Here is a 224,243-nt window from a genome sequence, read left to right on the forward strand (position 1 = left end):
GAGCCGGTTGTCGAGCCCGAGCCGGTTGTCGAGCCCGAGCCCGAATCTGCTATCGAGTCTCTGCCCGAGTCCGTCGTTGAGTCGGAGTCCGCGGCCGTCGGGACAGGGAGTCGAGAGCTCGACGCTGACGAGCAGGATCCGTTCGCGGAACTGCTGAGCGACGACGAGACGCGGGAAGAGGACGAACAGTTCGGCGCCGTTGCGCCAGCGACGGCCGTTCTGACGCTGGACGAGCCCGAGAGGACTCCGACCGGTCCTGTCCCCGCTCTCCGGATGTCGAACGTGTCGAAGTCGTTCGGTCGCACCCGAGCGGTGGATGCCGTCCATCTCGAGATCCCCGCCGGAACCTTTTACGGCATCGTCGGGCCGAACGGGGCCGGAAAGACGACGACCCTGTCGATGATCGCCGGGCTTCTTCGTCCTGACGCCGGGACGATCGAGGTCGGCGGGGTCGACCTCCGTCGCGATCCTCGCGCCGGTAAGGCGCTCATGGGCGTGTTGCCCGATCGTCTTCGCACCTTCGACCGCCTCACCGGTCGTCAGCTCCTGCACTATTACGGCGTCCTTCGGGGGCTCCGTCCCGCCGTCGTCGCCGAACGGACGGAAGATCTCGGCCGCGCGTTCGACCTGATGGCAGCGCTCGCTCGCCCCGTCTCGGACTACTCCGCGGGTATGACGAAGAAGATCATGCTCGCGGGCGCAATGATCCATGCGCCGCGCCTGCTTGTCCTCGACGAGCCGTTCGAAGCGGTGGATCCCGTGTCGAGCGAGGTGATCCTCGACATCCTCTCGGCGTACGTGGCGCGCGGTGGCACCGTCGTGCTGTCGAGTCATGGGATGGAACTCGTCGAGCGCGTCTGCGACGGCGTTGCCGTCATCGTCGCCGGCCAGGTGCTCGCACAGGGCACGATCGAGGAAGTGAAGGGCGACCACACGCTGGCGGAGCGTTTCGTCCAGCTGACCGGTGGTCTCAGCGATGTGGAAGGCCTGGAGTGGTTGCACACGTACTCCGACTGAGGCTCGCCCTGCTGGTCGGTGCATTGAATGCGCGTCCCCTGGTCCTCCTGCGGCGGCTCGCGGCGTTCGCCGTGCTCGCACTCGGGGTCGCGGCGGTCTGCGTCGCGCTGATCCGGCTCGATCGGGTGCCCGACGCGGATGCTGCGACCCTCACCGTCGTCGGGGGTTCAATACTCGTCGCGGGCTTTTTCCTCGTGCCTTTGTTCTCGGGTGCGGACGACCCGCTCGACCCGCGCCGGTTCGCCGTCACGGGAGCGGAGCCCCGCCGGGTCGCCTGGGCGGTGGCGCTCGCCTCGCCGCTCGGCGTTCCAGGCGTCGTCGTCATCGCCATCGCAGCCGCCCTCGTCGCCTCGTGGACCGACCACGGCGCGCCGATCGGGCTTTCGGTGCTCGGCGCTTTCCTCCTCGTCGCGACGTCGGTGCTCGCCGCGCGGTGCGCGATGGCGGTGTCGGCGTTGGCGCTTCGTGACCGGCGATCACCGCAGCTGACCGGCCTGATGGTGACCGCGGCCGGGGTCGTCGTGATCCCCGTCGCCGCGTTCGCCTTCTCGCTCGAATGGTCGGGTGGCTTGCCAACGCAACTCACGGAGGCAGCGCAGGTCCTCGCCGTCACACCGTTCGGAGCGGCCTCCGCGATCGCGGTTCGAAGCGGAGGAGGACTCGTCCTCTCGCTTCTCGTCGCTGTCGGCACGCTCGTCGCGCTCGCGCTCCTCTGGCGGTTGCTCGTCCACCTGACGATGGCCACGACCGAACGGTCCGTCTCACTCCGAGAGCGTCGCGGTCTCGGATGGTTCGCGGTCATGCCCGGCGTGCCCGGCGGCGCGGTCGCCGCGCGAAGCATCGTCTACTGGTTCTCCGATCCCCGTCACCTCGCGAACGTGATCGTCGTCCCCATCGCCTCGGTCCTCATCGTGACGCCCCTCCTGGTGGTCGGGGTGCCTCTGCCGACCGTGGCGCTCATCCCGCCGCCGATCCTCGCGCTTTTTCTCGGGTGGTTGGTCCACAACGACCTGGCCTACGACTCGACCGGCGTCTGGCTGCACATCTCCGCGGGCGTCCGCGGTGTCGCCGACCGGATCGGACGCCTCGTGCCCATCGTCCTCATCGGAGTCCCGCTGCTCGCCCTCGCGATCACGGGGTCGATCTGGTTGCACGGACGCTGGGCGATCCTGCCCGCCCTGGTGGGGGTGTGCGTCTCCCTCTTCGCGACCGGCCTCGGGCTCAGCTCCATCTCGTCTGTCGCTGCGCCCTACGCCGTGTCGCAACCTGGCGAGGGTCCCTTCGAGCAGCCGCAGCGCACCGGCGGATCGATGGCACAGGCGGCCGTTCTGTTCGGCGCCCTGGCGTTGACCGCGCCGGCGCTGTGGTGGGGATGGCTCGCTCTGAGCGGCGATGAGGATGCGGCATGGACGGCGTTCTGGTCCGGGGTCGGTGTGGGAGCGACTGTTCTCGTGCTCGGTGTCGCCATCGGCGGGATGCTCTTCGAGCGTCGCACGGGACGCATCATGGAGTTCGCCGAAACCCACTGACCCCCGACCACGCGACCCCGGGTCGCAGTACACTCGGGGGAATGAGCACGCCGATCGACAGCCCTGATCAGGGCGGCCTCGCCACACTGGACCGAGAGCTCGAGGAGCTCATCCGCGAGGAGTCCGTCGAGCCGGGCGACCATGAGCGGTTCTCGCACTACGTCAAGAAGGACAAGATCCTCGAGTCCGCCATCACCGGCAAGCCGGTCCGGGCACTCTGCGGCAAGAAGTGGACTCCGGGGCGTGACCCCGAGAAGTTCCCCGTCTGCCCGACCTGCAAAGAGATCTACGCCTCGCTGACCTCGTAAAGCGTCTCGAGCGCCGGGTCGGCGCGGCTGAGTGCGAGGGCCATCACGGGCAGCTCCTCGCGCACGCGCATGTGGTGCGCCCGGGCAGCTGACACCCCGTCGACGCCGAGATAGGCGGCATCCGCTTGGCCGCCCTCGACCAGCACCGTCTGCAGGGGACGGGCGTCTGGATGCGCCGAGGCGGGGTCGAGCTCTTCGAAGCCGTCGGCGATGGCGATGACCTCTGCCGTCGCAACCCCATCGGAGCGCCGTCGGAAGGCCGCCTTGCGGCCGCCCACGGACGCTTTGGACGTCGACGCCTTCGCAACGGAGACCCACCCGCCGTCCGAGCCCTGGCGGGCGACGAGTTTGTAGACCATTCCCGCGGTCGGCGTCCCCGATCCGGTGACGACCGAGGTCCCCACGCCGTAGGCGTCGACGGGGGATGCCGCGAGTGCCGCGATCGCGAATTCATCGAGATCGCTCGTCACGGTGATCTTGGTCTTCGTCGCGCCGAGCTCATCGAGCTGCTGCCGCACCGAGGCGGCGACGGTGGGAAGATCGCCGGAATCGATACGGACGCCGCCGAGGTCCGTTCCGGCCACGCGGATGGCCGTGTCGACGCCCTGTCGGATGTCGTAGGTGTCGACGAGGAGGGTCGTCGAGGTTCCCAGGGCCGCGATCTGACTGCGGAAGGCGTCCTCCTCCGAATCGTGGAGGAGGGTCCAGGCGTGGGCGGCGGTTCCCATGGTGGGGATGCCCCACGAGCGGCCGGCCTCGAGGTTGCTGGTCGCCGAGAATCCGGCGATGTACGCGGCGCGGGCGGCAGCGACTGCGGAGCGTTCGGACGCGCGCCGCGATCCCATCTCAGCCAGGGGGCGGTCACCGGCCGCGATGCTCATGCGGGCCGCCGCGGTGGCGACGGCGGAGTCGTGATTGAGGATGCTGAGCGCGAGGGTCTCGAGGATGACGGCTTCAGCGAAAGAACCCTCGACGGTCAGGATCGGGGAGCCGGGGAAGTACAGCTCTCCCTCGCGGTAGCCGCTGATCGTGCCCGTGAAGCGATAGTTCTCGAGGTAGGTCACCGTCTCGGGACTGACGATCGCGTTGTCTCGGAGGAAGGCGAGTTCCGCCTCGTCGAATCGGAAGTCGGCGAGTTCCGTCAACAGCCGCCCGGTGCCGGCGACGACTCCGAAGCGCCGACCCCCGGGCAGGCGCCGGCCGAAGAGTTCGAACACGCAGCGTCGGTCAGCGGTGCCGTCGCGCAGGGCGGCATCCACCATCGTGAGCTCGTAACGATCGGTCAGCAGCGCCGTGGACATGCCCATGTCGTCACTCTATCCACGCACGAATCACCCTCCGACCGAGACTAGGCTGGTCGATCGTGACGGACGCGCCGATCGGGATCTTCGACTCCGGAGTCGGCGGCCTCACCGTCGCCCGTGCCGTTTCGCAACTGCTGCCGAGGGAATCGATCCTGTACATCGGTGACACCGCGCACTCGCCATACGGCCCGAAGCCGATCGCTGACGTCCGCCGCTACGGCCTCGAAGTCCTCGATACGCTCGTCGACCAGGGCGTGAAGATGCTCGTCATCGCCTGCAACACGGCCTCCGCTGCACTGCTTCGGGACGCGCGGGAACGGTACGACGTCCCTGTCGTCGAGGTTATCGGTCCTGCCGTCCGCACCGCCATCTCGACGACCCGCAACGGTCGAATCGGCGTGATCGGCACAGCGGGAACGATCGGATCGGGCGTCTACCAGGACATGCTCGGCGTGAACGAGCGTCTCAGCGTCTTCGCCCAGGCCTGCCCCCGGTTCGTCGACTTCGTCGAGGCGGGCGTGACCGACAACACTGACGTGCTCCGGGTCGCGGAGGAGTATCTCGAGCCCCTGCGCCACGCGGGGGTCGACACGGTCGTCCTCGGCTGCACGCACTATCCCTTCCTCGAGGGCGCCATCAGCTACGTGATGGGCCCCGACGTGTCGCTCGTCTCGAGCGACACCGAGACGGCGAAGGACGTCTACCGCCAGCTCGTCTCCCGCGACCTGCTCGCGGGGCACGACGCCACACCCACCCACGTCTACGAGGCCACCGGCGACTCCGCCGACGACTTCCTCCGACTCGCGGACCGGCTGATGGGACGTGGCGTCAGCGCCGTCCGCCTCGTCCAGACCGGCGCGATCGACCTACCGAAGGAGAACTCATGACCGAGATCACCCGTGCCGACGGCCGCGCCGTCGACCAGCTGCGCCCCGTGACCATCGAACGCGGCTGGAGCGCTCACGCGGAAGGATCCGCCCTGATCTCCTTCGGGGGCACGAAGGTGCTGTGCACGGCATCCTTCACCAACGGTGTCCCGCGCTGGCTGACCGGCAAGGGCAAGGGCTGGGTCACGGCCGAATACGCGATGCTGCCCCGAGCAACCAACTCCCGCAACGACCGCGAATCCATCAAGGGCAAGGTCGGCGGCCGCACTCACGAGATCTCGCGTCTGATCGGAAGGGCGCTCCGCGCCGTCGTCGACACGAAGGCGCTGGGCGAGAACACCATCGTCATCGACTGCGACGTGCTGCAGGCAGACGGCGGGACCCGCACCGCCGCGATCACGGGCGCCTACGTCGCGCTCGCGGATGCGATCGAGTGGGGTCGCGCGAAGGGTTTCGTCGGCAAGAACGCGAAGGCGCTCCACGACTCCGTCGCCGCGGTCTCCGTCGGCATCATCGACGGCGAGCCCATGCTCGACCTGGCGTACGTCGAGGATGTCCGCGCCGAGACCGACATGAACGTCGTCGTCACCGGCCGCGGCCTGTTCGTCGAGGTGCAGGGTACGGCCGAGGGGGCACCGTTCGACAAGCGCGAACTCGATGCGCTGCTCGAGCTGGGCGTGAACGGCTGCGACGACCTCCGCGTCGCACAGCTGGCCGCCCTGGCGGAGGACCTCGCGTGACGCGGAGCCGCATCGTCCTCGCAACGCACAACGCGCACAAGATCGAGGAGTTCGGGGTGATCGTGGCCGCCGCTCGGCCCGACCTCGAGGTCGTGGGCTACGACGGTCCGGAGCCGGTCGAGGACGGCGTGACGTTCGCCCAGAACGCCCTCATCAAGGCTCGCGCCGCGGCGCTCCACACGGGGCTGCCGGCGATGGCCGACGACTCCGGCATCAGCGTCGATGTCCTCGGCGGCTCGCCGGGCGTGTTCTCGGCGTACTGGGCCGGGCACAAGAAGGACGGCGTCGCGAATTACGAGCTGCTCCTCGACCAGCTCGCGGACATCGCCGACCCGCACCGTGCCGCCCAGTTCATCTCGACGATCGCGCTCGTCACCCCCGGCGGCGACGAGCACGTCGTCGAGGGCATCTGGCCCGGTCGGCTCGCGACGGCGCCCGCCGGTTCGGGCGGGTTCGGGTACGATCCCGTCTTCCTCCCCGATGATGCGGACGGTCGAACGGCCGCCGAGCTGTCGTCGGCGGAGAAGAACGCGACGTCGCACCGGGCGCGGGCCTTCGAATCGCTCGGCCCGCTGCTCGCTGCGCTCGGAACGCCGCGAAGCTGAGAATCGGACTCATTCCCGAGTTCTCCGATCGGGCCGGTCCGGCCCTCGGCTCACCGTAGCCTCGAATCATGCACGACCACGCGCCCGCCGGCATCCGTTCCGGTCACCCGCGCCGCCTCCTGGCCATCTCGCTCGGGATCACGGCGACGGTGCTCGTGGTGCAGGTGATCGGCGCTGTCCTGACGGGATCGCTGGCGCTGCTGGCTGACGCCGGGCACATGCTCACCGACAGCTCGGGGCTCATCATCGCCCTGATCGCGGCGTCGGTCGCGGCGCGGCCGGCCGACGAACGCCACACGTACGGGTATCAGCGCGCCGAGGTGCTCGGTGCGCTTCTGAACGCGGTGATCCTGATCGCGCTGTGCGTGTGGATCGGCGTCGAAGCGGTGGGCCGTCTCGTCGCACCCGGCGAGGCCGAGGTACAAGGACTCCCGATGCTCGTCGTCGCCGTCATCGGCCTCGTTGCCAACGGGGTGTCGATGTACCTCCTGAGCGCCGCGCAGCGCTCGAGCATCAACGTCCGCGGTGCGTACCTCGAAGTGCTCGGCGACCTGATCGGATCCGCCGTCGTCCTCGTCGCGGCGGCCGTCATCTGGCTCACAGGATGGATGCCGGCCGACGCCGTCGCCTCGCTCCTCATCGCCGTGCTGATCGTCCCCCGCGCCATCACACTGCTCCGCGAAGTGTTCGCCGTGCTGGGGGAGCGGGCGCCCGCGGGAACGAAGGTCGCGGACATCCGCGACCACATCCTCGGTACGGACGGTGTCGTCGACGTGCACGACGTCCATGTGTGGCAGCTCACGCGCGGCGCTCCCGTCTTCACGGCCCACGTCGTCGTCGCGCCCGAACTGTTCGCGCACGACCAAGCGGGTGGTCTGCTCTCACAGCTCCAGACCTGCCTTGCGCGGCATTTCGATGTCGAGCACTCCACGTTCCAGCTCGAGCCGGCCGGTCACGTGGAGCACGACGCGCACGCCTGACGTGCACCGTCCGGAGAGGGGAGGGGGGCGCGACTGAGTACGCGGTCAGCCGCCCGGGCGCACTTCCGACGGCGTCTTGTCCGGCCTCAGCCCGCGCCAGCGCGCATGTCGGAGGGTCCCGTTCGGCGTTGCCTCCGCGTATTCGACCTCTCCCACCAGCTCCGGCTTCACCCAGAGCGCATCGGATGCCTCGGCCCGGCCGACGTCGACGAACGGGTTCTCCTCGGTGCGGAGGGGGGTGAGTGCGGCATCCAATCGCGCCAACGTCGCGTCGCTGAAGCCGGAGCCGACGCGGCCGACGTAGTGCAGCCCGTTGTCCGTCGGGACGCCCATGAGAAGGGAGCCGATCGCACCGCTCCGGCCGCCTTTGCCGGGACGGATGCCGCCGATCACGACCTCCTGCATGAGGGTGAGCTTCACCTTCAGCCATTGCTCACTGCGTTCGCCGCGGCGATAGGGCGAGGACGGATCCTTCACGACGAGGCCCTCCAGACCCAGCTTCTCGGCTGTCGCGAGGGCATCGTCGACGTCGTCCGCGACAGGGGGGAGGACGATCGTGTCGGTCGTGTCGGCGGCGATCCGTTCGAGAAGCTCCCGACGCTGCGCGAGGGGAAGTGAAGAGGCATCCGTCCCATCGACCTCGAGCACGTCGAACAACAGGTATTGCACCGGGATGCGCGTCGCTTCGCGCTGGATCTCCGCGGGCTTCGTGAGGTGCATGCGATGTTGGAGAAGCGGGAAGCTCGGGCGGTTCCGCTCGTCGAGCGCGACGATCTCGCCGTCGATCACGCAGGGCGCGGAGCCGAGGCCCGGATCCGCGGTCAGCTCGGGGTAACGCGCGGTGATGTCCGTGCCGCTTCGGGCACGCAGGTGCAGACGTGCGCCGTCCCAGACGCCGAGGGCGCGAACCCCGTCCCATTTGAACTCGACCCACCCGCCCCAGCGATCCGCCGCCAGCCGCGCGAGCGACGGCGTCGAGTTCGTCGCGAGCATGGGACGAGGCGCCGAGGGCGGCGCAGGCGGTGTCTTCGGAGTCGCGGCATCCGTCTTCATCCGGTGCAACAGCCACTGCGAATTCTCGCCCTGGCCGCTCGTACGGATGAGCGCGAGTCGCACCGAGCCGAGCGGACCGTCGCCGCGTCCGGTTGCGGTGAAGATCACCTCGTCGTCACGCCACTTCTCGAGCTCGAACGTCCCGGTGTCCCAGATCGACATCGAACCCGCGCCGTACTCTCCGGCAGGGATGTCGCCGGCGAAGTCGAGGTACTCCATCGGATGCGGCTCGGTCATGACGGCGAGGTGGTTTGTCGAAGCCGACTCGGGGATGCCGCGGGGCACCGCCCAGCTGACGAGCACCCCGTCGCGTTCGAGGCGCAGGTCGTAGTGAAGGCGCCGTGCGTGGTGCTCCTGGATCACGAACCGGGAGGCGCCGGGGGAGGCCGCACCGGCGGGGGAGTCGGGCACCGGTTCAGGCGTCTTCGCCGCCGATCGCTTGGCGATGTAGGAGCGAAGCGGACCGGCATCCGTCGGGGCGAGTGGGGCGAGGAGGTCGCCGTCGGCGGCCACCCGGGCGAGCACCTCGTCGAAGAGCAGGTGGCGGAGATCGGGATCGGCGAGTTCGGCCCACGTCCGGGGCGCGGCGACAGCCGGGCGCTCGCGCCCCCGCAGCGAGTACGGCGCGATCGTCGTCTTCTTGCCGTTGTTCTGACTCCAGTCGAGGAAGACCTTGTCGGGCCTGGCCGCTTTGGACATCTGGCTGACGACCAGATCGGGGTGGTCGGCTTCGAGGGCGCGGGCGAGCTCTTTCGCGAACGCGCTGATCTCCTCGCTCGTGCGTGAACCATCCAGCGGGGCATAGAGGTGGATGCCCTTGCTGCCGCTCGTGACCGGCAGCGGATCCATGCCCAGGTCCGTCAGGATCGCGCGAGCCCATCGGGCGACCTCGGCGCATTCGGCGAGACCGGCACCAGGCCCGGGGTCGAGATCGAGGACGAGTCTGTCCGGGTTGCCGCGCGCGCCGTCGGGGTCGAACCGCCACTGCGGCACGTGGAGCTCGATCGATGCGACCTGCGCAAGGTAGACGAGCGCGGGGATCCCGTCGACGAGGGGGTAGTCCTTCGCGCCGGTGGAATGCTCGATCGGACGCCGCGCCACCCACGACGGCGCCCCCGCCTCGAGGTGCTTGGCGAAGAACGATCCCTCGCCGGTCCCGTCGGGCCAGCGGATGCGGGTGACCGGGCGACCGTCGAGATGCGGCAGCATCGCCGGGGCGATGCGGGTCAGATAGTCGATGACCTCGCCTTTGGTCGTCCCCGTCGCGGGATACATGACCTTGTCGAGGTTCGTCAGCCGAAGACGACGCCCGTCGATGCGGACCTCCTGCGGCGCGGCTGGCATGGGCCCAGAGTAGTGCGCAAGCCCTGTCGGATCCGGCTTCGACGGGTGTCTACTGGGTGCCATGAGAGCGATCTGGAAAGGCGCATTGACCTTCGGCCTCGTGAACGTGCCCGTCAAGGTCTACTCCGCCACGGAGGACCACGATGTGTCGCTGCACCAGGTGCACGCAGCCGACGGCGGCCGTATCCGCTATCAGCGCATCTGCGAGATCGACGGCGAGGTCGTCCCGTACGCCGACATCGACAAGGCTTACGACGACGGCGAGCGGACTGTGGTTCTGACGTCCGACGACTTCGCCGCGCTGCCGAGTGAGCGCAGTCGTGAGATCGAGGTCGTCGAATTCGTCCCGACCGAGCAGATCGACCTCTTGACGCTCGACAAGGCGTACTACCTCGAGCCCGACTCGAAGAGCCCCAAGGCCTATGTGCTTCTCCGGCAGACGCTCGAGCAGACCGATCGGACGGCGATCGTCCGGTTCGCACTGCGCCAGAAGACCCGCCTGGCAGCGCTCCGCGTACGCGGCGACGTCCTGGTCCTCCAGACCTTGCTCTGGGCCGACGAGGTGCGCGAAGCGACGTTCCCCGTGCTCGATGAGCCGGTGAAGATCTCGAGCAAGGAGCTGGAGCTCTCGGCATCCCTCGTCGACAGCTTCTCGAGCGATTTCGATCCCACCGAGTTCGCCGACGAGTACCAGCAGGAGCTCCGCACCCTCATCGACGCGAAGCTCGAGAAGGGCGACGCGTTCGACACCGCGGAGACCTTCGGCGAGAAGGAGGATGCCGGTGGTGGCGAGGTCATCGACCTGATGGAGGCCCTCCGTGCGAGCGTCGAGAAGAGCCGTGCGGCGCGGTCGGGCTCGGGACCGACAAAGAACGACGTCGACGCCGACACGGAGTCGGCGCCGGCGAAGAAGAAGCCTGCGAAGAAAGAACCTGCGAAGAAGAAGGCGTCCTGATCAGAGGTGAGGCGCGTCCCCATGACGGCCGTCCTGCTTCTCGTCGAACGCCTCAGGCTCGAGGACGAGGTCTTGTGCTTCGTTCGGGTCGACGACGCCGTCTGAGCCGGCTGCGATCTCGCGCTTGACCTTGCGCTTCTCGGCGAAGTAGTGCCACACGATGAAGACGAGGGTGCCGGCGACGGCCGCGAGGAGGATGACGTCGATGTACGAGGCGACGAACTCGCCGACGCCGGGGATGAGGCTGACGAGGTATCCGATCACGGTGAGACCGAAGCCCCAGATGATCGCCCCGATCAAGTTGTAGAGCGAGTACTTGTGCCACGCCATCTTGCCGACGCCGGCGGCGACCGGCGCGAAAGTGCGGACGATCGGGACGAAGCGGGCGAGGATGACCGTCACGCCGCCGTACCGCTCGAAGAAGGCGTTGGTGCGATCGACGTTGCTGCGGCTGAAGAGACCGGATTCCTTGCGTTCGAAGACCGCTGGGCCGCCCTTCCGCCCGATCAGGTACCCGACTTCGCCGCCGAGGAAGGCGGAGAGGCCGATGAGGAGCCCCACGATCCAGACGTTGATGCCGAAGACGCCGTTGGGGGCGTGCGTGACGGGGTTGGAGAGCAGCCCCGCCATGATCAGGAGCGTGTCGCCCGGGAGGAGGAAGCCGACGAGCAGACCCGTCTCGGCGAAGATGATGAAGCAGACCACGACGAGCGCCCAGGGACCGGCCGCGTTGATGATGGTCTCGGGATCCAGCCAGGGGATCAGAGCGAAGGGGTGCACAGAGGTCCTTCAGATCGCGACGGGGGACCCGCCGACGGAATGGGCGCAAGGTGTGAGGCACGACGGTGCCTCGTGCGGAAGGGGGGACTTGAACCCCCACGCCCGAAGGCACAGGAACCTAAATCCTGCGTGTCTGCCGATTTCACCACTCCCGCTGGTGGGTTCAGTCTAGGGCGAGCGGTGAGAGACACCTGGGAGGGCTAGCCCCCGAATCGGGTGTGGATAACTTCAGCCACTGCGGCGCCGGGGTTGAGAGGATCCCAGGCCATGAGCCTCGCGTCCCCCGCCACGTCGACCCGCGGTCTGAGCGCGGTTGCCGAGCGGGTGCGCGAACGCCTGCGGACCGAGGAGGTCGACCCCGCCCGCGACCCGGACCGCGCCGCCTTCATTGCACGCGCCGAGGTGCGTCGGCACAACGACTTCGCCCTCGCGCGGGGAGTCGACGTCATCGAGGACGAAGCGGCATCCGTCCGCGACATCCTGTCCACTGTGGCAGGCTACGGCCCGCTGCAGGCGCTCTTGGACGATCCCGACGTCGAGGAAATCTGGATCAACGCGCCCGACAGGGTCTACGTCGCCCGAGAAGGGCGAAGTGAGCGCGCTCCGATCGTCCTCAGCGACACCGCCGTGCGGGACCTTGTCGAGCGGATGCTGCACGCCACCGGGCGTCGCGTCGACCTCAGCCAACCGTTCGTCGACGCCTCCCTGCCCGACGGGTCGCGACTCCACGTCGTCATCCCCGACATCACCCGTCGCCACTGGGCGGTGAACATCCGGAAGTTCCTGACCCGGTTCCGCACACTCGACGATCTCATCGCCGCTGGATCTGTCCGCCCCGAGGCGGCCGGGATACTTCGGACGGCGATGAGAGACGGCACGAGCGTCATCGTCTCGGGTGCGACCCACGCGGGCAAAACCACGCTGCTCGGTGCGCTCATCGCTGCCGCCCCCGCGGACCACCGCGTCGTCACCGTGGAAGAGACCTTCGAGCTCAACGCGCAGGCGCCCGATTTGGTCGCACTCCAGGGCCGTCAGCCGAGTCTCGAGGGGACCGGTGAGGTGTCGCTTCGCCGACTCGTGAAAGAAGCGCTCCGCATGCGCCCCGACCGCCTCGTCGTCGGCGAGGTCCGCGATGCCGAAGCCCTCGACCTCCTCCTCGCGCTCAATACGGGGGTGCCGGGCGCCGCGACGATCCACGCGAACTCCGCGACCGACGCCCTGCGAAAGCTCGCATCGCTTCCGTTGCTGGCAGGACGCAACATCGACCGCGACTTCCTTCTCCCGGCGATCGCCGCCTCCGTCGGTCTCGTCGTTCACTGTCGGCGGGATGCCTCTGGTCGCCGCGCGGTCGTCCAGATCGTCGCTCCGACGGGTCGCGTGGTCGATGGCGCGGTGGAAGCCCGCCAGGTGTTCGGCGGGGAGACGGTATGACCACCGTTCTCGGGGTCGCATTGGCAGCCGGCATCCTGCTCACTCTGGCGCCGTGGCTGTGGCCTCCGCGCCCCACACGCAGAGAAGCGGCTCGAGGTGATGGGGCGGCTGCCCGACTCCTGCAGAGCGCAGGGTTCGGGCATGCGACGACGGCCCATCTCGCGTCGGTCAGTCTCGCTGCCGCCGCTCTCGCGGGGGCCGCCATCTGGCTCGTCACGGCGCTCCCCGCGTTCGCGGCGGTCGCAGCCGTCGCTGGGTTCTTCGCGCCCGCCGGGTGGCTTCGAGGGCGGGCCCGTCGACTGCAGAAGAGTCGGCGTCAACTGTGGCCGGACGTCTGCGATCTGCTCGTCGCCTCAGTCCGCTCGGGAATGTCGCTCCCCGACGCGGTGTCGGCTCTGGCGGAGGTGGGTCCACCCTCGTTGCGGCCGGCCTTCGCGTCCTTCTCGTCGGATGTCTCCGCTTCGGGACACTTCGACTCGAGCGCACTGCGTCTGAAGGCACGCCTTTCGGATCCCGTCGCGGACCGCATCCTCGAAGCCCTTCGGATGGCGCGGCAGGTGGGCGGCACCGAGCTCACGAGCGTCCTTCGAGCACTATCGGCGTCCGTGCGAGCGGAGGCTGCTCTCCGGGCCGAGATCGAGGCCCGCCAATCGTGGATCCGTGGCGCGGCGGTGCTCGGTGTCGTTGCGCCGTGGGTCATCCTCGGGCTCCTCGCCCTGCGACCCGAGGGCGCCGCGGCATACAGCAGCGCCGAGGGAGTGGCGGTCATCCTCCTCGGAGCCGCGGTGTCGGTCGTGGCCTTCCGACTGATGGTCGGCATCGGTCGTCTTCCGGAACCGCGACGGTGGTTCGCGTGAGTGCTCTCACCGAGATCGCTCTGGCCATCGTCCTTGGCGGCGCCCTCGCCACTGGTCTCGTGCTCGTCGCCACGCGGATTCCGCGGCTCGCAGCCCCGACGCTCTCGCGTCGCATCGCGCCGTACCTCCGCGACATCGCCGATCCGCAGGGGCTGACGCCGCTCGCGTCTGTTCCGAGCGATTGGCGTGCCCGTCGCGATCGCCTGGTCGCTTCGCTCGGGGGAGCTGCGCGGCTCGAACACCGTCTCCGCCAGGCGGGACGGACGCAGGACGCCACGGCCTTCCGCGCGCGGCAACTCACGTGGGTCGTGGTGGGCGCGCTTATCGGCGGCATCGTCTTGGTCTGCCTCGCCCTCGCCGGCAGGCTGACACCGGGAGCCGCTCTGCTGCCTCCGGTGGCGGGACTCTCGGCGGCCGCCCTTGTCGACATTCGGCTGACGTCGGCTGCTCGACGACGGCGCGCCCGTGTCGAAGAGGAGTTGCCCACCCTGCTCGAGTTCTTGTCGCTGTGTCTCGCCGCAGGCGAGGGCCTCCGCGATGCGCTTCGCCGCGTCGGGGAGATCGGCTCGGGGGAACTCACGGGAGAGATCCGCCGCGCCGTCCTCGACAGCGGGACCGGATCGAATCTCTCGGACGCGCTTCTCGACCTCGGACGTCGGCTCGACGTCCCCCCGCTCTCGCGTGCGCTCGAACATCTCGTCGCGGCGATCGACCGCGGCGCACCTCTTGCAGGTGTCCTCCAAGCGCAGGCGGGCGATGCCCGCGAGGACGCCAAGCGATCGCTCATCGAGCAAGCGGGGAAGAAGGAGATCGCGATGCTCTTCCCGATCGTCTTCCTGCTCCTGCCGATGAGCGTCCTCTTCGCCGTCTTCCCCGGGATCGTGATGCTGCGACTTGGGGTGGGCTGACCTGAACCGAAAGGAGAACAAAATGATCCGTCCCTCACTCGCACGCCTCCGGACCGCCTGGGGTGCCGTCCTCGCGGACCTGCCCGACGAGGAACGCGGCGACGTTCCGGGCTGGGTGCTCATCACGCTCATGACCGCGGGGCTCGTCGTCGTCATCTGGGCCCTCGCCGGGCCCGCGCTGTCTCAGCTTTTCCAGCAGGCGATCGACCAGGTTTCGAGCTTCTGAGGTTCGTGGCGTGCGTCGGTTGCTTTCTGATGAGCGCGGATCGACCCCGGTCGAGTTCGTGCTCGTCGGGGTGCTACTGACGGTGCTCACCCTGGGGGTGCTTCAGTTGGGGCTCGCCGTGTACGTCCGCAACGTCGTGCACGACGCCGCCGTCGAGGGTGCGTACTACGCGGCGCTGGCCGACGTCGACACGGTGGCCGGTGCGACGCGTGCACGTGAACTCGTCGAACGCGCCGTCGGTGGAGGCTTCGTCGAGAGCGCCTCCGCGACGGACTCCCGCGCGCTCGGATACGACACGGTCTCCGTGACCGTGACCACGCGCCTGCCGCTCATCGGTCTCCTCGGTGTCCCACACGGATGGGAGGTGACGGTCCATGCGCCGGCGGAGAGCTTCGACTGAACAGCTCATGGATGACGAACGCGGATCAGCTGCCCTCGAGTTCATCGTGGGCGGTGTCGTTCTCCTCGTCCCGATCGTCTACCTCATCGTGACGCTGGGGATCATCCAGTCCCATGCCCTCGGTGTGGAATCCGCCTCGCGCCACGTCGCCCGAGCCGTGGCATCCGCCGAGAGCGTCGAGGATGCCGACGCGCGCGCCGCCACCGTGCTCGACTCGCTCGTGCGTGAGTACGACATCGACGAGGAGTCGCTGGACGTCGACGTCTCCTGCGTAGGTCAGGCGAAGGCGTGCCCCGCGGCGGGGGCGATCGTCAGGGTCACGGTCGCGTCATCCGTGCCACTGCCCCTTGTTCCGCCCGTGCTCGGGCTCGACGAGGCGGCACGCGTCGGCGTCGAGTCGTCGTCTGTGCAGAAGGTGTCACGGTACTGGAGGGACGGATGATCGCTCACGACGAGGAGGGCAGTGTTCTCCTTCTCACCATCGGGTACGCCCTGCTCGCACTCGTCTTGGTGTTGGTCTCCGTCGACGCGACGAGCCTGTACCTCGCGCAGAAGCGCACGCAGTCAGCAGCAGATGCCGCGGCCCTCGCCGGCGCCGACGGCTTCACCCTCGAGGTGGTCGACGGCGAGCCACGTGCCGAACTCACCGACGCGGGAGTCCGAGAGCAAGCCGCCGCCATCGTCGCCGCCGGACAGGACGTGAACCTCGTGTCAGCCACGACGCCCGACGGTGTCTCTGCTCGCGTCGTGGTGACATCGCTCTGGCGTCCGCCGATCTCGACGCTCTTCGTACCCGACGGTGTTCCGCTGGATGCGACGGCGACCAGCCGGACGGCGCTCGACTGAACCGGGCGAGCAGGACCCGAAACGGGATCGTCGGCGCCCTCAGTCGCGCACGTGCGGCACGAATCGTGGGAGCCACCGCACGAACGCGACAGCGCCGAGCAGGCCGATGATCCCGACAGCTCCCGCCGCGAACGACAGCGACGAGATTGCGGTGATCCCCGTGACGATCAGCGGGGTGGTGGCACCACCGGCATCCGTCAATGTGCGCCACGAGCCGAGGAATGGGGCAGGGTCGTCCTTGGGGGCCAGGTCGGCACCGATCGTGAGGAGGATGCCGCTCGACAGACCGTTGCCCACGCCGAGGACCGCCGCGAACAGGGCGAACCACATCTCCGCGCTCGACCCGTCGTGCGTGATCGACAGCGCGAGGAAGCCGCTCCCCATGAGAACCATCGCGGGGAGCGCCGCCCACAGTCGACCGAAGCGATCCATGACCTGGCCGCTCGCGTAGAACAGGGCGAAGTCCAGCGCGCCCGAGACGCCGACGACGAGGGCGATCGTCTGCGCGTCGAGACCGATCGACACACCCCAGAGCGGGAGGACGACCTGGCGCGCCGAGCGAACGGCCGAGAGGCAGGCGGCGGCGAGCCCGACGCGGGACAACACCCGCCGGTGCAGCCACATCGTCCGGAAGACGCCGACTCGCCCTGCCACCGGGATCGAGCCGGTCACCGGCTCCCCGGAGTCCTCCGACTCGTGGCTCCGCTCGGGGCGTTCGGCGGCGAACTGCTTCTCAGGGTCCGGGCCGAAGGTCACGAGCACGATCAGCGCGACCAGGCAGACGGCGAAGAACCAGATCGTCGCGCGCTCGTCGCCGAACAGGCCGATGAGGGCGGCCGCGATGAACGGTCCCGCGAACATGCCGAGACGGAAGGTCCCGCCCAGCAGGGAGAGGGCTCGCGCACGGAACATGACCGGCACGCGCGTCGTCATGAACGAGTGACGGGCGAGACCGAAAGCGGCGGCACAGAACCCGATCAGGAAGACCGCCGCGGCGAAGACGGGGAGAGAGGGGAGAAGGGCCGCCGACAGCGCCACGACGAGCGCCAGCGTGCCCGCACCGATCATCGTGATCCGTTCGCCCACCCGAGCGACCGCCCAACCGGCGGGCAGGTTGCCGATCAGCTGACCCACGACGAGCATCGAGGCGACGAGCGCGGACAACGCCACATCGGCGCCGAGGTTCCCGGCGAGGATCGGGATGAGGGGGAGTACCGCCCCCTCGCCGATCGCGAACAGGACCGTGGGCGCGTAGACCATGGGGCCGAAACGCCAGAGCACCTCGCGTGCGCTGGGGGATTCGGGTCGGTCGGTCATCACCATCCACGTTACTCTGGGACTGCCATGCTCGAATTCGATCCGTCCGCGGACATCCACGCCCTCCGTTCCACCTTCAGCGACATCAAGTCCGTCGTCGACGTGGACTCCCTCACCGCCGAGATCGCCCGTCTGTCCGAGGAGGCGGGTGCCCCCGATCTCTGGGACGACGTCGACAAGGCGCAGAAGGTCACCAGTGCCCTCAGCCACCGGCAGACCGAACTGAAGCGCGTCGCCGAGGTCGAGCAGCGCCTCGACGACGTCGAGGTTCTCGTGGGGCTCGCGCAGGAGATGGAAGACGAGGAATCCGCGGAAGAGGCCCGACGGGAGATCACCGACCTCGAGAAGGTCATCAGCCAGCTCGAGGTGCAGACGCTTCTCGACGGCGAATACGACGACCGGGGCGCCGTCGTCACGATCCGCTCCGGCGCGGGCGGCGACGATGCCACCGACTTCGCCGAGATGCTCATGCGCATGTACCTGCGCTGGGCTGAGCGCCACAAGTACTCCGTCAAGGTGATGGACACCTCGTTCGCCGAAGGCGCGGGCATCAAGTCGGCGACCTTCGAGGTCGACGCCCCGTACGCCTACGGCACCCTCTCCGTAGAGGCGGGCACCCACCGTCTCGCGCGCATCAGCCCGTTCGGTTCCGCCGACAAGCGGCAGACCAGCTTCGCCGCCGTCGAGGTCATCCCCGTCATGGAGGAGGCGCAGGAGGTCGACATCCCCGAGGGCGACATCCGCGTCGACGTGTTCCGCTCGTCCGGCCCCGGTGGTCAATCCGTCAACACGACCGACTCGGCCGTGCGACTGACGCACCTTCCGACCGGCATCGTCGTCTCGATGCAGAACGAGAAGAGCCAGATCCAGAACCGCGCCGCGGCGATGCGCGTCCTGCAGACCCGGCTCATGCTGCTCCAGAAGGAAGAAGAAGCGGCGAAGAAGAAGGAACTCGCCGGGACGATCACCGCGAGCTGGGGCGACCAGATGCGCTCCTACTTCCTCTATGGCCAGCAACTCGTGAAGGATCTGCGTACCGGGCACGAGGTCGGGAACCCTGCCGTCGTCTTCGATGGTGACCTCGACGGCTTCATCGCCGCCGGGATCCGTTGGCGCAAGCGCAAGGACGACGACTGAGTCGACGTCGGGGATTTTTTCCGACCTTTTCTCATCCAGCTGCATCCACATCGGGTGAGCCGGGGGAATACCTCTGTGAAAGCGCGAACAGCTCGCGCCGGATCAGAAGGAGTTTCCCATGCGCAAGACACTCTCTGCAGGCGTGGCGCTCGGTGCCGCGGTGGCATTCGCGGCATTCGCACCGGCCTCCGCCGCTACGGCGGACAATGCCGATCTCGCTGTTCTGCACGCGATCCCGGACACACCGGTTGATGTCTACGTCGACGGCAAGCTGACGATCGACGACTTCCAGCCCGGTGACCTCGGCGGTCCCCTGGAGCTGCCCGGTGGCACCTACTCGGTGGCGCTGACCGCCGCTGACGCCACCGACGACTCCGCTCCTGTCCTCGGGCCCATCGACCTCACTCTCGAGGCGGGGAAGAACTACACCGCGGTGGCGCACCTCGACGCCGCGGGCCAGCCGACCGCGAACCTGTTCACCAACGACACCTCGAAGACGGCTGCCGGTGAAGGACGTCTCACCGTCCGTCACGTCGCAGCCGCGCCGGCCGTGGATGTCCTCGCGGGCGGCGACGCCGTGATCACCGGACTCGAGAACCCGAACGAGAAGTCGCTCGACCTGCCCGCGGGCAACGTCAGCGCCTCGGTCGCCCTCGCCGGCACCACCGACCCCGTGATCGGACCGGCTGACGTCGCCGTCAGCGAAGGCGAGCTGACCGTGGTCTACGCCTGGGGCTCAGCGGAAGCAGGGAACCTCGCGCTCGCGACGCAGACGATCGACGGCCTGCACTCCGGCCCCGGCGGCGTGAACACCGGTTCGGCCGGCCTCGTCGCGGAGAACGGCACGAACGGCTGGCTCTTCGCCGGTGGTGCTGCTCTGATCGCCGGCCTTGCCGCCGGTGGTGTGTTCGCGACGCGTGCCGCCAAGGCTCGTCGCTGAGGTAATCAATATGCGCCGCGTACCCGTCATCGCCGTCACTCTGACGGTCATGATGCTCGCGGCTTGCGCGCCGGTCTCGGAGGTGGGCACGATGTCCGCCCCCGAGACCGGCTCCGCCGCGGCCGGGACGGTCCCCCCGACGCCTGCATCCCCCACACCGCAGGCATCCGTCCCGGTCGCGCCGGCGACCCCGCAAGCCGATGCCCCCGCCCCCACCCCCGATCGGCTCGAGCTGCCGTCTCTGGGGGTCGACATGCGCGTCCAGCCGGTAGGGGTCGAGGGAAGCGGTGAGATGCAGATCCCGGAGCGTCCATCCGTAGCAGGCTGGTACCGGTTCGGAATGGCCCCCGCCGACGATCGGGGAACGACGGTCATCGCCGCGCACGTCGACGACCGCGTGTACGGCATCGGTCCGCTCGCCAAGTTGCGGGAGGCCCGCGAAGGCGATGTCGTGACCGTGACGGATGCCGATGGCACGGCGACCGACTACGTCACCGAGTCCGTGACATACATTCCGCGGGCTGAGCTCCCGGTGGAGGAGCTGTTCACCCGAGAGGGTCCCCGGACGCTCGCTGTGATCACGTGCGGTGGTGATTTCGACCAGCAGACCCGTACCTACAGCGATAACGTGGTGCTCATTGCACGGGCACGATCATGAGTCTGACGATCGAGCCCCGGCTCGCTGCACGGAAGGAGCAGGCCGTAGACGACGACATGGAGCTCGCGGAGAGATTCGCGGCAGGCGACGAGAGAGCGGTGAAAGCCATGTACGACCGCTGGTCGCGCATCGTCTACACCCTCGCGGTCCGCTCACTCGGAGACACCACGGAAGCCGAGGATGTCACGCAGCGGACGTTCGTCTCGGCATGGACATCTCACTCGTCTTTCCGGCCCGGCCAGGCTCCGCTCGGGGCGTGGCTCATCACCATCGCGCGCCGGCGCATCGCCGACGCCCATGAAGCGCGGGCCCGGACGGCGAGACTCGAAGAAGCACTGAAGGCGGTCGCGCCGGAGGTTGCCGTCGAGCACGACGTCTCCGACGCGATGCTCGTGGCTGACGAGGTCGCGCAGCTCGAACCCGACGCGCGCGCGGTGTTGGCTCTCGCGTTCTATGAGGATCTGACGCACCAGCAGATCTCCGAGCGGCTCGACATGCCGCTCGGTACCGTGAAAAGCCACATCCGCCGAAGTCTCACCCGCCTGCGAAGCCGATTGGAGGCGCACCATGTCACATCTTGACCCCGAGGTCGCGGCCCTCCTCGCCATGGGGGAGCAGCCGTCGGCTGACGAGAGCCGGCACCTGGATGCCTGTCCCGAATGTTCCGCCGAGGTCTCCTCCTTCTCGAGGGCCGTCGTCGCCGGCCGAGCCACGGGCGAGGGCCAGCCCCTGCTGACCCCGCCGGACCGCGTGTGGGAATCGATCCGCTCCGAACTCTCCCTGCCTGTCGACGAGCCGGCGCGCGGTGCGTCCTCGCTCGCGCCGGCACCGGCGGCATCCGTCGGACCGTCCTCATCGCGCTCGCACCGCGCTCCGCGCGGCCGGCGGATGAGTCGTCGGCCGGTCTTCTTCGTGCTGGCGGCGGCGGGAGCCGCGGTCGTCGCCATCGTCGCCGGTGTCTGGGCCACGGGTGGGATCGTCCCGCGGCCGGAAGTGATCTCCGAAGCGAAGCTCGACGGGTTCCCGTCCTGGGCGGGAGCTGCGGGGGAGGCGCTCTTGGAGCGCGTCGACGGCCACGACCGCGTCGTCGTCGACCTCGACGCCTCCGTTCCGGATGACGGATATCGCGAAGTGTGGCTGCTGACCGCCGACGCGGGCGATCTCGTGAGCATCGGCGTCCTCGATGGTTCGTCGGGCAGCTTCGACATCCCCGACGACATCGATCTGTCGCGCTTCACCGTCGTCGACATCTCGCAAGAGAACGTCGACGGCGACCCGGGACACTCCGGGGACTCGATCGTGCGAGGAACCCTGTCAGCCCCCTGAGTGCCTGGGAGTGTCGCTGACGGATGCCGTCGGCCCGGCGCTTAGGCTCGTGAGGCCATGATCCGGTTCGAAAAGGTTTCCAAGCGTTACCGCGGCACCAGCAAGCCCGCTCTGAGCGACGTCGAATTCGACGTTCAGCGCGGGGAGTTCGTGTTCCTCGTGGGCGCCTCCGGCTCGGGGAAGTCCTCGTGCCTCCGCCTCATCCTCCGAGAGGACACCGCGTCCGACGGGCGTGTGGTCGTGCTCGGTCGAGACGTCCGCGGGCTCAGCACCCGGAAGGTTCCGTACTTCCGCCGTCACATCGGTTCGGTGTTCCAGGACTTCCGCCTGTTGCCCAACAAGACGGTGTTCCAGAACGTCGCCTTCTCCCTGCAGGTCATCGGGTCGAGTCGGGCGTTCATCCAGCAGTCGGTTCCCGAGGCGCTCGCGCTCGTCGGACTCGCCGGCAAGGAGAAGCGCCTGCCGCACGAACTCTCCGGCGGCGAGCAGCAGCGCGTCGCGATCGCCCGCGCGATCGTCAACCGCCCGCAGATTCTCCTCGCCGACGAGCCGACCGGAAACCTCGACCCCGGAACCTCGATCGACATCATGCAGCTCCTCGCCCGGATCAACGCGGGCGGGACGACGGTCGTGATGGCGACCCATGAGGCCGGCTTCGTCGACCAGATGCAGCGCCGCGTCATCGAGCTCAGCGGCGGCGTCGTCGTCCGCGACGAGCGACACGGCGGCTACGGCGATACTTCCGGATTGCCCGTTCTCACTCCGGAGACAGTGAAGGGAGCGGCGGCGACGGCGGCTCTCACAGCCGTCCTCGAACTGCAGAAGCAGATCGCGTCGTCGGGCGACACCGGTCCGGTGGAGCCGTTGCCCGAGCCGGTCGAGCCTCCCGCTCCTCAGCCCGACGCCGTTTTGCCTCCCGTGGCGGTCGTCCGAGACGCGCCCGTCGCGTCGGAGTCCGTCCGGGCCGAGGAGCAGACCTCGGATGCCGGAGCTCCGTCGTCCGAGCCGGACACCGGAACCCGCGGCATCCCGATCACGCCGGCAGACATCGATCTGACCGACATCGACGGACTCGGGGCAGCCGACCGGCTGGGCCTCGGGCGCCGCGACGACGACGAAGTGGGTCCGACAGCATGAGAGTCCGCCTCGTTCTGGGCGAAGCGCTGACAGGTCTTCGCCGCAATGCCTCGATGGTGATCTCGGTCATCCTCGTCACCTTCGTGTCGCTGACCTTCGTCGGCGCCGCAATGCTCATGCAGATGCAGATCGCGAAGATGCAAGGCTACTGGGCCGAGCGCGCCCAGGTAGCGATCTTCATGTGCCGCGACGGCTCCACGCAGACGACCTGCAGCGACGGCGAAGCGACCAAGGAGCAGCTGGCCGCAGTCGCGGACAAGCTGAAGAGTCCCGCTCTGGATGGCATCGTCCGAAGCGTTCGATTCGAGACGCGGGATGAGGCCTACCAGAACGTCCTCGACCTCATGGGTGAGGACTACAAAGACTTCATCACCCCGGCTCAGCTCAACGAGACCTACTGGGTGAACCTGGTCGACCCGACCCAGACCGACGTCATCGATGAGGCCTTCAAGGGCATGGATGGCGTCGAAGAGGTCAAGGACCAGCTGGAGTACTTGCAGCCGCTCTTCTCGGCCCTCACGATCGCCACATACTTCGCGGTCGCGATCGCAGGGTTGATGCTCGTCGCGGCAGTCCTCCTCATTGCGACGACGATCCGATTGTCGGCGTACGCACGGCGCAAAGAGCTCGGGATCATGCGCTTGGTGGGTGCCTCGAACCGGTTCATCCAGACCCCCTTCATCCTCGAGGGTGTTTTCGCCGCCTTCCTCGGGTCGGCGCTCGCGAGCGTGACGATCTGGCTGGGTGTGCAGTACGGAGTACACGGATACCTCGTGAACGAGATCGACTTCGTCACGACCTGGATCGACGGTAGGGATGCAGTCCTCGTCATCCCGGTCGTCGTGGGCCTCGGTCTGGTGCTCGCCGCGCTCTCGGCCAGCTTCGCGATACGCAGATGGCTGCGCACGTAGGCGCAGCGCTCCGTTAGACTGGCAGGCCGGTCGCGCGCGGAGCGTGGCCGCGTCGAGGAGTCATCATGCCCAGGGAACGCGGGGAACAGGTCGTCGCGACCAACCGTCGCGCGCGCCACGAGTACGCCATCGAAAAGACGTATGAGGCGGGTCTCGTCTTGACCGGCACTGAGGTGAAGTCGCTGCGACAGGGGCGTGCGAACCTCAGCGACGGCTACGCGTTCATCGACGGTGGACAGGCTTGGCTCGACGCGGTGCACATCCCCGAGTACTCGCAGGGGCACTGGACGAACCACGCCGCCAAGCGCACCCGCAAGCTGCTGCTGCACAAGGAAGAGATCATCAAGCTGTCCCACGCGGTCGCCGCGGGGGGCTACACCCTGATCCCCTTGAAGCTCTACTTCTCCGACGGTCGCGCGAAGGTCGAGATCGCTGTCGCCAAGGGTAAGCGCGAGTTCGAGAAGCGTCAGACGATCCGCGAGCGCGAAGACAAGCGCGAGGCCGAGCGGGCGATGCGCGGCCGCAACCGCCTGGGCGACTGAGGCTCAGCGGCGCCGCGGCTCGGGCGGCGGGGGCACGGCCTTCGCCGCGATGATCGCCCCACGGGGGATGCGCTCCATCCCACGCTTGCCGTCGACGACCACCACGTCGGACTCTGCGCTCATGAGCTCACCCAAGGCATCCGTCGCGCGACCGTCCGGGAGGAGGTAGCGGACGACGACGCGTGTACCCGGTTCGGGGAGCGAACTCACCATCGGCTTGGTGCGTAGTCCTTGAGGAAGACGCCGAAGACGTCCTCACCGGCTTCGCCCCGCACGATGGGGTCGTACACCCGCGCCGCGCCGTCGACGAGGTCGAGCGGAGCGTGGAATCCCTCTTCAGCGAGTCGTACCTTCGTCGGGTGCGGACGCTCGTCGGTGATCCACCCGGTGTCCACGCTCGTCATCAGGATGCCGTCGGATTCGAACATCTCCCGTGCGCTCGTGCGCGTCAGCATGTTGACGGCAGCCTTGGCCATGTTCGTGTGCGGATGCCCCGGCCCCTTGTAGCCGCGATCGAAGACGCCCTCCATCGCGCTGACGTTGACGATATACGTGCGCCGCGCTGAGCTCGCCGCGAGGGATGGCCGGAGCTTGGAGATGAGAAGGAACGGTGCGGTGGTGTTCGCGAGCTGGACCTCCAGCATCTCGAGAGGATCGACCTCTTCGACCCGCTGAACCCAGGAGTTGGAATGGTCGAGGTCAGGGATCAGCCCGCCCGCATCGATCGCGGTGCCCGCCGCCAGCCGATCGAGCGAGGTCGATCCGGCCGCCATCGCCTCGCGGGTCAGCGTCTCGGCGCGGTCGGCGGCGGCGGCGAGAATCGGGTGCGCACTCACGGATCGTTCCAGCGCTTCAGGGTGCTGGTCGTTCGTGTGGCCGAAGGTGACGAGTGCGGGGAGGGGGCCGTCCGGGAGAGGCGCGAGCTCGGCGTCGACCAGGGGCTGATAGGCGCCGGGGGAACGGCGCACGGTCTGGGTCGCGTTGTTGATGATGATGTCGAGGTGGCCGGCGGCGGCGACATCGTCGGCGAGAGCGATCACCTGTGCCGGGTCGCGTAGATCGATCCCGACGATCTTCAGACGGTCGATCCAGTCCGAGGAGTCGGGGAGGGCGCGGAAACGCCGCACGGCATCGCGCGGGAAACGCGTCGTGATGGTCGTATGTGCGCCGTCTCGGAGGAGGCGGAGCGCGATGTACATGCCGATCTTCGCCCGCCCGCCGGTGAGCAGGGCTCGCCGGCCGGAGAGATCGGTCCGGGCTTCGCGCTTCGCGTGGCTGAGCGCTGCGCACTCGGGGCAGAGCTGGTGGTAGAACGCGTCGACGATCGTGTACGGCTGCTTGCAGATGTAGCAGCCGCGCGCCTTCTTCAGGACCCCTGCGATCGGTGCGGCGGTGCGGGTCGCGATAGGGATGCCGCGGGTCTCATCGTCGATGCGGTCGGGGGCCCCGGTGGCGGTGGCGTGGACGACATCGCGGTCCGCGTTGGCGATCGCCGCACGGATCTCCCGTCGCCGCTCCTTCTTCGCAGCCTTGAACATGGCGGCGGTTGCCTGTCGGACCTCGATGAAGTCGGGGTGGGTCTGCGGCAGGGATGAGAGCTCGGCGAGCACACGGAGAGTCGTGGCAAGATCAGCGGGATCGATCCCCTGGTCGTCGGGGGAGATGTCGGGGAGCACATGCGATTGTACGTCGGGACGCCTGTTAGCGTTTTCGCGTGCTCCCCTCCGACGCCGCATCCGCTCCTTCCATCCGTGTCTCGGCTGCGGTGATCCGAGACGTCGACGGTCGGTTGCTCCTGGTCCGCAAGTCGGGGACGACCGCGTTCATGCAGCCGGGCGGCAAACCTGAGGCCGGTGAGACGCCGGCGGAGACGCTCGTCCGTGAACTCCGAGAAGAGTTGGGTGTCGAGGTCGACCTGGCGGACCTCCGGTCGCTCGGAGTCTTCCGGGCCGACGCCGCGAACGAACCGGGTCACTCCGTCGTAGCCGACGTTTTCGAGGTCTCGATCTCCGACCAGACACCCGTCGCCGCGGCCGAGATCGTGGAAGTCCGCTGGGCTGCACGCGCCGATGCGGAGCGCGTCGAGATCGCCCCGTTGGCAGCGGAGAACTTCCTCGACGGATGAGACGAGTCGGGACGGTGGTAGTCTGGGATGCTCGGACGCCGCGGTGCCCGAAGCATGACAACTCCACAGAGTGACAACGGTCCATGCGCCGCCAGGCGTTGCGGGGATGATCGGTTTCGACATCGCCTGTGACTCTGCGAGAAGCGGGCCGAGGATGCAGGGTTATCTCGTAAACGATCTCTGCGAACCAATAACTGCCAATAAGAAGCAGTCCGACTTCGCCCTCGCTGCGTAAGCAGCTAGCTCGAGTCCGTCAGTCCGTGAGTGATCCCCTCATGGTCCCTGGCGTCATTTAAGGGATCTCGCTGCGCGGCGTCGCCTGAGCGTCACGCGGGACTTTTTCAGGCTGGGCTCGTCGACTCATGTGTCTGTACGAAGTGTCGGGGCCGAGTAGAACGCCATTTACAGACTGCGCCCGGAGAAGACGCCGTCTCTCAGCGATGGACGGGGGTTCGATTCCCCCCATCTCCACGAACCGTTGTCACGGAGCAGAAGCCCCCGATCCGTTCTCGGATCGGGGGCTTCGTCGTTGGCTCACCCGAGGTCGATGAGGTCGAGACCCTGCTTGGTGTCCGACACCTCGACCCACCCCTCACGGAAGAGGTAGGTCATTCCGTACCCCTCGTCATCGACGCGCAGGGCGGATGCAGGGTCCTCGGTGACCAGGACGCCTCGGGAGTCGTCTTCGAGGAGCCAACCTTCCGCTTCGAGCGCTGTCCGTGTAGCGGACGCATCGGCATCGCTGATCGGCGACCACCCGAAGAGCACCAGGTCATCGTTCGTGGGGGAGGTGAAATCACCCCAGGTGCAGGATGTGCCCTGCGGGAGTTCCAGGTCGAGGATCACGAACGGATCCTCGCGGACGGTCCAGCCCGTCGCCGTGAACGTGTCCACGGTCTCGGACGACAGCATGTTCTCGCACGTGACGTCCTCGGGGTCTATCGTCGGCGACGCGACGGGCGGAGCGCCGGGGGCGTCGGGGGAGGCGCTTGCGCCGGGAGCGGTACTCGGGCCCCCCTGAGGAGCGCACCCGGTCGTGAAGGCAGCCGTGGACACGACCGCCGCGAGGACCATCACCGCACGCCGCGAGCGCGCCCGGGGAGCCCTCACGTCTGCAGCATCCCGAGGAACGAGTCATGGAGGATGCCGTTCGTGGCGAGCGACGAACGCGAGTCGAGGCGCTCCGCCCCGTCGATGTCGGTGAAGCGGCCGCCGGCCTCGAGGATGATCGGCACGTGTGCGGCGATGTCGTACTCGCGGACGCCGAACTCCGCCACGAACTCGAGACGGCCCTCCGCGAGCAGCATGTACGGCCACGCGTCCCCGTAGCCGCGGTCGCGCCAGACTGCGCGAGAAAGCCGCAGCAGGTCGTCTGTGCGACCCACGGCATCCCACTGACCGATGCTCTGGAAGCTGATGCTCGACTCTTCTATCGTGGCGACGGTCGAGGCGCGGATAGACCGAGTCGATCCGTCGGGGCCGCAGGTCCAAGCTCCCTCGCCCGTCGCCCCCCACCATCGGCGCGAGATCGCCGGCTGGCTGACGACGCCGACACGGGGGACGCCGTCGATGACGAGAGCGATCAGGGTCGCCCACATCGGAATGCCCTTGAGATAGTTCGCCGTGCCGTCGATGGGGTCGATGATCCACTGACGTCGCGTGTTGCCGCTCGTGCCGTATTCCTCACCGAGAATCCCGTCCGCCGGTTGTTCGCGGGCGAGGAGTTCGCGGATGGCACGCTCGGTCGCCAGATCGGCTTCGGTCACGTGTGTGGCGTCCGCTTTGGTGCTGATCTCGAGATCGGCGGCGTCGAAGCGTTCCATCGAGACGCGGTCCGCGGCATCCGCGAGGCGAAGGGCGAAGGCCAGGTCGTCTCTGAGGTCGCCGTCGTAGGGGGCGTTCCAGTCCGTCGAAGGGGGAGGGGGCGTCACGCCTCCAGGATACGGCGTCCGCCTGGGGCCTCGATTGGCGGAGTACCTGATCGTGATGCTAGTGTTGACCCTCGGTTCGAGTTATTCGAATCACGCACCTCTAGCTCAATCGGCAGAGCAACTGACTCTTAATCAGTGGGTTCTCGGTTCAAGTCCGAGGGGGTGCACGGACGGCCCCGGTCACTCTCGCCAGTGACCGGGGTCTTCTTCTTTTCGAGGAGTGGACGGCCTCTCAGAGCCATCGCTTCTTCTTGAAGATCACGTAGAGGACGACCGAACTGACGACCATCAGTCCGAGCGCCATCGGGTAGCCATAGGTCCAGTGCAGTTCCGGCATATTGTCGAAGTTCATGCCGTAGATCGTTCCGACGAGGGTCGGCCCGAACAGGATCGCCGCCCACCCGGAGATCTTCTTGACCTGCTCGTTCTGTTCGAGCGAGGTGTCGGTCTGACGCTGCGTGACGAGCGTGGAATGCACCGTGAGCGCGTTGTCGAGGATGGATCGGAACGCGACGATGCGCTCGTTGAGGCGGATGACGTGGTCCAGCACGTCCCGGAGCGACCGCTGCAGCTCGATGTCCACCCCGTACTTGTCTGAGCCCTGGAGAAGGCGCTGCAGCATGTCGTCGAGGGGGAGGGTGGACTTGTGAAGGCCGATGACCTCGCGCGCGAGCGCGTAGATTCGCTGCGACAACCCGGCGTCGTCACCGCCGAACAGCTTCTCCTCGATCTCGTCGATGTCGTTCTCGACTCCGGCGAGGACGGGGGCGTACTCGTCGACCACCTGATCGAGGATCGCGTAGAGGATCGCCTCGGGGCCCATCCGGAGGAGTTCGGGCTGCTTCTCCATGCGGGCCCGGACCTGGGCCAGGTCGGGGGAGTCCGCGTGGCGGACGGTCACGACGAAGTCCGGCCCGACGAAGACGTGAAGCTCCCCGAACGCCACCGACTCGTTGGCGTCGTCGTAGTGGGCCGGGCGGAGGACCGCGAACAGGACATCGCCGAAGCGCTCCAGCTTCGCTCGCTGGTGACCGGTCAGGGCGTCTTCCACGGCGAGCGGGTGGAGGGAGAACTCCGAGGCGACAGCAGCGACCTCTTTTTCGGTGGGACGGTACAGGCCGATCCACGCCATGCCCTGGTGGTCGCGCATGTGCTCGAACGTCTCAGTGAGGTTCGCGGGATCCTGGATGCGGCGGCCGTCCACGTACACGGCGTTGTCGACGATGGGCATGCGTCGATTCTCCGCCCTGCAAGATGAGCGGATGCCGCGCGCCGCGCCGCGCGGATCTCAGCCGAGCGTCGGGCGCAACTCCGCCTCGATCGCGTCGAGGTTGGCGGGGGTCACCTTCCACCGGGACGCATCCGAGTCCTCGAAGGTGATCTCGTACGCCTTGACGTCGCGATCGAACTGCACCAGGAACTTGACGGGCAGAGCCTGTCCGTCGGGGTAGCGGTCCGCGAGGTAGGCCTCGACGGCGGGCATGATCTGAGACGGGCGAGCCGTGACCGCAGAGACCGCGCCATCGGGTGAGTACGCGAAACCGGACACGGCGCTGAGTCGGCCCCCGCCCAGGCTGATGACCATCGAGAACGACTTCCAGTCATCCGCCGCGCCGATCATGTGAGTGACGACGGCCCGGATGAGGTCTGCGGTGGGATCGGTGGTCATGTCGCTCCTTGTCGCCCGTCAGCGTCAGGGCATGTCCCGCGAGGGAATGCGGTCAAAGACCTGATCAGGCTGGTTGTAGAAGTGCGGGGTGTTCTGATACCGGACGCGGTTCGTCACCGGGTCGGTGACCGTGTAGACGACTTCGAACGTATCAGGGACGGTCGCGCCGGGCGGGTACACATCGATGGTGTAGTCGATCTGATAGCCCTTGGAGGTCCAGTCCGCCCATTCGTTCTCCATCGTCTTCCAGGCGCCTCGGTTGAGGTTCGCGATCTGCGGGACGATACCCGGGTTCGGTGTGTCGCCGAAGAAGCGGTGGGCGCCCAGGTGCCCGCCGTCGTAGCCTCCGTCGCCGAGCCGTCCGATGTCCGTGGCGTTGTCGCCGCGCGTCGAACTGCCGAAGTCTTCTCGGATGTGTCCGTACTCGGTGATGGGACGGTTCGTCTGGGGGTCGTAGACGGTGACCTTGGCGTTGCCGTTGCGGGTCGTGACGACCGCGTCGTTGAAGTTGTCCTCGTCGCGGACGCGGCGAACGATCGTGTCGAGATGGCCGTCCATGTTGTCGGCGAGCTGGTGCAGCTTGTCTTTCATGCGGCCAGCACCCGTGATGACCGCTTGGCGGGCTTCGCGGAAGACGGGCTTCAGTGCGCTCATCAGGAATCGCCTCCGAAATCGAGCGCGGAGAAATCCGCGAAGAACGTCGTCGTGATGCTCTGGATGTCGGCGCCGTGGAGCTTCATATCCGACCGAGCGGACTCGAGCGCCGCGAGATCGGCGTGGAATTCGTCCGAGTCGCCAGCCGCGCCTTCGACGAGGGGTGCGTCGAGGACGGCGTCGATGATGGCGGGCAGTTCTTCGGACAGGGGCTCGATCACGGCCGGAGCGAGCTGCATGAGGAGTTGCTCGACGGCGATGTCCACCGCGGCGTTGAGGAGCTTCTTCTTGATGAGGAGCATGGGGCCCGCGCCGGCAGCGGTGATCGGGTTGGTCAGCATCGCCACCAGTGTGATGAGCGTCGACGACACATCGACGATGACCTTCATCTTGAGAGCGAAGATGGCCTCCGCCCCGATGTCCATGGCGACGGCTGCCGGGGGCATGAGGTCGACCAGTTTCTGCAGATTCTGGGAGCGGTTCGCCGTCCATGCTCCGACTGTTGCGGGACCTGTCTGGCCCTGAATCGCTGCGCTCACGTCGTTGTTGACCTTGCGGTCGACGGATTGGATGACCTCTTCGAGGTCGGAGCCCAGGTTGCGGAGGAGGTCGGCGCCCTTTCGCACCTCATCCTCGTCGATGTCCGGCCAATCGAATCCGAGCTTCTCCATGACCCATACGAGGTCATTCGGCAACATCATCCCCATCGCGCACCTCCTGGGGAAAGAGTACGAACGACGCGGGCTCGAGGGAATGGGGAGAAGTCCCCACCGGATGCCGCCGCCGGGTTCGGAGCCCGCAGCGGCATCCGGCGTCAGGACGACAGCTTGTTCAGCGCCGACCCTTTGTGAGCAGCCTGGGCCCCCGTCTTCTCCGACTCGACGATGAACGCGGGTTCCTCCGTGGAGGCGGTGAAGTGCTGTCCATCGAACGTGAAGTCGCTGGTCTTGCGCTCCGTGACTGTGCCCTGGGTGCGCCCCTGGGACGTGTTCCAGCTGACGCGGTCACCCTTCTTCAGATCTGCCATGCTCTTCCTTCCTGTTCGCCGCGACGAGCGCGGTCCGGCTGAGGGGGATGCCGGCGGTCAGGACGCCTGCCAGCAACGCACCGAGCCCACCGATGGACATGTCCCCGATCGTGTCGCGGTAGGTGACGAAGATGTCGGGCGCGAGGAAGGTCTTGCCCAGCCACTCGATCATCTCCCACACGGCACTGATCGCGAGGCCGATGGTCGGGACGAGGACGACGGTGCTCCGGCGAGTGCCCGGCGAGGCGACGACGTCGAATCGCCGGAGGAGCAGCAGCGCCATCGCCGCGATGACTCCCGTGGCGACGAAGTGGACCACCAAGTCCCACCACGCGATCGTCCGGTAGAGATCGAGGACGTTGCTCCAGGCGGCCACCGTCACTGTCGCGCCGAAGAGGACATCGAACCCAGGGCGTGAACCGATCAGTCGCGGCACCAGGAGGGCCGGGAGAGCGAGCGCGAGGATGCCGGCATCCGTCGCCGTCGACCAGATGAAGGCTGCCAGCACGCTCAGCAGGCCGAGGGTGCGGATGCCGTCGGCCGCCCACTCCGTGACGGTGGTCGGTGGACGCAAGAAGTCGTTCCTCACTGCGGCACCTCTATCACGGCGTGGACGGCCAGGTGGTCGGACGGCGCGACACCATCCTCGAGTCGGGCATCGATGCCGATGCGTTCCACGGCGATGTCGGTCGTGACCAGAATCCAGTCGATACGCGCACCGAATCGCACCGGTGGCCGATAGCCCGCATAGGTGCCGTACGGCGGGGTGACGCGCTCTGCCGCCACAGCCCACGCGTCGAGCAAGAGGTCGCTTCTCTGCAATGCAGCGAGGGCCGGCGAGCCCGCGCCCGCGTTCAGATCTCCCATCACGACGGTGGGAAGGCCCGTTCGCCGGACTTCCCGGCGAACGGCTTCGGCTCCTCGGATACGTGATCGCGAGGAGAACGGGTCGAGATGCGTGTTGATGACGGCGAGGTCACTGCGCGTCCGGCGGTCGCGGAACACTCCCACGACCATCGCACGAGGAAGAGGATTGCCCCAGGAGCGGGACCCCGCCTCATCCGGGGAGTCCGACAGGGCGAGCTGTCGGCCCTCGAGGAGCTCCAGGCGAGTCTGGTCGAAGAAGATCGGGCACCCCTCTCCCTGTCCTCGGCGTCGCCGGCCCGCACCGATCCGGGCGTAGGAGGGCCCGAGAGCGCGACGTATGTCGAGCGCGGGAGCGGGGAGGACCTCCTGCGCGCCGAGGAGGCTGGGTGACTCCCGCGAGAGCACCTGCATCATCGCTGGCCGGCGACGGTCCCAACGGTCGACGGATCGAGTCAGCAGTCGAGGGAGCGGGCGGCGCACGTTGAACGTCGCCACGTGAAGCAGGTCGTCATCGACGTCGCCCAGAACACTGCTCATCCGGTCGGCTCCGACGGCGTGATGCGGCGCGCCGTACGGCGCCGGGTGAGCCGGGCCCACCGGAGCGGCGGGAAATCGGCGGGCCAGTGGCGGACGACCGTCCGGCGGCCACGGTCCACCCGCTGGAGGAACGCCGAGGCGGAGGAGAACGGGCGCATCGAGATCCCCATTGCTGCTGCGGGGACGAATCTGATCCGGTGGCGTTCTCCCAGGTGGAAGGAAAGGTCGAGATCGTCGTGGATCTCGGGGTCGTCACGGTGAACCGTCGCGCTCACGCGCTGCCAGGCATCCCGACGCATACCCAGATTCGAGCCGAAGAGCGGTAGGTGGCCGAGCGTCGGGGTGAGCACGAGCGCGTAGACGCCGAGGTACGCGGCGGCGAGCGTCGATCGGAGAGTGCGCGGGCCGTCGATGAACCGCGCGCCGCCAGCGAAGACATCGACGTCCGGGCGCCGTCCGGCGAACGTCCGCATGGTCCCCACCCACGTTGCGGCGGGAAGGCAGTCTGCGTCGAGACGGAGGATCAGTTCTCCGGCGGCAGCGTCGTAGCCGACGGCGGCCGCGGCAGGGATGCCGGGGCGTTCACACGCGAGGACAATTGCTCCGCCCTCGCGGGCCACACGGGCGGAATCGTCCTGTGAGCCGTTGTCGACCACGATGATCTCGTCTGCCGGTTCGGTCTGAAGCGCGAGGGCCCGCAGGCACCGCCGGAGTCCGGCCGCATCGTCCTTCACGGGGATGACGACGGTGACGGATCCGGCGGTCGGCCGCGGGCCCTCAGCTGTCATGGGTCAGCCGAGGTTGTCGGCGATCCACTTCTTCGCGATGTCCTCCGAGGAGCGCTGGTCGACGGTCGACTCGACGTTCATGGCAACGAGCTCTTCGGGGCTCATCGCCGCGCTGACCTTGTTGATGACGCCCGCGATCTCGTCTGCCTTGTCGGCGTTCGCGATGGGCACGACGTTCGAGGCGAGGAACAGACCCTTGGGGTCCTTCAGGGTCACCAGGTCCTTCGTCTTGATGGCGGGGTCCGCGCTGTAGACGTTGGCGACCTGGATGTTGCCGGCGACGAGCTCGTCGACCGTCGTGTCGGCGGTGGCCTCGAACTTCGCGGTGACGCCGTAGACCTTCTCCAAGTCGGTGAAGTACGGACGCTTCTCGAGCTCCGGTGCTCCGCCGAACGTCAATCCCGTGATGCCGGCGAGGTCGCCGATCTCGGTGAGGTTGTTCTTCTTCGCGAAGGCAGCCGTGACGTTGTACGAGTCCTGGTCGGTCGCCGGCGAGTAGTCGAGCGCCTTCAGGTTGTCGGGAAGGGCCTTCTCGAGCGCCGCGTAGACATCGTCGGCCGTGGTCGCCTTGGCGTCCTTGTCGAAGTACTGCAGCAGGTTGCCGGTGTACTCGGGGAACAGATCGATAGAGCCGTCTTCGAGCGAGGGCATGTAGGCGTCGCGCTGGCCGATGGAGAAGTTCCGCTCGACCGTGAACCCGTCTCCTTCGAGCGCCTGCGCGTAGATCTCGGCGATGATCTCGTTTGACGGGTAGGCCTGCGAGCCGACGACGATCGTCTTCGACGTCTCGCCGCCATTGCCGCCGTTGTTGTTCGAGCCGCTGCCCTGGAGGGAGTCGCTCGAGCCGCAGGCGGACAGGGCGAAGACGGCGACGGCGGCGAGGCCGACGGTGGGCAGGATGCGGTTGCGTGTGATGGACATGGATGCCTCCGGATGGGGTGGTGGTCAGGATGCCTGGGGCTCAGGCGGTGGGTACGGACGTGCGCCGGGTGCGGCGACGCGCGGAAGGAAAGTTCTGGACGGCGACGCCCCGGGGGACGACGACGCGCTGGAACACGGCGAACAACCCGTCGAGGGCGAGCGCGAGGACGACGACGACGATGGACGCGCCGAGGATCTGCGATGCATCCCGGGTCTGAATGCCCTGGATGAGTGAGAAGCCCAAACCGCCGAGGCCGACGTAGGCGGCGATGGTGACGGTAGCGACCACCTGCAGGACGGCAGAGCGGATGCCTCCGATCAGAAGCGGCAGTCCGAGGGGGATCTCGATCTTCCACAACACCTGCAGGGGCGTCATCCCGACCGCTCGTCCCGCCTCGATCGTTGACCGGTTGATCGCCTCGATGCCGGCATATGCGCCGGCCAGGATCGATGGGATGGCGAGGAGGACGAAGGCCACGAACGCAGCCTGTTCTTTGAAGTTCACGCCGATAACGAGGTAGAGAAGGACGACGAGTCCGAGCGAGGGGAGCGACCGGGCGGCTCCGGAGAGGAAGACGGCGATCTCGCGTCCCTTACCCGTGTGTCCGATGGCCCACCCCGCCGGGACGGCGATCGCTGCCGCGATGGCGACCGACCCGAACGTGAAGCCGAGATGCTGCACGATCGCCTCCCACAGCGGGAGGTAGCCGGTCGAGCGGTCGGGGGAGAATATCCACGCGAAGGCCTCGAGGAAGACGTTCATGCGGTCACCTCCTGTACCTGTGCGCGCTCACGCGGGGTGCGGATGCGGCGGGTCCACGGCATCAGAGCGCGGCCGGCGAGGACGAGGATGAGGTCGATCAGCAGGGCGATGATCACGACGGCGAGGACCCCCGAGAGCACCTCCGGGATGATCCGTCGCTGGGAGCCGTTCGTGAACAGGTACCCGAGGTTCTGGACACCGATCAGCGCGCCGACGGTGGCCAAGGAGATCGTCGAGACGGCCGTGACACGCAGGCCGGCGAGCATCACGGGACCCGCCAATGGGAAATCGACCGTCCAGAACCGGCGAACCGGCCCGAAACCGACGGCTACGGCGGCGCCTCGGACCGCGGCGTCCACCGATGCCAAACCGTCGGTGACCGATCGAGTCATGATCGCCACGGCGTAGATCGTGAGCGCGACGACGAGGTTCGTCTCCGAGAGGAGGCCGATACCCGTGGTCGCACTGATGAGCGCGAACAGCCCGAAGGACGGGATCGTGTAGAGGATGCCGACGACACCGAGCAGCGTTCCGCGCAGACGTGTGAAGCGGAACGCGGCCCAACCGAAGGGGATCGCGATCACGAAGCCGAGAACGATCGCGATGGCGCTCTGGCGAAGGTGAGCGAGCGTCAGCCGCCCGATCAGGTCGAGGTTGTCGAGCACCCAGTTCATCGGGTCGTCACCTCGTGTCCTCCGACGCGTCGGGGAGGAGCACACCCTGAGTCCGCCCCGACCCGTCGACGAGGACTGTTCCATTCGGGGTCTGCTTCGCGCGGAAGGCGCGCGCGCCGCGATCCGTCCCGATGAAGCTCGCGACGAACTCGTCTGCCGGCGACTCGATGATCTCCGACGGGGTGCCGCGCTGAGCGATATGAGCGCCCTTCTGGAGGATCACGACCTGATCGCCGAGGAGGAACGCCTCGTCGATGTCATGGGTGACGAAGACGATCGTCTTGTCCAGCTCTCGCTGCAGGCGGATGACCTCGGCCTGAAGTTCCTTGCGGACGATCGGATCGACGGCCCCGAAGGGCTCGTCCATCAAGAGGATGTTGGGGTCGGCGGCGAGAGCCCGCGCCACGCCGACGCGCTGCTGCTGGCCGCCCGACAACTGCGCGGGATAGCGATCAGCGAAAGCGGTGTCGAGCCCGACGACCTCCATGAGCTCGAGCGCTCGACGTCGTGCCGCCGCACGGGTCTGCCCGGTCAGAACGGGGACGGTGCCGATGTTGTCGACCACCGTGTAATGCGGCAGGAGGCCCGCGTTCTGAAGCACGTAACCGATGCTCCGCCGCAGCTGCACGGCGTCGCGGGACCGGATCGACTCGCCGTCGATCACGATGTCGCCGGACGTGGGCTCGATCAGACGGTTGATCATCCGCAGGAGGGTGGTCTTGCCACACCCTGAGGATCCGACCAGGACCGTCGTCTTGCGAGCCGGCATCTCCAGCGAGACATCGTCGACGGCGGGTGCGCCGTCGCCGAAGCGCTTCGTGACGGACCGGAACTCGATCGCCATAAGGGGTCCTTTCGACCGGTGTTTCAGCAAACCACAGACCCCGGACATCGGGGCAGTCCCCGCCGACCATTGACGTCACACATCGCGTATGGCAATGGGCGATTCCGGCCCGACGGAGCCGTGCCGTCGCTACGGTGATGTGATGAGCACACGCGAATACGATCTCGTCGTCATCGGAGCCGGACCCGTCGGCGAGAACGTCGCCGACCGGGCGGTACGCGGAGGCCTGACGGCGGTGATCGTCGAGAGCGAGCTCGTCGGTGGCGAGTGCTCCTACTGGGCGTGCATGCCCTCGAAAGCGCTGCTGCGCGCCCCCGCCGCCCTTCGCGCAGCCCGCGACGTGGCCGGCGCCGCAGAGGCGGTGACGGGTCACCTCGATGTCGGCGCTGTGCTGGCGCGCCGCGACCGCATGGTCAGCGACTATCAGGACACCTCCCAGGTGTCGTGGCTGCAGAAGGCGGGGATCGACCTGGTGCGCGGCCATGGCCGTCTCTCCGGGGAGAAGGAAGTGACGGTCGAAGCGCCCGATGGGACCACGACGACACTCCGCGCGCGACACGCGGTGGCCGTCTGCACCGGATCCGCCGCGCTCATCCCCGACATCCCGGGACTGCGGGACGCTGCGCCGTGGACGAGTCGTGAGGCTACCGGGGTCCGCGTGGTGCCGTCCTCCCTCGTCGTTCTCGGCGGAGGAGTCGTCGGGGTAGAGATGGCGACCGCTTTCACCGCCCTCGGGGCAGCCGTGACCGTGATCGCTCGCTCGACCCTGCTCGGTGGGCTCGAGGACTTCGCGGGCGAGGCGGTCGGTGCGGCGCTCACCGCTGCCGGGGCGACCATCCGTACCGGCGTCGAGGTGGATCGTATCGAGCGTTCGGGCGCCGAGGTCACGGTGTCGCTCAGCGACGGTTCCCAGATCCTTGCCGATGAGATCCTCGTCGCGACCGGTCGCGTGCCCCGCACCGAGGACATCGGGCTCGACGTCGTCGGTCAGGAGCCGGGGTCATGGATCTCCGTGGACGACAGCCTCCGTGTCCCTGGCAGCGGCTGGCTCTACGCGGTCGGCGACGTCAACCACCGAGCCCTCCTGACGCACCAGGGAAAGTACCAGGCGCGGGTCGCCGGGGACGTCATCGCACGTCGAGCGGCCTCGGCGGACGTCGACACCTCCCCGTGGGGTCCGCTGGCGGCGACCGCTGACCACAGCGCGGTCCCGCAGGTCGTGTTCACGGATCCCGAGGTCGCGGCCGTCGGACACACCGCGGCATCCGCTCGTGCTGCCGGGATCGACGTTCAGGTGGTCGACTACGACCTGTCGTGGGTCGCGGGTGCGAGCACGCATTCGGATCGATACGAGGGGATGTCGCGAGCCGTCATCGATACCGATCGCGGCGTGCTGGTGGGCGCCACCTTCGTCGGGCCCGACGTAGCCGAGCTCCTGCATTCAGCCACCATCGCCATCGTCGGCGAAGTTCCGCTGCACCGCCTGTGGCACGCGGTTCCCGCCTACCCGACGGTGAGCGAAGTCTGGCTCCGGTGGCTGGAGACGGCGGGACTCTGATCCCGCTCAGCCGCGGCGGACGGACTGCACGCGAGTCGTCAGCTGGTGGGCGTGCGCGAGGAGCAGTCGACCCAGCTCGGGGAGGCGGTCCGCACCGAACCGGAACTCGACGCCCGTCAGGCTGAGCGCCCACGCGGGCCGTCCGGCGTGATCGAAGACGGCTGCGCCCAGGCCCCATGACCCGGGCACGATGAGGCCCGGATTGACCGCGTATCCACGGTCGCGCGTCTCGGCGATGCGCTGGCGGAGGGATGCCGCATCGTGGGTATGTCCCCACCGTGACGAGAGCTCGGGATGCCGACTGAGGTACGCGTCCGTGTCGTCCTCGGGCAGGAACGACAGGATGGCGAGTCCCGCTGAGGCGACGCCCAGCGGGAAGCGGACCCCTTCGCTGAGCACGAAGGATCGGATCGGGAACGAGCCCTCTTCGCGGACGAGGCAGACCGACTCGTCGCCGCGACGGACGGAGAGAAACGCACTCTCCTCCGTCTTCACGGCGAGAGAGCGCACGATGTCGCCGGCCACGTGAGTCACGTCGTAGCGGGGGGCGGCTGCAGCCCCCATGAGGAACAGTTCGGGACCGGCGAGCCAGCGCGCCGTCCGCTCGTCCTGGTCGACGAGACCCTCAGCGCGCAGCGCGGAGAGCAGGCGGTGCGCGGTCGTCCGCGTCAGCCCAGCGTCGGCAGCCAGCTCGCGGACGCCCTTGCCCGTCATCCCCGCCGCGCTGACGAGGCGGAGCAGGTGCGCGGCACGAGCGATGGCCTGGGCGCCGGGGACGGTTGCTGTCGGTCGGTCCACAATGTGGACCCTAGGCGCGCTGGTGACCACATCGCAATGAAATCCTCGTGGTGTCTGGCCCGGACGACGCATGCTGGTAACGACCGACACGAGGGAGTGCGCAGTGATCGACAAAACGGTGGCGAGCGCGGTGGAGGCTGTGGCGGACATCCCGGACGGCGCGAGTCTCGCCGTCGGCGGCTTTGGGCTTTCGGGCAACCCGATCGTTCTGATCGAGGCTTTACTCGCCCAGGGCACCCGCGACCTGTCCGTCGTGTCGAACAACTGCGGGGTTGACGATTGGGGACTGGGGGTCCTCCTCCGGGCGCGACGCATCCGAAAGATGACCTCGTCCTACGTCGGCGAGAATAAGGAGTTCGAGAGGCAGTTCCTTTCGGGTGAGCTGGAGCTGGAGCTGACCCCGCAGGGCACCCTGGCGGAAAAGCTGCGTGCCGGAGGCGCCGGCATCGCCGCGTTCTACACGCAGACGGGCGTCGGCACGCAGGTCGCCGAGGGAGGACTCCCGCGCCGGTACGACGGCAGCGGGGGAGTCGCCGTCGCGTCAGCGCCGAAGGACGTCCGCACGTTCGACGTCGCCGGCGGTGCCAAGGAGTTCGTCCTCGAAGAGGCGATCACCACCGACTTCGCCCTCGTCCACGCCCTGCGGGGCGACCGTCACGGCAACCTCGTCTTCACCAAGGCGGCGCGTAACTTCAACCCGCTCGCCGCGATGGCAGGCCGGATCTGCATCGCCCAGGTCGAGGAGCTGGTCGAGCCAGGCGCGCTCGACCCGGATGCGGTTCACCTCCCGGGTGTCTTCGTGCATCGCATCGTGGCGGTCGGCTCCGACATCGAGAAGCGCATCGAGCGACGCACCGTCGCGGCGGAAGGGAAGTGACATGGCGTTGACCAGGAGCGAGATGGCGGCGCGTGCCGCGGTCGAACTGCAAGACGGTTCGTACGTCAATCTCGGCATCGGGCTGCCGACGCTCGTCCCCAACCACGTACCCGACGGGGTGACCGTGGTGTTGCAGTCGGAGAACGGCATCCTCGGAGTCGGTCCGTACCCACGGGAGGAGGACGTCGACGCCGATCTCATCAACGCGGGAAAGGAGACGGTGACGACGCTGCCCGGCGCGGCCTTCTTCGACTCCGCGCTGAGCTTCGGGATGATCCGGGGCGGCAAGATCGACGCCGCGATCCTCGGTGCCATGCAGGTCTCGGCGACCGGCGACCTGGCCAACTGGATGATCCCCGGGAAGATGGTCAAGGGCCCCGGTGGAGCGATGGACCTCGTCCATGGCGCCGAACGCGTGATCGTCCTGATGGAGCACGTCGCCCGCGATGGGTCCCCGAAGATCGTGGTCGACTGCACTTTGCCGCTGACCGGCCGCGGCGTCGTCGACCGCATCATCACCGACCTCGCCGTCATTGACGTCACTTCGGAGGGGCTGGTCCTCATCGAGACGGCGCCAGGAGTCAGCGTGGAGGAGGTTCGGGATGCCACGGAGCCCGAGCTCCTTCTCTTGGACGGTGCGAAGGTGGAGTCATGAGCGAAGAGATCGTCATCGTCGGAGCAGCGCGCACCCCGCAGGGAAAACTCAAAGGTGCGCTGTCGTCCTTCTCCGCCCCGCAGCTGGGGGCATTCGCGATCCGCGGCGCCCTCGAGCGCAGCGGGGTGGATCCTGCCGCCGTCGACGCCGTCATCATGGGTCAGGTGCTCCCGGCGGGTTCGGGGCAGAACCCGGCGAGGCAGGCGGCGCTCGGGGCGGGGATCGGCTGGAACGTTCCGGCATCCGCCGTCAACAAGGTGTGCTTGTCCGGTCTGACCGCGATTATCGACGCCAAGCGGATGATCGCGTCCGGGGATGCCGCGGTCGTCGTCGCCGGCGGAATGGAATCCATGTCACGCGCGCCCCACCTGCTCATGGGATCTCGCGATGGGTGGACCTACGGCTCGATCGAGGTGCTGGACCACATGGCGCTCGACGGACTGACGGATGCCGCGGACGGGATCTCGATGGGACTCTCCACCGAACAGCACAACCCCGCGCTCGGCCTCACGCGCGCGGAGCAGGACCACGTCGCCGCGCTGTCGCACCAGCGCGCTGCGGCGGCGGCCGAGCAGGGTGTCTTCAACGCCGAGATCGTGCCCGTGGCGGTGCCGCAGCGCAAAGGCGACCCGCTTCGCGTCGTGGCCGACGAGGGCGTCCGCCCCGGCACGACGGTGGAGACGCTCGCGGCTCTCCGTCCCGCCTTCTCGAAAGACGGCGACATCACCGCAGGCAATGCCTCCCCGATCTCCGATGGGGCGGCGGCTGTCGTCGTGACGACGCGGGCCCGAGCGGATGCCGAAGGGTGGACGGTCCTGGCAGCCGTCGGCGCCGCGGGCCAAGTCGCCGGGCCCGACAACTCACTTCACTCGCAGCCCTCGCGCGCTATCGCGCAGGCGCTCGAACGTCAGGGGGTCGCGGCATCCGACCTCGACCTCGTGGAGATCAACGAGGCGTTCGGCGCGGTCGTCGCGCAGTCGCAGCGTGAACTGGGTGTCGATGAGTCGATCGTGAACATCCACGGCGGCGGAATTGCGATCGGTCACCCGATCGGTGCCTCGGGCGCTCGCCTCGTGGTGCACGCCGTGCACGAACTCGCCCGCCGGGGGAGCGGTACCGCGGCGGTGGGTCTCTGCGGCGGCGGTGGTCAGGGTGAAGCGCTCATCCTGACGCGCTGACCCTGCGCGACGGCTCCGGTCAGCGGCGCGACACGCGACGCTTCAGCAGCTTCTTCTTATCGTCGTCCCGGGGGGAATCCATCGGAATGAGCTTGCCGCGCGAGGCGCGACGCGTGTCGACGACGGAGCCGACCGCGAGTGCCAGGGTGATGCCCCAGCTCAGCCACGCGAGGGCGGTGCGCCAGGTGAAGGGCTCGGGGCTCCGAGCGGAGCGCAAGAGCGTGACCCCGCCTGTGACGGCCGAGAGAAGTCCGGTTCCGAACAGGTATTTGCGCATACCACCACGCTATCGCGCGGAACGCATGCCGCGGTGGTTGTTAGCCTGAACTCATCCATCGAGAGGAACACCGTGACCGTGGCTTCTGACTTCGTCGTCGTGTCCAACCGCCTTCCGGTAGATCGGACAGATGACGAGAACGAGCCCTGGCGCCGCTCTCCCGGCGGCCTCGTCACCGCCGTCGATCCCGTGATGCGGAGCAACAACGGTGCGTGGGTCGGTTGGCCCGGACAAGCCGATGTCGAGCTCGACCCGTTCGAATTCGATGGGCTGCAGCTGGTGCCGGTCATGCTGACCGCCGACGATGTGCAGCTCTACTACGAGGGCTTCTCGAACGACACGATCTGGCCGCTGTACCACGACGTCATCGCGACTCCGACGTACCACCGCACGTGGTGGGACGCCTACGTCAAGGTGAACACCCGCTTCGCCGAGGCGGCATCGCGGCACGCGGCCGAGGGCGCGACGGTCTGGGTCCACGACTACCAGCTGCAGCTCGTGCCGAAGCTGCTCCGCGAGCTCCGACCGGACCTCACGATCGGCTACTTCCATCACATTCCGTTCCCCGCATACGGCCTCTACGCGCAGCTGCCCTGGCGTCGGCAGGTGCTCGAAGGTCTGCTCGGCGCGGATGTCATCGGCTTCCAGCGGGTGGCGGATGCCGGAAACTTCGCCCGTGCTGTGCGGAGACAGCTCGGGTTCGACACCAAGGCCGGCGCGATCTCGGTGCCGACCCCCGACGGCGGCGTCCGGACAGCGGTGGCGCGCGCCTACCCGATCTCGATCGACGCCGCCGAATACGAGGACCTCGCGAAGCGCCCCGACGTCCGAGCCCGCGCGGAGGAGATCCGCACGAGCCTCGGCAACCCGAAGGCGATCCTCCTCGGGGTCGACCGGCTCGACTACACGAAGGGCATCCGACACCGCCTGAAGGCCTACGGCGAACTGCTGGCAGACGGTCGGTTGTCGGTCCACGACGTGATCCTCGTCCAGGTGGCGAGCCCGAGCCGGGAGCGGGTGCAGACCTATATGGAGCTCCGCGACGAGATCGAACTGACGGTCGGTCGCATCAACGGCGACGCCGACGAGCTCGGGTACAGCGCGATCCAGTACCTCCACAACTCCTACCCCCGCGAAGAGATGGTCGCGCTCTTCCTCGCGGCGGACGTCATGCTCGTGACGGCGCTCCGCGACGGGATGAACCTCGTCGCCAAGGAGTACGTCGCCAGTCGTGTCGACGGCGGCGGTGCTCTCGTGCTGAGCGAATTCACGGGGGCTGCCGACGAGCTGACCCAAGCGATCAAGGTCAACCCGCACGACATCACCGGCGTGAAGGACGCGATCATGCAGGCGATCGACATGCCCCAGAAGGAGAAGGACCGCCGGATGCGGGCTCTCCGTCGCCGCGTGCGTGAGAACGACGTCGCGAAGTGGTCCGAGCGCTTCCTGTCGGATCTGAACGCGGCTCGGAAGGAGCACCCGTGAGCGATCTCACCACGGTCACTCGTGCACAGCGACTCCTCGTCGCCCTGGATTTCGACGGCACCCTTGCGCCTCTCGTCGACGACCCGATGAGTGCTCGCATGTTGCCCTCCGCCCGGCGCGCCGTCGACGCGCTCGTCGCCGCGCCCGAGACCGTCGTTGCGTTCGTGTCCGGTCGATCGCTCCGCGACCTCCGGGTCATCGCCGAGTACGCGGAGGGGTCGCCGATCCTCCTCGCCGGCTCCCACGGCGCCGAGTACCTGATCCCCGGCGGGCCGGCCGACCAGACGCTCCATCCGGACGACACCGCTTTGCGCGACCGGCTGCGAGCCGAGGCCGAGGAGCTCGCGACAGCGGTACCCGGTGCCTGGATCGAACCCAAGACGTTCGGCTTCGGAGTCCACCTCCGCACGGTCTCGGACACCACGGCCGCCGCCCGGCTCCGTGAATCCGTCGACACCCTGATGGCGGAGGCCGCACCGCACTGGCGTCGACGCCAGGGCCACGACATCGTCGAGTACGCGTTCACGGACGCCGGGAAGGATGCCGCCGTCGCCCACCTCCGCGACGTCGTCGGCGCCACCGCGGTCATCTTCGCCGGCGACGATGTCACGGACGAGGACGCGATCCGCTCGCTCGGCTCCGACGATCTCGGCATCCGCGTCGGGGCGGGGCAGACGGCGGCCTCGGTTCGTGTGGGAGACATCGAAGAACTCGCCGCTTTGCTGTCGACTGTCGCACGCGAGCGCGTCGCCGCACAGCAATAGACTTCGAGAATGCCCTCTCCCGACGAGACCATCGACATCAAGCCCCGCAGCCGCGCGGTCACCGACGGCATCGAAGCCACCACTTCGCGAGGAATGCTCCGCGCGGTGGGAATGGGCGACGAAGACTGGGACAAGCCCCAGATCGGAATCGCCTCCAGTTGGAACGAGATCACCCCTTGCAACCTGAGCCTCGACCGGCTCGCTCAGGGCGCCAAGGAGGGTGTCCACGCCGGCGGCGGGTACCCGCTGCAGTTCGGCACCATCTCGGTCTCCGACGGCATCTCCATGGGTCACGAGGGCATGCACTTCTCCCTCGTCAGCCGTGAGGTCATCGCCGACTCGGTGGAGACCGTGATGATGGCGGAGCGTCTCGACGGTTCCGTCCTCCTCGCGGGGTGCGACAAGTCGATCCCCGGCATGCTGATGGCGTCTGCCCGCCTCGACCTCTCAAGCGTGTTCCTCTACGCCGGCTCGATCGCGCCGGGCTGGGTCAAGCTCAGCGACGGCACCGAGAAGGACGTCACGATCATCGACTCCTTCGAGGCGGTGGGCGCCTGCCTCGCTGGCAAGATGAGCGAAGCCGACCTCAAGCGCATCGAGTGTGCGATCGCCCCCGGCGAGGGAGCGTGCGGTGGCATGTACACCGCCAACACGATGGCCTCGGTCGCCGAGGCGCTGGGTCTCAGCCTGCCCGGCTCCGCCGCCCCGCCCTCGGCCGACCGGCGGCGCGACTACTACGCGCATCGCTCCGGCGAGGCGGTCGTCAACCTGCTCCGCCAGGGCATCACGACCCGCGACATCCTCACGAAGGAGTCGTTCGAGAACGCGATCGCACTCGCCATGGCCCTCGGTGGATCCACGAACGTCGTGCTCCACCTGCTCGCCATCGCCCGCGAGGCGGAGGTCGACCTGACGCTCCACGATTTCAACCGCATCGGCGACAATGTTCCCCACGTCGCCGACATGAAGCCGTTCGGCAAGTACGTCATGAACGACGTCGACCGGCACGGCGGCATCCCGGTCATCATGAAGGCCATGCTCGACGAGGGGCTTCTCCACGGTGACGCTTTGACGGTGACGGGCAAAACCCTTGCTGAGAACCTCCGCGACCTCGACCCGGACCCCATCGACGGCACCGTCATCCACACGTTCGACGACCCGATCCACGCGACCGGCGGCATCACGATCCTGCACGGTTCGATGGCTCCCGAGGGCGCCGTCGTGAAGACCGCGGGGTTCGACGCCGCGGTCTTCGAAGGACCCGCTCGTGTGTTCGAGCGTGAGCGTGCCGCGATGGATGCGCTCGAAGCGGGCCGCATCAACGCCGGTGACGTCGTCGTCATCCGTTACGAGGGTCCGAAGGGGGGCCCTGGCATGCGCGAAATGCTCGCCGTGACGGCCGCCATCAAGGGCGCTGGCCTCGGAAAAGATGTACTACTGTTGACGGACGGACGATTCTCAGGCGGCACAACCGGCCTGTGCATCGGCCACATAGCTCCCGAAGCAGTGGACGCAGGTCCCATTGCCTTCGTGCGCGATGGTGATCTGATACGGGTCGATATCGCTGCTCGCTCTCTCGACCTACTCGTCGACGAGGCTGAGCTGGCCTCCCGCCGTGACGGCTGGGAGCCCCTTCCCCCGCGCTATACCCGTGGCGTGCTGGCCAAGTACTCGAAGCTCGTGCGCTCCGCCGCGGAGGGCGCGACGACGGGCTAGGCCCCACACACCCGTCATCCATCACCACAGAGGTCCCATTCATGTCTTCTGACACCGTTGCCGCTGTGCCCCGTCCGCCGGCCGGAGGCCCATCCACGCCGATGCTCACCGGAGCGCAGGCCGTCGTCCGCTCGCTGGAGCTCTTGGGCGTCACCGACGTCTTCGGGCTACCGGGCGGAGCCATCATCGAGGTCTACGACCCGCTGATGGACTCGACGGAGCTCCGCCACATCCTGGTCCGCCACGAGCAGGGTGCGGGTCACGCCGCCGAGGGGTACGCCGCGGCATCCGGTCGTGTCGGCGTCGCCATCGCGACGTCCGGTCCGGGCGCCACGAACCTCGTGACCGCGATCGCCGATGCGTACATGGACTCGATGCCGATCGTCTGCATCACCGGGCAGGTGTACTCGACCCTGATGGGGACGGATGCCTTCCAGGAAGCCGACATCGTCGGTATCACGATGCCGATCACGAAGCACTCCTTTCTCGTGAAAGACCCGGCCGAGATCCCCGCCGCGATCGCAGCCGCGTTCGAGATCGCGTCGACGGGTCGCCCCGGCCCTGTCCTCGTCGACATCACGAAGGACGCCCAGCAGGCCAAGGCGCCCTTCGTCTGGCCTCCCAAGGTCGACCTCCCCGGCTACCGGCCGGTCACGAAGGCCCACGGCAAGCAGATCCAGGCCGCGGCGCAGCTGATCTCCGAGGCCAAGAAGCCCGTGCTTTACGTCGGCGGCGGCGTGGTTCGCGCCGGTGCGGCCGCCGAGCTCCGCCGGTTCGCTGAAGCGACCGGCGCGCCCGTCGTGACGACGCTCATGGCTCGTGGGGCGTTCCCGGACTCACACCCGCAGCAGCTCGGCATGCCGGGCATGCACGGGACGGTCCCCGCGGTGCTCGCCCTGCAGGAGTCCGACCTGTTGATCGCCCTCGGTGCCCGCTTCGACGACCGTGTCACGGGCAAGGCTGCGCTGTTCGCGCCCGACGCCAAGGTCGTGCACGTCGACATCGATCCGGCGGAGATCGGCAAGATCCGCTCCGCCGACGTCCCGATCGTGGGCGACCTGAAGGATGTACTGGTCGATCTCGACGCCGCGTTCGCCGGGATCGCGAAGCCCGATATCTCGGAGTGGTGGTCGTACCTCGACGGTCTTCGCACCGAGTTCCCCCTCGGGTACGCGCCGACGACCGATGGACTCCTCTCGCCGCAGCACGTCATCCAGCGCATCGGCGAGATCACCGGGCCTGAGGGCGTATTCGCTTCCGGCGTCGGTCAGCACCAGATGTGGGCGGCGCAGTTCATCGGGTACGAGCGGCCAAACGCGTGGCTCAACTCCGGCGGCGCCGGCACGATGGGTTACGCCGTTCCCGCTGCCATGGGCGCGAAGGTCGCACAGCCCGATCGTGCGGTGTGGGCGATCGACGGCGACGGCTGCTTCCAGATGACGAATCAGGAACTGGCCACCTGCGCGATCAACAAGATCCCCATCAAGGTCGCGATCATCAACAACTCGTCGCTCGGCATGGTGCGTCAGTGGCAGACCCTCTTCTACGACGGTCGCCACTCGAACACCGACCTCAACACGGGCCATGACAGTATCCGCATCCCGGACTTCGTCAAGCTCGCCGAAGCGTACGGCTGCCTCGGCATCCGTGTCGAGAAGGCCGAAGACGTGGATGCCGCCATCGCCCTCGCCCTCGAGACCAACGACCGTCCGGTCGTCATCGACTTCGTCGTGAGCGCGGACGCGATGGTGTGGCCGATGGTGCCGCAGGGTGTCAGCAACAGCTACATCCAGTACGCGCGTGAACACGCGCCGGCGTTCGAGCAGGGGGACTGACGATGAGCAAGCACGTCCTGAGCCTCCTCGTGGAGGACAAGCCGGGTCTGCTGACCCGCGTGGCGGGCCTCTTCGCCCGCCGCGGATTCAACATCGACTCGCTCGCCGTCGGCGTCACCGAGGTGCCGGGACTGTCGCGCATCACGGTCGTCGTCGACGTCGAAGAGCTCCCGCTCGAGCAGGTGACCAAGCAGCTGAACAAGCTCGTGAACGTCATCAAGATCGTCGAGCTCGATTACGCCAGCTCCGTCCAGCGCGAGCACATGCTCGTCAAGGTCCGCGCCGACAACCAGACTCGATCCAACGTGATCGAGGTCGTCAACCTCTTCCGCGCGTCCGTCGTCGACTACGCGACCGACGCCCTCGTCGTCGAGGTCACGGGCGACCGAGGCAAGGTCGACGCGTTCCTCAAGGCGCTCGAGCCCTTCGGAGTGAAGGAACTCGCGCAGTCCGGCATGGTCGCCATCGGCCGTGGCGGCAAGAGCATCACCGAGCGCGTCCTGCGCGGCTGACATCCCGAACTTTCTCTACCGACATCTACAAGGAGATACACACGAACATGGCTGAGATCCTCTACGACGCCGACGCCGACCTCTCGCTCATCCAGGCCAAGAAGGTCGCCATCGTCGGGTACGGCTCGCAGGGCCACGCCCACGCCCAGAACCTCCGCGACTCCGGCGTCGAGGTCGTCATCGCCCTCAAGGAGGGCTCGAAGTCCGCTCCGAAGGCGAGCGAGGACGGCTTCGAAGTGAAGTCCGTCGCGGATGCCGCTGAGTGGGCCGACCTCATCATGATCCTCGCGCCCGACCAGCACCAGCGCGGCATCTTCAACGACGAGATCAAGCCTCACCTCGCCGCGGGTAAGACCCTCGCCTTCGCGCACGGCTTCAACGTGCGCTTCGGCTACATCGAGGTGCCCGATGACGTCGACGTGATCCTTGTCGCCCCGAAGGCGCCCGGTCACACGGTGCGTCGCGAGTTCGTCGCGGGACGCGGCATCCCCGACATCATCGCGGTCGAGAAGGATGCTTCTGGCCACGCCTGGGACGTCGCCCTCGCCTACGCGAAGGCGATCGGCGGCACCCGCGCCGGCGTCATCAAGACGACCTTCACGGAAGAGACCGAGACCGACCTGTTCGGTGAGCAGGCCGTCCTCTGCGGTGGCGTCTCGCAGCTCGTCCAGTACGGGTTCGAGACCCTTTCCGAGGCCGGCTACCAGCCGGAGATCGCCTACTTCGAGGTGCTCCACGAGCTGAAGCTCATCGTGGACCTCATGTGGGAGGGTGGCATCGCCAAGCAGCGCTGGTCGGTCTCCGACACCGCGGAGTACGGCGACTACGTGTCCGGCCCGCGCGTCATCGACGCGAGCGTCAAGGAGAACATGGGCGCCGTTCTGGCCGACATCCAGTCGGGTGCCTTCGCCAAGCGTTTCATCGACGACCAGGACAACGGCGCGGTCGAGTTCCAGGAGCTTCGCGCCAAGGCTGCCGCACACCCGATCGAGGCCGTCGGCAAGGACCTCCGCGCCCTCTTCGCGTGGAAGCAGCAGGATTCGGACTACACCGAGGGGTCGGCCGCGCGCTGACCCTCGGCATCCCGCCCTCGGCGCATCCGTCGAGACCGGCTTGAAATGAGCCACGGAGGCCCGGCCCTTACAAGGGGTCGGGCCTTCGGCGTCGATAGACTCGAGCCGTGCCTTCCGACCCCCGAGACGACGAGGACGCCTTCCGCTGGGAAGGCGACGATTCGCCGACGCGCCCACCGCGTCCGGAGCGGGCGGACACGTCCCTCCCGAGCGGATGGCACGCCGTCGGGAAGGGCAGCGAGCCGCAGCCGGATGCGCCGGACGCCGAGCCGGTTCCTGTCACAGCCGAGGAGACCTCGCCGCCGGCATCCCTCGGTAACGTCGCGCTGGTCTCCCTGGGTCTCCTGGGTGGGATCTACCTGCTTTACGCCATCGGCTGGCTGCTCGGCGGGTCCCGGACCGCGCTCGTCATCTCGCCGTTCCTCGCCCCCAGCGCGGTCGTTCCGGCACAGTGGCTGGCTGTCGCGGCCCCCGTGCTGTGGTTCGGCGGAACCATGCTGCTGACGCGGGCGTCGGCGAGCTGGGTGCGGTTCGTGTGGCTCGTGGTCGGCGTCTTCTTGCTGCTGCCCTGGCCCTTCGTGAGCGGAGTGTGACCTCGTGACGACGACTTCCTCCGCACGCCGAGCCCCCTCGTGGCTGCGCTCCACCGTCGCCGGCGTCTTCGGTCTGTTCTACGCGTACGCCGTGTGGACGGCTGTCGCCTTCCTCATCGCTCAGGCCACCGCGGTCGAAGGTCTGAACGGCGCGGGGTGGGCGATCCTGCTGTTCTCGGTGGTGTTCCCGATCATCGTCTTCGTGGCGGGACTCCTGCTCGGGCGCCGGCGACAGATTCTGCATCTGGCGGTGATCCTCGTCGTGGGGTTGGGCCTCGTCGCGGTGTTCTGGTTGAACATCCTCACCTACGCGATCACGAACGGTAACTCTCTGTTCGGAGGGTGATCGCCGTCACACGGTCAGGCCCGTGTGATCCGATTCGCTAGGCTGGCCGTGCCGCGTACCGTCGTCGGTCCCAGCCCGGCCGGCTTCGTGGCGATCCACTCTCGCGTACCCGAAGGTCTGCCGTGCCCAAGCCTGTCGTCCTCATCGCCGAAGAACTCTCTCCCGCCACGATCGAGGCCCTCGGCCCCGACTTCGAGGTCCGATCCGTCGACGGCGCCGACCGCGCCGCTCTGCTCCCCGCGCTGGCCGATGCCGCCGCTGTCCTCATCCGCTCCGCGACGAAGATGGATGCCGAGGCGATCGCCGCGGCCCCGTCTCTCAAGGTGATCGCGCGGGCCGGTGTCGGTCTCGACAACGTCGACATCAAGGCGGCCACCAGCGCCGGCGTCATGGTGGTCAACGCTCCGACGTCGAACATCATCTCCGCCGCCGAGCTCACGGTTGGCCACATCCTGAGCCTCGCTCGTCACATCCCCGCGGCGCACGCCTCGCTCGCCGTCGGAGCGTGGAAGCGGTCGTCCTTCACCGGAACCGAGCTGTTCGAGAAGACCGTCGGCATCATCGGACTCGGTCGCATCGGAGCGCTCATCGCGGCTCGTCTGCAGGCGTTCGGCGTCTCGGTCGTCGCGTACGACCCCTATGTCACGCCCACGCGGGCTCAGCAGCTCGGCGTGCAGCTCCTCGGCCTCGACGAGCTTCTGCGAACGAGCGACTTCGTGACGATCCACATGCCGAAGACCCCCGAGACGACCGGCATGATCGGCGCCGCGCAGTTCGAGATCATGAAGGATACGGCGTACGTCGTGAACGTCGCCCGCGGCGGCCTCATCGACGAAGAGGCGCTCCACACGGCGCTGACGACCGGCCAGATCGCCGGCGCGGGTCTCGACGTCTTCACGAGCGAGCCCCCGAAGGAGGACGGCACGGCGTTCCCGCTGCTGTCGCTGCCGAACGTCGTCGTCACGCCGCACCTGGGCGCGTCGACCGACGAGGCGCAGGAGAAGGCAGGCGTCTCGGTCGCGAAGTCCGTCAAGCTGGCCCTCGAGGGCGACCTCGTCCCGGATGCCGTCAACGTCGCCGGTGGCGTTATCGACCCGTTCGTGCGGCCCGGCATCGCCCTCGTCGAGCAGCTGGGTCAGATCTTCACGGGGCTCGCACCGAGCGCCCTCACGAGCCTCGACATCGAGGTGCGCGGCGAGCTGGCCGACTACGACGTGAGCGTCTACCGTCTCGCGGCTCTCAAGGGGATCTTCACGAACATCGTGAGCGAGAACGTGTCGTACGTGAACGCTCCCTTGTTCGCCGAGCAGCGCGGAATCGAGACGCGCCTCATCGTCGAGTCCGAGAGCCCGCTGTACCGGAACATCACGATCCTCCGCGGCACTCTGTCTGACGGCACCGTGCTCACGGTCGAGGGGACGCTCGCAGGCACCCGCATGGTTCCGAAGGTCGTCGGCATCAACGGGTACGAGGTCGAGGTCCCGATCAACCGCTATCACGTGGTCATGCGGTACGCCGACCGCCCGGGCATCGTCGCGATCTACGGCCAGAAGCTCGGCCAGGCGGGCATCAACATCGCCGGACTCCAGGTCGCCCGTCCGGACTCGAGCGGCCGCGCCCTGTCGGTGCTGACGGTCGATTCGCCCATCCCCGAGGCGATGCTCGACGAGCTCCGTGAGGCGGTCGCTGCCGACCTGTTCCGGCAGATCGAGCTCACCGAGGTCTGACGCCTCACGGCATCCCTCGTTCCCCCGTCGCAACACGCCGCGCGTTCGCGCGAACTGCGACGGGGGAGTGAGGCGGCGACCCGTGCCTGCTGCTCACCTGTCGCAACACGCCGCGCGTTCGCGCCGATTGCGACAGGGGAAGTACCCCGACGGCGCCGCGCGACGACGACACCGGCGAGGGATGCCTCAGCGCGCGGCGCGCTCGACGAGGGCGATCAACGCCGCCAGGTCTTCGCCCTGGGGAATCGGGCCCGGCACGCCGGTCGTCGCGAGGGCGCTGTTGTAGTACAGCCCGTCACTTACGAGCAGGACGAGCTGGAGCGCACTCTCGTCCCGCGTGTGCGGGCGGAGCGCGTCCTCCCAGACGCGACGCGCGTCGCGCAGAGCGGCGGAGGCGGCTTTGTGGCCGGTCTGCGCGAGCCGCGACGTCGCGACGATCGCCCGGTCCAGGGGAGTGTCGGACTGCACGGACGTCCGCACGAAGACGGAGATGACGCCGTCAGGGGAGCCGAGCATCTCCTCGACGTCGGCGTCGACGAGATGCAGCATCCGGTCGATGAGCGCCGTTTCGAGAGCCTCCTTCGACGCGTAGTGATAAAGCAGTCCACCCTTCGAGACGCCGGCGGCAGCAGCCACCGCATCCATCGTCGCGCCGCGGGCGCCGTCGTCGATCAGCGCAGCCTCGAAGGCGTCGAGGACACTTTCGCGTGCCCGCGGTGGTCTACTCACGTATCGATCCTCTCGCGGCTGTGTGTCGATTCTGTTACTATACCGGCTGGACGGTGTATTAATCATGACTTTGACTGAAGAGATCCGAGTGGCCGACGCGGCCGGAACGCGACAGGGATGGCGCGGGTGGGCGGCGCTGGCGGTGCTCATGCTGCCGGTGCTCCTGGTGTCCGTCGACAACACGGTGCTGAGCTTCGCCCTGCCCGAGATCGCCCGCGACCTCACTCCCACGAGCGCGCAGCAGCTGTGGATCATCGACGTGTATCCGCTCGTGCTCGCGGGCCTGCTCGTCACGATGGGGTCGCTCGGGGACCGCTTCGGCCGCCGCCGCCTCCTGATGATCGGTGCAACCGGCTTCGCCGCGGTGTCCGCCCTCGCTGCCTTCTCGCCGACGGCGGAACTCCTCGTCGTCGCTCGCGCCGCCATGGGTGTCTTCGGCGCGATGCTGATGCCCTCGACCCTGTCGCTCCTGCGCAGCATCTTCACCGACCGCGATCAGCGCCGCCTCGCCATCGCGGTGTGGGCCTCGATGTTCTCCGCCGGATCCGCGCTCGGGCCGATCGTCGGCGGAATACTTCTCGAGCACTTCGCGTGGGGTTCCGTGTTCCTGCTGGCGGTGCCCGTCCTCATCCCGCTGCTCGTCCTCGCGCCGATCCTCGTGCCGGAGAGCCGCGATCCGAAGCCGGGCCGAATCGACCCCCTCAGCATCGTGCTGAGCATGGCGACGATGGTGCCGGTCGTCTACGCCATCAAGGAGTTCGCGGTCCATGGTGCGGGCGTCCTCCCGCTCGTCCTGGTGGTCGTCGGCGTCGTGTTCGGATGGCTCTTCGTGCGTCGTCAGCTGCGTTCCGAGAGCCCCATGCTCGACATGCGCCTGTTCCGTCAGAGCGCGTTCACCGGAGCCCTGCTCGTGAACCTGCTCAGTGTGGTGGCGCTCGTAGGGTTCCTCTACTTCGTCACACAGCACCTGCAGCTCATCATCGGCCTCAGCCCGCTGCAGGCCGGGCTCGCCCTCGTGCCCGGACTCGTGCTCATGATCGTCTCGGGCCTCACCGTGGTCCCGGTCTCGCGCCGCGTCTCGCCGCGTGTCGTCGTGCCGGTCGCGCTCGCGCTGTCGGTCGCCGCGTATGTCGTGATCGCCGTGTCGACGGATGCCTCGGCCCTCGGCACGCTCATCGCCGCCTTCGGCCTCCTCGGCATCGGCATCGGTGCCGCTGAGACCGTGTCGAACGAGCTGATTCTCGCCAGCGCCCCGCCGGCGAAGGCGGGAGCCGCGAGCGCGGTCTCCGAGACCGCCTACGAACTCGGCGCGGTTCTCGGCACCGCCGTGCTCGGCGGCATCCTCACCGCGCTCTACCGCTCAGGCATCATCCTGCCGTCCGGTCTCCCCGCCGGGTCGGCCGATGCCGCCCGCGAAACCCTCGGCGGTGCCGTCACGGTCGCAGAGACGCTGCCGGCCGATCTGGGCGCTCGTGTGGTGGACGCTGCGGCATCCGCTTTCGACGCGGGCGTCGGCGTCACCTCGATCATCGGCGCCGGGCTGGTCGTCTGCGCGGCCGTGATCGCGGCCACTACGCTGAAGGGAACCCGCACTCCGCGCGTCGACCACTGAGCACGCGCGGGTCACCCCCGACAACGAGGAGAGCGATGTCGCGCGTCGTGAAGCTGGCCGTCATCCCCGGAGACGGCATCGGCCCAGAGGTCATCGCCGAGGCCGAGAAGGTGCTCGACGCCGTCACCGAGAGCGCGGAGGTCACGTTCGAGAAGACGCGGTTCTCCCTCGGCGCCGCCCGCTACCTCGAGACGGGCGACACGCTCACCGACGAAGACCTCGCCGCGGTCGCATCCCACGACGCCATCCTCCTCGGTGCGGTGGGCGGGATGCCGGGCGACCCGCGCCTCAAGGACGCCAACATCGAGCGGGGTCTGCTTCTCAAGCTCCGGTTCGCGCTCGACCACTACGTGAACCTCCGCCCCTCGGTGCTCTACCCGGGTGCGCCCGGTCCGTTGGCAGAACCCGGTGAGATCGATTTCGTCGTCGTCCGCGAGGGCACCGAGGGGCCCTACGTCGGCAACGGCGGTTCGATCCGCACCGGCACGCCCCACGAGATCGCGAACGAGACGTCTGTCAACACCGCCTTCGGCATCGAGCGAGTGGTGCGATTCGCCTTCGCTCAGGCCGAGAAGCGTCGGAACAAGCTGACCCTCGTGCACAAGACGAACGTCCTCGTCCACGCGGGCGGCATGTGGAAGCGGATCGTCGATGAGGTGGCATCGGAGCACCCGAACGTCGCCGTAGACTACCTGCACGTCGACGCGGCGACGATCTTCCTGGTCACGAACCCGGGCCGCTTCGACGTGATCGTCACCGACAACCTCTTCGGTGACATCCTGACCGACTTGGCCGGCGCCGTCACCGGAGGCATCGGCCTCGCCGCTTCGGGGAACATCAACCCCGACGGTGCGTTCCCGTCGATGTTCGAGCCCGTGCACGGTTCCGCGCCGGACATCGCCGGACAGCAGATCGCCGATCCCACCGCCGCGATCCTCTCCGTCGCCCTCCTGCTCGACCACCTCGAGCTGAGCGACGAAGCGCAGCGCGTCACCCGCGCCGCCCGAGAAGACATCGAAGCCAGGGACGGCTCCGCCCGCACGACCGCGCAGGTCGGCGACGCCATCACCGCACGCCTCCGGGCGTAATCTGAGGGGATGCGCGTCGCGCAGCCCCCGCGCGAGGAACAGGACTGACATGACCCTCACCGACTCGACCGCCGCACCGCTCACCTTCTCGGTGACGAAGAATCTGGCCGCGGTCTCGCCGTCCGCCCGCGAGGAGATCCTCGCCAACCCCGGGTTCGGCACGAACTTCACCGACCACATGGTCGACATCTGCTGGTCGTCGAAGGGCGGCTGGCACCGTCCGCGCGTCTCGCCGTACGGTCCCATCTCGCTGTCGCCGGCCGCCGCCGTGCTGCACTACGGCCAGGAGATCTTCGAGGGCATCAAGGCCTACCGCCATGCCGACGGATCGATCCACACGTTCCGTCCCGAGCAGAACGCGCGCCGGCTGCAGCGCTCGGCGCGGCGAATGGCGCTTCCCGAGCTGCCCGAGGAGTACTTCCTGCAGTCGCTGCGCGAACTCATCGCCGTCGACGGTGACTGGGTCCCGTCAGGAGACGACCAGAGCCTCTACCTCCGTCCCTTCATGTTCGCCAAGGAAGCGTTCCTGGGGGTGCGCCCCGCGCAGAAGGTGGCCTACTACCTGATCGCCAGCCCTGCCGGCGCCTACTTCAAGGGCGGGGTCAGCCCCGTGAAGATCTGGCTGAGCGAGGACTATGCCCGCGCAGGCAGGGGCGGCACCGGTGCGGCCAAGACGGGCGGCAACTACGCGGCCAGCCTGCTGCCCCAGGCCGAGGCCTACGAGAAAGGCTGCGACCAGGTCGTCTTCCTCGACGAAGACGGCAACGTCGAAGAACTCGGTGGCATGAACGTGGTCTTCGTGATGAAGGACGGCACGCTCGTGACCCCTGAGTCGGAGTCGATCCTCGCCGGCATTACGCGCGACTCGATCCTGCAGCTGGCCGAAGACCGCGGGCACCGCGTCGAGCGCCGCCCGGTCTCCCTCACCGAGTGGCGCGATGGCGTGGCCTCCGGTGACATCGTCGAGGTATTCGCCTGCGGCACGGCCGCGGTCGTCACGCCCATCGGCGCACTGATGGCCACCGACTTCGAGGATGCCCAGCCGACAGGGACGCTCGCCCTGGAGCTTCGTCAGCACCTCACCGACATTCAATACGGTCGCGCCGAGGACGTGCACGGCTGGCTGACGCGGCTGGACGGTTGACCCATGCGCATCGTCCGCTACAGCCGCAACGAGGCCATCCGCTACGGAATCATCGACGAGAAGGAGGTCGTCGAGCTTGCCGGTGATCCCCTCTTCGCCGGGTTCGAGACGACGGGGGAGCGGATCCCGCTCGCCGAGATCACTCTTCTCGCGCCGTCCATCCCGAGATCGAAGATCGTCTGCGTCGGCAAGAACTACCGTGACCACGCCGCCGAGATGGGTGGCGAGGCGCCCGGCGAGCCGCTGCTGTTCCTGAAGCCCAACACCTCGGTAATCGGTCCGGATGATGCGATCGTCCGTCCGTCACAGTCGCGGCGCACCGATTACGAGGGGGAGCTCGCTGTCGTCATCGGCCGCGTGGCGAAGAACGTGCCGGCCGACAGGGCGCTCGACTACGTCTTCGGCTACACGATCGGCAACGACGTCACGGCGCGAGACCTGCAGAAGTCCGACGGCCAGTGGTCGCGTGCCAAGGGGTTCGACACGTTCTGCCCGCTGGGACCGATCATCGAGACGGAATTCGATCTCGACGGCGGTGCCCGCATCGTGACCCGCGTGAACGGCGAGGTCCGCCAGGATGGTCCGATCTCGGACATGGTCCACTCGGTTCCCGACATCATCGCCTACGCGTCTGCGGCGTTCACGCTGCTGCCCGGCGATGTGATCCTCACCGGCACGCCCGCGGGCATCGGCGAGTTCGGGGCCGGAGACGTCGTCGAAGTGGAGATCTCGGGACTCGGCATCCTGCGCAACACGGCGCGGAATGCCTGACGGAGAGCTCCTCTCCACGACGGCGGGCGATGTCGCCCGCATCCAGCGGCGGACCGTCGGAGTCCTCGCGGCCGGTCAGATCCTCGGCGGTGTCGCCTTCGGAGCGACCGTGTCGCTCGGCGCGCTTCTCGCTGCCGACCTGTCGGGTGAGGAATCGCTGTCAGGGTTCGCGACGGCATCCGTCACGCTCGGAGCAGCCCTCTGTGCGATCCCGCTGGCGCGACTCGCAGCCGCTCAGGGGCGTCGGCGCGCGCTGACCCTCGGCAACCTGCTCGCGCTGGTCGGGATCGCCGTCGTGATCACGTCCGCAGCGCTCCGCCTGTTCCCGCTGCTGTTGGTCGGAGTGATCCTGATCGGCGCCGGCAACGCCGGCAACCTGCAGTCCCGTTTCGCCGCGACCGACCTCTCTCAGCCGGGCCGTCGCGGCCGCGATCTCGGCACCGTCGTCTGGGCGACGACGGTAGGCGGGGTCGTCGGGCCCCTCATGTTGACTCCCGGCGAGGCGGTCGGGCACTGGCTCGGGATGCCGCCCCTCACCGGCTCGTACGCCTTCTCGATCGTCGCGCAGACCCTCGCCCTGACGCTCTATCTCGTCGCACTGCGGCCGGATCCGTTGAAGATCGCGCAGCGGATCGCCCGTACTCGGGATGCCGGGGCGCAGCGCATCGTCGAGGTCGACCGTCCCATCGTCGCCAGGTATGCGGTGTTCGCGGTCGCGGGCTCTCACGTCACGATGGCGTCGGTCATGGCGATGACGCCCGTCCATCTCTCGCATCTCGACCCGCGGAACGTCACGACGATCGTCGGAGTCACGATCGCCCTGCACGTGTTCGGCATGTACGGGTTGTCGCCGGTCTTCGGCATCCTCGCGGACCGGTGGGGCCGTCTGCGAACGATCCTCCTCGGCCAGGCGATTCTCGCGGCCTCGCTGGTCACGGCAGCGATCGCCCCGAACTCTCCGACGGCGGTCCTGATCGCTCTCCTCCTCCTCGGTCTCGGCTGGAGCGCGGCGACCGTCGGAGGCGCAGCCCTCTTGACGGAGGCGACGCCGACCGAATTGCGTCCGCTCAGGCAGGGTCGGAGTGACACGGCGATGACCCTGTCGGCCGCGATCGGCTCGGTGCTGGCGGGCGGCATCCTCGGTCTGATCGGCTACGGCGGGCTCGCGCTGGTGGCTCTCACGGTCGTTATCGCGATCACCGTGCTTTCGCCGTACGCGCGGCGCTGAGCCCGCTTCACGTCTCGGAAGGGGAGGGGCTGCGGTCGTAGACTGGGATGCGATGTCCACTGCACCGCACCCCTTGACCACGACCGCTTCCGGCTCGGACGTCCGCGTCCGCTTCTGCCCCTCGCCGACGGGGCTCCCGCACGTCGGGATGGTCCGCACTGCCCTGTTCAACTGGGCCTACGCGCGACACACCGGCGGCAAGATGATCTTCCGCGTGGAGGACACCGACGCCGCGCGCGACAGCGAGGAGAGCTACCGCCAGCTCGTCGACGCGCTGACGTGGCTCGAGATCGACTGGGACGAAGGCGTCGAGAAGGGCGGCCCGCACGAGCCGTACCGGCAGTCGCAGCGCCACGACATCTACCGCGAGGTCCTCGACAAGCTCATCGCCAGCGGCGCCGTGTACGAGTCCTACTCGACGGCGGACGAGATCGATGCGCGCAATGCCGCGGCCGGGCGCGCGAAGCAGCTGGGCTACGACAACTACGACCGGACGCTGACCGATGAGCAGAAGTCCGCCTTCCGTGCGGAGGGTCGGGAGCCCGCGTGGCGTCTTCGTGTGCCCGCGGAGGACGTCACCTATGTCGACCTCATCCGCGGTGAAGTCACCTTCCCGGCAGGGTCTTTCCCCGACTTCGTGATCGTGCGTGCGGGCGGGATCCCGCTGTACACGTTCACGAACCCGGTCGACGACGCTCTCATGGGCATCACGCACGTCCTCCGCGGCGAGGACCTCATGCCGTCGACCGCTCGTCAGCTCGCGCTGTACAGCGCCCTCGTCGACGCGGGTGTCACCGACTTCGTCCCGCGCTTCGCGCACATGCCCCTCGTCCTCGGGGAGGAGGGCACGAAGAAGCTCTCCAAGCGCGACCCGAAGGCCGACCTGTTCCTGCAGCGCGAGAAGGGCTTCATCCACGAGGGGCTCTTGAACTATCTCTCGCTTCTTGGCTGGTCGATCGCGGCCGACCGCGACGTGTTCTCGCGTCAGGAACTGATCGAGGCGTTCGACATCGTCAACGTCAACCCGAATCCGGCCCGCTTCGACCAGAAGAAGGCCGAGTCGATCAACGGTGACCACATCCGGATGCTGGCGCCCGAAGACTTCGCGTCGCGCCTGGTTCCGTACCTCGTCGGCGCCGGCGTCGTCAGCACACCCCCCACCGACGCTCAGCGCGAGATGCTGACGAAGGCGGCGCCGCTCGTCCAGGAACGCATGCAGATGCTGGGCGAGGCGCCGGGGCTCCTCGGTTTCCTCTTCCGCGACGTGGACTCCTACGACGAGGACGCACTCAAGGGACTCCCCGCGAACGCGGCGGAGGTCCTCGAAGCATCCGTCGCCGCGCTCCAGGGTGTTCCTGCCGAGGAATTCCACGCCGAGGCGATCCAGGCGGCCCTCGCCGGCGCGCTCATCGACGGGCTCGGTCTGAAGCCGCGGGTGGCGTACGGACCCGCCCGCGTGGCGCTGAGTGGACGTCGGATCTCGCCGCCCCTCTTCGAGTCGATGGAGCTGCTGGGCAAGGACGTGTCGATCGCTCGCCTCGAGCGGCTGCGGGCGACACGCGGCTGACGCCTCGGTTTGGCCGGGACCGCGCCGTGGGCTAAGCTTGACCCTCGGAACGGTTTCGGCCGGATCCCTTGGGGTATGGTGTAATTGGCAACACGGCGGTTTCTGGTTCCGTTGTTCTTGGTTCGAGTCCAGGTACCCCAGCAAGATGAAAAACCCCCGCTCCGGCGGGGGTTTTTGCTTTTGCCTTGAGAGGTGTTCCCACGCTCCGCGCAGGCGCACAATGGTCGCATGGGACTCTTCACTCAGCGACCGGAAGAACCGTCGGAATGGGGCGGGCTGCCGTCCGAACCGTTCGACCCGCGAAGCCCCGTCGAACGACTGGGTGACGGACCGACCGCGGGGGACTGGTCGCCGGATCTCCTCTCCGAGGCGCCCGTCACAGCGACCTGGGTCGAGATCCCCGTTGATCCTGCACCCGAGGGGGGCTCCGGCGACGGAGACTGATCTCAGCGCATCGCGTCGCCGATGTAGGAGTACTTGATGAAGACCTCTGACGCCCAGCCGGCTTCTTCGAGCACTCCCTGCACAGCGGAGAGCATGTACTTCGAATCCCAGCCCATGTAGAGGTACTGACCCTCACCGAGCTGATCCCATTGTCCGTTCCAGGCCATCGCGGGGTAGACCGGGCCGCCTCGACGGGCGCTGTAGTCCACGACGCTCTTCCGCGAGTCCGCCCACAGTCTGGCGAACACCCGGTTGAACAGATACCGCACGTCGCGCACGTCCCAGTGCTCACCGCGGTACTCGACGTAGTCGAACTCTCGCTGCCAACCCCGCGGCCACCCGCCACGCTTTTTCGCATCGAGGATCGGGGTCAGGTTGTCATCGTCGATCCCGACGACGGCCGGGCGAGGCCACGCCTCCATGAAGCGAGCCGTCAGCTCCTCCGTGCGAGCGGCGATCTGCGCCGTCGACCACGCCTCGGCATCCGCAATCCGGCGCGTGACCTCGAGCCGGCTGGCGGCGTAACTGGAGCGCTTGACGGGGAAGGTCGCATCGAAGACACGCTCGAAGGCATCGGCTTCCAGGAGGGTGAGGTTCCCGAGGGTTCCCACGAGTGCGCGGTGCGCGTTCTGCTCGTCGTCGCTGAAGTCCGCCCACCGACGGGCGCCGTCACCCGTCCAGTCATCCGACGGTGTGACCGGCAGCACGTGATCGAGATCCAGTTCCGCGTCGGCGTCGACGCCCGCGAGCCGCGCGAGGACGAACCCTGCGTGGGGCAGTTCCCCGTAGCGCAGGCCGACCCGCGTGCGCTCATCGGACGGCGTGATGCGCGCGATCGCGTGGACGAGCGCGTCCATGCCGTCGTCGGCCGCGCGGCAGAAGCGCGCGACGAGGCGATCGATCGGCAACCCGACGACGGTCCGCCGCAGCAGGAGGGATTCGACATGGGTGAGGGCGACGAACAGATCGGATGCCGCCAGCTCGCCGTGCAGGTGATCGCGATACAGGCGCATGGCGATCGGGTACATGCCACGCCCGAGGGTGTTGATCGCTCCGAAGTGTCGCCCGACACCGGCATCCGTCGCCGAGGCGGGATCGAGGAGGAGTCGGTAGATCTCCGACAACTCCCGCCACTGGAGGGCGTGTCCCCGGAGGGTGTCGAGATCGAGCCGCGGGAACTCGTGGCGGAACGCGTCGTACACACCGCGCTCGCCCTCGACGAGCACTTCGCGGCCCGTCAGCATGACCAGGTAGTCGCGCCAAAACGCCCCGATCTGCTCGCCGGTGTTCGCTTCGATCGGCAGCCAGTAGTCGTTCTCGATCTCGCTCTGCTCGCTGTGCGAGAGGCCCATGAGGACGTAGTTGTGGATGAGCTCGTGGTCGCGAAGAGGCTCGCCCGTGGAGTTGAGGCTCTCGAAGATCTGCTGCGCGTTCGCCTGACCGCCCAGGGTGATCGACACGTGCTCGAGTTTGCGGAGGCCGCGCCAGATGCCGGCGGCCTCGTCGGGGCGGATCTGGCTACGGAAGAACGCGTAGTTGTCGTCGAAGCGCGAAACCCGGTCGGCGTCGGCGGGGGAGCGGCGATCGAGGACCACACTCTCGAAGACGTCCGCCCAGGCGCGGTGCGGGCGCAGCTTGGTGCGTCCCGGCTCGTCGCTTCGCACGAGGACGGCCTCGAGTTCGCCAGCCAGCGCGGGGTCGTCGTCGCGAAGGGTGTGGTGCAGTGCCGCGATCAGAAGCATGAGGGTCGTCACGCGCTGCTGGCCATCGATCAGGACGAGGTGAGCATCGTCGGCCGCCGAGGTACTCGCCGTCGAAAGGATCGACCCGATGAAGTGGGTCTGGCCGTCCTCGGTGTCGGCGACGGCGCGGATGTCGCCGAGCAGCTGCTCGCACCCGCCGATGTCCCATCGATACTGCCGTTGATAGACGGGGACGACGATCGTGGTGTCGGAGGCGGAGAGCCAGTCGATCGTGTTGACGGCTGTCGCATCGACGTTCGTAGCAGTGCTCATGTTCCCCGAAATGCTCGTCGAATTTTACCGGTCGAGTCTACTGAGGCTCGCGGAGCTGCTAGGTAGGCTTACCTAAGTCGGGCCTGTAAAAACTTCGCTCGCCCGACAGAAAGGTTGATCCGCATGGGTTACATCAAGAGTGCTCTGCTCGAGGAGACCGGGTACGTCGTCCTCGACATGTACGGCAAGCAAATCGATCCCAAGGAATGGATGGACATCGAGTACGTCGACTGGAAGTCCTCCGGCGACACCCGGTTCGCGCCGCTCGCGTCCGCCAAGGGCGAGATCGAATGCAACGGCTTCTGGAACCACCAGCCGCCGCGCACCGACAAGGATGGCGTCTGGATTCCGTCGCAGACCGAGAAGGCGCCCACGCTGACCGACCGTGCGCTCGAGCCCGGCTCGAACGTCGGTCGCTGCCGCATCATCGAATTGCAGCCGAACACGTACGCCGACGCGCTGTACAACCTGCACCAGGATGACAACAACCGTCTGAACCCCGACGGCACCGGCTGGGTCGTCCGCAGCTTCTTCAACCTGACCGATGACAAGGACAGCTTCTTCGTCCTTCGCGACAACCGCACCGACCCGAATGGCGAAACCCGGATCGCCCTTCCCGCCGGCGCCCAGCTCGTCATCGACACGCAGCGTCTCTGGCACGCCGCATACCACCCGGGCGACGCGCCCCGGTACTGCCTCATCACGTCGTGGGAGTCCGGTCCCGAGCTCGACGCCTACATGGAGAAGTACAACGGCGTGAACAAGGTCGAGAGCGTCCCGCTCGATCAGGAGACCATCGACGCCGGCCAGGCAGAGCAGGAGCGACGCATCGCCGCTCGTGCTGCCGCGCTCGCGGCTCGTGGTCAGCGCGAGGTCCTCGCGATGAGCGAGGCCTGAGCCTTCCTCCACCTCGACGACGCCCCCGGTTTCGGCCGGGGGCGTCGTTCTTTACCGCATTCTTGTTTCGTGTTGGTTTCTGTTGTAACGTGTGGTCTTGTTCGAGGAGGACCACATGTACGCAACGGAGCGCCAGCAGCAGATCGAGCAGCTGATCGCCACTGACGGTCGCGTCGCCGTGCTCGACCTCGCCGATCGCTTCGGTGTGACGACCGAAACCGTCCGCCGCGACCTTGCAGCCCTCGAGCGCGTCGGTGTCGTCCGCCGTGTTCACGGCGGCGCCGTGCACCGCACCCGTGCCAGCACCGCCGAGGCTTCCGTCGCAGAACGCTCCGTGCAGCGCAGCGGCTCCAAGCAGACCATCGCTCGCGCCGCCGTCGACCTGCTCGGTTCCGAGCTCGACGGAGCGCTGTACCTCGACGCCGGCACGACGACGGGCGCGATCGCGCAGCTCCTCGCGACCGGCCCCCACCCCGCAGGCGATCTCGAGGTCGTGACGCACTCCATGTCCGTGGCCCATACGCTCGCGGGCGCACAGGGCATCGGCTTGACCGCCATCGGCGGTCGCGTCCGCGGACTGACCGCCGCAGCGGTCGGCGCCCAGACCGTGGAGGCCATCTCGCGCCTGCGCCCCGACATCGCCTTCATCGGCACGAACGGTGTCGCCGCCGGCTTCGGCCTCAGCACCCCCGACCCCGACGAGGCTGCGGTGAAGCGGGCGATCGTGGCGTCAGCGCGACGGATCGTCGTCGTCGCGGACGCCGACAAGTTCGACGCGGAGCTTCTCGTCTCGTTCGCTTCCCTGTCCGATGTCGATGTCCTGCTGACCGACACGGCGCCGTCGGGTGTTCTCGCCGAGGCCCTTCGCGAGGCCGATGTGGAGGTCCAGATCGCATGATCGTCACCCTGACAACGAACCCCTCGCTCGACCGCACGATCGCCCTCGAGGCACCGCTGCGCGTCGGCGAGGTCCAGGGCGCCCTGAGCGCTCGGGAGGATGCCGGGGGCAAGGGCATCAACGTGGCCCGCGTGGTGGCCGCGGCATCCCGCCCCACCCTCGCCGTGCTTCCGCTCGATCCGACCGACCCGTTCGCCGGCGCGCTCGACGCGACCGGGATCAACGTCCACACCGTCGCGCACGACGGCGCGACCCGTGCGAACGTCACGATCGCCGACGCGGCGGGTGTCACGACGAAACTCAACCTGCCCGGGGCGGCGTTCACCGCCGAGGATGCCGCGGCCCTCACAGCCGCGGTCGTCGCCGCCTCCGAGGGCGCGTTGTGGCTCGTGCTGGCAGGTTCGCTCGCTCCCGGACTGCCCGACGACTACTACGTCCAGGTCATCGGCGCTGTGCGGTCCGCCTGGGGCGCGGCCGCTCCGCGCATTGCCGTCGACACGTCGGGTGCGGCGCTGGCCGCCGCCGTCGCCTCGGGCCGGCCGGACCTCATCAAGCCCAACGACGAGGAGCTCGCCGAGCTCGTCGGACGCGATGTGGATGCTGCACTCGCCCTCCCCGACGCGGTCGCCGATATCGCCGCGGCTCTCGTCCCCGCGTCCGTGGGCGCCGCCCTCGTCACCCTCGGCGGCGACGGGGCGGTCCTCGTGACACCCGACGGCTCGTGGCACGGCACGCCCCCGCCGACCCGGGTGCGCAGCACCGTCGGAGCGGGCGACAGTTCGCTCGCCGGATATCTGCTCGCCGAGACCGCCGGCGCTGAACCCGAGGACAGGCTGCGCTCCGGCATCCGCTATGGATCCGCTGCGGCTTCGTTGCCCGGCACCCAACCCCCGACCCCTGACGACCTGTCGACCGGCGACGTGCCGGTGCGACGGCTTCTGCAGAAGGACAACCCGACCACTGGAGGTCACCGTGACTGAGATCATCACCGCGGAACTCGTCAGTATCGACGAGCCGCTCGGCGCCGACAAGCGCGCCGTCATCGAGGCGCTGGCGCAGCGCGTCGCGTTGCAGGGGAGGGCCACCGACGGTGCTCGCCTCGCCGCCGACGCGTGGGCGCGGGAGGAGAAGGACGAAACCGGCCTTCCCGGTGGTATCGCGATCCCGCACGCGAAGAGCGCCGCGGTGACGCAGGCCTCGCTCGCCTTCGCCCGCCTGAGCCCCGGCGTCGACTTCGGCGCGGAAGACGGCGGCGCAGACCTCGTCTTCCTCATCGCCGCTCCCGACACCGCGGCGGAGGAGCACCTCGCCGTGCTGTCGAAGCTCGCCCGCAGCCTCATGCGCGACGACTTCACCGCGGGGCTGCGTGCCGCGACGACGGCGGACGAGGTCGTCGCCATCGTGCGCGACGCGATCTCTGACGCGCCCGCCGCCGCCGCGCCCGAGACCCGCGCCACCGCCCGCGCGACGGCCGAGACGTCCGCCGACGACGCACTCATGATCAACGGGCGCCCCGCGCGGATCGTCGCCGTGACCGCCTGCGCGACGGGCATCGCCCACACCTTCATGGCCGCCGACGCGCTCACTGCGACGGGCCAGAAGGAGGGCGTCGACCTCACCGTCGAGCCTCAGGGGTCGAGCGGTTACAAGGCCATCGACCAGCGCATCATCGACGAGGCGGACGCCGTCATCTTCGCCGTCGACGTGGACGTCCGCGAGCAGGCGCGTTTCGCCGGCAAGCCCGTCGTCCGCTCCGGCGTCAAGCGCGGCATCGAGCAGCCCGCGCAGATGCTGCGCGAGGCCGTCGCCGCGGCGAAGAACCCGAACGCGGCGCGCGTGCCCGGTGCGGGTGCGGGCGCGGCCGCATCGGCCGGGAGTGCGGCGCCGACCACGCTCGGTGGCACGGTGAGACGCGCTCTGCTCACCGGCGTCAGCTACATGATCCCGTTCGTCGCCGGTGGTGGTCTCCTCATCGCTCTCGGCTTCGCGCTCGCGGGCTACCAGATCGCCTCGCCGCACGAAGGCACGGACGTCAACAACGCGGTGTACACGCTCCAGAACTTCACCCTCTGGAATCTGCCCGATCAGGGCCTGCTCTACTACCTCGGCGCCGTGGCGTTCCAGATCGGTGGGCTGTCGTTCGGCTTCCTGGTGCCGGCCCTGGCGGGTTACATCGCCTACGGCATCGCCGACCGTCCCGGCATCGCGCCTGGATTCGTCGCGGGTGCCGTCGCGAGCTTCATGGGCGCGGGCTTCATCGGTGCCATCGTCGGCGGTCTTCTCGCCGGTCTCGCCGCCTGGTGGCTCAACCGCCTCGAGGTCCCGCGCTGGCTGCGTGGTCTCATGCCGGTCGTCATCATCCCGCTCCTCGGCTCGATTTTCGCGTCGGGTCTGCTCCTCATGGTGTTCGGTGGACCCATCGCCGCGCTGTCGGTCGCGCTGAACGGCTGGCTGTCCAGCCTTACGGGAGCCGGCGTCATTCTGCTCGGCGTCATCCTCGGCCTCATGATGTGCTTCGACCTCGGCGGACCGGTCAATAAGGTCGCCTACGGCTTCGCCACGGCGAACCTCGCGCAGGGCATCGCCGGCGACGAGCGCTATCTGCAGATCATGGCCGCGGTCATGGCCGCCGGTATGGTACCGCCGCTCGCCATGGCGCTCGCGTCGACCGTCCTCGGCCGGAAGCTGTTCACGGAGCCCGAGCGCGAGAACGGCAAAGCAGCCTGGCTGCTGGGCGCCGCCTTCATTTCGGAGGGAGCGATCCCGTTCGCTGCGGCGGACGTGTTCCGCGTCATCCCGGCCGCCATGTTGGGCGGTGCGGTGACCGGTGCCATGTCGATGGCGTTCGCCGTCACCTCCCGTGCCCCGCACGGTGGCGTGTTCGTCTTCTTCGCCATCGACAACTTCTGGCTGTGGATGTTCTCGATCGCCGTCGGAACTGTCATCAGCGCCGTCACCGTCGTGCTGCTGAAGCGCTACGCGCGTCGTCGTCCGATCGACGTCGATGTGCCCGCCGTCGCCGTCACGGCATAGTCTCGAGATACCGACTCAAGGAGGAAGAATCACCATGGCCGAACGGACCGCAACCGTCGCGAGCAGCTCCGGACTGCACGCTCGCCCCGCCAAGCTCTTCGTGCAGGCGGTCAAAGAGACGGGCGTCCCCGTCACGATCGCCGTGCCCGGTGGACCCGACCAGAACGCCGGCAGCATCCTGACCCTCATGGGGCTCGGTGCCACCCAGGGCACGGTCGTGACGCTCAAGGCCGAGGGCGACGGAGCCGACGAGGCTCTGGACAAGCTCGTCGCCTTTATCGAGACGGACCACGACGCCGAGTGAGTCTCGACCCCCACGAACGACGGATGCCGCGGAGCGAGAGCCCCGCGGCATCCGTCTTTTCGTGTGTCAGATCACAGGTCGGCGGACTGGCCCGGCTCGAGCTCGAGGAACTCGCCGCCGTTCTGCTCCGTCGCCCACTTGAGACGGTCCCGGTGCATCGCGAGGCCGACGCGGGAGAGGGTCATGTCGTGGGTACCGAAGGCCCGCCGCGGCTTGACCGCCAGCACGTAGTCGATGGCCTCGCCGATCTTCAGCCACGGGGCGCCGACGGGGGCGGCGAGCAAGCCCACCTCGATGCCTTCGGGCACCGCGTAGGAGTCGCCGGGATAGTAGAAGTCGTCGTTGACCAGGACGCCCAGGTTGTCGATCACCGGGATGGACTCGTGGATCACGCTGTGCGTCCCGCCGAAGAAACGCATGCGGAAGGGGCCGACTTCCACCTCGTCTCCGACATCGACCTTCGTGACGTCGTATCCGGATGCCGCGGCCACGACACCCTCCGGACCGAAGACGGGGACACCGGGCGCCTGCGACAGGATGGCGTCGAGCTGGGCGGGGGTCCAGTGATCGGGGTGCTCATGGGTGAGGACGACGCCTACGAGGTCGTTGAGGTCGTCGAGCGGCAGGGTGAAGGAACCGGGATCTATGAGGAGGGTCTTTCCCTCGCTGTCGAGTCGCAGACAGGCATGTTCGTGCTTCGTAACGCGCATGGTCCCAGTCAACCCACGAGGGGGGCGGGAGGCAAGGCGATGCCGATTTTGCAGGGCTGTGAACCTCGTGCATAATTGAACGGTTGCCTCCGCAAGGAGGGAACGAAAAAGTACGGCCCCATCGTATAGCGGCCTAGTACGCCGCCCTCTCACGGCGGTAACGCGGGTTCGAATCCCGCTGGGGTCACCACACTGACGAAGCCCTCGACCATCAGGTCGAGGGCTTCGTCGTTGTCGGCGCGGAAGGTCAGCTTTCGGGGGACCGCGACGCGCGCCGGCGTCGCACGCGCCGAACGACCTGCACGATCGCGACGACGATCCCGGCGACGACGAGCCAGGGGAGGAGGAAGCCGAGTCCGACGACGATCCCGTTGAGGGTCACGACGAGGGTGTTCCATCCCGTGGAGAGGCCATCCCCGAATCCCTGCGGGTCGGCCGCGACGCTCTGGCCCGGCGCAGTGATCGTCACGGTCGCGCTCGACAGCGCCACGTCGTCCTTGAGCGTCTCCGCCTGGGCGCGGAGCGAGTCGAGTTCCGCCTGCCGCTGGGCGAGCGCGTCCTCGGCGGTGAGAAGGTCGCTGGTGGATGCGGCATCCGTGATGAGGCCGCGCAGGCGGTCGACGGAGGCGTCCAGCGCCTCGATCCGGGCCCGGAGATCGGTCGTCTCCGCCGTGACGTCCTCCCGCGAGATCTGAGACGCGCGGACGGTGCCGAGTTCCTCGAGGTCGGTCAGGAATGAGGCGAGACCGGAGGCCGGCACCCGCACCGTGATCCGTGCATCGCCGGGGCCCGTCGCAGCTTCGCGGCCGGTGGACTCCGCGGCGTCCGCGACATTCAGCGACTCGACGTACCCTCCGGATGCCTCGGCTCGGTCGCCGATCGCCTGTGCGGCGGCGGCCGGGTCGTCGGCTTCGAGGGTGGCCTGGGCACGGGCGACAACGGCACGCTGTCCGACCTCGGTCGACGGAGTTCCCGAGTCCTGGAGGTCCGTGGTGCCGCCCCCGCTCATCTCGACGCCCTCGTCGCCCCCGTCCTCGCCTGGCCGCGGTGCAGACTCCTCCGAGACGGCGCTCCCCGCTGACGAAGCACCCCCACTCACGTTGCCGAGCATCGGCCCGACGAACCCCGCGACCACGATCACGGCGGCAGCAGCTCCTGTAAAGGCCCAGGCCCGCCGACCGCGGCGGCGCGAGGTTTCGCGCGCGTCGGTCATCGACGCCGCGATCTCGGCGAAGAGCGCTCGTTCGATCTCGTCCTGCCGGGTCCGGATGAGTTCGGGCAGCCGGATGTCCTCTGCGGTCATGTCCCCTCCGTTTCGACGACGGTCCGGAGCTTCGTCCGAACCCGCGACAGACGGTTGCGGACGACGGCGTGCGAGACGCCCAACTCTTCCGCTGCAGCCGCATACGCGTACCCCTCCGTCGCGCACAGGTGGAAGATCTGCTGGTCCAGCGGCGAGAGGGTGCCGAGTTCGGCGATGACCCGTTCCGCGAGCGCGCTGCCGATCACCTGCTCCTCCACGTTCACCGTCGCGGGAAGCATCTCGTCGACCGCCCCTGCGGTGTTCAGCCGATCACGGCGCTGGCGCCGCATCCGATTCGCGCTCTGAAAACGACAGATCGTGACCAGCCACGGCAGGAGCGACTCGCTGACGAGGTCGAGCGTGGGAAGTCTCCGCCACGCGACCAGGAAGGTCTCCTGCATGACATCCTCCGCATCCGCCGTATCGCCGAGAAGGCCGTGTGCCAGCCAGTAGACGGGCCTCGCGTAGGCGCGGTACAGCTCGCGGAAAGCCTGCTGGTCACCGCCCGCGGCGGCTGCCACCAGGTCCGCATCACGCCTCGCGAGCGGGTCGGCCATGGCATCCTCGTTCGTTCTGTCGATGGGGGAGTGTCGCGTCACCCGGCATCGTCTCAGACAACTCGAAAGGTACTCTTAGGTTCGCCCCCGCATGAAAGGTCCCCATGGAGCTTCCCCTCTGGTTCGAGGTCGGCTCGCTCGTCGGCTTGACCCTCATCCTCGTCGCCGACCTGCTGCTGATCATCAAGCGTCCGCACGTCCCGTCGACGAAGGAATCGACCCTTTGGGTCGTGTTCTACGTCGTGCTCGCGCTGCTGTTCGCGTTGTTGATGCTGGCCGTCACCAACGGCGAGTACGCGGGGCAGTTCGTCGCGGGGTGGCTCACGGAGTACAGCCTGTCGATCGACAACCTCTTCGTGTTCGTGCTGATCATGAGCCAGTTCTCGGTGCCGCGCGCGGCGCAGCAGAAGGTGCTGATGGTGGGCATCATCATCGCCCTGATCCTCCGCGGCATCTTCATCCTGCTGGGTGCTGCGATCATCGAGCAGTTCAGCTGGGTCTTCTACGTCTTCGGGGCGTTCCTCATCTACACCGCGTGGCGCCAGGCGTTCCCGGGTGACGAGGACGAGGACGAAGAGAAGAAGGAGAGCTTCATCGTCCGCCTGCTCCGCCGCCGTATCGCGGTCAGCGATGAGTACGACGGAGCGAAGGTGCGCACGGTCCTCAACGGCAAGAAGGTCTTCACGCCGATGATCATCGTGTTCGCCGCTCTCGGGATGACCGACCTGCTGTTCGCGATCGACTCGATCCCGGCGATCTTCGGCATCACCCAGAGCCCGTTCATCGTCTTCACGGCGAATCTCTTCGCACTCATGGGGCTCCGGCAGCTGTACTTCCTGCTCGGCGGTCTGCTCGACCGTCTCAAGTACCTGCACTTCGGGATCGCATTCATCCTCGCGTTCATCGGCGTCAAGCTCGTCCTGCATGCGATGCACGAGAACGAGCTCCCCTTCATCAACGGCGGCGAACACATCGAGTGGGCTCCGGAGATCTCGACCTGGGTGTCGCTCGGCGTCATCGTCGCATCGATGCTCGTCGCCACGGTCGCGAGCCTCATCGCCGCTCGCCGTGACGGCCTTCGTGAGCCCGTACCTGCGACGGGACCGACCCCGGTGGGTCACGCCGAAGACGTCGCCGATGAGCAGGGCACGCCGCGCTCGGTCGACTCGCACCCGTCCGACGGCGACGCCGCCCGCTGAGCTCGATCGTCAGAACGGGCGGAGGTTCGCCCGAAGCGTCGGTTCGTACTCTCGACGGAGGATGCCGCGCCGCCGCAGGATCGGCACGAGCTCGTCGAGCGTGCGGTGCACCGTCACGGGGTGCAGGTCGCCCCAGAGGAGCACACCGTCGTTGCCCCACGTGCCGTACTCCTCGATGCGGTCGGCGAGCTCGACGGCCGTCCCCACCCACCCGGACCCATCGCGGATCCGTCCCAGGCGCGCGTGCGCGGTGAGGATCTCGCGCAGGGAGGCATCCTCGTCGTGGGTGCCGATCAAGCGCTGGATGCTGCCGTGCGAGACGTGCTCGCCGAAGATCCCGCGGTCCAGCGGGCGGTCGAGGTCGAGCCCGGTGAGGTCGGTCTCGAGGTCGCTCGACTGTCGCTCGGAGATCCGGCGGAGCACGTCATCGTCGGGATGATGCGACGCCGCGACCAGCCGATCCGCCTCCTCGGCCGAGGAGACGACCGTCGGCTGGATAGCGAACAGGATCGTGATGTCGTCCGGGGAACGCCCCGCGGCGATCGCCGCGTCATGGATGCGGCCGCGGTACGCGCGGACGGACTGCTCGGTCATCGGAGCGAGGGCGAGCTGTACGTCCGAATTGGCACCCGCGAATCCCCGCCCTCGCGGTGATCCCCCGGGGGAGACGATGACGGGCGCGCCGTCGGTGAACGGGATCGCGTTGAGTGGTCCGTCGAAGGAGAAGTACTCGCCGCGGTGACGGGTGGGCTGGAGCAGCGCGCCGTCTGCGTAGCGGCCCGCGTCGGGGTGGGCGATGAGGGCCCCCTCGGGCCAGCTCCGCCACAGCGCGACGACCGCCGACATCCATTCTTCGGCGCGGTCGTAGGCGGCGTCGTGACCGAGCTGCGGGGCGGTGCCGAAGTGACGCGCACTCCCGGTGTCGGTGACGACGTTGAGGCCGAGCCGGTGCCCGCTGAGGTGCTGCAGGGTCGCGAACTGACGGGCCGCCGTGTACGGCAGGTATGCGGCCGGATTCACGGTCGGGACGATGCCGATGCGGTCGGTCGCGGCAAACAGATACGGGGCGAGCAGGAGGGGGTCGAGCTTGGGGCCGCCGAAGGCCTGGCGCACACGCAGGTCGATGGTCGACGCTGATCCGAGAGAGGGTGCGTCTTCGATGATCAGCAGGTCGAATCCCGCCTGCTCGAGAGTGCGGACCGCCTGCTGGTAGAGCGCGGGGGAAGTCCAGTCGTAGTCCCAATCGAGGGAGGGGTGCCCCCAGCCGTGCGGCCCGAAGCCCCGCGCGAGGAACCAGCCGAAGTGCTGTTGCCGGCTCACGCGACGACCGCCACATCGGTGGACACCACGGATACCGCCGCCTCGAGTCCCCGCGCGAGATCGGCGATGAGGTCGTCGACCTCCTCGATGCCGATGGACAGTCGCAGGGTGCCCGGGTGGACCCCGTGGGCCGTCCTCTCCGCCGCCGGTCGACGCGCGTGGCTCGTGGAGCCCGGGTGGAGCACCAGCGACCGCACATCTCCCAGGTGAGTCATGTGCGTGATGACCGACAGCTCCTCGACGAAGGCGCGTGCCGCGGTGAGTCCCCCGCGGAGCGTCACGGTGAAGACCGAGCCGTAGCCGCCGTGGAGGTAGGTGTTCGCAAGATCGTGCGTGGGGTGAGTGGGCAGCCCCGCGTAGTCGACGCTCTCGACCTCGGCTCGAGCCGACAGCCACTCGGCGACGGCGAGCGCGTTCCGGGACTGGCGCTCGACGCGGAGGCTCAAGGTCTCGATCCCCTGGCCGACGAAGAAGGCGGTCAAGGGCGAGGGGGTGGGGCCGTATCGAGGGGCGACGCTCTCCCGGAGGTACGCGATGCGTGCCCGGCCGCCGTGGCGGTCCCACAGGCTCGCGGACCCGTCCGTGCCTCCGCGAGCGAGATGTGGGAACAGATGTCCCGTCCGCCCTGCGTCGAAACGGCCGTCGTCGACGATGACGCCGCCGAGCACCGATCCGTGACCGGACAAGAACTTGCTCGCCGAGTGGACGACGATGGCCGCGCCGTGTTCCAGAGGACGCAGAAGGTAGGGCGTCGCGAACGTGTTGTCGATGACCAGAGGGATGCCGACCTCATCGCCGACCGCCGCGATCGCTGCGACGTCGAGGACGTCGTTGCGCGCGTTCGCGATCGATTCACCGAGGAGCACGCGCGTCTCGGGACGGATCGCCCGGCGCCAGGCATCCGGATCACCGATGTCGTCGACGAACGTGGTCGCGATGCCGAGGCGGGCGAGATTGTCGACGAGGAGGCCCCGTGTGCCTTCGTAGATGTGCGTGGAGCTGACGATGTGAGTCCCGGCCTCGACGAGACCGAGGAGCGCGACCGCGACCGCCGCCTGGCCGGACGCGACCAGCAGCGCTTCGGCTCCGCCTTCGAGCGACGCGAGTTTGCGCTCCACCGCCTCGACGGTCGGGTTGCCCGTCCGCGTGTAGCCGAACCCGTCACCAACGCCGAAATGGGCGGCGGCATCATCGAAGGAGTCGAAGGTGAAGCCGGCGGTGAGGTGGATGGGCAGGGCGCGCGGGGTGGCGTGAGCGGCATCCGCCCCCACATGCACTTGGCGCGTCGCGAACCCGCCCCGATCTCTCTCGGTCATCGTCGGTCTCCTGTCCCTCAGAGCCCACAGCGTGCCACGGTGGATCCCTCGCGGGGCTGTCGTGAGACGCGGTGTTACGGCGCGGCGGGCATCGGCGGCTGCGGCGAGCCGGTGATAGTCTGACGCCGTGCGGACCGCTCGACTCCTTATCGGCCGCGACGAGACCTCGCTCTGAGCCCTCTCTCGTCGCGGAGGCTGTCGCGGGCGCCATCCGACATCAGGAGACACCATGAGCACGATTCCCGAACGTCCGCGGACCCTCGCCGAGAAGGTGTGGGACGACCACCTCGTCGTGAAGGGTGAGGACGGCAGCCCCGACCTCATCTACATCGACCTCCACCTCGTGCACGAGGTGACGAGCCCGCAGGCCTTCGACGGTCTGCGAGCCGAGGGGCGCCCCGTGCGTCGACTCGACCTCACGATCGCGACCGAGGATCACAACACCCCGACCCTCGAGATCGACAAGCCGATCGCCGACCTCACGAGCCGCACTCAGATCGAGACCCTTCGGCGCAACGCCGAGGAGTTCGGCGTCCGGCTCCACTCGCTGGGCGACAAGGAACAGGGCATCGTCCACGTCGTGGGTCCCCAGCTGGGCCTCACGATGCCGGGCATCACCGTCGTCTGCGGCGATTCGCACACCTCCACGCACGGCGCGTTCGGTGCGATGGCGTTCGGCATCGGCACGAGCGAGGTCGAGCACGTGCTGGCGACGCAGACCCTGCCGCTCAAGCCGTTCAAGACGATGGCCATCACCGTCGAGGGAACCCTGAAGCCGGGGGTGAGCGCGAAAGACGTCATCCTCGCGATCATCGCGAAGATCGGTGCCAACGGTGGTCAGGGGTACGTGCTCGAGTTCCGCGGTTCGGCGATCCGTTCGCTCTCGATGGAGGGTCGGATGACGATGTGCAACATGTCGATCGAAGCCGGCGCGCGCGCAGGAATGATCGCGCCCGACGAGACGACGTTCGCGTACGTCAAGGACAAGCCTCACGCGCCCCAGGGCGCCGACTGGGACGAAGCCGTCGCCTACTGGCGGACGCTCCCGTCCGACGAGGGCGCCGTCTACGACGCCGAGGTCTTCCTCGACGCCGACGAACTGGAGCCGTTCGTCACCTGGGGGACGAACCCCGGCCAGGGCGTCATGCTGAGCGGCGTCGTCCCCGACCCCGCCGCGATGACCGAGCCCAACGAACGGGCCGCGGCCGAGCGCGCGCTCGAATACATGGATCTCACACCCGGCACACCCCTGAAGGAAGTGCCGGTGGATGCCGTCTTCATGGGCTCGTGCACGAACAGCCGCATCGAGGACCTGCGCCAGTTCGCCTCGATCGTGCAGGGTCGGACCAAGGCCGAGGGCGTCCGCGTCATGGTGGTGCCGGGGTCCGCTCGTGTCCGCCTGGAGGCGGAGGCGGAAGGACTCGACAAGGTCTTCACCGACTTCGGGGCCGAGTGGCGTTTCGCAGGGTGCTCGATGTGCCTCGGCATGAACCCGGATCAGCTCGCCCCGGGGGAGCGTTGCGCGTCCACGAGCAACCGCAACTTCGAGGGGCGCCAGGGCAAGGGCGGACGCACGCACCTCGTCTCGCCCCAGGTCGCCGCGGCGACGGCCGTCCTCGGCCGGCTCGCGAGCCCGAGCGATCTCGATGCACTCGCCCTGACGGAGGTCTGACATGGACAAGTTCACCCGCCACACCGGCGTCGGCGTGCCGCTGAAGCGCTCCGCCGTCGACACCGACCAGATCATCCCCGCGGTCTACCTCAAGCGCGTTACCAAGACGGGCTTCGAGGACGCACTGTTCGCCAACTGGCGGCAGGACCCCGAGTTCATCCTCAACCAGGATGCCTACCGCGGCGCATCCGTCCTCGTCGCCGGCCCCGACTTCGGCACCGGCTCGAGCCGCGAGCACGCTGTCTGGGCGTTGCGCGATTTCGGATTCCGCGTTGTTCTCAGCACCAAGTTCGCCGACATCTTCCGCGGGAACTCGGGCAAGCAGGGCCTCGTCACCGGGGTCGTCACCGAGGTTGTCCTCGAGGCGATCTGGGCGGCTCTCGAAGCCGAACCCGGCCGTGAGGTCACGGTCGATCTCGAGACACGGACAGTGCAGGTCGGCGACCTCCAGGCCTCGTTCGACATCGACGATTACACTAGGTGGCGGCTTCTCGAAGGGCTCGACGACATCGGGCTCACCCTGCGTAGCGAACATCAGATCGCACAATTCGAGGCGCGCCGCGAGGCGTGGCGGCCGCGGACGCTCCCCGTCCGCTGATCGGCCAGTGCCCCGCACAACGGGGCCGTCCACGCTTCCTCGACACCAGTAATGAGGTCCCATCCCATGAACACACTTCTCAGCGACTCCGCGTCGACCCCCGCCAGCGGCGGCAGCAACGGTCAGACGCTCCGGATCCGCGGCGGACGACCGCTGCGCGGCCGGGTCGAGGTGAAGGGGGCGAAGAACCTCGCCACGAAGGCGATGGTCGCCGCCCTTCTGGGTGAGACCGCCAGCATCCTGCGTGACGTTCCGGACATCAGCGACGTCCACGTGGTGCGCTCGCTCCTCGAGGTCCACGGCGTCCGCGTCGAGGACCTCGAGGACGGCGTGCTCCGGCTCGACCCGAGCGGCGCCGTCTCGGCGCACATGGAGGAGATCGACGCCCACGCCGGCGCCTCCCGCATCCCGATCCTGTTCTGCGGTCCGCTGCTGCATCTTCTCGGTCAGGCGTTCATCCCCGACCTGGGGGGATGCCGCATCGGCGATCGCCCGATCGACTTCCACCTCGATGCGCTCCGCTCGTTCGGCGCCATCGTCGACAAGCTGCCCAGCGGCATCCGTCTCTCCGCACCCGACGGCCTGCACGGCGCCAACATCGAGCTGCCGTACCCGAGCGTGGGCGCGACGGAGCAGGTCCTCCTGACCGCTGTCCGCGCCAAGGGCACGACCGAGCTCCGCAACGCCGCGATCGAGCCCGAGATCATGGACCTGATCGCCGTCCTGCAGAAGATGGGGGCGATCATCTCCTACGAGCCCAACCGGGTGATCTTCATCGAGGGCGTCGAGTCCCTCCGCGGCTACGACCACCGCGCGATCTTCGACCGCAACGAGGCAGCCTCGTGGGCAGCTGCCGCGCTCGCGACCGACGGCGACATCTTCGTCGGCGGCGCGAAGCAGCAGGAGATGCTCACCTTCCTCAACGTCTTCCGTAAGGTCGGCGGCGATTTCGACATCGCCGAGGACGGCATCCGCTTCCGCCGTGGCGGTCCGTTGAAGCCCGTCATGGTCGAGACCGACGTGCACCCGGGCTTCATGACCGACTGGCAGCAGCCGCTCATCGTCGCCCTCACGCAGGCCGAGGGCGAGTCCGTCGTTCACGAGACGGTGTACGAGAACCGCCTCGGGTTCACGCGTGCCCTCGTCCAGATGGGCGCCGACATCGTCGTGCACCCCGACGGCATCGCGAGCTCGGATCGCCGCGTGCCGCGCCGCGCCCTCGAGCAGGCGGCGGTCATCAACGGTCCGACGCCGCTCCACGGTGCCGACGTCGTCGTCCCCGACCTCCGCGGTGGATACTCCTACGTCATCGCCGCCCTGGCTGCAGAAGGCGAGTCGACCGTGCGCAATATCGGGATCATCCGTCGTGGCTACGAGAAGTTCCTCGAGAAGCTGACCGACGTCGGCGCCGACTTCGACGTCACGGAGTGATGCGGGTGAGCCCCCGTCGCCGGGCATCGGCCGAGAAGACGCGTCCGAGTGTCTTCTGGCCGGCTGCCATGATCGTGATCCCTGCCACGGCGTGGTTCGCCAAGATCGAGATCGAGGGGGCGGAGAACCTTCCTCTCGAGGGGCCCTACGTTCTGGCACCGAACCACTACAGCGAATTCGACCCGGTGATCGTCGCTGTCGCCACCTGGCGGATGGGGCGTGCTCCGCGGTTCATGGCGAAGGAGAGCCTGTTCAAGGTTCCCGTCCTGGGATGGCTGCTGCGCGCGACGGGCATGATTCCGGTGGCGCGGGCATCCAACTCCGCCGCCGCGAAGCAGACGATGGCGCAGTCCAATGCGCTCGTCGCCGCTCAGAGCGGCGTCATCGTCTACCCCGAGGGTTCCCTCACCCGGGACCCCGACATGTGGCCCATGCGCGGGAAGACCGGCGCGGTGCGGCTCGCGCTCGCCCCGGAAGAGACCCTCCCGGTCATCCCCGTGGCCACGTGGGGAGTTCAGGAGATCCTTCCCCGCTACGGGCGGCTCCGCCTCTGGCCCCCGCGTCGTCGGATCCGCGTGCTCGTCGGACCCCCGGTCGACCTGTCGTCGTACACCGACACGACGCCCGGAACGCTGATCGCTGCGACGGACGCCATCATGCGCGACATCTCCATTCTGCTCGGTCGCCTCCGCGGCGAAGAGCCCCCGGCGGAGCGGTGGAATCCCGCGAAGCACGGACAGAATGAAACGGGTCGACTTGACTCCTAAGGAAGCGCCGCGTCGCGACGTCACCGGCCCCCGCGTCGCCGTGCTCGGCTCCGGGAGCTGGGGGACGACATTCGGGAAGGTCCTCGCCGATGGCGGCGCGGACGTCATGATGTGGGCTCGTCGGGCTGAACAGGCTCACGAGATCCGTGAGGGCAAGCGGAACACGCAGTACCTCCCCGGCATCAACCTCCCGCGGGGACTGTCCGCCACGCACCACCTCGCCGAGGCGCTCGACGGTGCGACGCAGGTGTACATCGCGATCTCCAGCCAGGCGCTCCGGCAGAACTTGAAGGCCGTTCGCCCCCTCATCGGCACCAGTGACGTCCCCGTCGTCTCGCTCATGAAGGGCGTCGAGAAGAAGACCGGACTCCGGATGAGTCAGGTCCTCGAGCAGGAGCTGCACTGCGATCCCGATCGGATCGCGGTGGCATCCGGTCCGAACCTCGCCCTCGAGATCGCGCGGCAGCATCCCACCGCTGCCGTCATCTCGTCGTCGAGCCAGGAGACCGCAGAAGCGGTGGCGCGTCTCGCGCGCAACCGCTACTTCCGGACTTTTGTCAACACGGACGTGATCGGCACGGAATTCGGCGGTGTCCTGAAGAACCTCATCGCTGTCGCGATCGGCATCGTCGACGGCGTCGGCTACGGCGAGAACACGAAGGCGTCGATCATCACGCGCGGTCTGGTCGAGATGACCGACTTCGCGGTGGCTCAGGGTGCCCGTCCGGAGACGTTGCAGGGGTTGGCCGGACTCGGCGACCTGATCGCGACGTGTCAGTCGCCCCTGAGCCGCAACAACACCGCTGGCCGCCTGCTCGGGCAGGGGTACAGCTTCACCGAGGTCGTCAAGCAGATGGATCAGACGGCCGAAGGGCTCGCGTCCGTCGCTCCCGTGCTGCAGCTGGCGAAAGCCGCCGGCGTACAGATGCCGATCGTCGAGCAGGTCAAAATGGTGCTCGACGGCACGATGAACCCGCGCGACATCGCACCGCATCTGACGACGGATGACGACGAGCCCACCGAGGAGAGGACTCAGAATGGTTCAGGCGGCAGTGGTTCTGCTTTTCGGCGGGCGCTCCAGCGAGCATTCGATCAGTTCCGCCACGGCGGGCGGGGTGCTGCGGGCGATCGATCGTGACCGTTACCGCGTGATCCCCGTCGGGATCACGCGCGAAGGTGCCTTCGTCCTGGAGGACGACGATCCCGACAAGTTCGCGCTCGACCCCGAGCGGCTCCCGGAGGTCGTCGACAACGGCACGCGCATCGTGTGGCCGGACTCCACCGCTCATCGGACGCTCTCCGTCCGTCGCCCCGACGGGACTGTGGAGTCTCTCGGCGACATCGATGTGGTGTTTCCCATCCTCCACGGCCGCTTCGGCGAGGATGGCACGGTGCAGGGCTTCCTGGAGCTGCTCGACCTGCCGTACGTGGGCGCCGGTCTTCTCATGTCGGCGATCGGCATGGACAAGCACACGACGAAGAGCGTGCTCCGCGCGGCGGGTGTTCCCGTCGTGCCGTGGGTCACTCTGACGCGTGCTGCCCTCGAACGTGATGACGACCTCTGGCGCCGTCGCGTCCGTGCCCTCGGTCTGCCCGTCTTCGTGAAGCCCGCTCGGGCCGGCTCGAGCGTCGGGGTGTCGAAGGTCTCGGAGTGGGACGAGTTGGATGCCGCCCTCGACGTCGCCTTCGCCGAGGACACCAGCGTCCTCGTCGAGCAGGCCGTGACGGGCCGCGAGGTCGAGTGCGGCGTCCTGCAGGCACGCGACGGCGGCGATCCCCGCGTCAGCGTCGCGGGGGAGATCGTAGTCAGTGGACGGGACTTCTACGATTTCGAGGCGAAGTACCTGGGGGCGCCCGGGATCGACCTCGTCTGCCCTGCGGACCTGCACGACGGGGAACTCCGGGAGATGCAGCGGATCGCGGCGCAGGCGTTCGAGGCCGTCGGTGGTCAGGGATTGTCCCGTGTCGACTTCTTCTTCACGGGAACCGAATTCTTCGTCAACGAGGTCAACACGATGCCGGGGTTCACCCCGATCTCGATGTTCCCCACCTGCTGGATCCAGAGCGGCGTGAGCTACCCGGACCTCATCACCGAGCTGATCGAACTCGCCCGCTGAGGCTCAGGGCTGCGTCTCGGTCGGGGCCACGCATTTGGCCGTGGTCTCGAACCGCTTGGTGATCAGTCGGCTCACGGCCGAGACCGGTCCACTCGACGAGACGGCGTCGTAATCGATGATGAGTTGCACTGCAGGGACGCGTCCGTACGTCGAGATCCGGTAGAGGGGCGCACGCGAATCGTCGACGACCCAGTCGACGCCGTCGACGGTGAAACACGGCAGAGTCGTCGGGCCGAGCGGCTTCTCTCCGCACGCGAACTGGACGGTCGTGGGGTCACCCCAGGCGGCCGTGGATTGCGCATCGGTCCAGCGCCGCTGCTGGTCGCCCATCACGTCCGGAAGCAGGACCATCACCTGCGCACACCGCGGGTCGTCGGCCTGAGGCGGCGTGTCGACCGCGACGGTGGACGAGCAGCCCGAGAGGGCGGCGACACCGGCCACGATCAGGGCGAGCGCGGCGGTCCAACGGATTCGGGGCATCGCTCCAGGCTACCGTGGACGCATGGGTGAGCTCCGTGTGCGCGACGTGTCCGAGAAGGACTTGCTGGCCCGCATCCTGCGTGTGCTGAGCCCGGCGTCACGAGCCGAGGTCGGGCCCGGCGACGACGCCGCCGTCCTGGCTGTGCCGGGGGGACGAATCGTCGCAACGACCGACACGCTCGTTCACGGTCCCGACTTCCGACTCGCCTGGACGTCCGCCTACGATCTCGGTTACAAGGCCGCCGCCGTCAACGTCGCAGACGTCGCGGCGATGGGCGCCCGACCCACCGCTCTCCTCGTGGCTCTCGCGCTTCCCGAGTCGCTCCCCGCCTCGTTCGTCGACCATCTCGCGACGGGATTCCGGGACGCCCTGGCCGAGCTCGCGCCGGGGTGCGCGGTGGAGGGTGGGGACCTCACGGTCTCGGACACCCTGACCGTCGCCGTCACCGCGCTCGGTGTCCTCGACGGTGTCGAGCCGGTCCTTCGGTCGGGCGCGCGTCCCGGCGACGAGGTCGCCGTCGCGGGGGAGCTCGGCGCAGCGGCTCGGGGGCTCGGCATTCTCTTCCGTCGTTTCCGGGATGCCGACGGCACACCCGTCGTCGTGTCGACCGACGCCCTGTCGCCCGCGGAGCGCCACGACATCGACGCGCAGCTGCGCCCTCGGCCGCCCGTCGAGCTCGGCGTCGTCGCCGCGCGCGCCGGTGCCACGGCGCTCATGGACATCTCCGATGGTCTCCTGCTCGATTCGTCACGGATCGCGGATGCGTCCGGGGTGACGATCTCCCTCGACGCCGACCTCGACGATGCTGCGCTGACGGGGGGAGAGGACCATGCCCTGCTGGCGTGTTTCCCTGCAGGCATGGCGCCGCCTGCGTTCGAGGTCATCGGACGGGTGCGGGAGCGCGGCGAGACCGCCGTGCTCGTGAAGGGGGCGGTGCGCGAGGACCGCGGCGGATGGGATCCCTACGCCGACTGGGACTCGACGCTCGGCTGAGGCGGAGCCCCGGCATCCGCTGGGCTGAGCCACCATACGGTCGTGTCACCGTATTTCTTGGCGCGGTCGACGACGAGACCGTCCGGCAGGGCGGGGTCGCCGGAGCGGGTGGCCCGCTCGAGGACCACGATGGCTTCGTCGGACAGGCGTGGCACGAGGAGCCCGAGAGTCGCCTCGACCTCGGCATCCGGCATGTCGTAAGGCGGGTCGACGAACACCAGGTCGAACGACGCGGCGGCGGCCCGGAGGAATCCCTCCGCTGCGGCCCGATGAACGGTGAGCCGACGCCCGGGAAGGCTCCGGGCGACGGCGCGGACGTTGCGCTCGATGATGGACGCCGCCCGCGGCGCCCTCTCGACGAGATCGGCCGACGCCGCCCCGCGGCTGACGGCTTCGAGTCCGAGAGCCCCAGAGCCTGCGTAGAGGTCCAGAACGGTCGCATCGCGGATGAGATCCGCCGCTTCAAGCGCCCCGAAGAGCGACTCGCGCACACGCTCGCTCGTGGGACGCGTGCCGGCGCTCGGTACGGCGAGGGGCAGCGATCCTGCCGCGCCCGCAATGATCCTCGTCACCCCGCCACGATAGCCGCGTCGGCGGGCGCTCTTAGACTCATCCCATGCCGTCGCACTCGCTGGATACGCCGCTCCTGGATGCGGTGGGCGAGACGCTCGCGAAAGGTCTGCGCCGCGCGTTCCACATGACGACGGTGGGCGACCTGCTCGCCCACTACCCGCGCCGCTACGCGAACCACGGCGAGCTGACCCCGATCGCCGACCTCCCGCTCGGCGAACTGGTCACGATCGTCGCAGAGGTGCGCTCCGCGTCGACTCGATCCATGCGGGGCCGCCGCGGCGAGCTCGTGGAGGTCATCATCGGCGACGGCCAGGGCACGATGTCCCTCACGTTCTTCGGCCAGGCATGGCGCTTGAAGGATCTGCGTGCGGGTCGGCAGGGGATCTTCTCCGGGAAGGTGGGGGAGTACCGGGGTCAGAAGCAGCTGACTCATCCCGATTACGAGCTCTTCGACGATGAGGGTACGGCCCGACTGACGGCCGAGGCGTGGCGGACGCTCCCCATCCCGATCTATCCGGCGACCAGCACGTTCTCCAGCTGGCAGGTGAAGCGCTGCGTCGACCAGGTGCTTCCTGGTCTGACCGGTGTGCCCGAACCGCTCCCCGACGCATTCCGGCGGGAGCAGGGTCTTCTCGACGCCACGACCGCCCTCGCGCGGATCCATGCACCCACGACCTTCGATGAGATCGACCCGGCCCGCGAAACCCTCCGCATGCACGAGGCCTTCGTGCTGCAGGCGGCGCTTCTGCAGCAGCGGCAGTCGGTGCGGATGATGGAGGCGACCGCGCGTCCGGCGGGTGAGCTGCTGGCTCGTTTCGATGCGGCGCTCCCGTTCGATCGCACGCCCGACCAGGTGGGGGTCGGCGATCGCATCGCCGCCGATCTCGTCGCTCCATGGCCGATGAACCGCCTCGTCCAAGGTGAGGTGGGTTCGGGCAAGACCCTCGTCGCGCTCCGAGCGATGCTGCAGGTGGCCCAGTCCGGTGGGCAGTCAGCCCTCATCGCCCCCACCGAGGTCCTCGCTGCCCAGCACGTCCGCTCCATGGCGCGCATGCTCGGGCCGGAGCTCGCGCCCGAGCTCATGCCCACGCTGCTGACCGGCCAGTTGTCGACCGCCGAGCGCCGGCGTGCGGCACTGCGCGTCGCCTCCGGGCAGGCCCGCATTGTGATCGGCACGCACGCGCTGCTGAGCCAGTCCACGACCTTCGCCGACCTCGGTCTGGTCGTCGTCGACGAGCAGCATCGATTCGGGGTCGATCAGCGTGAGACGCTCCGGGCGAAGGGCAGCTCCCCGCACGTTCTCGTGCTCACGGCGACACCGATCCCGCGGACCGTCGCGATGACGGTCTTCGGTGATCTCGACGTCTCTACGATCCGCACGATGCCGGGCGGTCGCGCCGGTATCTCGAGCTTCGTGGCGCCGGTGGGCGAAAAGCCGGCCTGGTTCGCCCGGGTGTGGGAACGCGTCGCGGAAGAGGTCCGTCTGGGACGTCAGGCGTTCGTCGTGTGCCCGGCGATCGACGCCTCGACGGATGCCGACGACGACGAGCTGCCGGAGGGCGAAGAGCCGGGCAAGACCCGCTGGGGCGTCGTCCAGGCGGCGGCTCTGTTGGCGGGGCATCCCGATTTCCGCGACATCCGCGTCGAGATCCTCCACGGCAAGATGCCCGGTGACGAGAAGGATGCCGTCATGCAGGCGTTCGCCCGCGGGGACATCGACGTGCTGGTCGCCACGACAGTGGTGGAGGTGGGCGTCGACGTGCCGAACGCGTCGACGATGGTGATCCTCGAGGCGGATCGGTTCGGGGTGTCGCAGTTGCACCAGCTCCGCGGGCGTGTCGGTCGAGGATCCGTTCCCGGCCTCTGCCTCCTGGTGACCGAGGCCGACCCGTTCACGCCGGCTCGGCAACGCGTCGAGGCCGTCGCGGCGACGACGGACGGCTTCGAGCTGGCCGAGGTGGACCTCGACCTGCGCGGTGAGGGCGACGTCCTGGGCGACGCTCAGTCTGGTGTTCGTTCTTCGTTGCGCCTCCTTCGCGTCGTGGCCGACGCCGACCTCATCGCGACGGCTCGCGCCGAAGCGGAGCAGCTCCTCGCCGAGGATCCCACCCTCGCCCGCACGCCGGGTCTCGCGGCAGCCATCGCCGGGCGCGTGAGCCAGCGGGAGCGCGCCGCGCTGGGCAAGAACTGAGCCGAGGCGCAGCGCGGGCGTTCTGTCATTAGGCTCATCGACATGAACAACCGGATCGCGGTGGTGCCAGGCTCGTTCGATCCGCCGACGTTGGGGCACCTCGACGTCATTCGGCGCGCCGCGGCCCTCTACGACCAGCTGCACGTCCTGGTCGTGCACAACCCCGGCAAAGAGGCGATGCTGCCCATCGCACAGCGACTCACCCTGCTGGAGCAGTCGATCGCCGAGGGTGACATCGAGGGCGACGTCGTCGTCGCCGCATGGAGCGTCGGCCTGCTGGTGGACTACGCCACCGACGTCAACGCGGGCGTACTGGTGAAGGGGATCCGTTCACAGGTGGATGTCGCCTACGAAACGCCCATGGCGATCGTGAACCGCCACCTCGCGCACGTCGAGACGGTCTTCCTGCTCCCCGACCCGGCACACGCGCTGGTGTCGAGTTCGCTCGTTCGACAGGTGGCATCCCTCGGGGGAGACGTGTCCCCCTTCGTGCCCGGTCCTGTGGCGCGATTCCTCGACACGGCGGCCGGCGCAGCCTGAACCGGCCCAGCCCGGCCTGGGCACGCGTACGATGGACGACCGTGGTCAGAAAGCGCGTGAGTGGTCCCTTCGTCCTTCCCGTTAGGGACATCCTTCGAGCTCCCGGAGAGATGAGGGAGTTCGAGCTGACGGTGCCCGCCCCCGAGAAGTGGGGCGAGGGTTTAGCGTGGGTCGACAAGGGCTCCGACGTCGAGGTCGACGTGCGACTCGAGTCGGTGCACGAGGGGATTCTCGTGACGGCGGAGACCGTCACCACTTACGAGGCGCAGTGCAGTCGGTGCCTCGTGGACCTGACACACCCGCTCGAAGTCGAGTTTCAAGAGCTCTTCGGGTATTCTGGGGACGAAGCGACCGACTTCCAGGTTCAAGACGACCACGTGGATCTTGAAACTGGCATCAGGGATGCGATCGTCCTGTCGCTTCCGTTCCAACCGGTGTGTCAGCCGGATTGCCCCGGACTTGATCCGTCTACGGGCGAGAGGCTGACCGGAGCAGCGGTACAGGAAACCCAGATCGACCCGCGCTGGACTGCGCTGGCCGCCTTGTCGGCCCAAACCCCAGACCACGACGGCGAGGCAATACGCCCCGCCGCCGACGACACAGAGAAGAGCTGACCATGGCAGGTAACCCCCCGAAGCGGAAGGTCTCCCGCTCCAACACCCGTTCGCGTCGCGCGCAGTGGAAGGCTGAGGCCCCCACGCTCGTCAAGACCATCGAGAACGGCAAGGTCGTCTACAGCCGTCCCCACCAGGCGAAGGTCGTCACCGACTCGCAGGGCACGGAGCTGTTCCTCGAGTACAAGGGCCGCAAGGTCGCCGACGTCTGATCGACGCGTCATGACTGACGCTGTCACCGATCACTCGGTGCTCACACACAAGCTCGGGGTCGACATCGACCCCGAGCTTGTGTCGCTTGCACTCACTCACCGTTCGTACGCCTACGAGAACGGCGGGATCGCCCACAACGAGCGTTTGGAGTTCCTTGGGGACTCCATTCTCGGCATGGCCGTCACCGTCCACCTCTACCGAACGCATCCGGACCTCGACGAGGGGTCTCTGGCGAAACGGCGAGCGAGCGTCGTGTCGACGGTTGCTCTCGCGGAAGTGGCCCGCAGCATGGGCCTCGGCGCCCACCTGCGGCTGGGACGCGGTGAGGACCAGACCGGCGGACGCGACAAGGACTCGATCCTCGCCGACACGACCGAAGCTCTCATCGGCGCTGCCTATCTGTCCGCAGGCATCGACGAGGCGACCGCGCTCGTGCTCCGGCTGGTGTCTCCGTTGATGGCCGACCCAGAGCGCTACGGCGCGGCGATGGACCCCAAGACTGCTTTGCAGGAACTCGCCGCACGATCGGGACTCCCGGTCCCGTCGTACAGCGTGGAGGCCGAAGGCCCCGACCATCACCGCGTCTTCACGGCGACGGTCGCCGTGGGCGATGTCGCGCGCAGCGGTCGCGGTTCGAGCAAGAAGCAGTCCGAGATGGTCGCTGCCCTCGCGGTGTGGCGCGAACTGTCCGCGCAGGCGTGAGCCCTGATGCCCGAACTCCCTGAGGTCGAGGTCGTGCGCGCGGGCCTCGCGCCGGCACTCGCGGGCTCTCGGATCGATGCCGTCACGGTCCTCGACTCCCGGGCTCTCACGCGGCATGGGGGTACGGCGGCCGACTTCGAGGCCCGGCTGACCGGTCGCCGAGTGGACGCTGTCGTTCGCCGGGGCAAGTTCCTGTGGATGCCGCTGGCTGATGTCAACGTTCGCACTGAGGCGATCGTGGGCCACCTCGGTATGAGCGGTCAGATGCTGCTGCGCGCCTCGGGTGCGCCTGAGATCCGACACGAACGCGTCCGTTTCGATGTCCGGCATCCGGTTCACGGAGACGTCGCAATGGTGTTCGTCGACCAGCGGACCTTCGGCTCACTCGCGATCGACACGCTGGAGCGGACCGTCGACGGGGCAGCAGGCGGCTGGGGCAGCGAGGATGCCTCCGTGCCCTCCCAAGTCGCCCACATCGCCCGCGATCCCCTCGATCCGGCTTTCGACGTGAAAGCGTTCCGTGGGGCGTTGGGGCGCTCACGGTCAGCGATCAAGCGGGTCCTTCTCGACCAGACGGTCGTGAGCGGGATCGGCAACATCTACGCGGACGAGTCGCTGTGGGCGGCGCGCCTTCACCCCGAACGCCCCGCCGAAGACATCCCGGTTCGCGCCGTCGGTCAGCTCCTCAGCGAGATCCGCGCGGTGCTGCAGAAAGCCCTCGCCGAGGGAGGGACGAGTTTCGATGCCCAGTACGTCAACGTCAACGGACAAGCGGGATACTTCGCCCATTCCCTCAACGCCTACGGCCGGACGGGGGAGCCGTGCCCGCGATGCGGCACGCCGATCGTGCGAGTCAGCTTCACGAACCGATCGAGTCATTACTGCCCGCGGTGCCAACGCCGGCGTTAGTCCAGGACCTTCTTCCACGCACCGATGTAGGCCGCAGGCACGAACCCCATCGCCTCGTTGATGCTCAGCATCGGGCGATTCTCTTCGGCGTTCCAGGTGATGATCCGCGTCGAATCCGGTGCGACCTCGCGCCAGCGGAGGATGCCGGCGCACTTGATCAGCTGCCCGAGTCGATGGCCCCGGTGCTCGCGGAGGACCAGCGTGTCCATCTGCTGGGTCGTAGCCGTGGGATCGGCTCCCGAGCACAGCTCCGTGAACGCGACGACGGCCCCGGATTCCTCGTGCACGGCGGCAGTGACCAGGACGGTCTGACCGGCATCGATGTAGCGAGCGTCATGGCGCGCGAGACGCTCGACGTCCCACTTTTCCTCGTCCACCTCCAGGCCGGCTGCGGGGGCATCGGTCGACATCCGCGACTTGGCCCACGCGAAACTCTCGCGGTACTGCTCGGGGGTGGGCAGCATCCATTGCTCCACGCGGTATCCAGCCGCGTGACCCGTGGCGTCTGCGAACAGGGAGCGGACGGTGTCGAGGGACCCGTCCAGATCGAGGACACTCTTTCGATCGACTTGCTCGAGGGTATGGCCCTGTCGCAGGTAATAGCGCGCCGGCCCGTCGAGAGGAATCTCGCCGAATCCCGTCGGGGCGGGCAGCCGGGTGATCTCCGCGCCCACTGGCGGTTCGGGGTGCTCAGCCCAGGACTGCAGGACTGAACGCCCGGCGGAGCGGGCTGTCGCTTCGATGACCGAGTACACGTCGCCGCCGATACCGCGACCCTGCACTCTCTCGAGGAGTTCGACCATCCAGTAGGCGACCTGAGAGTCTTCTTCTGCCGGCAGGTCGACGATCACCCGGCCGACCACATTGCCATCGACGAGCACGATCCAGCACCGCTTGTCGTTGTCGGGGTTCTCCTGGAAATGCGGCAGAAGCTGCGACGCGGTGGCCGTTTCATCGTCGTTCGCGCTGATCTCGCGGTAGATCTCGTTGCGGACCTCGACCATCGCGAGGAAGTCGGCAGCGTCCGGTGCGTCGGGAGTTGCCGGAATGGTGAGCGGTCGGAGCTCGTACGGTGCGGTCGTCATGGTGTTCTCCTGAAACTGGTGGGTGCGGGGGCTTCGACGCGGTCGCAGCCCCCGCGGGTGTCATCGGCGCGGAACGAGGAGCGCACGGCGGCGGTCCCACTCGGCTTCCCGTGCGTCGCGCGCGAGGCGCTCGCGACGGCGGGCGTCGATCTCTTCGCGGTCGGTGCCGGGCCGCGTGCTCCAGAGAAGCAGGGCCAGGGCCAGACGCAAAGCGAGTCGGTCGATGAACGTTTGACGGGCGGTGATGCGCGTCGGGGTGGGATGCTGCAGCGCGGCGATGACCGCCGTGGTGCGCTGCGGCGCGGTGAGAGTGCGCATGAGTGATCTCTTTCGATCGTTGCAGTGGAGTGCCGCGGGCGCGGCGTGAGATCGTGCCGCAGCACGAGAGAGCACGACCGTGTGCAGGGCTGAACGCCCGGCGACGACGGGTGGTGAGGACGGGATCAGTCCGGGGCATGGCGATGCGCTGCCGTCAGATGACGGAGCTCACCTACGGGCGGGTTAGCGCCCGGTGTGAGCGCGGGTTTGCGCTGCCGCGACGAAGGAGACGGTCCCCAGGGCGAACGGGAACGCAGTGAACGCTGCTCCGGTTGGCGTGATGTCGGTAATCATGTCGGGGACCTCCTTTCTCAGACTTCTGACGCGAGCCCCGACACTAGCGTCGCCCCGGGCGCGCCGTCAAGTGGCGCGGACGCTTCGTCCGATAGCGTGGACGCGACGTCGATCCCGGAGGGTCCCCATGCACTTGAAGAGCGTGACGCTCAAGGGGTTCAAATCCTTCGCCCAGCCGACGACGTTCGCCCTCGAGCCGGGCGTGACCTGCATCGTCGGCCCCAACGGATCGGGCAAATCGAACGTCGTCGATGCGCTCGCGTGGGTCATGGGCGAACAGGGTGCCAAAACGCTCCGCGGCGGCAAGATGGAGGACGTCATCTTCGCCGGCACAGCGACGCGCGGACCGCTCGGTCGGGCTGAGGTCCAGTTGACGATCGACAACGCCGACGGCGTCCTGCCGATCGAGTACAGCGAAGTGACGATCAGCCGGACGCTGTTCCGCAACGGCTCGAGCGAGTACGCCATCAACGGCGAGACATGCCGGCTTCTCGACGTCCAGGAACTCCTCAGCGATTCGGGGCTGGGCCGAGAGATGCACGTCATCGTCGGACAGGGACGCCTCGACACGGTCCTGCAGGCGAGTCCCGAGGATCGCCGCGGATTCATCGAAGAAGCTGCTGGCATCCTCAAGCACCGCCGTCGCAAGGAGAAGACCCTGCGAAAGCTCGAAGCGATGGAGGCCAACCTCACCCGACTCAGCGATCTCGCCGGTGAGCTGCGACGTCAACTGAAGCCGCTCGGAAAGCAGGCGGAGATCGCACGCGAAGCGGCGACGATCGCCGCCGTGGTCCGGGATGCGAGGGCACGACTGTATGCGGACGAGTTGGCGCGCCTGCGCGGTGAATTGGCGGACCACTCTCGTAACGAGCAGGAACGTCATGCCGAACGACTCGTCCTGCAGGACCGTGCCGACGGGTTCCGTCGCCGGATCGAGGAGCTCGAGAGCGATCAGCGGTCAGAGGCCGTCGACCGCGCGCGAGCAGTCACGTTCGAGCTCGGCCGTGTGCAGGAGCGACTTCGGGGACTCTATTCGCTCGCCGGACAGCGCCTGTCCCTGCTGGAAGACGACGCTCAGCCCACTGACGCAGGTGCGACGGTGACGCAGGCCGTCATCGACGAGGCCCGCGCGGAGATCGACGAGATCGGGTCCGGCCTCGGGACGGCGCAGGATGCCGCGGCTGCCGCCGCGAGGGATGTCATCCGGGCGCGCGCCGAGCTCGACGCGCTGGACACCGACATCGCGGCGCAGAGCGCGCTCGTCTCTGAGCACGACATGCGCCTCGCGTCGTTGCGCGGACGGTCGGAGGCGGCGGCATCCAAAGCGGAGGCTCTCCGCGCGGCAGTCGAGCGTCAGCAACGTGCCCTCGATGCGGCGGAGCAGCGCCGTGATGAGGCGCAAGAGGCTCTGACGAAGATCGCCCCCGCCGACGAGGGCCCGACCGATTCGGCCGAGGAATACTCGGCGTCGTACGAGCGCGCCCAGCGGGAGGCGTCGGAGTCCGAGGCCGAGGTGGGGTCGATCCGCGAGCGGCTCCACGCGGCGGAACGCGAACGCGAGTCGCTGTTGGCGGAGACCGCCGCGCTGGGGCGTGCTCTCGACGTCCGCAACGCCGCTGCTGCCGTCATCGATCGGGGGGGCGAGGGAATCCGCGGGATCGTCAGCGATGCGATCCGCGTAACCGCCGGTTACGAGGCAGCCATCGCCGCGGCGCTGGGTGCGCTCGCGGACGGGATACTCGTGGAGGATCTGGCGGCGGCCCGCGCGGTCATCGCGACGGCACGTGAGTACGATCTCGGATCCGTCGACATCGCTCTCGCGGAGGGGGCCGTCTTCGAACGGCCGACGCTGACGGGGGAGTGGACGTGGGCCGCCGAGGTGGTCGACGGACCGGCGGGAGTGCGCGCGGCTCTGGCGGGCATCGCGATCGCCGACGACATCGAGGCCGCCTACCAGGCATGCCGGAAAGTCACCGACACAGGTACCCGGTTGGTCATCGTGACCCGGGCCGGCGAGACAGTCACCTCGAGCACCGTGCGAGCCGGATCGGGCCAATCGCGCTCGCGCATCGAACTCTCCGCCGAGCGCGATGGAGCACGGGAAAGGCTCACCGAAGTCACCGTTGTGGCCGATTCCCTTCGCGAGGGACTCGCCGACGCGCAGTCGCGGTGGGATGCTGCCCGCCAGCGCACCCGCGACTCTCTGACCGCGCTTCGCGAACACGACTCGGCTCTCGCCGCACATGCGGAGCAGAAGAACCGGGCGATGGTTCGGCTGGAGTCCGCTGTCGCCGAATGCGAGCGGCTGGATGCGGGTCTGCGTCAGGCCGAGACCACTGCCCGTGAGGCCGACGCCGCCGCGCAGGCCGCGGGTGAGGCGTTCGCGTCGGTCGCAGACCTGCCGCGGCCGATCCTGGACGCGTCGGCGCGCGATGGTCTTCTCGATGCGCTCGAGGCCGCGCGAGCGCGCGAGATGGACACGCGCCTCGACGTCGAGACACTGCGCGAGCGCGTCCGAGCTGCGGAGGCGAGGGTGGCTCAGCTCGAGCGTCAGCGAGAGCGTGAGCGCGCGGCAGCCGAGGCGGCTGCGCGTCGTGCGGTCATCCGTCGCGCGCAACGAGCGGTCGCCTCCGAGGTCGTGAACGCGCTGCCACCCGTTCTCGACTCGATCGACCGGTCGACGGCTCAAGCGCGTGTGGAGCTGGAGCGCGCGGAGCAGACGCGGACAGCTCTCACCGCAGAGCTCGCAAAGCTCAGGCGCGAGGATGCGGGGGTCCGCGAACGGCTGACCCGGGTGACGGAATCCGTGCACGGGCTTGAGCTCCAGATGCACGAGAAGCGACTTCACGTGCAGAGTCTGCTTGACCGGGTTCATTCGGAACTCAGCCTCGATGAGCATATTCTTTTGACGGAATACGGTCCCGATGTTCCCCTACCGGGCACCGAGGGAGAGGACGCCAAGGCCTTCGACCGCGCCGCGCAGGCACGGCGCCTTCAGGAGGCGGAACGCAAGCTTGCACAGCTCGGCCGCGTGAACCCGCTCGCGCTGGAGGAGTTCGCGGCGCTCGAGCAACGGCACTCGTTCCTGACGGCGCAGCTCGACGACCTCGTGCGCACACGGACGGATCTCCTGACGATCATCGAAGAACTCGACGAGCGGATGCAGACGATTTTCCTCGCGGCATTCGAAGACACCAAGGTCGCCTTCGGGGAGGTCTTCCCGATCCTGTTCCCTGGCGGCACGGGATCGATTTCACTCACCGATCCGGAGCACCCGTTGACCACGGGGATCGATGTCTCCGTCCGGCCGGTCGGCAAGAAGATCGAACGGCTCTCGCTCCTCTCGGGAGGCGAGCGGTCGCTTGCTGCGGTCGCGCTTCTGACCGCGATCTTCAAGGCGCGACCGAGCCCGTTCTACATCCTCGACGAGGTGGAGGCCGCGCTGGATGACGCCAACCTCGGTCGCCTGCTGGGCGTGTTCGAGCAACTGCGGGAATCGAGCCAGCTCATCGTGATCACCCACCAGAAGCGGACGATGGAGATCGCAGACGCTCTGTACGGGGTCTCGATGCGTCAGGACGGTGTCTCTGCCGTGGTCGGACAGCGGGTCCGTGAGCGCGCCACCGCCTGAGTCCCGCGTCTGTGTACCCTGAGCGCGGGGGAACAGGTCGTTCCACGCGATCGACGGGGGTGGCAATGAAGGTTTCTGTGCGCACGGGAGTGCATCGGACGATGATGGTTGTGCTGGTGGCGGGAGCGCTCGCGATCGCACCCGCAGGATCGGCGTCGGCTGCTCCGACGCACTCGGCGTCGGTGAGTGCGTCGCGGGTCGCGCCGGCGGCGAAGCCGGTCATCAAGACGTTCGCCAACTGCACCGCGATGCACAAGGTGTACAAAGGCGGAGTCGCCAAGTCGGGCGTGAAGTACAACAAGGTGAACGGCAAGAACAAGGCTTTCAAAATCAAGCCGGCCATCTCCACGGCGCTCTACAACGCCAATAAGAAGATGGACCGCGACAAGGACGGCATCGCCTGCGAGAAGGGCTGACGCCGTCAACTAGCCTGAAGTCATGGCGGAGAGCTCCTGGTCCCTTGGTCGCGCGCTGCGTGGCATGTTCGTCAAGCCGACGATCGATGAGGACACGTGGGAGAACCTCGAAACCGCTCTCCTGACGGCGGACTTCGGTCCCGACATCACGGAACGCATCATCGCGGAGCTCCGTGAGAAGGTCGAGCGGTTCCGGACGACCGACCCCAAGGACCTGCAGCGGATGCTTCGCGAGACCCTCGAGGAGCACTTCGCCAAATTCGACACGACGCTTCACCTGAGTGAACGTCCGGCTGTCGTCCTCGTCGTCGGAGTGAACGGGGTCGGTAAGACGACGACGATCGGTAAGTTCGCCCATTACCTGCAGCGGTTCGGCCGGAGCGTCGTGGTCGGTGCCGCGGACACATTCCGCGCCGCGGCCGTCGACCAGCTCGCGACGTGGGCCGAGCGTGGCGGCGCCGCGATCGTCCGCCCGCAGCAAGAGGGCCAAGACCCGGCATCCGTCGCCTATCAGACGATCGATCACGCCATCCGGACGGGGACGGAGATCGTTCTTGTCGACACGGCTGGTCGTCTCCACACGAAGGCCGGGCTCATGGACGAGCTCACGAAGATCCGGCGAGTCATCGAGAAGCAAGCGCCCATCAGCGAGGTCCTCCTCGTCCTCGACGCGACGACGGGCCAGAACGGTGTCATGCAGGCCGCGGCGTTCCTCGAGCACGCCGGTGTCACCGGTCTCGTGTTGACGAAGCTCGACGGTTCCGCCCGAGGTGGGTTCGTCCTCGCCGTGCAGGAGCGCACCGGCATCCCGGTGAAGCTCCTCGGGCAGGGGGAGGGCATCGGCGATCTGACCGGTTTCACGCCCCATGTCTTCGCATCTGCGCTCGTCGATTGACGAGTCCGGTCGCGCGAGGCCCGGAAGGCTGGTTTCATTGACACATGGCGATCGAGCACGACTACTTCGGACTCTTGGAGTCCGGACCCGACGGGTCGATCTTCTGGTCGGAGGTCGTGGACTTCGGTGATCAGCGGGTGACCGTCGATCTCACGGCGCCCGACCAGGACGACGTCTCGATCGATGCTCTCGACGTAGCCGCCGCGATGATCGCCGCTCTGGAGACCATCGATCTGCGCGCCCGCAATGCCATGGTGTCGGAGCTCGATGACCGAACGAGCGAAGTCACCGAGTTCATCCTTCAGCAGCAGGAGATGCTGGGCGAAGACATCGAGGACCTTCTCGTCGACATCTCCGGCGACACCCACATGGACGTCATCCGCTCGCTGCAGCTGATGAGCATGACGATTCTCGCGGACGAGCACAGCGGCAAAGACCCCTTCGCCGTGCTCGAGTACGCGCTCGACCCGGATTCGACCGACGACGTCCTCTTGGTGAACCTGGACGTCGCCGGAGCGGTCCAGTCGGTGACCAGCGCGGACTAGGCGATCAGCCGCGCGTCGCGTGCGCCCAGTCGAGGGCGTCTCGCAGCGTGGCGAGGTCTCGGTACCACGTGCGGACCTCGACGCGGCAGCGGACCCGTTCGACGCGGGTGTCGTACTCGCCGCATTCCGCCAAGGCCTCCGAGTCCGTCGGCGGGTACTGGGCTGAGCCGTCGTAGTACTCGATCTCGAAGCCGTTCTCGGCACCTCCCGTCACCGAGACGACCGTGTCGGGCGCGGGTTCGGGGACCGGCTCAGACGCCGTCGCATGCGGAAGAACCGCCGCGGCGAAGGCCAATCCGACCGTGGCGGTGAGTGCAAGAGGGGTACGCATATCGCTCCTTCATCGGGATGCCGAACCACTCGGCATCCCGATGAAGGTAGAAGCGCGAGACCGCGGCGCTGAGCCCCGGAGCGAGTCCGGGGGAGGGATCGTGCGCACGGCAGCGTGGGGAGGAGTCGGCGTCACACCGCCTGGGCGAATCCCGCCTCGTCGGCCTCTTCCGCCAGGTGAGCGAGTGCAGGGGCGATGTCACGTCCTTTCGACCTCATCGACCGCGCCCACAGGCGACCGGCCCGGTAGGAGGAGCGCACGAGCGGTCCGGCGAGGACGCCGAGGAATCCGATCGACTCGGCGAGTTGGCGCAGTTCGATGAATTCCTGCGGCGTTACCCAGCGCGCGACGGGCAGGTGTCGGGGGGAGGGCCGGAGATACTGCGTCAGCGTGATGATGTCGGTGCCCGCGGAGTGCAGGTCCCTGAGCGCCTCCTCGATCTCGTGTCGTTCCTCGCCCATTCCGAGGATGAGGTTCGACTTCGTGATCAAGCCGGCATCGCGCGCCCGGGTGAGCACGCGCAGCGAACGGTCGTAACGGAAGGCGGGGCGGATCCGTTTGAAGATGCGGGGGACCGTCTCGACGTTGTGCGCGAAGACCTCCGGGCGCGATTCGAACACCACGTCGAGCAACTCCGGTTCCCCGTTGAAGTCCGTGGCGAGCAGTTCGACACCTGTGCCCGGGTTCGCGGCGTGGATCTGACGAACCGTCTCCGCGTTCAGCCATGCGCCGCCGTCGGGCAGGTCGTCGCGCGCGACGCAAGTGACCGTCGCGTATCGCAACCGCATCCGGGTGACGCTCTCTGCGACACGCCGAGGTTCGTCGGTGTCGTAATCGGCGGGCTTGCCGGTGTCGATCTGACAGAAGTCGCAGCGACGGGTGCACTGAGAGCCGCCGATGAGGAAGGTGGCCTCGCGGTCCTCCCAGCACTCGAAGATATTGGGGCAGCCCGCTTCCTGACAGACGGTGTGGAGTCCCTCGTCCTTCACCAGAGCCTGGAGTTCCTGATACTCGGGTCCCATCCGCGCCTTCGTCCGGATCCATTCCGGTTTGCGCTCGATGGGCGTCTGAGCGTTGCGGACCTCGAGGCGGAGCATCCGGCGGCCGTCCGGCGTCGAGGCACTCATGCGGCCGCCTCCGCACCGAACTCGTCAGCGAAGGCGTCCATCACGACAGGGAGGACATCGGCGGGGGCGAGGTCGCGCTCGAGAATGCTGCTCAGGGTCGTGACTCCCGCGTCGGTGATGCCGCACGGGACGATCCGTGAGAACGGCTCGAGCACGTTGTCGCAGTTCAGAGCGAACCCGTGCATCGTGACTCCGGACTGGACGCGAACGCCGATGGCGGCGACCTTCTCCGGGGATCCTCCGCGATCGACCCAGACCCCGCTGCGCCCGTCGACGCGCATGCCGTCGACGCCGAACGACTTCGTCACGCGGATGAGCACGTCTTCCAGGCGACGAACATGCGCGACGACATCCACCGGCTCAGCGAGGCGCACCAGCGGGTACCCCACGAGCTGTCCGGGACCGTGCCACGTGATCTTGCCGCCTCGGTCCACGTCGACAACCGGAGTGCCGTCCACGGGTCGTTCGTGCTGAGCGGTCCGAGCTCCTGCGGTGTAGACCGCCTCGTGTTCGAGCAGAAGCAGAGTGTCCCCCCGCCTGCCGTCGACGATTTGCGCGTGCAGGTCGCGCTGCAATGCCCACGCTTCCCGGTACGGGACCAAGTCGGGTGTGAGGCCGACCGTGCGGATCTCGATCACAAGAGCCTCCAGATGTCGTTGTTGGACTGCGTGCAACAATACGCCGCCAGTAGGCTTGCGGGATGACGACCGGCCGACCCCGCGCGTCGTCCCGCGAGGTGCTCTCCGAGGCGGCGTGCGAGCTGTTCCTCGAGAAGGGATTCGAGGCCACATCCATCACGGAGATCGCGGCCCGCGCGGGCGTGAGCCGCTCGAGCTTCTTCAACTACTTCGACTCGAAGGACGCGATTCTCTGGTTGTCCCTCGATCACCGTCTCGGGCAGCTGGAGAGTGCGGTGCCGCCTGGCGACCCGGTAGTCGCTCTTCAGCATCTCTGCGATGGATTCGAGCCCGACAGCCTTGCGCTCGCGCTGATCAACTCCGAGGCGATGGGTCTCTTCGACGAGCTCGAGCGCGCCGCCGCCGTCCGCCAAGCCAGAATCGCGCGGGCCGTCGCGGCATCCCTCGTCGCGACGGGGACGGGTGCGGTCGAAGCGGCCGTCTGCGGAGCCGCTCATGCCGGCGCCGTGATGATCGCCATCGAACGATGGGCCCGCGCCGGAGCAGGTCGCGCCTCACTCTCCGGTGAGCTCGAGAATGCACTCGCGATCGCAGCGGTGACTCTGCCGACGCGGGGCGCCGGGGACTCGGCCGCTCTCGACTAAACTCGAGTCATCATGGCTACCTTCGGCACGCTCTCCGATCGGCTCACAGAGACCTTCCGCAATCTGCGCACGAAGGGAAAGCTCACTCCCGCCGACATCGACGGGACCGTGCGAGAGATCCGACGTGCCCTTCTCGACGCCGACGTCGCGCTCCAGGTCGTGAAGGAGTTCACGGGCAAGGTGCGCGAGCGTGCCCTCGGCGACGAGGTGAACCGGGCGTTGAACCCCGCTCAGCAGGTCGTTCAGATCGTCAACGAGGAACTCGTCGCGATCCTCGGCGGACAGCAGCGCCGGCTGCAGTTCGCCAAGCAGCCCCCGACGGTCATCATGCTCGCCGGGCTCCAGGGCTCCGGTAAGACCACGTTCGCCGGCAAGCTCGCGAAGCAGCTCGAGAAGGACGGCCACACGCCCCTGCTGGTCGCCTGTGACCTCCAGCGCCCAAATGCGGTCAACCAGCTCACCGTCGTCGCCGAGCGAGCGGGAGCTGCGATCTACGCTCCCGAGCCCGGCAACGGCGTCGGCGACCCGGTCAAGGTGGCGCGCGACGGAGTGGAGCACGCACGTCGCCAGCAGTTCGACACGGTGATCATCGACACCGCCGGTCGACTCGGTGTGGATGCCGAACTGATGAAGCAGGCCGCGGACATCCGTCGCGCGACCGCGCCCGACGAGGTCCTGTTCGTCATCGACGCGATGATCGGTCAGGATGCCGTCAGCACGGCAAAGGCGTTCCAGGACGGCGTCGACTTCACCGGTGTCGTCCTCTCCAAGCTGGACGGCGACGCGCGTGGTGGAGCGGCGTTGTCCGTCGCGTCCGTCACGGGGCGCCCCATCATCTTCGCGTCCACGGGTGAAGGCCTGGACGATCTCGAGGCGTTTCACCCCGACCGCATGGCGAGCCGCATCCTCGACCTCGGTGACATCCTCACCCTCATCGAGCAGGCTCAGCAGGCCTTCGACGAGGATGAGGCCCAGCGGGTCGCTCAGAAGCTCGCGACCGAGCAGTTCACCCTCGAGGACTTCCTCGAGCAGCTGCAGCAGGTCCGCAAGATGGGCTCGATGAAGAAGATGCTCGGCATGCTGCCTGGTATGGGGCAGATGAAGCAGCAGATCGAGAACTTCGATGAGCGCGAGATCGATCGCACCGAGGCGATCATCCGCTCGATGACGCCGGGCGAACGACGCAATCCGAAGGTGCTGAACGGTTCGAGGCGACTTCGCATCGCCCGAGGTTCGGGCATGACCGTCACGGACGTGAACCAGCTCGTGCAGCGCTTCGACCAGGCCGCGAAGATGATGAAGACGGTTGCTCGAGGAGGCGTTCCTTCCATGCCTGGGATGGGCGCGGTCGGCGGCAAGCCGGGTGCATCGAGCAAGCGGGGCAAGAAGCAGAAGAGCAACAGCGGCTCGCGCTCGGGCAACCCGGCCAAGCGAGCCGCCGAGAACGCGGGCATCACGACGGCGGATGCCGCGTCGGCCGGCTCAGGCTTCGGCCTCGGAGCCCCCGCGCAGCCCACCGAGGCGGATCTCGCCGAGATTCAGAAGCTCTTCGGAAAGAGCTGAGCGGCGTCAGCCGACGGAGACGAACTCCCGGAGGGTGGGTCCGCCGCGGAACTCGCGGATGAGGTGCCTCACCACTTCGCGCAGATCGCCGTCGGCGGCATCGGCCACTCGGATCTGACGCTCGTAGCTCGCACCTCGATCGAGGATCTGGGTCACCTCGGCGAACTCCTTGGCGCAGTGGAGTTCCGCGGCGATGGGGGAGAGCGACTCGACGATCTCCCGCAGATGCTCGGCGACGGGACGCTGGCGTCCTTCCTGGTCGACGATCACCTCGGCCTCGAGGCCGTACCGGGCGGCGCGCCACTTGTTCTCTCGGACGAACCACGGCTGGATCGTCGGGAGAGCCTTGCCCTCGTCGAGCATCCGGGAGAAGTGCTCTGCGAGGACCTGGACCAGTGCGGCGACGGCGGCGAGTTCGGGGAGCGTGGACATCCCGTCACAGGCGCGGATCTCGATCGTGCCCCAGCGGGGAGCGGGACGGATGTCCCAGCGGACCTCTGTCGCGTCCGCCATGACTCCGGTCCGCTCCATGTCGCCGAGGTAGGCCTCGTACTCGGCCCACGATTCCAGTGGCCAGGGGAGGCCAGCAGTCGGAAGCTGCTGGAACACCAGCGCGCGATTGGACGCGTACCCGGTGCGATCCCCGGCCCAGAACGGGCTCGACGCCGAGAGCGCCTGCAGGTGCGGGAGGTAGGCCGACAGTGCGTTGATCATCGGGAAGACCTTGGCGACGTTCTCCACGCCGACATGGACGTGAATGCCCCAGATCATCATGTTGCGCCCCCACCATTGGGTGCGCTCGATGAGCTTGTGATAGCGAGTCTTGTCGGTGACCTCCTGGTCGTACCACCGCGCGAACGGGTGGCTGCCCGCGCAGAGGAGTTCGACTCCCTGGGTGTCGGTGACCGTCCGCACCAGGTCGATCGCATCTCCGATGTCGTCGACGGCTGCCGCGACGGTGTCGCCGACCCCGCTCGTGACCTCGATGGTGTTGGTGAGGAGTTCGCCGGTGACGGTGTGCCGCTCGTGACGGGTCTGATCCTCGATCTGGTCGAGGATGCCGGGCGCTGCCGGGACCAGATCACCGGTCGACCCGTCGGCCAGCATGATTTCCCATTCGATCCCGACGGACGAACGAGCGGATGTGGCGAAGGTCACCGTCATGGGCCCAGTGTGGCACGCCGACTCGGCGGTTCGCGGCATCCCCTCGCATCTGGCAGAATAGACGGTTGGACCGCCTTGCCCGACCCTCTATCCGGCTCGGAGGTCCACCGCAGAGCTCCCGCCGGGTGTGCACCCCACGCTCCAGGCGACGTTCAACATCACTCGCAACACCATTCAGGAGAATTGTGGCTGTCAAGATCCGTCTGAAGCGTCTCGGTAAGATCCGTGCGCCCTACTACCGCATCGTCGTCGCTGACTCGCGCACCAAGCGCGATGGCCGTGTCATCGAGGAGATCGGCAAGTACCACCCCACCGAGCAGCCCTCGTTCATCGAGGTCGACTCGGAGCGCGCGCAGTACTGGCTCTCCGTCGGCGCACAGCCGACCGAGCAGGTCGCTGCGATCCTCAAGCTCACGGGCGACTGGGGCAAGTTCAAGGGCGACAAGGATGCCGTGTCGACCGTGAAGACCCGCGAGCCCAAGGCTCCGTTCGAGATCGACTCGTCGAAGAAGTCCGTCATCAAGCCCAAGGCGGAGAAGAAGGCCGACGCGCCTGCTGCCGAGGCTGCCGACGACGCGACCGAGTCCGAGTAATACCTTGCTGGCCGCCGCGCTCGAACACATCGTCAAGGGGATCGTCGATCACCCGGATGACGTCACCATCGCCTCCAGCACGTCGCCTCGCGGCGACGTGCTCGAAGTGCGTGTGCACCCCGACGACCGGGGTCGTGTGATCGGGCGCGGCGGGCGCACGGCAAAGGCTTTGCGCACCCTCATCTCCGCCTTGGCCGACGGCACGCGCGTCCGCGTCGACGTCGCGGACGACTGACGTGTCGGCACCCTCGGCCCGGACGCAGCTGCGTGTCGGGCGCCTCGTGAAGGCGCACGGCCTGAAAGGCGCGCTGAAGCTCGAGCTCTTCACCGACGATCCGGATGGACGCTTCGTTCCTGGTGCGGTGTTCACCTTGCAGGTTCCGGAGTCGTCGCCCTGGCACGGAAAGACCGTCACCGTCAAGGAGTTCAAATGGATGAACTCCCACCCGGTGGTGTTCCTCGACGGGATCGATGATCGCTCCGGCGCGGAATCGATCGTCCGCGCGATCCTCTGGGTGGACCAGGACTCCGCCGCTCCGGTCGTCGAAGACGACGCGTGGTACGACCACCAGCTCGTGGGGCTCGACGTGGTGCGCGACGGAGCCGTCATCGGCCGGGTCTCGCGCATCGATCACTTCCCGTCTCAGGACCTCCTCAGCGTCCAGCTCACCGGAGACCAGGACCGCGAGGTCCTCGTACCCTTCGTGCGGGCGATCGTTCCCGAGGTCGACATGGCCGCCCGTCGACTCGTCGTCACCCCGCCTGCCGGGCTGTTCGAAGACCTGCCGTCCGACGACGACTCACCCGCTGAGTCGGGCGACGAGGACTCTGCCGGTTCCTGACGTGCGCATCGACGTCGTCACGATCTTCCCGGCCTTCTTCGACGTCCTCGAAGTCTCGCTGCTCGGCCGCGCCCGCGGTGCGGGACTGCTCGACATCCGCGTCCACGACCTTCGCGACCACGCGACTGATCGCCACCGCACGGTCGACGACACGCCGTACGGCGGCGGCGCGGGCATGGTCATGAAGCCGGAGCCGTGGGCGCTGGCCCTCGATGAGATCGCGACTCTCGATGAGGGGGAGGCGGCGGATGCGGCATCCGGACCGCTCTTCGTCTTCCCATCGCCTGCCGGGGAACGGTTCACCCAAGCCACGGCGCGCGAGTGGAGCGCCGAGCAGCATCTCGTGTTCGGCTGCGGCCGATACGAGGGCATCGACGAGCGCGTGTTCGCGTACGCCGCCACGATCGGCCGAGTCCGGTTGGTGAGTCTCGGTGACTACGTCCTGAACGGCGGCGAGGTCGCGGCGATGGCGATGATCGAAGCCGTGGGCCGACTCGTCCCCGGTGTTGTCGGCAATCCCGACAGCCTCGTCGAGGAGTCGCACGAGGACGGTCTTCTCGAGTACCCCTCGTACACGAAGCCCGCGTCGTGGCGAGGATACGACGTTCCCGGCGTGCTTCTCAGCGGTCACCACGGACGTGTGGCGCAATGGCGCCGCGAGCAACAGATCGAGCGCACCCGGACGCGGCGCCCGGATCTCCTCGCCGACTGAGCGCGGCACCGCCGAAGACCGTTCGCCCGTGTCGGCGTAGCATCAGAGGATGCCTCTGCGTCGCGGATTCTTCTTCTGGCTCCTCCCGAGCGCGGTCGTCCTGCCGCTGTGGCTGCTCATCGGATGGATCGTCTCGGATGCGGGTGGATGGGCGCTCGCGTGGGTCCTGATTGTCGCCATCCCCTCGGTCCTCGTGGGTCAGCTCGTCCTGACCCTTCTCATCCGTTCCCGTGGGACGGTCCGCCACACGCGCACCGTGTCCTGGTGGGATGCCGCGGGGGTCGGGTTCTGGCACGTGTTGACGATCGGCGTCGGCCTCTTTAATCAAGCCTGGTTCTGGCCCCTGCTGATCGCCGCGACCGTGGTCTTCTTCGCAGTCTTTTGGTCGTCGCTGCGTCAGCTGCTGCAGGAGGCCGGTCCGTCCGTCATCCTTCGTCGCTACACGGCCGCCGCCGACCTGGGCCGCGCCGACCCATCGGTGGTGGTCCTGGAGGAGAAGCGCGACCCGCTGCGCTGAGAAGGTTTGGCCCCCGTCTGCATTCATGGCAGAATGGGCACTTGTGCCCTGACAGATCTCTGCCTCAGGGGAGTTCGGAGCCGCTCAGGCGCCGACAGGGCACCACATCCTTTCTCCTCTAACTCTCGCGGTCGACCTGTGGCGGTCGCAGGAAGTGACGATCATGCAGATCCTCGACTCCGTCGACGCAGCCTCGCTGCGGTCCGACATCCCCGTCTTCAACGCCGGCGACACCGTGAAGGTGCACGTCAACATCACTGAGGGCTCCCGCTCGCGCATCCAGGTCTTCCAGGGTGTCGTCATCGGTCGCTCCGGCGATGGCGTCCGCGAGACCTTCACTGTTCGCAAGATCAGCTTCCAGGTCGGCGTCGAGCGCACCTTCCCCGTGCACAGCCCCGTGATCGACCACATCGAGGTCGTCACGCGTGGTGACGTGCGTCGCGCGAAGCTGTACTACCTGCGCGAGCTCCGCGGCAAGAAGGCCAAGATCAAGGAGAAGCGCGACCGCTAAGCGCTTCTGTGACGGATGCCCCGGGACGATGGTCTCGGGGCATCCGTCGTTCCCGGGTGTTTCGATGCTCGCAGCGGCCGTCATGTGCGACGCTGGTGGATGGTCGCCGAACCCCGGCACCGGTGAAGGACAGCATGACCACCGACTCCCCGTCGCCCGCGCTCGACAGTGACGCTCCCGGCCGTTCGCGCCGCGGTCCGTGGCCGTTCATCCGTGACGTCCTTGTCATCCTGGTGGTCGCGATCCTCGTGTCCTTCCTTGTCAAGACGTTCCTCGTGCGCTCGTTCTACATCCCCTCCGGATCGATGGAGCGGACCCTCCTCAAGGGGGACCGGATCCTCGTTGACGAGCTGACCCCGCGCTTCGGAAGCTACGAACGCGGTGACGTCGTGGTCTTCCGCGACCCGGGCGGGTGGTTGCCCGCGACCTATCAGCCGGAGCAGCCTCCACTCACGGCGGCTCTCGACTGGCTGGGTTCGCTCGTCGGGCTCACCGCGTCCGACAGCGAGGACCACCTCATCAAGCGGATCATCGGACTTCCCGGCGACCACGTCGTCTGTTGCAACGCGATCGGCCAGGTGACCGTCAACGGTGTGCCGATTGACGAGAACGCCTACCTCGACCTCGACCCGTCTCAATCGGCTCCGGACGAGTTCGACTACGACGTCACCGTCCCGGAGGGGTCGATATGGGTGCTGGGAGACAATCGCGACAACTCGCAGGATTCGCGCTACCAGCAGGATCAGCCGGGCCGCGGTTTCGTACCCATCGAGAACATCGTCGGTCGCGCCTTCCTCATCACCTGGCCCTTCGACCGCTTCGGGACGATCGACTCTCACCACGAGGTCTTCAGCGGGGTTCCGAAGCCGTGATGGCGGTCGTCGCGCCGACTCTGACGCTCGAGCGACGCCTGCTACGCGAGCACGCTCTCGTGATCGCGTGCGACGAGGTCGGCCGAGGGGCCTTGGCAGGCCCGGTTGCCGTGGGTGCGGTGGCCGCGGATGCTGCCTTCAGCCGCCGCCGGATCCCTCAGGGTCTCCGTGACTCCAAGCTCATCGTGGAGCCGCGTCGTGCGGACGTCGCCGAGCGCGCCCGAGCGTGGGTACCCGCTCACGCGGTGGGGTGGGCGACGGCGGCCGAGGTCGATGACGTGGGGATCATGCGGGCGCTCGGGCTCGCCGCCGTCCGAGCGATCCAAGACCTGGGGAGGCAAGGGGTCGATGTCCAGGATGCGCTTGTGATCCTCGACGGCAACTACGACTACATCAGTCCGGTCGCCGCCATCGGGCGGGGCGTACAACCGATCATCAAGGCCGACCGCGACTGCGCTTCGGCTTCGGCCGCATCCGTCATCGCCAAGGTCGCGCGAGATGATCACATGGGCGAGTTGGACGGGGCAGCGCCCGTCTACGGCTGGTGCCGGAACAAGGGGTACGCGAGCGCCGAGCATCGCGCAGCCATCGAGCATCATGGATTGAGCGCTCACCATCGCGCATCGTGGGCGATCGCGGCGGCACCGACCCTGTTCTAGATCTCACGCCGACGCCGGCTCGACCCGGCCGAGCGCCCGCATAGGATGGAGTCACCATGGATGACGAAGTCTTCGAGGACTACGACCGCGAACTCGAGCTGGCCCTGTACAAGGAGTACCGCGACGTCGTCGGTCAGTTCCAGTACGTGATCGAGACCGAGCGTCGGTTCTACCTCGCCAACGAGGTCAACGTCGTCCGCCGGGACACGGAGCACGACTTCTACTTCGAGATCTCGATGAATGACGTGTGGGTGTGGGACATCTACCGAGCGGATCGTTTCGTCAAGTCGGTTCGGGTCCTCACCTTCAAGGACGTCAACGTCGAAGAGCTGCAGCGCCGCGACTTCCAGCTGCCCGAAGAACTCTCCCTCGACGGCTGAGTCTTCTCCCCAGCGGCACGACTCGACCCCTCGTCCACTGACGTGGCCTACGGCATGCCGTCGATCCGCTGACCTCCCCAGAGTGGGGGAATGGCAGCGAAAGACGACCTCGGCCGGGCAGGCGAAGAGCGCGCGGAGAAGTACCTCCGGGCTGAGGGTTTCACCATCCTCGACCGCAACTGGCGAAGTCGCAACGGTGAGATCGACATCGTCGCCGCGCGAGGCGGCGAGCTCATCATCGTCGAGGTGAAGACCCGGCGCGGGGAATGGTTCGGTCATCCGTTCGCCGCCGTGCACGCTCGAAAGCGCGACCGGCTGTGGCGCCTGGGCGCCGCGTGGGTGGTCGCGCACCCTGATGCAGCGCGCGGTCGCCGCCTCAGACTCGATGTCATCGGCGTCACGGGACCCGACCCCGAGACCGCCGTCGTCGAGCACCTCGAGGATCTCCGGTGAGTCTCGGCCGAACGTGGTCGGTGGTGCTGACTGGTCTTGTGGGAGACATCGTCGAAGTCGAAGCCGACCTGTCCAATCAGGTTCCGGGCTTCTCGATCATCGGTCTCGCAGACAAGGCTCTCGGAGAAGCTCAGCAGCGGGTCCACAACGCCTGCGCGAACAGTGATCTCCCGCTGCCTCGTCGCCATGTCACGGTCAACCTGTCGCCGGCGAACCTCCCGAAACGCGGATCCGCGTTGGACGTCGCCGTCGCCATCGCGGCCGTGGCGACGGAATCGCCTCTGGATCGACAGTCACTCGCAGAAACCGTCCACCTCGGGGAGCTCGGACTGGACGGGCGTCTCCGACCCGTGTCCGGAGTGCTCCCCGCCGTGATGGCGGCCGCGAGAGCCGGCTTCCGCAGGGTCATCGTTCCTCACGGCAACCTGTCGGAAGCCGAGCTGGTCGAGGGGATCGAGGTGCGCGGCGCGATCAGCCTTCGCGACGTGGCGCGAGCCCACGGTCTTGACGTTCCCGATGTGCTGACGGATCCCGTGCCCGCGCCTGAGGGCACTCCCGCCGAGGACATCCAGACGCCGGATCTCGCGGATGTGATCGGGCAGCGGGATGCCGTCGAAGCGCTGGTGGTCGCGGCCGCCGGCGGGCATCACCTGCTCATGAGCGGCCCGCCTGGGGCCGGGAAGACGATGCTCGCCAAGCGGCTGCCCGGGCTCCTTCCCGATCTCGATGACGGCACTGCGCTCCAGGTCGCGTCGATTCGATCGCTCGCGGGACTCCCTGTGACGGCGCTGCAGCGACGGCCTCCCTTCGAGGCACCCCACCACACCGCATCGGCGGTCGCCCTGGTCGGCGGTGGGAGTCGCACGCTCCAGCCGGGGGCGATCGCTCGCGCGAGCGGGGGAGTGCTGTTCCTCGATGAGGCGGGCGAGTTCAGCGGGCACGCGCTCGACGCACTCCGCCAGCCGTTGGAGTCGGGCTGCATCGAGATCCACCGTGTCGGTTTCCGAGCGGTCCTACCGGCAAGATTCCAGCTTGTGGTGGCCACCAATCCGTGTCCGTGCGGCAACTATGGCGTTCCCGGTGGAGCGTGCTCGTGTCCGTCGCTCGCTATCCGGCGTTACCTCGGCCGACTGTCCGGCCCGCTCATCGACCGGATTGACATCGAGCTGGGACTGCAGCGGGTCTCTGCGACCCAGAGCACTGCGGCCGAGATGACGACTGCTGTGGGGCGCGAACGCGTCGCCGTCGCGCGCGAACGGGCGCTGCGGCGCCTGCACGAGACTCCGTGGCGGACTAACGGCGAGGTCGACGGAACATGGCTGCGTTCGGGCCCGCTCCGGCCCGACCCCGCGATCACTCGTCCGCTGGACGACGCGCTTCATCGCGGTTCCCTCACCTTGCGCGGCTACGACCGTGTGCTCCGCGTCTCGTGGACACTGGCCGACCTGGCGGGCAGAGATCGTCCGAGCGCGGCCGATATCGGGGGAGCGCTGTACCTCAAGCGGGGAGCATCGACATGCTGACCGCCCGCTCGCGTGAGGTCCGGGCCAAGCTGACCGGACTCGTGGCACCGGAGGTGCTCGACGACGACGGTGCCGCCGCCCGTCATTACGCGCACGCCATCTGGTCGTGCGTGACGGAGCCGGGGGACGGGGTGGCCGGCGCCTTGATCGCCGAATGGGGGGTCATCGCAGCTGTCGAAGCAGGACTGGGTTCCGGCGGTACGACGAACGCCGCGCTCGAGGCCGGCCGCCGCCGGTGGCAGGCGCGTCTGTCTTCCGTAGAGGATGCGCTCGACAGCGCGAGGCACGTGGGGGCACGCCTTCTCGTGCCGGGGAACCCGGACTGGCCGGTTCGCGTCGATGACCTCGGCCTCCACGCTCCCCGAGCCCTCTGGGCCCGCGGGAACGTCGCCTCTCTCGCCGGCGATAGTGCCCTTGCACTGGTCGGTGCGCGGGCGGCGACGGGATACGGCGAGCACGTCACGGGAGAACTCGCGACGCATCTCTCCCGCCGCGGCGCGACGATCGTATCCGGCGGCGCGTACGGGATCGACGGGCTGGCTCACCGAGCGACGCTCGCTGTCGACGGCGTCACGGTCGCGGTCCTCGCCGGCGGCGTAGACCGCCCCTATCCGGCGGGGCACGCGGATCTGCTCGGTCGGATCGCGAGGGGTCCCGGCGTCGTGGTCGCCGAGGTTCCCTGCGGCACGCCGCCCACCAAATGGCGCTTCCTGCAGCGGAATCGTTTGATCGCCGCCTTGAGCGATGCGACGGTCGTCGTCGAAGCGGGATGGCGCAGCGGCTCGCTCAACACGGCCGGGCACGCGGCTGCCTTGGGGCGCCCTCTCGGTGCTGTTCCGGGGCCGGTGACGAGCGCGGCCTCCGCGGGCTGCCACCGCCTGCTCCGCGAATACGACGCACGTTGCGTCACGTCGGCCGACGACGCGTCCGAGCTCCTCGGCGCGCAAAGTCCGGCCGAGCCTGTCACGAGCGGGCGGACGGACGATCGGACCCGGGTGCTCGACGCATTGAGCGTTCGCAGTCCGCGCGAGCCGGACGACGTCGCCCGCCGCGCGGGGTTCGGAATCGACGAGATCCGCGGCCTCCTCGCGATCCTGGAGCTGGACGGACGGGCACGGCGCGGTCCGGAGGGGTGGCGGCGGGTGACGTCACCGTCGTGACGGTCCGCGCCTGATCGGCACGCCTCCCGCACGCGCGGCGCGCACGCGGCATCCTGAAAGCGTGCGTATGTCCGCGGCGGTCCAGCTCTACATCGAGCAGGTGGAGCGCGTGCGCCGCCTGTCGGCTGCGACGGTGCGTGCGTACCGGTCGGATCTCGCCGATCTCACGACATTCCTCGGTGACCCTGAGATCGCGCAGATCGATGTCGAAGACCTGCGCGAATGGCTGTGGTCCGCGGCCCAGAACGGCATCGCGCGCGCCAGTGTCTCGCGGAGAACCGCCTCTGCGCGCGGGCTTTTCGGGTGGGCGCTGGGAGAGAGCCTCCGCCCCGACGATCCGACTCTCCGACTGGTGACCCCCAAACGCGGTCGCACACTGCCGACCGTCGCCACGTCGACATCGCTCGACGACGTCCTCAACGGGCTCCGAGCTGCGGCCGACGAGTCCGGCGACCCGATCGTTCTCCGCGACGCGGCGCTCCTGGAGGTCCTGTACGGAGCCGCGCTCCGGGTGTCGGAAGCGTGCGGCCTCGACCTGGAATCGCTCGACCGCTCGGCATCGACCGTCCGCGTGCTCGGCAAGGGCGGCAAAGAACGTGTCGTGCCCTTCGGCGCCCCGGCGGCGAAGGCCGTGGACGCATGGATCGTCCGTGGGCGCCCCACGCTCATGACCGATCCCCCCACGACCGCGCTCTTCCTGGGCGCCCGCGGCGGACGTCTGGGGGTCCGCACCGCATATGAGGTTGTCCGGCGAACCGTTGGCCCCGTCGTAGGAGCGGATGCCGTGGGTCCCCACGCTCTCCGGCACTCCGCCGCCACGCATCTCCTCGACGGTGGCGCGGACCTCCGCTCTGTACAGGAACTGCTGGGGCACGCGAGCCTCGGCACGACCCAGATCTACACGCACGTCTCCACTGAGCGGCTGACCGCGGCGTACCGGCTCGCCCATCCCCGCGCGTAGGCGGGCGCCGCTCAGCAGCAGGGCAGCAGGATCGCTCGTGGGACGCGCCCGAGCAGGAGCAGCGGATTCACGTACTCGCCGTCGTGTCGGACGCCGACGTGGAGGGTCCCGGGCAGCGAGTGACCGCCCTGGGAGAGTTCGCCGATCGGGTCCCCGGCGGAGACGACATCTCCGACCGTCACCGTCGCTGCGACGGGCTCGACGCTCGTCACCCACCCGCCGCCGTGGTCGATGGTGACGATCCCTCGGTCGACCACGGTTCCCGCGAAGGCGACGACCCCGGCTGCGGGAGCGTGGACCGCCCCGTCGGCCGGACCGATGTCGATACCGCGGTGACCTGGTCCGTACTCGTGGGCCGGCGCCTCGAAGGGTCTGAGCACGCTCGCACCCGCCGCCGGCAGGCGCCAATCGGGTGGAGCATCGTCGGCTCCGCGCCCCGCCGGAGCGTTCGCCAGACTCATACTGGCGACAAGGGTGACGAGGGTGAGGAAGCGGAGGTGGCGCATTGACCCATCCTCAGAGTCATGACCATCGGGCCGCCCGGGGGCGAGTGAGTCGGGGATGGGGCACCGGGGCACCGCGCGGGGGAGGAGGCGCCGTTGTTGCTATGCTGATGGGGCACCTCGCTTGTCGGGGTGACTACGCGTGCCCAGAGTGGCTCGATTCGACCATGTCGATCGAAGACGCGGCATCCCCACCCAACGGTCTCCTCCCGGAGCGGGTGCGTGCCGGGCACCAGGCTCGTCGTGACCATCGGTCCGGCGCGATCAACCACACAGAACAGGAGAACGGCCATGGCCGTCGTCACCATTCGCCAGCTGCTCGACAGCGGCGTCCACTTCGGACACCAGACCCGCCGGTGGAATCCGAAGGTCAAGCGCTTCATCCTCACAGAGCGCAGCGGCATCCACATCATCGACCTGCAGCAGTCGCTCGGGTACATCGACAAGGCGTACGAGTACGTCCGCGAGACCGTTGCCCACGGTGGCACCGTCCTGTTCGTCGGTACCAAGAAGCAGGCGCAGGAGATCATCGCCGAGCAGGCCACGCGCGTCGGCCAGCCCTTCGTCAACCAGCGTTGGCTCGGTGGCCTCCTCACCAACTTCTCGACCGTCTCCAAGCGACTCGCACGCATGAAGGAGCTCGAGGAGCTCAACTTCGAGAACCCCTCTGAGAGCGGCTTCACGAAGAAGGAGCTGCTGCTGAAGAAGCGCGAGCTCGACAAGCTGCACAAGTCGCTCGGCGGTATCCGCAACCTCACCAAGACGCCTTCGGCGATCTGGATCGTCGACGCGAAGCGCGAGCACCTCGCGGTCAGCGAAGCTCAGAAGCTCGGCATCCCCGTGATCGGAATCCTCGACACGAACGCCGACCCCGACGAGTTCCAGTTCCCGATCCCGGGCAACGACGACGCGATCCGTTCGGTCAGCCTGCTGACGCGCATCATCGCCGACGCTGCCGCCGAGGGTCTCATCCAGCGCCACAACCCGACCGACGAGTCGGCCGAGGCCGAGCCGCTGGCCGACTGGGAGCGCGAGCTCCTCGAGTCCGCTCCCGCCGAGCAGGCTGACGCCCCGGCTGCAGAGGAGTCCGCTCCCGCCGCCGAGGCAACCGAGGCTCCGGTTGAGGAAGCGACCGAGGCTCCCGCCGAGGACGCGACCGAGGCTCCCGCCGAGGCCAAGTCCGCCGAGTGATCTTCCTGTCAGCGCCCCGCCCCCCGCGGGGCGCTGACATCGGAACACAACACCCCAACTACTGAGGAGCCGCCACCCATGGCAAACTTCACCATCGCCGACATCAAGGCGCTGCGCGAGCAGCTCGGCACGGGAATGGTCGACACGAAGAAGGCGCTCGAGGAGGCCGAGGGCGACCTCGAGAAGGCCGTCGAGATCCTCCGCCTCAAGGGCGCGAAGGGCAACGCGAAGCGTGCCGACCGCTCGACGAGCGAGGGCCTGATCGCTGCACGCGAGCAGGACGGCAAGGTGACGCTCATCGAGCTGAACACCGAGACCGACTTCGTTGCGAAGAACGACCGCTTCATCGCTCTGTCGGAGCAGGTCCTCGACGCCGCTGCCGCTGCCGGCGCCGACTCGGCTGAGGCCGCTCTCGCTGCCGATGCCGGCGGCAAGTCGGTCGCCGACCTCATCTCGGACGAGGCTGCGATCATCGGCGAAAAGGTCGAACTGCGTCGCGTCCGCACCCTCACGGGTGACGCGTTCCAGGTCTACCTGCACAAGACGAGCAAGGACCTGCCCCCGCAGGTTGGCGTCGTCGTCGCGTACTCGGGTGACGACGCCGAGACTGCTCGCTCCATCGCGCAGCACATCTCGTTCGCCAACCCGACGTACCTCTCGCGCGACGAGGTGCCGGAGGCCGATGTCGAGAAGGAACGTGACATCGTCACCGAGATCTCGCGCAACGAGGGCAAGCCCGAGGCTGCTCTGCCGAAGATCGTCGAGGGCCGCGTGAACGCGTTCTTCAAGCAGGTCGCTCTGCTCGACCAGGACTACGCGAAGGACAACAAGCTGTCCGTCGCCAAGGTCGCGGCCGATGCCGGGATCACCATCACCGGCTTCGCCCGCTTCAAGGTCGGCGCGTAAGTATATGGCCGAGGGGTTCGCATCGAATGATGCGAACCCCTTTTCCATGCCATTCGATAGTCTCCCCCTAGACGAGAGGATCCCCGCGTGATCGATGAGAACACCGGACGCCGTCGCGTCCTTCTGAAACTGTCCGGCGAGGCGTTCGGCGCAGGGCAGCTCGGGGTCAACCCCGACGTTGTCAGCCAGATCGCCCAGGAGATCGCCGCAGCGGTCGATCGCGTCGAGGTCGCGGTCGTCGTCGGCGGCGGAAACTTCTTCCGCGGCGCCGAGCTGAGCCAGCGCGGCATGGATCGAGGTCGTGCCGACTACATGGGCATGCTCGGCACGGTCATGAACGCACTCGCGCTTCAGGACTTCCTCGAGCAGGCAGGTGCCGCCACCCGCGTGCAGTCGGCCATCTCGATGACCCAGGTCGCCGAGCCCTACATCCCGCGGCGTGCGGAGCGACACCTCGAGAAAGGCCGCGTCGTGATCTTCGGCGCCGGCGCCGGGCTGCCCTACTTCTCGACCGACACCGTTGCCGCCCAGCGCGCACTCGAGATCGATGCGGTCGAGGTCCTCGTGGCCAAGAACGGGGTCGACGGGGTCTACACCGCCGACCCGAAGAAGGATGCCACGGCTGAGAAGCTCGACACCATCACCTACCGGGACGCTCTGCAGCGCGGGCTCAAGGTCGTCGACTCGACGGCGTTCAGCCTGTGCATGGACAACGGCATGGACATGCGTGTGTTCGGCATGGAGCCCGCGGGCAACGTGACCCGCGCACTCCTCGGAGAATCGATCGGCACGCTCGTCAGCGTCTGAGTCCGGGGCATCCCGCCGACTAGACTGAACCGGACGTACCGACGAATGGAGAGACCGTGATCGCCGAGACCCTGGCCGACACGAAGACCCGTATGGACCGCGCCGTTGAGGCTGCGAAAGAGGACTTCTCGACCGTCCGCACCGGGCGCGCGAACCCTCAGCTCTTCCAGAAGATCATGGTCGAGTACTACGGCACGCCGACCCCGCTGGCGCAGCTGGCGTCACTGAACGCGCTCGAGGCGCGCACCCTCGTGATCACGCCCTACGACAAGTCAGCGCTCAAGGCCATCGAGCAGGCGATCCGCGACATGCCGAACCTCGGTGCGAACCCCTCGAATGACGGCAACGTCGTCCGCGTGACGATGCCCGAGCTGACGGCCGACCGTCGCAAGGAGTACGTCAAGCTCGTCAAGAGCAAGGCAGAGGACGCGAAGGTCCATGTTCGCGGGATCCGGCGCAAGTCCAAGGACGAGCTCGACGCCCTCAAGGGTGAGGTCAGCGATGACGACCTCGCACGTGCGGAGAAGGAACTCGACGCCGTGACCAAGACGCACGTCGATCTGATCGACGAGGCGTTGAAGCGCAAAGAGGCAGAACTCCTCGAGGTCTGAGAGCGCCATGTCCGAAGACGCATCGGGGAGCGCGCCCGGACCGGTCGTGCCCCCGAGTCGATCCGAGTTGCGGCGGGGTGGTGACACCCCGGGAGATCCGTCGTCTTTCCAGGCGCATGTGCGAGCAGCGCGGAGCGAGTTCGAGAGCCAGATCGAGCGCGCCCGCGTTGAATTCGAAGAGGCCAATGAGCGACTGAACGCGCGCTCGGGACGCAACCTCATCATGGCGACGCTGATCGGCCTCGCCATCGGTGCCGTTGTTCTGGGGTCGCTCCTGTTCTGGAAGTGGGCGTTCATCGCGTTCGCGGTCCCGTTGTGCCTCATGGGGGCATTCGAGTTCACGCGTGCCCTGCAGGCTGCGGGCCGGCGGATCGATCTCCCTGCCCAGCTGGGTGCAGGAGTCCTTGTTCTCGGGGCCGCCTTCGTCGGGTATCTCACGCAGTGGTTCGTGATCTTCGCCGCCGTGGTACTCGTGATCGTCTGGCGGCTCGTCGCGCAGATGGCGGCGGGTGACGGAAGACGCTACGGGGAGGTGGTCAGCGATGTCCTCGCGGGGTCGCTCGTCCAGCTCTATGTCGTGTTCCACGGAAGCCTCGCTCTCGTCATCCTTCGACAGGAGCACGGTGAGCTCTGGCTGCTCGCGGTGCTGGTGATCGCCGTGTCCGTCGATACAGGGGCCTATGCCAGCGGAGTTGCTCTCGGTCGGCATCCGATGGCACCGCGGATCAGCCCGAACAAGACGTGGGAAGGCTTCGCCGGCGCGGTCGTCGTCAGCCTTGTCGCCGGTGGACTGCTCGGTGTGCTGATGCTTCAGATTCCGCTGTGGGCCGGTCTTGTGCTCGGCGCCGCGATCCTGGTGTCCGCCACGGTCGGCGACCTGGGTGAGTCCCTCATCAAGCGAGACCTGGGGATCAAAGACATGAGTTCGTTCCTGCCCGGGCACGGGGGAGTGCTCGACCGTCTCGACTCCATCCTCCCGTCCTTGGTGCCCGGCCTCGCGCTGTACATCCTCCTGAACCCTTTGAGTGCACTTTCATGAGCGAATTGACCTCGACCGCTGCCTTCCTCACGACCCCCGGCCGTCGAAAGGGATACGAACCGAATGCCGTGGACGCCTTCCTTGCGTCGGCGCGTGCCGCATTCGAGGCGGACGATGCGACGCTGACTTCGGACGACATCCGTGCGGCAGCCTTTCCCCTCGTGCGTGAGGGATATGCGGTGGACGCTGTCGATGCCGCCCTCGCCCGCATCGAGGACGCCTTTGCCCAGCGTGAGCGGGCCGCTGCCATGTCGCAGCGCGGCGCGCGCGCCTGGGTGGGCGCATCCCGTGCTCTCGCGCAGGAGATCCTGAACCGGCTCTCGCGCCCGGCGCGGCACCGGTTCCGCCGAGTCTCGCCGCTGCGCTTCGGATACCGCGTCGATGAGGTCGATCTCGTGGCGGGTCGGATCGCGCGGTATCTGGAAGCAGGCGAAGGACTCACGATCGAGCAGGTACGCACCGTCGCGTTCCGCATGCAGTTGCGTGGCTACGACGAAGCGCAGGTGGATGCCGTCCTGGATTCCGTCGTGGACGTGATGCAGTCCGTCGGATGACGGCGTGGCGACGGTCCGTGGCCGCGGATATGATCGGGGAACTGTGACTTCCGGCAATGAGATCCTCCCGTCGCGCGCGAGCCTCGCGTCGCGGTCCGCGCAGGGTCCCCGTCGTCCGACAGCAACCCCCCGCTGGTCTCGGCGGCGCGGCGTGCTCGCGGCCTTCTCGGTCCTCGCCACGGCGGGTTTCGTGGCCGCATCCCTCGTTCCACTCGTCTCGTTTCCCAACACGGCTGAGGCCACCGAACTCGACCCGATGTCGCTGTACGCATCCGCGGTGGAGGACGCGCAGCGGTATCAGGCGGGCGACGCCCCGTCGATCGAGCTGGACCGCGCCAGTGAGTACACGGTCTACGTGAAGCCGACGCCTACCCCGACGCCGACCCCCACGCCCCCGCCGGGCAAGAAGTCCTCTTCAGGGTCGTCGTCGCGGTCGTCGTCGGGCTGGAGCCCTCCGTTCGTCACGCCGAATCCCGGCAGCGCGCAGGCCATCGCGTACGACATGGTGACATCGCGGGGATGGGGCGACTCCGAGTTCGCCTGCCTCGTCGCGCTGTGGAAGAAGGAATCGGGCTGGCGGGTCAACGCCTACAACGCCTCGAGCGGCGCCTACGGCATCGCCCAAGCGACTCCAGGACGCAAGATGGCCTCGGTCGGCTCGGACTGGGAGACCAATCCGACCACGCAGATCACCTGGGGTCTCGGCTACATTCAGGGGCGCTACGGAACCCCCTGCGGCGCATGGGGGAAGTCGCAGCGCTCAGGCTGGTATTGAGCCGCATGCCTCGCTCGAATCGCCGTAAGCCGACCGGCCCCGACGCCTCGTTCGACCGCCTCCTTGCCGGGTGGAAACGGACGGAGCAGCGTCGTGGGGCGGAATGGACCGTGCAACCCGTATCTGCTGCACAAGCGCAGAAGGACTACATCTGTCCGGGGTGTGGACGGACCGTGCCCGCGGGAACGGCTCACGTCGTCGTCTGGCGTGCCGACGGGGTGCTGGGCGATGCCGCCGACCTCGCCGCTCGGCGCCACTGGCACACGGCGTGCTGGCGGATCGCCTGATCAGAGTTCGTTCTGGCGGGGGATCAGCACCTGGCGGTAGATGATCAGCGCACTCGCAGCGACGGGGATCGCGATGAGCGCGCCGAGCAGGCCGAGGAGCGACCCGCCGGCGAGGGCGGCGATGACGACGACTGCGCCCGGTACGGAGACGGCCCGACTCATGATGCGCGGCGAGAGGAAGTACGCCTCCACCTGCATGTAGACGAGGTACCAGATGAGTGCCACCAGCGCGGTCAGCGGCGACGCGAGGCCGAGGCACGCGATCACGATGATCGCCGAACCCGTGAGCGTGCCCACGAGAGGGATGAGTGAGAAGAAGAACGCGATGACGGCGAGGACCGCCGGGAACGGCGCCTTGATGATGGTGAGGAAGATGGCACTCAGGATGCCGTTGATCGCTCCCAGGACGACCTGCCCCATGACGTAGTAGCCCACGGAAGCGGTGATCTGCTCGGAGAGGTCGACGAAGCGCTCGCGCTTGGATGCCGGGGCGAGCTGGTAGACCGAACGCTTGAGGGAGCGCATGGAGGCCGTGAAGTAGATCGTGAGGATCAGCACGATGATCGTTCCGGTCGCGACGGCGACGATGCCGGCACCGAATGAGAGCAGGCCGGACCCGAGCGAGGTGCCGATGTCAGCGAAGTCCAGACCGCTCCACCAGTCGTTGACGTATTTCAGGACCATGTCGACCTGGAGCAACGGGAACGTGTCCGACAGCCATGTGCTGACGACGGCGATGGGGTTCCACTGACCGTCGATGGCGCTGTCGACGAGGCGCTGGATCTGCTGAACGAGCTTGGCGATCTGGTCGACGAGGACGGGGACGACGATCAGCACCAGGGCCGTGGCGATCGCCACGAGCCCCGCGAACGTCGCCAGGAGGGCTCCCCAACGCGGCAGGCCTCGCCGCTCGAAGAACGAGACGATCGGGTCGAGGCCCAGGGCCAGGAACAGTGCGGTGCCGATGTAGAGAAGCACCGTCGAGAGTGTCTGCACTCCGGTGAGGATGAGGATGCCGACACCCACGCCGAGGGTGGCGACGAGCGCGGTACGGAACGCATGCTGGATCTTCACGACTGCCCTTTCCCAGGTCTGCACTCACCCTAGTTCTCTCATAGCCGATGCACGGGCAGCGACGCCCTCCCACGCGTTTGCCAGCGCCGTTCGCTAGGCTGGAACGTCGAAGATCGGCCGCGCACCCCTGAGTCCGGCTGGAGGAGGGCGGCGGTTCGTGAGATTCGTGTGGGCGATCATCGCCTTCGTGCTGGCCACGTTGATGATCGGTGCGAGCATCGCGCAGCGCACGATCCTCGAAGCGCCCGAGACCGAGACGGCCAAGATCGCCACCGAGGGCAGCGCACCGTACGTCCTCATCGACGGGTCGGTCCTCGCCAGCCATCCGGGCGCGCAGACCTTGCGCATCGCTGGCGATAACGAGGTGTTCATGGCCTACGGGCGGACTCAGGACGTGAGCGCCTGGCTGGCGCCGTCCAGCTACGAGCACGTCACCCTGAACCGCGAGGGTGCGCCCGTGGCGAAGACCGTAGCGGCATCCGCTCCCGTCGAGGGCGCGTCTCCGACAGCGACGCCCGAGGGGTCGGACCTGTGGCTCCAGGAGTTCGAGCAGGACCGCTCGCTGGCCACCACGCTGCGTCTGCCGACGGACATGAGCGTCCTGGTCGCCTCAGACGGGACGGCTGCCGCGCCGTCCACGATGAGCGTCACATGGCCGACAGGTGCCACGACACCCTGGGCGGGGCCGCTTCTCGTCGGCGGCATCGTGATGGCCGTGATCGGCCTCGTCCTCTATGTCCTCGCGCTTCGTCACGTCCGGCGATCGCGAGGCCCCCGTCGCAAGGGGCTGCCGTTGACGGCGACCCAGCCGATCGACCTGTCCATCGAACAGGCGGAGAAGGGCGTGATCGCCGCCGCGCCTGGTCGCCGGCGTCTGGGATCGAAGCGGCGCCCCTTCGTCGCGATCTCCGCCGTCCTGATCGGTGGAATCGCTCTGACGGGGTGTTCCCCCGAATCATGGCCCGACCTGCAGCCCGCTCCGACGGCGTCCCCGACTCCGTCCGTCATCGTCCCCGAGGGACAGGGTGCGCCTGCCGTCACGGAGACGCAGGCAGAACGAATTCTCGCGCGCATCTCGGAGAAGGTCGCCGCGGCGGACAAGGCGAACGACCCCAAGGCCGCAGCAGAGCGTCTCACCGGTCCCGCGCTCGTCGAGCGGGAGACGAACTACCGTCTCCGCAAGAAGCTGCCGAAAGCTGAGGCGTTGCCCGCCCTCCCTTCGGGCGACATGACCGCCTTCCTGCCCCAGGCGAAGAACGACTGGCCGCGGATGTTCCTCGCCGTGGTCGAGGACGCGGACGGAGTGGCCACTGTGATGACCGCGACGCAGGAGAGCCCGTGGGCGGAGTACAAGGTGGCGTACGTGTCCAGCCTCCGCGCCGACGCCAGCATGAACCTCGCCGCTCCGTACGTCGGCGCGGTCGCGGTCGAGCCGAACTCTCCCTTCCTCCTCATGGCACCCGAGAGTCTCGCGGCCGCCTACGCGAACGTCCTGGACAAGGGCGCCAAGAGCGAGTTCGCGAGCATGTTCGACGAGAAGACCGACACCTTCCGACCTCTCGTCGCCGAGAACCGCGCGACCCTGCTGAAGAACTTCAACAAGACGGGCGAGGAGACCGGTCGGGTGTCCTTCAAGGCGGAGGCCGGATCGTCCGACCCGCTCTCGCTCGTCACCCTCGACAGCGGCGCGATCGTGGCCGTCACAGTGACCGAGAACGAGACGATCGTTCCGACCGACGGCGACGCTGTGATCAAGCTGGGCGACAATGTCGTGGTGAAGGCTCTATCCGGTGTCTCTCAGTCGAGCACCGGATTCCGAACCCGCTACACCGATCAGCTGTACTTCTTCGTTCCGGCCCAGGGGTCGAACCAGAAGATCCAGCTGCTCGCTTCCCGTTCCAACGTCCTCGACGCCAAGGTGGTCAAGAAAGAGTGAGTACTCCCGCCCCCGGCGCCGTCCTGCGCGGCGCCGTCGATCTCTCATCCCTGCGGAATCGCCCCGCGGACGCGCCCCCCGCGCCCTCGGGTTCCCAGCCCGCCGGGCAGGCACAGGCATCCCGTCTCATCTTCGACGTCACGGATGCCGACTTCGGACAGGTCCTCGAGCTGTCGAAGACGGTTCCCGTCGTCGTCGATCTCTGGGCCGAGTGGTGCGGGCCGTGCAAGCAGCTGAGCCCGGTCCTCGAAAAGCTCATCACCGAACTCGCGGGCCGCGTCGTGCTGGCCAAGGTCGACGTCGACGCCAACCCGCAGCTCGCACAGAGTTTCCGGGCGCAGTCCATCCCGCTCGTGGTTGCCCTCGTGGCCGGGCAACCGGTCCAGCTGTTCACGGGGGCCGTGCCCGAAGGGCAAGTGCGCGAGGTCCTCACGCAGCTTCTGCAGCTCGCTGCGCAGCACGGTGTGACGGGGACGATCCCCCTGGATGGGCCTCCTGCGGAGGGGGAGGAGGAGCAGCCTGCTGCCCTTCCGCCGCTGCACCAGGCGGCCTTCGACGCCATCGAGGCGGGGGACTACGCCGCAGCAGCGACGGCTTACGAGCAGGCCCTCACCGAGAATCCTCACGACGAGGACGCGAGAGCGGGACTCGGACAGGTGCACCTCCTCGCCCGCGTGCAACACCTGGACCTCACGGCAGCGCGCGCTGCGGCGGCATCCGCCCCTCGAGACGTCCAGGCGCAATTCGACGTCGCCGATCTCGACCTTGCCGGTGGTCACGTCGACGATGCTTTCGCGCGCCTGCTCGACCTGTTCGCCGAGCTCCCGGGTGACGAGCGCGCACCGGTTCGGGTGCGACTCCTCGAGCTCTTCGGCGTGGTCGGGGACGCCGACCCGCGCGTCATCCGCGCACGCAGTCGTCTCGCCAGTCTGCTGTTCTGACGAAGATCGGGTCCGGGCTCACGCCCGGACCCGATCTCGTTGTCAGCCCTGGTGTCGCAGCCAGAGGACGCCGAGCGGGGGGAGTGCGACGCGCGCGGTGCCCTCGGCATCCGTCATCACCCCACCGAAGTTGCCCACGCCGGATCCGCCGAACTCCTGCGCATCGGAGTTGAGGACCTCGGTCCAGGTGCCGACCTCCGGCATCGCGAACTCCACGTCGTGACGCGGCGAGCCGGCGAAATTGCACAGCACGACGACCGTGCCGCCGTCGTTGTCGCGACGCGCGAAACCGAGGACGTTGCTGTCGGGGGAGTGCGGCCACACCCGTGAGAACGCCTCACCGTCGCTGTCCCGAGACCACAGCGGCGCCTCCGCGCGGTAGGTGTGGTTGAGGGCAGACACGAAGTGCTGCAGCTGCTGATGGGCCGGCTGGTCCAGCATCCACCAATCGAGGCCCCGCCCCTCCGACCACTCGGACATCTGGCCGAACTCCTGCCCCATGAAGAGCAGCTGCTTGCCGGGGTGGCCCCACATGTAGGCGAGGAAGGCGCGCATGTTGGCCAATTGTTGCCAGTGGTCACCGGGCATGCGGGTGAACAGTGATCCCTTGCCGTGCACGACCTCGTCGTGGCTGATCGGCAGAACGAAGTTCTCACTGAACGCGTAGACGAACGAGAACGACAACTCGCCTTCGTGGTGGGCCCGGTAGAGCGGATCGCGACCCATGTAGACGAGCGAGTCGTTCATCCAGCCCATGTTCCATTTGAACCCGAACCCGAGGCCGCCCTGGCTGGTGGGGGCGGTGACGCCGGGGAAGCTCGTTGATTCCTCGGCGATCATCGCGATCCCCGGGTAACGCTTGTAGGCCGTCGCGTTGACTTCCTGCAGGAACCGCATCGCTTCGAGGTTCTCGCGGCCGCCGTGGATGTTCGGCTCCCACTCGCCCTCCTCGCGGGAGTAGTCGAGGTAAAGCATGGACGCGACAGCGTCGACGCGGAGACCGTCGACGTGGAACTCCTCGAACCAGTACAGCGCGTTCGCGACGAGGAAGTTCCGGACCTCGTTGCGGCCGTAGTCGAAGATGTATGTGCCCCAGTCGCGGTGCTCACCGCGACGCGGGTCGGGGTGCTCGTACAGTGGAACCCCGTCGAAGCGTGCCAGCGCGAACGCGTCCTTCGGGAAGTGCCCGGGCACCCAGTCCATGATGACGCCGATACCGGCCTGGTGGAGGCGGTCGATCAGGTAGCGGAGCTCGTCGGGAGTGCCGAATCGGCTCGTGGGGGCGTAGTAGCCCGTGACCTGGTAGCCCCACGACCCGCCGAACGGGTGCTCGGCGAGCGGCAGGAACTCGATGTGCGTGAAGCCCTGCTCGCCGACGTACGCGACCAGCTCGTCAGCCGCTTCGCGGTAGCCGAGTCCGGGCCGCCACGAGCCGAGGTGCAGCTCATACGTGGACATGGGCTTGTCGTGCAGCGACCCCGTCGAGCGAGCGGAGATCCACTCGTCGTCGGACCACGTGTACTCGCTCTCGGTGACGACGGATGCCGTCGCAGGCGGCACCTCGGCGCGCCGGGCCATCGGGTCGGCCTTCATGATCCACTGGCCGTCGGCGGTCAAGATCTCGAACTTGTAGGCCGAGCCCACCCCGATGCCCGGGACGAAGAGCTCCCACACACCGCTGGAGCCGAGCGACCGCATCGCGTGCTGGGTTCCGTCCCAGCCGTTCAGGTCGCCGACGACGCGGACGGCTCGGGCGTTGGGGGCCCACACCGCGAAGGAGACGCCGCTCAGCGCGTCGTAGTGACGCACGTGAGCGCCGAGGACGTTCCAGAGCTCTTCGTGACGCCCCTCGCGTATCAGGTGCAGGTCGACTTCCCCGAGGGTGGGAAGGTGGCGGTACGGGTCGTCGATCCGGTACTCGGGTGCGCCCTCGTAGGTCGCGACGATGTCGTAGGCGGTCGGCTGGGTATCGGCGGAGCCCTCCCACACGCCCGCGCGGACGTGCGTGAGCTCCACGCGCGTGCCGTCGGAGAGGACGGCGGTCACCGTCTGGGCGAAGGGACGCCGGGCACGGATGACCCAGTCGTCGCCGTCGCGGTGGGGGCCGAGCACGTCGTGCGGCGCGTGGTAGGCGCCGGCACCGACGGCATCCAGGATCGATTCGTCAGGACGGGTCATGAGCGTGCCTTCACATGGAGGATGTGGACGGGTTCAGCGAACGCGTCGAGTCGGACGTAGTTGTGTTCGTTCCAGGTCCAGCGGGCGCCGGTGAGGAGGTCCTCGACGTCGTAGTCGTGCCCGCGGGGAAGGCCCCAGACCTCGGAGTCGATGTGCACCGTCGTCTCGCGCGCGGAGTGCGGATCGACGTTCGCGACGACGATGATCGTGTCGACCTCGCCGGCGGGGGAAAGGGCCGCCGGGAGACTCTTGACGTAGGCGAGGATCGCGTCGTCGTCGGTTCCCTGGAGGTGAAGCCCGCGCAGCTGACGCAGGGCGGGATGTGCGCGTCGGATCTCGTTCAGACGACGCAGGAACGGCGCGAGCGAATCGCCGGACGCCTCGGCTGCGGCCCAATCGCGCACCTTGTACTCGAACTTCTCGTTGTCGATGTTCTCTTCCGCACCGGGACGGGCCACGTTCTCGTAGAGCTCGTAGCCCGCGTACACGCCATAGTTGGCGCCTGCGGTCGCGGCGAGCGCGGCACGGATGCGGTAGGCCGCGCGTCCACCGAACTGCAGGTACTCGGTGAGGATGTCGGGCGTGTTCACGAAGAGGTTGGGACGCATGAAGTCGGCGGTCTCATCGGAGATCGACGCGAAGAACTCTTCGAGTTCCTCCTTCGTGTTCCGCCACGTGAAGTACGAGTAGCTCTGCTGGAAGCCGCTCTGTGCCAGCGCGCGCATGGGCATCGGACGCGTGAACGCCTCCGCCAGGAAGACCACGTCGGGGTGCTCGGCGTTCACCGTGTGGATGAGCCACTCCCAGAACTGAAGCGGCTTCGTGTGCGGGTTGTCGACGCGGAAGATGTTCACCCCCTGGCGGATCCAGTGCTGGACCACGCGCAGAACCTCCGCGCGAATCCCCTGAGGATCGTCGTCGAAGTTGATGGGATAGATGTCCTGGTACTTCTTCGGCGGGTTCTCTGCGAATGCGATCGAGCCATCCGGGAGCGTCGTGAACCACTCTGGGTGCTCGGTCACCCAGGGGTGATCGGGAGCTGCTTGAAGGGCGAGATCCAGAGCGACCTCCAGACCGTGCGACTGGGCTGCCGCAACGAACGCCCTGAAGTCCTCGAGAGTGCCGAGGTCGGGGTGGACCGCGTCGTGCCCGCCCGCGGCGGAACCGATGGCCCAGGGTGATCCCGGGTCACCCGGGCCGGCGTCGAGCGTGTTGTTCGGGCCTTTGCGGTTGACTTCCCCGATCGGGTGGATCGGAGGCAGGTAGACGACGTCGAATCCCATGTCGGCGACGGCGGGGAGCCGTCCTGCCGCCGTTCGGAACGTGCCACTCTGCACGGAACCGTCGGGACGCCGGACCGCCCCTTCGGAGCGGGGGAAGAACTCGTACCAGGCGCCGACTCCCGCCCGTTCGCGTTCGACGAGGAGGACGTTCTCCTCGTGGACGGTGTGCAGCGAGATCGCCGGACGGTCGGCGAAGAAGCGCGCGATGCCGGGATCGCGGACGACGATCAGTGCTGCGGCATCATCGACGGCGTCATCGCGGAGGGCGCGTGCGGCAGCCGTGAGCGCGGTCCTCTCGTCACTGGGACGCGTCTTCTCCGAGGCGGCGCGATCGAACAGGCGCGCACCCATCTCGCGCATCAGGATGGGGTCGACGCCGGCGGCGATCTTCACATCCGCGGCGTGGCGCCACGTCGCGTAGTCGTCGGCGAAGGTCTCGAACCGGAACTTCCAGGTGCCCTGCTCGAGCGGCGCAACCTGCACCTGCCAGGTGTCGAAACCGTCATCGAGCGGGCCGAGGCGGTGCAGCGTCGCGGTCCCCGAGGGGGCGGTGAGCCGAAGGTGAACGCCGATGCGGTCGTGACCGTCGCGGAAGGCGGCCACGGTGAACGGAACAGCTTCGCCGACGAACGCCGTCGGTGCGAATCGGCCGCCGGGGACACTGGGTCGATGGGAGGCGATCGGGATCCGGCCGTTGCGGATGCCGGCATCCTTTCGGGTCGCCTTCGCAGGGCGGAGGGGGATCTCTGCGGAGCTGCGGACGGAAGCGGGGGAGATCTGTGAGGCCACGTTCCGAACTTACCGTTGCCGGGCGGACCCGGAAACGGGCCTGGATCACTCGGCCCGGAACAGGTACATTGACGTTCCCGCCGCCGCGAACGTCTCACCCGGTGCGCGGACCGCAGCGTCGCCGCACGGACGTTCGTCCTCGCTCGACCACAGCCTGACGAAGCGCGTCACGCCCTCGAGCGAGGGGAGCGTGATGTCCGTGCCGTTCTCCCGTCCGTGGATGACGAGCAGCGTCCGGTTCGGCGCCTCGTGCTCGGGCGTCGACTGCGCGTCGTACTGGAGCGTGCGGTGTGACGGGTCGGTCCACTGGTCGACCGACATCGTCTGGCCCGTCTCGTCGTACCAGTCGATCACCGATGCGCTCGGGACGACCTTGTCAGCGTGGGCGAAGCGGACCGGCCGGAGAGCGGGGTTCTCGCGCCGGATACGGGTCAGCGCCTCGACGTGAGCCCGGAGATCCTCCTGCCACGACTGGAGTCCCCAGTCGTACCACGTGAGCGCGGTGTCGTGGCAGTAAGCGTTGTTGTTGCCCTGCTGGGTTCGACCGATCTCGTCCCCTGCCGTCACCATCGGGACGCCGGCCGACAGAAGCAGTGTCCCCAGGAGGTTGCGCATCGCGCGTCGCCGTGTCGCGAGGACACCCTCGTCGTCGGTCGGTCCCTCGAAGCCGTGGTTGAAAGAACGGTTCGTGTCCGCCCCATCGCGTCCGTGCTCGCCGTTCGCCTCGTTGCGCTTGACGTCGTAGGACACGAGGTCGTGAAGCGTGAAGCCATCGTGCGCCGTCACGAAGTTGACGCTCGCCAGCGGTCCTCGCTCTGCGCTGAAGGTGTTAGCCGACCCCGCGAGGCGCGACGCGTAGCCGCCGATGCCCACCGGGGTGACGTCCGCGCGGCGGGAGTAGTCGATGTCGCTCAGCCAGAAGTTCCGGACGCGGTCGCGGTACCGGTCGTTCCACTCACTCCAGCCGTCGCCGAAGGCACCCGTCTGCCAGCCCCCCATTCCGACATCCCACGGCTCGGCGATCTTCTTGACGCCGGCGAGCGCCGGGTCGTCGATGATCGCCCGCAGGAGCGGGTGTTCCGCGGTGAACGAGTGGGATGCATCCCGCCCGAGCGTCGGCGCGAGATCGAACCGGAAACCGTCCACCTGAACCTCGTTCGCCCAGTAGCGGAGCGAGTCCAGGACGAGGCGGGCTGCGGCATCCGTGGATGTGTCCACCGAGTTGCCGCAGCCGGTCACGTCGACGTAGGTGCCGTCGTCCGTCTGCCGGTAATAGGCGCGATTGTCGAGGCCGCGGAAACTGGAGCGCGGCTCGCCGAGGCCCTGCTCCGACGTGTGGTTGTAGACGACGTCGAGGATCACCTCGATTCCCGCTTCGTGGAGCAGCTTCACCATGCCTTTCACCTCGCGGAGGACGGCGCTCGGTCCTTCGGCCTGCGCAGCGGCGGTGGCGTAGGCGGCGTGCGGGGCGAAGAACCCGACGGAGTTGTACCCCCAGTAGTTCGTGAGTCCCAACTGCAACAGGCGTGGCTCGCTCGCGAACGCGTGGATGGGGAGGAGCTCGACGGCGGTCACGCCGAGGCTCCGGTAATGCTCGATCATCGCCGGGTGGGCCAGTCCCGCATACGTGCCGTGGAGTGCCGCGGGTACGCCGGGATGCCGCTTCGTCAGACCCTTGACGTGCGCTTCGTAGATGACCGTCCGGTCCAGAGGCGTGGCGGGCTTGGACACGCCAGCCCAGTCGAAGCACTCGTCGACAACGACGGAACGCCACGAGTTGATGCCGGGTGCCACGAGCCCTCGTGCGTAGGGATCGATGAGGAGCGTCGCCGGGTTGAACGTCATGCCCGGGCCGTGCGGACCGTCCACACGGACGCTGTACCGGACACCCGGCCGGAGCGAGGAAGTCGCCACCTCCCACACGCCCGCGCCAACGGGTGCGAGCGGGAGGGCGTCGATGATCCAGTCCGGGTCGTCGTCGTCGAAGACGACGAGCTCGACGCCGGTGGCGCCACCCGACCAGACGCGCAGCGTCCCGCCTCCGTCGTGCAGATGCACTCCGAGGCGGTCGTAAGCGTCCGAGAGCATTCCTGAGGCGGGGGACTCGGACGCCGCGGTCGTCGGGTCGGCCGAGGCGGAGATCATGCGTTCTACAGTAGTGAGCAGGTGACGGGCGACAGTGTCAGGCGGACGATGATGGCGGTCTATCTGGACCATGCGGCATCCACTCCGCTGCGGCCCGAGGCGCGAGATGCCTGGCTCGCCGCGGCGGAGCTGACGGGCAACGCCTCCTCGGTTCACGGGGCCGGCCAGGCGGTGCGGCGGGTCCTCGAAGACGCCCGCGAACGCGTGGCTGCTGTCCTCGGCTGCGATCCCATCGAGGTGGTGTTCACCTCGGGTGGGACCGAGTCGGTCAACCTGGGGCTCAAGGGCCCGTGGTGGGCGCGGGAGCCCGACCGTTCCGTCATCGTGCTTCCCGATGGCGAGCACCACGCGACGCTCGACACGGTGGAATGGCTCGTCGCCGCGCAGGGTGCCGAGGTTCGGGGTGTCCGGCTCGGTCCGGACGGTGCCATCGACCCGGAGGCCTTCGCCGCTGCGTTGCCCGGCGCGGCGCTGGCGACGGCGCTCGTGGCCAACAACGAGGTCGGCACGGTGTCCGACGTCGCTCGGCTCGCATCGGCCGCCGGGGATGCCGGGGTTCCGCTTCATCTCGATGCGGTGGGCGGGGTCGCCCATGTACCGCTGGACTTCGCGGCTCTCCGCGGCCCGGGCCGTGCCTCAGGAGGGCTCGTCGCGCTCAGTGTGTCGGGCCACAAGGTCGGCGCCCCCGTCGGCACAGGAGCGCTCGTCGCGTCTCGCTACGCACGTATGGGCGCTGTGCTCCACGGCGGTGGCCAACAGCGGGGACTCCGCTCGGGAACTCCGGACGTCGCCGGTGCGGCAGCACTGGCGGTGGCGCTCGAGCTCACCGCGGCCGAGCGCGATGCAGAGGCGGAGCGCCTCCGCATCCTGTCGGAGCGCCTCGTCAGCGGCATCCGTCACGTCGTTCCGCAGGCCGTGCTGTTGGGCTCGCCGGACCGGCGTCTGCCCGGTCACGTGCACGTCCTCTTCCCCGACGCGCTCGGCGAAACGCTCCTGTTCCTCCTCGATCACTCCGGGGTGCAGGTGTCGACGGGGTCGGCGTGCCAGGCGGGCATCGCCGAGCCGAGCCACGTCGTGCTGGCGCTCGGGTACGGCGATCGGGAAGCGCGCTCGGTCCTGAGGCTCACGCTCGGTCGCTCGAGCACCGCCGCCGATGTCGACACCTTCCTCGCGGCTCTGCCCGAGGCGCATCGCCGGGCCGCGGCATCCAGCGCGCGTGCGGCTGCGCGCTCGTAGACTGGGACGATGCGTGTACTGGCGGCGATGAGCGGTGGGGTCGATTCGGCGGTCGCCGCGGCCCGGGCCGTGGACGCCGGACACGATGTCGTCGGAGTACATCTCGCGCTGTCGCGTGCCGGTGGCACCCTCCGCACCGGCAGCCGCGGCTGCTGCACGATCGAGGACGCCCTCGATGCGCGGCGCGCGGCGGACCTCCTCGGCATCCCGTTCTACGTGTGGGACTTCTCGGAGCGCTTCCGCGACGATGTCATCGAGGACTTCATCAGCGAGTACCGGGCGGGTCGGACGCCGAACCCCTGCATGCGCTGCAACGAGAAGATCAAGTTCGCCGCACTTCTCGAGCGCGCCCTCGAGCTCGGCTTCGATGCTGTCTGCACCGGGCATTACGCGACCCTCGTGGACGGTCCGGAGGGTCGGGAACTCCACCGTGCCTCGGACGAGGCGAAGGACCAGTCCTACGTGCTGGGAGTGCTGACCGCGGAGCAGCTGGCACACACCTACTTCCCGCTCGGCACGACACCGTCGAAGGCCGTCGTGCGCGCGGAAGCGGCGGAGCGCGGCCTCACGGTCGCGCAGAAACCCGACAGCCACGACATCTGCTTCATCCCCGACGGCGACACCCGGGGGTGGCTGGCCGAGAAGGTCGGTGCCGAGCAGGGTGATGTCCTCGATCGGGACGGTGCCGTCGTCGGTCGCCACGAAGGCGCCCACGCGTTCACCGTCGGCCAGCGCCGCGGGCTGCAGCTCGGCGTTCCCGCCTCCGACGGGAAGCCCCGGTTCGTGCTCGAAGTGCGCCCCGTGTCGAACACCGTCGTCGTCGGACCGAAGGACGCGCTCGCGACCGCCGAGATCTCCGGCGAACGTCACAGCTGGGCCGGTCGGGCGCCCGCCGACGGCACCTTCGACTGCCATGTGCAGATTCGCGCTCACGCCGATCCTGTGCCCGCACGGGCCGCGGTGCACGGTGGTTCGGTGACGGTCGTTCCGGAAGACCCGTTCGACGGTGTGGCACCGGGCCAGACGGCCGTCCTCTACGACGACACGCGTGTCATCGGGCAGTTCACGATCGCCCGGACCGTGTCAGCCGTGCCGCTCGACGCCTGACACTGCGTCCTCGTTCGACGTCGGTGAGCGCCTCGCGCAGGTCGGTGCGTGCGAACCGGAACCCGGCTTCGACCAGTCGCTCCGGTGCAACCCACCGGCTCTTCAGGATCAACTCCGGTTCGGTCCGGAGCGCCCACATGGCGATCTCGAGCATCCATCGCAGCGACGGCAGGCCCACCGGCATCCCGACGACGTCGCGGAGCATCCGCATGAGGGCGCGGTTATCGGATGCCTTGGGCGCTGCGACGTTGACGACTCCATCGATGTCGTCTCGACGGGCGAGGAATCGGACGACGTTCACCACGTCGTCGATGTGCACCCAGCTGAAACGCTGACGGCCGCGCGTGCGGTACCCGTGCGGGCGGCCACCCGTCGGATCGTCGCCGATGCCGCGATAGCGACGGTGAGGAGGAACCCAGCCGTCGTGCTGCGGCCCGCCGAGCCCCGTCCGCGCGAGCGTGAGAAGCATGCGGGTCGCGGGACCGTCGCCCACGACGATCGCGAGGCGGAGGGCGACCCGGCGCGTGCGGGGGAGGTCGCCGGCGAAGAACGCGCGCTCCCACGCCTTCGCGACATCGACGGAGAAACCCGTGCCGAGCTCGCCCGTCGACTCGGTGTTCGGGCGGTCCATCGCGTGACGGTAGATCGTCGCCGTGGACGCGTTCAGCCACAGGCGGGGCGGGACGGATGCCGCGGCCACCGCCTCGTGGAGGGCCCGGGTCGTGTCGACGCGGGAGCTCAGGATCGCATCTCGATTCGCGTCGGTGTATCGGCAGTCCACGGACTTGCCCGCGAGGTTGATGAGCAGATCCGCGCCGTCGACGGCTGCGGCCACGGCGTGCACATCGCGCCACCGCACGCTCGATGAGCGCCCGATCGAGACGACGTCGTAGCCGTCGTCGGCCAGCGACGCCACCAGGGCCTCGCCGATGAATCCGCCGGCTCCGGCGACGACGGCACGGGGTGGGGAGGCGCTCATGTCTCCAGACGCTACAGCGAACGGGGATCGTGTCCCGCCGGGTAGATTCCGATCGTGACCACCGACGATGCGGGACCCCGGGCATCCGTCTACCAACGCGCCCTCGGCTCGAAGTTCGCGGAGCTGTCTCCGGTGCTCCAGCGCTACTTCGGGGAGATCCCCGCTGGTCATGTCGGTGTCGGTGAGGGCGTCTACGACATCGTCGGCTCGCGCTACCGGCGTCGGGCCGCGTCGCTCCTGCGCTGGTCCGCGCGCCATGAGGTGCTCTTTCTCGAGATCGGGCGGGACATCCCGTTCGTCATCGAGAATCGCCCGCTCACCGGGCGCCTCGCCGGGTCGCGGTGGTTCGGGTTCCCCGGACAGGTCCGGGTGATGCGCGACACGATGCACACCGCCGACGACGAGATCGTCGAACGCCTCGGTCGCGACGGCGGCCTCGAAGTGCGCCTCGCACCGCGCGTCGAGGACGGCAGCATGGTGCTCCGCTCCCGGGGCCTCGCGTGGCGGGTGCGCGGCATCCGTCTGCCCCTTCCGCGGTTCGCGGAGGTCGTGGTCCGCGAGAGTCCGGATCCCGAGGACGCCGGCCGTCAGCGTGTCGACGTCCGGCTCCGGATGCGACTCCTCGGCGAGGTCTTCCGCTACTCCGGGTCCTTCGCCTACCGCATCCTGCCCGAGGCCGACAGCGCCTCGGCGGTGTCGCCCGCCCTCCCTACACTGTCGATGTGGCTGACGCAGAACTCCCCGCACTGACCCTCGACGAGGCGCGAGCCGAGGCCGAGCGCCTCACCGAGAGGATTCTCGGTGCTCGAGAGGCGTACTACGGCGGCGACGTCGGCCTCGTCGACGACGTCACGTACGACGCGTGGATGCATGAGCTCGAGGCGATCGAACGCGCACACCCCGAGTTGCAGGGCCAGGACTCACCGACTCAGACGGTCGGCGCCGCAGAATCGTCGATGTTCGCTCCGGTCGAGCACGCCGAGCGGATGCTGAGCCTCGACAATGTGTTCTCCCCGGAGGAGCTCCGCGAGTGGTGCACCAAGGCCGAGGCGTCGGCCGGTCGGCCCGTGGAGTGGCTCACGGAGCTCAAGATCGACGGTCTCGCGATCTCCCTCCGTTACGAGAACGGCGTCCTGACCTCCGCAGCCACTCGCGGCGACGGCCGCATCGGCGAGGACGTGACGGTCAACGCCGTTCGTGTGGCGGGCATCCCGGAGCGACTGTCGGGCACGGGGCATCCGCGGATCGTCGAGGTGCGCGGCGAGGTCTTCATCCCCGTCGCGGCCTTCGAAGAACTCAACGCGCTGCAGGCGCGCCTTCGCGAGCGCGTCATCGCCGATGCCGCCGCACGCCCTCGCTACGACGAGGAGAAGGCGCAGAAGAGCGCGGCCCGACGTTTCCCGGCGTTCGCGAACCCCCGCAACGCCGCCAGCGGAGGCCTGCGCCAGCAGCTCGACAAGAAGTCGGGACTCGAACTCGAAGCAGGCGAAGCGCGACTCGCGTCGCTCCGAATGTACGTTCACGGCATCGGCGCCTGGCCCGACCCGCCTGTCGCCGCGCAAAGCGAGGTCTACGGCTTGCTTGCCGAATGGGGGCTGCCCGTCAGCCCGTACCCACGGACGTTCGATGACGTCGACGGGGTCCTCGCTTTCGTCGCCGAGTACGGCGAGAAGCGCCACTCGGTCGCGCACGAGCTCGACGGGATCGTCGTGAAGGTCGACGAACTCTCGTTGCATGACGAGCTGGGGATGACGAGTCGTGCGCCGCGGTGGGCGATCGCCTACAAGTACCCGCCCGAGGAAGTCCAGACGCGCCTGGTGGACATCATCGTCTCCGTGGGTCGCACCGGGCGTGCGACTCCGTACGCGCAGATGGCCCCCGCGCTCGTGGCGGGCAGCGTCGTGCGGCAGGCCACGCTCCACAACCAGGACGTCGTGAAGGCCAAGGGCGTCTTGATCGGCGACATGATCGTCCTGCGCAAAGCCGGTGACGTGATCCCCGAGGTGCTCGGTCCCGTGGCGGAACTCCGCGACGGCAGCGAGCGCGCGTTCGTCATGCCGACGCAGTGTCCCGAGTGCGGATCGACCCTGGCTCCCGCCAAAGAGGGAGACATCGATCTCCGCTGCCCCAACACGCGCGGGTGTCCCGCGCAGGTCCGCGGGCGCGTCGAGCACATCGGTTCACGAGGTGCGCTCGACATCGAAGCCCTCGGCGAGGTGACGGCGGCCGCCCTGACACAGCCGCTCGCGCCCCAAGAGCCGGCCCTCGAGACGGAGGCCGGTCTGTTCGACCTGACCCTCGATCAGCTCGTCCCCATCGAAGTGATCGTGCGGGATTCCGAGACCGGCGAGGCCCGCAGAGACGACGTCACCGGTGACGTGATCCGGCGGGCGCCCTTCCGGCGTAACCCGAGCGTGGCGGAGAAGAAGGAGGGCCTGACCGGTCCGCAGCCGTCGGCACAGGCGTTGACGCTCATCGACGAACTCGAGAAGGCCAAGACGAAAGACCTGTGGCGGTTCCTCGTCGCGCTGAACATCCGCCACGTCGGCCCCGTCGCCGCGCGTGCGCTGGCCCAGTACTTCGGCTCACTCGACGCGATCCGCGCGGCGACGCGGGACGAGCTTGCCGCCGTCGACGGCGTCGGCGGGATCATCGCGGACGCCCTGCAGGACTGGTTCGCGCTCGACTGGCACGTCGACATCGTGCAGCGGTGGGTCGCTGCCGGTGCGCGGCTCGCGATCCCCGGGCATCCCGGTCCCGGTGCTGCAGCTGCGGCCGGCGGCGTGCTCGAGGGTATGACCGTCGTCGCAACGGGATCGCTCGAGGGGTACACCCGAGAGGGCGCGCAGGAGGCGATCATGCAGGCCGGGGGGAAAGCGGCCTCGAGCGTCTCGAAGAAGACCGATTTCGTCGCCGCCGGCCCCGGCGCCGGATCGAAGCTCGCGAAGGCGGAGGCGCTCGGTGTGCGCATCATCGATGCGGCGCAGTTCCACCTGCTTGTCACGGAGGGACCTGGCGCTCTCGGCAATCCGCCCGCCGCAGAGTAGCGCTCAGTCGGACTTTCCGAGGAGTGCGTCGCGCACCTGGCGGCGGAGCACCTTGCCGATGAGCGATCGCGGCAGGTCGTCGACCACGTCGATGCGCCGAGGAACCTTGTACGCGGTCAGGCGGGTACGCGCGAAGGCGCGGATGTCATCGACGTCGAGCGAGCTCACACCCGGTGCGGGGATGACGACGGCGACGACCTGCTCACCGCTGTGCGGATCGGGAAGGCCCACGACAGCTGCGTCAGCCACCTGGGGGTGCTGGCGGAGCGTCGCTTCGACCTCGGTCGGTGACACGTTGAAACCGCCGGTGACGATGAGTTCCTTGAGTCGGTCCACGACGCGGAAGAAGCCGTCCTCGTCGCGTTCGACGATGTCCCCGGTATGGAACCAGCCGTCGACCAGGACCTTCGCCGTTTCGTCGGGTCTGCCGTAGTAACCCGAGAACACCTGCGGGCCGCGAACGAGCAGCTCACCCGGTTCCAGGGCGCCGAAGACCCGCGCAGGATCCTCCGGATCGACGACGCGCGCGTCCGTACCCGGTATCGGGATGCCGATGGTCCCCGCCTTGCGCGTGTCGGCCGGCGGGTTCACCATCAGCACCGGGGAGCATTCGCTGAGCCCGTACCCCTCGATCAGGTACCCGCCCGTCGCCTCTTCGAATGGCTCGACGAGGGCGGGGGAGAGCGCCATCGCGCCGGAGACGCCGATCTTGATGCCACGGATCGATGCCCCGCGCTCCTTCGCCCTCGCGAGCAGACGCTCCGCGATCGGCGGGACCAGCGGCAGCACGGTCGGCGGGTGCTTCTTGATCGCGTCGATCACCATGTCGGGGTCGAACTTCGGGAAAAGCACGAGTCGCGCGCCCATCGACATGGCGAACGTCAGACAAAGCGTGAGCCCGTAGGCGTGGAACATCGGCAGGACCGCGTAGAACACGCATCCGTCACCCCGGACGACGGCGGGGATGAACGCCTGGCTCTGCCGAGCATTGGCGAGCAGGTTGCGGTGGCTCAGCATCGCGCCCTTCGGCGTGCCCGTCGTCCCCGAGGTGTACTGCAGGACGGCGAGGTCGTCCGTCTCTGGACGGGGGTGGGATGCCGGGAGCGGTTCAGCGCGAACGAGGTCCGACCATGACAGCGCACCGCGCACGGGCGAGGTGAGGGCCTCGCGGGACTCCTTTGCCTTCTTCACGGGAAGTCGCAGCGCGAACCGGGTGCCCAGGGGGAGCGCGGTGGTGATGTCGACGGAGATGAGCGCCTCGACGTGCAGGTCTGCCGGGAACGCCTGAGCCGTCGCGACCACCTTGCTCCACACGATTGCGTGTCGCGCACCGTGGTCCTGAAATTGGGTGCGGAGCTCCCGTGGCGTGTAGAGCGGGTTGTGCTCGACGACGACCGCGCCGAGGCGGAGGACGGCATAGAACGCGACGATGTGCTGCGGACAGTTCGGGAGGACGATCGCCACGCGGTCGCCCTTCTTCACCCCGAGCTTCCGCAGCCCCGCGGCGGCACGATTCACCGCATCCATCAGGTCGGCGTAGGTCGTCTCGCGGCCGAAGAACTGCAACGCCGTCGCGTCGGGGTAGTCCCGGGCCGGGTCCTCGAGCAGATCCATGAGGGATCCCGTGACGGGCGGCAGGTCGAGGGGCACACCCGTGTCGTAAGACGAGAGCCAGGGGCGATCAGCGGAGATCGAATCGGTCACGCCCTCAGCCTAGGGCGAGCGTTCGGACCACGAGTGGCCCGAACTAGACTGGGGGAGTGTCTGAAATCACCCCCGATCTCGTGCGCCACCTCGGCGTGCTCGCCCGGATCCAGCTGAGCGACGAGGAGGTGGAACGCCTCACCGGCCAACTCGATGCGATCGTCGACAACATCGCCAAGGTCTCGGAGGTCGCCACCCCCGAGGTCGCCGCCACGAGCCACCCGATCCCGCTGAGCAACGTGTTCCGATCCGACGTGCCCGGCGACATGCTGAGCCTCGACGAGGTGCTCCAGAATGCACCGGATGCCGCCGACGGCCGCTTCCGCGTCACCGCGATCCTGGGGGAGGAGCAGTGAGCGACATCCTCAAGCTGACCGCGGCCGACCTCGCGGCGAAGCTCCGCTCCGGTGAGGTCTCGAGCGTCGAGGCCACGCAGGCGCACCTCGATCGAATCGCTGCCGTCGACGGCGACGTCCACGCCTTCCTGCATGTGTCCGACCATGCGGTCGACGTCGCGGCCGACATCGACCGCCGTCGGGCGGCGGGTGAGGAGCTCGGCGAACTCGCCGGCGTTCCGCTCGCCATCAAGGACGTGCTCGTCACGACCGACATGCCCTCCACCAGCGGGTCGAAGATCCTCGAGGGCTACATGTCGCCCTACGACGCGACCGTCGTCGCGCGTGCCCGGGCAGCGGGCCTCGTGCCGCTCGGCAAGACGAACATGGACGAGTTCGCGATGGGCTCGTCGACCGAGCACTCCGCCTACGGCCCGACCCACAACCCATGGGACCTGGACCGGATCCCCGGCGGTTCTGGCGGTGGCTCCGCCGCTGCCGTCGCGGCTTTCGAGGCGCCGCTCGCCCTCGGTTCCGACACGGGCGGCTCGATCCGCCAGCCCGCCCACGTGACCGGCACGGTCGGTATGAAGCCGACCTACGGCGGCGTCAGCCGCTACGGCGCCATCGCCCTGGCATCGAGCCTCGACCAGGTCGGCCCTGTCTCCCGCACGGTCCTCGATTCGGCCCTCTTGCACGATGTCATCGGCGGGCACGACCCGCATGACGCGACGTCGCTCACTGACGCGTGGCCCTCGTTCGCCGCGGCCGCCCGGGAGGGCGCCACCGGCGACGTGCTGAAGGGGCTCAAGGTCGGCGTCATCCGGGAACTCGACGACACCGGCTTCCAGAAGGGTGTCTCGGAGTCGTTCCGCGCGTCGCTCGCTGCCATGGAAGCGGCCGGCGCCGAGATCGTCGAGGTCAGCGCGCCCCACTTCGAGTACGGCGTCGCCGCTTATTACCTGATCCTTCCTGCGGAGGCGTCAAGCAACCTGGCGAAGTTCGATTCCGTGCGCTTCGGCATGCGCGTCAACGTTCCCGGCGGCACGGTGGAAGACGTCATGGCCGCCACCCGCGACGCCGGGTTCGGCGACGAGGTCAAGCGCCGCGTCATCCTGGGCACTTACGCGCTGTCGGCGGGCTACTACGACGCCTACTACGGCAGTGCGCAGAAGGTGCGGACGCTGATCCAGCGCGACTTCGACGAGGCGTTCGCCCAGGTCGACGTCATCGCGACGCCGTCGGCGCCCACCACGGCGTTCCGCCTGGGCGAGAAGCTGAACGACCCGATCCAGATGTACCTCAACGACGTGACGACCATCCCGGTCAACCTCGCGGGCGTCCCCGGGATCTCGATCCCCTCGGGTCTCGCTGCGGAGGACGGACTGCCCGTCGGCATCCAGTTCGTCGCCCCCGCCCGTGAGGACGCACGTCTGTACCGCGTCGGGGCTGCGCTCGAAGCGCTGCTCGTCGACAGCTGGGGCGGTCCGATTCTGGACCGCGCCCCGATCCTCGGAGGAGCCCGCTGATGGCCAAGGATGCGCTGATGGACTTCGACAAGGCGCTCGAGCTGTTCGAGCCGGTCCTCGGGTTCGAGGTCCACGTCGAGCTCAACACCCAGACGAAGATGTTCTCGTCCGCCGGAAACCCGGCGAACTCGGCGAACCATGACGCCGCGCCGAACACACTCGTCGCCCCGGTCGACATGGGTCTGCCCGGTTCGCTGCCGGTGGTCAACGAGACCGCCGTCCGGTACTCGATCAGCCTGGGCCTCGCGCTCGGCTGCTCGATCGCGCCGTCGAGCCGGTTCGCGCGGAAGAACTACTTCTACCCCGACCTCGGCAAGAACTATCAGATCTCGCAGTACGACGAACCGATCGCTTTCGAGGGCAGTGTGGAGATCGAGCTCAAGGGGGGCGACACGATCGTCGTTCCGATCGAGCGGGCGCACATGGAGGAGGATGCCGGCAAGCTCACCCACATGGGCGGCTCGACCGGACGCATCCAGGGCGCCGAATACTCGCTCGTCGACTACAACCGCGCGGGCGTCCCGCTCGTCGAGATCGTCACGAAGCCGATCTTCGGCACCGAGCACCGCGCACCCGAGGTCGCCAAGGCCTATGTGGCCGCGATCCGAGACATCGTCCGTTCGCTGGGTATCTCCGAGGCCCGCATGGAACGCGGGAACCTCCGCTGCGATGCCAACGTCTCGCTTCGCCCGCGTGGGCAGGAGAAGCTCGGTACCCGTACCGAGACGAAGAACGTCAACTCGATGCGCTCCGTCGAGCGCGCGGTTCGCTACGAGATCCAGCGCCAGGCGGCGATCCTCGCGGGCGGCGGCACGATCACCCAGGAGACCCGGCACTGGCACGAGGACACGGGCCGCACCTCCCCGGGGCGCCCGAAGTCGGATGCCGATGACTACCGCTACTTCCCCGAGCCCGACCTCCTGCCGGTGGAGCCCTCGGAGGAGCTGATCGCGGAGCTCCGTGCGGGGCTTCCCGAAGCGCCCTCGGTGTATCGCCGTCGACTGAAGACCGACTGGGGCTTCACCGACCTGGAGTTCCAGGATGTCGCCAACGGCGGCCTGCTCGCCGAGGTCGAGGCGACGATCGCGGCGGGTGCGACGCCCGCATCCGCTCGCAAGTGGTGGACCGGTGAGATCACCCGCCTGGCGAACGCGCAGGGCACGGAGCCTGCCGCGCTGGTGACGCCCGAGTCGGTGGCTGAGCTGCAGAAGCTGGTGGATGCCGGAACGCTCACCGACAAGCTGGCCCGTCAGGTGCTCGAGGGCGTCATCGCGGGGGAGGGATCTCCGCAGGAGGTCGTCGATGCCCGCGGTCTCGCCGTCGTCTCGGATGACGGCGCCCTGATCGCCGCGATCGACGACGCCCTCGCTGCGCAGCCCGATGTGCTCGCGAAGATCCAGGACGGCAAGGTCCAGGCCGCCGGTGCCGTCATCGGCGCCGTGATGAAGGCCATGAAGGGCCAGGCGGACGCGGCTCGCGTGCGAGAGCTCATCCTGGAGCGCGCCGGCCAGTCCTGACCCGTCGTCTCACGATGCCGCCGCACTGACCCCGGGACGGGGACGGTGTCGGCGGCATCGTCGACAATGGAGGTATGGGACGCGGCGACGGCACGGGACGTATCGTCTCCGCCGACGACGCGGACGACACGGGGACCCGCATACTCCACGTCGACATGGACGCGTTCTACGCCGCCGTCGAAGTGCTCTACGACCCGTCACTGGCGGGGAAACCTTTGATCGTCGGGGGCATGGAGGGCCGAGGCGTCGTGTCCAGTGCGTCCTACGAAGCGCGGCGGTTCGGTGTGCGGTCGGCGATGTCGGTCGGGCGGGCTCTCCAGCTTTGTCCCCAAGCGATCGTCGTCGTCCCCCGGTTCGAGAGGTACTCGGAGCTGTCCAAGAAGGTCATGGCGATCTTCCGCGACATCACCCCGCTCGTCGAACCGCTCTCGATCGATGAGGCGTTTCTCGATGTGAGCGGTGCGCGACGCCTGTGGGGGAGCCCGGGCGAGATCGCACGCATGGTGCGACGCCGGGTACTCGAGGACACCGGACTGACCTGCAGCGTCGGCGTCGCGGCGACCAAGCACGTCGCGAAGATCGCCTCGACGGTGTCGAAGCCGGACGGTCTGCTGATCGTCAGTGAGCCGGAGACGCAGGCGTTCCTCGCGGCGCGACCCGTCGGAGCGCTCTGGGGAGTCGGGCCCAAGGCCGTCGAGGCTCTCGAAGCCCGCGGCATCCGGATGGTCTCCGACATCCTCAACACCCCTCGTGGCGTGCTCGACAGGGCCCTCGGCCCGGCGATGGGCGCGCGAATCTGGCAGTTGGCCCGCGGTATCGATCCACGCACCGTCCAGACCGAGCACACGGAGAAGAGCGTCGGACACGAGGAGACGTTCCTCGAGGACGTGTCCGATACGGCGATGCTCCGGAGCGAGTTCCGTCGCCTCGCCGACCGGGTCGCGTCGCGGCTGCGCGCCGGTGGCTGGGAAGCGCGCACCATCGCGATCAAGGTGCGTTTCGCTGATTTCACAACTCTCTCCCGCTCCGTGAGCGTTCCGGAACCCACCAACGTGGGACAGCGCATCGGCGACGTCGCCCTGGAACTCTTCGAGAAGATCGACCTTGTGCAACCCATCCGGCTGATCGGTGTGCGCGGCGAGAGGCTCACCGGTGACGGGATGGGGGGCCTCGCCCTCTGGGACGACGACGCCGAGTGGCGTCGGGTCGATGCCGCGCTCGACGACGCCCGGTCCCGGTTCGGGCGGGGCGCGGTCACCCGCGCGAGCACACTCGGGCCCCGTCGCGACGTCAACGCGCTTCCCACCAACCCGCGGCCCGCCCGCGACTGAGCGTCTTCGCGCAACCCCCTGTTTTCCGGGAGAGCAGCGGCTACCGTGAACGCATGGCCAACCTCCCCCTTGAACTCGGCAAGCAGTTCGCTTCGCTCGGCGTCACCACCGTCTACGGCGAGCAGCAAGACGTCGACGGCATCCGCATCGTTCCCGTTGCTCTGACTTGGTCGGGCTTCGGCGCCGGCGAGGACCCCTCGGGCGGCACCGGAGGAGGCGGCGGCGGCGCTGCTGTCCCCGTGGGCGCCTACATCCGCAAGGGCGACGACCTCCGCTTCGAGCCGAACCTCGTGTCGCTCGTAGCCGTCGGGATCCCCTTCGTGTGGGTTGCCGGACGGGCGCTCAGCCGCGTCATCCGTGCTCTCAAGCGCTGATCCAGCCCTCGCCGCCGCGATGGCGGCGGGTGTGGATCAGGTGGCGGATGCCGCCCGTCGAGTCGTCCGCATCCCGACGATCGTCCTCGTGGACGGCCGCTCCGGCGCGGGCAAGTCGACGTTCGCCGACCTCCTCTCCGGACGGCTCGGTTTGGCAGCGCTGGTGCGGCTGGATGACGTCTATCCCGGGTGGGACGGATTGACCGCCGGTGCGGAGACTGTCCGGGAGCGCGTGCTCATTCCTCTCAGAGAAGGCGCTCCCGGTGCATGGCCGACCTGGAACTGGACCGCCGACCGACCATCCGGGCGGGAGCGTCGGGTGGATCCCGCGCCGATCGTGATCGTCGAGGGCGCGGGCGTCCTCACACCGGCATCCGCTGCTCTGGCCGATGTGACCGTCTGGATGGATGCCCCGCGCGACGCGCGACGCTCGCGTGCGCTGGAACGCGACGGCGAGACGTACCGGCCCCACTGGGAACGGTGGGAGCGCCAGGAAGTCGCGCACGTGCGCGAACACGACCCGCAGGGGCTGGCGCAGTTCGTGCTCGCGCTTCCCTGAGGTCGTCTGAGCGCGTCAGGCGTCGAGTTCCCGCACGAGCAGGTCGAGTCGGTACCCGATCCACTCGTACACCCCGAACCGGGCGTCACCGCCGTCTTCCTGTTCCTCGTCGGTGATTCCGAGGCGCTCCGCGAGCACGAGTCGGAGCGCGGCAAGCGTGCGCAACCATGCGCCGGCGACCTCGGAGGAGAGGTCGACGACGAGGACATCCTCCGCGGATGCGCGATCGAGCTCTGCGAGGTCGAGGTCGATCCCGTCGCGGCGAAGGGATGCGCGAACTGCGGCCGCATCCGCGGCTCGCCGCGACAGGAGATCGTCCTGAGTCAGCCGACGGAACTCCGTCGCCGCCTCGGCGTCGTCGGGGTAGGCGTCGGGGACGAGCCGACGCACAGCGGGGTCCGACCCGTCGCGGTCGGCGACGACCTCTTCGAACTGCCCGACCAGGTCGGACAGGTGAGCGGCCTCGAGAAGCGATAGCTCCATCGTGATGCGGGCACGCATCATGACCCTGCTTCCCGCACGGTCGCCCAGAGGCCGTAGTCGTGCATCACCTGCGTGTGGAGTTCCATCTGCTCGCGAGACCCCTCGGCGACGACGGCGTGCCCCTCATGGTGCACGGCGAGCATCAGCCGATGAGCCTTGTCCCGCGAATGCCCGAAGTACTCCCGGAAGACGTGCTCGACGTAGCTCATCAGATTGACGGGATCGTTCCAGACGACGGTCTGCCACGGTCCTGACGTGGATGCCTGCAGGTCGACCTGCTCGTCGATCTCGGGCGTGGCGATACTCATCACGCCCACCCCAGCTCGTGCAGGCGTTCGTCGTCGATGCCGTAGAAGTGCGCGATCTCGTGAACGAGTGTGGTGTGCACTTCGCCCCGGAGTTCGTCGATGTCGTCGCACGCGTGGAGGTGCGGCTCACGGTAGATCATGATCCGATCGGGCAGATCACCCATGCCGTACCGGTCGCGCTCGGTGAGAGCGAGCCCGTCGTACAGGCCGAGCAGATCCAGCGATCCGTCTTCGGGACGGTCCTCCACGACGAAGACGATGTTGTCGAGCCCTGCCACCATTTCGTCGGGCAGGGCGTCGAGTTCGGACGCCACCAGATCCTCGAATGCCTCGGCATCCATATCGATCATGACCACGCCTCACGCGGAGAAGATATGGGGTGAGTAACGGGACTTGAACCCGCGACCCCCTGGACCACAACCAGGTGCTCTACCAACTGAGCTATACCCACCATGTGCCCGTCTCCGGGCAACCACACCAGTGTATTACAGTCCGGAGGCGAACGAAGACACGGCGGATGCCGCGGCGGTTCGCGCGTCGTCACTGGACGGGCCGGGCGCGTCGACGAAGACCGTCTCGCGGTAGTACGCGAGCTCCCGGACGCTCTCGCGGATATCGGCCAGGGCGCGGTGCCCGCCATCCTTCGCCGGCGCGTTGAAGTAGGCGCGGGGGTACCAGCGACGAGCCAGCTCCTTCACGCTGGAGACGTCGACATTGCGGTAGTGGAGCCACCGGTCGACACGCGGCATGTAGCGCGCGAGGAACATGCGATCGGTGCCGATGGTGTTGCCCGCCAGTGGCGCCTTGCCCTCGGGCACGAACCGCTGAATGTACTCGAGCACCTGGAATTCGGCGTCCGCGAGGCTCACACCGTTCGGGATCTCGTCGAGCAGCCCGGAGCTCTCGTGCATCTTGGTGACGAAGTCATTCATGTGATCGAGAGCCGAGGCGTCGGGCTTGATGACGATCTGGAATCCCGGGTCGAGGACGTTCAGCTCGAAGTCGGTGATGACGACGGCGACCTCCACGAGTTCGTCGACGGACAGGTCGAGGCCCGTCATCTCACAGTCGATCCAGACGAGGCGGTCGTTCTCAGCGGCTGACACGTGGTCTCCTCCCACAGGAGTCGTCGCGCTCGCGACGACTCGGAGCCCCTCCAGAGGGATTCGAACCCCCGACCTGGCGGGTAGAAACCGCTCGCTCTATCCACTGAGCTATGGAGGGAAGGATGCTCGCTCCCAGGCTACCGCTCAGACCGCGATGGTCGCCTTGCGGACGCGCTGCGCGCGCAGCCGCGCGGACAGATCGAGGGCGAGGTGGACACCGGGGCCGATGAGGACCGCGAAGAGGACCGTGCCGAGCCCGACCGTGCCGCCGAGAAGCCACCCGGTGACGAGGACGCTTCCCTCGACCGCGAAACGACATACCCAGATGGGCCAGCCGAACCGTGCGTGCAGTCCCGTCATGAGGCCATCCCGGGGACCCGGGCCGAGATCCGCACCGAGATAGATGGCGGATGCCGCCGCGATGAGCGCGATCCCGAGGAGGAACACGACGACGCCCCAGAGGTAGTTCTCCACTGGCGGGATCACCGCGAGGGCCCCCTGCATGACCGTTCCGACGAGGAGGATGTTCGCGACCGTCCCGATGCCGGGTCGCTGTCGCAGCGGGATCCACGCGAGGAGCACGAGCGCTCCGGTGATCACGACGATCCAGCCGATCCCGATGCCCGTCTGCAGCGAGAGACCCTCGGCGAGGACCGTCCAAGGGTCGAGGCCGATGCCTGCCTGGACGAGCACGGCGCACCCGATGCCGAACAAGGCGAGGCCGACGACGAGACGGATGAGGCGGAGAAGCATGACCCCATTCCACCGTACGATTGGCCTCCTGTATGCAGTCCAATCTCGGAAAGGTGGACCATGGACTCTCGGATCGGTGCTCGAGGTCTCGCCGCGGCGCTGGGCGGGTGGCGGACGCGAACCCCCACGTACGAGGCGTTGGCCGACGGCATCCGGCTTCTGTGTCTCGACAACCGGGTCGCCGCCCACACCGCCCTGCCTGCCGAGCGCGAGCTCGCCACGACCCTCGGCCTGAGCCGAGCGACGGTCGCGGCGGCGTACCGCTCGCTGCGGGAGAGCGGGCACATCGAGAGCACGCGAGGGTCGGGGAGCATCACGCTGCCGCAGGTCCGACGGGGCGCCGGCCGCGTCTTCGACGACGGCGGCGGCATCGATCTCCAGCAGGCGAGTCCCGCGGCCTGGCCCGGCCTCGCCGGGATCATGGCCGAGGTGGGGGCGGATGCGGCATCCCTCGTCGGCCGTCCCGGGTACGACATCGTCGGCAGCAGCGACCTGCGTGCGGCGATCGCTGATCGCTACACCTCGCGTGGCATCCCGACCACCTCGGACGAGATCCTCGTGACGAACGGCGGGCAGCATGCCATCCACCTCGTGACAGCGGCGCTTCTGGGACCGGGGACCACGGCGCTCATGGAGACGCCGACGTACCCTCACGCGACCGAGGCGATCAGGGCGACGGGGGCGCGCGTGACGGGCACCCCCGTCACCGTCGGCGACGGGTGGGACCTCGATCGGGCGATCCAGACGTTCCGTCGGGCGCGCCCGACGCTGGCGTATCTGATGCCGTGGTTCCAGAATCCCACGGGACGGTCCATGACCGCCGTCGATGCAGCGACCTTCCGGGCTGCGGCCGACGGCGCCGGTGCCACACTCATCCTCGATGAGACGACAGCCGAGCTGTCGATCGACGGCGGCGCTCCCGAGAACCTGGACTTCGGTCCGCAGACGGTTCGCATCGGCTCTCTCGGAAAGACCGTCTGGGGCGGACTGCGCGTCGGGTGGGTGCGCGCCGACAGGGTGTTGATCAGGCGCCTCGTGGCTTCCCGCCCCCGGCGCGATCTCGGAACCGCCGAGTTCGAGCAAGCCGTCGCGGTCCGTTTGCTGCGCATGATGCCCGACATCCTCCCGCAGCGCGCCGAGTTGCTCGGCCAGGGGAGGGATGCCGCCGTCGCGGCCCTCCGGGAGTCGCTTCCCGCGTGGACGGTTCCCGTCCCGCGTGGCGGGGTGTCGCTGTGGGTGGGGTTGGACGCACCGCTCAGCGGCTCGCTGGTCTTGGCCGCGCGGCGGGAGGGCGTCCTCCTCTCCGCGGGTCCGCGGTTCTCGGTCGACGGCGGATACGACGCTCACCTGCGGGTGCCGTTCACCGCCCCGCCCGAGCAGATCCGTGATGCCGTGACCGTGCTGTCGCGACTGTGGCCGGAGGTGAGCGGTCGCCCCGCGGCGCCCGCCGTCGATGAGAGCGAAGCGGTCGCAGCGATCGTCTGAAGCGGAGTCAGCGCGAATCGTGGAGAACCGCGACCGCGTCCTCCAGGTGCCAGAACTCACCGAGCTCGAGGAATCCGCCCGTTGATACTCGGAACCGCCGCGCTCGGTAGCGGGGCGTGTGAGGGTCGCCCGTTCGGTCGACGTGGCCGATGACCCGGCCCGCGGCATCCGTCACACGCCACCGTCGATCGGTGACGGGGACGAGGCGGTAGCGGCGAAGCCGAACGTCGGTGGTCGTTGCGATGGTGGTCACGGCGCCTCCTCTGCGTCTGTTGGCACGGTACGCTCGGCCACCGACACGCTCACGGGGGACGGAACATCGCCGCGGTCCCGCGCGTTGTCCCTCGTGACGATCCACACTGAAAGGAAGGTCGCTCATGCAGACCTATGTGCTTGCCGGAGGCTGTTTCTGGTGTCTTGACGCCGCCTACCGGGCTCTCGAAGGAGTCGTCTCGGTCGAGTCGGGCTACATCGGCGGGTCCGCCCCGTCCCCCACCTACGAGCAGGTGTGCACGGGAACGACAGGCCACGCGGAGGCCGTCAAGGTCACGTTCGACGAAGAGCTCATCCCCTCCGACGTCATCTTGGACGCCTTCTTCACGATGCATGACCCCCGTCAGCTGAACCGGCAGGGCAATGACGTCGGCACGCAGTACCGCTCGGCGATGTTCCCCGCAGACGACGCGCAGCGCGAGACGTTCGAGCGCGCGGCGGAGCGGGCGGCGGACTGGTGGGGCGGTGGACTGGTGACCACGATGGAACCGCTCGGCGACTGGTACCCGGCGGAGGACTACCACCAGGACTTCTTCACGAAGAACCCCGGACAGGGTTACTGTCTCGCGGTTGCTGTCCCCAAGGTCAACAAGGTTCGGGCGCGGTTCGGCGAGTACGCGCGCCGCTGATCCTTCTCCACAGCGCCCTGATCCCCGCCGGCATCCACCGGTCGGAGATCAGGGCGTTGTCGCGTCACGGCGCGACGGAATCCTGAGGGGGCTCCGACGTCCGCCGGGCACGCGGGCGTCGGAGCATTCAGCGGGCACGTCCGTGCCCTCGACGACTGAAGGAGTCGCAATGAAGGATCACATCACGATCGTCGGCAACGTCGGCGGGGACCCCGAGTTCCGCCGCCTACCCGACGGCACGCCCGTCGTGTCGCTGCGCGTCGCAAGCACCGACCGCCGGTACGACGCCAAGACCGGCGCGTGGGTCGACGGGCACACGAGCTGGTATCGCGTCTCGGTCTTCCGCACCCTCGGTGAGCACGTGGCCGCGTCAGTCCGGCGAGGCCAACGCGTCGTCGTCCACGGTGTTCTCGCCATCAAACGCTGGGAGGCAGGGGAGAAGACGGGGACGGATGCCGAAATCGACGCTCTCGCCGTCGGGCACGACCTAGCCTTCGGGACGACCGTCTTCACCGGCGCCGCGCGTTCGAGGGACGAGACCCCCGCCGTCGACACCGAGGCCGAATGGGCAGCGCCGGGTGCCGGCGCAGAGTCCGTCGACGAGCCGCAGTGGCAGGCCGAGCCCGTCGCGACACCGTTCTGAGTCCGGACCCAGCAGGCTCGGAGGCCGCACCCCCTAGACTCTCGCCCGTGCGCCGACACCAGCCCTCCCGGGGATCCCGCCTGCTCCTCATCGCGCTCGCGCCCGTCGTGGCGGTGTCACTCGCCGCCTGCGCGCCGCAGTCGACACCCGCGCCCTCCGAGCCAGCCGTCTCGTCGGCCCCGGCACCTGGCCCGTCAGCCACGTCAACCGCTTCCGCGACCGCCACGCCCGCGGAGGACACCGCTTCTTCGCTCCTGCCGCGGTTCACCTCCGCGATGGAGGCCGTGTGGAAGGACTCGACGTCCGTGAAGGGTCGCGACTACGTCGATGCCCTCGTGGCAGCGGGTTTCGCGAAGGAAGAGATGCAGGTCACCGACGACACGACGTCGATCGGCGACCCCGCCGACAGCGTCCAGTTCTCGGTCCGTGTCGGAGCCGAATGCCTCGTCGGGCAGGTCGGGCCGTCGGTGCCCACGCCGACCTCGCTCGTGATGCCCGGCCTCGCCGAGGGGAAGTGCCTCGTCGGCAAGACGAGATCCATCGACTGGTGATCGCTGAGCGGTCCCTCGGCGAGGGGCTGCACACGTAGACTTGGGCCGTTATGGCCGAATACATCTACTCCATGGTCCGTGCCCGCAAGGCGGTCGGCGAAAAGCTCATCCTCGATGACGTCACGATGGCGTTCCTGCCCGGTGCCAAGATCGGTATGGTCGGTCCGAACGGTGCCGGCAAGTCGACGATCCTCAAGATCATGGCGGGCCTCGACACCCCGTCGAACGGTGAAGCGAAGCTGTCGCCCGGATTCTCGGTCGGCATCCTCATGCAGGAGCCCGAGCTCGACGAGACCAAGACCGTCCTCGAGAACATCCAGGACGGCGTGGCCATCAAGCCGAAGCTCGACCGGTTCAACGAGATCTCCGCGCTGATGGCGGACCCGGATGCGGACTTCGATGCGCTCCTGGCCGAGATGGGCACGCTGCAGGAAGAAATCGACGCCGCGGACGGCTGGGACCTCGACTCGCAGCTCTCCCAGGCCATGGATGCTCTCCGTACCCCGCCGGCGGACGCCGCGATCGCCCCGCTCTCCGGTGGTGAGAAGCGTCGCGTCGCCCTCGCCAAGCTCCTGCTCCAGAAGCCCGACCTCCTCCTGCTCGACGAGCCCACGAACCACCTCGACGCCGAGAGCGTGCTGTGGCTCGAGCAGCACCTGCAGGCCTACAAGGGCGCCGTCATCGCCATCACCCACGACCGGTACTTCCTCGACAACGTCGCGGAGTGGATCGCCGAGGTCGACCGCGGTCGCCTCATCGGATACGAGGGCAACTACTCCACGTACCTCGAGAAGAAGGGCGAGCGCCTGGAGGTCCAGGGCAAGAAGGACGCCAAGCTCGCCAAGCGACTCAAGGAAGAACTCGAGTGGGTCCGCTCCAGCGCGAAGGGACGCCAGACCAAGTCGAAGGCCCGTCTCGCCCGCTACGAGGAGATGGCCTCCGAGGCCGAACGGACCCGCAAGCTCGATTTCGAGGAGATCTCGATTCCGCCGGGGCCGCGTCTCGGAAGCGTCGTGATCGAGGCCAAGAAGCTCCAGAAGGGCTTCGACGGACGCTCCCTGATCGACGGGCTCAGCTTCAGCCTGCCGCCGAACGGCATCGTCGGTGTCATCGGCCCGAACGGTGTCGGAAAGACGACGCTCTTCAAGTCGATCGTCGGGCTCGAGCCCCTCGACGGCGGCGACCTGAAGATCGGCGAGACCGTCAAGATCAGTTACGTCGATCAGTCACGCTCCAACATCGACCCGAACAAGACGCTGTGGGAGGTCGTCTCCGACGGCCTGGACATCATCACGGTCGGCAAGACCGAGATCCCGTCGCGCGCGTACGTGTCGAAGTTCGGCTTCAAGGGACCCGACCAGCAGAAGAAGGCCGGGGTGCTCTCCGGTGGTGAGCGCAACCGCCTGAACCTCGCGCTGACCCTGAAAGAGGGCGGCAACCTCCTGCTCCTCGACGAGCCCACGAACGACCTCGATGTCGAGACGCTGAGCTCGCTCGAGAACGCGCTCCTCGAGTTCCCGGGTTGCGCCGTGGTCATCACGCACGACCGGTGGTTCCTCGACCGCATCGCGACGCACATCCTGGCGTACGAGGGCACGGCCGAGAAGCCGGACCAGTGGTACTGGTTCGAGGGCAACTTCGAAGCATACGAGTCGAACAAGGTCGAACGCCTCGGTGCCGACGCCGCGAACCCCGCGAAGTCGACGTACCGCAAGCTGACGCGTGACTGACGCCCGCATCCGCGTTCCCATCCACCTCCGGTGGGGGGATCTCGACGCGTACAACCACGTCAACAACGCGGCGATGCTCAAGCTCCTCGAGGAGGCGCGCGTGCGCGCCTTCTGGGTGCCGGGCGCGGGGGAGCGGGTCGTACCCACGGCGGTGATCGACGCGAGCCACGGCGCCGCGCACCTGACGCTCATCGCGCGTCAGGAGATCGAGTACCTGGCGCCGGTGCCCTACCAGCGCGATCCCATCGACGTGCAGATGTGGTTCGGGAAGATCGGTGGATCCAGCGCCGAGGTCAACTACGAGGTCTTCACGCCTGAGGGCCAGCAGCCGCAGACGCTCTATGCCCGGGCATCCACCGTCATCGTTCAGGTGGATGCCGTAACCGGACGTCCCGTGCGACTCTCGTCGGAGACCCGGTCCGCCTGGGAGCCCTTCGTCGGCGAGCCGTTGCCGCCGCTCGGGCGGCGCTGACCACTCAGCTCTGGTCGGGGACTCTGACCATGATCTCCTGCGCGACGGAAGCGACGAGTTCTCCGTCACGCGAGAAGATCCGACCCGTGGCGAGTCCGCGGCCGCCTTGCGCGCTGGGGGACTGCTGCACGTAGAGCAGCCACTCGTCAACGCGTGCCGGACGGTGCCACCACATCGCGTGATCGAGGCTCGCAACCTTCAGCCCGGGCGTCGACCACGACGCTCCGTGCGCGCGCAGCACCGACTCCTGAATCGTGAGGTCGCTCATGTACGCGAGCGCGGCGCGGTGCAGCCGCGGGTCGTCGGGGACCTCGCCGCGCGTCCGCACCCAGACGGACTGGTGCGCAACCTGCTCGGCCCCTACCGTCGCGTAGATCGGCTCCTCGACGTGACGCACTTCGACGGGGCTCTGATCGAAGTGACGCTTGCTCATCGGGTGGAGACCGGCGAGGACCGAGTCGTCGGACAGGTCGTCGGGTCCGGGGATGCCCTCGGGGATCTCGTCCTGGTGCTCCAGTCCCGTCGCATCGATCTCGAACGAGGCGATCATCGAGAAGATCGGCACGCCCTCTTGGAAGGCCTGCGTCCGCCGGGTCGAGAATGACCGGCCGTCGTGGATGCGGTCGACGGAGAACGTCATGCCTCGCGTCGAATCGCCGGGGCGCAGGAAATAGCCGTGCATGGAGTGAGCGGCTCGCCCGTCGTCCACGGTGCGCTCTGCCGCGATCACTGCCTGGGCGAGCACCTGGCCACCGAAGACCCGTCCCAGAGGCATCGCCTGCGACGCTCCGGTGAAGATGTCCTCCGTGGTGCGGGCGTCGCTGGAAGCGAGGTCCAGCACCGCCAGCAAACCGTCGACGTGGCCTGATTCGCGCACAGCGTTCCCTTCTCGGGCATCCCGTGTGATCCCGGTGGGCGCCCGGTTGGTAGTTTAGGTCGGATGGCCCCGCAGCTCGTTTTCCCCGACTCCCGCTCGGCGGCAGACCTTCTCACCTTCGCGGGTCGTGCCGCCCGACTCGGGGACCCCGCCGTGCGTCTGCGCGCGAGTGCCGGGACGCTCGCGGTCTCGGCTGCGCCCCTGTCGCCGCGTGGGTTCGGCGACGACACCCCGACGGTCCTCGGCATGCGTTTCCTTCGGATTGATCCCGAACTCGAGTGCGATCTGGTGGTGGATGCCGGAGCTCTCCGCGCCGGCGACGACCCCGCACACGTGGGGCTTCCCGACAGCGGCGTGTCCGCTGCGTGGGCGGGGATCTCGCCGCCGCGCGGGGGATGGATCTCGGGAGACCCCGTGACCGTGGCGGACCTTGCGGCCGCCGTGCGGCGGGGCGTGGACGCCGTCGCGACGGCGCTCCCCGCGTCACCCGGCGAGGACCTCGTCCGAACGGTGCGCTCAGCGGTGTGGGGCGCTCCAGATCCGACCCTCGGTGGACTCATCGCCGGTGTGGCGTTCGCGGCGGACGCGCTCGGATTCCTCGGCGGGGACGGGGGCGCGGCATCCGTTCTTCGTACGGGTACCTGGACCCGGGTGAGCGTGCCCCGCGGACACGTCCTCGTTCGGGCCGGCAACCCTACAGGGCTCACCACGGTGCGCTCGACCGGTTCTCGCTGACCCGTCGCGGGGGAGTCAGGCCTCGGGGTGGAGCGGGAGCGCCGTGCCGCCGTGAGGCTTCGCGACGGGGCCGATCCCCGTCGGCTCGAAGGTGTTGACCATCGCGTGCGCGGCACGCTGGAGGTAGTCCCAGAGGGTCGCCTCGTGCAGTGGCGACAGCTTCGCCTCATCCACCGCGATGCGCATCGCGCGCAGCCACCGGTCGCGCGCTTCGGGGTTCACGTGGAAGGGCATGTGACGCATCCGAAGTCGAGGGTGGCCACGCGTCTCGCCGTACGTCGTCGGACCGCCCCAGTACTGCTCCAGGAAGAGCAGGAGACGCTCCGCGGCCGGGCCGAGGTCTTCCTCCGGGTACATGGGGCGGAGGACATCGTCGGATGCGACTTCGCGGTAGAAGACGTCGACGATGCGGCGGAAGACCTCGTGGCCGCCGACCTCGTCGAAGAACGTGGACTGCTCGCTCACGGTGCTGCGGTCCCTTCGGGCGGCTCGCCATCGGTGCGACCGCGCTTCTTCGGACGCCAGGCGAGCCGCGGCGGGGTGGGCGGTGTCACCTGCTGCGGCTTGGTCTTGGGCGGGTTCGCGCCACGGATGCTCTGGGCGGCGTCGGCGCCGGTGAGGAGGGTGGAAGCGAGCTGGGGGAGCGGAACGCCGAGCTCGTCCAGCGCTGTCTTGAGCCGCTTGCGAAGCGCGCGGGAGACGTCGTCCTTCGCGTTCGGACGGGTCTTGACGACGAGACGAGTGATCACGGTGTCTCCGCCGATCGACTCGAGGCCCCAGATTTCGGGCTTGTCGAGGATGCGGGTGCGCCACTTCGGCTCGCGGACGAGGTCCTTCGCGGCGGTGAGCATGGCGTCTTCGACCGCGTCGATGTCCGCATCGAGAGGGACACCGACGTCGATCACGACGCGCGACCATCCCTGCGACATGTTGCCGATCCGAAGTATCTCGCCGTTACGGACGAACCAGAGTGTCCCGTTGACGTCGCGGACATGCGTCACCCGGACGCTCACGTACTCGACGATGCCGGTGGCGAGACCCACGTCGACGACGTCGCCGATGCCGATCTGGTCCTCCGCGACGATGAAGATCCCGTTGAGGACGTCCTTGACGATGTTCTGAGCGCCGAAACCCAGCCCCGCGCCGATCGCGGCGGAGAGCAGCGTGAACGAGGCGAGCACGCCGGGGTTCAGGATGTAGACGATCGTGAGGATCGCGATGATGACGATCGCCACGTTGACGATGTTGGTGAGGATCGACCCGAGCGTCCGCGTGCGCTGCACGATCCGTACCTGCGCCAGCGGCGACATGTCGATCGCCCGGGTGTCCTCGGCTGCCGCGCGTGACTTCGCCCCGAGAACGATGTGATCGACCACGCGGCCGATGAGGCGGCGCATGATCCAGGAGAGCAGAAGCGCGGACGCGATGGTCACCGCGACCCACAGGAGGTTCCAGCCGGCCGTGACCAGGAAGGCGAGGAAGTCGTCGCGGACGGATTCCCAGCCCGCGGGCGACGGTTGCGGGGATGCGGCGAGAACGGGCGAGATCATCGCTCCGATCCTACCGGCGCGCCCCGTCGCCCGGCTGAGTGGCGATGGCCGCATCGGTCAGCGGGCTCGCGAGGCCGTGGGCGATGAGGACGGCGTGCACCCGGTCGCGGGCGGGCAGTTTGGCGAGGATGCGACCGACATGCGTCTTCACCGTCGATTCGCCCAGGAACAATTCATCCGCGATCTCGGTGTTGGTGAGGCCGCGCGCCATCGCCTCAAGCACATCCTGCTCGCGTGCCGTCAGGACGTTCTGTTCGTGCGCTGTCCGTTCGTCGGCGGGAGCCGGCGAGTCGGGGGAATCCGACGTGGTCACGAGCTCGATCATCCGCCGCACGATGCGCGGGGCGAGTGTCGCCTCGCCCGCGGCGACCGCCCGGACGGCTGCGACGAGCTCTTCGCGACCGGCATCCTTCAGGAGGAACCCTCCCGCGCCGGCGCGCAGCGCTCCGAACGCGTACTCGTCAAGGTCGAAGGTCGTGAGGACGAGCACGCGCATCTCAGGGTGGCTGTCGATGATCCGTCGCGTCGCCTCGATCCCGTCGACCCCTGGCATCCGGACGTCCATGAGGATCACGTCGGGGCGCAGAGTGTCCGTCGCCGAGATCGCCTCCGCACCGTCGCCGCATTCGCCGACCACCTCGATCCCGTCGGCCGACTCCAGGACCATGCGGAAACCGAGCCGGATCAGCGACTGGTCGTCGACGATCAGCACCCGGATGGGGGCGGGGGATGCGGAAAGGCTCACGCGTGTAGCTCCTGTCTCGGGATGTGGGCAGTGACCGACCAGCCGTGCGGGTGTCGCGGTCCCGCCGACACGGTTCCTCCCGTGAGCTCGACGCGCTCTCGAAGGCCTCGCAATCCGAAGCCAGGGGAGTCCCGCGGAGCTTTCACAGGGAAGCCGTCGTCGCTGACAGCCACGGACACGCCTTCCGGCTCGTGCCGGATCACCACGTCTATGCGCGTGGCTCCCGACGCGTGGCGGAGGATGTTGGTCACGCTCTCCTGCACGATGCGCGACACCGCGAGCTGGGTCCGGGAGTCGAGACCGGCGGGATCGCCCGATACGACGAGCCGGGTGTCGAACCCCGCGGCACGGGCCGAGGCGACGGTCTCAGCGGTGGTGTCGCGAGCCAGCGGCGCAAGGGGCGCCTCAGCGGGATCGCGAAGGATGCCGAGTGTCGCCCGCATGTCTCGCAGCGCCTCGCGCCCGGTGGCGGCGATCGCCTCAACCCCCGGGCGGGAGCGTTCGGCGTCCCGCGAGGCGGCGACCCCCTCGGCGAGGGCGACCATGACGGTCAGCGAGTGAGCGACGATGTCGTGGAGCTCTCGGGCGATCCGCTCCCGCTCGGCGGCCGATGCGAGCTGTGCCTGCTGATCGCGTTCGACGACGAGGCGCCGGGAGTGATCGATGAGCGCGGCGACGTACCGTGCGCGGGAGCCGACGTTGGTGCCGATGAGCCCGCCGATCACCGCGTTGAGCGCTTCGTTCACGACAGATCCCCAGAGGACTGCTGTGGAGATCGCCCCCGCGGACGCGAGACCGATCCCGGTGCCGACGAGGACGACGGTCCCGATTCCGACGCCGACGAGGGTGGCGCGCGTGCTGACGTGGACGGCGACCGAGTAGGTGGCCACGAGGACGAGTGGTCCCGTGATCGGGTCCGGCGTGAAGAGGTAAGCGAGGGCCACGAGGTACGCCGCCCCGAGAACGAGGATCGGATGCCGGCGACGCAACAGGAGCGACAGGCAGCCGAGGACGACCATGACGCCGAGGAATGGCAAGACGCGCAACCAGTCCGACGATCTGGTTCCGACGCCCTCGGGCAGCACCGGGGTGGCGATCACCGGCACGGCCGAGACCATCAGGCACACGACGCACACGAGGACGTCCGCGAAGACGGGATGCCGGGCCCAATATCGACGCAGCACCCCGGGAGGACGCGGAAGCCGCAGCTCTCCCTCGGCGGAGGGAGAGCTGCGGCTTCGGTTCGTCACGCCATGACCTTACGCGTCACGTACGCGGAGGACCGCCCATCCACCGAGGAGGGACGCCGCCGGCCAGGCGAGGAGAACGATGACGTTCCGCACGGTCTCGTTGGTGGGATTGGTCGTCAGGCCTGATGCCGCCGACGAGGGCAGGTAGTTGTACAGGTCGATGAGCCACTGCCACGACTCGCCGCCGAACGAAAAGAGACTCATGACGATGGGCAACACGAAGAGGATTCCGACGGTGGCGGCGATGGCTCCGGCGCCGTTTCGGATCAGGAACCCACATCCCAGACCCAGCAGGGCGAACGTCGCCATCGAGATGATCGCCCAGACCAGGGGGATCCAGGTCAGTTCGGCGTCATCCCACGCGAACCCGTTGCTCCCGAAGATCGGCGTCACGACGAGAATCGAGATGAGCGAAGTCACCAGGGTGGTGACAATGAGGGTGGCGGAGACGATCAGCGCCTTTGCAAGGAGCACGGCACCGCGGCGAGGTTCAGCGGTCAGGGTGGAGCGGATCATCCCGGTCGAGTACTCACCGGTGATCGCCATCGCCCCGAGGATGCCAGCGACCAGCATCGTGAACTGCAACGGTGAGACGACGGCGCTCATCGGGTTCACTGTCATCTGAGCGCGGATTTCCTCGGGGAGGCTGGTAGTCACCGCGGCAACGAGCAGAGAGATCCCGGTGGCGAGCAGCACGGTCACCCCCAGCGACCACCAGGTCGAACGCAGGGTGAACAGCTTGAGCGCCTCGCTGCGAACCAGACGCACGAAGTTCAGTCGGTACGGCGAAGCGGCCGTCGGTGCGGGCAGCCCCGCCGCGCGAGTGTCGATCGTCGTGGTCATGATGCGGCTCCCTGCGTGCGGTACTCGACGGAACCCTCGGTGAGGGCGAGGTAGGCGTCCTCGAGCGATCCGCTTCGCGGCGTCAGCTCGTGGAGCGGGATCTGGTGCTGGGCGGCGATCTCGCCGACCGCGGCAGCCGTGGTGCCGGTGATGTCGAGCAGACCCGCCTCGGCGGAGGTCACGGTGACATCAGGACCGGTGACGAGCTGCGCGAGTTCGCCCGCACGCGGCGAGCGGACGGTGACGGCACTGCGTGTCCACGCCGAAACCAGATCAGCGATACTCGCGTCGGCGAGAACCCGTCCGCGGCCGAGGACGATGACGTGGTCGGCCGTCAACGCCATCTCGCTCATGAGGTGGCTCGACAGGAGGACCGTGCGACCCGATGCGGCCTGAGCACGCACGAACTGGCGCACCCAGCGGACTCCCTCGGGGTCGAGGCCGTTGACGGGCTCGTCCAGGATCAGGGTGCGGGGATCACCGAGGAGGGCCGCCGCGATGCCGAGCCGCTGACCCATGCCGAGCGAGAACTTGCCGGCGCGGCGCTTCGCCACGCTCTGAAGCCCCGTGATCTCGATGACCTCGTCGACCCGCGACCGCGGGATGCCGTGCGTCGCCGCCATTGCGCGCAGGTGGTTCTGTGCGCTGCGGCCGGTGTGGACCGCCTTCGCGTCGAGCAGGATGCCCACCTCTGTCAACGGCGAACGCAGCGAGCGGTAGTCGCGTCCGTCGAGGGTGACTCGGCCTGCTGTCGGGGTGTCGAGACCCACGATCATCCGCATCGTGGTGGACTTCCCGGCGCCGTTCGGGCCGAGGAATCCCGTCACCTTTCCGGGCTGGACCGTGAAGCTCACGCCATCGACGGCTGTCTTGTCTCCGTACCTCTTCGTGAGGCCATCTGCAACGATCATGAGCCTCACGCTACGGAGAGGGACGTGCTCCCCGCGTCCCCCGCAAGCATGAGATCGGGGCGGGTGTGTCGTCCCGTAGGAGGACACACCCGCCCCGATACGGGCTCGACTCAGTCCTGGCGGTCGCGTTCCTGCACGGACAGCGCCCGCTCGACGCCGGCGAGGTTCTCGTTCACGAGGCGGCGGAGCGCCGCGGGGGCGTCACGGTGATCGGCCAGCCACCCGCGCGTCGCATCGCGGAGCGCCGTGTTGGCGAGCGGCGCCGGGTAGAGACCCACGATGAGGTACTGCGCGATCTGGTACGTCCGCGACTCCCAGACCGGCAGGAGCATGTCGAAGTACGCGTCGACGAACTCCGCGAGCGCGTCCGTGCCGGCCGGGTGCACGAAACCGGCCGCGGCCGAGCGGACGACGGTGTTGGGTAGATCGTCGTTGTCGATGAGCGACGTCCACGCGAGACGCTTCGCGTCGACGGTGGGGAGCGCAGCGCGGGCCTGTGCGGCGAACTCGCCGCCCTTCGCCGTGTTGTCGGCAGCCTGCGCCTCGTCGACATCCGTGGCGGAGACGACGCCACCGGCCGCGAGCGAGACGAGAAGCGACCAGGACAGGTCGGCATCGATATCGAGTCCCGGCAGGGCGAGCTCTCCCGAACGCAGCCGGGCGACGCGCTCCCACTGGGCGGGTGTGGCCGCGGCCGACGCGAACGCGGTCACGAACTGCAACTGGCTGTCGCTTCCCGCTTCGGCCTTCTGCGCGTGTTCCCACAGCCCGTCGGCGACACGCTGGCGGGCGGCATCCCGCTTGTCAGGGGACACGTAGGAGTTCGCCGCGAGCTGCAACTGACCGAGCGTCGTCCGGACGGTGGTCGATTCGGTCTCGGTGCCGATGTTCCCCAGGACGAGATCGATGTACTCGGATGCCGAAGCCTCCGCGTCGCGCGTCTGATCCCACGCGGCTCCCCACACGAGCGAACGCGCGAGGGGGTCGCTGATCTTGCTGAGGTGGTCGGTCGCCGTGCGCAGCGAACGCTCGTCGAGACGGATCTTCGCGTACGCGAGGTCGTCGTCGTTCAGCAGGACGAGGTCGGGCTGGGTGTGTCCGACGAGCTCGGGGGCCTCGGTCAGGTCGCCATCGACGTCGAGCTCGACGTGGTGCGTCCGGACGAGGTCGTCGCCCTGCAACGAGTAGAAGCCCACGCCGAGACGGTGCGGGCGGATGGTCGGGTAGTCGGCGGGCGCCGTCTGCACGATCGCGAAGCGGGTGATGGTGCCGTCACCGTCGACGCGGATCTCGGGGGCGAGCGTGTTGACGCCGGCCGTCTCGAGCCACTTCTTCGACCAGGTCGTCAGCTCGCGGCCACTCGTGGCCTCGAGCTCGACGAGCAGGTCGCTCAGCTCCGTGTTGCCCCAGGCGTTCTTCTGGAAGTAGGCCGAGACTCCGGCGAAGAACGCCTCGATGCCCACCCAGGCGGCCAGCTGCTTGAGGACGGACCCGCCCTTGGCGTACGTGATGCCGTCGAAGTTCACCTGCACGTCTTCGAGGTCGTTGATCTCGGCGAAGACGGGGTGGGTCGACGGAAGCTGATCCTGCCGATAGGCCCAGGTCTTCTCCATCGCATTGAACGTCGTCCACGCTTCGGTCCACTCCGTGGCCTCAGCGGTGGCGATGGTCGACGCCCACTCGGCGAACGATTCGTTCAGCCAGAGGTCGTTCCACCACTTCATGGTGACGAGGTCCCCGAACCACATGTGGGCGAGCTCGTGGAGGATCGTGACGACGCGACGCTCCTTGACGGCATCCGTCACCTTCGAGCGGAAAACGTAGGCCTCGGTGAAGGTCACGGCGCCCGCGTTCTCCATCGCCCCCGCGTTGAACTCGGGCACGAAGAGCTGGTCGTACTTGGCGAACGGGTAGGGCACGCCGAACTTGTCCTCGAAATAGGCGAAGCCCTGACGGGTCTTCTCGAAGACGTAGTCGGCGTCGAGGTACTGCCAGAGACTCTTGCGTGCGTAGACACCGAGCGGGATCGTGCGACCGTCGGAGCTCGTGAGCTCCGAGAACACCTGCTCGTACGGACCGGCGACGAGCGCCGTGATGTACGAGGAGATACGAGGGGTGGGCTCGAAGGCCCAGGTCGCGACGCCCTCGCCGGCGGGGGTCGGCTCGGGGGTGGGGGAGTTGGAGACGACCTTCCACGCGTCCGGAGCCGTGACGGTGAAGCGGAACGTGGCCTTCAGGTCGGGCTGCTCGAAGACCGCGAAGACCCGGCGGGAGTCGGGAACCTCGAACTGGGAGTAGAGGTACACCTCGCCGTCGACCGGGTCGACGAAGCGGTGGAGGCCCTCGCCCGTGTTGGTGTACTCGCAGTCCGCGACGACGACGAGTTCGTTCTCGTCGGTGAGACCATCGAGGGCGATGCGCGAGTCCGAGAAGACTGCGGCGGGGTCGAGGCTGCGACCGTTCAGCGTGATCTCGCGGATGCCGCGGGCGATCAGATCGACGAAGGTCGAGGCGCCGGCGGTCGCACCGAAACGGATGACGCTCCGCGAGGCGAAGACCTCGTCACCGGTGGTCAGATCGAGCGAGATGTCGTACGAATGCGTCTCGACGGTCGCACGCCGCTCCTGCGCTTCGATGCGGGTGAGGTTCTCTCCAGGCACGTTCGTGTCTCCCAGGGGTGAGGGTGGGGTGCCGCGGACGGGCGCTGCTGGCGCCGACGGCAACCGTCACAGCCTACGCCGATGGCTCGCCGTAACCACGTACCGGCGTCCCTAGAATCGTGACATGCGCATCCACATCGCGACCGATCACGCGGGTATGGAGTTCTCGACCCGCCTGCAGCACCACCTGGCCGAAGCCGGTCACGACGTCGTCGACCATGGTCCTGTCGAGTACGACGCCCTGGACGACTACCCCTCCTTCTGCATCCGCGCGGCACAGGCCGTGGCCGAGGACCAGGCCCGGGGCATCCAGACCCTGGGTGTCGTCTTCGGAGGGTCGGGCAACGGCGAACAGATCGCCGCGAATAAGGTGCGCGGCATCCGCGCCGCCCTGGTGTGGAGCATCGCGACGGCGGAGCTTGCCCGCGAGCACAACGATGCGAATGTGATCGCGATCGGCGCGCGCCAGCACACCTTCGACGAGGCCGTCGGTTTCATCGACCGTTTCATCGCGACGCCGTTCTCCGGCGAGGAGCGCCACGCTCGTCGCATCGGCCAGCTCGCGGCGTACGAGACCGACGGATCGCTCGCGCCCGATCCTCGTGCGATGCAGCCGGATGTGCTCGACGCCTCGGAGACGTTCGACCCGGAAGCAGGCTGATGCCCGAGGGTCATTCCGTCCATCGGATCGCTCGGCAGTTCGACCGCAACTTCGTGGGGCGCCCGGTCTCGGCATCCAGCCCGCAGGGACGCTTCGCGGAGGGCGCCGCCCTCCTCGACGGTCGGACGCCGACGCTGGCGCGTGCCGTCGGCAAGCAGATGTTCCTCGAGTTCGAGGGCGATGTCTGGCTGCGCGTCCACCTCGGCATCTACGGCGCTTGGGACTTCGCCGGCGAGATCGTGCTCGACCCCACGATCGCCTCCGCGAACGGTCGCATGGGACAGACGAATCAGCGCGGCGTCGACCCCGTCTACGACGACGCCGGGGAGAACTCGCTCGCATCGATCGGTGCGCCCCGCCGTGCTCGCGGCGCCGTGCGGATGAGCGAGCAGACCCGCGGCCTCGAGGATGCGACGGATGCCGAGTGGCCGCCTCCCGTCGTCGGGCAGGTGCGTCTGCGGCTCCTGACCGAGGCGACGTGTGCAGACCTCCGGGGCCCTACTGCCTGTCAGATCCAGACGGTCGAGGAGATGCTCGCCACGGTGGCAGGTCTCGGTCCCGACCCGCTGGTCGATGACGTCGCGGAGGGTGAGGAGCGCTTCGTCTCCGTCGCCGGTCGCAAGCCCACCCCGATCGGTCAGCTGCTCATGGACCAGAAGGTCGTGAGCGGGATCGGGAACGTCTACCGCGCCGAGATCCTCTTCCGCGCGAACCTGAACCCGCACACACCAGGTCGGGACGTCCCCGAGGAGACCCTCCGCGAGATGTGGCGCGACTGGGTGCGTCTGTTGTCGATCGGCGTCGAGACCGGTCAGATGATGACGATGGACGACCTCGATCCGGAAGCGCACCGCCGAGCGTTGGCGCACCGTGATGACCGTCACTGGGTCTATCACCGGGCGGGCCTGCCGTGCCGCGTGTGCGGGACGGCGATCGTCCTGGAGGAGATGGCTGCGCGAAAGCTGTACTGGTGCCCGCGGTGCCAGGCATGACGTCGGAAGAGGTGCGCGGACGATGAGACAGAACCCGAGTTTCGCGATGACGGACGTGGCGGAGATCCGCCGCGTCATCGACGCTCATCCCTGGGTCACCATCGTGAGCGGTACCGACGCCGGTCTCGTCGCCTCGCACTACGCGGTCCTTCTCGATCCGGCACGCGACGACCTCACGATCGTCGGACACGTGGGCCGGCCCGACGACCTCATCCACGGGTTGGGGGAGTCAGAGCTCCTCGTCGTGGTGCAGGGCCCGCACGGGTACATCTCGCCGGGGTGGTACGGCGATGGTGCGGCCGTCCCGACGTGGAACTTCGTCTCCGTTCACCTGCGCGGCATCCCGGAGATCTTGACGCCGTCCGAGAACCTGGACGTCCTCGAGCGACTCGTGGACCGATTCGAATCCGGCATGGCGCAGCCGCGACCGATGTGGCAGGCGCCGAACGATGAGGACTTCGTCCGGAAGCTCGAGAGGGGCACCGTCGGGTTCCGTCTCACGCCGACTCACGTGACCGCGAAACGCAAGCTCAGCCAGAATCGTCCCGCTGAGGTGGTCGACACCATCATCGAGCGCCTGGATGCCGGGGACAGCCCCTACGCCGACCCACGCTTGGCAGACGAGATGCGTCGCGCGCGCGACACGATGCGGGCGGCACGTTCGTGACCGCCGTGCGCGGCGACGACGTCGGTGTCATCACCGCCGTGCGCCTGACGGGGGCAGGGCGGAGCGATCCCTTCGGGAACGACCCTGTCGATGTGCACGTCCGCGGCGGCATCATCGCCGACATCGCGCCGACGGGTGCGCTGCCGACCCGGGGAGTCGTCGTCGACGGCTCGGGCGGCTGGCTGGTTCCCGGACTGTGGGACCACCACGTCCACACGGTGCAATGGGCTCTGACCGCGCAGCGCACCCCGCTCGGCGACGTCGCCAGCGCGGCGGAAGCGGCATCCGTCATGGGACGCGCGGCGGTCCTGGACGACGGTCGACGTGTCGGTACGGGCTTCCGCGACGCCTTCTGGGCTGACGCGCCGTCGCTCGCCCTGCTCGACGCGCAGACGGGTGACGTCCCGACGTACCTCATCAACGCCGACGTGCACAGCGTGTGGATGAACAGTGCGGCGTTCCGCCGGGAATCCGTTGCGACGACGCATGACGGGATGCTCCGCGAGGAGCCCGCGTTCGAGATGTCCCGACGTCTGAACGACGTCGATCCCGTGGTCGCCGACGGGTTCGTCCGGCACGCACTCGACGTGGCGGCATCCCGCGGCGTCACGGGGATCGTCGACCTCGACATGGCCTGGAACGCGGATGCCTGGGCCCGCCGACTCGCCGCCGGTTTCGACAGCCTGCGGGTGTCGTTCGGGGTGTACCCCGACCTGCTCGAGCGCGCCATCGCCGAAGGCCTCGCCACCGGCGATGCGCTGGACGCGAGGGGGCTCGTCCGAGTCGGTTCCCTCAAGGTCATCACGGACGGCTCGTTGGGCACCCGAACGGCGGCGTGTTCGCATCCGTACCCGGGCGATCCGCACAACACGGGCGTGCTGACCGTTCCTCCCGAGCAACTCCGCGCGCTCATGGTGCGGGCGACGGGCGCCGGGCTCTCCTGCGCGATCCACGCGATCGGCGATGTCGCCAACTCCCACGCGCTCGACGCTTTCGCCGCGACGGGAGCGACCGGCACGATCGAGCACGCGCAGCTCGTCGCGCACGCAGACATCCCTCGCTTCGGCCGCCTCGGCATCGGGGCGAGTGTTCAGCCGGAGCACGCCGTCGACGACCGGGACCTCACCGACTCGATGTGGGCTGCGCAGACGGCGCTCCCGTATCCGCTCCGCTCCCTCGCCGACACCGGTGCGAACCTCCTGTTCGGCTCCGATGCCCCGGTATCGCCGCTCGACCCCTGGGCGGCGATGGCGGCTGCCGTCCATCGCACCCGAGGCGGACGCGAGCCCTGGCGCCCCGACCAGGGGCTCGACGCGGCGGCAGCTCTCGCCGCCTCCACAGGGGGAGGATCCGCGACGGGCAGCTCGTTGGAACCCGGCGCTGTCGCGGATCTCGTCGTCGTGGATCGTGACCCGTTGACCGCCTCCGACGACGACCTCCGCTCCACACAAGCGGCCGCCACGATCCTGGCCGGCCGTCTCACCCACCTCGCCCTTTGAGGAACGGATTCGCATGACCGTCTCGCCCACCGCATCCGTCATCGCCCTGCCCGATGCCGCCCCGTCGATCGACGGCTCCGCCTTCGTCGCGGCAGGCGCGCGAATCGTCGGCTCGGTCACCCTGGGTGAGCTGTCGAGCGTCTGGTACAACGCTGTCCTCCGCGGCGACAGCGCGCCTATCATCGTCGGCGCGCGAAGCAACGTCCAGGACGGTGTCGCGGTCCATGTCGACGCCGCGCACGGCGTCGACATCGGCGCGGACGTGTCGATCGGCCACAACGCCGTGGTGCACGGATGCCGCATCGGAGACGGCACGCTCATCGGCATGGGCGCCGTCGTGCTCTCCGGCGCGGTGATCGGTGAAGGATGCCTCATCGCCGGAGGAGCGGTCGTCCTCGAGGGCGCCGTGATCCCTGACGGTTCCCTGGTGGCGGGTGTCCCGGGCAAGGTGAGACGCGAGCTGACCTCCGACGAGCGCGCCGGAATCCTCCGGAACGCCGGGGTCTACCTCTCGCACTCCGAGAGGCACGGTTCCCGCGAGTGACGGTCGCCCTCAGCACCGTCATAGCGCACCTCATCTAGGCTTCGTCCGTGCCTGACCGCCCGCTTCTCCCGCTCTGGCTCGCGCTCCCCGTGGCGGTCGCCGGTGGCGCCGTGATGGATCTCGCCTACCCCGACATCGGCATCTGGCCGCTCGCGTTCGTGGGAGCGGCCCTTTCGCTGCTGACCCTAATCGGTCGCTCCGCGTGGGGCGCCGTCGCCGTCGGCGCAGTGTTCGCGGCATCCTTCTACTTGCTGCACATCGCGTGGATCACTCGATACCTCGGGCCCGTGCCCTGGTTCGCTCTGGCAGGCGTCGAGACCGTCCTCAGCGCCGCCGGTGCCATCGCGATCACACTGTCGTACCGGTGGTTGCCGCGCCTTCTGCCGGCGTCCTGGGCACGCGTGACGCTGCTGCCCGCACTCGTCGCCGCGGCGTGGACGGCGCGCGAACAGTTCATGGGCTCGTGGCCGTACACGGGCTTCCCCTGGGCCCGCCTCGGCATGAGCCAGGCAGACAGCCCGCTCGCCGAGCTCGCGTCGTGGCTCGGCGTGAGCGGACTCACCTTCGTCATGGCCTTCGTGGTCGCCGCCGCGATCGAAGCGGTCCGGCTCCGCTTCTGGCGCCGCGTGAAGCTCGTGGTTCCCGCCGCGGCGGCCGCGGCACTGCTCGTCCTGGTCCCGCAGTTCCCGACGACGGATGCCGGGACCATGCGCGTCGGCGCGGTGCAGGGCAACGGGCCTTCCGGCTACTTCGACAAGCGCGAGCCCTACGACGTCTACCGCGCGCAGCTCGCTGCCACCCAGCCCCTCATCGGCAAAGACCTCGACGTGCTCCTGTGGCCGGAAGGCGGTGTCGACGCCGATCCGCTCAACAATCCGTCGATAGCGAGCGCCCTGGATGATCTGTCCGAGACGATCGGCGCCCCGCTCATTATCAACGCGGCCACCGAACGCAACGAGAAGGTCTACAACTCGTCGATGCTGTGGCAAGCCGACGCCAAGAACCCCCTCGCCATCCACGACAAGACGCACCCCGTGCCGATGGGGGAGTACGTTCCGGACCGCTGGTTCTTCGAGGCGCTCGCCCCCGACCTGATCGGTCTCATCCAGCGCGAGTACACGCCCGGGAACAACCCGCCGTTCTTCGACGTGAACGGGGTTGGCGTCGGTTTGGCCATCTGCTTCGACGTCATCTACGACGACGTCATCTGGCAGGGCGCGAAGGACGGCGCGGAGGTCTACATGTTTCAGACGAACAACGCAGACTTCCGCGGCACGGATGAGAACGTGCAGCAGCTCGGATTCGCCCGGATGCGGGCGATCGAGACGGGTCGCTCCGTCGTGAACATCTCGACGGTCGGGACGAGCCAGGTCATCGGCCCCAATGGCTCCGTCATCGACGGGCTGGCCGCCGATACCTCGGGTGCCTTACTGGTGGACGTGCCACTGCGGACGGGTCTTACCGGTGCCGTCGTCATCGGCCCGACCGTGCAGTGGGTGCTGGGGTGGTCCGCCATCCCGGTGCTCCTGCTGCTGGGCGTGCTGGCGCGCAAGCGCACGAAAGCGGCGCCGTCCTCGGAGGACGGCGCCGCTGAAGTGTGAGTGTCAGGCGCTCAGTTTGCCGGAGTTCTCGCCGCGTCGGGACCGCAGGAGAGCCAGTCGCTCCTCGAGCAGCTCTTCGAGCTCGGGGATGGTGCGACGCTCCATGAGCATGTCCCAGTGGGTACGAGCGGCCTTGTCGCCGGAGTGGTCGACGACGGCGACGGTGTCGCCGATGCGTCGGAGTGCCTCGGATCCGCAGGTGCGGCACTCCCAGGCCTCGGGCACCTCAGCGTCTGCCGCGAACGTGAGAACAGTCTCGCGCTCGCACTGCGTGCAGACGTAGGTGTGGTTGGTGCGCTCTACGAATACGACGCCTTCTTCGCTCTGTAGGCTCGAAGCGCCGAGGCGCATGCCGCGTAGGCTGCGATCTGCCATTGTGTGGTCCTCTCGTCGTCCTCAGGTATAACGAACCCACCTGTGCGGATCATCCGAGAAGACCTCAATCGATGTGGTATTCACAGCCGATCTTCAGGACTGCCGACTATAGAACTCGGGTTCTTTCCGACACCCCGATATCCGTCCGGTCCGTGACGATCCCGTCGACTCCCAGAGCGATGAGACGGTGCATGTCCGACGGGTCGTTGACCGTCCATACGTGGACCTCGACCCCCGCGTCGTGCGCGAGATCGAGCAGGCGAGGCGACAGGACGCGGATGCCGCGGTGTCGCTCCGGGATCTGGAGAGCATCGACCCCGTCGAGGCTGCGCGCGGCGAGACGGGGGAGTCGTGCGGCCAGCGCTCCCAGCACCCGGACGAGCGTCTTCGTGCCGGCTGACGTGGCCGGCTCCCCACCGCGCTCGCGCGCCGCGCGCAGGGCGACACCGCGGCGTCGATCGGAGAAGCTGGTGAGGAGGACCCGGTGAGCCTCACGCGACGTGAGGGCGCCGACGGGTTGCGCCGCGGCATCCGCCTTCACATCGAGGTTGAACCGCGCGTCGGGGAAGGCTCGGAGCACGTCGGGGAGAATCGCCAACCCGCCGCGCGTGGACATGATCCCAGTGAGCTCCCGGGTGCTCACCGCCGCGACCGGACGAGGATCTCCCGTGACACGGCGAAGGTCATCGTCATGAAACAGGACGACATCGCCGTCGGCGGTGACGTGGCAGTCGGACTCGAGATACACCGTTCCGGCCGAACGGCCCGCGGCGAGGGCGGCCAGGGAATTCTCCGCGACGTTCTCGGAGTCCCGAGGAACGAATCCTCGGTGGGCGAGGATGCGGGGCTTCGCCTCACCGAGGAACCACGGATGCGTCATGACGTCGGAGTCGTTCCACCCGCGCCGGTGTCGGCACTGTTCGTGCGCTTGTCTCCGCCGCCGAAGGCGGTGCTGAAGGAGTTGAGGGCATTCGTGAACTCGCTCGGGATGATCCAGAGCTTGTTCGACGCGCTCTCGCTGATCTTCGGCAGGGTCTGCAGGTACTGGTAGGCGAGAAGCTTCTCGTCAGGGTCGCCCTTGTGGATCGCGTCGAAGACGTACTGGATCGCCTGAGCCTCGCCCTCCGCCCGGAGGACCGCTGCCGTCTTGTCGCCCTCGGCGCGGAGGATCTCGGCCTGACGCCGGCCCTCTGCTTCGAGGATCTGAGACTGCTTCGACCCCTCCGCGGTGAGGATCGCGGCGCGACGGTCGCGCTCCGCGCGCATCTGCTTCTCCATCGAATCCTGAATCGACAGCGGCGGGTCGATCGCCTTGAGCTCGACTCGCGAGACACGGATGCCCCACTTGCCGGTCGCCTCGTCGAGGACGACGCGCAGCTGCGTGTTGATGTTGTCGCGACTCGTCAGCGCCTCTTCGAGGTTCAGTCCACCGACGACGTTTCGAAGGGTCGTTGTCGCGAGCTGCTCCACGGCACCCAGGTAGTTGTTGATCTCGTAGGTCGCCGCACGCGCGTCGGTCACCTGGAAGTAGACGACGGTGTCGATGGAGACGACGAGGTTGTCTTCGGTGATCACCGGTTGCGGCGGGAACGAGACCACCTGCTCGCGCATGTCGACGAGAGGCAGCATCCGATCGACGAACGGGATCAGGATGTTCAGGCCGGGGGAGAGGGTGCGCTGGTAGCGCCCCAGCCGCTCGACGACACCCGCGTAGGCCTGCGGGACGATGCGGATGGAACGGAAGAGCACGACGACGACGAAGATCGCGACGACGACGAGCAGGACGACGACGAAGATCTGGCCGACGAAGCCGCCGACGTCGACTCTGGCGGGGATGGTCATGCGGGGTTCCCTTCTTCAGGTGCCACCACGACGGTGGCGCCGCGGACGGCAGTGACGGTCACACGCTGACCGGGAGCGACGGATGCCGCAGCATCCACCAGTCGGGCGGTCCAGGTCTCGCCGTTGTCGAGCTTGACCGAGCCGTCGCCGTCAGTGAACGAGGAGACGACACGCGCCGACATGCCGGTCAACGCGTCGACGTTGGTCGGGATGTGTTGACTGGAGCGGTGGAGAGCCCGAAGGAGGACGGGGCGGATGGTGAAGAGAAGGAGCGCCGACACCGCTGCAGCCGCAAGGACCTGAAGCCACCAGACACCGCCCAGCAGATTGACGCCGAGGCCGCCGAGCACCGTGCCCGCGGCGAGCATCAGGAACGTGAATTCCAGCGTCAACAGCTCGATGATGACGAAGAGCACCGCCAGGACCAACCATGCGATCCACAGGTATTGGATGAGGTCCGGGAACATCGTCGACTCCTTCGGTGCGGCGTGTCCTCGCACCCTACCAACCGGGTTCGACGCTCAGGCGGAACCGAGCCGATTGGTAGGCTCGTCAATGCCCCGTCCGCCTCGGCATCCGTCGAGCACCCTGCAGGAGAGCCCCATGTCGCAGCCCGTTCCCGCCGCATCCCTGACCGGCAAGACCGCCCTTGTCACCGGATCGTCGCGGGGAATCGGAGCGGACACCGCTCGATACCTCGCCCAGGGCGGCGCGAACGTCGTCATCAACTTCCGCAACAAGGCTCCGCGCGCGGAGAAGCTCGCCGCGGAGCTGCGTGAACTCGGTGTCGATGTGCTGACCGTCGGAGCGGATCTCACGGACCCGGCATCCGTCGCGGAGATGCTCGCCGCGGTGAAGGAGCGCTTCGGGTCGCTCGACATCCTGGTGCTGAATGCCTCCGGCGGCATGGAGGGCGGCATGGCCGAGGACTACGCCCTGACGCTGAACCGCGACGCTCAGGTGGGTGCCCTCGAGGCCGCACTCCCGATCATCCCCGAGGGTGGTCGTGTCGTCTTCGTGACCAGCCACCAGGCGCACTTCATCCACACGACGCCGACCATGCCCGAGTACGAGCCGGTGGCCCGTTCCAAGCGCGCCGGTGAGGACGCCCTCCGCGAGCGCATCCCCGCGCTCACGGAGAAGGGCATCGAGTTCGTGGTCGTGTCGGGCGACATGATCGAGGGCACCATCACGGCGACCCTGCTCGAGCGCGCAAACCCCGGTGCGATCGCGGAGCGTCGTGAGAGCGCCGGCAAGCTGTACAACGTGTCGGAGTTCGCGGCCGAGGTCGCACGTGCCGCGGTCGAGCCGATCCCTGCGGACAACACCCGTCTGATCGGCGACACGAGTTCCTTCGGGGTCTGAGCTCTTTCGCTCGGCTCAGGTGCCGGGGCCGAGCAGGACGACGACGAGGAACAGCACGGGCACGCATCCGATCGTCGTGAGGAAGACGGTGTCGCGGGCGATCGTCTGTCCGATCGTGTATCGCTGGGCGTAGTTGAAGACGTTCTGCGCGGTCGGAAGCGCGGCGAGCACCGTGACGACCAGAACCTCGGCGGGGGAGAGGCCGAATGCGAAGCGGGCGAGAGTCCACGCAGCGAGGGGCATGACGAGCAGCTTGAGCGCACTTGCGAGCAGGATGTCACGTCGGCGTCCCGGGGTCCCGAGGACGCGCTGACCGTTCAGCGAGATCCCGTAGCTGATCAGCAGCACGGGCACCGCCGCGCCGGCGATCAGCTCGAGCGGATCGATGACGATCGCGGGCAACGGGATGCCGGTGGCCGAGACGATCGTGCCGAGCAGGGATCCCACGACGATCGGATTGGTGATCGTCCGGCGCAGGATCGGCCAGGGCCGTCGACGCCCGTCGGTGGTCAATGCCTCGAAGATCGCCATGACGACCGGCGTGAGGATCAGCAGCTGGAACAGGATCACCGGCGCCGGATACGCCGCGCTTCCGAGGAGATACAGCGACAGCGGGATGCCGATGTTGTTCGAGTTGACCTGCCCGGCCGAGAGAAGGCCGATCAGGACTTCGCCGGACGGACGCCGCCAGACGAACCGCGACACGACGGCGAAGATCGCGAAGACCGTGACGGCCGACAGCGCTGACACGGGGAGGAGCCCGGAGAAGAGCGTGGCGACATCGGCGCGTGCGAGGACGACGAAGAGAAGGAACGGGCTCAGGACGAAGAATGTCAGTCGACTGAGTACCTGTCCGCCCGTGGGACCGAGAAGGTCGATTCGACCGATGATCCAGCCCAACAGGATTGCGACGCCGATGACGGCGAACCCCGTGAGCACTTCGAGCATCTCTCGAGACTACGGGGAGAGCCGGTTGTGAACGAGTCGGGGGAGCGGGTATCGTTTTTCGATAGATACGCATCGAAAGGCAGCCATGAAACGAGCCACGATCATCACCTTGCAGGCTGTTCTGGCCCTGTCTCTGCTGGGCTCGCTGGCCGTGCAAGTGCTCATTCTTCCTGCGATCTGGCGGGATCTGACGGACACCGCGTTCGGGTGGCGGGTCGCGGCCGTCACGATTCTGGCGCTGTGGCTCGTCTGTCTTCAGGTCGTGGCCATCTGCATCTGGCGTCTCGTGGCGATGGCGGCCGACGATGCGGTGTTCTCGCGGGGCGCCTTCCGATTCGTGGACACCGTCATTGCGGCGATCGTCGCCGCGGCGGTGCTGACCGCGGCAATCGCCACTTTGCTCGTACCCGGATCGATCGCGCCGGGAGTGGTGGGAATCGTCTACTGCGCTGCCTTGGCGACGGGGGGAGTCGCGCTGGTCGTCGTGGTGATGAGATCCCTCCTGGTGAAGGCCGTCGAGATGCGTTCCGAACTCGATGAGGTCGTCTGATGCCGATCGTCGTGGATATCGACGTCATGCTCGCACGTCGGAAGATGGCCGTGGGCGACCTTGCCGCCCGCATCGGGATCACCCCGGCGAATCTCGCCGTGCTGAAGAACGGCCGGGCGAAGGCCGTCCGTTTCACGACGTTGGACGCGTTATGTCAGGTTCTCGACTGCCAACCGGGTGACGTGTTGCGGTGGGAGCCAGACCCGGACACGGACACCCATGCCTGATCGCGTGGGGCGTGTCGGTCTCGCAGGAATCGCGTGCCTCGGCGTCATGTGATGGCGTGCAGCCGCGGAAGAGATCGACGTGGCGACTGCCCGTGTCGAATGCTCGCAGGGACAGAGCGTCATCGGGTTGCGCGTCGCAGCCGCTGCAGCGTGGCAACGCCAGTACCTCCCGTTGGCAACTGAGCCATTCTCGTGGATCACCGATAATGCACATTATGTCAACTCAGTTTCGCCGCGACCTCGGGGCACTTCCCCGCCACCAGGGACGGATGATCATCCGTCGGCGCGAAACCCGCTGTCGGCTCGCTGTGAACTGTGCGCCGCTCAGAGGGCGAGTGGGAGGCGAGTCGTAGAAAGGCCGACGTCGCCGAGGAACCGCTCGAACGCGAGCGTCGCCATACCGATCGCGACCGAACTTCCCCGCACCGTCGACACTCCCAGGTCGATCGGAGTCGTCGCACCGACCGGCGCCCGGCGCTGCAGCTCTTGCTTCGTCGGCTCGACCAGGTCATCGCCGAGCGCCCACGCGGTCCACCCCGTCAGCATCAGGACTTCAGGATCGATGATCGCAGCGAGGTCGCCGAGCGCGACCCCCAGGTAGTGCGCGGTGCGCGACAGGACTTCCTCGATGACCGGGTCGCCCCCGGACTTCCGGTGCGCACTGGCGAGCCCTTCGATGAAGTCCCGCTGCGCAGCGTCGGCGAGTTCATGCTCCGGTGCGATCTCCCGAAGCGTGAGTTGGATGCCGGGAGCCCCGACGTACGCCTCGACGCATCCCCGTCGTCCGCAGCGGCACGCGCGGCCGTCGAGGACGAGCACGGCGTGCCCCCACTCCCCCGCACTGTGCGTCGCGCCGCGGAGGATTTTGCCCTCCAGGACGATTCCGGCACCGACGCCGGTCCCGAGGTTCGCGATGACCATGGAAGACGCGGTGCGGCCACGACCGAACCAGAGCTCAGCCGTCGCGATCGCTTTGAGGGGGTTCTCGACGACCAGCGGCAGGCCGATGCGCTGACGCAGTTGACGAAGGACCTCGACGTTGCGCGCCGCCCAGCGGGGGGCGACGGCATCCGCTGACTCTTCTGCGCTGACGAGACCCGGGAGGGCGATGCCGGCGCCGAGGACCCGCTCGCGGTCGATCGCCGTCTCGCGGAGCGCCGTGTCGACGGCGCGGACGATGCTCTCGGTCACACTGCTCGCCGAGGGAAGCGACTCGTCCATGGGGACCTCGACCGAACCGACCTCCTCGAGGCTCGCGTCGAACACGATCGCCCGGACGTAGGTCTCAGCGACGTCGATGCCGAGGATCCGCCCGCGCTCACCGTTCACGCGGAGCATCGTGGTCGGCCGCCCGGCGCCAAGGGCGGAGCTCCCGGCATCCACCACCAAGCCCTCTCCGCGGAGTTCCTGAACGATCGTCGCCACGGTCGCGACGCTCAAACCGGTGGTCTGCGCCAACTCGTTGCGGGTCGACGTTCCCGCCGACAGCAGACCGTGGAGAACGTCCAGTCGCGACTCGCTCCGAATGTCGCGCGACGACCTCTTCCCGACCACAGCGTCCTCTCTTCTGCGTCCGCGTCATCACGCGCGATCGCATGCCTGAATCCTGCCAGACAGAACACGGTTTGATATCGGGGGTAGACCACTCCTTCTTTTAACCATTAGATTAAGGGCGATCGGTGCGACGGCGGACCGATCAGACACCCGTATCGCCGTCACCATCCCGCAGAGAGGCGAGAAGGATGACATCCCACAAGCGACGCAAGCTCGCAGTAACAGCAGCACTCCTCAGCGCATCAGCGCTGTTGATCTCCGGATGCTCGAGCGGCGCGGGTGGGGGCGCAGACGGCCCGATCACGCAGTTCTACCACCAGTACGGCGAAGACGGCGTTCAGGACGCAGTCAACCGCTGGGCCGACGACTACAAGGACTCCAAGATCGACCTCCAGTGGGTCGAGGGCGACTACGCCCAGCGCGTCAACGCACTGCTGGCCTCGGGCCGCGGCGTCGACCTGTTCGAGTACAACGCGATCAACGTCGAGGCAGCCCGACAGGGTCAGTACGCAGATCTGACGGACATCGTCGAGCCCGTCAAGGACGACATCCTCCCGATCGCCCTCAAGCCCGTCACGATCGACGGCAAGTACTACGGCATTCCGATGATCACCGATGCACAGCTCTTCGTCTACCGGCCCTCCATGTTCAAGGAGGCCGGCATCGAGGTCCCCAAGACGTGGGACGAGCTCGTCGAGGCGGCCAAGAAGCTCACGAACGCCGACCACAAGGGTCTGTTCCTCGGCAACGACGGTGGTGCGGGCATCCTCGCCGCCAACCTGCCGCCGGCGGCTCCCGGCGGCATCATCAACGACGAGAACACCAAGGTCTCGCTCGACTCTCCGCAGCTCGCCGACGCACTGACCTCGGCGCACGACCTCTACGACTCGGGCTCGCTCCTCATGGGTGCACCGACGGACTGGTGGGACCCGACGTCTTTCATCGCCGGCGATGTCGCGATCAGCTGGCAGGGTCTGTGGGCGATCCCCGCCCTCAAGAAGGCGCTCGGCGACGACGTCGGCGCGTTCGCGGTTCCGGCGCTCGAGGGCGGACAGCCCATCGTGGGGGTCTCGCAGTGGAACGAGATGGTGGCCGGCAAGTCCGGCAAGATCGAGAAGGCGAAGGAGATCGCCAAGAAGCAGTGGATCGACGACACAGACTGGCAGATCGAGTTCAGCACCAAGTACGGATTCCACATCCCGCCGCTGAAGTCCGCGCGCGAGCAGGCCAAGAGCCTCGGTGACGGCATCGCGAAGGACATCGTCGACCTCACCACTGAATACGGCTGGACCGGCGGTCCGTACTACACGCCCGCGATGAGCACGGCGCTCACCGACGCGGTCAACCGCATCGTCGTCGAAGGCGCGGACGCCAAGTCCGAGCTCGCGGCAGCGCAGACAACGATGCAGGGCATGCTGGACGCACTCCAGTGACTCAGCTCAACACTCCGGTGGCCCGGGTCTCAGACCCGGGCCACCGGCCCACTCCCCCGCCGTCCGTGCCGCGACGTCGGCGTCCGATCCGGGGCACCCGGCGTGCCTTCTGGCTCTTCGTCAGCCCGTTCTTCATCGGCCTGCTGATCTTCAGCATCATCGCGCTGTTCTGGGGCTTCTACCTCAGCTTCACCCGCGCCGTCGCGACCATCACACCGACCGACTTCGTCGGGTTCGACAACTACGTCTCGTTGCTGACCGACCCGAGCTTCCTGTCGTCGCTCCTGTCGTTCACCGTGTTCGCGGTGCTCGTCGTGCCGACCACCCTCGTGGTTTCGCTGGCCTTGGCGATGCTCGTCGCGAACCTCCCCGTAGCGCGTGCCTTCTTCCGCTCCGTCTTCTTCCTCCCGACGGCGTTCTCGTACGTCATCGCGTCCCTCATCTGGAAGCTCGGCATCTTCAGCGGGTCGACCTCGTCCGTCGCCAACTCCGTGCTCTCGTCCCTCGGACTGCCCACGGTGGACGCCTGGCTGACGCAGTCGCCGTACTACTGGGTCGTCATCGTGAGCGTCCGCCTGTGGCTTCAGGTCGGGTTCTACATGCTGCTCTTCATCGCGGGCCTCCAGCGGATCCCCGAAACCCTCTACGAAGCGGCCGCGATCGACGGCCTGTCGCGCGGGCCCCGCCGATTCTTCGCGATCACCTGGCCCCAGCTCCGCCCCACGACGGCGGCCGTGATGCTCCTGCTTCTGGTAGCGGCCTTCCAGGCGTTCGACGAGTTCTACAACCTCGTCCGAACGATCCCTTCGGTACGCCCTCCGCTCCTCTACATCTACAACCTCTCGTTCCAGCAGCTGGACTACGGCAAGGGCTCCGCGGGTGCGTTCGTCGTCACGGCGATCGTCGTGCTCGTCGCCCTCCTGCAGTCGCGCTTCTTCGGATTCGGTGCTGCTGACGAGACGAAGGCTCCGCGTCGCGGCGCCCGGAAGGGACGTGCCTCATGAGTGTCGTCGGAAACCCCGTGCGCAAACGCGTCGAGTTGACGCTGCGTTACGCCGTCCTCGTCGTCCTCGCGCTCCTCTTCCTCCTGCCGCTGTACGTCATGATCAAGACGGCGGTCTCGCAGCCGGAGGACGTCACCTCGAAGACCTTCGTGTGGTGGCCGTCCAACCCCAACTGGGGCAAGTTCGCGGAGATCTTCGCCGACGAGCGCTTCGGACAGTCCCTCGTCACCTCGGCGATCATGGCCGTCTCGATGACCGTGGGCCAGATCATCATCGGCGCCCTCGCCGGATACGGGCTCGCCCGCATCCCGAACCGTGCGTCGAAGCCCCTGCTCGGGCTCACCGTGACGATGCTGCTCATCCCGAGCGCGACGACGTTCCTCCCGAACTACCTCATCGTTTCGTGGCTGGGATGGACGGAGAGCCTGCAGGGCATCGTCATCCCGACGCTGTTCACCGCGTTCAACGTGTTCCTCTTCCGGCAGTTCTTCATCTCGTTCCCCAAGGAGCTGGAAGAAGCAGGCAAGCTCGACGGACTCGGGTACATCGGCACCTTCGTGCGGGTCGTCCTCCCCAACTCGCTCGCCTTCGCGGCCGCCCTGACGGTGCTCGGCTTCCTCGGGGCGTGGAACGCCTTCCTCTGGCCCCTGGTCGTGGCGGGCACGGGGTTCGGCGCTCTGACGGTCCAGGTCTACCTGTCGTCGTTCATCACGGCGCAGACCTTCGACTACACCGGCCTGTTCGCCGCCGGGTTCCTCGCCTCCATCCCGGTCCTGCTCGTCTTCATCCTGCTGCAGCGCTGGCTGCTGCGCGGTGTCGCGGAGACAGGTCTCGGGGGTTCCTGAGCGTCGCTCGGGTCGATACCGACGACTCCCATGATCCGCACCCGATCGTCGAGTGAGATCCGCGACGCCTCGCGCCGCGAGGTCGTCCGCGCCCTCGTGGTGGGCGGCACCGCCACGCGCACCGAGTTGGCGCGGACGACCGGACTGAGTGCGGCGACGGTGTCGAACCTCGTGACCGAATTGCGGGAAGCCGGCCTGATCGCGGATGCCGGAATCGACAACGCCGGCTCCGGCCGGCCGACGACGATGCTGCGGATCGACGGACGGGGCGGTTCCTTCCTCGGGATCGACGTCGCCGAGACCTACATCCGCGCCGTCGTCTTCGACGCCGCCATCACCGAGATCGGGGCTGCCGACGTCGATGTCGACGAGGAATGGCAGTCGATAGACCGCATCGCTGAGGCGCTCCTCAGCGCCGTTGCACAAGCGATCGACAGGGGAGGCCGTCCTGCGGGCGAGCTCCTCGGCGCGGGACTGGGCCTGCCCGGACTGGTCTCGAACGATCTGCGGGGTGGCGCCTCGACGCCGGGATGGGCGGCGCACATCCGCGAGCTCGAAGAGCGGGTGCGTCCGCACCTTCCCGCTCCGCTGGTAACGGCCAACCCGCTGCAGGCGGTGGGCCACTCCGAGATCTGGTTCGGTGCGGCACGCGGACGTTCCACAGCGGTCGTCGTCAACCTCGGCACGGGCGTCGGTGCGGGCATCATCGTCGAGGGACGCGTGCTCCGGGGCGCGACGCGGAGCGCCGGCGAGTGGGGACACACCGTCCTCGAGCTCGACGGACGAATCTGCCGGTGCGGCCGTCAGGGCTGTGTAGAGGCGTACGTCGGGGTTCCCGGCATCCGTCACACCCTCGGCGAAGTCGATCCCGGGCACCCTCTGCTGCAGCTGCACCAGCGAGAGTTCGTGCAAGGACTCCGCGACGCCGTCGCCGACCCTGCGGTCGCGGAGACGCTGGCCCTGACCGCGCGGTATCTCGGCATCGCCCTGTCGGACATCGTGGCCGTACTGAACCCCGAAGTCCTCACGCTGACGGGCTGGACCGCGTGGGCGCTCGGGGACGACCTTCTGCCGGCGGTGCGAGCCGCCCTCGCGGAGCGCGCCCCAGAACTGACGGCCGCGCGCCTGGACCTCGGCGTCTCACCGGTCCGGATCAACAGCGTCGCGACGGGAATGGCGGTCCTCTCCTTCGAGTACTACCTCGACTCCCGTGCACTGGCGCGACGGACCAGGCCCCGAACAGACCCCATTCCCGCCCTGCCGGTCATCGCACCGGCGGCATCCCCCACCGCCCCTCAAGCCGTCGCGGGCTGAGGCAGACGACAGGAGCTCCATGGTTCTCGCACGCCCGCACACCCCGCCGATGGGTTGGAACAGCTGGGACTGCTTCGGCACCACAGTGACCGAGGCGGAGGTACTCGCCAACGCCCGCTTCATGGCGGAGCATCTGCGCGATGCCGGCTGGGACACGATCGTCGTCGATGCGGACTGGGCCGATCCCGACGCCCGCGCGCACGGCTACAACGACGACGCGCGCCTGCACCTCGACGAGCACGGCCGCCTCCTCCCCGACCCGGTGCGGTTCCCGTCGGCGGCGGACGGAGCGGGCTTCGGCCCCCTGGCCGATCAGATCCATGCACTCGGTCTGAAGTTCGGGGTGCATGTCATGCGCGGCATCCCCCGCCGCGCCCTCGCTGAGGGGATGCTGCTGCACGGCACGTCCACGCCGCTCGCCGACCTGGCCGATCCCGCGAACGACTGCGAGTGGAACCCGCACTTCGTCGGGATCGATCACACGCATCCGGATGCCGGGGCGTACTACCGGTCGACGGTCGAGCTCTACGACTCGTGGGGCGTCGACCTCATCAAGGCCGACGACATGCTCTGGCCGTATCAGGAGCGCGACATCACGGCCTACAGCGACGCGGTCGCCGCGGCGGAACGCGAGATCGTCCTGAGCCTCTCCCCCGGGCGTGACCTCTCGGCCGCGCACCTCGATCACCTCGCGGACCACTCCAGCATGTGGCGCATCTGCGACGACGTGTGGGACCGGTGGGAGGACGTCGCTGACAACCTCAGTCGTATGGCGCGGTGGGCGCCGCACGCGCGCGCGGGAGCGTGGCCGGACGCCGACATGCTGCCCCTCGGCCGCGTCGGGATCCGCGGCGAACGGGGCGAGCCGCGGCATGACCTGCTCACGCCCGACGAGCGACGGAGCCTTCTCACGCTGTGGACGATCGCGCGGTCACCGCTCATGTTCGGTGGCGACCTGCCCTCGACGAATCCTGACACGATCGCGCTCCTGCAGAACCCGGCACTCGCCGACCTGCTGACGCGCGCCGAAGGGAGCGGGGAGATCCGCCACGAGCACGGCCTGGCACTCTGGCGTGCCACCGGCGGCGGCACCACCTGGCTTGCGGCGGTGAACACGACCGAGGCGCCGCTCACCACGACACTCGACACCCGCGACCTCGGCATCGGAGCCGCGCCGGCTCAGGTCGTCGATGTCTGGACCGGTCGACCGGTGACGGTGCGCCCGGGCCGCGCGGGGTCTGCGACCGTCCGCGGTGTCGCGCCCGACTCGAGCGTCGTCGAGGTGACCCTCGCGTCGCACGCGTCTGCCTTCTGGCGGTGCGACGGCTGACCGCGATATCCCTCAGCCGAGGGACGAACTCATCAATCGGGTCTCGGTGAGACGCGGGGTCCTCCCGGGACCCCCACTGACGGTGATGATCCACTCCGACCGACCGTCGGCGAACGCGGACAGGTCGATGTCGATCGCTCGGTCTCCGGTGTCGCCGGGCTCGACGTCAAGATCTGCGATCGCCGCACCGTCGACATGGATCGTCAGATGTCGGGCTTCGGCGTCGGCGAGCCAACGCACTCGGAGAACGGATGCCGACGCGCCCCAGTCCTGCAGGACGAAACGGGCAGGGGCGTGGAATCGGCGCCAGTGGACGAGGTCGTAGCCGGACTCGGAATCCTCCAGGGTCAGCGCGTGGTCGGACTCCGGCTGCTGCTGACCGAACGTCAGGAGGTCGATGGTGCGCGCGTCGATGACGTCGGCGCGCTCGTCCTCCGCGGCCAACTCCGCGCGGCGACGTGCCACATCCCCGTCGTGCACCACGGGGAACGAGAGGATGTAGCGGTCATCATGCAGCGACGCGAACGGTTCGAGGACGACGTCGCGCCTCGTCGACGTGCGGGGAAGAACGACCCTGTGACCCGCGCGACGCTCGGCGGCGACGAGGTCGCCGGATGTCAGAACCGGCGCATCCGCGAGCGGGAGCAGGTCGCCGCGGGCGATGTGTCCCATGCGGGCGTCTGTGGCGAGCGGGTCGACCGGTGATCCGTCGAGACGCTCAGCGAGCACACGTGGACCGTCGACGATCCAGGCCCACCCCGATCCGTCGGGAGCGTCTTCCATGCGAAGGGCGGGCGGCAAAGCGAGGTGCACGGTCGTCGCATCCACCCACTCCCGGTCCATCTCGAACCACCCATCTGCGGAGGGCTCGTACAGATCGCCCTCGACCCGAGCGCGGGCGGAATCGGCGACCACCCCGTCAGGCACTCGAACCCGAAGCGTGAAACGCCGCGACGTCGGCACCGTGACCTGCACGACGGCATCGTCGGCGAACGGCCGCTCCGTCGCCGTCTCGAGGAGCAGATCGTCGAATCGGGCCCGCGCCCCGATCAGGAGGTTGACGTCGACGCGACCCGGGGCCATCGCGAACGCCGCGGCGCCGAACCGGGCGGGCGCTTCGAGCCCCGTACCCATGCAGCACCAGAAGCCCGTCTCCCGGCGGGAGTAGACACGGTGGTGGCCCGGTCGGTGCGACGTGAAGTAGACGATCCCCCCGTGATCCGGATGCTGCACAGACAGGAGGTGCGCACTCATCGCTCGATCGATGTAAGACAGGTAGTCGAGGTCGCCGTCGAGGCGGTACAGCTCGCGCGCGAGCTCCACCATGTTGACGGTGTTGCACGTCTCGGGACCCTCCCTGGCGGTGAACATGCTCGACCAGTCGTCGCGCGGCGGGAAGTGCTCGCGCACGCTGTTGCCGCCGATCGCGCTCGTCCGGTGTCGGGTGACGCTCTTCCAGAACGTCCGCGCGGCAGCAGCCATCTCGGGCGAGCCACCGAGCCGGGCGAGAACGGCGTAACCGACGACGAGAGGGATCTGCGCGTTGGCATGCAGACCATCGAGCTCGTCGCGACCCGCCGCCAAGGGCTCCCACAGCTGACGAGCCGTCAGGCGGAACGCGAGAGATGCGGCAGCGTCGTCGCCCGCGTACTCCGCCCACCGGCCGAAGGATGCGGCGAGCCCGCCCGACTCGGTGCGGAGCACCCGGTCGACCTGGTCGTCGGAGATTGCACGAAAGGTGCTCACCCACCAGTCCACGAAGTCCGCCGCTACCGCATGCCCCGTCTGCGAGCCAGCGTAGACCGCCGCGTCGATGGCGCCGGTGAGGACCTTGTGGAGGTTGTAGAGCGGTACCCAGCGCCCGTTGAGGTCGAACGTCTGCGCCTCGATGCGACCGGCATCGATCTCCCGCCAGAGCGCGACGCCCTCCGGTACCCCGCCGATGTAGCCGGTGCCGAGGGCGAGCTGACACTCCCGGAGCCCGGCGAGCAGCAATTCCAGACGCTCGCGCGCGTCGGAGGATCCCGTCGCAGTGTGCGCCGAGAGTGCGCTCATCACGTGCCCGAGGGTGTGCCCGTCGAGACCGTCCGCCTCCCACCCGCCGTACCCGGGTCCTGTCTCGAGTCCGGCCTCACGTCGGAACGGAGCAAGCAGTCGATCGGCGTCCAGCTCGAGTGCACTCCGCAGGGCGCGCCGCTGGGCTGCGGCGAACGGCCCCTCGGTCAGCGCGACGTCGGCGAGGCCGATCGCCTCGGGTCCCCGAGCCGACGAGACCTCCGTCACCCGCCCGCTCGCACGCGCACGGTGACGATGCTTCGCGGCGGCAGCGCGAGCCGAAGGCCCGACCCCTCCACGACGGTGCCGGTGAAGTCGACCGGGGTCACGGCATCCGGCTCGTCGAAGGTGTTGTGAGCGGATGCCGCGGCATGCAGCATCCGGGCACTCACCACCTCGGCGACCCGCTCGGGAAGGCGGAGCACGAGCTCAGCATCGGTCTCGAGGTCCCAGTTGACCGCGCTCACCGTGTAGACGTCGTCCTTCACGCTGATCGTGTGATCGAGGTGCGCTGCGCCGCGACTACCGGGCCGACCGGCGTCGTCGACGGTCTCGACGAAGTCCGCGTCCTGGTGGTCGACATACATGCCGAAGGCGTGGAACGTCGGAGTCTTGAGCAACCGCGGCCCGTCGGTGAGGAGCATCGCCTGCAGCACGTTGACCATCTGGGCGATGTTCGTCATCCGCACGCGTGCGGCGTGCCGGTGGAAGATGTGGAAGTTCACGGCGGCGACGATCGCGTCGCGCATCGTGTTCTGCTGGAACAGGAACCCGGGGTTCGTGCCCTGCTCGACGTCGTACCAGGTGCCCCACTCGTCGACGAACAGTCCCACCCGGCGGGCGGGGTCGTGCCGGTCCATGATCTCGCCGTGCCGGCGGAGCAGCGTGTCCATCTGCCGAGTCCGGTGGATCGTGTCGTACCAGGCGGCATCGTCGAACGACAGAGCGGCGCCCTTCACGTCCCACTCCCCCGTCGGGAGTGTGTAGTAGTGCAGGCTGAGCGCGTCCATGTGGCCGGCAGCGCGCGCCATGAGGACATCCGTCCACTCGTAGTCGTCGGCGTTCGCTCCGCAGGCGACCTTCGCGACGTGGCTGTCGCCGTAGTCCCGGACGAACGTCTGGTACTGGCGGTACAGGTTGGCGTAGTGGAGCGGGAGCATGTTGCCGCCGCATCCCCAGCTCTCGTTGCCGACACCGAAGAACTGCAGCTTCCACGGCTGCTCACGGCCGTGCGCGCGGCGGAGTTCCGCCATGGGAGTGTGCTTGTCGAGGGTCATGTACTCGACCCAGTCCTGCATCTCGGCGACCGAGCCGCTGCCGACGTTGCCGTTGACGTACGCCTCCGCATCGAGCTGGTGGAGGAGCTCGAAGTACTCGTGCGTGCCGAAGGTGTTGGGGTCGACAACGCCGCCCCAGTGCGTGTTGACCATCGCGCGGCGATCCTCGGCAGGGCCGACGCCGCCGAGCCAGTGATACTCGTCGGCGAAGCAGCCGCCCGGCCAGCGCACCACCGGCACCTTGATCTCGCGCAGCGCCGCGATCGCGTCGGTGCGGAGCCCGTTCTTGTGGGGGATCTCGTTCTGCTCGCCGACCCACAGGCCTTCGTAGATGCCGCGGCCGAGATGCTCGGCGAACTGTCCGTAGATACGGCGGTCGATGCGATGGGCGCGGCTGGTCGCTGTGATGATGCTCATGCGGTGCTCTCCGTCGAGGTGGGGGTGAGGGTCAGGGCTGCGAAACGTGGGGCAGGTTCGCGAGTCGCGCCAGTGCAGGGCCGACCCGTTCGCCGCGGTGGAACACCGGGATGGAGGCCAGCGGCGCATCGACGGTCACCGTCTGTCCGCCGCTGTGGGTCGCGCCGGTCCGGGCGTCGGTCCACTCCGCTCCCGCAGGCAGGTAGACGTCCCATCGGGTGGCGCCGGGATCGGTGACCGGGGCGACGAGGATGTCGGGACCGAACAGATACTGGCCGGGGGTCGTCCACGCAAGGTCGTCCTCGGGGAACTCGAAGAACAACCCGCGCATGACGGGTGCGCCGTTGCGGTGCGCATCGGTCATCGCCTCGCGGGTGTAATCGCGGAGGTCCTCGCGGAGCCGGATGTACTCGACGAGCAGCGCTTCCAACTCCTCCCCGAAACTCCACACCTCGTTGTCGGCTCCGGTCCCGACCCGTGCGACGCCGTGGGCATCGACGATCGGCGTGCCGGGCACCCGGTCGCCGTGGAGGCGCATGACCGGGCTGAACGCGCCGAACTGGAACCATCGCACCAAGAGCTCGTGGAAGGCGGGCTCCCGGACGTCACCTCCCGTGAACCCGCCGATGTCCGTCGTGAACCACGGGATGCCGGCGGCCCCCATGTGCACCCCTGCGGCGATCTGCGCTCGCAGATCCTCGAAGGTGGAGTGGACGTCGCCCGACCAGACGAGCGCGCCGTAGCGCTGTGATCCGGCCCACGCGGCCCGGACGAGCGACACGGGCTGGTCGTTGCCGTCGGCGCGCAGCCCGTCCGCGATCGCACGGGTGAACTCCCGCGGATAGAGGTTCGCCACCTGGGCGCTGGGGCCTGCCGCGAGTCGGTAGTTCTCGAAGTGGTACGCGCCGTACTCGGGCTCGGCCTCGTCGAGCCAGAATGCCGTGATGCCGTACGCACCATAATTCTCGGCGAGCTTCTGCCACAGGAACTGACGTGCGCGCGGTTCGGTGACGTCGAGAAAGCGGGTGTACTGGCCGTCGAAGTAGTACTGCACGTCGATCCCCCGCCGGGTTCGCACGAGCATGTTGCCGTCGCGGAGCTCCTCCCAATTGTCGGATTCCGGGACGACCTGCGGCCAGACGGACACCATGAGCTCGATACCGAGCTCGCGAAGCTCCGCGGTCATCGCCGCAGGGTCGGGCCAGAACTCCGCCTCGAATCGCCAATCCCCCATCCATCGCCAGTGGAAGAAGTCGGCCACGATGACGTCGATCGGGATGCCGCGGCGCCGATACTCGCGCGCAACGGTCAGCAGCTCCTCCTGCGTCGAGTACCGGAGCTTGCACTGCCAGAAGCCGAGACCGTACTCGGGCATCATCGGCGCGTGACCGGTCGCCTCGGCGTAGGCGGCCGCGATCTGTGCGGGGCGCGGATCAGCGCAGACCCACCAGTCGAACTGGGTGGCGCTCTCGGCCTCCCATTCGGTCCGATTCGCGCCGAACACGGCGCGTCCGATGGCAGGGAGATTCCAAAGGAATCCGTACCCGGCGCTGGAGACGACGAAAGGGACGGAGGTCTGCGAGTTCCGGTGCGCGAGCTCCAGGACCGTGCCCTTCAGGTCGACGAGATCCTGCTGGTAGAGGCCCATGCCCACGAGGTGCTCGCCCGCGGGAGTCGCCAGGCTCAGCCGCAACCGGTGACCGCCACCCTCCGTCGGACGGAACTCCCGCGCGTTGAGCTTGAGGGCGCCACCGTCGGTGATCTCCTCGAACAGGAGGCGGCCGTCGGCATCCTGAACCTGCAGGCGGAGCCGCGTCGTGTGGAACCCGACCGACCAGTCGTTGTAGTCCGACTCCTCGGCCACTACCCGGACCCCGCCGGCCGCGACAGTCGCGACGGCTCCCTCGACGGACACGTCGGCACGAGTGTCGGGCACATCCACGAGAGCTCCGGGAGCCTCGTCGATCGCCCCGAGCGCAGCGCGCACGCGAACCCCGCGTCCCCAGGCTTCGATCGAGACGGTCTGTCCGTCGCCGCGCCAGAGGACACCGGTGTCCGAGGGATGGAAGGTCATGAAGTCGCCTTTCGGGGAGCGGTGGACGTGCTGCCGCGCACGACCAGACGGGTGGGGACCAACAGACGGTGGACGGCGTCGACGTCGTCGATCCGAGCCAGGAGGACGTCGACCGCGGCGCGGCCGACTTCCTCGAACTCCTGGTGGACGGAGGTCAAGGGTGGCCAGAACTGGGCGGCCTCGGGCATGTCATCGAAGCCGACGACGCTGACAAGGGCGGGGACGGGGATGTCGGCTTCGTGGAGGGCGCGAAGCACCCCGAGAGCCATCTGGTCGTTCGCGGCGAACACGGCGGTCATGTCGGGGAGGTCGCGCAAGCGGCATCCGGCGGCGTATCCGGACTCGGCGCTCCAGTCCCCGCGTTCGAGTGGAGGTGTTTCGCAGCCGGCCTCGACGAGAGCAGCCCGCCAGCCCTGTTCACGCCGCACGGCCGAGTACGAGCTCTCGGGGCCCGCGACGTGGTGGACGGTGCGGTGGCCGAGTGCGAGGAGGTGGCCGACGGCCTGACCCGCCCCCATCGTCTGGTCGGTGTCGACGAAGGACCGGTCCTCGAGTGCGGAGGCGTCGACGACCACGGCGGGGAGATCGTCGGGAAGCGGGAGGTCCTCCCCTGCGGAGAGGTGGTCGCCGATCGCGATGACGAGTCCGTCGACGGCCTGGTCGCGGGCCCGCTCGATCGCCTCGGCGACAGCGCTCCGATCGAAGCGGGCGGTCGGCACGAGGGCGACGGCGTACCCCGAGGCGGCCCCCGCGCGGGAGATCGCCTCCCAGGTGCGCACGCTGCCGTAGGAGGTGAGGTCGCTCATGATGACCCCGATGCTCCGGTACCGGGCTGAGCGCAGTGCCCGAGCGGCGCGATTCGGCCGGTATCCGAGCTCGCGCATGCTGGCCTGCACGCGTTCTCGCGTCAGTTCGTCGACGCGTGCCGTGCCGGTCACGACCCGCGACACGGTCTGCGCGGACACCCCGGCGAGACGTGCCACATCGGCCTGCGTGGGGACGCCGTGCGAGGTTCCGCCACGGCGCTCGGCAGGCTCGACGAGGAGGGCATCGACACCCTCGTCGGGAGCCGGTCGCGTGCTACGCTGAGGCGACATGATTGCGTAAACATAGCAGTTCGCGCATCGACTGGGCACCCCCTCCTCGCACCACCCGGCACCTCCGGATGAGCGGGCTCCGAGCGGAGATCACATGAGCACTTTCGCCATCGGCGACCGCGACTTCCTGCTGGACGGCCGGCCGCACCGCATCATCTCGGGCGCCCTGCACTACTTCCGCGTGCACCCCGGCGACTGGGCGGACCGCATTCGCAAGGCCCGCCTCATGGGCCTCAACACGATCGAGACGTACGTCGCGTGGAACGCCCACGAACCCGTGCGCGGCGAGTGGAGCGAATCCGACGGCCTCGACCTCGGCCACTTCCTCGACCTCGTCGCCGCAGAGGGCCTGCATGCCATCGTCCGGCCCGGCCCGTACATCTGCGCGGAATGGCACAACGGCGGACTTCCGACGTGGCTCACGGCGACCCCCGGCATCCGATTGCGTCAGACGGATGCCGCCTACCAAGCCGCCCTCGAGACGTATCTCCGCCGCGTCTACCGGATCGTCGCTCCGCGGCAGATCGACCGCGGCGGCAACGTCGTGCTCGTGCAGATCGAGAACGAGTACGGCGCGTACGGCTCCGACAAGGACTACCTCGCTGAGCTCGTCCGGGTCACCCGGGATTCCGACATCACGGTGCCGCTGACAACCGTCGATCAGCCCGAGCCGGACATGCTCGCTGCCGGCTCGCTTGAGGGCGTGCACCTCACGGGGTCCTTCGGATCGCGGGCGGACGAACGCCTCGCCGTGCTCCGGGCACACCAGCCGACGGGCCCGCTCATGTGCTCGGAGTTCTGGGACGGCTGGTTCGACTGGTGGGGCGGCCAACACCACACGACGCATGCCGCCACCGCCGCAGCCGAACTCGACGGCCTCCTCGCCGCAGGCGCCTCGGTGAACATCTACATGTTCCATGGCGGGACGAACTTCGGCGCGACCAACGGCGCGAACGACAAGGGCCGGTACCTGCCCATCGTGACGTCCTACGACTACGACGCTCCCCTCGATGAGGCCGGCGACCCTACGGAGAAGTTCCACGCCTTCCGCGACGTCATCGCCAAGTACGCCGACGTCCCCGCCGACGTACCGGCGGAGTCAGCGCCACGACCCGAATTCTCCACCACCCTTTCGCCGGCGACTGCCCCGAGCGGACCCGAACAGTCGTCGATCGCGGCGCTGTCGACCTTCGAGGATGCCGCACACACCGGCACCCTCCTGCGCTACGAGGCGATGCTCCCCGACGGTTTCACGGGTGGCGTGCTCGCCGTCGGCGAGGTGCGGGACCAGGCATGGGTGTCGGTCGATGGCATCCGGGTCGGGTCACTCTCGCGCACGCGGCACGAGCACGCGCTCCGCCTACCCGGCGGGCGAGCACTCTCGATCCTCGTCGAGGAGCAGGGACGCGTGAACTATGACGACCGTTTGGGGGAGAAGAAGGGCCTCATCGGCCCGGTGACGGTCGACGGGCACGATCTGGAATGGCGGACGACGCCCGTTCTTCTCGAGCACGCCGCTGCAGCACCCGAACTGCTGGTGGCTGCGGGCGAGTTCGATCTGGAAGCGCCGACCGACCTCTTCCTCGACACCACCGGCTGGGGAAAGGGGTACGTTTTCGTCGGCGACTTCCTCTTGGGCCGCTACTGGTCGAACGGCCCCCAGCAGACGCTGTACGTTCCCGCACCGGTCACGCGCGCCGGCGTGAACGCGCTGACGGTGATCGAACTGGAGCAGCCCCTACCCGTCACGGCGCGGTTCACCGCCGCCGCGTCGCTCGGGCCGCTGCACGAGTGACGCGGCGGCCTTCCGGGGTTACGAGCCGACGGTGACTCCGGGAGAGAAGGCGACGTAGCCCGAGAAGTCCTTGCCGACGCGGTCGAAAGCGGACGGGTAGGGGTTGGGGTACGACCAGGCGCCGTCCGTCAGCCGCTCTGATCCGGCCTCGATGTGGAAGTACTGGCACTCGCCCTTCCACGGGCACGTGTAGGGCGTCGGACTCTCGACGAGCGCGCCCGACTTGATGGACGACGGCGGGAAGTACGCGTTTCCCTCGATCCGGATGATCTCGTCGTCGCTTGCTTCTGCGATGACGGTTTCGCCGATGGTCGCTTTCATGTCGTCCTCCGATGGTCCGAACGGTGTGGGCTCAGAGTACGCCCGCCGGAGAGTAGCGTGGGCGGGTGAGCGGAGCGGCATCCCCCCGTCGACACGGGACGACACCTATGACCGGGCCCGGATTCCGAGCCTGGATCATCTGGGGCACCGGCGTCGCGGCCTACATGCTGGCGGTCACCAACCGGACGTCGCTCGCGGCGGTCGGAGTCGACGCGGCGGACCGGTTCCAGGCTGATGCCGCGACACTGTCCCTGTTCGCGGTCGTCCAGCTCGCGGTCTACGGCGGGATGCAGATCCCGGTCGGTGTGCTCCTCGATCGGTACGGGTCGCGCCCGATCATGACGATCGGGATGATCCTGATGGCCGTCGGGCAGCTGACGATGGCGGTATCCCCCAGCGTGGGCGTCGCGCTCGTCGCGCGCATGCTCCTCGGCGCCGGGGATGCCGCCGTCTTCCCCGCCGTCCTCCGTCTCGTCGCGACGTGGTTCCCCGCGCAGCGCGGACCGCTCATGGTGCAGCTGACGGGCATCCTCGGCCAGGCCGGACAGCTGGTCGCTGTCATCCCGATTGCTGCCATCCTCCATGCGACCGATTGGACCGTGACCTTCGGCGGCATCGCAGGACTCTGCGTCCTCTTCGCCGTGCTCGTCTTCGCGCTCGTGCGGAACCGACCGCCCGACCGTGCGCAGGACGTCAGCGTCGACACGGATACGGGCGCGATCCGGGTCGTGACCTCCACGATCGACACCGGTGTCGGTATCCGTGCCGCGCTCGCGCACCCCGGCACGCGGCTGGCGTTCTGGTCGCACTTCACGACGCCCTTCGCCGGCACGGCGTTCATCCTGCTGTGGGGGTTCCCCTACCTGACGGCGGGTGAGGGTCTCACCATCGGCCAGGCCGGCGTGCTCACGTCCCTCTACGTCTTCGCGGGGATGGCCTTCGGCCCGGTGCTGGGAGAGCTCTCCCGTCGCGCGCCGCATCGGCGTTCTCGCGCCCTCGTGCTGCCGGCGGTGGGCTTCCAGCTCGCCGCCTGGACGACCGTCATTCTGTGGCCCGGTCCGGCACCGATCTGGCTGCTCGTGATCCTGCTGATCGCCTTGGCGATGGGAGGTCCGGCCTCGATGATCGCGTTCGACCATGCGCGCACGCACAATCCGTCGCATCGCTTGAGCACGGCCACCGGGGTCACCAACGCAGGAGGTTTCCTCGCCGCGCTCCTCGCGATCTTCGCGATCGGCTTGGTTCTCGATCTGCAGGGTGCGGGGACTCCCGACACCTACCGGCTCGAAGCATTCCGCGTCGCGTTCCTGGTGCAGATCCCGCTTTGGGTCATCGGCGCGGTCTTCATCAGCATCGAGCGGCGGCGCACCCGCATCCACATCGGCATGGACCCGCCTCGCCGGCCTCGGCGTTGACCGCGAACGTCGATGGCCCGCCCCCGGAGGGACGGGCCATCGACGTTCTGCCGCGATGTCAGACGGTGCCGTCTCCCGACGTACGCGTCTCGGAGCGCGTGATCCGCTCCCCCGCGACAGGGTCGACCGTGCGGACGGTTGACTCGCTGGAGCGCCGACGCATCATCAGCACGAGGCCGAGAATGAAGACGACGACGCCGGCACCCATCAGGATGTAGCCGATCAGGTCCAGGTTGACGTAGTCCACGTCGACGTTGACCGCGAAAGCCAGGATGGCTCCGATGACGAACAGCACGATTCCGGTTCCGATGCTCATGCGCACACTCCCTCTGTTGGCTGTGTGCTCCGATCATCGCGGAGGCTGGCAGAAACCTGAAAGCCCTTGACAGTCGCCCGTCAGGCGTTGTGCGGGGCGACGGCGGACCATTCGCCGTACTTCGCCTCGCGGCCGTCGCCCGATGACGTACCGGTCAGGCGTCGCCGCAACCAGGGGCCGAGGTGCTCGCGGAAGTAGCGGCCTCGGCCGAGCGCCACGGTGGTGTCGGGCACCTCGAGCCGCCACCATTCGGCGGGCGGAGTCTCTCCCAGAGCCTCGAGCACCCGCGCTGCAACGCGGTGGTGACCACGGGAATTCATGTGCAGCCGGTCCTCAGACCAGAACGACGGATGAGACAGCTCGGTGTCGGGCCAGTTGAGAGCGACGACGAGATCATCGCGACCTCGGATGCGTTGGGTCACCTCGCGGGAGAGCTCGTCACCGCGTCGCTGGATGAGACCCGGCAGGGGCAGTTGCGCCGACGGGTTCGCGCCGGACAGCACGATCATCGTGACGCCCTCCTCGTCGCACCGGCGGAGGACGTGCGAGAACACGTCCGCCACCCGCGCGATGGGCGTGCGAGGGCGGAGCATGTCGTTGCCGCCGCCGTTGAAGGAGAGGTGCGTCGGCCGCAGCGCGAGCGCACGCTCGAGCTGCTCCTCGACGATCGGCTGGATCAGTTTGCCGCGGATCGCGAGGTTCGCGTACGAGATCGCATCGCCGCGGGAGTCCGCCCACCCCTGCGCAACGAGGTCAGCCCAGCCACGGACGGTGCCGTCGGGCAGTTCGTCGCCCACACCCTCTGTGAACGAATCCCCGATCGCGACGTAGCGCACTTCCTCTGGCATTCGTCCAGCCTACGAGCCGCCAAGCCGATCAGTCGGCAAGGCTCCGCCCACGGGATTCGGCGAGGCCCCAGGTGGCTGCCGCGGCGACCAGGAAGAAGACGCTCAACACGATGAAGACGAGCGGGATGCCGCCGACGGCCTGAAGTGCCGGGACAGCCGGCGGCGCGAGGATGGAGGCGATGCGTCCGACCCCGGCTGCCCAGCCCGCACCGGTCGCCCGGAGCGTCGTGGAGTAGGTCTCGGGGGTGACGGCGTACAACGCCCCCCACGCCCCGAGGTTGAAGAAGGACAGCGCCATCCCGGTTGCGAGGATCAGGGGAATCGTCGTCGCCTGCCCGAAGAGGATCGCGGCGACTGCGGACCCGACGAGGAAGACCGAGAGGGTCAGACGCCTCCCCCACTTCTCGATCAGCCACGCTGCCACGGCGTACCCGGGGAGCTGGGCGAGCGTGATGAGAAGGGTGAACTCGAAGCTCCGGACCAGTCCGAATCCCTGCGACACGAGAAGAGTCGGGATCCAGATGAAGGCGCCGTAATAGGCGAAGTTGACGCAGAACCAGACGACCCAGAGCGCGGCGGTCCGAACGCGCATATCCGGAGCCCACAGCCCGCGCAGCCGCATCCCGATCGTGGTGGCGGGAGCCGACGTGGCTGCCGGGGCCGGCGCCGCTGTCACGACGCTGGTTCCGAGCAGGGGCCGCGATGATTCGAGATCCGTGACGATGCGGTCGGCCTCCACTGTCCGTCCACGCGATGCCAACCACCTCGGTGATTCCGGCAGCCCCCACCGGACCACGAGGGCGTAGACGGCCGGGATGGCGCCGATCGCCAGCGCCCAGCGCCACCCCTCCGAGACCGACGGGATCACGAGGTAACCGATGAGGGCCGATGCCGTCCAGCCGATCGCCCAGAAAGCTTCGAGCACGACGATGATGCGTCCCCGCATCCGCGCCGGCGCGAACTCGCTGACGTAGGTGCTGGCGACGGGGAGCTCCGCTCCCAGACCGAGACCGACCACGAAGCGCAGCGCGATGAGAGCGACGAGCCCGCCTGACAGCGCGCTCGCTCCCGTCGCGACGCCGTAGACGAGCAAGGTGAGAGCGAACACCGACCGACGGCCGATGCGGTCGGCGAGCAGCCCGCCGACCGTCGCGCCGATCGCCATGCCCGCGAACCCCGCCGAGGCGATCCACGACGTCGACGAGGGAGTGAGGTCCCACTCGCTGACGAGCGCGGCGATCACGAACGAGATGAGCCCGACGTCCATCGCGTCGAGCGCCCATCCCGCTCCCGAGCCGGTCAGTACCCGCAGGTGGGTGCGGGTGAACGGCAGGCGATCGAGTCGGCCGGTGACGGAGCCGGTCGTGGTCGTGGTCATCCCTGCATCGTACGAGGACGCAGACCCTGCCAGGTCACTCGCCGAGCATCTCGCGGACGAGCGGGATCACCTTGGTTCCGTAGAGCTCGACCGAGCGCATGAGCTTGTCGTGGCCCAGGGTGCCGTTGGCGTACTTCAGGTCGAAGCGACCCGCGCCGAGCGTGGTGATCGTGTCTGCGATCTTCCGTGCCACGGTCTCCGGCGAACCCGCGTAGATCGACCCCTCGGGGCCGACCTCCTGCTGGAAGCGCATCCGGCTGTAGGGGGGCCAGCCGCGATCGCGACCGATCGAGTTGTTCTGCGCCTCGAAGCCGGGGTACGCCTCTTCCCACGCCTGCTCGTCGGTGTCGGCGATGTGACCGGGCGAGTGGATGCCGATGGGCTGCGCCTCGGTGCCGAGCTCACCGATCGCGCGATGGTAGAGGTCGACGTACGGGCGGAAGCGGGCAGCCGGACCGCCGATGATCGCCAGCATCAGCCCGTAGCCGTAGCGAGCGGTGCGGACGACGGACTCCGGCGACCCTCCGACGCCGACCCAGGCACGAATGCCGTGCTCGGTCTTCGGGTAGACGTCCGCGTCGGTGAGCGCGGCGCGCGTCGAGCCCTGCCACGTGATCGGCTTCTCCGTCCGAAGGAGGGAGAACAGCTCGAGGCGCTCCTCGAAGAGGGCCTCGTAGTCCGACAGGTTGAAGCCGAAGAGGGGGAACGACTCGATGAACGAACCTCGTCCGAGGATCACCTCGGCACGACCGTTGGAGATCGCCGAGAGGGTCGCGAATCGCTCGTACACGCGGACGGGGTCGTCGCTCGAGAGGACGGTCACCGCGGTGCCGACACGGATCCGCTCCGTCTGCGCGGCGATGGCGGCCAGCACGATCTCGGGGCTCGAGACGGAGTACTCGGCGCGGTGGTGCTCCCCCACGCCGATGAAGTCGACGCCGACCTGGTCGGCGAGGGTGGCCTGCGCCACGAGGTTGCGGATCGCCTGCGCGCCCGACACCCGCTCACCGTTGTCGTCGACGGTGATGTCACCGAAGGTGTCCAGGCCCAATTCCACAGCGGTCATGTCCGCCCCTTTCATTCACGTGCATAAACGTAGGGGGATGCCGACTATTCCCGGCATCCCCTATGGCGTCGACCGGACCGGCGTCAGCCGTCGCGGAGCGCCGCCCGAAGCGTGTCGAGACCGACACCGCCGAGACGGAGGGCCCTCATGTGGAACTGCTTGATGTCGAAGTCCGCGCCGGCACGCTGGGCGGACTCATCGCGGATCTGCTCCCAGATCCGCTGGCCGACCTTGTACGACGGAGCCTGCCCCGGCCACCCGAGGTAGCGGTTCACCTCGAACTGGATGAACTCGTCGGACATGTTGACGTTCCGCCGCATGAATTCGAGCGCGTAGTCGGCATCCCAGATCCCGGTGCCGTCGAGGCGCGGCTTGCCCAGGTGCACGCCGATGTCGAGGACGACGCGGGCCGCCCGCATCCGCTGCCCGTCGAGCATGCCCAGGCGGTCGGCCGGGTCGTCGAGGTAGCCCAGCTCGGCCATGAGGCGTTCCGCGTACAGCGCCCACCCCTCGGCGTGCCCGCTCGACCCGGCAAGCAGCCGACGCCAGGAGTTCAGCTCGGAGCGGTTGTAGACCGCCTGCGCGATCTGCAGGTGATGTCCGGGCACGCCCTCGTGGTAAACGGTCGTCAGCTCCCGCCAGGTGTCGAACGTGTCGACGCCCTCGGGGACCGACCACCACATCCGTCCCGGGCGTGAGAAGTCGTCCGTCGGCCCCGTGTAGTAGATGCCGCCCTCGTTCGTCGGCGCGATCATGCACTCGAGGCGACGGATCGGGTCGGGGATGTCGAAGTGCGTGCGGCCGAGCTCTTCGACGGCTCGGTCGCTCGTCTCCTGCATCCACTTCTGCAGCGCTTCGGTGCCGCGGAGCTTGCGCGCTTCGTCCTCCTCGAGGAAGGCGACGGCCTCTTCGACGGTCGCGCCGGCCTTGATCTCATCGGCGATCGACTCCTGCTCCGCGACCATCCGCGCGAGTTCCTCGACGCCCCACTCGTACGTCTCGTCGAGATCGATCGTCGCGCCGAGGAAACGCCGCGAGTGCAGGGCGTAGAGCTCCCGGCCCACGGCATCCACATCGGATGCCGTGGGTGCGAGTTCGTCGCGGAGGAACGCTGCGAGCTGGTCGTACGCGACACGCGCGGCGCCGGCGTTGTCGGCGAGATCGCGAGCCAGCGACGCGGGGAGGTGTCCCTCAGCCGGGGCCGCATCGCCCACGAACGTCGCGAAGAAGCCGGTGTCGCTCGTGTAGCGAGCGATCTGGGTGACGACCTCCCGCACCTGGCGACGCGCGGGGACGACGCCTTCCGACACGCCCTGCCGCAGTGACTCGACGTAGCCGGCGAGGGCGCCAGGGATCGCGGCGAGGCGGGTAGCAACGACGGACCAGTCCTCGACGGTGTCCGTCGGCATGAGGTCGAAGGCCGCTCGGATGTCCTGCGACGGCGACGCGATCACATTGATGTCACGGAGGTGCGACTTCGCCGCGTGCAGGTCGAGGTGGAGCCCGAGCTCGGCGGACAGGTCCATCTTCGTGACCTCGTCGACCGCGTCGACGGTGTCCGCGGCCTGGAGCGCGCGCAGCGTGTGCGAGGCCGCGTCGGCGAGACGGTCGTGCCCGGCCGGTGAGAAGTCGTCGAGACGGCCGTTGTGCTCGGTGCGCCCGATGTAGGTCGCGAGACTCGGGGAGAGTTCTGCCAGCGTGTCCACCCAGCGGTCCGCGATCGTGTCGATCGGAGTGGGTGTGCGGTGTGCGTCGGTCATTCCTCGAGCGTAGAGCGTCGCACGCTCCGCGTCAGTGAGCCGCCTCGTCCCAGTGGCTGCCGCGCCCGATCTGCACGTCGAGCGGAACGGACAGGTCGGCCGCGTCACCCATTCGCGTACGGACGATCTGCTCGACGGTGTCCCACTCCCCCGTCGCGACCTCGACCACGAGTTCGTCGTGGATCTGCAGGAGCACACGGGACGAGAGCCCCTGATCGCGGAGATCGCTGTGGATCTCGACGAGCGCGATCTTCATGATGTCGGCGGCGCTTCCCTGGATGGGCGCGTTCAGAGCGGCACGCTCCGCGTTCTCGCGGAGCACTCGGTTGGGGCTCGTCAAGTCGGGGAACGGTCGACGGCGACCGAAGATCGTCTCGGTGTAGCCGTCTATACGCGCCTGCTCGACCGACGAGCGCAGGTAGTCGCGCACCGAACCGAAGCGGGCGAAGTACTCGAGCATGAGCTGCTTCGCTTCGGACTGCTCGATGCGGAGCTGCTTCGACAGGCCGAACGCGCTCAGGCCGTACACCAGTCCGTAGGACATCGCCTTGACCTTGGTGCGCATGGGCGAGGTCACCTCGGACGGCTCGACGCCGAACACGCGAGCGCCCACGAATCGGTGCAGGTCCTCGCCGGAGTTGAAGGCCTCGATCAGTCCGGGATCCCCGGACAGGTGCGCCATGATCCGCATCTCGATCTGCGAGTAGTCCGCCGTCAGGAGCGTCTCGTACTCTGCTCCGACCTCGAAGGCGGCGCGGATGCGCCGCGATTCCTCGTTGCGGATCGGGATGTTCTGGAGATTCGGATCGGTGCTCGACAGGCGTCCCGTCTGGCTGCCGGTCTGCACGTAGGTCGTGTGGATCCGCCCGTCATCGGCGATGCCGACCGAGAGCGACTCGATGATCTGCCGCAGCTTGGTCGCCTCACGGTGCTGCAGGAGCAGACCGAGGAACGGGTGAGGGTGGGAATCTTGCAGGTCGGCGAGGACCGCGGCATCCGTGGAATACCCCGTTTTGGTCTTGCGGGTCTTCGGCAGTTCGAGCTGTTCGAACAGGACTTCCTGCAGCTGCTTGGGCGAGCCGAGGTTCACTTCGCGGCCGATGATCCCGTACGCCTCCTGCGCAATGGCGTCGGCCCGTGCCGCGAGCTCGCCCGAGAAGCCCGAGAGTTTGTTGCGGGACACCGAGACACCCGCGAGTTCCATGTCGGCGAGGGCGCCGAGGGTGGGGAGTTCTATGTCGTCGAGAACGCTCGAGACGGATGCCGGCAGCTCGTCGCGTTCGGCTTCGGCGACCCGCAGGCTGAACCAGGCCAGCTGCCCGGGCGTCGCGCCCTCGGTCTCGGGGACGAGCTGCGACGGGTCGGCTTCGGGCAGCTTCTCATCGAGGTACCGGTCGACCAGGTCGGCGAGGTTCTTGTCGGGAAGGCTCGGTCGAAGGAGCCACCCGGCGAGCAGGACGTCGAACGCGAGTCCACCCAGGCGCACGCCGGCGCGACGGAGCGCCTTCACCTGCGGCTTGGCGTCGGTCATGATCTTGGCCGCATCGCTCTCGAGCCACGGGGCGAGAGCGACACGCGCGGCGTCGTTCCACGCCGTCTCGTGCACCTCGTCCGAGGTCGCGACACCGACGCGGGTCGGAAGTCCGCCCGCGATCGTGACCGTGAGGGCGAGTTCGCCCGTCTGCTCGGCGAGCCACGCGGCGAGGGAGTCGGCATCCGTCTGCTGCGGCTCGGGTGCGGCCACCTCCGGAGCAGGCGGCTCGTCGGTGGCGTCGAACGCCTCGAACACGCGCGGCAGGAGCGTCCGGAACTCGAGCCGCGCGAAGATGTCGCGGACCGCCTGCGTGTCGAGCGGACGGATGAGGAGGTCCTCGGGCGCGTACTCGAGCTGGACGTCGCGCAGAAGGCGGTTGAGCTGGCGGTTGCGCCGGACGTCGTCGAGGTGCTCGCGGAGGTTGCCGCCGACCACGCCCTTGATCTCGTCCGCGCGCTCCAGGAGCGCGTCGAGCGAGCCGAACTGGGTGATCCACTTGACCGCGGTCTTCTCCCCCACTTTCGGGACACCGGGCAGGTTGTCGCTGGTCTCACCGACCAGGGCGGCGATGTCGGGGTAGTTCTCCGGCGGCAGTCCGTACTTCTCGACCACGGCATCGGGCGTGTAGCGCTTGAGCTGGGACACACCCTGCACGCTCGGGTACAAGAGGGTGACGTCCTCCGTGACGAGCTGGATCGTGTCGCGGTCGCCCGAACAGACGAGAACGTGGAAACCGCTCTCGATCCCCTGCGTCGCCAGCGTCGCGAGGATGTCGTCGGCTTCGAAGTCCTCCTTCGTGAGGACGGGCACGCCCATCGCGGCGAGGCAATCCTGCAGGAGCGGGATCTGACCCTTGAACTCGGCCGGCGACTCCGAGCGGTTCGCCTTGTACTCCTCGTAGACCCGGGTGCGGAACGACTGCCGTGACGTGTCGAACGCGACCGCGAGGTGCGTCGGCTTCTCGGCCTTCACGAGGTTCACGAACATCGACAGGAAGCCGTAGATGCCGTTGGTGTGCTGGCCGTCCTTGGTCGAGAAATTGTCGACCGGGAGGGCGTAGAACGCCCGGTAGGCCAGCGAGTGGCCGTCGACGACGAGCAGAGTAGGCTTTCCGGAGTCGCTCACCCAACCAGCCTAGTTCGGGCCCGCGACATCGACTTCCCCGCGGATGCCGGGCCGGCACCGCCCGACCGCAAGGTGAACAGCCATGTCCGAGTCCCTTTCCGCTCCGTCCGACGCGCTCGCGTGGGTGACCAGCCGCGGCATGGGATCCCTGGCTGAGAAGATGGGCATCGAGTTCGTCGAGTTCAGCCGGGAACGAGCAGTTGCACGGATGCCCGTCGCCGGCAACACACAGCCGGTGGGCCTCCTGCACGGCGGCGCGTATGTCGTTCTCGGCGAGTCTCTCGGCTCGATGCACGCGAATCTCCACGCCGGGCCCGACCGCCTCGCCGTGGGCATCGACATCAACGCGACCCACACCCGCTCGGCGACCGAAGGCTGGGTCACAGGCGTCTGCACTCCCCTGCACCTGGGTCGGAGCCTCACGGTCCACGAGATCGTCGTGACGGACGATCAGGGTCGGCGCTGTTCGACGGTCCGCATCACCAACATGGTGCGGGACCTTCCGGCATCCTGACCCGCACTCAGCGCGGGAGGGCCCGCTTGAAGCCGACGTGCGAGTCGACGAAGCCCAGCCGCGTGTAGAACCGGTGGGCGTCGACGCGCGCGGCATCCGACGTCAACTGCACGAGGGATGCCCCCACCGCAGGAGCGGCCATTTCCGCGACCCAGGTCATCATCGCGCCGCCGATGCCGCCGGAACGTTCGGTGCTCGACACCCGCACAGCCTCGACCATCAGTCGCGTGCTGCCGCGGCGGGCCATTCCGGGGATCACCGTCAGCTGCATCGTCCCGATGACTCGCCCGCCGCTCTCGACGACGAGGAGATCGTTCCCCTCCGCCGCGAGGGTGCGCTGCAGCGCGGCCCCGTAACGGGGTCGATCGGACTCGGCGGAAACGTCGCCGCGTCCAGAGCTGACCGGATCGTCCGACAGAAGAGCCATGATCGGGTCCAGATCCGAGGGCACCGCTCGCCTCAGCAGAACCGGCCCACGACGCGAGTGGAGCTCCATCGGGAGCTCGAGCTCGACGATCACGACCGCGTCAGGACTTCTTCGGAGCCAGCTGCTCGATGATCGCCTTCGCGACGTCCTGCATCGTCAGACGACGATCCATGGACGCCTTCTGGATCCAGCGGAACGCCTCGGGCTCGGAGAGGCCCATCTTCTCGTTGAGAAGACCCTTGGCACGGTCGACCAGCTTGCGGGTCTCGAAACGCTCGACCATGTCGGCGACCTCGGCCTCGAGCGTGATGATCTGCTCGTAGCGCGCCAGCGCGATCTCGATCGCAGGCAGCAGGTCGTTCGGGGTGAAGGGCTTCACGACGTAGGCCAGCGCGCCGGCCTCGCTCGCACGCTCGACGAGTTCCTTCTGGCTGAAGGCCGTCAGGAGGACGACGGGGGCGACGTGGTTCTTGCTGAGCTTCTCGGCGGCGCTGATGCCGTCGAGGATCGGCATCTTCACGTCCATGATGACGAGGTCCGGACGAAGCTCGGTGGCCAGCTGGACGGCGGTCTCGCCGTCACCCGCCTCGCCGACCACGTCGAAGCCGCTGTCACGCAGGATCTCGACGATGTCGAGGCGGATAAGCGACTCATCCTCCGCGACGACGACGCGTCGGGGAGCCGGGGCTGCCTGGGGGGCGATGGGGGGTTCCTGCTCAGTCACTCGTCCATCCTAGGCCAGGGCGCACCCGCATCCTGCGGTATCGTCGTTGAGGCGCGCGCCGGTGTGGCGGAATGGCAGACGCGACCGACTCAAACTCGGTTGCCCGAAAGGGCGTGTGGGTTCGACTCCCACCACCGGCACCACAGCGAAACGGCGCCCCCGAAGGGGCGCCGTTTCGTGCGTGAGGGGCGTGCGATCAGCTCTCCGCCTTGTAGATCGGGGCCTTGCCGTGCACGGCGTCGCCGATCTTGTGGATGCGGATGTCGTTGGTCGCGCCGATGATTCCGGGAGGGGACCCGGAGATGACGACGACCTTGTCACCCTCCTGCAGGAGGCCACGCGACAGGAAGTAGTCGTCGACCTGGAGGAACATGAGGTCCGTGTGGGCCACGTGCTCGACGAGGGCGGACTGGATGCCCCAGGTCATCGCCATACGGCGACGGATCGCCGGCTCGATCGTGAACGCGAGCATCGGGATGCCCGAACGCAGACGCGACATGCGACGAGCAGTGTCGCCCGATTCGGTGAAGAGGCAGATGTACTTCGCCTCGACGAATTCGGCGACCTCGTTCGCAGCGAGGGTGATGATGCCACCCTGCGTCCGCGGCTTGGCGGTCAGCGGGGGGATGCGCTCGAGGCCGTGGGTCTCGGTCGCGTCGATGATGCGAGCCATCGTCTCGACGACACCTACGGGGTGCTTGCCGACGCTCGTCTCGCCCGAGAGCATGACCGCGTCCGCACCGTCGAGGACGGCGTTCGCGACGTCGCTCGTCTCGGCGCGGGTCGGCACGGGGTTCTCGATCATCGTCTCGAGCATCTGCGTTGCGACGATGACGGGCTTCGCCATGCGGCGGCACAGCTCCACAGCGCGCTTCTGCACGATCGGGACCGCCTCGAGGGGCAGCTCGACGCCGAGGTCACCACGGGCGACCATGATGCCGTCGAAGGCGTCGATGATCTCCTCGAGCGCGTCGACGGCCTGCGGCTTCTCGATCTTCGCGATCACGGGGACCTTCCGGCCCTCCTCCGCCATGATCTCGTGCACGCGCGTCACATCGGCGGCGTTGCGCACGAACGACAGCGCGATGATGTCTGCGCCGGCGCGGAGGCCCCAGCGGAGGTCCGCCTCGTCCTTGTCGGACAGGGCCGGAACGTTGACGGCGACTCCCGGCAGGTTGATGCCCTTGTTGTTCGACACGTAGCCGGCGACGATGACCTCCGTCGTGACGACGGAGCCCTCGACACCGGTCACCTGGACGCGGACCTTGCCGTCGTCGATCAGGAGGAAGTCGCCGGTGTTCACGTCTGCGGGCAGGCCCTTGAACGTGGTGGAGACGATCTCCTTGGTGCCGGGGATGTCGTCGGTCGTGATCTTGAACACGTCTCCGACGGCGAGGAAGTGCGGACCCTCGGCGAATCGGCCGAGCCGAATCTTGGGGCCCTGCAGGTCGACGAGGACCGCGACGGCACGGCCGGCATCCTCAGACGCCTTCCGGACGTTGGCCAGCCGGGCGTCGTGGTCGGCGTAGTCGCCGTGGCTGAGGTTGAAGCGGGTCACGTCCACACCAGCGTCGATGATGGCTCGAACCATCTCGTAGCTTTCGGTGGCGGGACCCAGAGTAGCGACGATCTTCGCGCGTCTCACAGAAATAGCTCCGTCGGGTAGTGATGTTGGGAACGGTCTCAGCCTAGGCGTGCTGCAGACCGATCGCGACGTCGGTCGGACGGACCGGCGCCGGGAGGCTGGTCGACCCCATCAGGTACTCGTCGACGGCCGAAGCCGCCGCGCGCCCTTCTGCGATCGCCCAGACGATGAGGGACTGGCCGCGACCGGCGTCGCCGGCGACGAACACACCGGGTGCCGTGGCCTGCCAGTCGTCGGCGCGCTCGACGTTTCCGTTCGAGGTGAACACGGCGCCGAGCTGGTGCTCGAGAGCAGTGCGCTCGGGGCCGGTGAAGCCCATCGCGATGAGCACGAGGTCCGCGGGGATCTCGCGCTCCGTCCCGCTCTTGGGAACGCGACGGCCGTCGACGAACTCCGTCTCGGCGACTCGGAGGGCACGAACCTCACCCGCGTCGTTGCCGAGGAATTCGACGGTGGACGCGAGGAAGGTGCGCTCCCCGCCTTCTTCGTGGGCCGAAGCCATCTCGAACAGGGTCGGCATCATCGGCCAGGGCTGGTGGTCGGGTCGCGCCTCGGGGGGCTGCGTGCCGATCGCGAGGTTCGTGACGCTGATCGCGCCCTGCCGGTGCGCAGTACCGATGCAGTCGGCACCGGTGTCGCCGCCGCCGATGACGACGACGTGCTTGCCCTCGGCGTGGATCTGGTGCGGCACCTGGTCGCCCGCCACAGCCTTGTTCGACTCGACGAGGTATTCCATGGCGAAGTGGACGCCGTCGAGGTCGCGGCCCGGGATGGCCAAGTCACGAGGAACGGTCGAGCCGGTCGCGATGACGACCGCGTCGTATCGGGCGCGGAGGTCCTCCCACGAGAGGTCCTTGCCGATCTCGACGCCGGCGCGGAAGCGAGTTCCCTCATCGCGCATCTGACGCAGTCGCGTCTCGAGGTGGCGCTTTTCCATCTTGAAGTCCGGGATGCCGTAGCGCAGCAGCCCGCCGATGCGGTCGTCGCGCTCGTACACGGCGACGGTGTGGCCGGCGCGGGTGAGCTGCTGCGCGGCCGCGAGACCGGCAGGCCCCGAGCCGACCACGGCGACCGTCTTGCCGGTCAGTCGACCGGGAGGTTCCGCTTCGACCCAGCCGTGGGCGAACGCCTCGTCGATCGTGGAGACCTCGATCTGCTTGATCGTGACCGCGGGCTGGTTGATGCCGAGGACGCACGAACTCTCGCACGGCGCCGGGCACAGCCGACCGGTGAACTCCGGGAAGTTGTTGGTCGCGTGCAGGCGCTCGATGGCGGCACGTCCCTCGCCCCGCCACGTGAGGTCGTTCCACTCCGGGATGAGGTTGCCCAGGGGGCATCCCTGGTGGCAGAACGGGACGCCGCAGTCCATGCAGCGGCCGGCCTGGCGACGCAGCACGGCTTGGTCGCCCTGCTCGTACACCTCTTTCCAGTCCATGATGCGAACGGGAACGGGCCGGCGCGGCGGGAGCTCGCGCTCGGTGACTTTGAGGAAGCCCTTGGGATCAGCCACCGGTCACCTCCAGGATGCGGGTCCAGACGACGTCGCTGTCGGGGTCGAGCCCCTCGGCGGCCGCCTCCTGGCGGGTTTTCAGGACAGCCGCGTAGTCCCGCGGCAGGACGCGCGTGAAGTTCGCGGCCTCGGTGTCGAGGTTCGCGAGCAGTCGCTCGGCGAGGTCGGACTCGGTCTCCTCGACGTGCCGCGTGAGCAGATCGCGGAGGATCTCGATGTCGCCGGAGCCGAGTTCGTGCAGCTCCAACTCGCCCGAGGCGATGGCCTCACGGTTGATGAGCGCTTCGTCGAGGCGGTACACGTACGCCGAACCGCCGGACATCCCGGCTCCGAGGTTGCGGCCGGTCGCACCGAGGATGACGGCAAGACCGCCGGTCATGTACTCGAGCGCGTGGTCGCCCACGCCTTCGACGACCGCCGTCGCGCCGGAGTTGCGGACGAGGAAGCGCTCACCGACGACACCGCGGAGGAACATCGATCCCCGCGTCGCGCCGTACCCGATGACGTTTCCGGCGATGACGTTCTGCGAGGCGTCGAATGACGCCGTGCGCGGCGGGCGGACGACGATCTCGCCGCCCGACAGGCCCTTGCCCACGTAGTCGTTCGAATCGCCCTCGAGCCGCAGCGTGATACCCGACGGCAGGAACGCGCCGAAGGACTGCCCTGCAGAGCCGGTGAGGTTGACCTCGATCGTGCCCGAGGGGAGCCCGTTCTCGCCGTGGGCCTTGGTCACGTGGTGGCCGAGCATCGTGCCGACCGCGCGCTCGGTGTTGCGCACCGGCAGATCGATCGTCAGGTGGCCACCGTGTTCGACGACGTCGCGGGCACGATCGAGGAGGGCGACGTCGAAGTGCTCTTCGAGTTCGTGATCCTGCTCGCGCACGCGGTGCCGTGGCGCATCGTCGCCGAACACCGGTCCGCGGAGGATCGGCGAGAGGTCGAGGCCATAGGCCTTCCAGTGGTCGACCGCCTGCTCGACGTCGAGGACCTCGGTGTGCCCGACGGCCTCTTCGATGGAGCGGAAACCGAGCTCGGCGAGGTACTCGCGAACCTCCTGAGCGATGAACTCCATGAAGTTCACGACGTGATCGGCCTTGCCCGTGAAGCGCTTGCGCAGCTCGGGGTTCTGGGTCGCGACACCGACGGGACAGGTGTCGAGGTGGCAGACGCGCATCATGATGCAGCCCTCGACCACGAGCGCGCTCGTGGCGAACCCGAACTCCTCCGCACCGAGCAGGGCTGCCACGAGGACGTCGCGCCCCGTCTTGAGCTGGCCGTCGGCCTGCACGACCACGCGGCCGCGCATGTCGTTGATCATCAGCGTCTGCTGCGTCTCTGCGAGTCCGAGCTCCCACGGAGTACCCGCGTGCTTCAACGAGTTCATCGGGCTCGCGCCCGTTCCCCCGTCGTGACCGGACACGAGGATGACGTCGGCCAGGGCCTTGGCCGTACCGGCCGCCACCGCACCGATGCCCGACTGGCTCACGAGCTTCACGTGCACGCGCGCGGAGGGGTTGGCCCGTTTGACGTCGAAGATCAGCTGCTTGAGGTCTTCGATCGAGTAGATGTCGTGGTGCGGCGGCGGGGAGATCAGACCCACGCCGGGAGTGCCACCGCGTGTCCGCGCGATCCACGGGTAGACCTTGCCCGGAGGCAATTGTCCGCCTTCGCCGGGCTTGGCGCCCTGAGCGAGCTTGATCTGGATGTCGTCGGCGTGCGTCAGATACATGCTCGTGACGCCGAAGCGCCCCGATGCGACCTGCTTGATCGCGGAGCGACGCTCCGGGTCGAGCAGGCGATCGACGTCCTCGCCGCCTTCGCCCGTGTTCGACTTCGCGCCCAGACGGTTCATCGCGATCGCGAGCGTCTCGTGCGCCTCCTTGGAAATGGAGCCGTAGCTCATCGCACCCGTGGAGAATCGCTTCACGATCGAGGAGACCGGCTCGACCTCGTCGATCGGCACGGCCGGCCGCACGCCGGACTTCAGCCGGAACAGCCCGCGCAGGGTCTTCAGATCCGCAGCCTGCTCGTCGATCATCTGCGTGTACTCGCGGAAGATGTCGTAGCGGCGGGTCCGGGTCGCGTGCTGCAGGCGGAACACCGTCTCCGGGTTGAAGAGGTGGGATGCCCCGTCTCGCCGCCACTGGTACTCGCCCCCGGTCCACAGGCGCTCGTGCGCGCGGGCCGCCTGGTCGGCCGGGTAGGCGAACTCGTGGCGCGCGAGGTTCTCGCGGGAGATCTCCTCGATGCCGATGCCGCCGAGCTTCGTCTCCGTCCCGGTGAAGTACGTGTCGATGAAGTCCTGGGACAGTCCCACCGCTTCGAAGACCTGGGCGCCGGCGTACGACGACACCGTCGAGATCCCCATCTTCGACATGATCTTCAGCACACCCTTGCCGAGCGCGTAGATGAGGTTGCGGACGGCCTTCTCCGGCGAGACGCCGGTGATGTATCCCGCACGGACGAGATATTCGACCGTCTCCATCGCGAGGTACGGGTTGACCGCCGACGCGCCGTACCCGATCAAGGTCGCGACGTGGTGCACTTCGCGCACGTCCCCCGCCTCGACAACGATGCCCACCTTCATGCGGTTCTGATTGCGGATCAGGTGGTGGTGCACGGCCGAGAGGGTCAGAAGCGACGGAATCGGCACGAGGTCGGACGTCGAGTCGCGGTCACTCAGGATGATGAACTCCACGCCGTCGGCGATGGCGGCATCCACCTCTGCGCAGATCTCGTCCAGCCGCGAGCGGAGGGAATCCGCCGCGTCGTCGGCGCGGTAGAGCCCGCGGATCGTGATGGACCGGCGACCCGGCAGGGCGCGGTCGATGTTCTGCAGCTTGGCGAGCTCGTCGTTGTCGATCACCGGGAAGTCGAGCGTGATGACCCGCGTGTGATCGGGACCGGCGTCGAGCAGATTGCGCTCGGGGCCCAGACCGAGCCCGAGGGAAGTGACGACCTCTTCACGGATCGAGTCCAGCGGCGGGTTCGTGACCTGCGCGAACTGCTGCACGAAGTAGTCGAACAGCAGGCGCGGGCGCTCGCTGAGGACGGCGATCGGCGTGTCGGAGCCCATCGCGCCGAGAGGCTCGGCTCCGGTCTGTCCCATGGGTGTCAGGAGGATCCGCACCTCCTCTTCGGTGTACCCGAAGGTGCGCTGACGACGGGTGATGGAGGCGATCGGGTGCACGATGTGCTCGCGCTCGGGCAGGTCTTTCAGGCGGACGCGACCCGCGTCGAGCCACTCCTGCCACGGGTGCATCGACGCGAGGTCCTGCTTGATCTCGTCGTCCTCGACGATGCGACCCTGTGCGGTGTCGACGACGAACATGCGTCCGGGCCGGAGTCGACCGCGCCGCTTGATGCGTTCGGGCTCGAAGTCCAGCACGCCGGTCTCACTGCCGATGACGACGATGCCGTCGGTCGTCTCGGTCCAGCGACCCGGTCGGAGACCGTTGCGATCGAGGGTCGCGCCGACGAGCGAGCCGTCGGTGAAGATGAGGGCGGCCGGGCCATCCCACGGCTCCATCTGCATCGAGTGGTAGTCGTAGAACGCGCGCAGGTCGTCGGGGATGTCGGTCTGCTTCTCATACGCCTCCGGGACCATCATCATGATCGCGTGAGGCAGGCTCCGGCCCGTGAGGGTGAGGAGTTCAAGGACCTCGTCGAACGAGGCGGAGTCGCTCTGGCCGGGGCTGCAGATCGGGAGCAGCGGACGCATGTCGCCCAGGAGTTCCGATTCGAGCTGCGACTGCCGCGCCCGCATCCAGTTGCGGTTTCCGTTGACGGTGTTGATCTCACCGTTGTGCGCCAGCATCCGCAGCGGCTGCGCGAGCGGCCACGACGGGAAGGTGTTGGTCGAGTAGCGCGAGTGGACGACGGCCAGCTCGGTCGCGAAACGCTCGTCCTGAAGGTCGGGGTAGAACGGCTCGAGCTGGAGCGTCGTCACCATGCCCTTGTAGCCGAGCGTGCGACTCGACAGGGACACGAAGTACGCATCGAGCTCGTGCTGCGCGCGCTTGCGGAGCCGGTACGTCCGCCGGTCCAGCGCGATGCCCGACAGCGCAGGCGCATCGCCGACCGCAGGGCGTGAGACGAACAACTGCTCGAAGGCGGGCCGCGCGTTGAAGGCGAGCTTGCCGAGGTTCTCGTCGGCGGTGGGGACCACGCGCCAGCCGAGGACCGTGAGGCCCTCGTTCGCGGCGATCTCCTCGACGGCGCGCTTCTGCGCGGCGCGCTCGTCGTGGTCGGTCGGCAGGAACGCGAGACCCACCGCGTACTCCCCCACCGACGGCAGGTCGAAATCGACCACGGCACGCAGGAATGCGTCGGGCATCTGCGTCAGGATGCCGGCGCCGTCACCGGTTCCGGCATCCGACCCGATCGCACCGCGGTGCTCCAGGTTGCGGAGCGCGGTCAACGCCAGATCGACGATGTCGTGACCGGCCTCTCCGCGGAGAGTCGCGACCATCGCCAATCCACAGGCGTCCTTTTCGAACGCCGGGTTGTACATCCCCTGCTTCGCAGGGAACGAACCACCGGGGATGACTCCGGCCGGCCGGGTCGTGGTGTCTTCGTGACGGGAGCTCGAGGGCATGCCTACCGTCCTCACATGGGTGCTCAACCTGGGACGACGTCGGCCCTGCGGTGCTATCGGGTGGTGACTGAGCTTGTGGCCCCGTCGGAGGATTCTTCGGACGCGGGGGGTGCGCTCACGTCCACGAAGTCATCGGTTTCCTGCGAGTGTACCCCGCCCGGAGGCGTCCACTCGCGACCGGGCTGGTACGGCGAAGGCTCCCACCCCAGGTGACGGCGCTTCTGCACGATCATGATCGCGAGACCCACGACGACACCGAAGATCGCAGCCCACACATTCGTGCGGAGACCCAGGAAGACCTCGCTCGGATCGATGCGGATCGACTCCCAGACGATGCGGCCGGCGGAGTACCAGACGAGGTACAGGCCGAACAGGCGACCCCACTGGAGGTGGAAGCGACGTCCGGCGGCGGCGATGACGATGACACCCATCACGTTCCAGATGACCTCGTACAGGAAGGTCGGGTGGAACAGGGTGTCCTCCGGAAGGCCTGCCGGCCACGCGGAGTTCGGGTAATCGATCTTCAGACCCCACGGGAGGTCTGTGGGCAGGCCGTACAGCTCCTGGTTGAACCAGTTGCCGAAGCGGCCGAAGGCCTGCGCGAGAAGGAGCGCCGGGGCGAGTGCGTCGGCGAACGTCCAGAAGCGGATGCCGCTCCACTTGCAGCCGAGCCACGCACCGATCGCGCCGCCGATGAGAGCGCCGAAGATCGCGATGCCGCCTTCCCAGATGCGGAAGATCGCCCAGAGGTCCTTGCCCTCGCCGAAGTAGAACCCGGGGTGGGTCACCACGTGGAAGATGCGCGCGCCGATGATGGCGAGGGGCACCGCGAGCAGGCAGATGTCGATGACGACCCAGGGCTCGGCGCCACGCTGAGTGAGACGGCGATTGGTCCAGAACGTCGCGACGACGATGCCCGCAAGGATGCAGAGGGCATAGAAGTGGATCGTCAGCGGGCCGAGCTGGAACGAACTGATCGGCGGGCTGGGAATGCTCGCGACGACGGAGAGGGCTGCAGAAGTCACGACGGCGAGTCTACGCGGTGACGGACTGTGGCCCTGCGCCGCGCGACAGTTCGCGTGCCGTGGCCGCGAGACCCGCCACACCACCGTCGCGGAGCGCACGCACGAGAGCGGTCCCCACGATCGCGCCGTCGGCGTAGTGGAGGACGCCGTCGACCTGATCGGCGGTCGAGATGCCGATGCCCACACAGGCGTTCTCGACGCCGTGGGCGCGAAGTCGATCGACGAGAGCCCGAGCGGCGGCATCCAGTTCGGCCCGCTCCCCCGTGATGCCCATGGTCGACACGGTGTAGACGAAGCCCGTGGAGTGCTCGGCGATCATCGCGATGCGTTCCTCGGTCGAGGAGGGCGCGGCGAGGAAGATGCGGTCCAGGCCCGTGCGCTCCGACGCGGCGATCCAATCCGCGGCCGCGTCCGGCGTGATGTCGGGAGTGATGAGGCCGGCACCGCCTGCCGCGACGAGGTCGTCGGCGAATCGGTCGACGCCGTACTGGAACACCGGGTTCCAGTACGTCATGACGACGATCGGGACATCCACACGCTCAGCGATCGCCCGTACCGCGGTGAATGTATCGCGGAAGCGGAATCCGGCCGCGAGAGCGGCCTGCGTGGCTTCTTGGATCACGATGCCGTCCATGACGGGGTCGGAGTACGGCGGGCCCAGCTCGAGGATGTCGGCACCGTTCTCCGCGAGGGCGACCGCCGCGTCGATGCTCGTCTGGAGGTCGGGGTAGCCGATGGGAAGGTAGCCGACGAACGCGCCGCGTCCCGCCTCTTTCGCTGCGGTAATGGCGGCGGACACCCGAGACGTCACAGCTCGACTCCTTCGCCGCTGCCGTGTTCGAGGTCACCGGGGACCTCGACGGGCTCCTTGTCGGCGTCGTACAGCTCGAACCAGCGCGCGGCGGTGTCCATGTCCTTGTCACCGCGTCCCGAGAGGTTGATCGCGAGGACCGCGTCGGGACCGAGCTCCTTGCCGATACGAAGAGCACCGGCAAGGGCGTGCGCCGATTCGATGGCAGGGATGATGCCCTCGGTGCGGCTGAGGAGGCGGAGAGCCTCCATCGCCTCGGTGTCGGTGGCGGGAATGTACTGGGCGCGCCCGATGCTCGAGAGCCACGCGTGCTCCGGCCCGACGCCCGGGTAGTCGAGCCCTGCAGAGATCGAGTGGGACTCGGTCGTCTGGCCGTCCTCGTCCTGCAGGACGAAGGTCTTGGCACCGTGCAGGATGCCGGGCCGCCCACGAGCGATCGATGCCGCGTGCTTCGGCGTGTCGACGCCGTCGCCCGCTGCTTCGACACCATAGAGCGCGACGTCGTCGTCATCCAGGAAGGCGTTGAACATGCCGATCGCGTTCGATCCGCCGCCGACGCAGGCGATGACGGCGTCGGGAAGGCGACCGATCTCGTCGAGGAGCTGCTGTCGAGCCTCTTCGCCGATGATCTTCTGGAAGTCGCGCACCATGGCGGGGAACGGGTGAGGGCCCGCGGCGGTACCGAAGATGTAGTTCGTCGTGTCGACCGAGGCGACCCAGTCCCGGTACGCCTCGTTGATCGCGTCCTTGAGCGTGCGTGAGCCGGTCGTGACGGGTACGACCTCGGCGCCGAGAAGCCGCATCCGTGCGACGTTGAGGGCCTGACGCTCGGTGTCGACTTCGCCCATGTAGATCGTGCACTCGAAACCGAACAACGCTGCGGCCGTCGCGGTGGCGACGCCGTGCTGACCTGCTCCGGTCTCCGCGATCACGCGCTTCTTGCCGAGGCGCTTCGTGATGAGCGCCTGACCGAGGACGTTGTTGATCTTGTGCGAACCGGTGTGATTGAGATCCTCGCGTTTGAGGAAGACCCGCGCACCGCCGGCGTGCTCGGCGAACCGCGGCACCTCCGTGAGGGCGGACGGGCGCCCGGCATACACGTTGAGCAGGTGCGTGAACTCGGCGGCGAAGGCCGGATCCGCCTTCGACTCCTCGTAGACCGCTGTCAGTTCGTCGATCGCGGCGATGAGCGATTCGGGCATGTAGCGCCCGCCGAAATCACCGAAGAAAGGACCGCTGGCTTCGCGAAGACTCATGAACCTGCCTCCAGGAACGCGGCGAGCGTCGACACGGGGTCGTTCGTGACGAGGGCTTCACCGATCAGGACGACGTCGGCACCCGCGGAGCGGTAGTGAGCGACGTCGGCGGGTGAGAGCACCGCCGATTCGGCGATCTTGATCACGCCGTCGGGGAGCTCGGGGGCGAGCCGGCCGAAGAGGTCCCGGTCGAGCTCGAAGGTGGAGAGATTGCGCGCGTTGATCCCGATCAAGCGAGCGCCGATGTCGTTGGCGCGCGCCACCTCTTCTGCGGAGTGCGTTTCGACGAGCGGCGTCATACCGAGTTCCTGCACGAGGGCGTAGAGCTCGGCGAGTACCTTCTGCTCGAGGCCGGCAACGATCAGCAGGACGAGGTCGGCCCCTGCCGCACGTGCTTCGAGCACCTGGTAGGGCGTCGCGATGAAGTCCTTTCGGAGCACCGGGAGGGTGACCGCGGCACGCACTGCCTCGAGGTCGGCCAATGACCCCTTGAACTTGCGTTGCTCGGTCAGGACTGAGATCGCAGAGGCTCCGCCGATCTCGTACCGTCGCGCCTGCAGTGCCGGATCGGGGATGTCGGCGAGGTCACCGCGAGACGGACTCGCTCGCTTGACCTCCGCGATGATCTTGACGCGTTCTGCGGGCGCAAGAGCTGCCAGGGCATCGATCGCAGCAGACTGGGCGAGGGCGAGTTTTTCCACGACCGCCAAGGGGCGGACGCTCTCCCGCTCTCGTGCATCCTCTACCGCGCCGGCCGTCAGGTCGGCGAGCACGTCAGTGCTGCTTCGAGATCGTCTTGGACCCGCCGACGCCGTAGCCGGCCTTCGTCATGATGAAACCGACGACCAGTCCGATGAACAGCAGGACGACGGACAGCCACACAAGCAGGGGCATGTCGAGGAAGAAGAAGACGGTACCGATGGTCACTGCGACGAGCATGATCACGACCGTCGTCCATGCCGCCGGGGAGTGTCCGTGGCCGGGGTCCTCGATGCCGCTCATAGTTCTCCTTCGATGCGAAGCATGGGTTGTGTGGCGCGACCGAAGCCGCCTGATCAGTCTAGCGGCGCGTTCGGACTCCCCCGCCCGCCACGATCAGGTCGTCGGGTCCTCACCGCGGGACAGATCGTCCCACGAGTCGATGCTGTCGCGCGGTCCCGCGGCGCGATCCGTGCGGTACTTGCGGCCTGCGGTGCTCCACCTGTGCGCGGTAGCGAGGGCCACGCCGCCGCCGAGGACGATGAGAAGGGATGCCGCGACGGTGACCCATGGCCACGGCGTCGCCGTGATCCCCGACACGATGCCCGCGATCCCCTGCTCGCCGCTCAGGCCGGTGGCATCCGTCACCGGGCCGGAGACGGCATCCACGGGACGCTGCGAGGCGATGCGGAACGCCCCCCAACCCAAGCCGGCTCCCAACGCCACCGCGATGACCGCGAAGGCGTAGCGGAGCACGCGTCCCACGATGGTGAGGGCGAGAGCAAGCGCCAGCGCGGCGAGGCTGAGGGGGGCGAGCACTGCCAGGGCGTCGGCACCCGGAACGGCGACCGGCACCTGAGAACCGTCGTCGATCGTGGCTTCCAGCCACGTCTGAGTCGACCCGATGATGCCGAGCGCACCGCCGACGAGGATCGCCAGAACGGCCGAGAGCCTCGTCCGCCGGGACGCCGCCTCGGTCACGAGAATTCGCCGATGACGGGCTCGAGGTCGTCGGCATCGAAGCAGGTACGGTCACCCGTGTGGCACGCGGCACCCACCTGGTGAACGCTCACGAGAAGGGTGTCGCCATCGCAGTCAAGGCGGACGCCGTGCACGAACTGCGCATGGCCGGAGGTGTCGCCCTTCCGCCAATACTCCTGACGCGAGCGGGACCAGAACGTCACGCGCCCTTCCGTGAGCGTGCGACGGAGGGCCTCGGCATCCATCCACCCGAGCATGAGGACCTCGCGCGTGTCGTGCTGCTGCACGATCGCGGGGACGAGTCCGTCGGCGTTGTAGACGACGCGTGCCATGCGTTCGTCGATCGACCCGGTCATCGTCGGACCTCCACACCCTCCGCGACGAGGGCGTCCTTCACCTCGGTGATGGTCAGCTGACCGGAATGGAAGACGGATGCCGCGAGCACCGCGTCTGCTCCGGCGGCGATCGCGGGAGCGAAGTGCGCGGCATCCCCCGCACCGCCGGACGCGATGACGGGGACGGACGAGACCTCGCGCATGAGAGACACGAGTTCGAGGTCGAAGCCGTCCTTGGTGCCATCGGCGTCGATCGAGTTCACGAGAAGCTCGCCCGCGCCGCGCTGGATCGCCTCACGCGCCCAGGCGAGGGCGTCGAGATCGGTGAGCGTGCGGCCGCCGTGGGTCGTCACGGCGAAACCGGATGCCGTCCCCGGAGCGCGCTTCACGTCGAGTGAGAGGACGAGAACCTGGGCACCGAAACGGTCGGCGATCTCGCCCACCAGCTCGGGCCGGGCGATCGCGGCCGAGTTGACACCCACCTTGTCCGCGCCCACACCGAGCAGTCGTGCGACGTCCTCGGCAGTGCGGACTCCACCACCGACCGTGAGCGGGATGAAGACCTGTTCGGCGGTCCGCTGCACGACGTCGTATGTCGTGTCGCGCGCGTCGACCGTGGCTGTCACATCCAGGAACGTGATCTCGTCCGCACCCTGCTCGTAGTACCGGCGCGCGAGCTCGACGGGATCGCCCATCTCGCGCAGATTCTCGAAGTTGACCCCCTTCACGACCTTGCCGGCCGCGACGTCGAGACACGGGATCACGCGGGAGACGAGAGACACGTCAGAGCCTCGCGTTGTGGATCGCCGTCACGAGGATGGCGCGGGCGCCGATCTCGTACAGGGCATCCATGACCTGATTGACCGTCTTCCGTGGGCTCATGACGCGGACCGCCACCCAGTCGGGGTCACGCAGCGGCGAGATGGTCGGCGACTCGATACCCGGCGCCAGCGCGACGGCCTGATCGACGAGGTGCGCGGGGAGGTCGTAGTCGATGAGGACGTATCGCCGCGCCACCATCACTCCGCGCACGCGCCGGAGGAGCGTCTCGGTCCCCTCGGCCTCGGTGGGGGCGCCGATGAGGACGGCCTCCGACTCGAGGAGGACGGGCCCGAAGATCTCGAGACCGGCTTGGCGGAGCGTCGTGCCCGTCGAGACGACATCGGCGACCGCGTCAGCGACGCCGAGTTGGACGGCGGACTCCACGGCACCGTCGAGCGGGACGAGGTCCACCGCGACACCGTGCTCGTCGAGATACGCATCGACCAGCCCGGGGTAGGCCGTCGCGACCCGCAGGCCGTCGAGGTCGCCGAGCTCGGTGAAGCGTCCGGGAGGACCAGCGAATCGGAACGTCGAGCCACCGAAGCCGAGTTGTTCGATCTCGCGGGCGCCCGGCATCCGTGCGTCGAGCAACAGGTCGCGCCCGGTGATGCCGATGTCGAGCGCGCCGGAGCCGACGTAGGTGGCGATGTCCTTGGGGCGGAGGTAGAAGAACTCGACGTCGTTGATCGGGTCGATGACGTGAAGGTCTTTGGGGTCTCGGCGGCCGATGTATCCGGCTTCGGCGAGCATCCCGGCGGTGGTTTCAGCGAGCATCCCCTTGTTGGGGACGGCGATGCGCAGCATGGAGCGTCTTTCGGTGTGGAGGTGGGCGGACGGCGGGAGTGACCGATCAGAGATGTCGGTACACGTCCTCGAGCGTCAGGCCCTTCGCCAGCATCAGCACCTGCAGGTGGTAGAGCAGCTGCGAGATCTCCTCGGCCGTCTCGGCATCCGACTGGTACTCGGCGGCCATCCACACCTCGGCCGCCTCTTCGACGATCTTCTTGCCGATGGCGTGGACGCCACGGTCCAGTTGCGCGACGGTACCGGATCCCTCAGGACGGGTCGCTGCCGTTTCGCTCAGCTCGGAGAACAGTCCGTCGAAGGTCTTCACACCTCCCAGGGTACCGGGCCGGTGATCCCGGCCGGTCCCGGTGACGATCAGTGGCGGTGAGCGGATGCCGCCGCCGACCGCAGCGCGGTGATGGCCGCACCCGGGTCGTCCGCGCCGAAGACCGCGGACCCGGCCACGAAGGTGTCGGCACCGGCATCCGCTGCCTGCGCGATCGTCGATTCGCCGACGCCCCCGTCGACCTGCAACCAGACCTGCGAGCCGCGGCGGCGGGCTTCGTCGGCCAGACGACGGAGTTTGGGCATCTGGTCGGCCATGAAACTCTGCCCGCCGAAGCCCGGCTCGACCGTCATGACGAGGATCTGATCGAACTCGTCCAGTACGTCGAACAACTGCTCCACGGGTGTCGCGGGCTTCACGGCGACGCCCGCGCGCGCCCCGATCGAGCGGAGTCGACGCGCGAGGTCGACCGGCTGCGCGGCAGCTTCGAGGTGGAACGTGACGGATGCCGCCCCGATCTCCGCGTACTCCGGCGCCCACCGATCGGCGTCGCTGATCATGAGGTGGACATCGAGCGGCACGGGGCTCGTCGCCTGGATCCGCTCCACCATCTGGGGACCGAACGTGAGGTTCGGCACGAAGTGGTTGTCCATGACGTCGACGTGGACGAAGTCGGCCGTCGCGATGCGCGCGAGCTCGGCCTGCATGTTCACGAAGTCGGCGGCGAGGATGCTGGGGTTGATGCGTACGTCGAAGTCGGCCACGTCAGCCATTATCGCCGCGCGAACCGTCGACCGAGCGTCACGAACGGCGCAGCAGCCAGATCGACATCGCGTCCGTGCCGTGCCGGTGGGGCCACAGCTGCGCGCGTCCCGACCCGTCGGCGGGCGCCGAGAGGTCGAGGTCGTCACCGGCGACGCTCGAGAGGACCTCCCGGGCGTCGAGCTGCGTGAGTTCCGCACCGAAGTGGCGCTGCACCTCGGCGACCACACCGGCTGTCTCGGCGAGGTGAGGCGAGCACGTGACGTAGGCGACGACGCCGCCCGGAGCGAGAGCGGAGACGGCCGCGGTGAGCAACTCGGTCTGCAACTGCGTGAGTTCGGGGACGTCGGCGGGGGCTTTGCGCCACCGCGCCTCGGGACGGCGTCGAAGTGCACCGAGTCCCGTGCAGGGTGCGTCCACGAGGATGCGGTCGTACACGCCGCGGCCGGCGCGGGTGCGCCCGTCCTCCTCCGACACGGGCACCTCGATCGGAACTGCTGCGACGGACTGCCGCACCAACCGGGCGCGCGCCGCTGAGAGCTCGTTCGCCTCGAGGCGGGCACCGTGGGCGACGGCTTCCGCCGCCAAGACCGCCGTCTTACCGCCGGGTGCTGCGCAGAGGTCGAGCCAGAGCTCCCCGGATCGGACCGGCAACGCACGCGACAGGGCGAGTGCGGCGAGCTGAGATCCCTCGTCCTGCACGCGGACGGCGCCGCCGGAGCCCCTCACGATCCGGTCCGGATCACCTCCGGCGAGGCGGAACCCGATGGGCGAGTACGGCGTCCGTTCGGAGCCTTCCGGGATCTCCCCCACGCCGGGCAGTGCAGCGAGGGTGACGGTCGGTGCGGCGTTGTCGGCGGCGAGGAGATCGAGGAGCTCGTCCTCGCGCGCTTCCGCGGCCAGCGCGCGTCGGAAGGCGCGGATGATCCACACGGGGTGCGCATACCGGACGGACAGGCGCTCGTCGTCGGAGCGGGCAGCATCCTCGATGCGCGTCAGCCACTCCTCCTCTTCGCGCTCGGACACGCGACGGAGCACCGCGTTCGCGAACCCCGTGGCCCGTCGCCCGGCGACACGGCCGACGAGGTCGACCGTCTCGTGTACCGCTGCGTGAGACGGCACGCGCGTGGCGAGGAGCTGATGCGTTCCCAGTCGCAGGGCGTCGAGGACTGCCGCATCGATCTCGGAGGCCGCTCGCGAGGCGGCCATCTCGATGATCGCGTCGTAGGTACCGACGCGACGGAGCGTTCCGTAGGTCAGTTCGGTGGCGAGAGCGGCATCCGCCGTCGACAGGCGAGCCCGCTCCAACTCGCGCGGCAGCAGGAGGTTGGCGTAGGCGTCGTCCTCTGCGACGGCGCGGATGACGGTGTAGGCGACGTCCCGGGCAGCGCTCACGAGGCCGCCCCCGGCAGGTCGAGGCGCGGATCATCGGAGCGGAGACCGCGCCACCAGTCGGCGGCTGCCATAGGGCCTTTGCCTGCCGGTTGGACGGTCTTCAGCAGGACCGTCCCCTCCCCCGTGCCGACGAGGACGTCGCGCTCCACGAGGGCGATCCGGCCGGGCTCGAGAGTCGTGTCGGCACCGCGCAGGGCGGCGAGGACCTTCACCCGCTGACCGTCGAGCGACACGTGCGCGCCGGGCTCCGGAGTCGTGCCGCGGAAGCGGTCGACGACCCGGTCGGCAGGCTGTGAGAGGTCGAGGGCGCCGTCGGCCTGCGTCAGCTTCGGCGCGAGCGTCGCCTCGCCGGACTGCGGCGTCGCGACCGCGGTGCCGTCGGCGATCGCATCGACCACCCGCGTGACCAGGTCCGCCCCCGACGTCGCGAGATCAGCGAGCACGTCACCCGCGGTGGCTCCGCGCGGGACGTTGTAGCGCAGCTCCTCGAAGACGTCGCCCGCATCGAGGGCGGAGACGAGCTGGAAGACGGCGGCACCGGCCACCCGGTCGCCCGCGATGAGCGCGTGCTGCACGGGCGCAGCTCCTCGCCAGCGCGGCAGCAGCGAGAAGTGCAGGTTGATCCAGCCGTGCGACGGCGTCGACAGAAGAGGCTCCCGCACCAGCCCGCCGTACGCGACGATGACACCCAGCTCGGCGTCGAGGGCGGAGATCTCCGCCGTCGACACCTCGTCGAGGCGATCGGCCTTGATGATCGGCAGGCCGAGCTCGGCGGCGGCCACCGCCACGGGCGACGGCGTCATGACGCGCTTGCGTCCGATCGGCGCATCACGGCGGGTGACCACGCCGACGACCTCATGCGAGGAAGCCGCGAGAGCACGGAGGGAGGGGACAGCCGGGTCGGGGGTTCCGGCGAAAACGACGCGCATGCAGGTCCTCACAGATCGAGCTCGGGCACATCGAGCCGAACCCTGAGTGTAGTCCGGGGCCCCGGACCCCGGCGGCGCCCGCGGACCGCATCAGCCACGACCGACGCCCTCAACTGCTCGGCGACAGCCCGCCCGTGCGCGTAGTCGACCCGCACCAGAGCGCGCGACCCGTCGTCGGTGGGGACGGGTCCGAGCACGGCGAGCGGCCCGAGATCCGGCACCGCCTCGCGAAGCTCCGCGAGGGCGCGATCCACGGATACCGTGACCCCCTCGACGGCGGCGACCCGGACCGTCGGCGGCATCAGCAGCGGAGCGCGGTCGGCGAGCTCCATGCGGGCGTACGCGGGATGCGTCCACGTCGCCAGCGCCCGCGCCACGGGACCGGTGACGCCCACGAGGTGCACGGGCGCACCCGGCGCGGCCATCGCGGCGGCGTTCGACCACCAGCGGAGGCACGATTCACCGATTCGCAGCTGCTCGGTCATGAGCATCTTGTCGCCGTCGAGCAGGATGATCGCCCGGTACCCGCCCTCGGCCGGCGGTTCGGCGCCGCGCGTCGCAATGACGAGAGCCGGACGCGCGTCGACGGCGGTGACGGGGTGATCGCCGTCGGCGACGATGACACGGATGCCGGGGAACGCCCGGCCGAGCTCGTCGGCCGTCCGTTCACTGCCGGACGACGCCATCCGGAACCGTGTGCCCGCGCAGTTCGCGCAGGACCAGTTCGGTGCCGGCCGCCCGCACCAGCCGCAGTCGGGTGTCGCGCCGGGTCGGCGTGCCCGAAGCGGTCCGGCGCAGTGCCGGCAGCGGGCGGGCGTTCGGCACTCGGCGCACACGAGAACCGGCGAGTAACCCGGACGCGCGACCTGGACGAGCACCGGCCCGTGCTGCAGAGCCTCTCGCGCGGCGCCGAACGCGGCTGACGGCACTCGCGCTCCCCGGTGCTCCGCCTCGTGCGTCGCCGACAAGACGACCCGCGGGCTCGCCCGCCGCGCCGCCGGGATGTCCCGCAGCCAGCCGAGCTGAACGAGTCGCTCGACGTCCGTCGTCCGGGTGTGTCCAGCGAAGACGAGGGCCGAATGCTCCTCCTCCTGTCGGACGAGCGCCGCATCCCTCGCGTGCACGCCGGGGCTCAGCTGCTCCGCCAGCAGCGGGTCGCCGTCGTCCCAGACCAATACGGCCCCCACGTCGTGCGCCGGCGCGTAGACCGTCGACCGGTTGCCCACCACGATGCAGGGAGCGGGGCTCAGAAGTCGCAGGTAGGTGGCGAAGCGCTCCGGGCCCGAGCGCCGTGCATCGTCCCGCACGACGGCGTCATCGGGAACAAGAATCGCGAGGGCCTCGAGGATCTGCGACTGGTCACGGTGATCGGGGACGACGATGAGGGCGCTCCTGCCCCCGTCGAGGACGAGGGCCGCGAGGGCGGCGAGGAGATCCGACCATGCTCCGCGCAGTGCGCCAGGGGTGGGATGCGGCGGAGCGTCGAGAGCGATGCGCTCCCCCGCGAGGACCGCATCGGCGAGGCCCGGATAGATCGCCGTCAGCTCGCGTGCGCGGGCCGCGGCATCCGGGGTCACGGCGGGCGCTGTCGGCGGGTCGGCTGCCAGCCACGTCTTCTCCGCACGCACCATCCGCTTCGGGATCGCGAGACGCAGGACGTCGCTCGCCGATCCTGCGGCACGGTCGGCGACACGACGAGCGAGGGAGTAGAGCGACGCCGGGAGAACGGGCACAGCCGAGACGACGGATGCCACCTCGGACAACGGCCGCCCGCCGGGCTCGACCTCGGCCCGCTCGATGACCCAGCCCTCGATCATCCGACCGGCGCTCCGGAGCGGCACCTTCACCCGCACGCCCGGTTGGGCGTCCGCGCTCAGCCCCTCAGGGACGGCGTAATCGAAGAGTCGATCGAGCTGAGGCAGCGGCGAGTCGAGGAGGATGCGGGCGACGTCGATCACGGGCGCTCAGAGCCCGGCGGCGGTCCGCAATGCGTCGACGCGGTCGGTGCGCTCCCAGGTGAACTCCGGCAGCTCGCGCCCGAAGTGTCCGTAGGCGGCGGTCTGCGCGTAGATGGGGCGGAGGAGATCGAGATCGTCGATGATCGCCTGGGGACGGAGATCGAAGACGTCGCGGATCGCGGTCGTGATCTTCTCGTCGGAGACGTGCCCCGTGCCGAAGGTCTCGACGTACAGCCCGACGGGGGCAGCACGACCGATCGCGTAGGCGACCTGGACTTCGAGGCGGTCGGCGAGCCCGGCGGCGACGGCGTTCTTCGCGACCCATCGCATCGCGTAGGCCGCCGAGCGGTCGACCTTGGACGGGTCCTTGCCGCTGAACGCTCCCCCACCGTGACGCGCGGCGCCGCCGTACGTGTCGATGATGATCTTGCGACCGGTCAGACCCGCATCGCCCTTCGGTCCGCCGACCACGAACGGGCCCGCCGGGTTGATGACGTACCGGACGTTCGAGACATCGAGGCCGGTCTGTGCCAGGACGGGGTCGATGACCTCCGCCTGCACTGCTGCGCGGAGGGCGGGAAGCGAGATGTCGGGGTGGTGCTGCGTCGAGAGGACGACGGTGTCGACCGTCCGCGGCGTGGTGCCGTCGTAGCCGAGGGTCACCTGCGTCTTGCCGTCGGGGCGGAGGAACGGGAGCGCGCCGCTCCGACGGGCGTCGGTCAGCCGCTCGGCGAGCCGGTGCGCCGTCCAGATCGCGGTCGGCATGTACGACGGCGTCTCGTTCGTCGCGTAGCCGAACATGATGCCCTGGTCACCTGCACCGAGCGCGTCGACGGGATCGACGGAGCCGCCCTCGCGGTGTTCGAGCGCGTTGTCGACGCCCGCGGCGATGTCACCGGACTGCTCGCCGATCGACACCGTGACACCGCACGAGTCGCCGTCGAAGCCGGTCTCGGACGACGTGTAGCCGATGCGGTTCACGACGCGTCGGACGATTCCCGGGATGTCGGCGTAGCCGTCGGTGCGCACCTCGCCGGCGACGTGCACGAGGCCCGTGGTGACGAGAGTCTCGACGGCCACGCGGCTGCCGCGATCGACGGCGAGGAGGGCATCGAGGATGCTGTCGGAGATCTGGTCGCAGATCTTGTCGGGGTGACCTTCGGTCACAGACTCCGACGTGAACAGGCGCAGAGCGCTCATCGGTCCTCCAGAGGGCGGATCGGGGGTGTGAAAACCATCATGCCCGCGGTCCCCGACACGGGGGACACGCGGGCATGAGGATGACGCCGTGTGGCGTCGAGATCATGACGTCGAGGTCACTCGGCCGCGCGCAGGCGCAGCTTGTCCTCGTGGATCTCGTGGAGGGCGATCGTGAGCGGCTTGTCCTCGACGTTTGAGTCGACGAGCGGGCCCACGTTGTCGAAGAGGTTGCCCTCGTGGAGGTCCGAGTAGTAGTCGTTGATCTGACGCGCCCGCTTGGATGCGTAGATGACGAGCTGGTACTTCGAGTCGACCTTGTTGAGCAGTGCGTCAATGGGCGGGTCGATGATGCCCTGGTCACGGTTGGCCATGGTGGTCCTCCAGGATCGGTGAGGCGAGATGTCTGCCAGACTGCGCGAGTTCGCGGCACGGCATCCCCCCAGTCTACAGGTCGCACCGCTTCCCCGCCGCGCAGGCGCGCACTCAGCGGCTGAGGAGCTGCCGCTTCGAACTCAGTACGCCGGTGTCGAAGCCGGCGAGGTGGAGCCCGCCGTGGAACCGGGCGTGCTCGATCTTGACGCAGCGATCCATCACGACCGAGAGTCCCGCGTCAGCGGCGATCTTCGCGGCGCCTTCGTGCCACGACCCGAGCTGCAGCCAGAGCGCCGACGCTCCGGCATCCACCGACTCCTGCGCGACACCGGGGAGGTCGTCGTGCTTGCGGAAGACGTCGACGATGTCGGGGACGACGGGGAGATCGGCGAGCGACGCGTAGGCCGGCTGCCCGAGGATCTCGGTCGCCCGCGGGTTGACGTAGTACACGTCGTAGGGCGAGCTGCCGCGAAGGTAGGTCGCGACGAAGTAGCTGGCGCGTGCCGGGTTGTCGGAGGCCCCGACGATCGCGATCGACTTCGCCCGACGGAGGATCTCGAACCGCTCCTGCGGCCCCGCGGCCGGCCACGTGCGAGCAGGATGCGCGGCCTCAGGAGCCCCCGGTAGAGCGCACGAGGCGCCGTCGGTCGGGACGGACTGCGGGACGGCGCACGCGTTCGGATCGGTCATCGGCTGACTCCTGTGGCTCGGGTGAGGGCCTGATCGAGGTCCCACACGATGTCCTCGGGGTCTTCGAGACCGACCGAGATGCGGATGAGGTCGGCGGGCACACCGGCCGCGGTGAGCTGATCGGCACTCAGCTGCTGGTGCGTCGTCGAGGCGGGGTGGATGACGAGGGTCCGGGCATCGCCGATGTTGGCGAGGTGCGAGGCGAGCTGCAGCGCGTCGATGACAGCCTCACCCGCGCGACGTCCTGCGGCCACCCGTTCTTCCTCGTTCGCGGACTCGTCGGCCGCCTTCACGCCGAAGGCGAAGACCGAGCCCGGTCCGAGCGGAAGGTACTTCTCGGCACGGGCGTGGTGCGCGTGGCTCTGCAGACCTGCCCACGTCACGAACGAGACGCGGGGGTCGGAATCCAGCCACTCCGCGACGATCCGAGCGTTCGACAAGTGCGCGTCGATGCGCTGCGGAAGCGTCTCGACACCCTGGAGCAGGAGGAAGGCCGAATGCGGGCTGAGCGCGGCGCCGATGTCACGGAGCTGTTCGCTTCGGAGCTTGGTGAGGAAGCCGTACTCGCCGAAGTTGTCCCACCACTTGATGCCGCCGTAGGAGGCGACGGGCTCGGTCATCTGCGGGAACTTGCCGTTGCCCCAGTCGAACGTGCCCTTCTCGACGACCACGCCACCGAGGGTGGTGCCGTGCCCGCCGAGGAACTTGGTGACCGAGTGGATGACGATGTCGGCGCCGTGCTCGAGAGGCCGCGCCAGGTACGGCGTCGCCAGCGTCGAGTCGACCACGAGCGGGATGCCGGCCGCGTGAGCGACCTCGGCGAGACCTTCGATGTCGGCGATCTCCCCCGACGGGTTGCCGATCGTCTCGACGTAGAGGACCTTCGTCTCGGGGCGGATCGCCGCCGCGTAGTCGGCCGGATCGCTCGAGGCCACGAACGTCGTGTCGACGCCGAAGCGGCGGAGTGTCACGTCGAGCTGCGTGACGGTGCCGCCGTACAGCTGGGCGGAGGCGACGACGTGGTCTCCGACGCCGACGAGCGCGGCGAAGGTGATGAACTCGGCGCTCATGCCGGAGGCGGTCGCCACCGCGCCGATGCCGCCTTCGAGGGACGCGAGGCGCTCCTCGAGTGCAGCGACCGTCGGGTTGCCGATGCGCGAGTAGATGTTGCCGTACTTCTGCAGCGCGAACAGATTCGCGGCATCCGTCGCGTCGTCGAAGACGAACGAGGAGGTCTGGTAGATCGGCACGGCGCGGGCGCCGGTGGCGGCATCGGGGGTGCCGCCGGCGTGCAGCGCGCGCGTGCGGAAGCCGAAGCGGTGTTCGTCAGTCATGTTCTCTTTCTGGCGTGTGGATGGTGCGGCTCACGCCGCGGCCAGGGCGGCGGCGATGCGAGCGACGGCGTCGGGGTTCTGCAGTGAGGTCGTGTCGCCGAGGGGCGCGGGTTCGCGACCTGCGCGGCGGTCCTGCTCGGCCTCCCACAGCTGCGCGAGCAGCCGACGGAGGATCTTGCCGGACCTGGTCTTGGGAAGGTCGGGAACGACGATGACGTGGCGGGGCTTGGCCACCGGTCCGATCTCGCGCGCGACGTGCGAACGGAGTGCGGCCGGGTCGGGCTCTCCGGGTCCCGAGGGCACGACGAACGCCGCGACGGCGTGGCCGGTGATCGCGTCGACGACCGCGGTGGTCCCCGCCTCGCCGACGGAGTCGTGGGCGACGAGCGCCGACTCGATCTCGATCGTCGACAGACGATGTCCCGATACATTCACGACGTCGTCGAGGCGCCCGAGGATCCAGATGTGACCATCGGCGTCGCGGGTCGCACCGTCGCCGGCCACGTAGTACCCGCCGTGTTCGCCGTAGCCTGCATAGGCAGCCCAGTACGAATCGCGGTAGCGCTCCGGGTTCCCCCACACCGTCCGCGCCATCCCCGGCCACGGCCGACGGACGACGAGTGTCCCCGAGCGGCCGGGCCCGACCTCGCGTCCGTCGGAGTCGACCACCGTGGCGTCGATTCCGGGGAGTGCGACCGTCGCCGATCCGGGCTTCAAGGTCGTGACGCCCGGCAGAGGTGCGATCATCGCGGCGCCGGTCTCGGACTGCCACCACGTGTCGACGACCGGCACCTCGTCCCGACCGAAGTTGCGACGGAACCACACCCACGCGGCGGGATTGATGGCCTCGCCCACGGTTCCGAGCAGGCGGATGCTCGACAGGTCGTGATCGGTGGGGACCGCCTCGCCGAACCAGGTCATGAACGTCCGGATGAGGGTGGGCGCCGTGTAGTAGACCGTCACCCCGTAGCGCTCGATGATCTCGAGATGGCGTTCGCGGTGCGGCGCATCCGGTGTGCCCTCGTAGATCACCTGGGTGAGCCCGTTGGAGAGCGGGCCGTAGATCTCGTACGTGTGCGCCGTGACCCACGCCAGGTCGGCGGTGCACCAGTGCACGTCGTCGGGCTTCGCGTCGAAATGAGCCCAGTGCGCCCAGCTCGCGTGCGTGAGGTATCCGCCCGAGGTGTGGACGAGTCCCTTCGGCTTCCCGGTCGTCCCGGACGTGTAGATGATGAAGAGCGGATGCTCGGCGTCGAATGCCGGCGCCTCGTGAACGGTCGACGCCCTGTCGACGACGTCGTGCCACCACACATCGCGGCCGGGGGTCCAGGCGACATCCGCGCCGGTGCGGCGGACCACGAGGACGTGTTCGAGTGCGGGGAGCCCTGCGGCAGCGGCATCAGCGGCGGATTTCACCTCCACCGCTCCCCCGCGGCGGAACTGGCCGTCGGTGGTGACGAGGAGCTTCGCACCCGTGTCTTCGAGGCGAAACCGCACGGCTTCCGCTGAGAACCCGCCGAAAACGAGCGAATGAACGGCGCCGACGCGCGCGCAGGCGAGCGCGATCACGACCGTCTCGACGAGCACGGGGAGATAGACGACGACACGATCGCCGGGTCGGATGCCGAGCGCGACGAGCGCATTGGCTGCCTGAGACACCCGTCGCTGCAGGTCGGCGTAGGTGACCGACTCGCGGTCGCCGGGCTCACCCTCGAAATGGAGCGCGACCTTCCCGCCGCGACCGGCCGCCACGTGGCGATCGACGCAGTTGACCGCGACGTTCAGCGTGCCGCCGTCGAACCAGCGGGCGGCAGGAACGGAGAGCTCCCCGTCGGCGGTGCGGACGGGCGGACGCCAGTCGAGCGCCGTGTGCCAGGGGGTGATCCACTCCAGCCGACGCGCAGCCGCCTCCCAGAACGCGATCGGGTCGGCAGACGCGTCGGCGTACGCGGATTCCGTCACGTTCGCTTGGGCCGCGAACGCGGCGTCGGGCGTGTAGGTGCGGGTCTCGACGAGGCGCAGCTCGTCGGTGGCGTGAGCCGTCATGCCCATTTCCTCAACAGGCGGCGCTCGAGGAGGGTGACGAGCGCATTGGAGAGGGTGCCGAGAGTCGCCAGCACGACGATCGCGAGGAAGATCCGATCCACACGGCCGGTGCTCTGCGCGTCGGTGAGGAGGAACCCGAGGCCCATCGAGGCGGCGAGGAGTTCGGCCGCCACCAAGAAGAGCCACGCCTGGGCGAGCGCGAGTCGGAGACCGGAGATGAGCGAAGGAACGGTGGCGGGCAACTGGACCGAGCGGAAGAGTTCCCAGCCGCGCAGACCGAAGGAGCGTCCCATCTCCACGAGATGCGGATCAACCTTCCGGAGCGCGCCGGCGACGGTCGTGAAGAGAGGGAAGAAGGCGCCGATGGCGACGAGGGTCACCTTCGAGTCCTCTCCGATTCCCATCCACAGCATCAGCAGCGGGACGAGAGCCAGGGACGGGATGGCGCGGAACGCCGCGAGAATGGGGCTCAGAAGCACGTCCCCGGAGCGGGTGAGACCCACGACCGCAGCGACAGCGAGTCCCACAAGCGAACCGAACGCGAACCCGAGGAACACGCGCTGGACCGAGATGGCGACGTGACGCCACAGGGAGCCGTCTGCCGCCAGCTGAACCGCCGCGTTGACGACGTCGAGTGGCGCCGGCAGCCGGTAGGTCGGGATGAGTCCGAACCCCGTGACGGCCTGCCACAGCGCGAGCACGGCGAGGGGGACGACGAGGCCCCCGACGATGCGGACGCTCGTCCGCGACCAGAACGGCACCACCGCCGCCGCGCCCGAGGGCGCCGCGGCGGCGGTGATCGCCTCTGCAGAGGCCGTCATACTCAGCCCGCCGCCTTCTCGGCGAACGTCGGCTCGATGATCGTGTCCAGCGCCTTGTCGACGGCGTCCTGCCCGCCGGTGACGGCGTCGGAGTCGACGAGGACGGGCGCGATCTTCTTGAGGACGGCCAGCTGCGCATCGCCCGGGATGCCGCTCACGTCGAGGTTCGAGCGTTCCGTGATGACGGTCGTGGCGACCTTCGGGTCGATACCGGCCACCGTCGCGAGGAGATCCGCGGTCTTCTCC

At 68.3% G+C, this 224,243-nt stretch carries 227 protein-coding genes, 7 tRNA genes and 1 other RNA gene (1 of these 235 running past the window's edge); 131 read left to right on the forward strand and 104 right to left on the reverse strand.

The features are described from left to right. The 3 genes from MO1_RS02500 to MO1_RS02510 all read left to right on the forward strand — a co-directional run. A partial coding sequence (locus tag MO1_RS02500; protein WP_060915148.1) for an ABC transporter ATP-binding protein occupies positions 1-1,017 on the forward strand: 1,017 nt, incomplete at its 5' end. Further along, a complete protein-coding gene (locus MO1_RS02505) occupies positions 993-2,546 on the forward strand; it encodes a hypothetical protein (protein WP_036309376.1) in 1,554 nt (517 codons plus the stop codon). The genes MO1_RS02500 and MO1_RS02505, both read left to right, overlap by 25 nt. A 41-nt stretch (positions 2,547-2,587) precedes the next feature. Beyond that, a complete protein-coding gene (locus tag MO1_RS02510) occupies positions 2,588-2,854 on the forward strand; it encodes a DUF3039 domain-containing protein (RefSeq protein WP_060915149.1) in 267 nt (88 codons plus the stop codon). Here MO1_RS02510 and MO1_RS02515 read toward each other — a convergent pair. Further along, positions 2,833-4,161 carry a nicotinate phosphoribosyltransferase gene (locus MO1_RS02515; protein ID WP_060915150.1) on the reverse strand — a complete coding sequence of 443 codons (1,329 nt, stop codon included), beginning with the start codon at positions 4,159-4,161 and terminating at the stop codon, positions 2,833-2,835. The genes MO1_RS02510 and MO1_RS02515 overlap by 22 nt on opposite strands. A gap of 56 nt (positions 4,162-4,217) precedes the next feature. Between MO1_RS02515 and murI the strand changes: the two genes are divergently transcribed. The 4 genes from murI (at position 4,218) to MO1_RS02535 (ending at position 7,370) form a co-directional block, all read left to right on the forward strand. After that, complete coding sequence (murI, locus tag MO1_RS02520) at positions 4,218-5,045, forward strand: glutamate racemase (RefSeq protein WP_060915151.1); 828 nt, start codon at positions 4,218-4,220, stop codon at positions 5,043-5,045. After that, on the forward strand, positions 5,042-5,785 hold the full coding sequence (gene rph / locus MO1_RS02525) for a ribonuclease PH (RefSeq protein ID WP_036309368.1): 744 nt from the start codon (positions 5,042-5,044) through the stop codon (positions 5,783-5,785). Before murI ends, rph begins: the two co-directional genes overlap by 4 nt. Then, the gene (rdgB, locus tag MO1_RS02530; RefSeq protein WP_036309367.1) at positions 5,782-6,390 is read left to right on the forward strand and encodes an RdgB/HAM1 family non-canonical purine NTP pyrophosphatase; all 609 of its coding nucleotides are present in this window, start codon (positions 5,782-5,784) and stop codon (positions 6,388-6,390) included. The genes rph and rdgB overlap by 4 nt, the downstream gene beginning before the upstream one ends. Positions 6,391-6,458: 68 nt before the next feature. After that, a complete protein-coding gene (locus tag MO1_RS02535) occupies positions 6,459-7,370 on the forward strand; it encodes a cation diffusion facilitator family transporter (RefSeq protein ID WP_036309365.1) in 912 nt (303 codons plus the stop codon). Between the two features lie 45 nt (positions 7,371-7,415). Here MO1_RS02535 and MO1_RS02540 read toward each other — a convergent pair whose 3' ends face one another. After that, positions 7,416-9,767, reverse strand: a complete 2,352-nt coding sequence (locus MO1_RS02540; RefSeq protein ID WP_060915152.1) for an ATP-dependent DNA ligase — start codon at positions 9,765-9,767, stop codon at positions 7,416-7,418. Positions 9,768-9,828: 61 nt separating this feature from the next. On the opposite strand from MO1_RS02540, the gene ku reads away from it, so the two are divergent. Next, the gene (ku, locus tag MO1_RS02545; protein ID WP_060915153.1) at positions 9,829-10,722 is read left to right on the forward strand and encodes a non-homologous end joining protein Ku; all 894 of its coding nucleotides are present in this window, start codon (positions 9,829-9,831) and stop codon (positions 10,720-10,722) included. On the opposite strand, the gene MO1_RS02550 is transcribed toward ku, so the two are convergent. Next, positions 10,723-11,502: a DedA family protein gene (locus MO1_RS02550; RefSeq protein ID WP_060915154.1), complete on the reverse strand. Its 780-nt coding sequence runs from the start codon at positions 11,500-11,502 to the stop codon at positions 10,723-10,725. 73 nt (positions 11,503-11,575) lie between these two features. Next, positions 11,576-11,657 (reverse strand) — tRNA-Leu (locus tag MO1_RS02555). A gap of 112 nt (positions 11,658-11,769) precedes the next feature. Here MO1_RS02555 and MO1_RS02560 point away from each other — a divergent pair. Genes MO1_RS02560 through MO1_RS02590 form a run of 7 tightly spaced genes read left to right on the forward strand, consistent with a single transcriptional unit; the run spans position 11,770 to position 16,170 of the window. Beyond that, entirely contained in the window at positions 11,770-12,933 is a 1,164-nt protein-coding gene (locus tag MO1_RS02560; RefSeq protein WP_052009371.1) for a TadA family conjugal transfer-associated ATPase, read from the forward strand. Then, positions 12,930-13,790, forward strand: a complete 861-nt coding sequence (locus MO1_RS02565) for a type II secretion system F family protein (protein WP_060915155.1) — start codon at positions 12,930-12,932, stop codon at positions 13,788-13,790. Before MO1_RS02560 ends, MO1_RS02565 begins: the two co-directional genes overlap by 4 nt. Beyond that, the gene (locus MO1_RS02570) at positions 13,787-14,698 is read left to right on the forward strand and encodes a type II secretion system F family protein (RefSeq protein ID WP_060915297.1); all 912 of its coding nucleotides are present in this window, start codon (positions 13,787-13,789) and stop codon (positions 14,696-14,698) included. The genes MO1_RS02565 and MO1_RS02570 overlap by 4 nt, the downstream gene beginning before the upstream one ends. Positions 14,699-14,720: 22 nt before the next feature. After that, positions 14,721-14,924, forward strand: a complete 204-nt coding sequence (locus MO1_RS02575; RefSeq protein WP_036309356.1) for a hypothetical protein — start codon at positions 14,721-14,723, stop codon at positions 14,922-14,924. A gap of 10 nt (positions 14,925-14,934) precedes the next feature. Next, positions 14,935-15,324, forward strand: coding sequence for a TadE/TadG family type IV pilus assembly protein (locus MO1_RS02580; protein WP_036309354.1), 390 nt, complete (start codon positions 14,935-14,937; stop codon positions 15,322-15,324). A gap of 7 nt (positions 15,325-15,331) precedes the next feature. Further along, the gene (locus MO1_RS02585; RefSeq protein WP_255209208.1) at positions 15,332-15,766 is read left to right on the forward strand and encodes a TadE/TadG family type IV pilus assembly protein; all 435 of its coding nucleotides are present in this window, start codon (positions 15,332-15,334) and stop codon (positions 15,764-15,766) included. Then, on the forward strand, positions 15,763-16,170 hold the full coding sequence (locus tag MO1_RS02590; protein WP_036309351.1) for a pilus assembly protein TadG-related protein: 408 nt from the start codon (positions 15,763-15,765) through the stop codon (positions 16,168-16,170). The genes MO1_RS02585 and MO1_RS02590 overlap by 4 nt, the downstream gene beginning before the upstream one ends. A 39-nt stretch (positions 16,171-16,209) precedes the next feature. On the opposite strand, the gene MO1_RS02595 is transcribed toward MO1_RS02590, so the two are convergent. Further along, entirely contained in the window at positions 16,210-17,487 is a 1,278-nt protein-coding gene (locus MO1_RS02595; RefSeq protein WP_036309350.1) for an MFS transporter, read from the reverse strand. 27 nt (positions 17,488-17,514) lie between these two features. On the opposite strand from MO1_RS02595, the gene prfB reads away from it, so the two are divergent. The 8 genes from prfB to smpB all read left to right on the forward strand — a co-directional run bounded on the left by prfB (position 17,515) and on the right by smpB (position 24,138). Beyond that, entirely contained in the window at positions 17,515-18,624 is a 1,110-nt protein-coding gene (prfB, locus tag MO1_RS02600) for a peptide chain release factor 2 (protein ID WP_060915157.1), read from the forward strand. Between the two features lie 118 nt (positions 18,625-18,742). Further along, entirely contained in the window at positions 18,743-19,564 is an 822-nt protein-coding gene (locus MO1_RS02605; RefSeq protein ID WP_036309346.1) for a DUF4397 domain-containing protein, read from the forward strand. A gap of 10 nt (positions 19,565-19,574) precedes the next feature. After that, the gene (locus MO1_RS02610) at positions 19,575-20,222 is read left to right on the forward strand and encodes a class F sortase (protein ID WP_060915158.1); all 648 of its coding nucleotides are present in this window, start codon (positions 19,575-19,577) and stop codon (positions 20,220-20,222) included. Continuing rightward, the gene (locus tag MO1_RS02615) at positions 20,219-20,803 is read left to right on the forward strand and encodes an RNA polymerase sigma factor (RefSeq protein WP_036309342.1); all 585 of its coding nucleotides are present in this window, start codon (positions 20,219-20,221) and stop codon (positions 20,801-20,803) included. The genes MO1_RS02610 and MO1_RS02615 overlap by 4 nt, the downstream gene beginning before the upstream one ends. After that, entirely contained in the window at positions 20,790-21,548 is a 759-nt protein-coding gene (locus tag MO1_RS02620; RefSeq protein WP_036309340.1) for an anti-sigma factor, read from the forward strand. The genes MO1_RS02615 and MO1_RS02620 overlap by 14 nt, the downstream gene beginning before the upstream one ends. Before the next feature lie 57 nt (positions 21,549-21,605). Further along, a complete protein-coding gene (gene ftsE / locus MO1_RS02625; protein WP_036309338.1) occupies positions 21,606-22,685 on the forward strand; it encodes a cell division ATP-binding protein FtsE in 1,080 nt (359 codons plus the stop codon). After that, the gene (gene ftsX, locus MO1_RS02630; protein ID WP_036309336.1) at positions 22,682-23,596 is read left to right on the forward strand and encodes a permease-like cell division protein FtsX; all 915 of its coding nucleotides are present in this window, start codon (positions 22,682-22,684) and stop codon (positions 23,594-23,596) included. The genes ftsE and ftsX overlap by 4 nt, the downstream gene beginning before the upstream one ends. A 65-nt stretch (positions 23,597-23,661) precedes the next feature. After that, on the forward strand, positions 23,662-24,138 hold the full coding sequence (smpB, locus tag MO1_RS02635; RefSeq protein WP_036309334.1) for an SsrA-binding protein SmpB: 477 nt from the start codon (positions 23,662-23,664) through the stop codon (positions 24,136-24,138). A 3-nt stretch (positions 24,139-24,141) separates the two neighbouring features. Here the strand turns inward: smpB and MO1_RS02640 are convergent, their stop codons facing one another. After that, complete coding sequence (locus MO1_RS02640; RefSeq protein WP_036309332.1) at positions 24,142-24,351, reverse strand: putative acetyltransferase; 210 nt, start codon at positions 24,349-24,351, stop codon at positions 24,142-24,144. After that, positions 24,345-25,814, reverse strand: a complete 1,470-nt coding sequence (locus MO1_RS02645; protein WP_036309330.1) for an SDR family NAD(P)-dependent oxidoreductase — start codon at positions 25,812-25,814, stop codon at positions 24,345-24,347. Before MO1_RS02645 ends, MO1_RS02640 begins: the two co-directional genes overlap by 7 nt. A gap of 38 nt (positions 25,815-25,852) precedes the next feature. Here MO1_RS02645 and MO1_RS02650 point away from each other — a divergent pair, with 38 nt between their 5' ends. Both MO1_RS02650 and ssrA read left to right on the forward strand, forming a co-directional pair. Next, the gene (locus MO1_RS02650; RefSeq protein ID WP_036309329.1) at positions 25,853-26,263 is read left to right on the forward strand and encodes an NUDIX hydrolase; all 411 of its coding nucleotides are present in this window, start codon (positions 25,853-25,855) and stop codon (positions 26,261-26,263) included. Between the two features lie 102 nt (positions 26,264-26,365). Next, positions 26,366-26,737, forward strand: a transfer-messenger RNA (tmRNA) gene (gene ssrA, locus MO1_RS02655). A gap of 60 nt (positions 26,738-26,797) precedes the next feature. Here the strand turns inward: ssrA and MO1_RS02660 are convergent. Both MO1_RS02660 and MO1_RS02665 read right to left on the reverse strand, forming a co-directional pair. Then, positions 26,798-27,373, reverse strand: a complete 576-nt coding sequence (locus MO1_RS02660) for a hypothetical protein (protein WP_060915159.1) — start codon at positions 27,371-27,373, stop codon at positions 26,798-26,800. After that, on the reverse strand, positions 27,370-28,194 hold the full coding sequence (locus MO1_RS02665) for an inositol monophosphatase family protein (RefSeq protein ID WP_060915160.1): 825 nt from the start codon (positions 28,192-28,194) through the stop codon (positions 27,370-27,372). The genes MO1_RS02660 and MO1_RS02665 overlap by 4 nt, the downstream gene beginning before the upstream one ends. Before the next feature lie 94 nt (positions 28,195-28,288). Here MO1_RS02665 and MO1_RS02670 point away from each other — a divergent pair. After that, positions 28,289-28,361 (forward strand) — tRNA-Lys (locus tag MO1_RS02670). Between the two features lie 65 nt (positions 28,362-28,426). On the opposite strand, the gene corA is transcribed toward MO1_RS02670, so the two are convergent. The 12 genes from corA to MO1_RS02730 all read right to left on the reverse strand — a co-directional run bounded on the left by corA (position 28,427) and on the right by MO1_RS02730 (position 36,938). Continuing rightward, entirely contained in the window at positions 28,427-29,425 is a 999-nt protein-coding gene (gene corA / locus MO1_RS02675; protein WP_036309323.1) for a magnesium/cobalt transporter CorA, read from the reverse strand. Positions 29,426-29,482: 57 nt separating this feature from the next. Then, positions 29,483-29,863: a hypothetical protein gene (locus MO1_RS02680; protein WP_036309321.1), complete on the reverse strand. Its 381-nt coding sequence runs from the start codon at positions 29,861-29,863 to the stop codon at positions 29,483-29,485. Positions 29,864-29,887: 24 nt separating this feature from the next. After that, positions 29,888-30,517, reverse strand: a complete 630-nt coding sequence (locus MO1_RS02685; protein WP_036309319.1) for a DNA/RNA non-specific endonuclease — start codon at positions 30,515-30,517, stop codon at positions 29,888-29,890. Continuing rightward, the gene (locus MO1_RS02690; RefSeq protein WP_036309487.1) at positions 30,517-31,218 is read right to left on the reverse strand and encodes a WXG100-like domain-containing protein; all 702 of its coding nucleotides are present in this window, start codon (positions 31,216-31,218) and stop codon (positions 30,517-30,519) included. Before MO1_RS02690 ends, MO1_RS02685 begins: the two co-directional genes overlap by 1 nt. A gap of 113 nt (positions 31,219-31,331) precedes the next feature. Then, a complete protein-coding gene (locus MO1_RS02695; protein ID WP_060915161.1) occupies positions 31,332-31,544 on the reverse strand; it encodes a hypervirulence associated TUDOR domain-containing protein in 213 nt (70 codons plus the stop codon). Then, positions 31,522-32,118, reverse strand: a complete 597-nt coding sequence (locus MO1_RS02700; protein WP_255209209.1) for a DUF2238 domain-containing protein — start codon at positions 32,116-32,118, stop codon at positions 31,522-31,524. The genes MO1_RS02695 and MO1_RS02700 overlap by 23 nt, the downstream gene beginning before the upstream one ends. 11 nt (positions 32,119-32,129) lie before the next feature. Continuing rightward, the gene (locus MO1_RS02705; protein WP_060915298.1) at positions 32,130-32,948 is read right to left on the reverse strand and encodes an endonuclease/exonuclease/phosphatase family protein; all 819 of its coding nucleotides are present in this window, start codon (positions 32,946-32,948) and stop codon (positions 32,130-32,132) included. Continuing rightward, positions 32,945-33,736 (reverse strand): glycosyltransferase family A protein, encoded by a 792-nt coding sequence (locus MO1_RS02710; protein ID WP_060915163.1) that lies wholly within the window; start codon positions 33,734-33,736, stop codon positions 32,945-32,947. Before MO1_RS02710 ends, MO1_RS02705 begins: the two co-directional genes overlap by 4 nt. A gap of 3 nt (positions 33,737-33,739) precedes the next feature. Next, positions 33,740-34,657 (reverse strand): ABC transporter substrate-binding protein, encoded by a 918-nt coding sequence (locus MO1_RS02715; RefSeq protein ID WP_036309313.1) that lies wholly within the window; start codon positions 34,655-34,657, stop codon positions 33,740-33,742. A gap of 40 nt (positions 34,658-34,697) precedes the next feature. Then, entirely contained in the window at positions 34,698-35,420 is a 723-nt protein-coding gene (locus MO1_RS02720) for an ABC transporter permease (RefSeq protein ID WP_036309310.1), read from the reverse strand. Further along, on the reverse strand, positions 35,417-36,094 hold the full coding sequence (locus tag MO1_RS02725) for an ABC transporter permease (RefSeq protein WP_060915164.1): 678 nt from the start codon (positions 36,092-36,094) through the stop codon (positions 35,417-35,419). The genes MO1_RS02720 and MO1_RS02725 overlap by 4 nt, the downstream gene beginning before the upstream one ends. 7 nt (positions 36,095-36,101) lie before the next feature. Continuing rightward, on the reverse strand, positions 36,102-36,938 hold the full coding sequence (locus MO1_RS02730) for an ABC transporter ATP-binding protein (protein ID WP_036309306.1): 837 nt from the start codon (positions 36,936-36,938) through the stop codon (positions 36,102-36,104). Positions 36,939-37,080: 142 nt separating this feature from the next. Between MO1_RS02730 and MO1_RS02735 the strand changes: the two genes are divergently transcribed. Beyond that, a complete protein-coding gene (locus tag MO1_RS02735; RefSeq protein ID WP_060915299.1) occupies positions 37,081-38,496 on the forward strand; it encodes a dihydrolipoyl dehydrogenase family protein in 1,416 nt (471 codons plus the stop codon). A 6-nt stretch (positions 38,497-38,502) separates the two neighbouring features. Here the strand turns inward: MO1_RS02735 and MO1_RS02740 are convergent, their stop codons facing one another. Next, entirely contained in the window at positions 38,503-39,294 is a 792-nt protein-coding gene (locus MO1_RS02740; RefSeq protein WP_036309304.1) for an IclR family transcriptional regulator, read from the reverse strand. Between the two features lie 103 nt (positions 39,295-39,397). Between MO1_RS02740 and MO1_RS02745 the strand changes: the two genes are divergently transcribed. Genes MO1_RS02745 through MO1_RS02755 form a run of 3 tightly spaced genes read left to right on the forward strand, consistent with a single transcriptional unit; the run spans position 39,398 to position 42,004 of the window. Beyond that, the gene (locus MO1_RS02745) at positions 39,398-40,171 is read left to right on the forward strand and encodes a CoA transferase subunit A (RefSeq protein ID WP_036309302.1); all 774 of its coding nucleotides are present in this window, start codon (positions 39,398-39,400) and stop codon (positions 40,169-40,171) included. Position 40,172: 1 nt separating this feature from the next. Then, entirely contained in the window at positions 40,173-40,826 is a 654-nt protein-coding gene (locus tag MO1_RS02750) for a CoA transferase subunit B (RefSeq protein WP_165697926.1), read from the forward strand. Next, positions 40,823-42,004: an acetyl-CoA C-acetyltransferase gene (locus tag MO1_RS02755; protein WP_036309300.1), complete on the forward strand. Its 1,182-nt coding sequence runs from the start codon at positions 40,823-40,825 to the stop codon at positions 42,002-42,004. Before MO1_RS02750 ends, MO1_RS02755 begins: the two co-directional genes overlap by 4 nt. Before the next feature lie 19 nt (positions 42,005-42,023). Here MO1_RS02755 and MO1_RS02760 read toward each other — a convergent pair whose 3' ends face one another. Beyond that, positions 42,024-42,281 (reverse strand): hypothetical protein, encoded by a 258-nt coding sequence (locus tag MO1_RS02760; RefSeq protein WP_036309299.1) that lies wholly within the window; start codon positions 42,279-42,281, stop codon positions 42,024-42,026. A 72-nt stretch (positions 42,282-42,353) separates the two neighbouring features. Here MO1_RS02760 and MO1_RS02765 point away from each other — a divergent pair, with 72 nt between their 5' ends. The 9 genes from MO1_RS02765 to serA all read left to right on the forward strand — a co-directional run bounded on the left by MO1_RS02765 (position 42,354) and on the right by serA (position 52,332). Then, complete coding sequence (locus MO1_RS02765; protein WP_036309296.1) at positions 42,354-43,766, forward strand: alpha,alpha-trehalose-phosphate synthase (UDP-forming); 1,413 nt, start codon at positions 42,354-42,356, stop codon at positions 43,764-43,766. Further along, positions 43,763-44,530 carry a trehalose-phosphatase gene (gene otsB / locus MO1_RS02770; RefSeq protein WP_060915165.1) on the forward strand — a complete coding sequence of 256 codons (768 nt, stop codon included), beginning with the start codon at positions 43,763-43,765 and terminating at the stop codon, positions 44,528-44,530. Before MO1_RS02765 ends, otsB begins: the two co-directional genes overlap by 4 nt. Positions 44,531-44,539: 9 nt before the next feature. After that, positions 44,540-46,246, forward strand: a complete 1,707-nt coding sequence (gene ilvD, locus MO1_RS02775; RefSeq protein ID WP_060915166.1) for a dihydroxy-acid dehydratase — start codon at positions 44,540-44,542, stop codon at positions 46,244-46,246. A 41-nt stretch (positions 46,247-46,287) separates the two neighbouring features. Continuing rightward, positions 46,288-48,081, forward strand: coding sequence for an acetolactate synthase large subunit (locus MO1_RS02780; protein WP_036309290.1), 1,794 nt, complete (start codon positions 46,288-46,290; stop codon positions 48,079-48,081). 2 nt (positions 48,082-48,083) lie between these two features. Next, on the forward strand, positions 48,084-48,593 hold the full coding sequence (ilvN, locus tag MO1_RS02785; RefSeq protein ID WP_036309288.1) for an acetolactate synthase small subunit: 510 nt from the start codon (positions 48,084-48,086) through the stop codon (positions 48,591-48,593). A 47-nt stretch (positions 48,594-48,640) separates the two neighbouring features. Then, positions 48,641-49,666, forward strand: coding sequence for a ketol-acid reductoisomerase (gene ilvC / locus MO1_RS02790; RefSeq protein ID WP_060915167.1), 1,026 nt, complete (start codon positions 48,641-48,643; stop codon positions 49,664-49,666). Between the two features lie 107 nt (positions 49,667-49,773). Beyond that, positions 49,774-50,259: a hypothetical protein gene (locus MO1_RS02795; RefSeq protein ID WP_036309284.1), complete on the forward strand. Its 486-nt coding sequence runs from the start codon at positions 49,774-49,776 to the stop codon at positions 50,257-50,259. A 4-nt stretch (positions 50,260-50,263) separates the two neighbouring features. Then, positions 50,264-50,605 (forward strand): hypothetical protein, encoded by a 342-nt coding sequence (locus tag MO1_RS02800; protein WP_036309282.1) that lies wholly within the window; start codon positions 50,264-50,266, stop codon positions 50,603-50,605. A gap of 122 nt (positions 50,606-50,727) precedes the next feature. Then, positions 50,728-52,332, forward strand: a complete 1,605-nt coding sequence (gene serA, locus MO1_RS02805; RefSeq protein WP_036309281.1) for a phosphoglycerate dehydrogenase — start codon at positions 50,728-50,730, stop codon at positions 52,330-52,332. A 186-nt stretch (positions 52,333-52,518) separates the two neighbouring features. Here the strand turns inward: serA and MO1_RS02810 are convergent, their stop codons facing one another. Further along, entirely contained in the window at positions 52,519-53,061 is a 543-nt protein-coding gene (locus MO1_RS02810) for a TetR/AcrR family transcriptional regulator (protein ID WP_036309279.1), read from the reverse strand. Between the two features lie 64 nt (positions 53,062-53,125). Between MO1_RS02810 and MO1_RS02815 the strand changes: the two genes are divergently transcribed. From MO1_RS02815 to MO1_RS02850, 8 genes are all read left to right on the forward strand, one after another. Beyond that, positions 53,126-54,673: an MFS transporter gene (locus MO1_RS02815; protein ID WP_060915168.1), complete on the forward strand. Its 1,548-nt coding sequence runs from the start codon at positions 53,126-53,128 to the stop codon at positions 54,671-54,673. 35 nt (positions 54,674-54,708) lie between these two features. Next, positions 54,709-55,761 carry a 3-isopropylmalate dehydrogenase gene (locus tag MO1_RS02820; protein WP_060915169.1) on the forward strand — a complete coding sequence of 351 codons (1,053 nt, stop codon included), beginning with the start codon at positions 54,709-54,711 and terminating at the stop codon, positions 55,759-55,761. Positions 55,762-55,810: 49 nt separating this feature from the next. Next, positions 55,811-56,905 carry a branched-chain amino acid aminotransferase gene (locus tag MO1_RS02825; RefSeq protein WP_036309274.1) on the forward strand — a complete coding sequence of 365 codons (1,095 nt, stop codon included), beginning with the start codon at positions 55,811-55,813 and terminating at the stop codon, positions 56,903-56,905. A gap of 3 nt (positions 56,906-56,908) precedes the next feature. After that, a complete protein-coding gene (locus MO1_RS02830; protein WP_060915170.1) occupies positions 56,909-57,676 on the forward strand; it encodes a fumarylacetoacetate hydrolase family protein in 768 nt (255 codons plus the stop codon). Continuing rightward, the gene (locus tag MO1_RS02835) at positions 57,669-58,904 is read left to right on the forward strand and encodes an MFS transporter (protein WP_060915171.1); all 1,236 of its coding nucleotides are present in this window, start codon (positions 57,669-57,671) and stop codon (positions 58,902-58,904) included. Before MO1_RS02830 ends, MO1_RS02835 begins: the two co-directional genes overlap by 8 nt. 52 nt (positions 58,905-58,956) lie before the next feature. Further along, positions 58,957-60,471 carry a glutamate--tRNA ligase gene (gene gltX / locus MO1_RS02840; RefSeq protein WP_036309269.1) on the forward strand — a complete coding sequence of 505 codons (1,515 nt, stop codon included), beginning with the start codon at positions 58,957-58,959 and terminating at the stop codon, positions 60,469-60,471. 69 nt (positions 60,472-60,540) lie between these two features. Then, positions 60,541-60,612: transfer RNA gene (locus MO1_RS02845), tRNA-Gln, on the forward strand. Between the two features lie 87 nt (positions 60,613-60,699). Then, on the forward strand, positions 60,700-60,915 hold the full coding sequence (locus MO1_RS02850; protein ID WP_036309267.1) for a hypothetical protein: 216 nt from the start codon (positions 60,700-60,702) through the stop codon (positions 60,913-60,915). Between the two features lie 2 nt (positions 60,916-60,917). On the opposite strand, the gene MO1_RS02855 is transcribed toward MO1_RS02850, so the two are convergent. Then, positions 60,918-62,930 carry a DUF262 domain-containing protein gene (locus MO1_RS02855; RefSeq protein ID WP_060915172.1) on the reverse strand — a complete coding sequence of 671 codons (2,013 nt, stop codon included), beginning with the start codon at positions 62,928-62,930 and terminating at the stop codon, positions 60,918-60,920. 123 nt (positions 62,931-63,053) lie between these two features. Between MO1_RS02855 and MO1_RS02860 the strand changes: the two genes are divergently transcribed. The 5 genes from MO1_RS02860 to MO1_RS02880 all read left to right on the forward strand — a co-directional run bounded on the left by MO1_RS02860 (position 63,054) and on the right by MO1_RS02880 (position 68,062). Further along, positions 63,054-63,827 carry a hypothetical protein gene (locus MO1_RS02860; protein WP_036309263.1) on the forward strand — a complete coding sequence of 258 codons (774 nt, stop codon included), beginning with the start codon at positions 63,054-63,056 and terminating at the stop codon, positions 63,825-63,827. 115 nt (positions 63,828-63,942) lie between these two features. Further along, complete coding sequence (locus tag MO1_RS02865; RefSeq protein ID WP_060915173.1) at positions 63,943-64,725, forward strand: DeoR/GlpR family DNA-binding transcription regulator; 783 nt, start codon at positions 63,943-63,945, stop codon at positions 64,723-64,725. Next, entirely contained in the window at positions 64,722-65,705 is a 984-nt protein-coding gene (locus MO1_RS02870; protein WP_060915174.1) for a 1-phosphofructokinase family hexose kinase, read from the forward strand. Before MO1_RS02865 ends, MO1_RS02870 begins: the two co-directional genes overlap by 4 nt. Then, a complete protein-coding gene (locus MO1_RS02875) occupies positions 65,698-67,758 on the forward strand; it encodes a PTS fructose transporter subunit IIABC (RefSeq protein WP_036309258.1) in 2,061 nt (686 codons plus the stop codon). The genes MO1_RS02870 and MO1_RS02875 overlap by 8 nt, the downstream gene beginning before the upstream one ends. A 34-nt stretch (positions 67,759-67,792) precedes the next feature. Beyond that, a complete protein-coding gene (locus MO1_RS02880) occupies positions 67,793-68,062 on the forward strand; it encodes an HPr family phosphocarrier protein (protein WP_036309257.1) in 270 nt (89 codons plus the stop codon). Positions 68,063-68,133: 71 nt separating this feature from the next. On the opposite strand, the gene MO1_RS02885 is transcribed toward MO1_RS02880, so the two are convergent. Beyond that, positions 68,134-68,772 carry an MBL fold metallo-hydrolase gene (locus MO1_RS02885; RefSeq protein WP_060915175.1) on the reverse strand — a complete coding sequence of 213 codons (639 nt, stop codon included), beginning with the start codon at positions 68,770-68,772 and terminating at the stop codon, positions 68,134-68,136. Positions 68,773-68,886: 114 nt separating this feature from the next. Between MO1_RS02885 and MO1_RS02890 the strand changes: the two genes are divergently transcribed. Further along, a tRNA-Glu gene (locus MO1_RS02890) sits at positions 68,887-68,962 on the forward strand. A gap of 57 nt (positions 68,963-69,019) precedes the next feature. On the opposite strand, the gene MO1_RS02895 is transcribed toward MO1_RS02890, so the two are convergent. Continuing rightward, positions 69,020-70,075: a DUF4349 domain-containing protein gene (locus MO1_RS02895; RefSeq protein ID WP_060915176.1), complete on the reverse strand. Its 1,056-nt coding sequence runs from the start codon at positions 70,073-70,075 to the stop codon at positions 69,020-69,022. Beyond that, a complete protein-coding gene (locus MO1_RS02900; protein WP_036309252.1) occupies positions 70,072-70,632 on the reverse strand; it encodes an RNA polymerase sigma factor in 561 nt (186 codons plus the stop codon). The genes MO1_RS02895 and MO1_RS02900 overlap by 4 nt, the downstream gene beginning before the upstream one ends. Positions 70,633-70,736: 104 nt before the next feature. On the opposite strand from MO1_RS02900, the gene MO1_RS02905 reads away from it, so the two are divergent. After that, positions 70,737-71,831, forward strand: coding sequence for a TerC family protein (locus tag MO1_RS02905; protein ID WP_060915177.1), 1,095 nt, complete (start codon positions 70,737-70,739; stop codon positions 71,829-71,831). A 9-nt stretch (positions 71,832-71,840) separates the two neighbouring features. On the opposite strand, the gene MO1_RS02910 is transcribed toward MO1_RS02905, so the two are convergent. Continuing rightward, on the reverse strand, positions 71,841-73,151 hold the full coding sequence (locus MO1_RS02910; RefSeq protein WP_060915178.1) for an LLM class flavin-dependent oxidoreductase: 1,311 nt from the start codon (positions 73,149-73,151) through the stop codon (positions 71,841-71,843). After that, the gene (locus MO1_RS02915; protein WP_060915179.1) at positions 73,148-74,467 is read right to left on the reverse strand and encodes an O-acetylhomoserine aminocarboxypropyltransferase/cysteine synthase family protein; all 1,320 of its coding nucleotides are present in this window, start codon (positions 74,465-74,467) and stop codon (positions 73,148-73,150) included. Before MO1_RS02915 ends, MO1_RS02910 begins: the two co-directional genes overlap by 4 nt. Positions 74,468-74,696: 229 nt before the next feature. Between MO1_RS02915 and leuC the strand changes: the two genes are divergently transcribed. From leuC to MO1_RS02945, 6 genes are all read left to right on the forward strand, one after another. Beyond that, positions 74,697-76,139: a 3-isopropylmalate dehydratase large subunit gene (gene leuC, locus MO1_RS02920; RefSeq protein ID WP_060915180.1), complete on the forward strand. Its 1,443-nt coding sequence runs from the start codon at positions 74,697-74,699 to the stop codon at positions 76,137-76,139. Between the two features lies 1 nt (position 76,140). Then, entirely contained in the window at positions 76,141-76,737 is a 597-nt protein-coding gene (gene leuD / locus MO1_RS02925; RefSeq protein ID WP_036309243.1) for a 3-isopropylmalate dehydratase small subunit, read from the forward strand. Between the two features lie 66 nt (positions 76,738-76,803). Next, positions 76,804-78,168 carry a UDP-N-acetylglucosamine 1-carboxyvinyltransferase gene (gene murA, locus MO1_RS02930; protein ID WP_060915181.1) on the forward strand — a complete coding sequence of 455 codons (1,365 nt, stop codon included), beginning with the start codon at positions 76,804-76,806 and terminating at the stop codon, positions 78,166-78,168. Then, a complete protein-coding gene (locus MO1_RS02935) occupies positions 78,168-78,935 on the forward strand; it encodes a lysophospholipid acyltransferase family protein (RefSeq protein WP_174520537.1) in 768 nt (255 codons plus the stop codon). Before murA ends, MO1_RS02935 begins: the two co-directional genes overlap by 1 nt. Next, the gene (locus MO1_RS02940) at positions 78,910-80,073 is read left to right on the forward strand and encodes an NAD(P)H-dependent glycerol-3-phosphate dehydrogenase (RefSeq protein ID WP_174520538.1); all 1,164 of its coding nucleotides are present in this window, start codon (positions 78,910-78,912) and stop codon (positions 80,071-80,073) included. The genes MO1_RS02935 and MO1_RS02940 overlap by 26 nt, the downstream gene beginning before the upstream one ends. Further along, positions 79,973-81,052 (forward strand): D-alanine--D-alanine ligase family protein, encoded by a 1,080-nt coding sequence (locus MO1_RS02945; RefSeq protein WP_081416921.1) that lies wholly within the window; start codon positions 79,973-79,975, stop codon positions 81,050-81,052. The genes MO1_RS02940 and MO1_RS02945 overlap by 101 nt, the downstream gene beginning before the upstream one ends. 3 nt (positions 81,053-81,055) lie before the next feature. On the opposite strand, the gene MO1_RS02950 is transcribed toward MO1_RS02945, so the two are convergent. Continuing rightward, positions 81,056-81,532: a DUF3515 family protein gene (locus MO1_RS02950; protein ID WP_060915182.1), complete on the reverse strand. Its 477-nt coding sequence runs from the start codon at positions 81,530-81,532 to the stop codon at positions 81,056-81,058. A gap of 22 nt (positions 81,533-81,554) precedes the next feature. Here MO1_RS02950 and thiL point away from each other — a divergent pair, with 22 nt between their 5' ends. After that, positions 81,555-82,526 (forward strand): thiamine-phosphate kinase, encoded by a 972-nt coding sequence (gene thiL, locus MO1_RS02955; RefSeq protein ID WP_060915183.1) that lies wholly within the window; start codon positions 81,555-81,557, stop codon positions 82,524-82,526. Here thiL and rsmD read toward each other — a convergent pair. After that, the gene (gene rsmD / locus MO1_RS02960; RefSeq protein WP_036309229.1) at positions 82,496-83,098 is read right to left on the reverse strand and encodes a 16S rRNA (guanine(966)-N(2))-methyltransferase RsmD; all 603 of its coding nucleotides are present in this window, start codon (positions 83,096-83,098) and stop codon (positions 82,496-82,498) included. The genes thiL and rsmD overlap by 31 nt on opposite strands. A gap of 44 nt (positions 83,099-83,142) precedes the next feature. Here rsmD and MO1_RS02965 point away from each other — a divergent pair, with 44 nt between their 5' ends. The 6 genes from MO1_RS02965 to mutM are packed head-to-tail and all read left to right on the forward strand — an operon-like array spanning position 83,143 to position 88,268. Further along, positions 83,143-85,290: an ATP-dependent DNA helicase RecG gene (locus MO1_RS02965; RefSeq protein WP_036309228.1), complete on the forward strand. Its 2,148-nt coding sequence runs from the start codon at positions 83,143-83,145 to the stop codon at positions 85,288-85,290. Between the two features lie 42 nt (positions 85,291-85,332). After that, a complete protein-coding gene (gene coaD, locus MO1_RS02970) occupies positions 85,333-85,830 on the forward strand; it encodes a pantetheine-phosphate adenylyltransferase (RefSeq protein ID WP_060915184.1) in 498 nt (165 codons plus the stop codon). Between the two features lie 56 nt (positions 85,831-85,886). Next, positions 85,887-86,444: a YceD family protein gene (locus tag MO1_RS02975; RefSeq protein ID WP_036309482.1), complete on the forward strand. Its 558-nt coding sequence runs from the start codon at positions 85,887-85,889 to the stop codon at positions 86,442-86,444. A gap of 2 nt (positions 86,445-86,446) precedes the next feature. Continuing rightward, positions 86,447-86,656: a 50S ribosomal protein L32 gene (gene rpmF / locus MO1_RS02980; RefSeq protein ID WP_019179169.1), complete on the forward strand. Its 210-nt coding sequence runs from the start codon at positions 86,447-86,449 to the stop codon at positions 86,654-86,656. Between the two features lie 10 nt (positions 86,657-86,666). Beyond that, positions 86,667-87,359, forward strand: a complete 693-nt coding sequence (rnc, locus tag MO1_RS02985; RefSeq protein ID WP_036309224.1) for a ribonuclease III — start codon at positions 86,667-86,669, stop codon at positions 87,357-87,359. A gap of 6 nt (positions 87,360-87,365) precedes the next feature. Further along, positions 87,366-88,268 carry a bifunctional DNA-formamidopyrimidine glycosylase/DNA-(apurinic or apyrimidinic site) lyase gene (gene mutM / locus MO1_RS02990; protein WP_060915185.1) on the forward strand — a complete coding sequence of 301 codons (903 nt, stop codon included), beginning with the start codon at positions 87,366-87,368 and terminating at the stop codon, positions 88,266-88,268. Here mutM and MO1_RS02995 read toward each other — a convergent pair. Both MO1_RS02995 and MO1_RS03000 read right to left on the reverse strand, forming a co-directional pair. Continuing rightward, the gene (locus tag MO1_RS02995; protein WP_060915186.1) at positions 88,265-89,353 is read right to left on the reverse strand and encodes a GNAT family N-acetyltransferase; all 1,089 of its coding nucleotides are present in this window, start codon (positions 89,351-89,353) and stop codon (positions 88,265-88,267) included. The genes mutM and MO1_RS02995 overlap by 4 nt on opposite strands. A gap of 60 nt (positions 89,354-89,413) precedes the next feature. Further along, the gene (locus MO1_RS03000) at positions 89,414-89,671 is read right to left on the reverse strand and encodes a hypothetical protein (protein WP_036309218.1); all 258 of its coding nucleotides are present in this window, start codon (positions 89,669-89,671) and stop codon (positions 89,414-89,416) included. Between the two features lie 421 nt (positions 89,672-90,092). Here MO1_RS03000 and smc point away from each other — a divergent pair, with 421 nt between their 5' ends. The 4 genes from smc (at position 90,093) to MO1_RS03020 (ending at position 95,452) form a co-directional block, all read left to right on the forward strand. Beyond that, positions 90,093-93,596, forward strand: coding sequence for a chromosome segregation protein SMC (gene smc, locus MO1_RS03005; RefSeq protein WP_060915187.1), 3,504 nt, complete (start codon positions 90,093-90,095; stop codon positions 93,594-93,596). 101 nt (positions 93,597-93,697) lie between these two features. Then, positions 93,698-94,012: an excalibur calcium-binding domain-containing protein gene (locus tag MO1_RS03010; protein ID WP_036309214.1), complete on the forward strand. Its 315-nt coding sequence runs from the start codon at positions 93,698-93,700 to the stop codon at positions 94,010-94,012. A 22-nt stretch (positions 94,013-94,034) separates the two neighbouring features. Continuing rightward, on the forward strand, positions 94,035-94,907 hold the full coding sequence (gene ftsY, locus MO1_RS03015) for a signal recognition particle-docking protein FtsY (RefSeq protein WP_060915188.1): 873 nt from the start codon (positions 94,035-94,037) through the stop codon (positions 94,905-94,907). Between the two features lie 44 nt (positions 94,908-94,951). Next, entirely contained in the window at positions 94,952-95,452 is a 501-nt protein-coding gene (locus MO1_RS03020; RefSeq protein WP_036309210.1) for a DUF2004 domain-containing protein, read from the forward strand. A gap of 4 nt (positions 95,453-95,456) precedes the next feature. On the opposite strand, the gene MO1_RS03025 is transcribed toward MO1_RS03020, so the two are convergent. The 3 genes from MO1_RS03025 to lipB form a co-directional block, all read right to left on the reverse strand. After that, positions 95,457-95,783, reverse strand: a complete 327-nt coding sequence (locus MO1_RS03025) for a hypothetical protein (RefSeq protein ID WP_060915189.1) — start codon at positions 95,781-95,783, stop codon at positions 95,457-95,459. A 131-nt stretch (positions 95,784-95,914) separates the two neighbouring features. Continuing rightward, positions 95,915-96,910, reverse strand: coding sequence for a lipoyl synthase (gene lipA / locus MO1_RS03030; RefSeq protein ID WP_060915190.1), 996 nt, complete (start codon positions 96,908-96,910; stop codon positions 95,915-95,917). Next, a complete protein-coding gene (gene lipB / locus MO1_RS03035) occupies positions 96,907-97,548 on the reverse strand; it encodes a lipoyl(octanoyl) transferase LipB (RefSeq protein ID WP_060915191.1) in 642 nt (213 codons plus the stop codon). Before lipB ends, lipA begins: the two co-directional genes overlap by 4 nt. Positions 97,549-97,610: 62 nt before the next feature. Between lipB and MO1_RS03040 the strand changes: the two genes are divergently transcribed. Continuing rightward, on the forward strand, positions 97,611-98,192 hold the full coding sequence (locus MO1_RS03040; protein WP_060915192.1) for a TetR/AcrR family transcriptional regulator: 582 nt from the start codon (positions 97,611-97,613) through the stop codon (positions 98,190-98,192). 12 nt (positions 98,193-98,204) lie between these two features. Continuing rightward, positions 98,205-99,755, forward strand: coding sequence for a signal recognition particle protein (gene ffh, locus MO1_RS03045; protein WP_036309203.1), 1,551 nt, complete (start codon positions 98,205-98,207; stop codon positions 99,753-99,755). 6 nt (positions 99,756-99,761) lie between these two features. Here ffh and MO1_RS03050 read toward each other — a convergent pair whose 3' ends face one another. Then, positions 99,762-100,919, reverse strand: a complete 1,158-nt coding sequence (locus tag MO1_RS03050; RefSeq protein ID WP_060915193.1) for a glutamate--cysteine ligase — start codon at positions 100,917-100,919, stop codon at positions 99,762-99,764. Positions 100,920-101,104: 185 nt separating this feature from the next. Between MO1_RS03050 and rpsP the strand changes: the two genes are divergently transcribed. From rpsP to MO1_RS03115, 13 genes are all read left to right on the forward strand, one after another. Then, positions 101,105-101,512, forward strand: coding sequence for a 30S ribosomal protein S16 (gene rpsP, locus MO1_RS03055; RefSeq protein ID WP_036309199.1), 408 nt, complete (start codon positions 101,105-101,107; stop codon positions 101,510-101,512). A gap of 4 nt (positions 101,513-101,516) precedes the next feature. Then, entirely contained in the window at positions 101,517-101,747 is a 231-nt protein-coding gene (locus MO1_RS03060; protein WP_060915194.1) for an RNA-binding protein, read from the forward strand. Position 101,748: 1 nt separating this feature from the next. Continuing rightward, positions 101,749-102,354, forward strand: coding sequence for a ribosome maturation factor RimM (gene rimM, locus MO1_RS03065; protein WP_060915195.1), 606 nt, complete (start codon positions 101,749-101,751; stop codon positions 102,352-102,354). Between the two features lies 1 nt (position 102,355). Next, positions 102,356-103,066, forward strand: a complete 711-nt coding sequence (gene trmD, locus MO1_RS03070) for a tRNA (guanosine(37)-N1)-methyltransferase TrmD (RefSeq protein ID WP_060915196.1) — start codon at positions 102,356-102,358, stop codon at positions 103,064-103,066. 49 nt (positions 103,067-103,115) lie between these two features. Continuing rightward, a complete protein-coding gene (locus tag MO1_RS03075; RefSeq protein ID WP_060915197.1) occupies positions 103,116-103,583 on the forward strand; it encodes a hypothetical protein in 468 nt (155 codons plus the stop codon). Between the two features lie 163 nt (positions 103,584-103,746). Further along, positions 103,747-104,094 carry a 50S ribosomal protein L19 gene (gene rplS / locus MO1_RS03080; RefSeq protein WP_036309189.1) on the forward strand — a complete coding sequence of 116 codons (348 nt, stop codon included), beginning with the start codon at positions 103,747-103,749 and terminating at the stop codon, positions 104,092-104,094. Positions 104,095-104,228: 134 nt separating this feature from the next. Next, on the forward strand, positions 104,229-104,966 hold the full coding sequence (lepB, locus tag MO1_RS03085; protein ID WP_174520539.1) for a signal peptidase I: 738 nt from the start codon (positions 104,229-104,231) through the stop codon (positions 104,964-104,966). Further along, positions 104,966-105,625, forward strand: a complete 660-nt coding sequence (gene rnhB, locus MO1_RS03090; protein ID WP_060915199.1) for a ribonuclease HII — start codon at positions 104,966-104,968, stop codon at positions 105,623-105,625. Before lepB ends, rnhB begins: the two co-directional genes overlap by 1 nt. Positions 105,626-105,681: 56 nt before the next feature. Then, entirely contained in the window at positions 105,682-106,005 is a 324-nt protein-coding gene (locus tag MO1_RS03095; RefSeq protein ID WP_036309185.1) for a DUF2469 family protein, read from the forward strand. A 90-nt stretch (positions 106,006-106,095) separates the two neighbouring features. Continuing rightward, a complete protein-coding gene (locus MO1_RS03100) occupies positions 106,096-106,458 on the forward strand; it encodes a YraN family protein (protein ID WP_060915200.1) in 363 nt (120 codons plus the stop codon). Further along, the gene (locus MO1_RS03105; RefSeq protein WP_060915201.1) at positions 106,455-107,981 is read left to right on the forward strand and encodes a YifB family Mg chelatase-like AAA ATPase; all 1,527 of its coding nucleotides are present in this window, start codon (positions 106,455-106,457) and stop codon (positions 107,979-107,981) included. The genes MO1_RS03100 and MO1_RS03105 overlap by 4 nt, the downstream gene beginning before the upstream one ends. Continuing rightward, positions 107,975-109,141 carry a DNA-processing protein DprA gene (dprA, locus tag MO1_RS03110; RefSeq protein ID WP_060915202.1) on the forward strand — a complete coding sequence of 389 codons (1,167 nt, stop codon included), beginning with the start codon at positions 107,975-107,977 and terminating at the stop codon, positions 109,139-109,141. The genes MO1_RS03105 and dprA overlap by 7 nt, the downstream gene beginning before the upstream one ends. A gap of 67 nt (positions 109,142-109,208) precedes the next feature. Further along, entirely contained in the window at positions 109,209-110,102 is an 894-nt protein-coding gene (locus MO1_RS03115; protein WP_036309178.1) for a tyrosine recombinase XerC, read from the forward strand. An 11-nt stretch (positions 110,103-110,113) separates the two neighbouring features. Here MO1_RS03115 and MO1_RS03120 read toward each other — a convergent pair whose 3' ends face one another. After that, on the reverse strand, positions 110,114-110,608 hold the full coding sequence (locus MO1_RS03120; RefSeq protein WP_060915203.1) for a murein hydrolase activator EnvC family protein: 495 nt from the start codon (positions 110,606-110,608) through the stop codon (positions 110,114-110,116). Between the two features lie 288 nt (positions 110,609-110,896). Between MO1_RS03120 and rpsB the strand changes: the two genes are divergently transcribed. The 8 genes from rpsB to MO1_RS03160 all read left to right on the forward strand — a co-directional run bounded on the left by rpsB (position 110,897) and on the right by MO1_RS03160 (position 116,775). Then, positions 110,897-111,796, forward strand: a complete 900-nt coding sequence (gene rpsB, locus MO1_RS03125) for a 30S ribosomal protein S2 (protein WP_036309173.1) — start codon at positions 110,897-110,899, stop codon at positions 111,794-111,796. 78 nt (positions 111,797-111,874) lie between these two features. Next, positions 111,875-112,702 (forward strand): translation elongation factor Ts, encoded by an 828-nt coding sequence (tsf, locus tag MO1_RS03130; RefSeq protein WP_060915204.1) that lies wholly within the window; start codon positions 111,875-111,877, stop codon positions 112,700-112,702. 87 nt (positions 112,703-112,789) lie between these two features. Continuing rightward, on the forward strand, positions 112,790-113,509 hold the full coding sequence (gene pyrH / locus MO1_RS03135; protein ID WP_036309170.1) for a UMP kinase: 720 nt from the start codon (positions 112,790-112,792) through the stop codon (positions 113,507-113,509). A 56-nt stretch (positions 113,510-113,565) separates the two neighbouring features. Next, entirely contained in the window at positions 113,566-114,120 is a 555-nt protein-coding gene (frr, locus tag MO1_RS03140) for a ribosome recycling factor (RefSeq protein ID WP_036309169.1), read from the forward strand. Positions 114,121-114,238: 118 nt separating this feature from the next. Next, entirely contained in the window at positions 114,239-115,159 is a 921-nt protein-coding gene (locus tag MO1_RS03145) for a phosphatidate cytidylyltransferase (RefSeq protein ID WP_235186034.1), read from the forward strand. Then, entirely contained in the window at positions 115,156-115,713 is a 558-nt protein-coding gene (locus tag MO1_RS03150) for a DivIVA domain-containing protein (protein ID WP_036309165.1), read from the forward strand. Before MO1_RS03145 ends, MO1_RS03150 begins: the two co-directional genes overlap by 4 nt. Before the next feature lie 43 nt (positions 115,714-115,756). Beyond that, a complete protein-coding gene (locus MO1_RS03155) occupies positions 115,757-116,488 on the forward strand; it encodes an aggregation-promoting factor C-terminal-like domain-containing protein (protein ID WP_036309163.1) in 732 nt (243 codons plus the stop codon). Positions 116,489-116,493: 5 nt separating this feature from the next. Continuing rightward, positions 116,494-116,775, forward strand: coding sequence for an Rv1322 family protein (locus MO1_RS03160; protein ID WP_036309161.1), 282 nt, complete (start codon positions 116,494-116,496; stop codon positions 116,773-116,775). On the opposite strand, the gene MO1_RS03165 is transcribed toward MO1_RS03160, so the two are convergent. Next, positions 116,776-117,849 (reverse strand): AI-2E family transporter, encoded by a 1,074-nt coding sequence (locus MO1_RS03165; protein WP_036309159.1) that lies wholly within the window; start codon positions 117,847-117,849, stop codon positions 116,776-116,778. A 157-nt stretch (positions 117,850-118,006) separates the two neighbouring features. Here MO1_RS03165 and MO1_RS03170 point away from each other — a divergent pair, with 157 nt between their 5' ends. Next, a complete protein-coding gene (locus MO1_RS03170; RefSeq protein WP_174520540.1) occupies positions 118,007-119,785 on the forward strand; it encodes a DUF8094 domain-containing protein in 1,779 nt (592 codons plus the stop codon). Further along, positions 119,782-120,726, forward strand: coding sequence for a tetratricopeptide repeat protein (locus tag MO1_RS03175; RefSeq protein ID WP_036309156.1), 945 nt, complete (start codon positions 119,782-119,784; stop codon positions 120,724-120,726). The genes MO1_RS03170 and MO1_RS03175 overlap by 4 nt, the downstream gene beginning before the upstream one ends. Before the next feature lie 42 nt (positions 120,727-120,768). On the opposite strand, the gene glgB is transcribed toward MO1_RS03175, so the two are convergent. Genes glgB through glgX form a run of 3 tightly spaced genes read right to left on the reverse strand, consistent with a single transcriptional unit; the run spans position 120,769 to position 127,121 of the window. Continuing rightward, positions 120,769-122,904: a 1,4-alpha-glucan branching protein GlgB gene (glgB, locus tag MO1_RS03180; protein ID WP_060915205.1), complete on the reverse strand. Its 2,136-nt coding sequence runs from the start codon at positions 122,902-122,904 to the stop codon at positions 120,769-120,771. After that, positions 122,901-124,976 (reverse strand): alpha-1,4-glucan--maltose-1-phosphate maltosyltransferase, encoded by a 2,076-nt coding sequence (locus MO1_RS03185; RefSeq protein WP_060915206.1) that lies wholly within the window; start codon positions 124,974-124,976, stop codon positions 122,901-122,903. The genes glgB and MO1_RS03185 overlap by 4 nt, the downstream gene beginning before the upstream one ends. A gap of 45 nt (positions 124,977-125,021) precedes the next feature. Continuing rightward, complete coding sequence (gene glgX, locus MO1_RS03190) at positions 125,022-127,121, reverse strand: glycogen debranching protein GlgX (protein WP_036309150.1); 2,100 nt, start codon at positions 127,119-127,121, stop codon at positions 125,022-125,024. A 51-nt stretch (positions 127,122-127,172) separates the two neighbouring features. Between glgX and MO1_RS03195 the strand changes: the two genes are divergently transcribed. Together MO1_RS03195 and mnmA are read left to right on the forward strand one after the other, a co-directional pair. Then, on the forward strand, positions 127,173-128,357 hold the full coding sequence (locus MO1_RS03195; protein ID WP_036309148.1) for a cysteine desulfurase family protein: 1,185 nt from the start codon (positions 127,173-127,175) through the stop codon (positions 128,355-128,357). A gap of 9 nt (positions 128,358-128,366) precedes the next feature. Further along, positions 128,367-129,464, forward strand: a complete 1,098-nt coding sequence (gene mnmA, locus MO1_RS03200) for a tRNA 2-thiouridine(34) synthase MnmA (protein ID WP_082724358.1) — start codon at positions 128,367-128,369, stop codon at positions 129,462-129,464. On the opposite strand, the gene MO1_RS03205 is transcribed toward mnmA, so the two are convergent. After that, on the reverse strand, positions 129,421-130,443 hold the full coding sequence (locus MO1_RS03205) for an epimerase (protein ID WP_060915208.1): 1,023 nt from the start codon (positions 130,441-130,443) through the stop codon (positions 129,421-129,423). The genes mnmA and MO1_RS03205 overlap by 44 nt on opposite strands. A gap of 54 nt (positions 130,444-130,497) precedes the next feature. Between MO1_RS03205 and MO1_RS03210 the strand changes: the two genes are divergently transcribed. Both MO1_RS03210 and ligA read left to right on the forward strand, forming a co-directional pair. After that, on the forward strand, positions 130,498-131,193 hold the full coding sequence (locus MO1_RS03210) for a DUF4166 domain-containing protein (RefSeq protein WP_060915209.1): 696 nt from the start codon (positions 130,498-130,500) through the stop codon (positions 131,191-131,193). Then, entirely contained in the window at positions 131,166-133,490 is a 2,325-nt protein-coding gene (gene ligA, locus MO1_RS03215; RefSeq protein ID WP_060915300.1) for an NAD-dependent DNA ligase LigA, read from the forward strand. Before MO1_RS03210 ends, ligA begins: the two co-directional genes overlap by 28 nt. Before the next feature lie 3 nt (positions 133,491-133,493). Here the strand turns inward: ligA and MO1_RS03220 are convergent, their stop codons facing one another. Further along, positions 133,494-135,194: a long-chain-fatty-acid--CoA ligase gene (locus MO1_RS03220; RefSeq protein WP_060915210.1), complete on the reverse strand. Its 1,701-nt coding sequence runs from the start codon at positions 135,192-135,194 to the stop codon at positions 133,494-133,496. Between the two features lie 56 nt (positions 135,195-135,250). On the opposite strand from MO1_RS03220, the gene gatC reads away from it, so the two are divergent. From gatC to MO1_RS03250, 6 genes are all read left to right on the forward strand, one after another. Next, positions 135,251-135,550 carry an Asp-tRNA(Asn)/Glu-tRNA(Gln) amidotransferase subunit GatC gene (gatC, locus tag MO1_RS03225; protein WP_036309138.1) on the forward strand — a complete coding sequence of 100 codons (300 nt, stop codon included), beginning with the start codon at positions 135,251-135,253 and terminating at the stop codon, positions 135,548-135,550. Continuing rightward, a complete protein-coding gene (gatA, locus tag MO1_RS03230; RefSeq protein ID WP_036309135.1) occupies positions 135,547-137,058 on the forward strand; it encodes an Asp-tRNA(Asn)/Glu-tRNA(Gln) amidotransferase subunit GatA in 1,512 nt (503 codons plus the stop codon). Before gatC ends, gatA begins: the two co-directional genes overlap by 4 nt. Continuing rightward, positions 137,058-138,575: an Asp-tRNA(Asn)/Glu-tRNA(Gln) amidotransferase subunit GatB gene (gatB, locus tag MO1_RS03235; RefSeq protein ID WP_060915211.1), complete on the forward strand. Its 1,518-nt coding sequence runs from the start codon at positions 137,058-137,060 to the stop codon at positions 138,573-138,575. Before gatA ends, gatB begins: the two co-directional genes overlap by 1 nt. Before the next feature lie 74 nt (positions 138,576-138,649). After that, entirely contained in the window at positions 138,650-139,906 is a 1,257-nt protein-coding gene (dinB, locus tag MO1_RS03240) for a DNA polymerase IV (protein WP_060915212.1), read from the forward strand. 53 nt (positions 139,907-139,959) lie between these two features. Then, a complete protein-coding gene (locus MO1_RS03245; RefSeq protein WP_036309126.1) occupies positions 139,960-140,280 on the forward strand; it encodes a hypothetical protein in 321 nt (106 codons plus the stop codon). Further along, the gene (locus tag MO1_RS03250) at positions 140,264-140,839 is read left to right on the forward strand and encodes a nucleoside/nucleotide kinase family protein (protein WP_060915213.1); all 576 of its coding nucleotides are present in this window, start codon (positions 140,264-140,266) and stop codon (positions 140,837-140,839) included. Before MO1_RS03245 ends, MO1_RS03250 begins: the two co-directional genes overlap by 17 nt. 15 nt (positions 140,840-140,854) lie before the next feature. Here MO1_RS03250 and MO1_RS03255 read toward each other — a convergent pair whose 3' ends face one another. The 7 genes from MO1_RS03255 to yczE all read right to left on the reverse strand — a co-directional run bounded on the left by MO1_RS03255 (position 140,855) and on the right by yczE (position 143,489). After that, positions 140,855-141,343 (reverse strand): DUF2017 family protein, encoded by a 489-nt coding sequence (locus MO1_RS03255; RefSeq protein ID WP_255209210.1) that lies wholly within the window; start codon positions 141,341-141,343, stop codon positions 140,855-140,857. Next, positions 141,340-141,639, reverse strand: coding sequence for an ATP-dependent Clp protease adapter ClpS (gene clpS / locus MO1_RS03260; RefSeq protein ID WP_036309120.1), 300 nt, complete (start codon positions 141,637-141,639; stop codon positions 141,340-141,342). Before clpS ends, MO1_RS03255 begins: the two co-directional genes overlap by 4 nt. Next, entirely contained in the window at positions 141,630-141,980 is a 351-nt protein-coding gene (locus MO1_RS03265) for a metallopeptidase family protein (protein ID WP_036309476.1), read from the reverse strand. Before MO1_RS03265 ends, clpS begins: the two co-directional genes overlap by 10 nt. Positions 141,981-142,005: 25 nt before the next feature. Continuing rightward, a tRNA-His gene (locus tag MO1_RS03270) sits at positions 142,006-142,081 on the reverse strand. A gap of 34 nt (positions 142,082-142,115) precedes the next feature. Beyond that, a complete protein-coding gene (gene orn, locus MO1_RS03275) occupies positions 142,116-142,736 on the reverse strand; it encodes an oligoribonuclease (RefSeq protein WP_036309474.1) in 621 nt (206 codons plus the stop codon). Positions 142,737-142,781: 45 nt separating this feature from the next. Further along, positions 142,782-142,854, reverse strand: a tRNA-Arg gene (locus MO1_RS03280). Between the two features lie 26 nt (positions 142,855-142,880). After that, on the reverse strand, positions 142,881-143,489 hold the full coding sequence (gene yczE / locus MO1_RS03285) for a membrane protein YczE (protein WP_036309118.1): 609 nt from the start codon (positions 143,487-143,489) through the stop codon (positions 142,881-142,883). Between the two features lie 60 nt (positions 143,490-143,549). On the opposite strand from yczE, the gene yczR reads away from it, so the two are divergent. Next, a complete protein-coding gene (yczR, locus tag MO1_RS03290) occupies positions 143,550-144,974 on the forward strand; it encodes a MocR-like transcription factor YczR (protein WP_036309116.1) in 1,425 nt (474 codons plus the stop codon). A 7-nt stretch (positions 144,975-144,981) separates the two neighbouring features. On the opposite strand, the gene MO1_RS03295 is transcribed toward yczR, so the two are convergent. Then, positions 144,982-145,227: a hypothetical protein gene (locus MO1_RS03295; RefSeq protein WP_060915214.1), complete on the reverse strand. Its 246-nt coding sequence runs from the start codon at positions 145,225-145,227 to the stop codon at positions 144,982-144,984. Between the two features lie 124 nt (positions 145,228-145,351). On the opposite strand from MO1_RS03295, the gene msrA reads away from it, so the two are divergent. The 5 genes from msrA (at position 145,352) to MO1_RS03320 (ending at position 149,272) form a co-directional block, all read left to right on the forward strand. Further along, positions 145,352-145,876, forward strand: coding sequence for a peptide-methionine (S)-S-oxide reductase MsrA (msrA, locus tag MO1_RS03300; RefSeq protein ID WP_036309112.1), 525 nt, complete (start codon positions 145,352-145,354; stop codon positions 145,874-145,876). Positions 145,877-146,045: 169 nt separating this feature from the next. Continuing rightward, the gene (locus MO1_RS03305; RefSeq protein ID WP_036309110.1) at positions 146,046-146,519 is read left to right on the forward strand and encodes a single-stranded DNA-binding protein; all 474 of its coding nucleotides are present in this window, start codon (positions 146,046-146,048) and stop codon (positions 146,517-146,519) included. A 47-nt stretch (positions 146,520-146,566) separates the two neighbouring features. Further along, on the forward strand, positions 146,567-147,070 hold the full coding sequence (locus tag MO1_RS14835) for a DUF6993 domain-containing protein (protein ID WP_235186033.1): 504 nt from the start codon (positions 146,567-146,569) through the stop codon (positions 147,068-147,070). A 50-nt stretch (positions 147,071-147,120) separates the two neighbouring features. Continuing rightward, positions 147,121-148,800, forward strand: a complete 1,680-nt coding sequence (gene ettA / locus MO1_RS03315) for an energy-dependent translational throttle protein EttA (RefSeq protein WP_036309106.1) — start codon at positions 147,121-147,123, stop codon at positions 148,798-148,800. Beyond that, complete coding sequence (locus tag MO1_RS03320; protein ID WP_036309103.1) at positions 148,793-149,272, forward strand: acyl-CoA thioesterase; 480 nt, start codon at positions 148,793-148,795, stop codon at positions 149,270-149,272. Before ettA ends, MO1_RS03320 begins: the two co-directional genes overlap by 8 nt. 4 nt (positions 149,273-149,276) lie before the next feature. Here MO1_RS03320 and MO1_RS03325 read toward each other — a convergent pair whose 3' ends face one another. Beyond that, a complete protein-coding gene (locus MO1_RS03325) occupies positions 149,277-150,149 on the reverse strand; it encodes an acyl-CoA thioesterase (protein WP_036309101.1) in 873 nt (290 codons plus the stop codon). A 63-nt stretch (positions 150,150-150,212) separates the two neighbouring features. On the opposite strand from MO1_RS03325, the gene MO1_RS03330 reads away from it, so the two are divergent. Beyond that, positions 150,213-150,884, forward strand: coding sequence for a DUF8185 domain-containing protein (locus MO1_RS03330; protein WP_036309099.1), 672 nt, complete (start codon positions 150,213-150,215; stop codon positions 150,882-150,884). Positions 150,885-150,899: 15 nt separating this feature from the next. On the opposite strand, the gene MO1_RS03335 is transcribed toward MO1_RS03330, so the two are convergent. From MO1_RS03335 to pepN, 7 genes are all read right to left on the reverse strand, one after another. Beyond that, positions 150,900-151,349 carry a globin gene (locus MO1_RS03335; protein WP_060915215.1) on the reverse strand — a complete coding sequence of 150 codons (450 nt, stop codon included), beginning with the start codon at positions 151,347-151,349 and terminating at the stop codon, positions 150,900-150,902. After that, positions 151,346-152,434 (reverse strand): mechanosensitive ion channel family protein, encoded by a 1,089-nt coding sequence (locus MO1_RS03340; RefSeq protein ID WP_060915216.1) that lies wholly within the window; start codon positions 152,432-152,434, stop codon positions 151,346-151,348. Before MO1_RS03340 ends, MO1_RS03335 begins: the two co-directional genes overlap by 4 nt. Before the next feature lie 10 nt (positions 152,435-152,444). Next, positions 152,445-153,101, reverse strand: coding sequence for a response regulator (locus MO1_RS03345; protein ID WP_370670634.1), 657 nt, complete (start codon positions 153,099-153,101; stop codon positions 152,445-152,447). Between the two features lie 74 nt (positions 153,102-153,175). Further along, positions 153,176-154,429 carry a sensor histidine kinase gene (locus MO1_RS03350; RefSeq protein WP_255209212.1) on the reverse strand — a complete coding sequence of 418 codons (1,254 nt, stop codon included), beginning with the start codon at positions 154,427-154,429 and terminating at the stop codon, positions 153,176-153,178. A gap of 9 nt (positions 154,430-154,438) precedes the next feature. Next, the gene (locus tag MO1_RS03355; RefSeq protein ID WP_060915217.1) at positions 154,439-155,272 is read right to left on the reverse strand and encodes an ABC transporter permease subunit; all 834 of its coding nucleotides are present in this window, start codon (positions 155,270-155,272) and stop codon (positions 154,439-154,441) included. Beyond that, complete coding sequence (locus MO1_RS03360) at positions 155,269-156,183, reverse strand: ABC transporter ATP-binding protein (RefSeq protein ID WP_036309089.1); 915 nt, start codon at positions 156,181-156,183, stop codon at positions 155,269-155,271. The genes MO1_RS03355 and MO1_RS03360 overlap by 4 nt, the downstream gene beginning before the upstream one ends. 110 nt (positions 156,184-156,293) lie before the next feature. Then, positions 156,294-158,843 (reverse strand): aminopeptidase N, encoded by a 2,550-nt coding sequence (pepN, locus tag MO1_RS03365; protein ID WP_060915218.1) that lies wholly within the window; start codon positions 158,841-158,843, stop codon positions 156,294-156,296. Between the two features lie 124 nt (positions 158,844-158,967). Here pepN and MO1_RS03370 point away from each other — a divergent pair, with 124 nt between their 5' ends. The 6 genes from MO1_RS03370 to lnt are packed head-to-tail and all read left to right on the forward strand — an operon-like array spanning position 158,968 to position 164,807. Beyond that, on the forward strand, positions 158,968-159,504 hold the full coding sequence (locus tag MO1_RS03370) for a ribose-5-phosphate isomerase (protein ID WP_036309087.1): 537 nt from the start codon (positions 158,968-158,970) through the stop codon (positions 159,502-159,504). After that, complete coding sequence (locus tag MO1_RS03375) at positions 159,504-160,496, forward strand: Fpg/Nei family DNA glycosylase (RefSeq protein ID WP_060915219.1); 993 nt, start codon at positions 159,504-159,506, stop codon at positions 160,494-160,496. Before MO1_RS03370 ends, MO1_RS03375 begins: the two co-directional genes overlap by 1 nt. Before the next feature lie 22 nt (positions 160,497-160,518). Further along, positions 160,519-161,163: an FMN-binding negative transcriptional regulator gene (locus tag MO1_RS03380; protein ID WP_060915220.1), complete on the forward strand. Its 645-nt coding sequence runs from the start codon at positions 160,519-160,521 to the stop codon at positions 161,161-161,163. Beyond that, a complete protein-coding gene (locus MO1_RS03385; RefSeq protein WP_060915221.1) occupies positions 161,160-162,662 on the forward strand; it encodes an amidohydrolase in 1,503 nt (500 codons plus the stop codon). Before MO1_RS03380 ends, MO1_RS03385 begins: the two co-directional genes overlap by 4 nt. Positions 162,663-162,675: 13 nt before the next feature. Further along, positions 162,676-163,206 carry a gamma carbonic anhydrase family protein gene (locus MO1_RS03390; RefSeq protein WP_036309075.1) on the forward strand — a complete coding sequence of 177 codons (531 nt, stop codon included), beginning with the start codon at positions 162,676-162,678 and terminating at the stop codon, positions 163,204-163,206. Between the two features lie 47 nt (positions 163,207-163,253). Continuing rightward, positions 163,254-164,807 (forward strand): apolipoprotein N-acyltransferase, encoded by a 1,554-nt coding sequence (gene lnt, locus MO1_RS03395; RefSeq protein ID WP_060915222.1) that lies wholly within the window; start codon positions 163,254-163,256, stop codon positions 164,805-164,807. A 3-nt stretch (positions 164,808-164,810) separates the two neighbouring features. Here lnt and MO1_RS03400 read toward each other — a convergent pair whose 3' ends face one another. From MO1_RS03400 to MO1_RS03415, 4 genes are all read right to left on the reverse strand, one after another. Beyond that, positions 164,811-165,182 carry an RNA polymerase-binding protein RbpA gene (locus MO1_RS03400; RefSeq protein WP_036309071.1) on the reverse strand — a complete coding sequence of 124 codons (372 nt, stop codon included), beginning with the start codon at positions 165,180-165,182 and terminating at the stop codon, positions 164,811-164,813. A gap of 106 nt (positions 165,183-165,288) precedes the next feature. Continuing rightward, a complete protein-coding gene (locus MO1_RS03405; RefSeq protein ID WP_036309070.1) occupies positions 165,289-166,062 on the reverse strand; it encodes a glycerophosphodiester phosphodiesterase family protein in 774 nt (257 codons plus the stop codon). Continuing rightward, a complete protein-coding gene (locus MO1_RS03410) occupies positions 166,059-167,024 on the reverse strand; it encodes an SPFH domain-containing protein (RefSeq protein ID WP_036309067.1) in 966 nt (321 codons plus the stop codon). Before MO1_RS03410 ends, MO1_RS03405 begins: the two co-directional genes overlap by 4 nt. Then, on the reverse strand, positions 167,021-167,491 hold the full coding sequence (locus MO1_RS03415) for an NfeD family protein (protein WP_036309064.1): 471 nt from the start codon (positions 167,489-167,491) through the stop codon (positions 167,021-167,023). The genes MO1_RS03410 and MO1_RS03415 overlap by 4 nt, the downstream gene beginning before the upstream one ends. Before the next feature lie 136 nt (positions 167,492-167,627). On the opposite strand from MO1_RS03415, the gene MO1_RS03420 reads away from it, so the two are divergent. Then, entirely contained in the window at positions 167,628-168,389 is a 762-nt protein-coding gene (locus MO1_RS03420; RefSeq protein WP_036309062.1) for an SDR family oxidoreductase, read from the forward strand. A gap of 15 nt (positions 168,390-168,404) precedes the next feature. Here the strand turns inward: MO1_RS03420 and MO1_RS03425 are convergent, their stop codons facing one another. After that, a complete protein-coding gene (locus tag MO1_RS03425) occupies positions 168,405-169,337 on the reverse strand; it encodes an AEC family transporter (protein ID WP_060915223.1) in 933 nt (310 codons plus the stop codon). Between the two features lie 85 nt (positions 169,338-169,422). On the opposite strand from MO1_RS03425, the gene MO1_RS03430 reads away from it, so the two are divergent. Next, positions 169,423-169,887, forward strand: coding sequence for a DUF2975 domain-containing protein (locus MO1_RS03430; RefSeq protein WP_036309055.1), 465 nt, complete (start codon positions 169,423-169,425; stop codon positions 169,885-169,887). Further along, positions 169,887-170,114, forward strand: coding sequence for a helix-turn-helix domain-containing protein (locus MO1_RS03435; protein WP_036309053.1), 228 nt, complete (start codon positions 169,887-169,889; stop codon positions 170,112-170,114). The genes MO1_RS03430 and MO1_RS03435 overlap by 1 nt, the downstream gene beginning before the upstream one ends. 324 nt (positions 170,115-170,438) lie before the next feature. Here the strand turns inward: MO1_RS03435 and MO1_RS03440 are convergent, their stop codons facing one another. Continuing rightward, positions 170,439-171,668 (reverse strand): ROK family protein, encoded by a 1,230-nt coding sequence (locus MO1_RS03440; RefSeq protein ID WP_036309050.1) that lies wholly within the window; start codon positions 171,666-171,668, stop codon positions 170,439-170,441. A gap of 188 nt (positions 171,669-171,856) precedes the next feature. On the opposite strand from MO1_RS03440, the gene MO1_RS03445 reads away from it, so the two are divergent. The 5 genes from MO1_RS03445 to MO1_RS03465 are packed head-to-tail and all read left to right on the forward strand — an operon-like array spanning position 171,857 to position 177,594. Then, a complete protein-coding gene (locus MO1_RS03445) occupies positions 171,857-173,101 on the forward strand; it encodes an ABC transporter substrate-binding protein (RefSeq protein WP_036309048.1) in 1,245 nt (414 codons plus the stop codon). A gap of 17 nt (positions 173,102-173,118) precedes the next feature. Further along, positions 173,119-174,105, forward strand: a complete 987-nt coding sequence (locus MO1_RS03450) for a carbohydrate ABC transporter permease (RefSeq protein ID WP_052009377.1) — start codon at positions 173,119-173,121, stop codon at positions 174,103-174,105. Beyond that, complete coding sequence (locus MO1_RS03455; protein WP_036309045.1) at positions 174,102-174,950, forward strand: carbohydrate ABC transporter permease; 849 nt, start codon at positions 174,102-174,104, stop codon at positions 174,948-174,950. The genes MO1_RS03450 and MO1_RS03455 overlap by 4 nt, the downstream gene beginning before the upstream one ends. A 30-nt stretch (positions 174,951-174,980) precedes the next feature. Beyond that, positions 174,981-176,264: an ROK family transcriptional regulator gene (locus MO1_RS03460; RefSeq protein ID WP_036309042.1), complete on the forward strand. Its 1,284-nt coding sequence runs from the start codon at positions 174,981-174,983 to the stop codon at positions 176,262-176,264. Between the two features lie 19 nt (positions 176,265-176,283). Beyond that, positions 176,284-177,594, forward strand: a complete 1,311-nt coding sequence (locus tag MO1_RS03465; protein WP_036309041.1) for a glycoside hydrolase family 27 protein — start codon at positions 176,284-176,286, stop codon at positions 177,592-177,594. Positions 177,595-177,606: 12 nt separating this feature from the next. On the opposite strand, the gene MO1_RS03470 is transcribed toward MO1_RS03465, so the two are convergent. The 4 genes from MO1_RS03470 to MO1_RS03485 are packed head-to-tail and all read right to left on the reverse strand — an operon-like array spanning position 177,607 to position 184,514. Then, the gene (locus MO1_RS03470; RefSeq protein ID WP_036309039.1) at positions 177,607-179,877 is read right to left on the reverse strand and encodes a beta-L-arabinofuranosidase domain-containing protein; all 2,271 of its coding nucleotides are present in this window, start codon (positions 179,875-179,877) and stop codon (positions 177,607-177,609) included. Then, positions 179,874-181,343, reverse strand: coding sequence for an alpha-N-arabinofuranosidase (locus tag MO1_RS03475; protein WP_036309034.1), 1,470 nt, complete (start codon positions 181,341-181,343; stop codon positions 179,874-179,876). The genes MO1_RS03470 and MO1_RS03475 overlap by 4 nt, the downstream gene beginning before the upstream one ends. Positions 181,344-181,374: 31 nt before the next feature. Further along, positions 181,375-183,417 carry a glycoside hydrolase family 31 protein gene (locus MO1_RS03480; RefSeq protein ID WP_060915224.1) on the reverse strand — a complete coding sequence of 681 codons (2,043 nt, stop codon included), beginning with the start codon at positions 183,415-183,417 and terminating at the stop codon, positions 181,375-181,377. After that, on the reverse strand, positions 183,414-184,514 hold the full coding sequence (locus MO1_RS03485) for a LacI family DNA-binding transcriptional regulator (RefSeq protein WP_060915225.1): 1,101 nt from the start codon (positions 184,512-184,514) through the stop codon (positions 183,414-183,416). The genes MO1_RS03480 and MO1_RS03485 overlap by 4 nt, the downstream gene beginning before the upstream one ends. A 94-nt stretch (positions 184,515-184,608) precedes the next feature. Here MO1_RS03485 and MO1_RS03490 point away from each other — a divergent pair, with 94 nt between their 5' ends. Continuing rightward, complete coding sequence (locus MO1_RS03490) at positions 184,609-186,309, forward strand: glycoside hydrolase family 35 protein (protein WP_036309028.1); 1,701 nt, start codon at positions 184,609-184,611, stop codon at positions 186,307-186,309. An 18-nt stretch (positions 186,310-186,327) separates the two neighbouring features. On the opposite strand, the gene MO1_RS03495 is transcribed toward MO1_RS03490, so the two are convergent. Continuing rightward, positions 186,328-186,711: a DUF427 domain-containing protein gene (locus tag MO1_RS03495; RefSeq protein ID WP_489245308.1), complete on the reverse strand. Its 384-nt coding sequence runs from the start codon at positions 186,709-186,711 to the stop codon at positions 186,328-186,330. A 26-nt stretch (positions 186,712-186,737) separates the two neighbouring features. Here MO1_RS03495 and MO1_RS03500 point away from each other — a divergent pair, with 26 nt between their 5' ends. Next, complete coding sequence (locus tag MO1_RS03500) at positions 186,738-188,045, forward strand: MFS transporter (protein WP_036309026.1); 1,308 nt, start codon at positions 186,738-186,740, stop codon at positions 188,043-188,045. 58 nt (positions 188,046-188,103) lie between these two features. Here MO1_RS03500 and MO1_RS03505 read toward each other — a convergent pair whose 3' ends face one another. From MO1_RS03505 to polA, 6 genes are all read right to left on the reverse strand, one after another. Next, positions 188,104-188,361: a DUF6458 family protein gene (locus MO1_RS03505; RefSeq protein ID WP_036309022.1), complete on the reverse strand. Its 258-nt coding sequence runs from the start codon at positions 188,359-188,361 to the stop codon at positions 188,104-188,106. Between the two features lie 80 nt (positions 188,362-188,441). Beyond that, the gene (locus tag MO1_RS03510; protein ID WP_036309021.1) at positions 188,442-189,209 is read right to left on the reverse strand and encodes an SGNH/GDSL hydrolase family protein; all 768 of its coding nucleotides are present in this window, start codon (positions 189,207-189,209) and stop codon (positions 188,442-188,444) included. A gap of 28 nt (positions 189,210-189,237) precedes the next feature. Further along, positions 189,238-190,587 (reverse strand): MFS transporter, encoded by a 1,350-nt coding sequence (locus MO1_RS03515; RefSeq protein WP_060915227.1) that lies wholly within the window; start codon positions 190,585-190,587, stop codon positions 189,238-189,240. Positions 190,588-190,621: 34 nt separating this feature from the next. Then, positions 190,622-191,653 carry an LLM class flavin-dependent oxidoreductase gene (locus MO1_RS03520; protein ID WP_036309019.1) on the reverse strand — a complete coding sequence of 344 codons (1,032 nt, stop codon included), beginning with the start codon at positions 191,651-191,653 and terminating at the stop codon, positions 190,622-190,624. Positions 191,654-191,736: 83 nt separating this feature from the next. Continuing rightward, complete coding sequence (locus tag MO1_RS03525) at positions 191,737-193,413, reverse strand: DUF885 domain-containing protein (protein ID WP_060915228.1); 1,677 nt, start codon at positions 193,411-193,413, stop codon at positions 191,737-191,739. A gap of 31 nt (positions 193,414-193,444) precedes the next feature. After that, complete coding sequence (gene polA / locus MO1_RS03530) at positions 193,445-196,072, reverse strand: DNA polymerase I (RefSeq protein ID WP_060915229.1); 2,628 nt, start codon at positions 196,070-196,072, stop codon at positions 193,445-193,447. Positions 196,073-196,154: 82 nt separating this feature from the next. Here polA and MO1_RS03535 point away from each other — a divergent pair, with 82 nt between their 5' ends. Next, positions 196,155-196,586 (forward strand): PaaI family thioesterase, encoded by a 432-nt coding sequence (locus MO1_RS03535; RefSeq protein ID WP_036309014.1) that lies wholly within the window; start codon positions 196,155-196,157, stop codon positions 196,584-196,586. 7 nt (positions 196,587-196,593) lie between these two features. Here MO1_RS03535 and MO1_RS03540 read toward each other — a convergent pair whose 3' ends face one another. Beyond that, positions 196,594-197,106: a GNAT family N-acetyltransferase gene (locus MO1_RS03540; RefSeq protein WP_036309011.1), complete on the reverse strand. Its 513-nt coding sequence runs from the start codon at positions 197,104-197,106 to the stop codon at positions 196,594-196,596. Between the two features lie 7 nt (positions 197,107-197,113). Next, positions 197,114-197,737 carry an ANTAR domain-containing response regulator gene (locus MO1_RS03545; protein ID WP_052009368.1) on the reverse strand — a complete coding sequence of 208 codons (624 nt, stop codon included), beginning with the start codon at positions 197,735-197,737 and terminating at the stop codon, positions 197,114-197,116. 57 nt (positions 197,738-197,794) lie between these two features. On the opposite strand from MO1_RS03545, the gene MO1_RS03550 reads away from it, so the two are divergent. Further along, a tRNA-Leu gene (locus MO1_RS03550) sits at positions 197,795-197,880 on the forward strand. A gap of 53 nt (positions 197,881-197,933) precedes the next feature. Here the strand turns inward: MO1_RS03550 and pyk are convergent. The 24 genes from pyk to MO1_RS03670 form a co-directional block, all read right to left on the reverse strand. Further along, positions 197,934-199,382 carry a pyruvate kinase gene (gene pyk, locus MO1_RS03555; protein ID WP_036309007.1) on the reverse strand — a complete coding sequence of 483 codons (1,449 nt, stop codon included), beginning with the start codon at positions 199,380-199,382 and terminating at the stop codon, positions 197,934-197,936. Between the two features lie 43 nt (positions 199,383-199,425). Next, complete coding sequence (locus MO1_RS03560) at positions 199,426-200,892, reverse strand: glutamate synthase subunit beta (protein ID WP_036309005.1); 1,467 nt, start codon at positions 200,890-200,892, stop codon at positions 199,426-199,428. Then, positions 200,885-205,489, reverse strand: coding sequence for a glutamate synthase large subunit (gltB, locus tag MO1_RS03565; protein WP_036309004.1), 4,605 nt, complete (start codon positions 205,487-205,489; stop codon positions 200,885-200,887). Before gltB ends, MO1_RS03560 begins: the two co-directional genes overlap by 8 nt. Before the next feature lie 53 nt (positions 205,490-205,542). Beyond that, complete coding sequence (lgt, locus tag MO1_RS03570; RefSeq protein WP_036309002.1) at positions 205,543-206,514, reverse strand: prolipoprotein diacylglyceryl transferase; 972 nt, start codon at positions 206,512-206,514, stop codon at positions 205,543-205,545. A gap of 10 nt (positions 206,515-206,524) precedes the next feature. Continuing rightward, positions 206,525-207,325, reverse strand: coding sequence for a tryptophan synthase subunit alpha (gene trpA / locus MO1_RS03575; RefSeq protein WP_060915230.1), 801 nt, complete (start codon positions 207,323-207,325; stop codon positions 206,525-206,527). Beyond that, the gene (gene trpB, locus MO1_RS03580; protein ID WP_036308999.1) at positions 207,322-208,581 is read right to left on the reverse strand and encodes a tryptophan synthase subunit beta; all 1,260 of its coding nucleotides are present in this window, start codon (positions 208,579-208,581) and stop codon (positions 207,322-207,324) included. Before trpB ends, trpA begins: the two co-directional genes overlap by 4 nt. Continuing rightward, positions 208,578-209,354: an indole-3-glycerol phosphate synthase TrpC gene (gene trpC / locus MO1_RS03585; RefSeq protein WP_036308998.1), complete on the reverse strand. Its 777-nt coding sequence runs from the start codon at positions 209,352-209,354 to the stop codon at positions 208,578-208,580. The genes trpB and trpC overlap by 4 nt, the downstream gene beginning before the upstream one ends. A gap of 1 nt (position 209,355) precedes the next feature. Then, on the reverse strand, positions 209,356-209,583 hold the full coding sequence (locus tag MO1_RS03590; protein WP_036308996.1) for a DUF6704 family protein: 228 nt from the start codon (positions 209,581-209,583) through the stop codon (positions 209,356-209,358). 93 nt (positions 209,584-209,676) lie between these two features. After that, positions 209,677-210,261 (reverse strand): Trp biosynthesis-associated membrane protein, encoded by a 585-nt coding sequence (locus MO1_RS03595; protein ID WP_060915231.1) that lies wholly within the window; start codon positions 210,259-210,261, stop codon positions 209,677-209,679. Then, on the reverse strand, positions 210,258-210,617 hold the full coding sequence (hisI, locus tag MO1_RS03600) for a phosphoribosyl-AMP cyclohydrolase (RefSeq protein ID WP_060915232.1): 360 nt from the start codon (positions 210,615-210,617) through the stop codon (positions 210,258-210,260). Before hisI ends, MO1_RS03595 begins: the two co-directional genes overlap by 4 nt. Further along, positions 210,614-211,378 (reverse strand): imidazole glycerol phosphate synthase subunit HisF, encoded by a 765-nt coding sequence (hisF, locus tag MO1_RS03605; RefSeq protein ID WP_060915233.1) that lies wholly within the window; start codon positions 211,376-211,378, stop codon positions 210,614-210,616. The genes hisI and hisF overlap by 4 nt, the downstream gene beginning before the upstream one ends. A gap of 1 nt (position 211,379) precedes the next feature. Next, positions 211,380-212,222: an ATP phosphoribosyltransferase gene (gene hisG, locus MO1_RS03610; protein WP_036308989.1), complete on the reverse strand. Its 843-nt coding sequence runs from the start codon at positions 212,220-212,222 to the stop codon at positions 211,380-211,382. A gap of 46 nt (positions 212,223-212,268) precedes the next feature. After that, on the reverse strand, positions 212,269-212,532 hold the full coding sequence (locus tag MO1_RS03615) for a phosphoribosyl-ATP diphosphatase (protein ID WP_036308987.1): 264 nt from the start codon (positions 212,530-212,532) through the stop codon (positions 212,269-212,271). A gap of 47 nt (positions 212,533-212,579) precedes the next feature. Then, positions 212,580-213,263, reverse strand: coding sequence for a ribulose-phosphate 3-epimerase (gene rpe / locus MO1_RS03620; protein WP_036308986.1), 684 nt, complete (start codon positions 213,261-213,263; stop codon positions 212,580-212,582). 28 nt (positions 213,264-213,291) lie between these two features. Beyond that, entirely contained in the window at positions 213,292-214,647 is a 1,356-nt protein-coding gene (locus MO1_RS03625) for an RsmB/NOP family class I SAM-dependent RNA methyltransferase (RefSeq protein ID WP_060915234.1), read from the reverse strand. Then, on the reverse strand, positions 214,644-215,576 hold the full coding sequence (gene fmt / locus MO1_RS03630; protein ID WP_060915235.1) for a methionyl-tRNA formyltransferase: 933 nt from the start codon (positions 215,574-215,576) through the stop codon (positions 214,644-214,646). Before fmt ends, MO1_RS03625 begins: the two co-directional genes overlap by 4 nt. A gap of 8 nt (positions 215,577-215,584) precedes the next feature. Further along, the gene (locus MO1_RS03635; protein ID WP_060915236.1) at positions 215,585-217,534 is read right to left on the reverse strand and encodes a primosomal protein N' family DNA-binding protein; all 1,950 of its coding nucleotides are present in this window, start codon (positions 217,532-217,534) and stop codon (positions 215,585-215,587) included. Between the two features lie 6 nt (positions 217,535-217,540). After that, a complete protein-coding gene (gene metK, locus MO1_RS03640) occupies positions 217,541-218,734 on the reverse strand; it encodes a methionine adenosyltransferase (protein ID WP_036308981.1) in 1,194 nt (397 codons plus the stop codon). Between the two features lie 116 nt (positions 218,735-218,850). Beyond that, the gene (gene rpoZ, locus MO1_RS03645) at positions 218,851-219,105 is read right to left on the reverse strand and encodes a DNA-directed RNA polymerase subunit omega (protein ID WP_018186758.1); all 255 of its coding nucleotides are present in this window, start codon (positions 219,103-219,105) and stop codon (positions 218,851-218,853) included. Between the two features lie 112 nt (positions 219,106-219,217). Further along, positions 219,218-219,796, reverse strand: coding sequence for a CoA-binding protein (locus MO1_RS03650; protein ID WP_060915237.1), 579 nt, complete (start codon positions 219,794-219,796; stop codon positions 219,218-219,220). After that, entirely contained in the window at positions 219,793-221,130 is a 1,338-nt protein-coding gene (locus tag MO1_RS03655; RefSeq protein ID WP_036308977.1) for an O-acetylhomoserine aminocarboxypropyltransferase/cysteine synthase family protein, read from the reverse strand. The genes MO1_RS03650 and MO1_RS03655 overlap by 4 nt, the downstream gene beginning before the upstream one ends. A gap of 30 nt (positions 221,131-221,160) precedes the next feature. Further along, entirely contained in the window at positions 221,161-223,176 is a 2,016-nt protein-coding gene (gene acs / locus MO1_RS03660) for an acetate--CoA ligase (RefSeq protein ID WP_036308976.1), read from the reverse strand. After that, positions 223,173-223,997 carry an ABC transporter permease gene (locus MO1_RS03665; RefSeq protein ID WP_060915238.1) on the reverse strand — a complete coding sequence of 275 codons (825 nt, stop codon included), beginning with the start codon at positions 223,995-223,997 and terminating at the stop codon, positions 223,173-223,175. Before MO1_RS03665 ends, acs begins: the two co-directional genes overlap by 4 nt. 2 nt (positions 223,998-223,999) lie before the next feature. Continuing rightward, positions 224,000-224,243, reverse strand: partial view of an aliphatic sulfonate ABC transporter substrate-binding protein gene (locus MO1_RS03670; protein WP_060915239.1) — the end only. 779 nt of this gene lie beyond the right edge of the window; only the last 244 of its 1,023 coding nucleotides appear in the window; its start codon lies beyond the right edge, outside the window — the gene reads right to left on this strand; its stop codon occupies positions 224,000-224,002.

This window comes from Microbacterium oleivorans NBRC 103075, assembly GCF_001552475.1.
Taxonomy (GTDB): Bacteria; Actinomycetota; Actinomycetes; order Actinomycetales; family Microbacteriaceae; genus Microbacterium; species Microbacterium oleivorans.

What these genes read in the sequence shown, in the direction of transcription:
- MO1_RS02510 (WP_060915149.1), top strand. Translation starts at nt 2,588, where the DNA reads ATGAGCACGCCGATCGACAGCCCTGATCAGGGCGGCCTCGCCACACTG.
- MO1_RS02515 (WP_060915150.1), bottom strand. Translation starts at nt 4,161, where the DNA reads ATGGGCATGTCCACGGCGCTGCTGACCGATCGTTACGAGCTCACGATG.
- rph (WP_036309368.1), top strand. Translation starts at nt 5,042, where the DNA reads ATGACCGAGATCACCCGTGCCGACGGCCGCGCCGTCGACCAGCTGCGC.
- MO1_RS02535 (WP_036309365.1), top strand. Translation starts at nt 6,459, where the DNA reads ATGCACGACCACGCGCCCGCCGGCATCCGTTCCGGTCACCCGCGCCGC.
- MO1_RS02540 (WP_060915152.1), bottom strand. Translation starts at nt 9,767, where the DNA reads ATGCCAGCCGCGCCGCAGGAGGTCCGCATCGACGGGCGTCGTCTTCGG.
- ku (WP_060915153.1), top strand. Translation starts at nt 9,829, where the DNA reads ATGAGAGCGATCTGGAAAGGCGCATTGACCTTCGGCCTCGTGAACGTG.
- MO1_RS02560 (WP_052009371.1), top strand. Translation starts at nt 11,770, where the DNA reads ATGAGCCTCGCGTCCCCCGCCACGTCGACCCGCGGTCTGAGCGCGGTT.
- MO1_RS02565 (WP_060915155.1), top strand. Translation starts at nt 12,930, where the DNA reads ATGACCACCGTTCTCGGGGTCGCATTGGCAGCCGGCATCCTGCTCACT.
- MO1_RS02575 (WP_036309356.1), top strand. Translation starts at nt 14,721, where the DNA reads ATGATCCGTCCCTCACTCGCACGCCTCCGGACCGCCTGGGGTGCCGTC.
- MO1_RS02585 (WP_255209208.1), top strand. Translation starts at nt 15,332, where the DNA reads ATGGATGACGAACGCGGATCAGCTGCCCTCGAGTTCATCGTGGGCGGT.
- MO1_RS02590 (WP_036309351.1), top strand. Translation starts at nt 15,763, where the DNA reads ATGATCGCTCACGACGAGGAGGGCAGTGTTCTCCTTCTCACCATCGGG.
- MO1_RS02595 (WP_036309350.1), bottom strand. Translation starts at nt 17,487, where the DNA reads ATGACCGACCGACCCGAATCCCCCAGCGCACGCGAGGTGCTCTGGCGT.
- prfB (WP_060915157.1), top strand. Translation starts at nt 17,515, where the DNA reads ATGCTCGAATTCGATCCGTCCGCGGACATCCACGCCCTCCGTTCCACC.
- MO1_RS02605 (WP_036309346.1), top strand. Translation starts at nt 18,743, where the DNA reads ATGCGCAAGACACTCTCTGCAGGCGTGGCGCTCGGTGCCGCGGTGGCA.
- MO1_RS02610 (WP_060915158.1), top strand. Translation starts at nt 19,575, where the DNA reads ATGCGCCGCGTACCCGTCATCGCCGTCACTCTGACGGTCATGATGCTC.
- MO1_RS02615 (WP_036309342.1), top strand. Translation starts at nt 20,219, where the DNA reads ATGAGTCTGACGATCGAGCCCCGGCTCGCTGCACGGAAGGAGCAGGCC.
- MO1_RS02620 (WP_036309340.1), top strand. Translation starts at nt 20,790, where the DNA reads ATGTCACATCTTGACCCCGAGGTCGCGGCCCTCCTCGCCATGGGGGAG.
- ftsE (WP_036309338.1), top strand. Translation starts at nt 21,606, where the DNA reads ATGATCCGGTTCGAAAAGGTTTCCAAGCGTTACCGCGGCACCAGCAAG.
- ftsX (WP_036309336.1), top strand. Translation starts at nt 22,682, where the DNA reads ATGAGAGTCCGCCTCGTTCTGGGCGAAGCGCTGACAGGTCTTCGCCGC.
- smpB (WP_036309334.1), top strand. Translation starts at nt 23,662, where the DNA reads ATGCCCAGGGAACGCGGGGAACAGGTCGTCGCGACCAACCGTCGCGCG.
- MO1_RS02640 (WP_036309332.1), bottom strand. Translation starts at nt 24,351, where the DNA reads ATGGTGAGTTCGCTCCCCGAACCGGGTACACGCGTCGTCGTCCGCTAC.
- corA (WP_036309323.1), bottom strand. Translation starts at nt 29,425, where the DNA reads ATGCCCATCGTCGACAACGCCGTGTACGTGGACGGCCGCCGCATCCAG.
- MO1_RS02680 (WP_036309321.1), bottom strand. Translation starts at nt 29,863, where the DNA reads ATGACCACCGATCCCACCGCAGACCTCATCCGGGCCGTCGTCACTCAC.
- MO1_RS02685 (WP_036309319.1), bottom strand. Translation starts at nt 30,517, where the DNA reads ATGAGCGCACTGAAGCCCGTCTTCCGCGAAGCCCGCCAAGCGGTCATC.
- MO1_RS02690 (WP_036309487.1), bottom strand. Translation starts at nt 31,218, where the DNA reads ATGATGTTGCCGAATGACCTCGTATGGGTCATGGAGAAGCTCGGATTC.
- MO1_RS02695 (WP_060915161.1), bottom strand. Translation starts at nt 31,544, where the DNA reads ATGGCAGATCTGAAGAAGGGTGACCGCGTCAGCTGGAACACGTCCCAG.
- MO1_RS02705 (WP_060915298.1), bottom strand. Translation starts at nt 32,948, where the DNA reads ATGAGCAGTGTTCTGGGCGACGTCGATGACGACCTGCTTCACGTGGCG.
- MO1_RS02710 (WP_060915163.1), bottom strand. Translation starts at nt 33,736, where the DNA reads ATGACAGCTGAGGGCCCGCGGCCGACCGCCGGATCCGTCACCGTCGTC.
- MO1_RS02715 (WP_036309313.1), bottom strand. Translation starts at nt 34,657, where the DNA reads ATGTCCATCACACGCAACCGCATCCTGCCCACCGTCGGCCTCGCCGCC.
- MO1_RS02720 (WP_036309310.1), bottom strand. Translation starts at nt 35,420, where the DNA reads ATGAACGTCTTCCTCGAGGCCTTCGCGTGGATATTCTCCCCCGACCGC.
- MO1_RS02725 (WP_060915164.1), bottom strand. Translation starts at nt 36,094, where the DNA reads ATGAACTGGGTGCTCGACAACCTCGACCTGATCGGGCGGCTGACGCTC.
- MO1_RS02730 (WP_036309306.1), bottom strand. Translation starts at nt 36,938, where the DNA reads ATGGCGATCGAGTTCCGGTCCGTCACGAAGCGCTTCGGCGACGGCGCA.
- MO1_RS02735 (WP_060915299.1), top strand. Translation starts at nt 37,081, where the DNA reads ATGAGCACACGCGAATACGATCTCGTCGTCATCGGAGCCGGACCCGTC.
- MO1_RS02750 (WP_165697926.1), top strand. Translation starts at nt 40,173, where the DNA reads ATGGCGTTGACCAGGAGCGAGATGGCGGCGCGTGCCGCGGTCGAACTG.
- MO1_RS02755 (WP_036309300.1), top strand. Translation starts at nt 40,823, where the DNA reads ATGAGCGAAGAGATCGTCATCGTCGGAGCAGCGCGCACCCCGCAGGGA.
- MO1_RS02760 (WP_036309299.1), bottom strand. Translation starts at nt 42,281, where the DNA reads ATGCGCAAATACCTGTTCGGAACCGGACTTCTCTCGGCCGTCACAGGC.
- ilvD (WP_060915166.1), top strand. Translation starts at nt 44,540, where the DNA reads ATGCCCTCTCCCGACGAGACCATCGACATCAAGCCCCGCAGCCGCGCG.
- MO1_RS02780 (WP_036309290.1), top strand. Translation starts at nt 46,288, where the DNA reads ATGTCTTCTGACACCGTTGCCGCTGTGCCCCGTCCGCCGGCCGGAGGC.
- ilvN (WP_036309288.1), top strand. Translation starts at nt 48,084, where the DNA reads ATGAGCAAGCACGTCCTGAGCCTCCTCGTGGAGGACAAGCCGGGTCTG.
- ilvC (WP_060915167.1), top strand. Translation starts at nt 48,641, where the DNA reads ATGGCTGAGATCCTCTACGACGCCGACGCCGACCTCTCGCTCATCCAG.
- MO1_RS02815 (WP_060915168.1), top strand. Translation starts at nt 53,126, where the DNA reads ATGACTTTGACTGAAGAGATCCGAGTGGCCGACGCGGCCGGAACGCGA.
- MO1_RS02820 (WP_060915169.1), top strand. Translation starts at nt 54,709, where the DNA reads ATGTCGCGCGTCGTGAAGCTGGCCGTCATCCCCGGAGACGGCATCGGC.
- MO1_RS02825 (WP_036309274.1), top strand. Translation starts at nt 55,811, where the DNA reads ATGACCCTCACCGACTCGACCGCCGCACCGCTCACCTTCTCGGTGACG.
- MO1_RS02830 (WP_060915170.1), top strand. Translation starts at nt 56,909, where the DNA reads ATGCGCATCGTCCGCTACAGCCGCAACGAGGCCATCCGCTACGGAATC.
- MO1_RS02835 (WP_060915171.1), top strand. Translation starts at nt 57,669, where the DNA reads ATGCCTGACGGAGAGCTCCTCTCCACGACGGCGGGCGATGTCGCCCGC.
- gltX (WP_036309269.1), top strand. Translation starts at nt 58,957, where the DNA reads ATGTCCACTGCACCGCACCCCTTGACCACGACCGCTTCCGGCTCGGAC.
- MO1_RS02850 (WP_036309267.1), top strand. Translation starts at nt 60,700, where the DNA reads ATGGGACTCTTCACTCAGCGACCGGAAGAACCGTCGGAATGGGGCGGG.
- MO1_RS02855 (WP_060915172.1), bottom strand. Translation starts at nt 62,930, where the DNA reads ATGAGCACTGCTACGAACGTCGATGCGACAGCCGTCAACACGATCGAC.
- MO1_RS02860 (WP_036309263.1), top strand. Translation starts at nt 63,054, where the DNA reads ATGGGTTACATCAAGAGTGCTCTGCTCGAGGAGACCGGGTACGTCGTC.
- MO1_RS02865 (WP_060915173.1), top strand. Translation starts at nt 63,943, where the DNA reads ATGTACGCAACGGAGCGCCAGCAGCAGATCGAGCAGCTGATCGCCACT.
- MO1_RS02870 (WP_060915174.1), top strand. Translation starts at nt 64,722, where the DNA reads ATGATCGTCACCCTGACAACGAACCCCTCGCTCGACCGCACGATCGCC.
- MO1_RS02880 (WP_036309257.1), top strand. Translation starts at nt 67,793, where the DNA reads ATGGCCGAACGGACCGCAACCGTCGCGAGCAGCTCCGGACTGCACGCT.
- MO1_RS02885 (WP_060915175.1), bottom strand. Translation starts at nt 68,772, where the DNA reads ATGCGCGTTACGAAGCACGAACATGCCTGTCTGCGACTCGACAGCGAG.
- MO1_RS02895 (WP_060915176.1), bottom strand. Translation starts at nt 70,075, where the DNA reads ATGACCGCAGAGGACATCCGGCTGCCCGAACTCATCCGGACCCGGCAG.
- MO1_RS02900 (WP_036309252.1), bottom strand. Translation starts at nt 70,632, where the DNA reads ATGGCCGACCCGCTCGCGAGGCGTGATGCGGACCTGGTGGCAGCCGCC.
- MO1_RS02905 (WP_060915177.1), top strand. Translation starts at nt 70,737, where the DNA reads ATGGAGCTTCCCCTCTGGTTCGAGGTCGGCTCGCTCGTCGGCTTGACC.
- MO1_RS02915 (WP_060915179.1), bottom strand. Translation starts at nt 74,467, where the DNA reads ATGACCGAGAGAGATCGGGGCGGGTTCGCGACGCGCCAAGTGCATGTG.
- leuC (WP_060915180.1), top strand. Translation starts at nt 74,697, where the DNA reads ATGAGCACGATTCCCGAACGTCCGCGGACCCTCGCCGAGAAGGTGTGG.
- leuD (WP_036309243.1), top strand. Translation starts at nt 76,141, where the DNA reads ATGGACAAGTTCACCCGCCACACCGGCGTCGGCGTGCCGCTGAAGCGC.
- murA (WP_060915181.1), top strand. Translation starts at nt 76,804, where the DNA reads ATGAACACACTTCTCAGCGACTCCGCGTCGACCCCCGCCAGCGGCGGC.
- MO1_RS02935 (WP_174520537.1), top strand. Translation starts at nt 78,168, where the DNA reads ATGCGGGTGAGCCCCCGTCGCCGGGCATCGGCCGAGAAGACGCGTCCG.
- MO1_RS02940 (WP_174520538.1), top strand. Translation starts at nt 78,910, where the DNA reads ATGAAACGGGTCGACTTGACTCCTAAGGAAGCGCCGCGTCGCGACGTC.
- MO1_RS02945 (WP_081416921.1), top strand. Translation starts at nt 79,973, where the DNA reads ATGGTTCAGGCGGCAGTGGTTCTGCTTTTCGGCGGGCGCTCCAGCGAG.
- MO1_RS02950 (WP_060915182.1), bottom strand. Translation starts at nt 81,532, where the DNA reads ATGCCCCGAATCCGTTGGACCGCCGCGCTCGCCCTGATCGTGGCCGGT.
- thiL (WP_060915183.1), top strand. Translation starts at nt 81,555, where the DNA reads ATGGGTGAGCTCCGTGTGCGCGACGTGTCCGAGAAGGACTTGCTGGCC.
- MO1_RS02965 (WP_036309228.1), top strand. Translation starts at nt 83,143, where the DNA reads ATGCCGTCGCACTCGCTGGATACGCCGCTCCTGGATGCGGTGGGCGAG.
- coaD (WP_060915184.1), top strand. Translation starts at nt 85,333, where the DNA reads ATGAACAACCGGATCGCGGTGGTGCCAGGCTCGTTCGATCCGCCGACG.
- rpmF (WP_019179169.1), top strand. Translation starts at nt 86,447, where the DNA reads ATGGCAGGTAACCCCCCGAAGCGGAAGGTCTCCCGCTCCAACACCCGT.
- rnc (WP_036309224.1), top strand. Translation starts at nt 86,667, where the DNA reads ATGACTGACGCTGTCACCGATCACTCGGTGCTCACACACAAGCTCGGG.
- mutM (WP_060915185.1), top strand. Translation starts at nt 87,366, where the DNA reads ATGCCCGAACTCCCTGAGGTCGAGGTCGTGCGCGCGGGCCTCGCGCCG.
- MO1_RS02995 (WP_060915186.1), bottom strand. Translation starts at nt 89,353, where the DNA reads ATGACGACCGCACCGTACGAGCTCCGACCGCTCACCATTCCGGCAACT.
- MO1_RS03000 (WP_036309218.1), bottom strand. Translation starts at nt 89,671, where the DNA reads ATGCGCACTCTCACCGCGCCGCAGCGCACCACGGCGGTCATCGCCGCG.
- smc (WP_060915187.1), top strand. Translation starts at nt 90,093, where the DNA reads ATGCACTTGAAGAGCGTGACGCTCAAGGGGTTCAAATCCTTCGCCCAG.
- MO1_RS03010 (WP_036309214.1), top strand. Translation starts at nt 93,698, where the DNA reads ATGATGGTTGTGCTGGTGGCGGGAGCGCTCGCGATCGCACCCGCAGGA.
- ftsY (WP_060915188.1), top strand. Translation starts at nt 94,035, where the DNA reads ATGGCGGAGAGCTCCTGGTCCCTTGGTCGCGCGCTGCGTGGCATGTTC.
- MO1_RS03020 (WP_036309210.1), top strand. Translation starts at nt 94,952, where the DNA reads ATGGCGATCGAGCACGACTACTTCGGACTCTTGGAGTCCGGACCCGAC.
- MO1_RS03025 (WP_060915189.1), bottom strand. Translation starts at nt 95,783, where the DNA reads ATGCGTACCCCTCTTGCACTCACCGCCACGGTCGGATTGGCCTTCGCC.
- lipA (WP_060915190.1), bottom strand. Translation starts at nt 96,910, where the DNA reads ATGAGTGCCTCGACGCCGGACGGCCGCCGGATGCTCCGCCTCGAGGTC.
- MO1_RS03040 (WP_060915192.1), top strand. Translation starts at nt 97,611, where the DNA reads ATGACGACCGGCCGACCCCGCGCGTCGTCCCGCGAGGTGCTCTCCGAG.
- ffh (WP_036309203.1), top strand. Translation starts at nt 98,205, where the DNA reads ATGGCTACCTTCGGCACGCTCTCCGATCGGCTCACAGAGACCTTCCGC.
- MO1_RS03050 (WP_060915193.1), bottom strand. Translation starts at nt 100,919, where the DNA reads ATGACGGTGACCTTCGCCACATCCGCTCGTTCGTCCGTCGGGATCGAA.
- MO1_RS03075 (WP_060915197.1), top strand. Translation starts at nt 103,116, where the DNA reads ATGCCTCTGCGTCGCGGATTCTTCTTCTGGCTCCTCCCGAGCGCGGTC.
- rplS (WP_036309189.1), top strand. Translation starts at nt 103,747, where the DNA reads ATGCAGATCCTCGACTCCGTCGACGCAGCCTCGCTGCGGTCCGACATC.
- lepB (WP_174520539.1), top strand. Translation starts at nt 104,229, where the DNA reads ATGACCACCGACTCCCCGTCGCCCGCGCTCGACAGTGACGCTCCCGGC.
- rnhB (WP_060915199.1), top strand. Translation starts at nt 104,966, where the DNA reads ATGGCGGTCGTCGCGCCGACTCTGACGCTCGAGCGACGCCTGCTACGC.
- MO1_RS03095 (WP_036309185.1), top strand. Translation starts at nt 105,682, where the DNA reads ATGGATGACGAAGTCTTCGAGGACTACGACCGCGAACTCGAGCTGGCC.
- MO1_RS03100 (WP_060915200.1), top strand. Translation starts at nt 106,096, where the DNA reads ATGGCAGCGAAAGACGACCTCGGCCGGGCAGGCGAAGAGCGCGCGGAG.
- dprA (WP_060915202.1), top strand. Translation starts at nt 107,975, where the DNA reads ATGCTGACCGCCCGCTCGCGTGAGGTCCGGGCCAAGCTGACCGGACTC.
- MO1_RS03115 (WP_036309178.1), top strand. Translation starts at nt 109,209, where the DNA reads ATGTCCGCGGCGGTCCAGCTCTACATCGAGCAGGTGGAGCGCGTGCGC.
- MO1_RS03120 (WP_060915203.1), bottom strand. Translation starts at nt 110,608, where the DNA reads ATGCGCCACCTCCGCTTCCTCACCCTCGTCACCCTTGTCGCCAGTATG.
- rpsB (WP_036309173.1), top strand. Translation starts at nt 110,897, where the DNA reads ATGGCCGTCGTCACCATTCGCCAGCTGCTCGACAGCGGCGTCCACTTC.
- tsf (WP_060915204.1), top strand. Translation starts at nt 111,875, where the DNA reads ATGGCAAACTTCACCATCGCCGACATCAAGGCGCTGCGCGAGCAGCTC.
- MO1_RS03150 (WP_036309165.1), top strand. Translation starts at nt 115,156, where the DNA reads ATGAGCGAATTGACCTCGACCGCTGCCTTCCTCACGACCCCCGGCCGT.
- MO1_RS03160 (WP_036309161.1), top strand. Translation starts at nt 116,494, where the DNA reads ATGCCTCGCTCGAATCGCCGTAAGCCGACCGGCCCCGACGCCTCGTTC.
- glgB (WP_060915205.1), bottom strand. Translation starts at nt 122,904, where the DNA reads ATGACCCGTCCTGACGAATCGATCCTGGATGCCGTCGGTGCCGGCGCC.
- glgX (WP_036309150.1), bottom strand. Translation starts at nt 127,121, where the DNA reads ATGATCTCCGCCTCGGCCGACCCGACGACCGCGGCGTCCGAGTCCCCC.
- MO1_RS03195 (WP_036309148.1), top strand. Translation starts at nt 127,173, where the DNA reads ATGGCGGTCTATCTGGACCATGCGGCATCCACTCCGCTGCGGCCCGAG.
- mnmA (WP_082724358.1), top strand. Translation starts at nt 128,367, where the DNA reads ATGCGTGTACTGGCGGCGATGAGCGGTGGGGTCGATTCGGCGGTCGCC.
- MO1_RS03205 (WP_060915208.1), bottom strand. Translation starts at nt 130,443, where the DNA reads ATGAGCGCCTCCCCACCCCGTGCCGTCGTCGCCGGAGCCGGCGGATTC.
- gatB (WP_060915211.1), top strand. Translation starts at nt 137,058, where the DNA reads ATGGCCAAGGATGCGCTGATGGACTTCGACAAGGCGCTCGAGCTGTTC.
- dinB (WP_060915212.1), top strand. Translation starts at nt 138,650, where the DNA reads ATGGGACGCGGCGACGGCACGGGACGTATCGTCTCCGCCGACGACGCG.
- MO1_RS03245 (WP_036309126.1), top strand. Translation starts at nt 139,960, where the DNA reads ATGGCCAACCTCCCCCTTGAACTCGGCAAGCAGTTCGCTTCGCTCGGC.
- MO1_RS03255 (WP_255209210.1), bottom strand. Translation starts at nt 141,343, where the DNA reads ATGATGCGTGCCCGCATCACGATGGAGCTATCGCTTCTCGAGGCCGCT.
- MO1_RS03265 (WP_036309476.1), bottom strand. Translation starts at nt 141,980, where the DNA reads ATGATCGATATGGATGCCGAGGCATTCGAGGATCTGGTGGCGTCCGAA.
- yczE (WP_036309118.1), bottom strand. Translation starts at nt 143,489, where the DNA reads ATGCTTCTCCGCCTCATCCGTCTCGTCGTCGGCCTCGCCTTGTTCGGC.
- yczR (WP_036309116.1), top strand. Translation starts at nt 143,550, where the DNA reads ATGGACTCTCGGATCGGTGCTCGAGGTCTCGCCGCGGCGCTGGGCGGG.
- msrA (WP_036309112.1), top strand. Translation starts at nt 145,352, where the DNA reads ATGCAGACCTATGTGCTTGCCGGAGGCTGTTTCTGGTGTCTTGACGCC.
- MO1_RS03305 (WP_036309110.1), top strand. Translation starts at nt 146,046, where the DNA reads ATGAAGGATCACATCACGATCGTCGGCAACGTCGGCGGGGACCCCGAG.
- ettA (WP_036309106.1), top strand. Translation starts at nt 147,121, where the DNA reads ATGGCCGAATACATCTACTCCATGGTCCGTGCCCGCAAGGCGGTCGGC.
- MO1_RS03330 (WP_036309099.1), top strand. Translation starts at nt 150,213, where the DNA reads ATGGCCCCGCAGCTCGTTTTCCCCGACTCCCGCTCGGCGGCAGACCTT.
- MO1_RS03340 (WP_060915216.1), bottom strand. Translation starts at nt 152,434, where the DNA reads ATGATCTCGCCCGTTCTCGCCGCATCCCCGCAACCGTCGCCCGCGGGC.
- MO1_RS03345 (WP_370670634.1), bottom strand. Translation starts at nt 153,101, where the DNA reads ATGGTCCTGGAGTCGGCCGACGGGATCGAGGTGGTCGGCGAATGCGGC.
- MO1_RS03355 (WP_060915217.1), bottom strand. Translation starts at nt 155,272, where the DNA reads ATGACCACGACGATCGACACTCGCGCGGCGGGGCTGCCCGCACCGACG.
- MO1_RS03360 (WP_036309089.1), bottom strand. Translation starts at nt 156,183, where the DNA reads ATGATCGTTGCAGATGGCCTCACGAAGAGGTACGGAGACAAGACAGCC.
- MO1_RS03370 (WP_036309087.1), top strand. Translation starts at nt 158,968, where the DNA reads ATGCGCATCCACATCGCGACCGATCACGCGGGTATGGAGTTCTCGACC.
- MO1_RS03375 (WP_060915219.1), top strand. Translation starts at nt 159,504, where the DNA reads ATGCCCGAGGGTCATTCCGTCCATCGGATCGCTCGGCAGTTCGACCGC.
- MO1_RS03380 (WP_060915220.1), top strand. Translation starts at nt 160,519, where the DNA reads ATGAGACAGAACCCGAGTTTCGCGATGACGGACGTGGCGGAGATCCGC.
- MO1_RS03390 (WP_036309075.1), top strand. Translation starts at nt 162,676, where the DNA reads ATGACCGTCTCGCCCACCGCATCCGTCATCGCCCTGCCCGATGCCGCC.
- MO1_RS03400 (WP_036309071.1), bottom strand. Translation starts at nt 165,182, where the DNA reads ATGGCAGATCGCAGCCTACGCGGCATGCGCCTCGGCGCTTCGAGCCTA.
- MO1_RS03405 (WP_036309070.1), bottom strand. Translation starts at nt 166,062, where the DNA reads ATGACGCATCCGTGGTTCCTCGGTGAGGCGAAGCCCCGCATCCTCGCC.
- MO1_RS03410 (WP_036309067.1), bottom strand. Translation starts at nt 167,024, where the DNA reads ATGACCATCCCCGCCAGAGTCGACGTCGGCGGCTTCGTCGGCCAGATC.
- MO1_RS03415 (WP_036309064.1), bottom strand. Translation starts at nt 167,491, where the DNA reads ATGTTCCCGGACCTCATCCAATACCTGTGGATCGCATGGTTGGTCCTG.
- MO1_RS03420 (WP_036309062.1), top strand. Translation starts at nt 167,628, where the DNA reads ATGTCGCAGCCCGTTCCCGCCGCATCCCTGACCGGCAAGACCGCCCTT.
- MO1_RS03425 (WP_060915223.1), bottom strand. Translation starts at nt 169,337, where the DNA reads ATGCTCGAAGTGCTCACGGGGTTCGCCGTCATCGGCGTCGCAATCCTG.
- MO1_RS03430 (WP_036309055.1), top strand. Translation starts at nt 169,423, where the DNA reads ATGAAACGAGCCACGATCATCACCTTGCAGGCTGTTCTGGCCCTGTCT.
- MO1_RS03435 (WP_036309053.1), top strand. Translation starts at nt 169,887, where the DNA reads ATGCCGATCGTCGTGGATATCGACGTCATGCTCGCACGTCGGAAGATG.
- MO1_RS03445 (WP_036309048.1), top strand. Translation starts at nt 171,857, where the DNA reads ATGACATCCCACAAGCGACGCAAGCTCGCAGTAACAGCAGCACTCCTC.
- MO1_RS03455 (WP_036309045.1), top strand. Translation starts at nt 174,102, where the DNA reads ATGAGTGTCGTCGGAAACCCCGTGCGCAAACGCGTCGAGTTGACGCTG.
- MO1_RS03460 (WP_036309042.1), top strand. Translation starts at nt 174,981, where the DNA reads ATGATCCGCACCCGATCGTCGAGTGAGATCCGCGACGCCTCGCGCCGC.
- MO1_RS03465 (WP_036309041.1), top strand. Translation starts at nt 176,284, where the DNA reads ATGGTTCTCGCACGCCCGCACACCCCGCCGATGGGTTGGAACAGCTGG.
- MO1_RS03475 (WP_036309034.1), bottom strand. Translation starts at nt 181,343, where the DNA reads ATGAGCATCATCACAGCGACCAGCCGCGCCCATCGCATCGACCGCCGT.
- MO1_RS03480 (WP_060915224.1), bottom strand. Translation starts at nt 183,417, where the DNA reads ATGACCTTCCATCCCTCGGACACCGGTGTCCTCTGGCGCGGCGACGGA.
- MO1_RS03485 (WP_060915225.1), bottom strand. Translation starts at nt 184,514, where the DNA reads ATGTCGCCTCAGCGTAGCACGCGACCGGCTCCCGACGAGGGTGTCGAT.
- MO1_RS03490 (WP_036309028.1), top strand. Translation starts at nt 184,609, where the DNA reads ATGAGCACTTTCGCCATCGGCGACCGCGACTTCCTGCTGGACGGCCGG.
- MO1_RS03495 (WP_489245308.1), bottom strand. Translation starts at nt 186,711, where the DNA reads ATGCCGCTCCGCTCACCCGCCCACGCTACTCTCCGGCGGGCGTACTCT.
- MO1_RS03500 (WP_036309026.1), top strand. Translation starts at nt 186,738, where the DNA reads ATGACCGGGCCCGGATTCCGAGCCTGGATCATCTGGGGCACCGGCGTC.
- MO1_RS03505 (WP_036309022.1), bottom strand. Translation starts at nt 188,361, where the DNA reads ATGAGCATCGGAACCGGAATCGTGCTGTTCGTCATCGGAGCCATCCTG.
- MO1_RS03510 (WP_036309021.1), bottom strand. Translation starts at nt 189,209, where the DNA reads ATGCCAGAGGAAGTGCGCTACGTCGCGATCGGGGATTCGTTCACAGAG.
- MO1_RS03515 (WP_060915227.1), bottom strand. Translation starts at nt 190,587, where the DNA reads ATGACCACGACCACGACCGGCTCCGTCACCGGCCGACTCGATCGCCTG.
- MO1_RS03520 (WP_036309019.1), bottom strand. Translation starts at nt 191,653, where the DNA reads ATGACCGCTGTGGAATTGGGCCTGGACACCTTCGGTGACATCACCGTC.
- MO1_RS03525 (WP_060915228.1), bottom strand. Translation starts at nt 193,413, where the DNA reads ATGACCGACGCACACCGCACACCCACTCCGATCGACACGATCGCGGAC.
- MO1_RS03535 (WP_036309014.1), top strand. Translation starts at nt 196,155, where the DNA reads ATGTCCGAGTCCCTTTCCGCTCCGTCCGACGCGCTCGCGTGGGTGACC.
- gltB (WP_036309004.1), bottom strand. Translation starts at nt 205,489, where the DNA reads ATGCCCTCGAGCTCCCGTCACGAAGACACCACGACCCGGCCGGCCGGA.
- trpB (WP_036308999.1), bottom strand. Translation starts at nt 208,581, where the DNA reads ATGAGTCTTCGCGAAGCCAGCGGTCCTTTCTTCGGTGATTTCGGCGGG.
- MO1_RS03590 (WP_036308996.1), bottom strand. Translation starts at nt 209,583, where the DNA reads ATGAGCGGCATCGAGGACCCCGGCCACGGACACTCCCCGGCGGCATGG.
- hisI (WP_060915232.1), bottom strand. Translation starts at nt 210,617, where the DNA reads ATGACCGGGTCGATCGACGAACGCATGGCACGCGTCGTCTACAACGCC.
- hisG (WP_036308989.1), bottom strand. Translation starts at nt 212,222, where the DNA reads ATGCTGCGCATCGCCGTCCCCAACAAGGGGATGCTCGCTGAAACCACC.
- rpe (WP_036308986.1), bottom strand. Translation starts at nt 213,263, where the DNA reads ATGGCTGACGTGGCCGACTTCGACGTACGCATCAACCCCAGCATCCTC.
- fmt (WP_060915235.1), bottom strand. Translation starts at nt 215,576, where the DNA reads ATGCGCGTCGTTTTCGCCGGAACCCCCGACCCGGCTGTCCCCTCCCTC.
- metK (WP_036308981.1), bottom strand. Translation starts at nt 218,734, where the DNA reads ATGAGCGCTCTGCGCCTGTTCACGTCGGAGTCTGTGACCGAAGGTCAC.
- rpoZ (WP_018186758.1), bottom strand. Translation starts at nt 219,105, where the DNA reads ATGGCCAACCGTGACCAGGGCATCATCGACCCGCCCATTGACGCACTG.
- MO1_RS03650 (WP_060915237.1), bottom strand. Translation starts at nt 219,796, where the DNA reads ATGACCGATCCGAACGCGTGCGCCGTCCCGCAGTCCGTCCCGACCGAC.
- MO1_RS03655 (WP_036308977.1), bottom strand. Translation starts at nt 221,130, where the DNA reads ATGACTGACGAACACCGCTTCGGCTTCCGCACGCGCGCGCTGCACGCC.
- acs (WP_036308976.1), bottom strand. Translation starts at nt 223,176, where the DNA reads ATGACGGCTCACGCCACCGACGAGCTGCGCCTCGTCGAGACCCGCACC.
- MO1_RS03665 (WP_060915238.1), bottom strand. Translation starts at nt 223,997, where the DNA reads ATGACGGCCTCTGCAGAGGCGATCACCGCCGCCGCGGCGCCCTCGGGC.